The 226,101-nt window shown below is 64.1% G+C and carries 221 protein-coding genes and 1 tRNA gene (2 of these 222 running past the window's edge); 91 read left to right on the top strand and 131 right to left on the bottom strand.

What is annotated here, in order from left to right; translation table 11 throughout:
- From flhB to motA, 6 genes are all read right to left on the bottom strand, one after another.
- Nucleotides 1-670 carry the 5' portion of a flagellar biosynthesis protein FlhB gene (gene flhB, locus FNV92_RS07130; protein WP_143841562.1) on the bottom strand. 413 nt of this gene lie to the left of the window's left edge, so 670 of the gene's 1,083 nt are visible here — the first part of the coding sequence; its start codon is at nt 668-670; the stop codon falls past the left edge of the window.
- 13 nt (nt 671-683) lie between these two features.
- Complete coding sequence (locus tag FNV92_RS07125) at nt 684-1,724, bottom strand: flagellar motor switch protein FliG (protein ID WP_014440010.1); 1,041 nt, start codon at nt 1,722-1,724, stop codon at nt 684-686.
- Between the two features lie 2 nt (nt 1,725-1,726).
- Nucleotides 1,727-2,101: a flagellar motor switch protein FliN gene (gene fliN / locus FNV92_RS07120; RefSeq protein ID WP_014440009.1), complete on the bottom strand. Its 375-nt coding sequence runs from the start codon at nt 2,099-2,101 to the stop codon at nt 1,727-1,729.
- 76 nt (nt 2,102-2,177) lie between these two features.
- Nucleotides 2,178-2,492 carry a hypothetical protein gene (locus tag FNV92_RS07115; RefSeq protein ID WP_014440008.1) on the bottom strand — a complete coding sequence of 105 codons (315 nt, stop codon included), beginning with the start codon at nt 2,490-2,492 and terminating at the stop codon, nt 2,178-2,180.
- Nucleotides 2,473-3,414 carry a flagellar motor switch protein FliM gene (locus FNV92_RS07110; protein WP_014440007.1) on the bottom strand — a complete coding sequence of 314 codons (942 nt, stop codon included), beginning with the start codon at nt 3,412-3,414 and terminating at the stop codon, nt 2,473-2,475. Before FNV92_RS07110 ends, FNV92_RS07115 begins: the two co-directional genes overlap by 20 nt.
- Nucleotides 3,411-4,307 carry a flagellar motor stator protein MotA gene (gene motA, locus FNV92_RS07105; protein ID WP_162006165.1) on the bottom strand — a complete coding sequence of 299 codons (897 nt, stop codon included), beginning with the start codon at nt 4,305-4,307 and terminating at the stop codon, nt 3,411-3,413. The genes FNV92_RS07110 and motA overlap by 4 nt, the downstream gene beginning before the upstream one ends.
- Nucleotides 4,308-4,449: 142 nt before the next feature.
- Here motA and FNV92_RS07100 point away from each other — a divergent pair, with 142 nt between their 5' ends.
- The 4 genes from FNV92_RS07100 (at nt 4,450) to FNV92_RS07085 (ending at nt 8,851) form a co-directional block, all read left to right on the top strand.
- Nucleotides 4,450-5,241 carry a DUF1217 domain-containing protein gene (locus tag FNV92_RS07100; protein WP_143841563.1) on the top strand — a complete coding sequence of 264 codons (792 nt, stop codon included), beginning with the start codon at nt 4,450-4,452 and terminating at the stop codon, nt 5,239-5,241.
- A gap of 3 nt (nt 5,242-5,244) precedes the next feature.
- A complete protein-coding gene (gene flgF / locus FNV92_RS07095; protein ID WP_014440004.1) occupies nt 5,245-5,973 on the top strand; it encodes a flagellar basal-body rod protein FlgF in 729 nt (242 codons plus the stop codon).
- Between the two features lie 48 nt (nt 5,974-6,021).
- Nucleotides 6,022-7,359 (top strand): flagellar protein export ATPase FliI, encoded by a 1,338-nt coding sequence (gene fliI / locus FNV92_RS07090; RefSeq protein WP_143841564.1) that lies wholly within the window; start codon nt 6,022-6,024, stop codon nt 7,357-7,359.
- A gap of 856 nt (nt 7,360-8,215) precedes the next feature.
- A complete protein-coding gene (locus tag FNV92_RS07085; RefSeq protein WP_143841565.1) occupies nt 8,216-8,851 on the top strand; it encodes a MarR family winged helix-turn-helix transcriptional regulator in 636 nt (211 codons plus the stop codon).
- Nucleotides 8,852-10,083: 1,232 nt separating this feature from the next.
- Here the strand turns inward: FNV92_RS07085 and FNV92_RS07080 are convergent.
- The gene (locus FNV92_RS07080) at nt 10,084-11,655 is read right to left on the bottom strand and encodes a porin (RefSeq protein WP_014440001.1); all 1,572 of its coding nucleotides are present in this window, start codon (nt 11,653-11,655) and stop codon (nt 10,084-10,086) included.
- Nucleotides 11,656-12,168: 513 nt separating this feature from the next.
- Between FNV92_RS07080 and FNV92_RS07075 the strand changes: the two genes are divergently transcribed.
- Complete coding sequence (locus FNV92_RS07075; protein WP_014440000.1) at nt 12,169-12,648, top strand: MarR family winged helix-turn-helix transcriptional regulator; 480 nt, start codon at nt 12,169-12,171, stop codon at nt 12,646-12,648.
- A gap of 110 nt (nt 12,649-12,758) precedes the next feature.
- Here FNV92_RS07075 and FNV92_RS07070 read toward each other — a convergent pair whose 3' ends face one another.
- Nucleotides 12,759-13,841: an alpha/beta hydrolase family protein gene (locus FNV92_RS07070; RefSeq protein WP_143841566.1), complete on the bottom strand. Its 1,083-nt coding sequence runs from the start codon at nt 13,839-13,841 to the stop codon at nt 12,759-12,761.
- A 756-nt stretch (nt 13,842-14,597) separates the two neighbouring features.
- Here FNV92_RS07070 and FNV92_RS07065 point away from each other — a divergent pair.
- The gene (locus FNV92_RS07065) at nt 14,598-15,662 is read left to right on the top strand and encodes a ketopantoate reductase family protein (RefSeq protein ID WP_143841567.1); all 1,065 of its coding nucleotides are present in this window, start codon (nt 14,598-14,600) and stop codon (nt 15,660-15,662) included.
- A 36-nt stretch (nt 15,663-15,698) separates the two neighbouring features.
- Here the strand turns inward: FNV92_RS07065 and FNV92_RS07060 are convergent, their stop codons facing one another.
- Entirely contained in the window at nt 15,699-16,283 is a 585-nt protein-coding gene (locus FNV92_RS07060) for a LysE family translocator (protein WP_143841568.1), read from the bottom strand.
- Nucleotides 16,284-16,810: 527 nt separating this feature from the next.
- Here FNV92_RS07060 and FNV92_RS07055 point away from each other — a divergent pair.
- Nucleotides 16,811-17,629, top strand: a complete 819-nt coding sequence (locus FNV92_RS07055; protein ID WP_143841569.1) for a YkgJ family cysteine cluster protein — start codon at nt 16,811-16,813, stop codon at nt 17,627-17,629.
- 104 nt (nt 17,630-17,733) lie between these two features.
- Complete coding sequence (locus FNV92_RS07050; RefSeq protein ID WP_143841570.1) at nt 17,734-19,242, top strand: ATP-binding protein; 1,509 nt, start codon at nt 17,734-17,736, stop codon at nt 19,240-19,242.
- Here FNV92_RS07050 and FNV92_RS07045 read toward each other — a convergent pair.
- From FNV92_RS07045 to FNV92_RS07000, 10 genes are all read right to left on the bottom strand, one after another.
- Entirely contained in the window at nt 19,239-21,548 is a 2,310-nt protein-coding gene (locus FNV92_RS07045) for a TonB-dependent receptor (protein ID WP_143841571.1), read from the bottom strand. The genes FNV92_RS07050 and FNV92_RS07045 overlap by 4 nt on opposite strands.
- Entirely contained in the window at nt 21,529-22,599 is a 1,071-nt protein-coding gene (locus FNV92_RS07040) for a HoxN/HupN/NixA family nickel/cobalt transporter (protein ID WP_143841572.1), read from the bottom strand. Before FNV92_RS07040 ends, FNV92_RS07045 begins: the two co-directional genes overlap by 20 nt.
- Nucleotides 22,600-22,696: 97 nt before the next feature.
- Nucleotides 22,697-23,437 (bottom strand): ABC transporter ATP-binding protein, encoded by a 741-nt coding sequence (locus FNV92_RS07035; RefSeq protein WP_143841573.1) that lies wholly within the window; start codon nt 23,435-23,437, stop codon nt 22,697-22,699.
- Nucleotides 23,434-24,282, bottom strand: coding sequence for an ABC transporter ATP-binding protein (locus FNV92_RS07030; RefSeq protein WP_168213324.1), 849 nt, complete (start codon nt 24,280-24,282; stop codon nt 23,434-23,436). The genes FNV92_RS07035 and FNV92_RS07030 overlap by 4 nt, the downstream gene beginning before the upstream one ends.
- The gene (locus FNV92_RS07025) at nt 24,282-26,105 is read right to left on the bottom strand and encodes an ABC transporter permease (protein WP_143841575.1); all 1,824 of its coding nucleotides are present in this window, start codon (nt 26,103-26,105) and stop codon (nt 24,282-24,284) included. Before FNV92_RS07025 ends, FNV92_RS07030 begins: the two co-directional genes overlap by 1 nt.
- Before the next feature lie 56 nt (nt 26,106-26,161).
- The gene (locus tag FNV92_RS07020; protein ID WP_143841576.1) at nt 26,162-27,319 is read right to left on the bottom strand and encodes an ABC transporter substrate-binding protein; all 1,158 of its coding nucleotides are present in this window, start codon (nt 27,317-27,319) and stop codon (nt 26,162-26,164) included.
- Between the two features lie 60 nt (nt 27,320-27,379).
- Nucleotides 27,380-27,964 (bottom strand): alkylhydroperoxidase domain protein, encoded by a 585-nt coding sequence (locus FNV92_RS07015; protein WP_143841577.1) that lies wholly within the window; start codon nt 27,962-27,964, stop codon nt 27,380-27,382.
- A gap of 13 nt (nt 27,965-27,977) precedes the next feature.
- Entirely contained in the window at nt 27,978-28,604 is a 627-nt protein-coding gene (locus tag FNV92_RS07010; protein WP_168213756.1) for a CMD domain protein, read from the bottom strand.
- Between the two features lie 37 nt (nt 28,605-28,641).
- Nucleotides 28,642-29,679: a putative FMN-dependent luciferase-like monooxygenase gene (locus FNV92_RS07005; RefSeq protein WP_143841579.1), complete on the bottom strand. Its 1,038-nt coding sequence runs from the start codon at nt 29,677-29,679 to the stop codon at nt 28,642-28,644.
- Nucleotides 29,680-29,820: 141 nt separating this feature from the next.
- The gene (locus tag FNV92_RS07000) at nt 29,821-30,615 is read right to left on the bottom strand and encodes a MetQ/NlpA family ABC transporter substrate-binding protein (protein ID WP_143841580.1); all 795 of its coding nucleotides are present in this window, start codon (nt 30,613-30,615) and stop codon (nt 29,821-29,823) included.
- A 251-nt stretch (nt 30,616-30,866) separates the two neighbouring features.
- On the opposite strand from FNV92_RS07000, the gene FNV92_RS06995 reads away from it, so the two are divergent.
- Both FNV92_RS06995 and FNV92_RS06990 read left to right on the top strand, forming a co-directional pair.
- Nucleotides 30,867-31,253 carry a hypothetical protein gene (locus FNV92_RS06995; RefSeq protein WP_143841581.1) on the top strand — a complete coding sequence of 129 codons (387 nt, stop codon included), beginning with the start codon at nt 30,867-30,869 and terminating at the stop codon, nt 31,251-31,253.
- Between the two features lie 516 nt (nt 31,254-31,769).
- On the top strand, nt 31,770-33,557 hold the full coding sequence (locus FNV92_RS06990; protein ID WP_143841582.1) for a peptide ABC transporter substrate-binding protein: 1,788 nt from the start codon (nt 31,770-31,772) through the stop codon (nt 33,555-33,557).
- Between the two features lie 583 nt (nt 33,558-34,140).
- Here FNV92_RS06990 and FNV92_RS06985 read toward each other — a convergent pair.
- Together FNV92_RS06985 and FNV92_RS06980 are read right to left on the bottom strand one after the other, a co-directional pair.
- Nucleotides 34,141-34,320 carry a hypothetical protein gene (locus FNV92_RS06985; RefSeq protein WP_014439982.1) on the bottom strand — a complete coding sequence of 60 codons (180 nt, stop codon included), beginning with the start codon at nt 34,318-34,320 and terminating at the stop codon, nt 34,141-34,143.
- Between the two features lie 33 nt (nt 34,321-34,353).
- Entirely contained in the window at nt 34,354-34,560 is a 207-nt protein-coding gene (locus FNV92_RS06980; protein ID WP_014439981.1) for a hypothetical protein, read from the bottom strand.
- 213 nt (nt 34,561-34,773) lie between these two features.
- Here FNV92_RS06980 and FNV92_RS06975 point away from each other — a divergent pair, with 213 nt between their 5' ends.
- Nucleotides 34,774-34,959 carry a hypothetical protein gene (locus FNV92_RS06975; RefSeq protein WP_014439980.1) on the top strand — a complete coding sequence of 62 codons (186 nt, stop codon included), beginning with the start codon at nt 34,774-34,776 and terminating at the stop codon, nt 34,957-34,959.
- Between the two features lie 34 nt (nt 34,960-34,993).
- Nucleotides 34,994-35,221: a hypothetical protein gene (locus tag FNV92_RS06970; RefSeq protein ID WP_143846067.1), complete on the top strand. Its 228-nt coding sequence runs from the start codon at nt 34,994-34,996 to the stop codon at nt 35,219-35,221.
- A 115-nt stretch (nt 35,222-35,336) separates the two neighbouring features.
- Here FNV92_RS06970 and FNV92_RS06965 read toward each other — a convergent pair whose 3' ends face one another.
- Together FNV92_RS06965 and FNV92_RS06960 are read right to left on the bottom strand one after the other, a co-directional pair.
- Nucleotides 35,337-35,546: a hypothetical protein gene (locus FNV92_RS06965; RefSeq protein WP_014439978.1), complete on the bottom strand. Its 210-nt coding sequence runs from the start codon at nt 35,544-35,546 to the stop codon at nt 35,337-35,339.
- Nucleotides 35,543-36,454: an AraC family transcriptional regulator gene (locus FNV92_RS06960; RefSeq protein ID WP_416377747.1), complete on the bottom strand. Its 912-nt coding sequence runs from the start codon at nt 36,452-36,454 to the stop codon at nt 35,543-35,545. The genes FNV92_RS06965 and FNV92_RS06960 overlap by 4 nt, the downstream gene beginning before the upstream one ends.
- A gap of 373 nt (nt 36,455-36,827) precedes the next feature.
- On the opposite strand from FNV92_RS06960, the gene FNV92_RS06955 reads away from it, so the two are divergent.
- The 6 genes from FNV92_RS06955 (at nt 36,828) to FNV92_RS06930 (ending at nt 43,397) form a co-directional block, all read left to right on the top strand.
- The gene (locus tag FNV92_RS06955) at nt 36,828-38,705 is read left to right on the top strand and encodes a PAS domain-containing sensor histidine kinase (protein ID WP_244623753.1); all 1,878 of its coding nucleotides are present in this window, start codon (nt 36,828-36,830) and stop codon (nt 38,703-38,705) included.
- Nucleotides 38,702-39,373: a response regulator transcription factor gene (locus tag FNV92_RS06950; RefSeq protein WP_014439975.1), complete on the top strand. Its 672-nt coding sequence runs from the start codon at nt 38,702-38,704 to the stop codon at nt 39,371-39,373. Before FNV92_RS06955 ends, FNV92_RS06950 begins: the two co-directional genes overlap by 4 nt.
- A gap of 101 nt (nt 39,374-39,474) precedes the next feature.
- Nucleotides 39,475-39,852 carry a response regulator transcription factor gene (locus FNV92_RS06945; RefSeq protein WP_143841584.1) on the top strand — a complete coding sequence of 126 codons (378 nt, stop codon included), beginning with the start codon at nt 39,475-39,477 and terminating at the stop codon, nt 39,850-39,852.
- A 154-nt stretch (nt 39,853-40,006) separates the two neighbouring features.
- Nucleotides 40,007-41,890 (top strand): FUSC family protein, encoded by a 1,884-nt coding sequence (locus tag FNV92_RS06940; protein ID WP_143841585.1) that lies wholly within the window; start codon nt 40,007-40,009, stop codon nt 41,888-41,890.
- Complete coding sequence (locus tag FNV92_RS06935; RefSeq protein WP_014439972.1) at nt 41,887-42,090, top strand: DUF1656 domain-containing protein; 204 nt, start codon at nt 41,887-41,889, stop codon at nt 42,088-42,090. Before FNV92_RS06940 ends, FNV92_RS06935 begins: the two co-directional genes overlap by 4 nt.
- A gap of 11 nt (nt 42,091-42,101) precedes the next feature.
- Entirely contained in the window at nt 42,102-43,397 is a 1,296-nt protein-coding gene (locus FNV92_RS06930) for an HlyD family secretion protein (protein WP_143841586.1), read from the top strand.
- Between the two features lie 273 nt (nt 43,398-43,670).
- Here the strand turns inward: FNV92_RS06930 and FNV92_RS06925 are convergent, their stop codons facing one another.
- The 9 genes from FNV92_RS06925 to FNV92_RS06885 all read right to left on the bottom strand — a co-directional run bounded on the left by FNV92_RS06925 (nt 43,671) and on the right by FNV92_RS06885 (nt 51,665).
- Nucleotides 43,671-44,609, bottom strand: coding sequence for an acyltransferase domain-containing protein (locus FNV92_RS06925; RefSeq protein WP_143841587.1), 939 nt, complete (start codon nt 44,607-44,609; stop codon nt 43,671-43,673).
- 9 nt (nt 44,610-44,618) lie between these two features.
- Nucleotides 44,619-45,569 (bottom strand): AEC family transporter, encoded by a 951-nt coding sequence (locus FNV92_RS06920; RefSeq protein WP_143841588.1) that lies wholly within the window; start codon nt 45,567-45,569, stop codon nt 44,619-44,621.
- Nucleotides 45,566-46,447 carry a triphosphoribosyl-dephospho-CoA synthase MdcB gene (gene mdcB, locus FNV92_RS06915; protein WP_143841589.1) on the bottom strand — a complete coding sequence of 294 codons (882 nt, stop codon included), beginning with the start codon at nt 46,445-46,447 and terminating at the stop codon, nt 45,566-45,568. The genes FNV92_RS06920 and mdcB overlap by 4 nt, the downstream gene beginning before the upstream one ends.
- On the bottom strand, nt 46,444-47,124 hold the full coding sequence (mdcG, locus tag FNV92_RS06910) for a malonate decarboxylase holo-[acyl-carrier-protein] synthase (protein ID WP_143841590.1): 681 nt from the start codon (nt 47,122-47,124) through the stop codon (nt 46,444-46,446). Before mdcG ends, mdcB begins: the two co-directional genes overlap by 4 nt.
- Nucleotides 47,099-47,821, bottom strand: coding sequence for a biotin-independent malonate decarboxylase subunit gamma (gene mdcE, locus FNV92_RS06905; protein ID WP_143841591.1), 723 nt, complete (start codon nt 47,819-47,821; stop codon nt 47,099-47,101). The genes mdcG and mdcE overlap by 26 nt, the downstream gene beginning before the upstream one ends.
- Entirely contained in the window at nt 47,808-48,746 is a 939-nt protein-coding gene (locus FNV92_RS06900; RefSeq protein ID WP_168213325.1) for a biotin-independent malonate decarboxylase subunit beta, read from the bottom strand. Before FNV92_RS06900 ends, mdcE begins: the two co-directional genes overlap by 14 nt.
- Entirely contained in the window at nt 48,743-49,060 is a 318-nt protein-coding gene (gene mdcC, locus FNV92_RS06895; RefSeq protein ID WP_143841592.1) for a malonate decarboxylase acyl carrier protein, read from the bottom strand. Before mdcC ends, FNV92_RS06900 begins: the two co-directional genes overlap by 4 nt.
- Nucleotides 49,061-49,069: 9 nt before the next feature.
- Nucleotides 49,070-50,716, bottom strand: coding sequence for a malonate decarboxylase subunit alpha (gene mdcA, locus FNV92_RS06890; RefSeq protein ID WP_143841593.1), 1,647 nt, complete (start codon nt 50,714-50,716; stop codon nt 49,070-49,072).
- 163 nt (nt 50,717-50,879) lie between these two features.
- Nucleotides 50,880-51,665: an alpha/beta hydrolase gene (locus tag FNV92_RS06885; RefSeq protein ID WP_143841594.1), complete on the bottom strand. Its 786-nt coding sequence runs from the start codon at nt 51,663-51,665 to the stop codon at nt 50,880-50,882.
- Nucleotides 51,666-51,966: 301 nt separating this feature from the next.
- Here FNV92_RS06885 and FNV92_RS06880 point away from each other — a divergent pair, with 301 nt between their 5' ends.
- Nucleotides 51,967-52,308, top strand: a complete 342-nt coding sequence (locus FNV92_RS06880) for a hypothetical protein (protein WP_143841595.1) — start codon at nt 51,967-51,969, stop codon at nt 52,306-52,308.
- Between the two features lie 262 nt (nt 52,309-52,570).
- On the opposite strand, the gene FNV92_RS06875 is transcribed toward FNV92_RS06880, so the two are convergent.
- Nucleotides 52,571-52,975 (bottom strand): hypothetical protein, encoded by a 405-nt coding sequence (locus tag FNV92_RS06875; protein WP_143841596.1) that lies wholly within the window; start codon nt 52,973-52,975, stop codon nt 52,571-52,573.
- 26 nt (nt 52,976-53,001) lie between these two features.
- Between FNV92_RS06875 and FNV92_RS06870 the strand changes: the two genes are divergently transcribed.
- The 4 genes from FNV92_RS06870 to FNV92_RS06855 all read left to right on the top strand — a co-directional run bounded on the left by FNV92_RS06870 (nt 53,002) and on the right by FNV92_RS06855 (nt 59,666).
- Nucleotides 53,002-54,174, top strand: a complete 1,173-nt coding sequence (locus tag FNV92_RS06870; protein WP_143841597.1) for an efflux RND transporter periplasmic adaptor subunit — start codon at nt 53,002-53,004, stop codon at nt 54,172-54,174.
- Nucleotides 54,171-57,314 (top strand): efflux RND transporter permease subunit, encoded by a 3,144-nt coding sequence (locus tag FNV92_RS06865; protein WP_143841598.1) that lies wholly within the window; start codon nt 54,171-54,173, stop codon nt 57,312-57,314. The genes FNV92_RS06870 and FNV92_RS06865 overlap by 4 nt, the downstream gene beginning before the upstream one ends.
- Complete coding sequence (locus FNV92_RS06860; protein WP_143841599.1) at nt 57,301-57,717, top strand: thioesterase family protein; 417 nt, start codon at nt 57,301-57,303, stop codon at nt 57,715-57,717. Before FNV92_RS06865 ends, FNV92_RS06860 begins: the two co-directional genes overlap by 14 nt.
- A 176-nt stretch (nt 57,718-57,893) precedes the next feature.
- Nucleotides 57,894-59,666 (top strand): PAS domain-containing sensor histidine kinase, encoded by a 1,773-nt coding sequence (locus FNV92_RS06855; protein WP_244623754.1) that lies wholly within the window; start codon nt 57,894-57,896, stop codon nt 59,664-59,666.
- 21 nt (nt 59,667-59,687) lie between these two features.
- On the opposite strand, the gene FNV92_RS06850 is transcribed toward FNV92_RS06855, so the two are convergent.
- Entirely contained in the window at nt 59,688-61,979 is a 2,292-nt protein-coding gene (locus FNV92_RS06850; protein ID WP_143841601.1) for an FdhF/YdeP family oxidoreductase, read from the bottom strand.
- A gap of 247 nt (nt 61,980-62,226) precedes the next feature.
- On the opposite strand from FNV92_RS06850, the gene FNV92_RS06845 reads away from it, so the two are divergent.
- On the top strand, nt 62,227-63,474 hold the full coding sequence (locus FNV92_RS06845; RefSeq protein WP_143841602.1) for an oxalate decarboxylase family bicupin: 1,248 nt from the start codon (nt 62,227-62,229) through the stop codon (nt 63,472-63,474).
- A gap of 95 nt (nt 63,475-63,569) precedes the next feature.
- Here FNV92_RS06845 and FNV92_RS06840 read toward each other — a convergent pair whose 3' ends face one another.
- From FNV92_RS06840 to FNV92_RS06815, 6 genes are all read right to left on the bottom strand, one after another.
- Nucleotides 63,570-63,707, bottom strand: coding sequence for a hypothetical protein (locus FNV92_RS06840; protein WP_168213220.1), 138 nt, complete (start codon nt 63,705-63,707; stop codon nt 63,570-63,572).
- A 36-nt stretch (nt 63,708-63,743) separates the two neighbouring features.
- Nucleotides 63,744-64,412 carry a YoaK family protein gene (locus FNV92_RS06835; protein ID WP_143841603.1) on the bottom strand — a complete coding sequence of 223 codons (669 nt, stop codon included), beginning with the start codon at nt 64,410-64,412 and terminating at the stop codon, nt 63,744-63,746.
- Nucleotides 64,413-64,430: 18 nt separating this feature from the next.
- Nucleotides 64,431-65,267, bottom strand: a complete 837-nt coding sequence (gene fdhD, locus FNV92_RS06830) for a formate dehydrogenase accessory sulfurtransferase FdhD (RefSeq protein ID WP_143846070.1) — start codon at nt 65,265-65,267, stop codon at nt 64,431-64,433.
- A 234-nt stretch (nt 65,268-65,501) separates the two neighbouring features.
- The gene (locus FNV92_RS06825; RefSeq protein ID WP_143841604.1) at nt 65,502-66,062 is read right to left on the bottom strand and encodes a cytochrome b; all 561 of its coding nucleotides are present in this window, start codon (nt 66,060-66,062) and stop codon (nt 65,502-65,504) included.
- Nucleotides 66,059-67,114 (bottom strand): catalase family peroxidase, encoded by a 1,056-nt coding sequence (locus tag FNV92_RS06820; RefSeq protein WP_143841605.1) that lies wholly within the window; start codon nt 67,112-67,114, stop codon nt 66,059-66,061. The genes FNV92_RS06825 and FNV92_RS06820 overlap by 4 nt, the downstream gene beginning before the upstream one ends.
- Nucleotides 67,115-67,408: 294 nt before the next feature.
- Complete coding sequence (locus tag FNV92_RS06815) at nt 67,409-67,690, bottom strand: hypothetical protein (protein ID WP_143841606.1); 282 nt, start codon at nt 67,688-67,690, stop codon at nt 67,409-67,411.
- Between the two features lie 252 nt (nt 67,691-67,942).
- Here FNV92_RS06815 and FNV92_RS06810 point away from each other — a divergent pair, with 252 nt between their 5' ends.
- The gene (locus FNV92_RS06810) at nt 67,943-68,185 is read left to right on the top strand and encodes a hypothetical protein (RefSeq protein ID WP_143841607.1); all 243 of its coding nucleotides are present in this window, start codon (nt 67,943-67,945) and stop codon (nt 68,183-68,185) included.
- Between the two features lie 149 nt (nt 68,186-68,334).
- Nucleotides 68,335-68,871 carry a hypothetical protein gene (locus FNV92_RS06805; protein ID WP_244623755.1) on the top strand — a complete coding sequence of 179 codons (537 nt, stop codon included), beginning with the start codon at nt 68,335-68,337 and terminating at the stop codon, nt 68,869-68,871.
- A gap of 65 nt (nt 68,872-68,936) precedes the next feature.
- Here the strand turns inward: FNV92_RS06805 and FNV92_RS06800 are convergent, their stop codons facing one another.
- The 5 genes from FNV92_RS06800 to FNV92_RS06780 all read right to left on the bottom strand — a co-directional run bounded on the left by FNV92_RS06800 (nt 68,937) and on the right by FNV92_RS06780 (nt 76,564).
- Entirely contained in the window at nt 68,937-70,208 is a 1,272-nt protein-coding gene (locus tag FNV92_RS06800; RefSeq protein WP_143841609.1) for an efflux RND transporter periplasmic adaptor subunit, read from the bottom strand.
- The gene (locus tag FNV92_RS06795) at nt 70,205-73,387 is read right to left on the bottom strand and encodes an efflux RND transporter permease subunit (RefSeq protein WP_143841610.1); all 3,183 of its coding nucleotides are present in this window, start codon (nt 73,385-73,387) and stop codon (nt 70,205-70,207) included. Before FNV92_RS06795 ends, FNV92_RS06800 begins: the two co-directional genes overlap by 4 nt.
- A gap of 79 nt (nt 73,388-73,466) precedes the next feature.
- Nucleotides 73,467-74,390 carry an RNA polymerase sigma factor RpoH gene (gene rpoH, locus FNV92_RS06790; protein WP_143841611.1) on the bottom strand — a complete coding sequence of 308 codons (924 nt, stop codon included), beginning with the start codon at nt 74,388-74,390 and terminating at the stop codon, nt 73,467-73,469.
- 59 nt (nt 74,391-74,449) lie between these two features.
- On the bottom strand, nt 74,450-75,874 hold the full coding sequence (locus FNV92_RS06785) for a sensor histidine kinase (RefSeq protein ID WP_143841612.1): 1,425 nt from the start codon (nt 75,872-75,874) through the stop codon (nt 74,450-74,452).
- Between the two features lie 9 nt (nt 75,875-75,883).
- Nucleotides 75,884-76,564, bottom strand: coding sequence for a response regulator transcription factor (locus FNV92_RS06780; protein WP_014439939.1), 681 nt, complete (start codon nt 76,562-76,564; stop codon nt 75,884-75,886).
- Nucleotides 76,565-77,057: 493 nt separating this feature from the next.
- On the opposite strand from FNV92_RS06780, the gene FNV92_RS06775 reads away from it, so the two are divergent.
- The 6 genes from FNV92_RS06775 to FNV92_RS06750 all read left to right on the top strand — a co-directional run bounded on the left by FNV92_RS06775 (nt 77,058) and on the right by FNV92_RS06750 (nt 83,114).
- Entirely contained in the window at nt 77,058-77,306 is a 249-nt protein-coding gene (locus FNV92_RS06775; protein WP_014439938.1) for a hypothetical protein, read from the top strand.
- 301 nt (nt 77,307-77,607) lie between these two features.
- Nucleotides 77,608-77,973 carry a hypothetical protein gene (locus FNV92_RS06770; protein ID WP_143846071.1) on the top strand — a complete coding sequence of 122 codons (366 nt, stop codon included), beginning with the start codon at nt 77,608-77,610 and terminating at the stop codon, nt 77,971-77,973.
- A 288-nt stretch (nt 77,974-78,261) separates the two neighbouring features.
- Nucleotides 78,262-78,474: a formate dehydrogenase gene (locus FNV92_RS06765; RefSeq protein WP_143841614.1), complete on the top strand. Its 213-nt coding sequence runs from the start codon at nt 78,262-78,264 to the stop codon at nt 78,472-78,474.
- A 9-nt stretch (nt 78,475-78,483) separates the two neighbouring features.
- Entirely contained in the window at nt 78,484-81,438 is a 2,955-nt protein-coding gene (locus tag FNV92_RS06760; RefSeq protein WP_143841615.1) for a formate dehydrogenase subunit alpha, read from the top strand.
- Between the two features lie 12 nt (nt 81,439-81,450).
- Entirely contained in the window at nt 81,451-82,053 is a 603-nt protein-coding gene (gene fdh3B, locus FNV92_RS06755; protein ID WP_014439935.1) for a formate dehydrogenase FDH3 subunit beta, read from the top strand.
- A gap of 62 nt (nt 82,054-82,115) precedes the next feature.
- Nucleotides 82,116-83,114: a formate dehydrogenase subunit gamma gene (locus FNV92_RS06750; RefSeq protein ID WP_143841616.1), complete on the top strand. Its 999-nt coding sequence runs from the start codon at nt 82,116-82,118 to the stop codon at nt 83,112-83,114.
- A gap of 35 nt (nt 83,115-83,149) precedes the next feature.
- Here FNV92_RS06750 and FNV92_RS06745 read toward each other — a convergent pair whose 3' ends face one another.
- Nucleotides 83,150-85,132 carry a 4Fe-4S binding protein gene (locus FNV92_RS06745; RefSeq protein ID WP_143841617.1) on the bottom strand — a complete coding sequence of 661 codons (1,983 nt, stop codon included), beginning with the start codon at nt 85,130-85,132 and terminating at the stop codon, nt 83,150-83,152.
- 182 nt (nt 85,133-85,314) lie between these two features.
- On the opposite strand from FNV92_RS06745, the gene FNV92_RS06740 reads away from it, so the two are divergent.
- The 7 genes from FNV92_RS06740 (at nt 85,315) to FNV92_RS34590 (ending at nt 89,696) form a co-directional block, all read left to right on the top strand.
- A complete protein-coding gene (locus FNV92_RS06740) occupies nt 85,315-85,776 on the top strand; it encodes a DUF3305 domain-containing protein (RefSeq protein ID WP_143841618.1) in 462 nt (153 codons plus the stop codon).
- Nucleotides 85,777-85,806: 30 nt separating this feature from the next.
- Nucleotides 85,807-86,436: a DUF3306 domain-containing protein gene (locus FNV92_RS06735; protein ID WP_143841619.1), complete on the top strand. Its 630-nt coding sequence runs from the start codon at nt 85,807-85,809 to the stop codon at nt 86,434-86,436.
- Between the two features lie 20 nt (nt 86,437-86,456).
- The gene (locus FNV92_RS06730) at nt 86,457-87,038 is read left to right on the top strand and encodes a TorD/DmsD family molecular chaperone (RefSeq protein ID WP_143841620.1); all 582 of its coding nucleotides are present in this window, start codon (nt 86,457-86,459) and stop codon (nt 87,036-87,038) included.
- A 255-nt stretch (nt 87,039-87,293) separates the two neighbouring features.
- Complete coding sequence (locus FNV92_RS06725; protein WP_143841621.1) at nt 87,294-87,500, top strand: hypothetical protein; 207 nt, start codon at nt 87,294-87,296, stop codon at nt 87,498-87,500.
- Nucleotides 87,501-87,842: 342 nt separating this feature from the next.
- Nucleotides 87,843-88,289 carry a hypothetical protein gene (locus tag FNV92_RS06720; RefSeq protein WP_143841622.1) on the top strand — a complete coding sequence of 149 codons (447 nt, stop codon included), beginning with the start codon at nt 87,843-87,845 and terminating at the stop codon, nt 88,287-88,289.
- Nucleotides 88,286-89,002 (top strand): hypothetical protein, encoded by a 717-nt coding sequence (locus FNV92_RS06715; protein ID WP_143841623.1) that lies wholly within the window; start codon nt 88,286-88,288, stop codon nt 89,000-89,002. Before FNV92_RS06720 ends, FNV92_RS06715 begins: the two co-directional genes overlap by 4 nt.
- Before the next feature lie 106 nt (nt 89,003-89,108).
- Nucleotides 89,109-89,696: a PRC-barrel domain-containing protein gene (locus tag FNV92_RS34590; RefSeq protein WP_416377746.1), complete on the top strand. Its 588-nt coding sequence runs from the start codon at nt 89,109-89,111 to the stop codon at nt 89,694-89,696.
- A gap of 139 nt (nt 89,697-89,835) precedes the next feature.
- Here the strand turns inward: FNV92_RS34590 and FNV92_RS06705 are convergent, their stop codons facing one another.
- The 17 genes from FNV92_RS06705 to bchF all read right to left on the bottom strand — a co-directional run bounded on the left by FNV92_RS06705 (nt 89,836) and on the right by bchF (nt 106,783).
- Nucleotides 89,836-90,168: a hypothetical protein gene (locus FNV92_RS06705; RefSeq protein WP_143846072.1), complete on the bottom strand. Its 333-nt coding sequence runs from the start codon at nt 90,166-90,168 to the stop codon at nt 89,836-89,838.
- Between the two features lie 75 nt (nt 90,169-90,243).
- On the bottom strand, nt 90,244-90,465 hold the full coding sequence (locus FNV92_RS06700; protein WP_143841624.1) for a hypothetical protein: 222 nt from the start codon (nt 90,463-90,465) through the stop codon (nt 90,244-90,246).
- 35 nt (nt 90,466-90,500) lie between these two features.
- Nucleotides 90,501-90,980: a hypothetical protein gene (locus tag FNV92_RS06695; protein WP_143841625.1), complete on the bottom strand. Its 480-nt coding sequence runs from the start codon at nt 90,978-90,980 to the stop codon at nt 90,501-90,503.
- A gap of 86 nt (nt 90,981-91,066) precedes the next feature.
- The gene (gene hemA, locus FNV92_RS06690; RefSeq protein ID WP_143841626.1) at nt 91,067-92,278 is read right to left on the bottom strand and encodes a 5-aminolevulinate synthase; all 1,212 of its coding nucleotides are present in this window, start codon (nt 92,276-92,278) and stop codon (nt 91,067-91,069) included.
- On the bottom strand, nt 92,275-93,291 hold the full coding sequence (gene puhE / locus FNV92_RS06685) for a putative photosynthetic complex assembly protein PuhE (protein WP_143841627.1): 1,017 nt from the start codon (nt 93,289-93,291) through the stop codon (nt 92,275-92,277). The genes hemA and puhE overlap by 4 nt, the downstream gene beginning before the upstream one ends.
- A gap of 10 nt (nt 93,292-93,301) precedes the next feature.
- The gene (gene acsF, locus FNV92_RS06680) at nt 93,302-94,399 is read right to left on the bottom strand and encodes a magnesium-protoporphyrin IX monomethyl ester (oxidative) cyclase (protein WP_143841628.1); all 1,098 of its coding nucleotides are present in this window, start codon (nt 94,397-94,399) and stop codon (nt 93,302-93,304) included.
- A complete protein-coding gene (locus FNV92_RS06675; protein WP_186355497.1) occupies nt 94,396-94,701 on the bottom strand; it encodes a hypothetical protein in 306 nt (101 codons plus the stop codon). Before FNV92_RS06675 ends, acsF begins: the two co-directional genes overlap by 4 nt.
- A complete protein-coding gene (gene puhC, locus FNV92_RS06670; RefSeq protein WP_143841629.1) occupies nt 94,698-95,156 on the bottom strand; it encodes a photosynthetic complex assembly protein PuhC in 459 nt (152 codons plus the stop codon). Before puhC ends, FNV92_RS06675 begins: the two co-directional genes overlap by 4 nt.
- A gap of 13 nt (nt 95,157-95,169) precedes the next feature.
- Nucleotides 95,170-95,847: a photosynthetic complex putative assembly protein PuhB gene (gene puhB, locus FNV92_RS06665; protein WP_143841630.1), complete on the bottom strand. Its 678-nt coding sequence runs from the start codon at nt 95,845-95,847 to the stop codon at nt 95,170-95,172.
- A complete protein-coding gene (gene puhA / locus FNV92_RS06660; RefSeq protein ID WP_143841631.1) occupies nt 95,844-96,611 on the bottom strand; it encodes a photosynthetic reaction center subunit H in 768 nt (255 codons plus the stop codon). The genes puhB and puhA overlap by 4 nt, the downstream gene beginning before the upstream one ends.
- A gap of 21 nt (nt 96,612-96,632) precedes the next feature.
- The gene (locus FNV92_RS06655; RefSeq protein ID WP_143841632.1) at nt 96,633-98,066 is read right to left on the bottom strand and encodes an MFS transporter; all 1,434 of its coding nucleotides are present in this window, start codon (nt 98,064-98,066) and stop codon (nt 96,633-96,635) included.
- Entirely contained in the window at nt 98,063-98,764 is a 702-nt protein-coding gene (gene bchM, locus FNV92_RS06650; protein WP_143841633.1) for a magnesium protoporphyrin IX methyltransferase, read from the bottom strand. The genes FNV92_RS06655 and bchM overlap by 4 nt, the downstream gene beginning before the upstream one ends.
- On the bottom strand, nt 98,764-99,693 hold the full coding sequence (gene bchL / locus FNV92_RS06645) for a ferredoxin:protochlorophyllide reductase (ATP-dependent) iron-sulfur ATP-binding protein (protein WP_143841634.1): 930 nt from the start codon (nt 99,691-99,693) through the stop codon (nt 98,764-98,766). Before bchL ends, bchM begins: the two co-directional genes overlap by 1 nt.
- Nucleotides 99,690-103,418 carry a magnesium chelatase subunit H gene (locus tag FNV92_RS06640; protein ID WP_143841635.1) on the bottom strand — a complete coding sequence of 1,243 codons (3,729 nt, stop codon included), beginning with the start codon at nt 103,416-103,418 and terminating at the stop codon, nt 99,690-99,692. Before FNV92_RS06640 ends, bchL begins: the two co-directional genes overlap by 4 nt.
- A complete protein-coding gene (bchB, locus tag FNV92_RS06635) occupies nt 103,393-104,958 on the bottom strand; it encodes a ferredoxin:protochlorophyllide reductase (ATP-dependent) subunit B (RefSeq protein WP_143841636.1) in 1,566 nt (521 codons plus the stop codon). Before bchB ends, FNV92_RS06640 begins: the two co-directional genes overlap by 26 nt.
- Nucleotides 104,959-104,960: 2 nt before the next feature.
- Entirely contained in the window at nt 104,961-106,244 is a 1,284-nt protein-coding gene (locus tag FNV92_RS06630) for a ferredoxin:protochlorophyllide reductase (ATP-dependent) subunit N (RefSeq protein WP_143841637.1), read from the bottom strand.
- The gene (gene bchF, locus FNV92_RS06625) at nt 106,241-106,783 is read right to left on the bottom strand and encodes a 2-vinyl bacteriochlorophyllide hydratase (RefSeq protein ID WP_186355517.1); all 543 of its coding nucleotides are present in this window, start codon (nt 106,781-106,783) and stop codon (nt 106,241-106,243) included. The genes FNV92_RS06630 and bchF overlap by 4 nt, the downstream gene beginning before the upstream one ends.
- Nucleotides 106,784-107,077: 294 nt before the next feature.
- On the opposite strand from bchF, the gene FNV92_RS06620 reads away from it, so the two are divergent.
- Both FNV92_RS06620 and FNV92_RS06615 read left to right on the top strand, forming a co-directional pair.
- Nucleotides 107,078-107,971 (top strand): cobalamin B12-binding domain-containing protein, encoded by an 894-nt coding sequence (locus FNV92_RS06620; protein ID WP_143841638.1) that lies wholly within the window; start codon nt 107,078-107,080, stop codon nt 107,969-107,971.
- The gene (locus FNV92_RS06615) at nt 107,968-108,732 is read left to right on the top strand and encodes a biliverdin-producing heme oxygenase (protein WP_143841639.1); all 765 of its coding nucleotides are present in this window, start codon (nt 107,968-107,970) and stop codon (nt 108,730-108,732) included. The genes FNV92_RS06620 and FNV92_RS06615 overlap by 4 nt, the downstream gene beginning before the upstream one ends.
- 19 nt (nt 108,733-108,751) lie before the next feature.
- Here the strand turns inward: FNV92_RS06615 and FNV92_RS06610 are convergent, their stop codons facing one another.
- Complete coding sequence (locus tag FNV92_RS06610; protein ID WP_015684478.1) at nt 108,752-110,932, bottom strand: GAF domain-containing protein; 2,181 nt, start codon at nt 110,930-110,932, stop codon at nt 108,752-108,754.
- 1 nt (nt 110,933) lies between these two features.
- Complete coding sequence (gene ppsR, locus FNV92_RS06605; protein WP_143841641.1) at nt 110,934-112,307, bottom strand: transcriptional regulator PpsR; 1,374 nt, start codon at nt 112,305-112,307, stop codon at nt 110,934-110,936.
- Between the two features lie 380 nt (nt 112,308-112,687).
- On the opposite strand from ppsR (FNV92_RS06605), the gene FNV92_RS06600 reads away from it, so the two are divergent.
- Nucleotides 112,688-113,122 (top strand): c-type cytochrome, encoded by a 435-nt coding sequence (locus FNV92_RS06600; RefSeq protein ID WP_143841642.1) that lies wholly within the window; start codon nt 112,688-112,690, stop codon nt 113,120-113,122.
- Between the two features lie 28 nt (nt 113,123-113,150).
- Here FNV92_RS06600 and FNV92_RS06595 read toward each other — a convergent pair whose 3' ends face one another.
- The 17 genes from FNV92_RS06595 to FNV92_RS06515 form a co-directional block, all read right to left on the bottom strand.
- Nucleotides 113,151-113,417, bottom strand: a complete 267-nt coding sequence (locus FNV92_RS06595) for a hypothetical protein (RefSeq protein WP_143841643.1) — start codon at nt 113,415-113,417, stop codon at nt 113,151-113,153.
- 41 nt (nt 113,418-113,458) lie between these two features.
- Nucleotides 113,459-113,947: a TspO/MBR family protein gene (locus tag FNV92_RS06590; RefSeq protein WP_143841644.1), complete on the bottom strand. Its 489-nt coding sequence runs from the start codon at nt 113,945-113,947 to the stop codon at nt 113,459-113,461.
- Nucleotides 113,947-115,143 (bottom strand): geranylgeranyl diphosphate reductase, encoded by a 1,197-nt coding sequence (locus FNV92_RS06585; RefSeq protein ID WP_143841645.1) that lies wholly within the window; start codon nt 115,141-115,143, stop codon nt 113,947-113,949. Before FNV92_RS06585 ends, FNV92_RS06590 begins: the two co-directional genes overlap by 1 nt.
- Complete coding sequence (locus tag FNV92_RS06580) at nt 115,140-116,495, bottom strand: BCD family MFS transporter (RefSeq protein ID WP_143841646.1); 1,356 nt, start codon at nt 116,493-116,495, stop codon at nt 115,140-115,142. Before FNV92_RS06580 ends, FNV92_RS06585 begins: the two co-directional genes overlap by 4 nt.
- Nucleotides 116,496-116,497: 2 nt before the next feature.
- Nucleotides 116,498-117,391, bottom strand: a complete 894-nt coding sequence (gene chlG, locus FNV92_RS06575; RefSeq protein ID WP_143841647.1) for a chlorophyll synthase ChlG — start codon at nt 117,389-117,391, stop codon at nt 116,498-116,500.
- Complete coding sequence (ppsR, locus tag FNV92_RS06570; RefSeq protein ID WP_186355498.1) at nt 117,384-118,811, bottom strand: transcriptional regulator PpsR; 1,428 nt, start codon at nt 118,809-118,811, stop codon at nt 117,384-117,386. The genes chlG and ppsR (FNV92_RS06570) overlap by 8 nt, the downstream gene beginning before the upstream one ends.
- Nucleotides 118,812-119,023: 212 nt before the next feature.
- On the bottom strand, nt 119,024-119,947 hold the full coding sequence (pufM, locus tag FNV92_RS06565) for a photosynthetic reaction center subunit M (protein ID WP_015684469.1): 924 nt from the start codon (nt 119,945-119,947) through the stop codon (nt 119,024-119,026).
- 28 nt (nt 119,948-119,975) lie between these two features.
- Nucleotides 119,976-120,812: a photosynthetic reaction center subunit L gene (gene pufL / locus FNV92_RS06560; RefSeq protein WP_015684468.1), complete on the bottom strand. Its 837-nt coding sequence runs from the start codon at nt 120,810-120,812 to the stop codon at nt 119,976-119,978.
- A gap of 120 nt (nt 120,813-120,932) precedes the next feature.
- Nucleotides 120,933-121,124, bottom strand: a complete 192-nt coding sequence (pufA, locus tag FNV92_RS06555; RefSeq protein WP_015684467.1) for a light-harvesting antenna LH1, alpha subunit — start codon at nt 121,122-121,124, stop codon at nt 120,933-120,935.
- A gap of 12 nt (nt 121,125-121,136) precedes the next feature.
- The gene (gene pufB / locus FNV92_RS06550; protein WP_015684466.1) at nt 121,137-121,355 is read right to left on the bottom strand and encodes a light-harvesting antenna LH1, beta subunit; all 219 of its coding nucleotides are present in this window, start codon (nt 121,353-121,355) and stop codon (nt 121,137-121,139) included.
- 119 nt (nt 121,356-121,474) lie between these two features.
- A complete protein-coding gene (locus FNV92_RS06545; protein ID WP_334266091.1) occupies nt 121,475-121,789 on the bottom strand; it encodes a hypothetical protein in 315 nt (104 codons plus the stop codon).
- Entirely contained in the window at nt 121,786-123,237 is a 1,452-nt protein-coding gene (gene bchZ, locus FNV92_RS06540; RefSeq protein WP_143841649.1) for a chlorophyllide a reductase subunit Z, read from the bottom strand. Before bchZ ends, FNV92_RS06545 begins: the two co-directional genes overlap by 4 nt.
- Nucleotides 123,237-124,844, bottom strand: a complete 1,608-nt coding sequence (gene bchY, locus FNV92_RS06535; RefSeq protein ID WP_143841650.1) for a chlorophyllide a reductase subunit Y — start codon at nt 124,842-124,844, stop codon at nt 123,237-123,239. The genes bchZ and bchY overlap by 1 nt, the downstream gene beginning before the upstream one ends.
- Before the next feature lie 13 nt (nt 124,845-124,857).
- Nucleotides 124,858-125,853: a chlorophyllide a reductase iron protein subunit X gene (locus FNV92_RS06530; protein WP_143841651.1), complete on the bottom strand. Its 996-nt coding sequence runs from the start codon at nt 125,851-125,853 to the stop codon at nt 124,858-124,860.
- Entirely contained in the window at nt 125,850-126,791 is a 942-nt protein-coding gene (gene bchC / locus FNV92_RS06525) for a chlorophyll synthesis pathway protein BchC (RefSeq protein WP_143841652.1), read from the bottom strand. Before bchC ends, FNV92_RS06530 begins: the two co-directional genes overlap by 4 nt.
- Nucleotides 126,792-126,878: 87 nt before the next feature.
- The gene (locus FNV92_RS06520) at nt 126,879-127,988 is read right to left on the bottom strand and encodes a methyltransferase (RefSeq protein WP_143846075.1); all 1,110 of its coding nucleotides are present in this window, start codon (nt 127,986-127,988) and stop codon (nt 126,879-126,881) included.
- Between the two features lie 104 nt (nt 127,989-128,092).
- A complete protein-coding gene (locus tag FNV92_RS06515) occupies nt 128,093-128,959 on the bottom strand; it encodes a polyprenyl synthetase family protein (RefSeq protein WP_143841653.1) in 867 nt (288 codons plus the stop codon).
- Nucleotides 128,960-129,058: 99 nt separating this feature from the next.
- Here FNV92_RS06515 and crtD point away from each other — a divergent pair, with 99 nt between their 5' ends.
- Nucleotides 129,059-130,591, top strand: coding sequence for a 1-hydroxycarotenoid 3,4-desaturase CrtD (gene crtD, locus FNV92_RS06510; protein ID WP_143841654.1), 1,533 nt, complete (start codon nt 129,059-129,061; stop codon nt 130,589-130,591).
- Entirely contained in the window at nt 130,504-131,451 is a 948-nt protein-coding gene (locus FNV92_RS06505; RefSeq protein ID WP_143846076.1) for a hydratase, read from the top strand. Before crtD ends, FNV92_RS06505 begins: the two co-directional genes overlap by 88 nt.
- A 12-nt stretch (nt 131,452-131,463) precedes the next feature.
- On the opposite strand, the gene FNV92_RS06500 is transcribed toward FNV92_RS06505, so the two are convergent.
- The 6 genes from FNV92_RS06500 to FNV92_RS06475 form a co-directional block, all read right to left on the bottom strand.
- Complete coding sequence (locus FNV92_RS06500) at nt 131,464-131,610, bottom strand: hypothetical protein (protein WP_168213328.1); 147 nt, start codon at nt 131,608-131,610, stop codon at nt 131,464-131,466.
- A gap of 63 nt (nt 131,611-131,673) precedes the next feature.
- Nucleotides 131,674-132,576, bottom strand: coding sequence for an oxygen-dependent coproporphyrinogen oxidase (gene hemF, locus FNV92_RS06495; RefSeq protein ID WP_143841655.1), 903 nt, complete (start codon nt 132,574-132,576; stop codon nt 131,674-131,676).
- Nucleotides 132,577-132,586: 10 nt separating this feature from the next.
- Nucleotides 132,587-133,645: a phytoene/squalene synthase family protein gene (locus tag FNV92_RS06490; protein ID WP_143841656.1), complete on the bottom strand. Its 1,059-nt coding sequence runs from the start codon at nt 133,643-133,645 to the stop codon at nt 132,587-132,589.
- The gene (locus tag FNV92_RS06485) at nt 133,642-135,186 is read right to left on the bottom strand and encodes a phytoene desaturase (protein WP_143841657.1); all 1,545 of its coding nucleotides are present in this window, start codon (nt 135,184-135,186) and stop codon (nt 133,642-133,644) included. Before FNV92_RS06485 ends, FNV92_RS06490 begins: the two co-directional genes overlap by 4 nt.
- A gap of 56 nt (nt 135,187-135,242) precedes the next feature.
- Nucleotides 135,243-136,139, bottom strand: coding sequence for an alpha/beta fold hydrolase BchO (gene bchO / locus FNV92_RS06480; protein WP_143841658.1), 897 nt, complete (start codon nt 136,137-136,139; stop codon nt 135,243-135,245).
- A gap of 9 nt (nt 136,140-136,148) precedes the next feature.
- Nucleotides 136,149-137,108, bottom strand: coding sequence for an alpha/beta hydrolase (locus tag FNV92_RS06475; RefSeq protein ID WP_143841659.1), 960 nt, complete (start codon nt 137,106-137,108; stop codon nt 136,149-136,151).
- Between the two features lie 69 nt (nt 137,109-137,177).
- Between FNV92_RS06475 and hemE the strand changes: the two genes are divergently transcribed.
- Complete coding sequence (hemE, locus tag FNV92_RS06470) at nt 137,178-138,269, top strand: uroporphyrinogen decarboxylase (protein WP_143846077.1); 1,092 nt, start codon at nt 137,178-137,180, stop codon at nt 138,267-138,269.
- Here the strand turns inward: hemE and FNV92_RS06465 are convergent.
- The 3 genes from FNV92_RS06465 to hemC are packed head-to-tail and all read right to left on the bottom strand — an operon-like array spanning nt 138,266 to nt 142,038.
- A complete protein-coding gene (locus FNV92_RS06465) occupies nt 138,266-140,020 on the bottom strand; it encodes a magnesium chelatase subunit D (protein ID WP_143841660.1) in 1,755 nt (584 codons plus the stop codon). The genes hemE and FNV92_RS06465 overlap by 4 nt on opposite strands.
- Nucleotides 140,017-141,039: a magnesium chelatase ATPase subunit I gene (gene bchI / locus FNV92_RS06460; protein WP_143841661.1), complete on the bottom strand. Its 1,023-nt coding sequence runs from the start codon at nt 141,037-141,039 to the stop codon at nt 140,017-140,019. Before bchI ends, FNV92_RS06465 begins: the two co-directional genes overlap by 4 nt.
- Before the next feature lie 9 nt (nt 141,040-141,048).
- The gene (hemC, locus tag FNV92_RS06455) at nt 141,049-142,038 is read right to left on the bottom strand and encodes a hydroxymethylbilane synthase (RefSeq protein ID WP_143846078.1); all 990 of its coding nucleotides are present in this window, start codon (nt 142,036-142,038) and stop codon (nt 141,049-141,051) included.
- Between the two features lie 275 nt (nt 142,039-142,313).
- On the opposite strand from hemC, the gene FNV92_RS06450 reads away from it, so the two are divergent.
- From FNV92_RS06450 to FNV92_RS06440, 3 genes are read left to right on the top strand one after another with little or no spacing between them, the layout of a single operon-like run.
- A complete protein-coding gene (locus FNV92_RS06450) occupies nt 142,314-143,633 on the top strand; it encodes a DUF3422 family protein (protein WP_143841662.1) in 1,320 nt (439 codons plus the stop codon).
- A complete protein-coding gene (locus tag FNV92_RS06445; protein WP_143841663.1) occupies nt 143,630-145,144 on the top strand; it encodes an alpha/beta hydrolase in 1,515 nt (504 codons plus the stop codon). The genes FNV92_RS06450 and FNV92_RS06445 overlap by 4 nt, the downstream gene beginning before the upstream one ends.
- Nucleotides 145,145-145,182: 38 nt before the next feature.
- Complete coding sequence (locus tag FNV92_RS06440; protein ID WP_143841664.1) at nt 145,183-145,680, top strand: DUF427 domain-containing protein; 498 nt, start codon at nt 145,183-145,185, stop codon at nt 145,678-145,680.
- Nucleotides 145,681-145,701: 21 nt separating this feature from the next.
- Here the strand turns inward: FNV92_RS06440 and FNV92_RS06435 are convergent, their stop codons facing one another.
- Nucleotides 145,702-146,139 (bottom strand): hypothetical protein, encoded by a 438-nt coding sequence (locus FNV92_RS06435; protein WP_015684443.1) that lies wholly within the window; start codon nt 146,137-146,139, stop codon nt 145,702-145,704.
- A 224-nt stretch (nt 146,140-146,363) separates the two neighbouring features.
- Here FNV92_RS06435 and FNV92_RS06430 point away from each other — a divergent pair, with 224 nt between their 5' ends.
- Entirely contained in the window at nt 146,364-147,014 is a 651-nt protein-coding gene (locus FNV92_RS06430) for a sigma-70 family RNA polymerase sigma factor (RefSeq protein ID WP_143841665.1), read from the top strand.
- 171 nt (nt 147,015-147,185) lie between these two features.
- Nucleotides 147,186-147,563 carry a response regulator gene (locus FNV92_RS06425; protein WP_143846079.1) on the top strand — a complete coding sequence of 126 codons (378 nt, stop codon included), beginning with the start codon at nt 147,186-147,188 and terminating at the stop codon, nt 147,561-147,563.
- A gap of 377 nt (nt 147,564-147,940) precedes the next feature.
- Here FNV92_RS06425 and FNV92_RS06420 read toward each other — a convergent pair whose 3' ends face one another.
- The 5 genes from FNV92_RS06420 to mnmA form a co-directional block, all read right to left on the bottom strand.
- Entirely contained in the window at nt 147,941-148,537 is a 597-nt protein-coding gene (locus tag FNV92_RS06420) for a hypothetical protein (protein ID WP_143841666.1), read from the bottom strand.
- Between the two features lie 395 nt (nt 148,538-148,932).
- Nucleotides 148,933-149,009, bottom strand: a tRNA-Met gene (locus FNV92_RS06415).
- A gap of 193 nt (nt 149,010-149,202) precedes the next feature.
- Nucleotides 149,203-149,562 carry a hypothetical protein gene (locus FNV92_RS06410; protein ID WP_143841667.1) on the bottom strand — a complete coding sequence of 120 codons (360 nt, stop codon included), beginning with the start codon at nt 149,560-149,562 and terminating at the stop codon, nt 149,203-149,205.
- A gap of 45 nt (nt 149,563-149,607) precedes the next feature.
- Nucleotides 149,608-150,246 carry a class I SAM-dependent methyltransferase gene (locus FNV92_RS06405; RefSeq protein WP_143841668.1) on the bottom strand — a complete coding sequence of 213 codons (639 nt, stop codon included), beginning with the start codon at nt 150,244-150,246 and terminating at the stop codon, nt 149,608-149,610.
- A gap of 26 nt (nt 150,247-150,272) precedes the next feature.
- A complete protein-coding gene (gene mnmA, locus FNV92_RS06400) occupies nt 150,273-151,454 on the bottom strand; it encodes a tRNA 2-thiouridine(34) synthase MnmA (RefSeq protein WP_014439927.1) in 1,182 nt (393 codons plus the stop codon).
- A gap of 343 nt (nt 151,455-151,797) precedes the next feature.
- Here mnmA and FNV92_RS06395 point away from each other — a divergent pair, with 343 nt between their 5' ends.
- From FNV92_RS06395 to flbD, 8 genes are all read left to right on the top strand, one after another.
- Complete coding sequence (locus FNV92_RS06395; RefSeq protein WP_143841669.1) at nt 151,798-153,399, top strand: flagellar hook-length control protein FliK; 1,602 nt, start codon at nt 151,798-151,800, stop codon at nt 153,397-153,399.
- A 13-nt stretch (nt 153,400-153,412) separates the two neighbouring features.
- Complete coding sequence (locus tag FNV92_RS06390) at nt 153,413-154,123, top strand: flagellar hook assembly protein FlgD (protein ID WP_014439925.1); 711 nt, start codon at nt 153,413-153,415, stop codon at nt 154,121-154,123.
- A gap of 424 nt (nt 154,124-154,547) precedes the next feature.
- Nucleotides 154,548-154,823, top strand: a complete 276-nt coding sequence (gene sciP, locus FNV92_RS06385) for a CtrA inhibitor SciP (protein WP_002714638.1) — start codon at nt 154,548-154,550, stop codon at nt 154,821-154,823.
- 193 nt (nt 154,824-155,016) lie between these two features.
- Nucleotides 155,017-156,633: a flagellar basal-body MS-ring/collar protein FliF gene (fliF, locus tag FNV92_RS06380; RefSeq protein WP_014439924.1), complete on the top strand. Its 1,617-nt coding sequence runs from the start codon at nt 155,017-155,019 to the stop codon at nt 156,631-156,633.
- Nucleotides 156,634-156,675: 42 nt separating this feature from the next.
- Entirely contained in the window at nt 156,676-157,773 is a 1,098-nt protein-coding gene (gene fliG, locus FNV92_RS06375) for a flagellar motor switch protein FliG (protein WP_014439923.1), read from the top strand.
- Nucleotides 157,773-158,396 carry a FliH/SctL family protein gene (locus FNV92_RS06370; RefSeq protein ID WP_014439922.1) on the top strand — a complete coding sequence of 208 codons (624 nt, stop codon included), beginning with the start codon at nt 157,773-157,775 and terminating at the stop codon, nt 158,394-158,396. Before fliG ends, FNV92_RS06370 begins: the two co-directional genes overlap by 1 nt.
- A 3-nt stretch (nt 158,397-158,399) precedes the next feature.
- Nucleotides 158,400-158,750 (top strand): flagellar motor switch protein FliN, encoded by a 351-nt coding sequence (gene fliN, locus FNV92_RS06365; RefSeq protein WP_014439921.1) that lies wholly within the window; start codon nt 158,400-158,402, stop codon nt 158,748-158,750.
- Nucleotides 158,751-158,808: 58 nt separating this feature from the next.
- Complete coding sequence (gene flbD, locus FNV92_RS06360; RefSeq protein ID WP_014439920.1) at nt 158,809-160,194, top strand: sigma-54-dependent transcriptional regulator FlbD; 1,386 nt, start codon at nt 158,809-158,811, stop codon at nt 160,192-160,194.
- A 115-nt stretch (nt 160,195-160,309) separates the two neighbouring features.
- Here flbD and FNV92_RS06355 read toward each other — a convergent pair whose 3' ends face one another.
- Entirely contained in the window at nt 160,310-160,642 is a 333-nt protein-coding gene (locus tag FNV92_RS06355) for a GYD domain-containing protein (RefSeq protein WP_014439919.1), read from the bottom strand.
- A gap of 677 nt (nt 160,643-161,319) precedes the next feature.
- Between FNV92_RS06355 and FNV92_RS06350 the strand changes: the two genes are divergently transcribed.
- Together FNV92_RS06350 and FNV92_RS06345 are read left to right on the top strand one after the other, a co-directional pair.
- Nucleotides 161,320-162,276: a vanadium-dependent haloperoxidase gene (locus tag FNV92_RS06350; RefSeq protein ID WP_244623759.1), complete on the top strand. Its 957-nt coding sequence runs from the start codon at nt 161,320-161,322 to the stop codon at nt 162,274-162,276.
- 185 nt (nt 162,277-162,461) lie between these two features.
- A complete protein-coding gene (locus FNV92_RS06345) occupies nt 162,462-163,610 on the top strand; it encodes a M20 family metallopeptidase (protein WP_143841670.1) in 1,149 nt (382 codons plus the stop codon).
- Between the two features lie 110 nt (nt 163,611-163,720).
- Here the strand turns inward: FNV92_RS06345 and FNV92_RS06340 are convergent, their stop codons facing one another.
- The 9 genes from FNV92_RS06340 to FNV92_RS06300 all read right to left on the bottom strand — a co-directional run bounded on the left by FNV92_RS06340 (nt 163,721) and on the right by FNV92_RS06300 (nt 171,277).
- The gene (locus FNV92_RS06340) at nt 163,721-163,876 is read right to left on the bottom strand and encodes a hypothetical protein (RefSeq protein ID WP_168213329.1); all 156 of its coding nucleotides are present in this window, start codon (nt 163,874-163,876) and stop codon (nt 163,721-163,723) included.
- A gap of 86 nt (nt 163,877-163,962) precedes the next feature.
- Nucleotides 163,963-164,544: a flavin reductase family protein gene (locus FNV92_RS06335; RefSeq protein WP_143841671.1), complete on the bottom strand. Its 582-nt coding sequence runs from the start codon at nt 164,542-164,544 to the stop codon at nt 163,963-163,965.
- A 31-nt stretch (nt 164,545-164,575) separates the two neighbouring features.
- Nucleotides 164,576-165,424: an ATP-binding cassette domain-containing protein gene (locus tag FNV92_RS06330; RefSeq protein ID WP_143841672.1), complete on the bottom strand. Its 849-nt coding sequence runs from the start codon at nt 165,422-165,424 to the stop codon at nt 164,576-164,578.
- Nucleotides 165,425-165,444: 20 nt separating this feature from the next.
- Nucleotides 165,445-166,251 (bottom strand): ABC transporter permease subunit, encoded by an 807-nt coding sequence (locus FNV92_RS06325; protein WP_014439913.1) that lies wholly within the window; start codon nt 166,249-166,251, stop codon nt 165,445-165,447.
- On the bottom strand, nt 166,248-167,405 hold the full coding sequence (gene ssuD / locus FNV92_RS06320; protein ID WP_143841673.1) for an FMNH2-dependent alkanesulfonate monooxygenase: 1,158 nt from the start codon (nt 167,403-167,405) through the stop codon (nt 166,248-166,250). Before ssuD ends, FNV92_RS06325 begins: the two co-directional genes overlap by 4 nt.
- Before the next feature lie 13 nt (nt 167,406-167,418).
- Nucleotides 167,419-167,541: a hypothetical protein gene (locus FNV92_RS06315; RefSeq protein WP_014439911.1), complete on the bottom strand. Its 123-nt coding sequence runs from the start codon at nt 167,539-167,541 to the stop codon at nt 167,419-167,421.
- A gap of 2 nt (nt 167,542-167,543) precedes the next feature.
- The gene (locus tag FNV92_RS06310) at nt 167,544-168,494 is read right to left on the bottom strand and encodes a sulfonate ABC transporter substrate-binding protein (protein ID WP_143841674.1); all 951 of its coding nucleotides are present in this window, start codon (nt 168,492-168,494) and stop codon (nt 167,544-167,546) included.
- Nucleotides 168,495-168,853: 359 nt separating this feature from the next.
- Nucleotides 168,854-170,023: a cytochrome P450 gene (locus FNV92_RS06305; protein ID WP_143841675.1), complete on the bottom strand. Its 1,170-nt coding sequence runs from the start codon at nt 170,021-170,023 to the stop codon at nt 168,854-168,856.
- Between the two features lie 129 nt (nt 170,024-170,152).
- The gene (locus FNV92_RS06300; protein WP_244623760.1) at nt 170,153-171,277 is read right to left on the bottom strand and encodes an Lpg1974 family pore-forming outer membrane protein; all 1,125 of its coding nucleotides are present in this window, start codon (nt 171,275-171,277) and stop codon (nt 170,153-170,155) included.
- A 613-nt stretch (nt 171,278-171,890) separates the two neighbouring features.
- Between FNV92_RS06300 and FNV92_RS06295 the strand changes: the two genes are divergently transcribed.
- On the top strand, nt 171,891-172,649 hold the full coding sequence (locus FNV92_RS06295; protein ID WP_143841677.1) for an outer membrane protein: 759 nt from the start codon (nt 171,891-171,893) through the stop codon (nt 172,647-172,649).
- A 735-nt stretch (nt 172,650-173,384) separates the two neighbouring features.
- On the opposite strand, the gene FNV92_RS06290 is transcribed toward FNV92_RS06295, so the two are convergent.
- The 3 genes from FNV92_RS06290 to FNV92_RS06280 all read right to left on the bottom strand — a co-directional run bounded on the left by FNV92_RS06290 (nt 173,385) and on the right by FNV92_RS06280 (nt 175,864).
- Nucleotides 173,385-174,173 (bottom strand): helix-turn-helix transcriptional regulator, encoded by a 789-nt coding sequence (locus tag FNV92_RS06290; RefSeq protein WP_143841678.1) that lies wholly within the window; start codon nt 174,171-174,173, stop codon nt 173,385-173,387.
- Between the two features lie 112 nt (nt 174,174-174,285).
- Nucleotides 174,286-174,645, bottom strand: a complete 360-nt coding sequence (locus tag FNV92_RS06285; RefSeq protein WP_143841679.1) for a DUF2200 domain-containing protein — start codon at nt 174,643-174,645, stop codon at nt 174,286-174,288.
- Nucleotides 174,646-174,658: 13 nt separating this feature from the next.
- The gene (locus FNV92_RS06280) at nt 174,659-175,864 is read right to left on the bottom strand and encodes an LLM class flavin-dependent oxidoreductase (RefSeq protein WP_143841680.1); all 1,206 of its coding nucleotides are present in this window, start codon (nt 175,862-175,864) and stop codon (nt 174,659-174,661) included.
- 265 nt (nt 175,865-176,129) lie between these two features.
- Here FNV92_RS06280 and napE point away from each other — a divergent pair, with 265 nt between their 5' ends.
- The 7 genes from napE (at nt 176,130) to FNV92_RS06240 (ending at nt 183,130) form a co-directional block, all read left to right on the top strand.
- Complete coding sequence (napE, locus tag FNV92_RS06275; RefSeq protein ID WP_014439903.1) at nt 176,130-176,315, top strand: periplasmic nitrate reductase, NapE protein; 186 nt, start codon at nt 176,130-176,132, stop codon at nt 176,313-176,315.
- 27 nt (nt 176,316-176,342) lie between these two features.
- Nucleotides 176,343-176,657: a chaperone NapD gene (locus FNV92_RS06270; protein ID WP_014439902.1), complete on the top strand. Its 315-nt coding sequence runs from the start codon at nt 176,343-176,345 to the stop codon at nt 176,655-176,657.
- A gap of 16 nt (nt 176,658-176,673) precedes the next feature.
- On the top strand, nt 176,674-179,187 hold the full coding sequence (gene napA / locus FNV92_RS06265) for a nitrate reductase catalytic subunit NapA (RefSeq protein WP_143841681.1): 2,514 nt from the start codon (nt 176,674-176,676) through the stop codon (nt 179,185-179,187).
- The gene (locus FNV92_RS06260) at nt 179,184-179,654 is read left to right on the top strand and encodes a nitrate reductase cytochrome c-type subunit (RefSeq protein WP_014439900.1); all 471 of its coding nucleotides are present in this window, start codon (nt 179,184-179,186) and stop codon (nt 179,652-179,654) included. The genes napA and FNV92_RS06260 overlap by 4 nt, the downstream gene beginning before the upstream one ends.
- Nucleotides 179,651-180,292 (top strand): NapC/NirT family cytochrome c, encoded by a 642-nt coding sequence (locus tag FNV92_RS06255; RefSeq protein ID WP_143841683.1) that lies wholly within the window; start codon nt 179,651-179,653, stop codon nt 180,290-180,292. Before FNV92_RS06260 ends, FNV92_RS06255 begins: the two co-directional genes overlap by 4 nt.
- Nucleotides 180,293-180,527: 235 nt before the next feature.
- Nucleotides 180,528-181,643, top strand: a complete 1,116-nt coding sequence (locus FNV92_RS06250; RefSeq protein WP_168213330.1) for an ATP-dependent DNA helicase — start codon at nt 180,528-180,530, stop codon at nt 181,641-181,643.
- A 104-nt stretch (nt 181,644-181,747) separates the two neighbouring features.
- Nucleotides 181,748-183,130, top strand: coding sequence for a twin-arginine translocation signal domain-containing protein (locus FNV92_RS06240; RefSeq protein WP_143846080.1), 1,383 nt, complete (start codon nt 181,748-181,750; stop codon nt 183,128-183,130).
- A gap of 36 nt (nt 183,131-183,166) precedes the next feature.
- Here FNV92_RS06240 and FNV92_RS06235 read toward each other — a convergent pair whose 3' ends face one another.
- The gene (locus FNV92_RS06235) at nt 183,167-184,855 is read right to left on the bottom strand and encodes a caspase family protein (RefSeq protein WP_143841685.1); all 1,689 of its coding nucleotides are present in this window, start codon (nt 184,853-184,855) and stop codon (nt 183,167-183,169) included.
- A gap of 242 nt (nt 184,856-185,097) precedes the next feature.
- Between FNV92_RS06235 and msrA the strand changes: the two genes are divergently transcribed.
- The 4 genes from msrA to FNV92_RS06215 all read left to right on the top strand — a co-directional run bounded on the left by msrA (nt 185,098) and on the right by FNV92_RS06215 (nt 187,019).
- Nucleotides 185,098-185,802: a peptide-methionine (S)-S-oxide reductase MsrA gene (msrA, locus tag FNV92_RS06230; RefSeq protein WP_014439896.1), complete on the top strand. Its 705-nt coding sequence runs from the start codon at nt 185,098-185,100 to the stop codon at nt 185,800-185,802.
- 24 nt (nt 185,803-185,826) lie between these two features.
- Entirely contained in the window at nt 185,827-186,246 is a 420-nt protein-coding gene (gene msrB, locus FNV92_RS06225; protein ID WP_143841686.1) for a peptide-methionine (R)-S-oxide reductase MsrB, read from the top strand.
- 107 nt (nt 186,247-186,353) lie between these two features.
- Nucleotides 186,354-186,518 carry a DUF3309 family protein gene (locus FNV92_RS06220; RefSeq protein ID WP_070099426.1) on the top strand — a complete coding sequence of 55 codons (165 nt, stop codon included), beginning with the start codon at nt 186,354-186,356 and terminating at the stop codon, nt 186,516-186,518.
- Between the two features lie 204 nt (nt 186,519-186,722).
- Nucleotides 186,723-187,019 carry a hypothetical protein gene (locus FNV92_RS06215; protein WP_014439893.1) on the top strand — a complete coding sequence of 99 codons (297 nt, stop codon included), beginning with the start codon at nt 186,723-186,725 and terminating at the stop codon, nt 187,017-187,019.
- Nucleotides 187,020-187,139: 120 nt separating this feature from the next.
- On the opposite strand, the gene FNV92_RS06210 is transcribed toward FNV92_RS06215, so the two are convergent.
- Nucleotides 187,140-187,697 (bottom strand): DUF4112 domain-containing protein, encoded by a 558-nt coding sequence (locus FNV92_RS06210; RefSeq protein ID WP_143841688.1) that lies wholly within the window; start codon nt 187,695-187,697, stop codon nt 187,140-187,142.
- A gap of 60 nt (nt 187,698-187,757) precedes the next feature.
- Nucleotides 187,758-188,183: a DUF5413 family protein gene (locus FNV92_RS06205; RefSeq protein WP_143841689.1), complete on the bottom strand. Its 426-nt coding sequence runs from the start codon at nt 188,181-188,183 to the stop codon at nt 187,758-187,760.
- Nucleotides 188,184-188,346: 163 nt separating this feature from the next.
- Here FNV92_RS06205 and FNV92_RS06200 point away from each other — a divergent pair, with 163 nt between their 5' ends.
- Together FNV92_RS06200 and FNV92_RS06195 are read left to right on the top strand one after the other, a co-directional pair.
- The gene (locus FNV92_RS06200; RefSeq protein WP_168213762.1) at nt 188,347-188,592 is read left to right on the top strand and encodes a hypothetical protein; all 246 of its coding nucleotides are present in this window, start codon (nt 188,347-188,349) and stop codon (nt 188,590-188,592) included.
- 264 nt (nt 188,593-188,856) lie between these two features.
- Nucleotides 188,857-189,132, top strand: a complete 276-nt coding sequence (locus FNV92_RS06195) for a hypothetical protein (RefSeq protein WP_244623761.1) — start codon at nt 188,857-188,859, stop codon at nt 189,130-189,132.
- A gap of 126 nt (nt 189,133-189,258) precedes the next feature.
- On the opposite strand, the gene FNV92_RS06190 is transcribed toward FNV92_RS06195, so the two are convergent.
- The 6 genes from FNV92_RS06190 to FNV92_RS06165 form a co-directional block, all read right to left on the bottom strand.
- On the bottom strand, nt 189,259-190,881 hold the full coding sequence (locus FNV92_RS06190; protein WP_143841691.1) for a hypothetical protein: 1,623 nt from the start codon (nt 190,879-190,881) through the stop codon (nt 189,259-189,261).
- A 37-nt stretch (nt 190,882-190,918) separates the two neighbouring features.
- The gene (locus tag FNV92_RS06185) at nt 190,919-192,211 is read right to left on the bottom strand and encodes an adenylosuccinate synthase (protein ID WP_143841692.1); all 1,293 of its coding nucleotides are present in this window, start codon (nt 192,209-192,211) and stop codon (nt 190,919-190,921) included.
- 252 nt (nt 192,212-192,463) lie between these two features.
- Nucleotides 192,464-193,147, bottom strand: coding sequence for an ABC transporter ATP-binding protein (locus tag FNV92_RS06180; protein WP_143841693.1), 684 nt, complete (start codon nt 193,145-193,147; stop codon nt 192,464-192,466).
- Nucleotides 193,140-194,366 (bottom strand): ABC transporter permease, encoded by a 1,227-nt coding sequence (locus tag FNV92_RS06175; RefSeq protein ID WP_014439885.1) that lies wholly within the window; start codon nt 194,364-194,366, stop codon nt 193,140-193,142. Before FNV92_RS06175 ends, FNV92_RS06180 begins: the two co-directional genes overlap by 8 nt.
- The gene (locus FNV92_RS06170; protein ID WP_168213331.1) at nt 194,363-195,628 is read right to left on the bottom strand and encodes an efflux RND transporter periplasmic adaptor subunit; all 1,266 of its coding nucleotides are present in this window, start codon (nt 195,626-195,628) and stop codon (nt 194,363-194,365) included. The genes FNV92_RS06175 and FNV92_RS06170 overlap by 4 nt, the downstream gene beginning before the upstream one ends.
- A 150-nt stretch (nt 195,629-195,778) precedes the next feature.
- The gene (locus FNV92_RS06165; RefSeq protein ID WP_143841695.1) at nt 195,779-196,297 is read right to left on the bottom strand and encodes a Spy/CpxP family protein refolding chaperone; all 519 of its coding nucleotides are present in this window, start codon (nt 196,295-196,297) and stop codon (nt 195,779-195,781) included.
- A 188-nt stretch (nt 196,298-196,485) separates the two neighbouring features.
- Between FNV92_RS06165 and mgtA the strand changes: the two genes are divergently transcribed.
- Nucleotides 196,486-198,987, top strand: a complete 2,502-nt coding sequence (mgtA, locus tag FNV92_RS06160) for a magnesium-translocating P-type ATPase (protein ID WP_143841696.1) — start codon at nt 196,486-196,488, stop codon at nt 198,985-198,987.
- Between the two features lie 162 nt (nt 198,988-199,149).
- Entirely contained in the window at nt 199,150-200,082 is a 933-nt protein-coding gene (locus FNV92_RS06155) for a DMT family transporter (protein ID WP_143841697.1), read from the top strand.
- 70 nt (nt 200,083-200,152) lie between these two features.
- Here the strand turns inward: FNV92_RS06155 and FNV92_RS06150 are convergent, their stop codons facing one another.
- Entirely contained in the window at nt 200,153-200,542 is a 390-nt protein-coding gene (locus FNV92_RS06150) for a DUF1330 domain-containing protein (RefSeq protein ID WP_186355518.1), read from the bottom strand.
- Between the two features lie 105 nt (nt 200,543-200,647).
- On the opposite strand from FNV92_RS06150, the gene FNV92_RS06145 reads away from it, so the two are divergent.
- Both FNV92_RS06145 and FNV92_RS06140 read left to right on the top strand, forming a co-directional pair.
- Nucleotides 200,648-201,583, top strand: coding sequence for a DMT family transporter (locus FNV92_RS06145; RefSeq protein ID WP_168213333.1), 936 nt, complete (start codon nt 200,648-200,650; stop codon nt 201,581-201,583).
- Between the two features lie 90 nt (nt 201,584-201,673).
- Nucleotides 201,674-202,651: a Bug family tripartite tricarboxylate transporter substrate binding protein gene (locus tag FNV92_RS06140; RefSeq protein WP_014439878.1), complete on the top strand. Its 978-nt coding sequence runs from the start codon at nt 201,674-201,676 to the stop codon at nt 202,649-202,651.
- A 141-nt stretch (nt 202,652-202,792) separates the two neighbouring features.
- On the opposite strand, the gene FNV92_RS06135 is transcribed toward FNV92_RS06140, so the two are convergent.
- Entirely contained in the window at nt 202,793-204,478 is a 1,686-nt protein-coding gene (locus tag FNV92_RS06135; protein ID WP_143841700.1) for a methyl-accepting chemotaxis protein, read from the bottom strand.
- 264 nt (nt 204,479-204,742) lie between these two features.
- Here FNV92_RS06135 and FNV92_RS06130 point away from each other — a divergent pair, with 264 nt between their 5' ends.
- From FNV92_RS06130 to FNV92_RS06095, 8 genes are all read left to right on the top strand, one after another.
- Nucleotides 204,743-205,786 carry a C-terminal binding protein gene (locus FNV92_RS06130; RefSeq protein WP_014439876.1) on the top strand — a complete coding sequence of 348 codons (1,044 nt, stop codon included), beginning with the start codon at nt 204,743-204,745 and terminating at the stop codon, nt 205,784-205,786.
- Nucleotides 205,787-205,873: 87 nt separating this feature from the next.
- Complete coding sequence (locus FNV92_RS06125; protein ID WP_143841702.1) at nt 205,874-207,220, top strand: ABC transporter substrate-binding protein; 1,347 nt, start codon at nt 205,874-205,876, stop codon at nt 207,218-207,220.
- A 124-nt stretch (nt 207,221-207,344) separates the two neighbouring features.
- Nucleotides 207,345-208,301 carry a carbohydrate ABC transporter permease gene (locus FNV92_RS06120; protein ID WP_143841703.1) on the top strand — a complete coding sequence of 319 codons (957 nt, stop codon included), beginning with the start codon at nt 207,345-207,347 and terminating at the stop codon, nt 208,299-208,301.
- Nucleotides 208,294-209,193: a carbohydrate ABC transporter permease gene (locus FNV92_RS06115; RefSeq protein ID WP_143841704.1), complete on the top strand. Its 900-nt coding sequence runs from the start codon at nt 208,294-208,296 to the stop codon at nt 209,191-209,193. Before FNV92_RS06120 ends, FNV92_RS06115 begins: the two co-directional genes overlap by 8 nt.
- A 130-nt stretch (nt 209,194-209,323) precedes the next feature.
- Nucleotides 209,324-210,295 carry an MBL fold metallo-hydrolase gene (locus tag FNV92_RS06110; protein ID WP_143841705.1) on the top strand — a complete coding sequence of 324 codons (972 nt, stop codon included), beginning with the start codon at nt 209,324-209,326 and terminating at the stop codon, nt 210,293-210,295.
- Between the two features lie 50 nt (nt 210,296-210,345).
- Nucleotides 210,346-211,353 carry an alpha/beta fold hydrolase gene (locus tag FNV92_RS06105; RefSeq protein WP_143841706.1) on the top strand — a complete coding sequence of 336 codons (1,008 nt, stop codon included), beginning with the start codon at nt 210,346-210,348 and terminating at the stop codon, nt 211,351-211,353.
- Nucleotides 211,354-211,372: 19 nt separating this feature from the next.
- The gene (locus FNV92_RS06100; protein WP_143841707.1) at nt 211,373-211,831 is read left to right on the top strand and encodes a DUF6130 family protein; all 459 of its coding nucleotides are present in this window, start codon (nt 211,373-211,375) and stop codon (nt 211,829-211,831) included.
- An 84-nt stretch (nt 211,832-211,915) separates the two neighbouring features.
- Entirely contained in the window at nt 211,916-213,271 is a 1,356-nt protein-coding gene (locus tag FNV92_RS06095; protein WP_143841708.1) for an esterase-like activity of phytase family protein, read from the top strand.
- A 168-nt stretch (nt 213,272-213,439) separates the two neighbouring features.
- Here the strand turns inward: FNV92_RS06095 and FNV92_RS06090 are convergent, their stop codons facing one another.
- The 7 genes from FNV92_RS06090 to FNV92_RS06060 form a co-directional block, all read right to left on the bottom strand.
- Nucleotides 213,440-213,880, bottom strand: coding sequence for an energy transducer TonB family protein (locus FNV92_RS06090; protein ID WP_244623762.1), 441 nt, complete (start codon nt 213,878-213,880; stop codon nt 213,440-213,442).
- Entirely contained in the window at nt 213,853-214,269 is a 417-nt protein-coding gene (locus FNV92_RS06085; RefSeq protein ID WP_244623763.1) for a hypothetical protein, read from the bottom strand. Before FNV92_RS06085 ends, FNV92_RS06090 begins: the two co-directional genes overlap by 28 nt.
- Nucleotides 214,269-214,715, bottom strand: coding sequence for a TonB system transport protein ExbD (exbD, locus tag FNV92_RS06080; RefSeq protein ID WP_143841709.1), 447 nt, complete (start codon nt 214,713-214,715; stop codon nt 214,269-214,271). The genes FNV92_RS06085 and exbD overlap by 1 nt, the downstream gene beginning before the upstream one ends.
- Before the next feature lie 3 nt (nt 214,716-214,718).
- The gene (gene exbB / locus FNV92_RS06075) at nt 214,719-215,468 is read right to left on the bottom strand and encodes a tonB-system energizer ExbB (RefSeq protein ID WP_244623764.1); all 750 of its coding nucleotides are present in this window, start codon (nt 215,466-215,468) and stop codon (nt 214,719-214,721) included.
- A 54-nt stretch (nt 215,469-215,522) separates the two neighbouring features.
- Nucleotides 215,523-216,026, bottom strand: coding sequence for a heme utilization cystosolic carrier protein HutX (gene hutX / locus FNV92_RS06070; protein WP_143841711.1), 504 nt, complete (start codon nt 216,024-216,026; stop codon nt 215,523-215,525).
- A 20-nt stretch (nt 216,027-216,046) separates the two neighbouring features.
- Nucleotides 216,047-216,382 (bottom strand): antibiotic biosynthesis monooxygenase family protein, encoded by a 336-nt coding sequence (locus tag FNV92_RS06065; RefSeq protein WP_143841712.1) that lies wholly within the window; start codon nt 216,380-216,382, stop codon nt 216,047-216,049.
- Between the two features lie 135 nt (nt 216,383-216,517).
- Complete coding sequence (locus FNV92_RS06060; RefSeq protein WP_143841713.1) at nt 216,518-218,887, bottom strand: TonB-dependent hemoglobin/transferrin/lactoferrin family receptor; 2,370 nt, start codon at nt 218,885-218,887, stop codon at nt 216,518-216,520.
- A gap of 261 nt (nt 218,888-219,148) precedes the next feature.
- Between FNV92_RS06060 and FNV92_RS06055 the strand changes: the two genes are divergently transcribed.
- Genes FNV92_RS06055 through FNV92_RS06040 form a run of 4 tightly spaced genes read left to right on the top strand, consistent with a single transcriptional unit; the run spans nt 219,149 to nt 222,167 of the window.
- Nucleotides 219,149-219,355, top strand: a complete 207-nt coding sequence (locus FNV92_RS06055) for a hemin uptake protein HemP (RefSeq protein WP_244623809.1) — start codon at nt 219,149-219,151, stop codon at nt 219,353-219,355.
- Nucleotides 219,356-219,361: 6 nt separating this feature from the next.
- Complete coding sequence (locus tag FNV92_RS06050; protein WP_143841715.1) at nt 219,362-220,315, top strand: heme/hemin ABC transporter substrate-binding protein; 954 nt, start codon at nt 219,362-219,364, stop codon at nt 220,313-220,315.
- Complete coding sequence (locus tag FNV92_RS06045; protein ID WP_014439860.1) at nt 220,312-221,367, top strand: FecCD family ABC transporter permease; 1,056 nt, start codon at nt 220,312-220,314, stop codon at nt 221,365-221,367. Before FNV92_RS06050 ends, FNV92_RS06045 begins: the two co-directional genes overlap by 4 nt.
- On the top strand, nt 221,364-222,167 hold the full coding sequence (locus FNV92_RS06040; protein WP_143841716.1) for a heme ABC transporter ATP-binding protein: 804 nt from the start codon (nt 221,364-221,366) through the stop codon (nt 222,165-222,167). Before FNV92_RS06045 ends, FNV92_RS06040 begins: the two co-directional genes overlap by 4 nt.
- A 142-nt stretch (nt 222,168-222,309) precedes the next feature.
- Here the strand turns inward: FNV92_RS06040 and FNV92_RS06035 are convergent, their stop codons facing one another.
- Both FNV92_RS06035 and FNV92_RS06030 read right to left on the bottom strand, forming a co-directional pair.
- Entirely contained in the window at nt 222,310-223,980 is a 1,671-nt protein-coding gene (locus tag FNV92_RS06035) for a mucoidy inhibitor MuiA family protein (protein ID WP_143841717.1), read from the bottom strand.
- A 172-nt stretch (nt 223,981-224,152) separates the two neighbouring features.
- Nucleotides 224,153-224,773 carry a response regulator transcription factor gene (locus FNV92_RS06030; protein WP_143841718.1) on the bottom strand — a complete coding sequence of 207 codons (621 nt, stop codon included), beginning with the start codon at nt 224,771-224,773 and terminating at the stop codon, nt 224,153-224,155.
- 205 nt (nt 224,774-224,978) lie between these two features.
- On the opposite strand from FNV92_RS06030, the gene FNV92_RS06025 reads away from it, so the two are divergent.
- Nucleotides 224,979-226,016 (top strand): AraC family transcriptional regulator, encoded by a 1,038-nt coding sequence (locus FNV92_RS06025; protein ID WP_143841719.1) that lies wholly within the window; start codon nt 224,979-224,981, stop codon nt 226,014-226,016.
- A gap of 2 nt (nt 226,017-226,018) precedes the next feature.
- Here FNV92_RS06025 and FNV92_RS06020 read toward each other — a convergent pair whose 3' ends face one another.
- Nucleotides 226,019-226,101, bottom strand: partial view of an NnrS family protein gene (locus FNV92_RS06020; protein WP_143841720.1) — the 3' end only. Its footprint extends 1,129 nt past the window's final position; only the last 83 of its 1,212 coding nucleotides appear in the window; the start codon falls outside the window, past its right edge; it ends in the stop codon at nt 226,019-226,021.

The raw sequence follows: 226,101 nt of genomic DNA, 5'->3' as shown, positions 1-226,101 counted from the left end.
TCATGCGCAGCTCGCGCCGCCAGTGGAAGCGCGCCCAAGCAAGATCGATCGCGACCAGGACGATCGTCGCGATGCAGATTGCCGAGACGATCCGCATCGCGATGTTGAGAATCATTTCCGGAAGCGCGACCGGGTCGGTATACATCGCCTCAAACGCCCTTGCTTCGGACGAGCGGAGGACGAACGCGACGACGACGGTCACCGAAGCGAGCTTGAACAGCGACTTCCCGAATTCGACCCATCCCTGCGTTCCGAACAGCCGCTTCCAGCCGCTGACCGGAGAGATTCGCGAAGGATCCGGCATGATGCGCTGGAGCACCAGGCTGGGCGCGTTCTGCAGCAGCGACGCTGCCAGCCCGAATGCGACCAGGACGACGACGAGGGGAATCAGGAATCGAAACGCCTCGAGCCCCACCACCGTGAGGATGTTCTGCGCGTCCGCCCCGTTGTTGAGGGGGAAGCCGTCGGGATCGTCGAGAAGGTTCTTCAGCGTCGGCGTCAGTTGTTGCACGCCATTGCTGATCAGGAACATCTGAATCACCATCAGCGCCGCCATCGACGCGAAGATGGACGCCTCCCGAGAGACCGGGATTTTGCCCTCGTCGAGCGCATCGCGGACTTTCTTCTCGGTCGGCTCTTCTGTTTTGCTCTCCTGGTCGGATTCTGCCATGCCGGTTCAGCGGTCAGCGGAAGACCAGCTCATCCTCCTGCTCGGGGTTGAGCTCGATTTCGCCCTTTTCCGCCAAGTCGAGCGCGAGGTCGGTGATGACACGCCGCGCCTCCAGCACGTCGCGCTGGTTCGACGGTTCGCCGATGGCGAGTTCGTGCTCGACGACGCGACGGACGCGGGAGGCGACCGAGGACAGGATCAGTTCGCGGAAGTGCTTGTCGGTCCCCTTCAGCGCGACGACGATACGATCGGTCGGCACCTGATCGAAGATCATGGTGCGTGCCTTCGGCGTCAGGTGGATCACGTCGTCGAAGGTGAACAGCAGTTCCTTGAGAACTTCGGCCGATTTCGGCCGCTTCTCCGAGAGGCTCTTCAGCATGTCCTCGATGTGGCCGCGCTCCATCTTGTTGATGATGTCGGCGACGCGGGCATAGGTGTCCGCGCCGAGATTGCGGGCGAAATTCAGCGTCAGGTCTTCGTGCAGCGTCTTCTCGAGCACCTTCATCGCATCGTCGACGATCGGCTTGAGGCTGAGCACGCGCCGCATCAGCTCGTTGCGCAGGCTCGACGGCAGCTGGCTCATCACCTTGGCCGCGCAGGCCGGCTTGACCTTGGACAGGATGAGCGCCGCGGTCTGCGGATGCTCCTTGGAAAGGTAGGTCGCGAGCGAATTTTCCGACACCGACGAGACGCGATCCCACACCGACCGGCTCGAATTGCCGAGCAGGTCCGACATGATCGCCGAGACCTGGTCGGCCGGAAGCACGTCGCCGAGCACGGCCTCGAGCCCGCCGATCGTACCGAGGATGTTGGCGCCCATCGAGAACTGCTGGGCGAACTCCTCGACGATCCCCTCCAGCTCCTGTGCCGTGATCGGCCGCAGCTCGGCTGCGGCCTTGGTGACGATGCGGATATCCTGCGGTTCGAACTGCTGAAGCACGCTCGCGGCCGCCTGACGGCCCATGGCCAGCAGGAGCGCCGCGACCTTGTCCGTTCCGCGCAACGTGGCAACGCCTCGCTGCTTGATGGGAGCGATGCCGACCTGTGCCGCCATGGTCAGGTATCACCCTGCCCCAGAGGCCCGACGATCTCGGTGAGCGAAACTCCGAAGCGGGAATTGTCCTCTTCGACCACGACCACCTCGCCGCGGGCAACCACTCGCCCGTTGACCACGACGTCAACGGGCTCTCCGACCCGGTGATCCAGCGGCACCACGGCGCCGCGGCCCAGCTTCATCAGGTTCGCCACCGGAATGGTGGCCGAACCGAGCACCACCTGCATGGTGACGGGAATGCGCAGGATTGCATCGACGTTTGCGAACTTGCCGGTCTCCTCCGCGGTGCGCGCGGCAATTTCCGCCAACCGCTCCAGCGGAGACGTTTCGGCATCTCCGGTTGCAGATGCAGCTTCATAGTCGAAGGATTGCGCCATTTGGTCTCGCCTCTTGGTATTTCCGGTCCCGGTGCGTCTCAGCGCCCCGGTCGTGCGTGTTCGATCTGTCTCGGTTTCAATGCTTGTTCGCTTCAGGACCGCTCGCGGTCGCGGCGGATTGGAGCCCGCTCCGCGCATCCAGCGCGGCGATCGCCTCGTGGGCCTGATCGATCTTCGTGCTCAGCACGTTGGCGAGCCGGCCCAGATTTGCAGTCGAATCGTGCGCCGCGGTGATGACCGTATCGAAGGCGCCCGCCGTCTCGTGGACGATGGTCGAGAACTCGCCCTGGTAACTGCGCAGCCGTGCCAATTCGCGGTGCATCTTCGTCACCCTCATGCTGGTGAAGGCCAGCGCAATCAGCAGCACGGCATCAACGAGATAGGATATCATCGACGAACTCCCGCTTCTGGTCGACGGGATCCGCCACCTGCATGGCGTAATAGCCATCAAGCTGGCCGATCTGACACCAGAATAGCACCTGGTTGTTGCTCTCGAGCCGCGCCAGCGTGCGCGGCGTGGCTTCGAGCTCGATCACTTGTCCGACATGGAACTTCACGACGTCGTCGAGGGATATCATCTTCTCGTCGAGCACCGCGCTCAGAGTGACCTCGGTCCGTTGAACCTCGCTCTCCATCTGCTCGCGCCAGCGCGGATCGGCTGCACGGCCATCGCTGACGACGACGTGTGCGAGCTTCTGCCTGAGCGGATTGAGCGCGGAATGCGGGATAATGAGGAACATCTGGCCGCCGCGATAGAGCGCCTGCAGCATGATGTTCGCGCAGATCGACATGTTGCCGCTGCGGCCGATCGCGAGCGATGCCATGGCGGTCTCGACCCGCTCGACGCGAAAGGTGACGTTGGACGTGCCGGCGAAGGCGGATTGCAGCGCCTTGGCGAACCGTTCGAACAGCGCCTGGACCAGGCGGATCTCGATGTTCGAGAATGTGCGCTCGACATCGAGCGGCGGCTCTGCTCCGTCGGATCCGAACATCGCCTCGACCATCGTGAACACGAAATCGCGGTCGAGCATGATGATGATGCGGGAGTCCCACTGCTCGGCATAGAGCACGGCCGCGACCGCGTTGGCCTCGTAGTCCTTGATGATGTCGCCGACGCGATCATTGGTGATGCCGTTGACGGAGAAGTAGCAGGGCGTTCCGGCGATGGGCTGAAGACTGTCGGTGCAGGATGCCGCCATGCGATCGAAGATCACATTGAGCATTGGCATGCGCTCGATTGAGATGCCGGCCGCATCCAGCAGGTAGTTCGGCAGCTGCTTCCGCTGATCGACGTCGACGTTTTCCATCATCATGCGCGGGCCGCCTTCGGTTCAGCATCGGTCACGACGGCCTTCGGACCCGCAATCGTCTCGTTTTCAACGACGTCGATTGAGGGGCGCTCGTTGCTCGAGATCATCTTGCGGCCATGCTCGACCGCGATCTGCGGCATGGCGCCGTTCATGAAGGCCAGCAGCGTCTGTTTGACGATGATGTAGGGCCGGCAGCGCTTCTCGCGCGTCATCTTGATCTTGATTGCGAAGGGCGAAATGATGCCGTAGGACAGGAAGATGCCGGCGAAGGTGCCGACAAGCGCCGCACCGATGAAGCCGCCGAGCAACTTCGGCGACTGGTCGAGCGCGCCCATCGCCTTGATGACGCCGAGCACCGCGGCGACGATGCCGAGCGCCGGCAGCGCTTCGGACACCGTCACCAGCGAATGGTAGGGCGCCAGCTTGCTCTTCACGATGGTATGGATCTCCTCGTCCATCAGCGCTTCGATTTCGTGCGTGCGCGCGTTGCCCATGATGATGAGGCGGACATAGTCGCAGATGAACTGGAGCAGCGAGGGGTCGCCGAGCACGCTCGGGAACGCCTTGAAGATCTCGGAGGACGCGGGGTCGTCGATATGCGCCTCGACCTCGTTGCGGCCCTTGCCCCGCAGCTCGCGCATCAGGGCGTGGAGGGCTCCCAGCAGGTCGAGATAATAGCGCTCGCCCGGCACGGCACCGGTGACGGCCTGGACGCAAGCAAGCCCGGTATCAACGACCGTCTTCCATGGATTGGCCATGATGAAGGTGCCGGCCGCGGTCCCCATGATGATCACGAATTCCCACGGCTGCATCAGCACGCCGAGATGCCCGCCCATGGCGGCAAATCCGCCAAGCAGCGCCGCTACCGTGATGACAACCCCCACGAAACTGCCCAACGCGCCGCTCCATCGCCGATCCCATCGGGAATACCTATTCGGCGACGCTTGCGCGAGGCTGGTTTGCCGCTCGTCAGCTTCGCGCAAGCAATTCACGGCAGCTTGGGATGGTGTCGCAAGTGCGGCCGGAGAGGCGCGGGTCATGCTATCCACCATCGCGGACTACACCAGACTGACCAAGGACATGGGCAAGTCGCTGACGCAGGTCGCGACGCAGCCGGATGTCAGCCGCGAGACGGATTACTTCCTGAGCCATATCGGCAACGTGAAGACCGTCGACGATTTCCTGAAGGACTATCGCCTCTATTCCTACGCGATGAAGGCCTATGGCCTCAGCGACATGAGCTATGCCAAGGCGTTCATGCGCAAGGTTTTGACCGAGGGCGTCTCGGACAAGGATGCCTTCGCCAACAAGCTGTCCGACACCCGCTACCGGCAGTTCGCCGCCGCCTTCAATTTCGCCGCTCTCGGCGACAAGGCGACCCAGGCGACCGCGGCGACGACCGGCACGGCGACCCAATACGTCACGCAGACGATGGAGGAGAAGGCCGGCGACCAGAACGAGGGTCTGCGGCTGGCGCTCTATTTCACCCGCAAGGCCTCCACCATCACCACCGCCTATCAGATCCTCGCCGACAAGGCGCTGACCCAGGTGGTCCAGACCGCAATGGGTTGGTCGTCGACGATCAGCTCGTCCGACATCGATGCCCAGGCCAAGATGATCACGAAGAAGATCGATCTCACCGATTTCCAGGACCCGGCCAAGGTCGACAAATTCGTGCAGCGCTTTGCGGCGATGTGGGACGCGACCCAGGCCCAGAGCGACACCTCGACCAACCCCGCGCTGGTCCTGATTGCCGGCGCGTCGTCGACGTCGGGCAGCCTGGACACCGACATGCTCACGAAGCTTCAGTCCATCCGGCTCGGAAAGTAACTCATGCAATCGGCTCTCTATGTGGGATTGTCGGCGCAGGTCGCCCTCGAAAAGCGCCTCCAGACGATCGCCAACAACGTCGCCAACGTCAACACGTCGGCATTCCGCACCGACGTGGTGAAGTTCGAGACCGTCCTGTCCAAGGCGGGCGCGAACCCGGTCGCCTTCTCCTCGCCCGGCGACAACATCATTTCGCGCGAAGTCGGCAGCATTACCGAGAGCGGCAACCCGCTCGACGTCGCCGTGGTCGGACAGGGCTGGATCGCCTTCGCCGGCCCGAACGGCACCGTCTATACGCGCGACGGCCGCCTCCAGATCGCTCCCAACGGCGATCTTCAGACGGTGTCCGGCTTCCCCGTCATCGATTCCGGGGGCGCGCAGATCACGCTCGACCCGAACGGCGGACCGGTCGCGATCGCGCGCAGCGGCGCGATCACCCAGGACAACAACGAGATCGGCTCCATCGGGCTATTCAACATTCCCGCGGACGCCAATCTCGAGCGTTACGGCAATTCCGGCGTCACGCCGGACCGGCCCGCGACCGCCATCGCCGACTTCTCCCGCGACGGCTTCAAGCAGGGCTATGTCGAGGGCTCCGGCGCCAATCCGATGATGGAATTGACGAAGCTGATCGCAGCCTCGCGCGCCTTCGACGGCACCAATTCGATGATCGAGGGCACCGAGAGCTCGCTCCAGAATGCAATCCGGACGCTGGGCGAGCCGGGCAAATAGACTTGCGAGTAAAGTGCGCCTCGCGCGCAATGAGGGTGGACGGTTTCCTTGAACGCTCTTCGGCAACTCGAGTGGGCGCTGCTGGAGCTTCAGCAGAGCACTCCCCTGGCAAGCGTCAGCGGCGCGATCTCCGAGATCGCGCCGACGCATTTCCGCGTTTCCGGCCTGTCGCGCTTCGTCAGGCTCGGTGAACTGATCGGCGTCAACTCCGGCGGCAATTCCGGCGGCAAGCCCCAGATCGGCGAAGTGATCAGGATCGACAGCGAGGGCATCGTCGCCAAGCCGTTCGACCGGCAATTTGCCGGCGGCCTCGGCTCGGGCGCCTACCGGATGCCGCCCCTGTCCTTCGCGCCCGATCCGAGCTGGAAGGGCCGCGTCATCAACGCGCTCGGCGCGCCGCTGGACGGACAGGGTCCCCTCACGCCCGGGTCCCGGCCAGTGTCGGCGGAGGCCGAGGCGCCATCGGCGATGAAGCGCGCACGCGTCCACAAGCCGCTGCGGACCGGCGTACGCGTCATCGACCTGTTTGCCCCGATCTGCGCCGGCCAGCGCGTCGGCATCTTTGCCGGTTCCGGAGTCGGCAAATCGACGCTGCTGGCGATGCTGGCGCGCAGCCAGGGCTTCGACACCGTCGTGCTGGCGCTCGTCGGCGAGCGCGGCCGCGAGGTACGCGAATTCATCGAGGACGTGCTCGGGGCCAACCGCAGCCGCGCCATCACCATCGTATCGACGGGAGATGAAAGCCCGATGATGCGGCGGCTGGCGCCGAAGACTGCCATGGCGGTTGCCGAATATTTCCGCGACCGGGGCGAATCGGTCCTGCTCGTGGTCGATTCGATCACCCGCTTCGCCCACGCCGCTCGCGAGGTCGCGCTCGCCGCCGGCGAGCCTGCGGTCGCGCGCGGCTATGCGCCGACGGTCTTCACCGACCTGCCGCGCCTTCTGGAGCGCGCCGGGCCAGGCGAAGAGGGATCCGGGACAATCACCGGCATTTTCTCCGTGCTGGTCGACGGCGACGACCACAACGAGCCGATCGCGGACACCATCCGCAGTACTCTCGATGGCCACATCGTGCTCTCCCGGCACATCGCCGACCAGGCGCGCTATCCGGCCGTGGACGTCCTGGCCTCGGTCTCCCGCCTCGCCCACAACGTCTGGGACCCCGAGGAGCGCGAATTGGTGAGCAAGCTGCGCACCATGATGTCCAAATACGAGGACACGCGCGACCTTCGGCTGATGGGCGGATATCAGGCGGGGCGTGATTCGGGGCTCGACCAGGCCGTCGATCTGGTTCCGCGAATCTACAGCGCGATGCGGCAGGACGCCTCGGCGCCGCCCAGCGCCGATCCATTCCGAGAACTCCGGGACATGCTCAAGGGCGACTAGCCGGACGGGGCGGCGGCGCGGTCCCGGCCCGTGGTCGCAGCCCTGCGGACTATCGCGACAGCTGACCACGCGCGCCGCCACGCATCCTATGCCTGCGCGCCCATCGCGGTCGGCCGTGTCCCACCACCGGCGCATCAACCGCTCGGTGGATATCGCGCGGCCAGGTCGCATGCGGTCGAACCGACCCATTCCGCCGCGGTTGCGGTGACAACCGTGACGTGTAATCCTAACGAGTTCCCTTGGCGATTCCCGGAAGGATCGCGGAAGTTGTGGATGACGCGCCGATGAGCGCCATCGTCATGCACAAGCTTCCATCAGTTTGCATCAGCGTCGGACAGCAACGTGCCGTGCAATCAAGCCGTCGCACAATTGCGTGCAAACAGCTTGTTCCGCTGCATATTGCGATCACCATCATGTGTCCCGAAGAGCGCGATTGTCTTGAACGTTACACTCGTCTGCAGCGACATCCAGTCTCGGAGAGCGTCTCTACTTGATTTTGTTGAGAAGCTCATTCATCGTTTCGACGGTACATAAGAAACGTCTGCGTGTGACTTGAACTCAGGGGCTTCGGGTGAACAACTCCGATCTATCGTCCGATCGTGATGGCAACTCGGGCTTTCGTTCGACGACGCAACGATTGGCATGCCAACGGCGGCATCGCTTTTCGCCCCGCACCTTGCAATGCCGATCAGTCCAGGCCGGATGCCGAGCAGTCCGTGCTTTCGCGCGAGTATCGGGCACGGCGAACGCGTCGGGCATTGCGGGTGGTAGGGCTTCTCGCGAAAGATTCGTGCACAACGGCGGAAGGCGACTTCGGGGCGCCGCAGACGTGATTCCCGGGGCGAGGTAGGAATTCATGCCGTTGGCACGTGAAGCTGTCGAACTGCTGGTTCAGGCGGCGAGAGCTTGGTATTTCGAAGGCAACCAGCATGGACTGCGCGACCGGGAATGGATGGCGTTGCGTTTTCTCGGCCGCGCCAACAGATTCTCGCGCACCCCCTCGGCACTTGCCGGCTTCATCGGCGCGACCAGGGCGACGGCATCGCAGATCGTGAAGACGCTGGAGGGCAAGTCCTTCCTGGTACGAAAGCCATCGCACGAGGACAAGCGCTCCGTGGTGCTCCACGTCACCGCGCAAGGCGAGAAATGCCTCAGCCAGCACGACCCGATCAACCACGTGGTGAACGCAGTCACGGCGCTCGGAACCGACGAGTGCGTCAGGCTCCGCGACTCGCTCCGCGAGATCCTCAACCACCTCGACACGGCACACCAGCGACTCGATGCCAGCATGTGCCGCGATTGCATGTTTCTCGCCGAACGCAGTCCAGCTACTGGCAAGGCACGCTCTACCGCGGAATTCATGTGCCGACTGTATCGCGCGCCGGTCTCGCTCGAGGAGACCGAACTGCTTTGCACGAGCTTCGAGCGCACCCGCGACCGCCCGAAGATCGAGGGGCATCTCGACCGCGCGCGTGTGGCGGGCCAGGGCTAGAGCGAATATCCGCGCCGTGACGGAATGCAGCAACCTCCGCGCGGAGGGCAACGCCAGAGCTTGCGCAAAATTTCACGACGATATCGTGCCTTGAAACGCGCATGAGCGTCCGCGTTCTCATCGTCGTTGCTGTGCAAGTTGCGAGCGCAATGACGGAGCAAAGTGCACCTCGCCCGCTCACTCTCGCGTCCCTGACAAGCTGCAACGCGCATGGCGCGTTGAAGACGCGCGTGAACGCGCTTATGGCGTTGCAGCGCTGCGTTCGGTGCACTGAGGCGGAGTGGGTCGCGCACTCTCTCAACATCGGCAATGACGGAGCTTGGGGCCACGGCTGCGTCTCCAAGTGCCATTGTCATTCCCCCCACCGGGTCTCGTCTTCGGCGAGCCCGATGACAGGCCGGCGGGACATCCAGTATGCCGCGGCCGCTCGGTTGAACCACAACTGTCTCGGAGTACTGGATCGTCCGGTCGAGCCAGACGATGACAGTGAGTGTGTGGTTGCAGACACGCCTTGGCGTTCTCGCGGCTGAATTCGCCCGAGCTTTGCTCGATCTCTCCACCCTCCAATCCAAGAGGGCGCAGGGAAGACCGGGTGCCGACTGGCACCCGCGGTCCGCTGCGCGAAGATGTAGCGCAAAAGAACCGCACAGCAGCATACAGGTGTCGCCGATCACTCGGCCTTCCCTGCGCGATGGTCGGACGGCTTATGCCGTGCTCTCCCGGGAGCCGAACTTTCCTTCTGGCCTCCCTCGCCCCGCGAATTGACGATGCCGTCCACCCGGTTGGGCTCGCGCACATCTCCGCAAAGGCTTGACCGTAGCAACGACGGCCAGGACCACACGGTTTTGCCGTACGCAGCTCATCCGGCTTCGCCAAGAGGCTTCGCCGGACTTCGGCGCCGCTCGTCCGCACGTGGCCGCGGGCTCACAGGGACGACCCGCCCTGCCCGCACCTCTCGCGCACGACGCTGCCGCGTCCACCGCAGGCCCGGCTCGCAACTCGTGACGACGTACGATCGCCCCTCAAGGATGAGCCGGGATGGGCGACACATACGTCATTTCCGAATTTCGGTAAAGCGGAATATTTTCGGATTGACCGAGAGTTTGGGTGTTTTGCCCGTCGGGCAGCGCAAGGTCTTGTAGCGCTCCATCCGGTCCCCGAATCTTCAGCCAACACAAAAAAACACCCGGCGGTTTCCCGCCGGGTGTTCGATTCCGGTCTTGCGACAGGTGTTACCAGTTGCGCTGAGCGCGGAGGAGCAGGGTGATGCTGTCCTGATCCTTCAGCTCGTACACGGCAGCCGGCTTGGCGGTCGCGCCGGATCCGGTGTAGCCGACGGTGCCGGCATACTTCTGGTCGAGGTGCGTCCAGTTGAGGTCGGCCGAGAACGTCAGGTTCTTGACCGGGGTCCAGCGGGTGATCAGGCCGATCTGGCCGATGGCGAAGTCCGGGTTACACGAGGTAACGCCAGCCTGAGCCACACCCGTGACGAACACGCCGCCGACGCCGCAAAGTGCGTTCTTGGCGAGCGAGCCGTACTGAGCCTGAGCGTAGGCACCGTACAGCGCGGTGTTCCAGTAGGGATCCCAGTTGTGGGTGTAAGCACCGCGGAAGCCCCAGGTCTTGACGGTCTCCTGCGAGCTGCCCGTGATGTACACGGTGTCCGGAGCATTGGCGAAGCCGACGCTCTGGTAGGCAACGCCCGAGCTGCCGAACATCGAGTAGGAGCTGCCCGCCAGGTTCTGGAAGTTGTAGCGGGTGGCACCATCGGTGTAGACGGCCGACACGTTGATCACGTCACCCGCGCCGGTCGGGATGTTCTTGATCGAGAGAGCGAGCTGAACCGCCCAACCCCACTTGTCGTCGGGGTGGCCAGTGGCTTCGTTCGCACCGTAGTAGGCAACGTGGTTGTCATGCGCGGCAACCGACGCCTGGAAGAGACCCCAAGCCTGGTCGACACGAACCATACCAACGAGGTTCGGCGAGCGCGTGCCGCCGATCGCGTTGGTGCCGTAGGTGCCACCGATCATGCCACCAGCGGTCGCGCCGGTGAGGTTCTGGTTGCCAGCCTGATAATAGGCCGAGGTATCTTCAGCCGAGAAGGCTGCCGTCACGCCCTGACCGAAATCAGCGGTATAGGTGAACTGGGTGACGCCAGTGACCGTGCCGCTGCCGCCGACGAGACCGTCGAAGTTGTTGCCGGGATAGTTGGTCCAGGGCGCGTCGAACTGCGACACGGCCTTACCCATCGTGAAGCCAGCGAACTGGATGAAGGCGTAGTACACGCCGAGCGAACCGGCCGAGGTGTTGCCGTCGGTGCCGTTGATCGAAGAACCAACCAGCGCCGGGGTCGCACCCGAGGTGTTGAGGCCGAGCGAGCCGGTGTAGACGGTGCCGCCGGTGGCGGAGCCCGCACCCTGATAACCGCCGGAGGTCCAGGAGAACACGCCGTCGAAGAAGGTACGGACGACGCCGTATTCGGTCGCGGTGCGCGTGTCGATGTTGAGGTCTTCACGAGCGCGCATGGTGTAGTAGTTGCTCAGACGGTTGTGCGCACCGGCCGGGGAGCCGTTGGCAGGACCGTAGGAGCTGTTGGTGCCCAGCGCGACTTCAGCGCGGAGGTAGCCGCCCAGCTTGATGCAGGTGTCGGTGCCCGGGATGTAGTAGAATCCGGCGCCGTACAGCGAGCAGATCTTCACGTATTCGACCGCTTTGGCCTTCACGGGAAGATCGGCTGCGAACGCACCGGAGGCGGCCATCAGGCCGGCTGCCGAGCCGAGAAGAAGCGTCTTCGTAAACTTCATTTAGTAAACCTCCAGGTCGGTTCAGGGGGCTCGGCTCCTCGTCGGAGGCCGCTTTACCCACTTCAATTTCCGTTCAATTCAGGCCCGTACTGAAAGTCCGGACTGAAACGACAGTGAGGTGCCCCCCCTCCGTCGTGGCTTCACGTATAGTTTATAAAAACAATCGCCTCAATTCATTGATTTAATGAAGCGTAACTTCCGGGGGAGATGTTGCTCGAGGGCAACAGGGAGGCCCGCAACGACCGATAAGACTGTGACCTAAAAGTAAAAAGCCCTCAGGGGGCATCCCGAGGGCTTTCTTGGAGGTCTCACATTACTGGCTCATTGAGACGGTCAAGAGCAGCAAAGATTGAGTGGGACGAGGCATAATTTAATTAATTGATTTTTGCAAGCACTAAACAATCAGGCCGTTTCCGTCGCGCGGTATCCGCTACTATCGTCGGTGCGCGAGACCCGAGACGCCTCCCAGATATCCCATTAAAAGAATGATCCAGGGGAAACGGGGGGAGCCACATGATCGAGAAAAAACTCGACAGGGCGATTACGGACTTCATCTGGAATGTCGTCGAGATTCACTCTCAGATGGAGAACATCCACACCAGCTGGGCCGCACTGCTGGGCATTACCGAACCGCAATGGCTGATCCTGATGGCCATCACCGAGCTGGACCATGGCGGAGGCGTCGCCGGCATCGATATCGCAAACAAGCTGCGGGTCCACCCGGCCTTCGTCACCAACCAGACCAAGGCCCTCGAGAAAGCCGGCTTCCTGTCGCGGCGGCCGGGCGCAGACGACGCGCGCTTCGTCCTGATGTCGCTGACGGCAAAGGCGACGGCGGAGATCGAGAAACTGTCCAAGCGAAAGCTCGCCTTGAACTCGACCATGTTCAACGAGTTCGACGAGAAGACCCTGGCCGACCTTAACGTTGCGCTCGCAACCATTGCCAAGAATGCCCGGCTGGCCGCCCGTTTGCTGGCCATCGACATTTCCTGATCTGCTGACGCGGGGGCGCAGGCTGCGGAAGGTGCCCGGCCTGCATGGTTCGAGAAACCGTCGCTTCGAAGCATGGGCCGCAGGCAAGCTATATGCGCTGGCCCCACCGATTAAAGGTAAGTCACGGGATCAAGCTCGCGGACGGTTCCAAGCTTGCTGGCGAGCCATTCGAAAATGACATCGTCCACGGCGACGAAGTTCTCGACCTCCCCCAGCGGGTGCGGGATGCAGTTCGGCACGACGGTCGAGCAATCGGCTTCGGCCTGCCGATAGAAGGCTTGCAGCTCGAGAGCATCCTCCTCCGTAACCATCGAACGAGTCCCTGCGATCACGAGCAGCGGGCAAGGGATTCGGCGCGACGGCAATGACGAACCCGCCGGGGTTTCGTCACGAACGCCCGGCTCAACGCCGGTCATCCAGCGCAGCGATGCGCGGCGCATGATCGGCGCCACGATGCCGCCGTCGCACACGGCGGCAGCCGTCCTGCGATCCAGCAAGGCAAGGCCGGACGCATGACTGGCGGCTGCCCCTTCGCCATAGACCGCGATCCGCCGCGAATCGACGTCCGGGCGAGCCTCCAGATAGTCCAGCCAGCATCGAAGAACATGCTCCGGCTTGGCCGGGCGGCGAACGGACGAATGGCCGGCATCAACGAGCAGGAGCGACATGTTCCGGCGGCGAGAGGCCGGCAACAGCCTGCTCATCATCGAGCCGAGGGTGACGTCCTCGTCACTGACGCAGATCACCGCAGGCGCGGAAGGCCCATCACGGAACGCCGGCAGAAAGTAGCCGACAAGCGAGCCTTGATCGAACCCGTCGATCTCCACGCGCTCGATCGCCGGACCGGAGTCCTCCTCGAGGCCTTTCAGGTTGATTCCGACCTTGTCTGCGAGGTCGGTACTCGCGGGGTCTCCGGGACAGGACACGTTTCTCGCGACTTCAAGAGCCGTCAGCGAGCACAGCCACGCTTCCCGCGCCACCTGAATGGAGCCGCCTGCCCGCGCGGATTCGGCGAACGCCCGGTACTCGTCCGCGATCCTCGACCAGTCCGAAACCCACAGATTCCTGTGCGACTCGCGCACGAGCTCGGCGACGGACAGACCTTCGAAAAATTCGGATGCGCGTTTCCGCAAATCTGAAAGGCTACGACCGGCGCCGTCGCAGGAGCCGTGAGGCCAATGATCACCTTCCATTTCAGTCCCCGAACGGCGAGGTCGCAGACCCCGCGTTCGATCCACCTTCTGGCGTAACGAGATCAGGTCCAACGATCGCCCCATCTTCGCCTTGCTCGGCGAAGGCATTGCGCGAAACGGTCTGTATTGCAAACGAGCCGGCTTCGTTTGAAACCCCAGGCCGACTCAATTCAATCGTCACGTCCCCGCTCCGTTGCTGATCCACAGTCATTCATACGCACACTCTGCCACTTTTGCGTCGGCGGCTTTGTAGTTTTTTGTTGCGGTTGACGACTAAAAAATACGTCATTTGCCGGCGGATGAGGCATCCTTGTGTAGGCCGCCATTGTGAATGCACGATACTGCAAAGGGTGCGGCGGATCGCCGCTTCATCGATGCGGACTGTCGATCTGGCGAGAAAAGATCGCGAAGCGAATCCTCGGTGCCCCTCATCCGTCCGCGCGGAACGGGACGATGTACGATAGCACCTCTCAGTGCGCCCGAATGAGATAAATCCGAATTTCTGCCAACCGGAAGCGTCTGTGCACGCAGGGCCGTGGCATGGGTGGAGAGCAGCGAAATCAGGGCTCCCGCCACCCTTATGGACCCCCCTCGTCACGCTCTGTTCCATCCGCGTCACGGAATATTTGGACGCTTCGTTGTATGCATTATCCCAGTTGCCATCCAGGGGCAGTTCGCTTTAGATGCCAGCAATTCGCCCCTGGATGACGGCCGGGGCCCAAAAAAAATCAGCACAATTTCTCAAAGGGACGAAACATGGCGCGCAACATCCTGATTCTCGGGGCTTCCTACGGCTCGCTGCTGGGCACGAAGCTCCTGATGGCGGGGCACAACGTGACCCTGGTGTGCCGCGCCAAGACCGCGGAGCTGATCAATCGCGATGGTACCGAGGTGCGCATCAAGTTGCGCGACGAAGCCGTACACCGCGCCATCTTCTCGCGCGACCTGCCCGGCAAGCTCGACGCCGTGACGCCGGTCGATGTCGACCTGTCCCGTTACGACATGGTCGGCCTTGCGATGCAGGAGCCGCAATACACCAACCACACGGTCCGCGTTCTCATGATCAAGATCGCCGCGGCGAAGCTGCCGTGCCTGTCGATCATGAACATGCCGCCACTGCCCTATCTGAAGCGAATCCCGTCGCTCGCAGGCATGGACCTCGAAGAGGCCTACACCAATGCGCAGGTGTGGGAGCGGTTCGAGCCGGGGCTGGTGACGCTGTGCTCGCCCGACCCGCAGGCCTTCCGTCCGCCGGAGGAGGCCGCGAACGTGCTCCATGTCGGCCTGCCCACCAACTTCAAGGCATCGGTATTCGCCGACGAGAAGCACAACAAGGTGCTGCGCGAGTTCGAATCCGATATCGACGCGGTGACGCTCGACGGCCACGACGTGCCGGTGAAGCTGAAAGTTTTCGACTCGCTGTTCGTGCCGCTGGCGAAATGGTCGATGCTCCTCACCGGCAACTACCGCTGCATCACGCCGCACGAGCCGCAATCGATCCGCGACGCCGTGCACGGCGATCTCAAGCGCTCGCAGACGATCTACGAGCATGTCGACGCGATCGCCCGGCGGCTCGGCGCCGACCCGCAGGACCAGGTGCCGTTCGCCAAATACGCCAAGGCAGCCGAGAGCCTGCTCAAGCCGTCATCGGCCGCACGCGCGGTCGCGAGCGGCGCGCCCTTCATCGAGCGCGTCGACCTCCTGGTGAAGCTGATCTCGCATCAGCTCGGCGTGCCCAATGCCGAGATCGATCGCACCGTCGAGACCGTGGACCTGAAGCTGAACGAGAAGATCGTGCAAGGCGGATCGGGCGCGCAGTAGCGCGCAATTCCTGCTTCTGTCGAACAGCTTTGGCGCTCACGCGCTGAGGAATGACTGAATCCAGATCAGGCCGGTGACCGCGACCAGCGTCACCGCGCCGATCCGCGTCACGATCTCGGGATGCCCGAGCCGGCGCGCGCCGCGGCCGAGTGTTGCGCCCAATGCCAGCCACGCCGCCCCGGCCGTGAGGATCTGAAGCGCGATCACTCCAAGCCACGGCAGCAGTTCGAGCGGCCCGACCTGGAGCGGCAGGAGCAGGAAGGCGAAGACCAGCGCCTTCGGGTTCAGCAGGGTCGTCAGCAGTACCTGGCCGAACGTCACCGCAGCACCGTCACGCATCTCGCGTGTATTGACGCGCCAGAGCATGACGGCGAGGCACAGGATGTAGATCGTCACCGCGACGCGGAGCACGACGGCAGCAAACGGAATATCGCTGACGATGGGACCGAGCGCCGTCCGCAGCAGCACAATCGACAGCAGATAGCCACACAGCTCCGCCGCTAGCAGGTGAAGCGAGCGCGCGACGCCGATGCCTGCACCCGATGTCGCGAGCAAGGTGTTGGTCGGCCCAGGCACTGCCAGCAGGAAATAGGTCGCCGCGAAGAAAGTGAGAAAACTCATACGATCAGATAGCGAGCTCCTTGCCGGCCGCCTTTGATCTGTGTCATGCGACGAGGCCGCAGACAGTTCCCGGTGTGACACGCAAGCAACGCGCCATGCGTTGCTCTTCCGCTCGCGCTCCGATCACGCGAACGTGTCGCGCGCGCGCGACTGCTGCGCTCCATCGCAAATATCACGACTGCGTGAGACAGATGCATGCTGCTCGTCATATCTCGACGCGAGGCAACGTGAAAACGGCGTGTTCGCGCGCGAATTGAACAGGGCGCGCGTGACTGAGCTTCGTCGCGGGCGAGAATCAAGTCTCACGCCTCGCGCGTGATCCCGCATTTGCGCAAGCGCCGCATGCGTGCGTGGCAGGCTCGTTGTCTTGCCTCCCGGAAACGCGCGAGCAACATGCGCTTACGAAATTGTCTCTCGACGCAACGTGATCGGGATGCCCTTCCGCGGCGGATGAGTTCCAGAGCCGAAGCTCGACAGCCAGCAAAAACACCGAAGCCCTAGACCGACAAACAAGAACAAGAACAAGAATGGACCAGGCGATGCTGAGCGTCGTCCGCGCGGTAGAGGCAGGCGCGACGACGATGAAGGGCGTGATCGACGCCACCGGACTGTCCCGTCTCAAGATCGAGCGTGCGCTGAGCTCACTGGAGAAGCAGAAGCTGCTGGTCCGCGACGGCCAGGGTTTTCGCGCGACCGGCCTGCCGAAGACGGCGCCCAATAAGAGGCAATGCGGATCGTGCAACGCCTGCTGCGATGTTCTGGAGGTGGCCGCCGTCGACAAGCCGGTGAACCAGCTCTGCCAGCATTGGAAGACGGGCACCGGTTGCACCATCTACGATCGCCGTCCGCAGATGTGCAGGTCGTTCGTCTGCGCCTGGCTGCAGGGCCATCTCGACGACGAGTGGTTTCCAGCGAAATCGGGCATCATCGTGCATTTCAGCCAGGACGCGGTCAACGTCACCGTCGACGATCATTGCCCCGACCGCTGGCGCGAGGAGCCGTATTTCAGCAAGCTCGCCGAATGGTCGCTGAACGGGATCAGGCGAATCGGCAACCGCGGCTACGCGACCCTCGTCGTATCAGGCGCCAACAGGTTCATGCTGCTCGGACGGACCGTCGTTCCAGAGCCGACGCTGTTCGGCACCGCGTTCCTGCCGTTCACGGCCGACACGTTCCGGTTCTGGAAGGCGACGTCGCGGGACCATCTGCAGCGGCTGCACGAGCGCATCGCCGAGATCGAACGGATCAGGCAGGAGTTCGGGTCCTGCGTCATCCCCGGGAACGAGGACGACGATCCGCAAGCGCCCTATCGGCCCGCACTTCTGCGGCTGTCTGGTCACGTTTGAACGCCACCGTGGGCAACGCGTCCTGATTCGCGCTGTTGTGCTCGACGCGCCCCGGCCGGGTTGATAAGCCCCTGTCCGCGAATGATGGGGCCTTGAGTCGGGACATGACGGTTGCGATCGAGATGGGGCAGACCACGGCGGGCGCCGTGGCAGCCATGGACCTCGAGGAACTGCTGGCGACCCGCCTCCTGGTGCAGGGCAATTCGGGCTCCGGAAAATCGCATCTGCTGCGGCGGCTGATGGAGCAGAGCGCGCCCTGGGTGCAGCAGGCCATCATCGATCCCGAAGGCGATTTCGTCACGCTGGCCGAGCGTTTCGGCCATCTGGTGATCGAGGCCGAGGATCACACCGAGCGCGGCCTTCAGGTCGCCGGCGAGCGCGCCCGGCTGCATCGCGTCTCCACCGTGCTCAATCTCGAGGGTCTCGACGCCGAGAACCAGATGCGGCGCGCGGCGGCCTTCCTCGGCGGCCTGTTCGACGTCGACCGCGACCATTGGTATCCGATGCTGGTGGTGGTGGACGAGGCGCAGCTGTTCGCGCCGGCCGTCGCAGGCGAAGTGTCGGACGAAGCGCGAAAGCTGTCGCTCGGCGCGATGACCAATCTGATGTGCCGCGGCCGCAAGCGCGGGCTCGCCGGCATCATCGCGACCCAGCGCCTCGCCAAGCTCGCCAAGAACGTCGCGGCGGAAGCCTCCAACTTCCTGATGGGCCGCACCTTCCTCGACATCGACATGGCGCGCGCCGCCGACCTGCTCGGCATGGAGCGGCGGCAGGCGGAAGCGTTTCGCGATCTCGAGCGCGGACAATTCATGGCGCTGGGACCTGCACTGTCGCGCCGTCCGCTGCGTCTGAATATCGGCCCGACCGACACCCATGCGCGCAACTCGACGCCGCGGCTGATGCCGCTGCCGGAGGCACTCGAGGACATGCGCGCCGTGATCCTGGCCGCGCCGCCGCCCGATGCCAGCCGGCCGCAGCGCCGGCCCGCGCCTGATCTGCTCGAACAGCTCCGCGCCGCGAAGGCGGCCGCGCCGGAGATCGAGCCCGCGGTGGTCGAAGTGCCTGTGAGTGCCGAGGAGCTCGCGGAACGGCGCGAGCGGGTGGATCGGACGCTCCGTGCGGTGCTCGCCGAGCCCGATGCCGGCTTCCGCGCCGTCGGCGTGCTCTATCAGGAGTTCGTGGTCCGCTGCCGCATCGAGGGTCTCGGCTCCGCGGTGCCCGACCTCACCGAATTCCGCCGCATGCTGACACGCGCGCGCGCCGGGCTCGGCGCCGAGCATGCCGAGGACGACGCCTGGCAGGACGTCTCGCTGCGCGCCTCGATCCTGCCCGACGACATGCAGGGCGTGTTCATGATGATCGCGCGCGCGGCGAAGGAAGGCTGGCCCTGCCCCGGCGACGCCGCGATCGCCCGCGCCTACGGCTCGCACTCGCTGCGCCGGGCGCAGCGTTTGCTCGGCTACATGGAGGAGCAGGGGCTGATCGTCTGCCAGCTCGACGGCGCAGGCCGCAGGTTCGTCACGCTGGTGGAGCTCGCCTGGGCCACGGCGCCGGGCGATCCCAATGGCGACGATCTGCCGGCGGAGCCCGCCCAAAGCACCGCGTCGGCCTAGAACACTCCGGCCACCGTCAGGCGGAACGTCAGCGGCTCGACTGGGTGCAGCACGGTGTCCATCACGCCGTTCTGGCAGACCGATGCCGGCGCGACGCCGCCGGTGCAGAGATTGTACAGCGTGTCGGTCTTGAGCAGCGAACCGTAGGCATAGGTAATCTGGTTCGCCTGCGTGTTGAAGAGATTGAGCACGTCGAGCTGGATGCGCCAGCCGTTGTCGATCCGATAGCCGAGGCGGCCGTTGAAGATGCTGGTCGCGGACGAGCGGAACGCATTGTCTTCCGTCAGCGGGCTCGACGCCAGATAGCGCCAGCGCAAGGATCCGAACCAGCCGGTCTTCTCGCCGAGCGTGACGCCCGCCGAGGCCACCATCGCCGGCGCGTTCGGAACGTAATTGCCGGGCGCATTGCCTAGCTGCGCCTCCGGATAGCCGGCCAGCGAGGCGTAGACTTCGGCCTGCTCGCTGTCGGTGCCGCGAAAGCGCGCATGCGTCATGGCGAGATCGGCGTCGATGTCGATCCACGATCGCGGGCGATAATGGCTGGACCATTCGAAACCATAGCGGCGGCTGGCGCGGGTCGCCGAGGTGTCGCCGGCATCACCTGAGAACAGGATCTCGGAATCCTGGTCGAGGATGAACAGGCTGAGCGAGCTGTCGAGGCCGGGAACAATTTTGCTGCGGACGCCGACCTCCGCGCCACGCGTGCGTACCAGCAGCGGCGACGGTGTCAGCCTTGTAGAGGGATCGCTCGGGTCTTCCGTCGTGGTCGCGCCGCGGGCGTCATTGGAATGCATGCCATAGCCGGCGCCGAGAAAGAACTCGGTCTGGTTGAAGGGTCCGAGCACCATCCGGAATTTCGGGCTGCCGAGCGCGGCGTCGGCACGGCCGGAATTGCCGGCGTTGAACAGCGAGGTGACATCGGCGGCGTAGTAGTCGCCGCGCAAGCCGATCGTGGTCCTGAGCCAGTCGGTCCAGCGTACGGTGTTTTCGGCATAGAGGCCGACGCTGCCCTCGCCGACCTTGTCGCTGCGGATGTTGGCGAGAAAGTCGCGCTGGAACATGTTTGTCAACGCGAGATCGATCGCGTCGTAGCGCGATTGCAGGCCGATCGTGGTCTGCATCGGGAGCCCTGCGAGCGAGCCGTTCAGCGTGCGCGAGATGTTGGCACCGAGCATCAGGCGGTCGTCGTGCTGGTGAAACTGATCACCGAACACGGGATCGCTGAGATAATAGGTAAAATTGTTGAAGAGATCGAGCTGGCTCTTCACGACATAGGCGTTGGCCTTCCACGAGCCGAGATCGTCGCTCTGCGCGACGCGGGCCGAGAGCGCGAAGCGGTTGGTGGTGCCGCCATCGCTCGGATCTTCCGAGCCGAAGCGATTCAAGAATCCACCGGTGATGGCGCGCTGCGGCACCTGGTCGGTGGAATTCCACCTGTTTGCATAGGCCATGCCGGTGACTGAAACGCCATCGGTCGCAGTGCCCTGGCTGTAGCGTACGAGGCCGTTGAGCTTGCGCACCTTGTCCGGATTGTCCCAGGAGCCGTTATAGGTGCCGAGCTCGCCGGCGACGAGCAGCGAGCCATCGCCGACTTTCGCGGAGTCCATGCCGAGCAGGCGGCGATAGCCGAAGCTGCCCGCGGTCACCTGCGCGAGGCCCCTGGTGCGGTCGATCAAGCCAATATGCACGCTGCCGACGGAGGCGAAGTCGCCCTCGTCGGCGAAATACGGTCCCTTGCGTACGTCGATCGCGGCGACGGTTTCCGGAATCAGCCAGTTCAGGTCGGCATAGCCCTGGCCGTGCGCGTGGGTCCGCATGTTGACGGGGACGTCGTCGACCGTGATCGCGAGATCGGTGCCGTGATCGAGATTATAGCCGCGCAGAAAATACTGGTTGGCTTTGCCCTCGCCGGAATGCTGGGTCACGATCAGCCCCGGCACGGCTTCGAGCGCCTCGCCCGGCCGGGTGAAGGGGCGCGCGTTGACCGCCTCGCCGGAGACGGTGAGCTCGCTCGCCATGCCCGGCGCGCCTTTCGCGCCGGAGGCGACACTGGCGACATCCGCCCGCAGCGTTGATGCCGGCTGAGCGACGCTGCTGCCGGCCGCCGCCGGCTTGCCGGCGCGGCGCGGCACAGGCGGCCTCTTGTGACGCGGCGTCTCGCCGCCGATGACCTGGATCGGGGGCAGCTCGCGCGAGGCACTGCCGCTCTGCGCCAAGGCCTTGCCGCAATCCGCGAGAAGGACGAAGGCCGGGAGTGCCGTCAGCGCGCCGCAGCGACGACCGAGATCAGGCGGCCTCGGTCGCATCGCCGCATTCCAGGACTCTTGGCGCGGCGCGGTGCCGATCGCCTGCAAACACACGGCGATAGAGCATGACCGAGACGAGCCAGGCGACAACGAACAGCGCAATCACGGCGAAGCCTACATTCGCAAGCGACTCGTTCAGGTGATCGACCAGCGTCCACACGCCGCCGGACAGGCCGAGGCGATCCGCGATCAGGCCAAGCGCCTCGATGCCGCCGATCAACAGCGCCACCGCGACGGAGGCGCCGGTGATGGTGAGGTTGTACCAGAGCTTGCGCATGGGATCGACGAAGGCCCAGCGATAGGCACTGACCATCAGCGCGGAATCGGCAGTGTCGACCAGCGCCATGCCGGCGGCGAACAGCGCGGGAAAGACCAGGATATCGGCAAACGATGCACCGCGCGCGGCTTCACCGGCGGAGATGCTGAGCAGGCCGATCTCGGTCGCGGTATCGAAGCCGAGCCCGAACAGGAATCCCAGCGGATACATGTGCTGCGGCTTTGTCACCAGGCGGAACATTGGGCCGAGCAGCCGTGCGAGCACGCCGCGGCTGGCGAGCAGCGCCTCGAGGCCTTCGGCGTCATGAACGCCCTGCTCGCGCGCGAGGCGAAACGTCCGCCACAGGCTGACGAAGATGACGAGATTGATGGCCGCGATCATCAGCAGGAACAGCGCCGACACCGAGGTGCCGATGAAGCCGCCGATTTCCCTCAGCAGGCTGTCGCCGCCGAGACTCACCACGCCCAGCGCCAGCAGCATGGTCGCGACCACGACCACGGTGGAATGCCCGAGCGCGAAATAAAGGCCAACGCTGCGCGGCGCGCCGCCCGCCTGCATCAGCTTGCGCACCACATTGTCGATGGCGGCGATGTGGTCGGCATCGACGGCGTGGCGCAGGCCGAACACCCAGGCGAGCAGCGCTGTCGCCGTCACCGTGGGCCGGTCACCGAACGCAGCGAAGGCCCATATCCACGCTGCGATATTGGCGGCGATGAGCCCGCCGAACAGCAGCACCAAACCGGGCTCAACCGCCCGCAAGGACAATTTCGACATCATTCCGTCCGCCGCACGCTCCATCGCACCAGTGGTATGATCTTTTCATAGAATGATCACACTGGCTAGTCCCGAAGGGAGACGTCAGCGCACTGCCTTACGCCGCTTCAGAGCCGCCGAGATAGGCGTCGCGGATGCGAGGGTCGTCCTTCAACGCGCGCGCCGGTCCGGAGAGCACGATCTTGCCGGTCTGGAGCACATAGGCCTCGTGCGCGATCTCGAGCGCGAGGCTGGCGTTCTGCTCGACCATGAAGACCGAGACGCCTTCCTGGTTGATGGTGCGGATCAGCTCCAGCACGCGATCGACGTAGAGCGGCGACAGGCCCATGGTCGGCTCGTCCATCACGATCATCCGGGGACGGCTCATCAGCGCGCGCGCCATCGCGACCATCTGCTGTTCGCCGCCGGAGAGCGAGCCAGCGCGCTGCGACAGCCGCTGGCCGAGCTTGGGAAACAGTCCGAGCATCTTGTCGAGATCCTGCGCGATCGCCTCGCGGTCGTTGCGCACGAAGGCGCCCATCAGGATGTTTTCACGCACGCTCATGTCGGCGAAGAGGCGCCGCGCCTCGGGCACCGAGGCGATGCCATGCCGGACGATCTGCGGCGTGGTCAGCCCCAGCAGCGATGCGCCATCGAACGTCACGTCACCGGATCGCGGCTTCACGAGGCCGAGGATGATCTTCATCGTCGTGGACTTGCCGCTGGCGTTGCCGCCGAGCAGGCAGACGATGTGGCCGCGGCCGACCGTGATCGACAGGTCGAAATGAACCTGGGCCTGGCCGTAGAAGGTATTCACGTTGGACAGCGCCAGCAGCGGTTCGGATGCGCCCGTCGTCATGCCGCACTCTCCTGCTCTCCCGAGCCCGACAGGCCGTGGCCGAGATAAGCCTCGATCACCTTGGGATCGACACGCACCTGTTCGCCCGGGCCTTCCGCGATCTTCTTGCCCTCGTCCATGACGATGACGCGGTCGGACAGGCGCATCACCATCTCCAGCTTGTGCTCGATCAGGAGAATGGTCAGGCCTTCCGCCTTCAGCTCGGCGACCAGGCCCTGCATCTCCGTTGTCTCGGTCGGGTTCATGCCGGCGGTCGGCTCGTCCAGCAACAGCAGGCGCGGCTTCAGCGCCAGCGCACGCGCGATCTCGACGCGGCGGCGGTTGGCGTAGGAGAGGCTGTAGGCCGGCTGGTCGATCCGCGGCAGCAGCCGCTCGCCGAAGCGCGCGAGAATGACCTTCACCTCCTCGCGCAGCCGCTCTTCTTCCGCCCTGACACTGGCGGGACGCAGCAGCGCCAAGCCCAGCTCAAGCAGCGGGCCGATCAGCGGCACCGCCGGCTTCACCGCGCTCAGCCGCGTATGCGCGCCGATCAAAACGTTGTCCATCACGCTGAGATTGCCGAAGACTCGGCCGAGCTGGAAGGTGCGCGCGATCCCTCCGGCCGCAAGCCGTTCCGGCGACAGACCCGTGATGTCCTGGCCTTCGAAGCGGACCTCGCCAGCGTCAGGCCGGTCGAGCCCGGTGACGAGATTGAACAGCGTGGTCTTGCCGGCGCCGTTCGGGCCGATGATGCTGACGAGCTGACCCTTCGCGAGATCGAGATCAATCGCATTGACGGCGGTGAGGCCGCCGAAGCGGCGCGTCAGCCCGCGCAGGGACAGCATGGTCGTGTGCTGCTCCGCCATCACATCGTCCCCAACAGGCCCTGCGGCCTGAACCGCACCAGCAGCAACAGCACGATTCCGTAGATCAGGATGCGGTACTCCGCCGCGATCCGGAACACTTCCGGCAGGCCGACCAGTGCCACCGATCCGACGATCGCACCGACGACGTTGCCGAGACCGCCGAGGATCACCACCGTCAGCGCCAGGATGGATTGCTGCGTGTTGAACGTCTCGTGGTTGATGTAGGAATAGAGATGCGCGGCGACGCCGCCGCTGACGCCGGCGGCGAACCCGCCGAAGATGAAGGCCAGCGACTTGTAGCGGTTCAGGCTGAGGCCATAGGCGCGCGCGGCGATATCGTCGTCGCGAATGGCGCGGAAGCTGCGGCCAAGATGCGAGCCGAGCAGTCGCCCCTGCAGCAGCGCCAGCACGACCATCACCACGAAGCTGAACCAGTAGATCGACGTCGGGCTGACCAGCTCATGGCCGAACAGCGACAGCGGCGGGATGCCGGAGATGCCGATCGGGCCGCGGGTGACGCTCTCCCAGTTCAGGATCACCAGCGACACGATCTCGCCGATGGCGAGCGTTGCGATCGACACATAGTGCCCGCGCAGGCGGAAAGACGGCGAGATCAGCGCCGTACCGAGCGCGGCGCTCATCAGGCCGCCGCCGATGACGGCGAGGCCGACCGGGACGGCGAAGGTGAGCGACAGCAGCGCGGACGTATAGGCGCCGATTGCGAGCAGCGCGGCGTGACCGAGCGAGACCTGGCCGATCGTGCCCGCCACCAGCGTCAGACTGAGCGCGAGCATGCCGAGCAGCCAGGCGTTGATCAGGGTCTGGAGCACGTAGAAGGACACCGGGAACAGCGGCAGGATCGCGAACGCGGCGGCCGCCACCAGCAACGCCCAGCGCGGAATCCGCACGGGACGGCTCGGCGCGATGAAGGTGCCGGTGAGCGGCTCGGGCGGCGCCTGCCGTGCGCTCGCGAACAATCCGTTCGGGCGCAGTACGAGAACGAGCACGAGCAGCAGGAACGCGAACAGATTGCGATAGCTGGTGCCGAACACGGCGACGCCGTAACTCTCCACCAGTCCCAGCAGCAGGCTGCCGATGACCGCGCCGGGCACGTTGCCCGCACCGCCGGCCACTTCGGCGACGACGCCCTTGAGCGTCGCTTGCAGGCTCATCGCGGTGTCGATCTGGTTGTAGTACATGCCGACCAGCAGGCCGGAGACGCCGCCGAGCGCCGCCGCGATGCCGAACACGGCCTGATTGACACGGTTGACGTCGACGCCCATCTGCATCGCCGCATCGCGGTCCTGCGCGGTGGCGCGCACGGCCCAACCGAGCTTGCTGTAGCGCAGGAACACGAACAGCAGAATCGCGCTGGTGAGGCCGACACCGGCGATCAACAGATCGAGCGGGCCAATCGTCCCGCCTCCGACCTGGAAGCGCACGTCGGGCAACTGGCTCGGCAGCGCGCGCGGATTGGGCGAGAAGGTCAGCATCACCAGCTGATCGAGCACGAAGCTGATGCCGATGGTCGCGAGCAGCGGCGCGATGCGCACGGAGTTCTGCAGCGGACGCAGGCCGAACCGCTCGATGATCAGCCCAACCAGCGCGGCGGCTACCGCCACGACAATGATGGTGAGCGGCAGCGGCGTATGGAGCTGCACCACCGCGACCCAGCCGATATAGGCGCCGACGAGATAGATCGACCCTTGCGCAAAGTTGATCAGCCGGCTGACGCCGAAGATCAGCGCAAGCCCGACCGCAACCAGGGCGTAGACGTTACCAACGATCAGCCCGTTGATCGTATAGTCGAGCCAGGAAGACAAGCGATGGTCTCCGCGTGAAAAGAAAAGCGGCCGAAGTGGCCGCTCCCGCCGTCATGTCAGGTTGGCTTGCCGTCCCACAGCGCGAACTGGCCCTTGCGCACGACGAGCTCGGCGTTCATGGCACCCTTGACGCGGCGGCTCTCGACGTCGAACGTCGCCGTCCCGAAGATGACGCTCGAGACATCCTTCACTTTCGCGAAGGCGTCGCGGATGGCGCGGCGATCGGTGCCGCCGATCTTCACCACGGCGGCTGCCATGTTCATGGCATCGTAGGCATAGGCATTGAAGGCGTCGGGCTCGATCCCGTTGTATTTCTTTTTGAAACCCGCGATGAATTTCTGCACCTCGGGCCGCGGGTCTTCCGGAAAGTAGCGCGTGCCGACATGGACGTCCTCGACGGCGTCACCGCCGAGTTCCAGGAACTTCGGCGAATAGACCGAGCTTGCGGCACAGATGACCTGCTTCAAGCCGACCTGGCGGGCCTGACGCGCGATCAGCGCGCCGTCGGAATAATAGGAGATCAGGATCAATCCATCCGGACTGGAGTCGCGGACGCGCACCAGCGTGGAACGGAAATCACGCTCTTCCGCGATGTAGCCTTCGGTAACAGCGATCTCGGCGCCGTACTCCTTCGCGGCCTTGACGAAATAGTCGCGGCTGGTGCGGCCCCAATCGGTGTTGAGGTGCAGCACCGCCAGCTTCTTCAGACCAAGACGCTTCACGGCATAGGCCGCCAGCAGCGGCTGCTCGTCGGCCTGGCTCACGGACGTGCTCCACATGAAGTCGCCGCCCTTGGTGAAATCAGGGTGCGAATTGGTGAAGCCGAACTGCACCAGCCCCGCCCGCTGATAGATCGGGGAAGCCGCCATCGAGGCCGGGCTGGAGAAGTCGCCGAGCTCCATGACGATGCGGGGGTCGGAGACGAATTTCTGGGCGATCGCCACCGACTGGCGCGGGTCGCTCTGGCTGTCCTCGAAATTGTAGGCGAGCTTGCGGCCGTTGATGCCGCCGGCGGCGAGGATCTCGTCGAGCGCGAGATCGAAGCCCTGCTTCCACTGCGTGCCGTATTGCGCGTTCGGCCCGGTCAAGGGACCGCTGACGCCAAGCAGGATCGGCTCGGAGGTATCAGCGAAGGCGCCGCGCGAAAAGGCCGCTCCTGCCATCATGACGGCAAGCGAGCCCTTGACCAGGGTACGACGATCGATGTTGCTCATGCTCGGCTCCATCCGTTCCATGTTGAAACAAGCAGCAATTTCCATGCCGCCGGGGTCTGCCTATTTCGAGGGCTCGCCGAGCGACAGCATCAGCCGGTTCGCCCAGTTGAAGAACGACGCGCCGTTGATGACGTCGACGATCTCGGCATCGTCGAGACCGGCGCGGCGCAACTCCTCGATATTGTCGGGGCCGAACGCGATCGGCGTTGCGGCCAGTGCGACCGACGCCTTGACGACGGCGTTCCAGCGCTCGCCGAGATCGACGCCGACGCCCTCGTCGAGCAGGCGCTGCACGTCGTCGCGGCGCTTGGAATAGGTGCTGGCGAAGCGCGCATGCACGGAGGCACAATAGATGCAGCCGTTGTAGCGCGAGGTCGCGGCGGCCGCGAGCTCGCGCTCGGCGCGCGGCAGGCCGTCGGCGACGTTGTAGAAGATGTCCTTGTCGGTCTTGGTGCGGGCTTCCAGCACCTCGGGATCGCGCACCAGCAGGCGGAAATATTCAGACTTGGCGCGGGAGCGATCGACGAGACCGGCGAAATGCCGCTCGGTCAGCTCGGCCTCCGGCAGCGGGTCGATCCACGACACCCAGCCGAGCTCGTCCTGGGTGAAGACGACGGGCGGATTGGCGGTGTTTGCAGCGCTCATGATTGCGGTCTCCTTACGCGCCGGCCGCAGCGTTGGCGGTGCGCCCAAGCGAGGCACCGAGCACACGCAGGCCCGTGACGACGCGCACCTGGAACGACAGGAACGCAACGAGTTGAGAGAACGTGACGATGCCGGTTTCCGACCATCCGGCGGTCAGCAACGCCTTCATGTCGGCGGCCGCCGCATCGCGCGGGCGGAATACCAGCAGGTGCGCATGTTCCAGCGCCGCGGCGAGCCGCGCGCCAAGCACCGGCTTCCGATCCGCGCTGACACGGTAGATCAAGCCGGTCTTGTCCTCGGCCGACAACGGGCCGGCCGGATACGCGCCGTACGGGCCCGATGTCTTGCCGCGCGCGATCTCGGCCTTGATCGCCTCGAGCAGCGCCGCTCCGTCCGCCGTCGCCGCGAGCTTCTCGCGATAGAAGGCCGCGACGGGAGACTCGCCATGGAGGCCGATCACGAAGGCTGCGACGGCGGCACGCTCAACAAGCGAAAAATCGCCGGCGTCGATCGGCTCGAACAGCGACAGATAGCTCTTCTGCGCGTTGTCGCGCGCCTGAATGCGCTTCGCGCGGATGGCATCCAGAGCCGAGCCCGGCTCGATCCCGGCCAGCGTGTCGATGATATCTTTCGTACTCATCATTGAGCCTCGTGTCACGCCATCACATTCATTTTGACTAACCCGCCAGGGCGACGTCAGCGGCAGCCGTCCGGGTCCAACCCAGCGCCGGCGCGACCTTCTCCGCGACCAGCTCGATCGAGCGCAGGACATAAGGATGCGGCGCGTCGACCGAATGCACCTGGAAAACGAGATCGGTCACGCGCTCCAGCGTCGCATCGGCCCGGAGCGAGGCGATGACATGGTCGGCGTCGCCGACATGGGTGTCGAACGCGGTGATCATCTCCTGCAGCGTCTCGCCCGGCGGGAGGTGTCCGCCCTTCATGAATTGCGGCAGCGCGCGCCGCAGACCGATATCCGCGAGGCGCATCGCCTCGGCATGGTCGTCGGCGACGAATACGCTGCGCGAAGCCATGATGCGGGGCTCGCATCCCGGCGGCAGCGCTGCGAGATAGGCGTCGATCACCGGATTCTGGATCTCGGCGAGCGTGGCCTTTGGCGCCTCTTTCGTGCGAGGCTGAGTGCGTGACAGCAGCAGGCCGTCGCCGGCCTTGCCGGCACGCGCGCCGCCGGCGACCGAGAAGGTCGCCTGCCAGATCCGCTTGTCCAGTTCGGGCCGCTGCGGATAGATCGTGTCACCTCCGGCAAGCGGCTTGCCGACCAGCGCGGTGCGAACGACCTCGAGGTTGCGTGCGAAGATCTCGTTACGCTGGGCGCTGTCGAGGCCAAACGCGGCAAAGGCCGCCGGATTGCCGCCGGTGCCGACGCCGAGTTCGAAGCGGCCATTGCACATGAGATCGAGCACCGCGGCGTCCTCCGCCACCCGCACCGCATTCTCCATCGGCAGCGTCACGATGCCAGTGCCGAGGCGGATGCGCGAGGTCTTCGCCGCGACATAGCCGAGGAAAGTGAAGGGCGACGGCAATCCGCCCTCGCGCTCATGAAAATGGTGCTGCGCGATCCACGCGGAATCGAGGCCCGCCTGCTCGGCGCGCACGATCTGCTCGGCCGCAAAACGATATCGCTCGGCGGGCGGCGCCTCGTCGAGCAGCCGCGTGAAAAATCCAAGTCTCTTCAGCTTTGCGAACCGTTTCATGCGACCCCTGTCGGGCGAGGATTGCCGGGCCCCCGATGATGTCGATTACCGCCGCTCCACACAAGCGGGCTTTGCGCAGGGCTCGTACGCAGGGCTGCTCGTTCGGTTCGCCCTGTACTGGCCCCTGGTTGGGCAGACTGCCTACCAGCTCGGCAGTACCGCGCCCTTGAACTTGGTCAGGACGAACTCCCTGACCTCCGGCGTGTGATAGCTGTCGACGAGGATCTTGACCCAGGGCTTGTCCTTGTCGGCGGTGCGAATGGCGATGAGGTTGACGTAGGGGCCCTTCGGATCCTCGCGCAGGATCGGATCCTTGACCGGATCGAGCCCCGCCTGGGTTGCATAATTGGTGTTGATCGCGGCGGCGTCGACATCATCAAGCGCGCGCGGCGCCTGCGCCGCATCGACCTCGACGAACTTCAGCTTCCTGGAATTCTCGGTGACGTCGAGCACCGTCGGCTTGAAGCCGACACCGTCCTTGAGCTTGATCACGCCCTTGTCGCGGAGCAGCAGCAGCACGCGTCCGCCATTGGTCGGATCGTTCGGGATCGAGACCTTGCCGCCCTCGGGGATGTCGGCGAAGGCCTTGTGCTTCTTCGAATAGACGCCGATCGGGAAGTTGACGGTCAGGCCGACGGCCTCGATCTTGTAGCCACGGTCGGCCTTCTGATTGTCCAAATAAGGCTGGTTCTGGAACGAATTGGCCTGGATCTCGCCGGCATCGAGCGCGGCGTTCGGCACGACGTAGTCGGAGAATTCGATGAGCTGGATGTCGAGGCCCTGCCTGGCCGCGATCGGCTTCACGGCTTCGAAGATCTGGGCATGCGGACCCGGCGTCACGCCGATCTTGATGGTCTCGGCTGCGGCTGCGGCCGACCAGGCGGCGAGCACGGATGCGAGGATCAGAGCGGAGCGAAACGACATCTTGGTCTCCATGGGTCTGCAGCAATGATTGGAACCGTATTCGCTTCTCCGCAGGGTGAAATCAATGAAATGGAAATTCATATTGGCTGCCCGCGGCGAGCGACACTTTCTCCATTCGGCGCCAAACATGAAACGAATTCGCGGCCGCCAAGGCGCACTCCAAATCCGCGCTCGAAAGGCGTGCTCCGCAAACGTGAGGCGCATCACGGCAAGACGGCTTCCGGCACGCGAGACTAGCGGCAGGTCCAGCACGGAGTTCAGCCATGATCGCCCTCGCAGCCTCCAGGCTCGCAAACCGCAACCGCCTCGAATGTCTTGCGCTCTACGCGCTACTCCAGGGCGTTCCGTTCTATTCCGGCATCGCGCTGATGATGATGCTGATCAACGCGTCGGAATTCGCCGACCAGCGCTATGGCGCAGCCATTTTCATTGCGATGACATCGACCCTCCATGCCCTGGTGAATCCGTGGCTCGGGCCAAAGTTTCCGCACTTCTTCAGGCACAGCCATGAGCCGCTGTTCGCCGATCCGGCGCTGTCCTTCACCGAGAAGGTTTCGCGCTGGCTGGCGCAGCCGAAGACAGCGCTGCAATTGCTGACCAACTTGCTGCTGCTGTCGCTGCTGGCGGTCGGCGTTGCCAGCATCCGGTGATGCTCGATCTCGCACGGCTCATCTGTGGCAATTTCCCGACTGCTGCAATGAAACTCCGGCCGGAGCAACATCGCGAAACTTGAAGCCTTTGCGCGGGGCGGGTTAGCTTCCTGTCGCGGCCTTAGAACTTCCCCAAGTTCACCGAGTTCGCACTGGATCGCCGTTCGAACGTTTCGGACGGCGATCCAGCACCGGCTTCGCTGCACAACGACGGTTCCGTCGTCCTGAGGCGCGAGTGGCGTGATGCAGATGCATTGCGATGCGAGCCTCGAAGGATGAACGGCCTGGATGCAGCCGGGCCGTCGCCCTTCGAGGCTTGCTGTGGCTGCGCCGCAGCGCGCGCACCTCGGAGTGACGGTGATAGAGCTGCACGCCCCTGCGGCGTTTCACCGCAAGAACTCCCTTCAAACTCGGCAATCCTGTCTTTGACTCGACACGGCCCGACGTCCTTGGATTAGTATGCACGGTACTTGCATGCTGGTGACGACTTTTCTTTGAGAAGGTGGAGGTCATCCGATGGACGAGAACGACATTCGCGGCCTGGTCGCGGGAGTGAAGCAGGGGACGCTGTCGCGACGCTCGTTCATCCGGACACTGGCTGCAGTGGGAATCACGGCGCCAATCGCGAGTCAGATCCTGCTCTGGAACGACGTCGCGATGGCGGACGCCACGCTGGAGTACAAGCCGACCAAGGCCGGCGGCGGCGGCCCGCTCAAGCTCCTGGTCTGGCAGGCGCCGACGCTGCTCAATCCGCATTTCGCCGTCGGCACCAAGGACCAGATCGCCTCGCGCATCTTCTTCGAGCCGCTCGCCGGCTGGGACAAGGAGGGCAACCTCTTCCCCTGCCTCGCCGCCGAGGTTCCGACCAAGGCCAACGGCGGCCTTGCGGCTGATGGCACCAGCGTGACCTGGAAGCTGAAGCAGGGCGTGAGATGGCATGACGGCAAGCCGTTCACCGCGGACGACGTCGTCTTCACCTGGACCTACGCCTCGGACCTTGCGACGGCCGCCTACACCACCGGGTCCTACAAGGACATCAAGGTCGAGAAGATCGACGACCACACCGTGAAAGTGATCTTCAAGGACCCGACTCCGTTCTGGGCCGACCCATTCGTCGGCTCGGTCGGCCCGATCCTGCCAAAGCATCATTTCGGCGAGTATGCCGGCGCCAAGTCGCGCGATGCGCCGGGCAATCTGAAGCCGGTCGGCACCGGTCCCTACAGATTCGTCGAGTTCAAGCCCGGCGACATGATCAAGGCCGAGCGCAACCCCGACTACCACGTCAAGAACCAGCCGCATTTCGACACGCTCGAGGTCAAGGGCGGCGGCGACGCCGTCTCCGCGGCGCGCGCGGTGCTGCAGACCGGCGAATACGATTTTGCCTGGAACTTGCTGGTGGAGGACGAGGTCCTCAAGCGCATGGAGACCAGCGGCAAGGGCCGGATCGACGTCCAGCCCTCCGGCAATGTCGAGTTCATGATCCTCAACACCACGGACCCCTGGACCGAGGTCGACGGCGAACGCTCCAACGCAAAGACGAAGCACCCCTCGCTGTCCGATCCGGCCGTCCGCAAGGCGATCAACCTCTTGATTGATCGCGACTCGATCCAGAAATACATCTACGGCCGCGGCGGCACCGCCACGGCGAGCTTCGTCAACGAGCCCAAACGGTTCAAATCGAGCAAGCTCACCTACGAGTTCAACGTCGACAAGGCCAACAGGATTCTTGACGAGGCCGGCTGGAAGATGGGCGCGGACGGCGTCCGCGAGAAGGGCGGCAAGAAGCTCAAATACGTGTTCCAGACCTCGACCAACGCGCCGCGCCAGAAGACGCAGGCCATCATCAAGCAGGCCTGCCAGAAGGCCGGCATCGAGCTCGAGCTCAAGTCGGTCACCGCGTCGGTGTTCTTCTCCTCCGACGTCGGCAATCCCGACACCTACACGAAATTCTACTGCGACATGGAGATGTACGCCACGACGCAGCCGCAGCCCGATCCGGAGCGCTTCCTGAACCAGTGCGTCTCCTGGGAGATCGCGACCAAGGACAACAAATGGCTCGGCCGCAACGTCTCGCGCTGGTCCGATCCCGAGGCCGACAAGGCCTACAAGGCCGCGCAGAAGGAGCTCGATCCGGCCAAGCGCGCCGCACTGCTGATCAAGGTCAACGAGATCTTCTGCGAGGCCAACATCCTCGTGCCGCTGCTCTCGCGCACCAATGTCGGCGGCTGCCTCAACAACCTCATGGCCGACCTCTCGGGCTGGGACGTGACGACGTGGAATCTGGGGAGCTGGTACCGGAGCTGAGGGCACGCGCGGGATCGCGGCGACGGGAGTTTCGTGTCCCGGACAAGCTGCAACGCGGAGAGCGTTGCACTGCAGAGCCGGGGCACGGGAGTGGCGTGTGTCGCTCGCACTCTCCTCCTCGTCATTGCGACGGACCACACGGTTTTGCCGTACGCACGGCCCGCCATTTCGCCGCAGTTTTTCCGGCCCTGTCAACGGAGCCGGAAACTTACGGACGAGACGAACCTGACAGCGCCGCTCGTCCGCACGCGGCCGCGAGCTCACAGGGACTACCCGCCCTGCCCGCACCTCTCATGCCGACGCTGCCGCGTCCACCGCAAGCCCGGCTCGCAACTCGTGACGACGTACGATCGCCCCTCAAGGATGAGCCGGGATGGGCGAGAGATACGATATTTCCGAATTTCGGTAAAGTGGAATATTTTTGCCGGGAGGGATTGACGGGGCCGCGAAACAGGGCGGGGCTTGTCCGATGGGCGAACTGACTGCGCTCCGGTGCCTGGCAGCCCGGCCAAGCAAGGGAACTAACCTGTGAGGACAACGTGCCGAAAGGACGACAAGCCTGACCGTCGCCGCAATTCGGCGATCATCCGACCTGCCATCGCCCCTTGTGGATATCGAACTTCACCGAGCCTTCGTCTCGCATCTTCAACAGAAGAGACTGGCAAGCCTCCTCGTTCGCGACATTGGCGCGCTTCATGATCTCGTAGACCTTGAGCGGCTTCTCTCGAAGCGCAATCAGAATATTTTCCCGATCATTCAGCACGACGAAACTCCCTCTGCTGGCAAGCGCGCGAGATCACTGAAAGTACGACAGCTGCTCTTCCGTCACGACTCGCTCGACGTTCCCCGACTTGCTCTTGATGCGATATCGAAGACGTCCGTCTGCCTCGATGGGCATACATTGAACGATGGTGTAAATCATGGCGGAATCAATTGCCGCACGCCCTTGTGGACCTTGGGGCTGGTGGCGAACGTCTTCATTCAGCTTGTAGGCATATGACATGGGCTTACCTCTCAAGTCATCTCCTGCTGCTCTAGCGTAGAGCATGCCGTGACGCAATTAACCATTGCCCCTCCGGTTTCGCCGGGACACCCGGATCGATGGGCTGGACAACCTTTACTTTTGAGATCGCCGCCCGGGCGGCGAACGGCTAGTATGGTTCCCGGGAATCATCTGGATGCTTCTGGAACAACCCGCAGGTGCAGGGATCGGGCAATGATCAAACGGAAACGCTCCGCCGAGCAACAGGTTGCGGATGAAGCGGAGCGAAAGGCACAAAACCCAATCGGGGCGCGGCAAACGATAGCCGACAGCCACGCCGATCCGGAGTTTCAGGAAAACCACAAGCGTCTCAGGGCGGAGCGCTTGGCGCGGGATGCCGGGCCGACAAGCAAGAATTGACCCGACTTTCGCGAAGCGTTTGGATCGAGAACAGATGACAAAGACAAGTGGTGAATACCAGCCGCCGAAACCGATCAGCAAAGCGGAGCGCGAAGCACGCAAGGCCTTTCGCGAGGTCGATGCTGTAAAGGCGATGTCCGAGCACGCGCTCGCCGAGAAGGCCTTCGCCCAGAATCGAGAGCGTCTGAAGGCAGAGCGCCTGGCGCGGGAAGCCGCAGCGGGCCCGGCGCCAAAAAAACAATCCAGGGCGAAGAGCAAGTAACCAGCCCGCCCAATCAGCGGAGCTTGTTCGCGGCGGCAGTTCGGGAAGCATGTTGGCGATAGTGCCGTTTGGCACGGCTCCCCTCAGGACTTGATTTGGGGGCGACCCGCTTCCCCTAACGCGCGCCCCACATCACAACGCTACGGCAGAAGTTGAAGGCGAGACGTCCATAGAGAAGGCCGCTCCCCGGCTCCAAAGCAGCCAGGCGGTACGAATTGCCGAGCACGCGAACAAGCTCTATCGCCTCCATGAGTTCATGATGCGTGAGCATCAAATGAAGGCTCGCAAGTGGGAGCAGCAGGGCCTGAATGCCGATATTGCTCATGACGGCCCCGCTCCCACGCGCGGCAGCGGCATAGCTTGCGCAAGATAAGCGCTCCGCCACTGATACGGCGTATCGCCGACAAAGCGCTTGAACACCGTGGTGAAATGCGCCTGCGTCTGGAAGCCTACGGTCAGGGCGATATCGACCAGAGCGAGTTCGGCCTGCTTGAGCAGTTCCTGGGCGCGTTCGATCCGACGCCGCAACAGGTATTCCCGCGGCCGGACGCCGGTGGCTGCGCGGAACTGCGCGGCGAAATGCATCCTGCTCAGGCCGGCGACCGCGGCCATGTTCTGAAGCGTGATCTTGCCCGTCAAGTTCTCATCGACATATTGCAGCACGCGCTTGAGACGCCAGTTCTGCAGCGACCGCACGGGCCGGCCAACCTCCTCCTTGTGAACGCCGTCAGCCGGGTCAAGCCCGGACGGGGCGCGAAGCGCCTGCCGGCTGAACGTCCGGGTGAGGATCGCAAGCCGCAGCGCGTCGGCCATGATGGCGGAATGGGCATCGTGCGTGGCTTCGGTCGCCGCCAGCGCATCCGACAGGCGCCGCATGACCGGATCGGTGAGTTCTCCCGCGAACTCCGGATCGCTCCCGGCGGACCGTTCGACATCCGCAGCCCGCGCCTCGAGCGCCAGGGCCACGTCCAGATGGACGAAGGACAGCATCGTTTCGTCGGCGCCGAAGCGATCAGGTAATTTCGACAGCCCGAGCCGATCCCAATCGATCGCAGAGAAATCGATCGCACGAACGCCATGATCCTTGACCGTCTGTGAGCGTGACATCTGCAACGACATCGTCGAATCTCCTTGTCCTGTTTTCGATCCGGCATCGCCTGACTGGCTTGTCCGAATGTCATGGGAGCAGAGTAATTCGGCGGTCCGCGCGATCCATTCTACGCGCGGGTGCATCGATAGGTTCTCGGGTTAACCGAGTCATACCTAGGTATGATCGCAGCATGTTCGTCCGGTGGGGGCGCCGGCGCGACACCTCGCCGGCGCCGCGGATGCGGACGGGACTGGCGGCGCGCGATGGCTGCGGTAAGTTGACGCGCTGCTTGCACGCATGTGCCGGTGGAATCACGCAAGCTGGCCGGTTTTTCCGGGGAATGCCGCCTGCCGGCGAATTCGCAGGGTTGCGTGGCGCGCAGGTCTTCCACGAGAGCACGAAAATCACGCTGCCAGATGTTGTGGAGGCGATCAAATCGCGGCATCAACGCTGCCGATATGAGAATAACGACTGCCAGCGACGATGACGACTCATGATCCGACCACGGGTTCAGCCATGAGCCGCGCCGGTTTGCGGTTCTGGTCCGCTGTCCTCGCCGTCGCGGTTTTCCTGGTCGACGTGCTGACGCCGCTCGAGGGCGCGGTCGCGGTTCTCTACGTCGTGGCGATCCTGCTTGCGGCGAAGACCAGTCGGCGCAACGACATCATCGTCGCAGCGGCCGGCTGTGTCGTCCTGACGATAACGGCCTATCTGCTCTCGCACGATCTGGAGAGCATCGCCTCGCCCGCCCTCCGCGCGCTGGTGAGCCTGGCGGCGATCGGGATCACGACCCTGCTGGCGCTGCAAAACCACGCGGCAACGACGCACCTTGCGGCGCAGGCGCGCCTGCTCAACCTCTCGCACGACATGATCTTCGCCAGGAATCGCGGCGGCGTGATCACCTTCTGGAACAAGACGGCGGAGCAAGCCTACGGCTGGTCAGCCGACGAGGCGCTCGGGCAGCTCGCAGACAAGCTGCTGCAAACCACATATCCGGACCGGCGCGAAACCATCGAAACCGACCTGCTCGACACCGGCCGGTGGGAAGGCCGCGTGCAGCAGCGGACGAAAGACGGCGCCGCGCTCACCGTCGATGCCCGATGGGCCCTGCAGCACGACCGTCTCGGCAAGCCCGTCGGGGTCCTCGAAACGCACACCGACGTCACCGATCGCGTGGCCGCACACAATGCGCTGGTGCGGAGCGAGCAGCGATACCGCCGCATGTTCGACGCAAGCCGGATCGGGGTGATCGAAGAGGACTGGAGCGAACTCCGAGCCGCGCTGCAATCGCTGGAAACCGAAGGAGCCGGCCTGCGCGATCATCTGGCACAACATCCGGATTTCGTCCGGCGTGCCCGCCGGCTCGCCAGAATCACCGACGTCAATCCGGCCCTGCAAAAGATGGCAGGTGCAAACGGCGCCTCGCCCTTCATCGAGAACGTGGACCTGCTTCTTGGCGAGAACGACCGAAGCTTCCTCGGCGCATTGATCGCCTTTGCAGAAGGCGAGCCGTTCTACGAAGGCGAGACCGAGCTCGTCAGGCTCGACGGACGCAAGGTTCCGGTGCTGTTCACGATCACCTTTCCGCCCGGACCCGACGGCGATCGCAACGTGCTCGCCTTCGTCGTCGACATCACCGAGCGCAAGCAGGCCCAGGATGCATTGCTCGCGGCGCAGGCGGAGCTCGCCCATGCCGCGCGGGTCGCCACCCTCGGTGAGCTCAGCGCCTCGATCGCCCACGAGGTCAACCAGCCTCTGGCGGCGATCGTCACCAGCGGCGAGGCCGGCCTGCGCTGGCTACGGCGCGATGTGCCCGATCTGAAGGAGGTCGCGGCCACGATCGTTCACGTCGTCGCGGAAGGCCGCCGGGCCAGCGAGGTCGTGGCCCGCGTCCGCACCTTCCTGAAGAAGGCGCCTGCCCAGCAGGACAGTCTCGATATCGCCGAGATCATCCAGGAAGCGGCCCTTCTGGTCGCGCGAGAGCTGGCCAATGACAACGTTGCGCTCACCGTCGAGACCGAACATGGCCTGAGGCCCATCCGCGGTGACCGGATCCAGCTTCAGCAGGTGCTCGTCAACCTGCTGGTCAATGCCGGCCAGGCCATGTCGGACCAGCGCGGTTCCCGCACCATCACGCTGCGCGCCGGCGCCGTCGACGGCGAGCGACTCGCCATCACGGTGCAGGACAGCGGCCCCGGCATCCGGCCCGACGACATGCCGCGCCTATTCGATCCATTCTTCACGACGAAGCGCGACGGAATGGGCATGGGACTTGCGATCTGCCGAACGACGGTGGAAGCTCACGGCGGCCAGCTGTCGGTCGAGAGCACCCCCGGCGCGGGAGCCACGTTCCGCCTGACACTGCCTCACAGCCCAGAATACGCCCGACCATGACACGACCAGACCAAGCGCAACCACCCGCCCGATCCCTCAACTCGGTCGTCATCATCGTTGATGACGACGCAGGGATCCGCGCCTCGCTCGACAGCCTGTTCCGCTCCGTCGGCCTCGAGACGCGCCTGTTCGCATCGCCCGCCGAACTGCTCGGCGGTGTGCTGCCCGACGGCCCCGGCTGCATCGTGCTGGACGTCCGCCTACCCGGCGTGAGCGGGCTCGATCTGCAGAGCCAGCTGGTCCGGCAGGGCATCAGCCATCCGATCATCTTCATGACCGGCCACGGCGATATTCCGATGTCCGTGCGTGCCATGAAGGCGGGCGCAGTCGATTTCCTCGCAAAACCGTTTCGCGACCAGGACATGCTCGATGCGGTGACGGCGGCACTCGAGCGCGATGCGCAGCACCGTACCGAAGCGGCGACCAGGGACGATATCCGCGCCCAGTACGAGACGCTGACGGCGCGTGAGCGCGAGGTGATGGGCCATGTCACCGCCGGCCTGATGAACAAGCAGGTCGCCGCCCTGATCGGCCTCAGCGAGATCACGGTCAAGATCCACCGCGGGAACGTCATGCGCAAGATGGGGGTCCGGTCGTTCGCCGACCTCGTTCGCAAGGCCGAGGCGCTCGGCGTTTCCCAGACCCGCAGGACTACGGACCAAACCTGAGTATAATTCCGGCAGGACTGCCCAGGGTGCATAAGGGCGTCATCGGCCGCGCAAAGGGAGATGCTCTCCTTGCGGAACACCGCGGTCAGGAATGTGCGACCATGGCCAAGACCCCGGTGATTGCGATCGTGGACGACGACGAAGGCGTTCGCGCGTCGCTGGCGAGCCTCGTGCGTTCGGTCGGCTACGAGGCCCAGGCCTACGAATCCGGTGTGGATTTCCTGCGGCAGGCGCAGGGAGACGATCCGGCATGCATGATCGCCGACATCCAGATGCCAGTCATCACCGGCGATGAGTTGCAGGCCCGACTGGTTGCCGAGGGCCGCCATATCCCGATCATCTTCATGACGGCGTTTCCAAGCGAAACCATGCGCCGGCGCGTCTTGGCCGCAGGCGCGCATTGCTATCTCGGCAAACCCTCCAGCGGTGACGAGATCATCCGCTGCCTCGAAGAGGCGCTGGCAGGCCAAACGCCGTAGTCCGCAGCACGGCCTTTCAACCCGATCCCGACGTGCGTTCCGACAACCTGGTTGACGGACCGGAAATACCGGCAAGCCCGGCAAGCCTCATATTCGAAGCCGATTTCGCGAGGTAGGCCGAGCCGCATGCTCTGCCGGGGACGGATGAAGCACGATGCCAGTGAACGCTACCAGTGCTGCGGCGCCGCGCCCGCTGCTCCTTGCCGGTTTTCCGGCGAGCTCCTGGGCCTTCGCACTGCGGATCTGGCTGGCCATGCTGCTCGCACTCTATGTGAGCTTCTGGCTCGAGCTCGAATCCCCGACATCGGCGGCATTGACCGTAGCCATCCTGGCGCTGCCGACACGCGGCCAAGGCATGGAAAAGGCCGGCTACCGGCTACTCGCAACCGCCATCGGCGTCATCGCCTCGATTGCGATCGCCGGGATGTTTTCGCAGACCGGCGGCCTCCTGCTGGCGGTGCTGGGCATCTGGGTCGGGCTTTGCGCCTATATGGCCGGCATGCTGGACGGCAATCGCGCCTATGCGGCAGCGCTCTGCTGCATCACGGTCGCCCTGATCGCGGTCGAGCAGATCGACACGCCGCTCCAGGTGTTCCCGACCGGGGTCGCGCGTGGCGCGGCTATCGGCATCGGGGTGCTTGCGGTGGCGCTTGTCAATGAGGTCTTGGCCGCGCCGGACTATCATCCTGTTCTGGCGAGCCGCATCGAGGCACTGCATCGCCGTGTCGTCGAACTTGCGCAAGGTGCCGAGCGCGGCCAGTCTCCATCCGCAGCTGTGGCGGCGAGCATGTTGCATGATATCGCGGCCGTGCGTCCAGAGATCGCCAGCCTCACGACGGAATCGAGCATCGGCACCGCAAGAATGGCGGCCGCGCGTTCCGCACTGGTCGATCTCGTCAGCGCGTTGTCTCTCGGCCGCATGCTCGCAGCGCTCTCCGCTAAATCCGCCCCGGCCCCGGATGCAGCAGGGCTGACGGCGATGTCCCGTTCCTGGGTCCGGACCGAAATCAGCCGAAAGAACGCGCAGGTGCGCAGCAGCCTCGATGCGCTACGTGAAGGTACGCGCCCATATCGTGCATGGAGTGCGCCGCTCTATCGCTCGCGCCGCATCGCCGCCGAAACCGGCGCACGGGCCGGGATCTCGTTCACGCTGATTGCCATCTTCTTCGTGCTGACGGGCTGGCCGACCACCGAGCTCTGCCTCGCGCTCGTCGCGGTGATCATCGGCCTCGGCTCGACGTCGCCCTCACCTCGCAGCTTCACGATGGTGGCGATAATGGCGTCGCCGATCGCCTGCGCGCTCGGCGGTATCCTGAAATACCTCGTCTTCAACGGTGTATCCGAATTTCAGTTGCTGGCGATCGGCCTTGCGCCTGTCGTCATCGGCCTCGGGCTACTGATCTCGCTGCCGAACCCGATGCTGTCTTCCCTCAGCCGCCTCGTGCTGGTGTTCACCCTCGCCGTGCTCGCGCCGACCAATCCGCAGAGTTACGACCCCGAAGTGTTTCTCGTGACGAGCCTGTTTGTCTGCCTGTCGACCACGCTCGTCTTCGCGGTCCAGATTTTGCTGCCACCCTTGTCGGGGGACCGGCGCGTTCGGCTGCTGCTGGGAGAGGCCCGGCGCGAGCTGAGCCAGTCCGACGGCGGGCCAGCCCGTCATCTCGCGCCGGAGGAAGCCGCCTTCCGCGACGCCGCGCGGATCGAGCAGATTTTGACCGCAAACGGTCCCTCCGCAATCGACGATCAGATCGCCGACGAAGCGATGCGCTGTTTCGACCAGGCCGAAGCCCTGCGGCGTTGCAGCGCCGAACTCGACCGGATGGGGCAAGGTCCGCTCGCCGAGGCGGCGCAGGCCGTACGTGAGGCCCTCGCCCGGCAGAACGGCGGCTCGATCCTCGCTGCGGCCGCAGCGCTGCGCCAGGCGGCCGCGCGAAGCAACATGCCGGCCAGTGCGGCGATAGCGGCCCTTGTTGTGGCAAGCGCGGCGTTCGCACCGTCACAATCTCCGACCGATTTCAGCCAAGGGGAGCGGCCATGACGAACACTTATCGGGAGCTCATCATCGGCGGCGTGCTCATCGCCCCCATCGTCTCCTATGCGGCCATCGCGCTGCTCGCGTTCCTGATGCTCCGTCCGCTATTGCGCTTCGTCGGCTTCGCGAAAGCCTTCAGCAACCCGTCGCTGGCCGAACTCTGCCTCTACGTGGCGATGTTCGGCATGCTCGCACTGTTCGTCTAGGGAGAAGAGTCATGGAAGCTACCCTGCCCCGCAACGCCGCCGCGCTTCATGGCGAACCGCCTGCCCAAGCACCGGTCGATGCCGCAGATCTCATGGGCGGCTCAAACGTACCGGACACCGTGGCACGCGACACCAGCGATCGCGCGCCGGACGGCGTCAGATCTCCGGCGCAGGTGACGCCGCCCACAAGGACGCTGCACCAGGCAGCCGTACGGCTCATGCTCCGTGCCGGCAAGCATCTGGCCACCCTCGGCATCGCACTGGTTGCCGTCCTGATCTCGGTTGCGACATGGCAGCACTACGTCACCGCGCCCTGGACGCGGAACGGCAGTGTGCGCGTCCAGGTCGCCAACGTCGCGCCGCAAATTCCGGGCAAGATCGTGGAGCTGCGGGTGGCCGACAACCAGTTCGTCCACAAGGGCGACGTCCTCTACGTCATCGACCCCTTCGACTTCGAGGTGGCTGTCCGTGTCGGCAAGGCTCTCCTCGACCAGCGGGCCGCGGACCTCGAGGTGAAGCAGGCCGAATTCGACCGGCGCAAGCATCTGTCCAATCTCGCGACGACACCCGAAGAGCAGCAGATCTTTGCAGGCAACGCGGCGCAAGCGAAGGCCGCCTACGAGGCGGCGGCGCACCAGCTTGCACAGGCGGACCTGAATCTGAAACGAACCAGCGTGACCAGTCCCGTCGATGGCTATGTCACCAATCTTCTGCTGCGCGCAGGGGACTATGCCGTCACCGGCGTCAGCAACATTTCGATCCTCGACTCCAACAGTTTCTGGATCGACGGCTATTTCGAGGAAACCAAGATGGCCCGCGTCTGCGTCGGCGATCGCGCCGAGGCGCAACTGGTCGGTTACGCGAAGCCGATCCTGGGGCATGTGAAGACCGTGACACGCGGCATCAGCGTGTCGAACGCCGCCGCGGGCACGCAGGGCTTGCCCAATGTCGATCCGATCTACACCTGGGTACGACTTGCGCAGCGCGTGCCGGTCCGCGTCGCCATCGACACGGTGCCGCCGGATGTGCCGCTGGTCTCCGGCATGACGGCAACCGTTACGATCCGGCAGCCCTCCGCGGGCGATCACGAAAGCTCGTTCGACCGGTTCCGCGCGAACTTCATCGATCCCGTCGCCGATCTGTTCGGCGCGGGCCAACCGCCGCGTGCGAACTGCCTGCAGGCGACATCCCAGCAGCGCCCCGAGGTGGAAGCGGTTCCCTATTCACGCGAGCCAGCGGTTCCGCCGGCAGACAGGATCGCACCCGGACTCACACCCGGCGTCGACGTCTCGCCGCGCCTGCCCTGAGTTGGACGAGCAAACCCCGACCGGATGAGCGTGCGGCCCGCGGACGTCTCGTCAATCATGCGAAATGGGAAATAGAGGGGGTTCGTGAAATACTTTGGCCGCGCGATCGGCGATGTTGTGGGTGTTAGGTGACTGAGACCCCCAAGTCACGGCTCGAGCCTTCTCCTCCCTGGGCATACGAGCATTTTTGGGGCCGTCCTCCCCCAAAGGACGGCCCCGTTTTTTCACCGCGCAGCGCGATCAACGGTATCGTTGCTTCAGAACCTGCCGGCGCTAGGCGCCGAGATGACGGGCAGCCCAGGCGCGGACGCCCTGAAGACTCCTGAAATCCTCCAGCGAGCGAGCCGGAAGCCCGGGCTCGATCTCCGCAACCATTCTGCTGAGCGCATGTCCCGGCCCCAGTTCGAGAAACCCCGTCGCGCCCGCTTCGACGCAGGCTTGCAGGCAATCCGCCCATTGCACGGTTTGCGAGATCTGCGCGGCAAGTTTGTCGAGACCGCTCTCGAGCGAGACGACCGGAGCGGCATCTATTCCGCTCAGAATGCGCGCACCGGTCCTCGGCGGGAATACCGCCGGTACCAGGCGCAGGGTCTCGCGAAATCCCGCAGACGCCGCGGCGAGCCGTTTGGTGTGGGAGGCAACCTCGACCGGCAACGCGACGATCCTTGCGCCGTGCATCGCCCGTGCGTCTGCGGCAATCCCGCTCAGCGCCTCCCGGCCGCCGCCGATGACGAAGGCATCGCCGGGATTGACGATGGCGATCGCTGCGCCGTGACGCTCGCAAAGGCGGCCGACCTCGTCTCGGGAAGGACCGCGGACGAAGATCAACCCGTCACCGGCGCGCGTGGCCGCATCCATGGCCTCTGCGCGGCGCGCCACGAGATCGAGCGTCGCTGTCGCATCGAACACGCCGCCGACACCCCAGGCCGCGACTTCGCCGACACTATAGCCGGCAATGATGACGCCACGCGGAATGACATCCGCAAGCGCGCACGCCGCTGCGAGCGGCTGCAGGGTGCAGAGAATCTGGCCGGCGCGGTTGCGATGCAGGGCCTCATCGGGCTCGTCGCGGACGACATCGCGCGGATCCCTGCCACCGAGCAACATCGCCGCATGCGCAAACAGGTGCGCGGCTTCCGGCGCGTTGCCCGTAAGGGCGAACATGTCCCGATGCTGGCCTCCTTGACCCGGGCAGAGGATCGCGAGCGTCATGGTCGCGGCCTATTGGGGAAAGAACATTGCGATCACAACCGCCAGGGTCACGACGCTGAATGCGGTGCTGGCAATGACCATCGACCCCGCCCTTGCGGAATCCAGCCCGTAGTTGACCGCGAACAGAATTCCGAAGAAGCCCGAGGGAACGGCGGCGAGCAGAATGGCCGTCTTCGCGGCATCCGGCGCGATCGGAATGACGCGAATGACCGCAACGGCCAATAGTGGGCGGACGATGTCCGAGGCCACCGTTGCGGCAGCGATCTTCCAATCCAGCCGAAACGATTGCGCCGACAGGATGGCTCCGGTGAGGAACAGGGCGACGCCGGCAGCCGAACTTCCGATCAGCGCGAGGCTCGCATGGGCCAGGGCGTCGAGACTCACATCCGACAACGAGAACACAATGCCAAGCGCTGGCGCAAGCACCACCGGCTTGGTGATCGCACGCCGGACTGCCGTCACGACCTGCCGCGCCGCCATTTCCTCGCCGCGAGCCTTGGCGGCGCCCATCTCTGCCATGATCAGGGTCAGCGGACTGATGAGGATCGAGCCAGCCGCCAATGCGACGGCAACCGGGACAGTGCCGGCTGGCCCCACCACGGACGTCATGATCGGAAGACCTACGCCGGCGAGATTCGGAAAGCCGATCGTCAACGCCTGCAGCGACGCCTCCGACCGGGAGACCTTGAAGAACCGGCGCGCGGCAAGATACCAGACGAGATAGAGCAGCAGCATCGTCACGCCGAGCACCAGGAAGAGCGGCACCTGTTCGATCATCTCATGGCGCGACGCCGAGGCGGTCGCCGCGAACAGCGAGGCCGGCAGCGCAAAATCCATCACCAGTGCGTTGAGAGCGTCGACATGGAGATTGTCGACGACATGAAATTTGCCGGCGGCGAATCCCAACAGCAGGACGAAGAAGACCGGCACCAGCGCCATCAGGATTGCGTTGGACATCACCGGCCTGGCCTTTCATGGGCGTCGACAAACAGCGTCATGGCAAGCAGGTCGGCCGATCCACCCGGGCTGAGACGGCGGGCGACGAAGCTGTCGTGGATCGACTGCGCCCGCGCACGCCAGCCGGGCGCACGAACGCCGCCGGCATCAATGAAGCCCTGTGCCGCGTCATGCGCGAAGCGAAGGCCGTCGAGCCCGCCGCGATGCAGGAGATTGGTGTCTTCGACGGATGCGATCAGGGCAAAGCACGCCTCGACCCGGGCGGCTTCCATATCCTCCGGCACGACAGGCGTCGTCCTCCGCAAGGCCGGCAAGCCGATTCCGTAGATGCTGGGAAATCCGTTCGCGGCCTCGATCCGCGCACCGCCCGCGCGAAACCGGCGGCGCGCTGCGCTGCCATGGCTGTGCAGCAGTACCGGACCGTCGAGGATGCTGTCGCCCCACAGGCGCGCCACGACATCACCGAGCGAAAGCGCGGGATCGACCAAGCCGCCGGCTTTCGCACCGGCCGCCGCGCACAGCAGGCCGAGCCCGAAGATCGCGCCACGGTGGGTGTTGACCCCCGATGTCGCCGCAAACATGGCGCGCTCCGCCTCCAGACCGATGATTCGCAGCCGACCCATGCCGAAGCCAAGCGCGCCCGCGTCGGCCAAGCCTTGCAGATACGGCCTGATGGCCGCAGCGCTGCGACGAAACGTGGCCGCGTCCATGTCGTCGTGACTGCCATTGTCGACATGACTGACGAGCCCCGGCTTCGGCCAGGTTTCCAGCTCCTGGACGAGGCAATCCGCGGCGACGGCGCCGATGGCGGAGACATCGGGCGCGATCTGCGCCCGGCGCAGAACCGGCCGTTCCACGCCTCTTGCGGCCGTGGTGATCATGATCCCATAGCTCCCGAGATGAATTGATGCCTGCCGAGCAGGGCCACGCGCTCGATGCTCTTGACCAGGAGCTCGCTCGCGCCGCCGTGGACTTCGCGCCAGTTCACCGCATCGCCGTCGGCGCCCATCAGCTCGCCATCAAGCCGCATCGGCGCATCGGCCTCGATCGCGGCGACCTCGGCGACGAAGCGATCGATGTCGGTTTCGCCTTGAAACTCGAACAGAACATCGAGATCGGAACGGTTGGTGACGTAGTCGAGCCCGGTCAACGACTGCCAGGCGAGGCTGCCGAATACACGCACGTTCACCGCATGGCGAAGCGCCAACGCATCGAGCCGGTCGAGCGTCGACCACCAGTTAAGCGGCGCGTAAGCCCGCGCCTGCCGCAGCAGCGGCGGCCTCGCGATGGAGGCGACATGGCCGAGATCAACCAGCAGGGAAATCCGTTTCTTTCCGGCAGAGGGCGGCAAGGGCAGGCCCAAGGCGAGTCCGGTTGCCTCGCCAGGCAAAGCGCGCCGCCTGATCGTCGGCCATCGCATTTTGGGCCAGCGCGCGAGAAGGGAATCGGCTGCGAGATCGTCGCGCGAGTCCAGCATCGCGCGCCACCCCGCGGGGCTCACGAAGACGAGGTCGTGACGACCCGGCGGGCGTTCACCGTGCTTGCAGGGCCAGGTCACGAACACGCTCCGCGATCTCGGCGGCCTTCAGCCGGCCGCCACGCTCCTTGCCGAGCGCATCCCGCCGGTCCTGCGCGGCCGGCATATCAGCGAGCAACGCCGCCAACTGGTCGGCGAGCGAGGTGGCATTGCTCCATGTCATGTGAACGGCGCCCATCTGCGCGAGATTGGACAGGCCCGGCGCAAACACCGGCGTCGACTTCGCCTTCTCCTGGAGCGCCTCTATCGAGAGCTTGGTGACCTTGGCCATCGACGGCAGGTCCATCACCGCGGGATCGGCCCCGGGCAATCCGACCAGCACGCGTGTTGCAAGGCCCGTCGCAAGCAGCGCGCCCGCAGCCGAGTGGCCGTAGAGAAGGCCGATGGTCGGCCGGCCGTTCATGTCCGCATGGATCAGCACCTTCGCCAGATGCGCGAGGAATTCATTCAGCCCGAGCAGCTCGTCGCGCTTGCTCATGCGCTGGCTGTCGCTGTCGACGAGCACCAGGATCGGCCCGGAATCCCGGCCGATCGACTCCAGGACATGGCCGGACAATCTGATCGCCTCGTCGACGCCGAGCGCGGTCCGGTCTGCAACGCCGAGCACGAGCATCCGGCCGCCGGATCGCAGCGGCGCCGAGCCGAGGATGACGCCCCTGTCGTTGCTAACCTCATGGCCATCGGGAAAGAGCGAGGCGATGATATCATCGAGCGTCACGGCTGGTCCTCCCGATCTGGTTGGCAAGGGCAACGAACTGGTCGGCCGGCAACTCGGGAACGGCTTGAGCGTCGGCGACGCCCTCCGCCGTCCAGATGTCGACAGCATCCGCGCAGGCGCCGAAGTGGCTGAGCCGGCCGGCAAGCCGCTGCTGCTCGGCCTTCAACTTGTCGAGACCGAAAGGTCCGGCGAGGCCGAGCAACTCCAGCGCGGCCTCGCGAAAATCCTGCACATTATCGTCTGCAAAGACATCTGCTGCGCCGAGCAGGCGGCGGTGCTTGCCGCCCATGGTGCGCCAGACCAGGGCGCGATCGTGCGAGTCGAACTCCTCGACGCCGCGATTGGTCTCGATGACCTCGGGGCCCGACACAGCGATGCGTCCCTGCTCCGAGACGGCGAGCGCGGAGCAACAGCCCGCGATCAGGCCGCCGCCGCCATAACATCCGGACCTGCCGCCGATCAGACCGATGACCTTCACGCCGGCGGTACGCGCCTCCATCACCGCGCGCATGATCTCGGCAATGGCAAGCTCGCCGGCATTGGCCTCCTGCAACCGCACGCCGCCGGTGTCGAACAGGATCAAGACGGGGATCGAGCCGATCTGGCGCGCCGCACGGAGCAGCCCCGTCAGCTTGGCGCCGTGCACCTCGCCGAAGGCACCGCCCATGAAGCGGCCCTCCTGCGCGGCGACGAACACCGGGGAGCCGTCGAGGCGGCCGTGACCGACGACGATGCCGTCGTCGAACTGCTCGGGAAGATCGAATATCTTCAAGTGAGGACTGACCTCGCGCTGCTCCGGCCCGATCAACTCGACGAAGCTTCCGGCATCGAGCAGCAGCTCCAGCCGCGTACGGGCCGACGCCTCGTAGAAGCTTGTGCTGCGGCCCCGTTCGGCCGGGGTAATGTCCTTGAGCGGAGCGCTCATTGGCCGGCCTCCGAGATCAATCGCACCGCCTGGGCGAGCCGCAGCGAAACCGTATCGGGACGCGCACCGCCGTCATTGATCGAGAATTTGAGCCCGCCAGGCGAATAGCGCTCGACGAAATCGCCGATCACGGCACTCCAGACCTCGCCAAAGCCGACGGCCGCGGTCTTGATGTCGACGGCGCACTCCGCATCCGGCAGGACGCGCTCCACCAGCACTTCCAGATTGCCCGAGGCGACCACGCCGACAATCGCGGTTCGCCTGGTGCCACTCGCGCGCGCGCGAGCCGGATGTCGAAAGCTGATATCTTCCATGGCGCGTCCTCACCAGTTCCGGAATTTCGACGGGGGTGCGTACAAGCCGCCAGACCAACGCACGAGATCCTTGATCGAGCGCGCCGCCAGCAGGCTGCGATCCGCATCAAGCGGATTGATGCCGAGATCTTCGGGCCTGCGGATTACGCCGCGCTCGCGCAGCCGCGAGACCATGCCGTGGTCCCGCCGACGGCCGACGTCGGTGTAGCCGGCAACGCCGCGGATGGCCTGTTCGCGCTCCTGCGCGGTGCGGCAGAGCAACAGGTTGGCCACGCCCTCCTCGGTGACGATGTGCGTGACGTCGTCGCCGTAGATCATGACCGGCGCGAGATCGAGCTTCAGCTTCTCGGCGAGCTCGATCGCATCGAGCCTTTCGACGAACAGCGGCACGTTCTTGTCTCCGAACGTCTCGCCGATCTGCACGACCAGCTTGCGGCCACGGCGCATCAGTGCCGAGCCGTCGGGATCGGCCTCCGCTCCGGCCTTCAACCAAGGCTCGCTCGGATGACGCCGCCCGCGGGCATCCGCCCCCATGTTCGGGGCGCCGCCGAAACCGGCAATGCGCGAGGTGGTAATGGTCGACGAATTTCCTTGCAGATCGATCTGCAACGTCGAGCCGATGAACATGTCGCAGGCATAGAGCCCGGCGGTCTGACAGAAAGCGCGGTTGGAGCGCAACGAGCCGTCGGGACCGGTGAAGTAGATGTCGGATCGCGCTCGGATGTAGTCATCCATGCCGACCTCCGATCCGAACGAGTGGATCTGCCGCACCCAGCCGGACTCGATGGCGGGAATGAGCGCGGGATGCGGATTCAAGGCGAAGTGCGTCGCGATCCTGCCCTTCAGTCCCAGCCTCTCGCCAAATGTCGGCAACAGGAGCTCGATCGCAGCCGTGCTGAAGCCAATGCCGTGATTGAGCCGCTGCACGCCATAGGGTGCATAGACACCCTTGATCGCCAGCATCGCGGTGAGGATCTGGCCTTCCGTGATCGCGGCCGGATCGCGCGTGAACAACGGCTCGACGAAGAACGGCTTGTCGGCCTTGACGATGAAGTGGACGCGGTCCGCCGGTATATCGACCCGCGGAACGGTCTCGACGATCTCGTTGACCTGGGCGATCACGACGCCGTCCTTGAACGCCGTCGCCTCGACCACGGTCGGCGTGTCCTCGGTATTCGGGCCGGTGTAGAGATTCCCCTCGCGGTCGGCGCTGACGGCAGCGATCAGCGCGACCTGCGGCGTGAGGTCGATGAAGTAGCGGGCAAACAGCTCGAGATAGGTATGAATCGCGCCTAGCTCGATCTTGCCACCGAACAACATCCGCGCGATGCGCGCCGATTGCGGGCCGGAATAGGCGTAATCGAGCCGCTTGGCGACGCCGCGATCGAACAGGTCCAGATGTTCGGGAAGAACGACGCCCGACTGCACCATGTGCAGATCCTTGACCCTGGACAGATCGACTGCCAGCAGCGCGCGGCTCAACAGATCCGCCTGCTTCTGGTTGTCGCCCTCCAGGCAAACCCGGTCGCCCGGCCGGATCACGGCCTCCAGCAGGCGCGTGACGTCTTGTGCTTCGACCAACTTGCCGCGGGCGAGGCCAGCTCCAGCCGCAATGCGGGCATCCCGTGCGGCGCGGTTGTTCTGCCAGCTCGTCATGACGTCTGTCCCTCTGCGGCGTTGGCCCGCCCCAGAGCGGCGCCGGCCGTCTCGATCACGTTCATGGGAATTCTCCGGATTGACCGTCGGGCCGGCGGGAGTGCTGTCACTCCCGCCGTCCTTCCTTCTGCCGGCCGTGCGTCAGGACCGGCGAAAACGATCGTCAGCGCGTGACCGGCTGCTGGATACTGCGCGCGGCGCGGGTGATGACCGCCGCCACTTCCTTCGGACGAGACTCGTAGACCGAGTGGCTGGCACCCGGGATCACGGTGGTCTGGCTCTTGGCGCGTTCGTAGTACCAGCGCTCCAGGTCCGGATTGATGATCTGGTCGTTGCCGGCGACGATTCCCCAGCTCGGCTTGGTTTTCCATGCTGCCGCCGTCAAGGGCGTGCTGAACACCTGTGTCGCAGCCGGGATCTGCGAGCGCGCGACGAACTCGGCCCGCTCACGCGGCAGATCCGGCGCGAACAGTTTCGGGAATTGCACGGGATCGAGATAAGTGAACTTGTCGGGCGTCACCTTGATGATTCCCTCGGTCTTTCCGAGCACGCTCGGCGTCTTCTTGCCCAGCGCCGATTCGTCCTCTCCAACGTCGGGCGCGTGCGCGGCGACGTAGACAAGGCCGACGACGTTGGGATGAACGCCGGCCTCGGTAATGATTGAGCCGCCGTAGCTATGGCCGACGAGAAGCGTCGGACCGTCCTGAAGATCGAGAATGCGCTTCGTCGCCGCGACGTCGTCGGCGAACGAAGTCTCGGGCTCCTGCACCATGGTGACGCGAAAACCTTCCTTGATCAGGATCTCGTAGACCGGCTTCCAGCCCGACCCATCCACCCAGGCGCCGTGCACCAGGACAATGTTCTTCAGGGGCTCTGCGCTCGCGGGAGCGGCGGTCGATAGCAAGGAGAGAGCGGCGGCAAAGGCGAGGCCTGCGTTGAGGTGTTTCATGTCGGGATCACTCCGGGTTGGAATGACGCGACACTAGTTTCGAGTCGTGCCCGCGTATTTCCGCAAACAACTGTCCTTGCCACTTCGCACGCCGGAGCCATCGCCACTCGCACATCCTTCGGATCCGGCCCCGAAGGCGCATCCTAGGCGGAGGCCCACGTCATGCACACTGACATTCATGACAATGTTCTCTCGCAACCGTGAACGGCCGGCGTTCATACGCGAAAGACGATCCATGCGCGCCCTGTCATTCACGACAACATTCCTGATCTCACTCGAACTCCAAGCATAGGATTGACAAATGACATCCACCGCGAAATGCCGGATCTCCGCCTTCATCCTGCTGTGCGCAACGATGCCGGCCCATGCCGGCACCTGCGCGGATGGCATCGCGCAAACCCAGGCCCAGCTGGATCTCGCCATCGAGAAGGACGCGGGCTCCCACGGCTGGAAACCGGAGAGCCTCAGTGCATTGCGCAGCCATCAGCCGACGCCCGACTCGCTCGCGAAGGCGGAAGGCGACAACGGTATCGGCTTCACCGACGCGCTCGCTTCGCTCGATCGCGCGCGCACCGCCGATCGCAGCGGCGACCTCGCCGCATGCAACCTGGAGATCGCACAGGCCCGGGCTGTCCTGAAATAGCGCAAGCAGCTCCGAACCAAGGGCGAGGCCACGCGTCAACGTGATCGTGCAGCCCGGGAGCAGGACGTGCGTTCTGGAAATACCCGCGCTCGCGCACCTTTCTAATGTCGACGCAGTCAGACGGAGCCTTCTCCATGCGAAAACAACGTTCAGCGGGCAACGCGGGCGCACGTCGCGCCGGATCGCGCCCGGTCTTCCTGATACACTCTGTGGCGGCGCTTGCGACCGGCACCCTGCTGCTGATCTCTGGCGTTGCCTTTGCTCAAACGACGATGCCGGGACTGCAGCCTCCCACCGGTATGCTTGCGACCTCGCCGCTCAACCCGCAATCCACGCGGCCCGTAGGCATTCCGCTGGGGTCCACCGAGATCACGACGCCCGGCATCTCGCCGATCAATCCCACACAAAGCCCAACGGGCTGCGTCGGATCAGGCAATGCCTCATCATCCGGAGCATTGTTCGACGGCGGCGGGTTGTCCGGCACTTCATCGACCAATTGCGCCGGCAGCACTGCGGCGATCTCGTCGATACCCTCGACATCGACGGTCGGTCGCGTCGGAATTCCGCTGGGCTCAACCGAGATCGGCGGCGCCGGAATCAGTCCGACCGTACCGGTGCCAGGCCCCACCTCCACAGTCGGGACGCCTTCGATCGACGGCTCCGGCAATCCCTGAGATCACAAGGATCATCACCGTGAAACGGAACCTCATCATTGCGCTCGTTGCTCTCGCCGCGATCCTGGCCGGCGCAGGCCTCTGGTTCTTCGGCACGGACCGAAAGCCGGCTGTGGCAGCCATACCCGTCCCCGCCGCCGTGCCGGTGGTCGCCGCGAGCGTCACCGGCAAGGACGTTCCGATCTATCTGCACGGCATCGGCACGGTGATTGCCTACAACACCGACGTCGTGCGCAGCCAGATTCAGGGACAGATCGTCAGTATCGCCTTCACGGAGGGACAGACCGTCAAGGCCGGCGACCTCCTCGCGCAGATCGATCCGCGTCCTTACGAGGCCCAGATTGAACAGCTCACGGCCAATCGCGACAGGGACCAGGCGCAGCTCGCCAATGCCGAAGCCAATCTCTCCCGCTACAACCAGCTCGGCGACAAGGGCTATGCGACCCCGCAACTCATCGAGACGCAGACGGCGCAGGTGGCCCAGCTCAAGGCTGCCGTGAAGGCGGACCAGGCCCAGATCGACGAGGCCAACGTCCAGCTCAGCTATACGCGCCTGACGTCGGCCGTTCCCGGCGTCACCGGCGTCCGCCAGATCGATGTCGGCAACGTCATTCATCCGACCGATCCCAACGGTCTCGTCGTCGTCACCCAGATCGAGCCGATCTCGCTGCTGTTCACCCTGCCGCAGGCGGACCTGCCCGTGATCCAGGAGCACGCCGCAAAGGGCGCACTGAAGGTCATCGCCTACAGCCAGGACAACAAGATGAAGCTCGACGAAGGCACGCTGCTGCTGGTCAACAACGAGATCGCAGGAGCGACCGGCACCGTGCAGCTGAAGGCGGTGTTCCCGAACCATGAGCACCGGCTGTGGCCGGGCCAGCTGGTGAACGCGCGCCTGCTGCTCGAGGTCCAGAAGGATGCGATCACTGTCGCCGGCTCGGCCGTGCAGCAGGGACCGAACGGCAGCTATGTTTACGTCGTGACCGATGGCCAGACGGCCGCCTTGCGTCCCGTTCACATCGTACAGATCAGCGACGGACAGGCCCTGATCGACAAAGGACTGAAATCAGGCGACGTCGTCGTGATCGACGGCCAGTACCGGCTCACGGAAGGCAGCCACGTTCGCGAACTGCACGGCAAGGCTGCGCGTGAAGCCGACCTGCAGAGCGCCGTGCAGGATGCCATCCCATGAACATCTCCGCACCCTTCATCCTGCGGCCGATCGCGACCGCCCTGCTGATGGCGGGCTTGTTGCTGTGCGGCCTTGCAGCCTATCCGCTGCTGCCGGTCGGTGCGTTGCCGAACGTCAACTACCCGACCATCCAGATCTCGGCGCAATTGCCCGGCGCCGATCCGGGAACGATCGCCTCGTCGCTGGCGACACCGCTCGAGCAGCAGCTCAGCCAGATTCCCGGCGTCACCCAGCTCACCTCGTCCAGCGCGCTCGGCGTCGCCCAGCTCACGGTGCAGTTCGAGCTGTCGCGCACGGTGGACAGCGCGGCGGTGGACGTGTTGGCCGCGATCAATGCCGCAAGCCCGTTCCTGCCGCCGAACATCCCCTACCCGCCGACGATCAGAAAGGTGAATCCGGCGGAGACGCCGATCATGCTGATCGCGCTGACGTCGGACTCGCTCCCGCTGACCACGGTCGACGCCTATGCGGAAAACATCCTGCTGCCGAAGATTTCGCAGGTGCCGGGCGTGGGCCTCGTCGGAATCGGCGGTCAGCAGAAGCCCGCGATCCGTGTTCGCGTCGATCCACAGGCGCTTGCCGCCCGTGGCATCGGCCTCGAAGACGTTCGCAGCGTGATCGCCGGCGCCAACGTCGATTTGCCAAAGGGCACCCTCAACAGCCCGCGCGTCACCTATACGCTGAATACCAACGATCAGTTGCTCAAGCCCGCCGCCTATGAAGACCTCATCATCGCCTATCGCAACGGCTCGCCGGTACGGATCCGCGACATCGGTACGGCGATCGAGGGGCCCGAGAACGACCTCCTCGCCGGCTGGTACGGCAAGGAACCGGCCATCATCCTGGCGGTCCAGCGCGTTCCCGGCGCCAACGTCATCCAGACAGTCGACCGCATCAAGAAGCTGCTGCCGCAACTGCAGGCCTCCGTTCCGCCCGCGATCAAGGTGACGATTGCCGCCGACCGAACCGGCACCATTCGCGCCGCGGTCTCCGACGTTCAATTCACGCTGATGCTGACGGTCGCACTTGTGGTGATGGTCATATTCCTGTTCCTGCGGAATTTCTGGGCCACCATCATCCCGGCGATCACGGTTCCCCTGTCGCTGGTCGGCACGTTCGCGGTGCTTTACGTGCTCGGCTACAGCCTGGACAACCTCTCGCTGATGGCGCTGTCGATCGCGGTCGGCTTCGTGGTCGACGATGCCGTCGTCGTCATCGAGAACATCGTGCGCCATCTCGAACAGGGCATGACGCCGATGGAGGCCGCGCTCAAGGGTTCCGGCGAAATCGGCTTCACCATCATCTCCATCACGCTGTCGCTGATCGCTGTGTTCATTCCGCTATTCCTGATGGGCGGATACGTCGGCAAGCTGTTCCAGGAATTCGCCATCACGATCACCGCCGCCCTGCTGCTGTCGCTGGTGATCTCGCTCACGCTGACGCCGATGATGTGCGCGCGGCTCCTGAAGGACGACTCGCGGAAGAAGCACGGCCGGCTCTATCTGGCCTTCGAACGTGGCTTCGACGCGCTGCTCGCTCTCTATGCCAGCGGCCTGCGCATCGTGCTGCGCCATCGCTTTGCGACGCTGCTGGTGATGCTCTCGACCGTCGCGCTGACCGGCTATCTGTACGTGATCATTCCGAAAGGTTTCTTCCCGCAACAGGACACCGGGCAGATCGTCGGCATCACCGAAGCCGCACAGGACATCTCGTTCCCGGCCATGTCCGAGCGTCAGCAGGCGATCGTCGACATCCTCTCGAAAGACCCGGCGGTCCAGTCGGTGGCGAGCTACATCGGCCCGGGCGGCCCGACCGCGACACTCAACCAGGGACGCATCTTCATCGTCCTGAAGCCGAAGCCCGAGCGCAAGGCCAGCGCCGATCAGGTGATCGAGCGGCTGGGGCCGAAGCTCGCCCACATCCAGGGCATCAGGCTTTACATGCAGGCCGCACAGGACATCACCATCGGCGCGCGCCTGTCGAAGACGCAGTATCAGTACACGCTGACGGATGCCGATTCCAACGAGCTCACCAACTGGTCGGCGATCTTCCTGGAGAAGCTCCGCGCGCTCGACCTCATCACCGATGTCGCGAGCGACCAGGCCAATGCCGGCCCCAGGCTGGAGGTCACCGTCAACCGCGAGGTCGCATCGAGCTTCGGCATCCTGCCCACGACGATCGACAATGCCCTCGACGACGCGTTCGGCCAGCGCATCGTCTCCACCATGTTCACCTCGCTGAACCAGTACCATGTCGTGATGGAGGTCGATCCGCGTTTCCAGTACGGGCCGGAAGCGCTCAAGGACATCTACTTGAACTCGTCCACCGGGCAGCAGGTCCCCCTGAGCACGCTGGTTCACAGCGTCATCAAGCCCGCGCCGATCCTGATCAATCACCAGAGCCTGTTTCCCTCGGTGACGATCTCGTTCAACCTGAAGCCCGGCGTCGCATTGGGCGATGCGGTGACGGCGATCCAGAACATCGAGAAGAGCACCGGCAAGCCTGCATCGCTATCAACCTCGTTCCAGGGCAATGCGCAGGCGTTCCAGTCCTCCCTGTCGGGCACGCCGCTCCTGATCGGCGCGGCGCTGATCGTGATCTACATCATCCTCGGCGTGCTCTATGAGAGCCTGATCCATCCGATCACGATCCTGTCGACCTTGCCGTCGGCCGGCATCGGCGCGCTGCTGCTGCTGCTGGCTGTCCACATGGATCTCAGCGTCATCGCCATCATCGGCATCATCCTGCTGATCGGCATCGTCAAGAAGAACGGCATCATGTTGGTCGATTTCGCCCTCGAGGTGGAGCGCCAGAACGGGCTCAGCCCGGAAGAGGCGATCTACCAGGCCTGCACGCTGCGCTTCCGCCCGATCCTGATGACGACGATGGCGGCACTGCTGGGCGGCGTGCCGCTGATGATCGGCTCCGGCACCGGCGCCGAGCTGCGCCAGCCGCTCGGCTATACGATCGTCGGCGGCCTGATGCTGTCGCAGGTCCTGACGCTCTACACCACGCCCGTCGTCTATCTCTATCTCGACCGGCTCGGCAATTGGCTCACCGGGCGCAAGCCGCGGCCCGCCAGGGCATCCACTCCATCCACGACCGAAGCAGATGCGGAATTGCGCCATGAACCCACTTGAGAAGGTGACCGCCGGCACGACGGCGGAGAAGCTCGTGACCGTCACGCCCGAGATGACGGTCGGCCATGTGGTGCCGGGAATGCCTGAAGTCTACGGCACGCCGGTGATGATCCTGCACATGGAGATGGCCGCCGGATCGGCGGTTCAGCCGTTCCTGCCCGCGGGCCATGTCAGCGTCGGGATGATGGTCAACATCCGCCATCTGGCGGCGACCCCGGTCGGCCGCACGGTGCGCGCGATCGCGCGGGTCGTTGCGGTCGAGGCCAGGAGCATCCTGTTTGAAGTCGAGGCCTGGGACGGCGACCGCAAGATCGGCGACGGCACCCACCGGCGCGGCGTCGTCGATGTCGCCGAGTTCGAGCGGCGTTTCGGCGTAACGCGAGCCGCGGCGGAGATGGTCTAAGGCCGCAAGCAGCGGGCCCGATCGCGCCTACGTGCGTTTTGACAAAGCGCTTGCGAAACCAAGAAGACCGCTCTTCGGCATCGCAATAGACCTCTCGTATGACGCTCGACCGCCTGGACGGCGCTAATCCCGTAGAGCCCCCGCGATGGTGGCGCCGCCTGCTTCCAGACTGGGCCATGAAGGATCGCGCTTCACTATGGGCCTGGAGCAGCGTGGTCCTGAGCCTGCTGTCATTCGCTATTTCACTGTTCGGATTCAATTCCGCCACCATCGCTCTTGCCGCCGTTCTCGCCATTTCGCTCGCGGTGATCAGTCTGAGCAGGCGGCCAGGCGAGCATGCCCACCAGGCCGTTTATCTCGCCGAAGCGCAGAAACTCAGCCAGACCGGCAGCTTCGGATGGAACGTCGCGACCGGAGAGCTGTTCTGGTCGGATGAAACATTCAGGATCTTCGATCTCGTGCCGACATCGCGCCCGTCGCTCGGCCTGGTCCTGAAGCGCACCCATCCCGACGACGTCAGCGCCGTGTGTGGGGCCATTGACCGTGCGGCGAATGAAAGAGGCGACTTTTCTCACGAAAACCGGTTGATGCTGGAGGACGGTACGGTCCGAACCATCCGCGTGGTCGCCCGCGGAATGACGAACGGCCGGGGCCAGTTCGAGTTCGTCGGCGCCGTGATGGACATCACCGCCCAGAAGAAGGCCCATACCGAGCTGGAGCGGAGCGAGCTGCGTTATCGCCACCTGTTCAGCCGCATGCCGATCGCATTCCGGCAACTCGATGCCAGCAGGCTGGTCGTGCTGTTCCGGAAATTGCGCGCCGACGGCGTCAAGGACCTCGGCGCCTATTTCGACAGCCATCCCGAGTTCTTGCGGACCTGCATGGACGCGCTCACGTTTCAGGAGGCCAACGAACGGGCCATCCAGATGTTCGGAGGCGGCGTCGAAGATTATATCGGACGTTCCATGGCCGACACCTGGAAGGAACGTCCCGACACGTTCCGGCGAGCCATGGAATCCCGTTATCGCGGCGAGACGAACTTCGAGGAAGAGACCAGGATGGTCACGTGGGACGGCCGCGTCGTCGATGTTCTCTTCACGACGGCCCGGGTCGGTCCCATCAACGATCTCGAAGTCAGCCTGGTCGGCACCATCGACATCTCACAGCGTGTTCGCGCCCAGCAGAAGCTGCAGCAGGTGCAGGCCGAGTTCGCGCATGCCGCGCGCGTCTCGATGCTCGGCGAGCTCACCGCATCGATCGCCCACGAGGTCAACCAGCCGCTCGCCGCCATCGCCACCAATGCCGCCGCCGGGCTGCGATGGTTGAACAGGCCCAATCCTGATATCGTCGAAATCCGCAAGACCATCGAGAACATCGTCGTGGATACCCGGCGCGCCGCGAACATCGTGGCGCGCGTTCACGGCATGGCCTCGCGAAAGCCCACCGAGCAAGCCTCGCTATCGTTCGACGAGATCATCAGCGAAGCGCTTCTATTCCTGCGCCACGAGCTCGAATCCCGCAGCGTCACGATCCTGCACAGGCCCGATCCGAGCGCGCCGCAGGTGCTCGGCGACCGCACCCAGCTCCAGCAGGTGATCGTCAACCTCGCGATCAACGCGGTGCAGGCGATGACGCAGGCGGGATACGACGATCGCAGGATCGTCATCAGCACGGTCAGACGAGACGCCGCCACGCTCTGCTGCTCCGTGGAGGACAACGGCCCGGGCATCTCCGCCGAACATGTCGACCGACTGTTCGAGAGCTTTTTCACGACCAAGGACAGCGGGATGGGCATGGGGCTACCGATCTGCCGGTCGATCGTCGAAGCGCATGGAGGCCGGATCGGCGCCGAAGGCCACGGCACCATTGGTGGCGCCCGCTTCTGGTTCACGCTTCCGATCGCCGTTTCGGCCGATTCGTCCGACTGCGACCTCCGGGCCGCAACGTGACCGCGACCCTTCCAGATGCCGCTATTCCGCGGGAGCGGCCGAGCGCACCAGGCGGATCGGGACGCCCTTGTATGACGGCGTGAAGCTGAGGGGGTCGCGGGCATAGAGCGGCACCAGCGGATTGGTCTCCGGGTAGTATGCCGCACAACAGCCGGCCGGAAAGGAATAGGCCACGACGCGGAAGTTGCGCACGATCCGCTCGGCGCCATCGGTCGAGGCGGTGATCAGGTCGACGCGATCGCCGTCAGCAAGCCCGCGCTTCCTCAGCTCGTACTCGTTCAGGAAGACGACGTCGCGTTGGCCGAACTCGCCGCGATAGCGATCGGACATCGAGTAGAGCGTTGTGTTGTACTGGTCGTGGCTGCGGATGGTGGTGAGCCATAGGAAATCGGGATCGTTCTGCGGCGGATCCTCGCCGCACCCCGGAAAGACCAGGAAGTTCGCCTTGCCCGACGGCGTCGCCCAGATGCGCTCGCGTGCCGTCGAGGTGAGGTGGAAGCCGCCGGGGACGCGGATGCGGGCGTTGTAGCCCTGGAAGATCGGAAACACCGCCTCGATGGCATCGCGGATGCGGTCGTAATCGGCAACGAAGCCGTCCCAGTCCACCACCGTGCGCTCGCCCAGCGTCGCCTTGGCGACGCCGGCGACGATCGCGACTTCACTGAGCAGATGCTGCGATGCCGGCTTGTTGCGGCCGCCGGATGCATGAACCATCGACATCGAATCCTCCACCGTGATCGACTGCGGCCCCGACGCCTGAAGATCGATCTCGGTGCGTCCGAGGCAGGGCAGGATCAGGGCGGCGCGACCATGGATCAGGTGACTGCGGTTGAGCTTGGTCGAGACGTGGACAGTCAGATCCAGCTTGCCAAGCGCTGCCCGGGTCGCCTGCCAATCCGGAATAGCCGCGGCAAAATTGCCACCCATCGCGAAGAAGGCCTTCACCTCGCCGCGGATCATCGCTTCCAGCGCGGTCACCACGTTGTGTCCCGGCGCGACCGGAGGCTTGAAACCAAAGCGTTGCTCCAGGCGCTCGAGGAAGTCCGCCTTGGGGACCTCCGTGATCCCCACGGTTCGATCGCCCTGCACGTTGGAATGACCGCGAACCGGGCAGACGCCGGCGCCTTCGCGCCCGACATTGCCGCGCAACAATGCGAGGTTGGCGATCTGCTGGACGTTGTTCGCGCCGCGCCAGTGCTGGGTGATGCCCATTCCGTAGACCAGGATGGCGCGCTCCGCCTTCATATAGGCGCCCGCCGCATATTCCATGTCCTCGCGCGTCAGGCCGGACTGACGTTCGATATCGGGCCATTGCGTGCGCTTGAGATCGTCGATCAGTTCGTCGACCCCGGCGGTGTGGCCGCGAATGAAATCCCAGTCCAGGATCTCCGGCTGCTCGGCGGCACGGGCGGCCTCGTCGGTCTCCACCAGGATCTTCATGATTCCCTTGAGGACGGCGACATCACCGCCGACGCGCACCTGGAACAGTTTCGAGCTGATCGTCGTCGAAGACAGCGTGATCATCTCTACCGGGCTCTGCGGCGCCTGGAAGCGCTCCAGCGCCCGCTCGCGGAACGGGTTGAACGAGATGATGGAGGCGCCGCGGCGGGCAGCATTGCGCAGGCTCGTCATCATCCGCGGGCTATTGGTGCCCGGATTCTGGCCGAAGATGAAGATGCAATCGGCCTTGTCGAAATCCTCCAGCAGCACGGTGCCCTTGCCGACGCCGAGCGAGTACGGCAAGCCGACGCTGGTCGCCTCGTGGCACATGTTCGAGCAATCAGGGAAATTATTGGTGCCGTATTCCCGCACGAACAGCTGATAGAGGAAGGCGGCTTCGTTCGAAGTCCGCCCGGACGTGTAGAACTCGGCCATGTTGGGATCCGGCAAGGCCCGGAGCGCGCGACCGATCATATCGAACGCATCGCTCCACTCCACCGGGAGATAGCGGTCGGATGCAGAATCGTAAGCCACCGGATGGGTGAGCCGGCCGACCATTTCGAGATCGTAATCGTTCCAGCTCGCGAGCTCGGAGACGGTATGCTCGGCGAAGAATTCGGGCGTGCAGCGTTTCGATGTCGTCTCCCAGGCGATCGCCTTGCCGCCGTTCTCACAGAATTCGAACGACGAGGTGTGCTTCGGATCGGGCCAGGCGCAGCCGGGGCAATCAAAACCTTCAGGCTGATTCATCCGGCTCAGCGTCGCTGCGCCTTTCAGCGGCGCGCGCTGCACCAGAAGCGCCTCACTGAGCGCCTTGAGTGCGCCCCAGCCGCCGGCGGGTTCATGGTAGGGACGAACCGATTTCGTGGTCATCTCGATATCTCTCGATCTGGCAATTCTCCTGTCCAGTTAAGGATTGCGCGGGCAGAGCAGTCTTTTCAAAACGAAGCCGAATTTCGCATTTGCACACGTTCGAGCCGGGCCGGCCGGCCCGCAGTGGCCATGCATTCCGGCAAAAACAGCGCCGTTCGCGGAAGCTGAAACGGCAACCGCAAACTAAGTTCGCCGATTGGAGCCCCGTCGCTACGGAGGGCTCGACACTTTTCAGGAGCGATCCCAGATGTTTTCACGACGTGATTTACTGGCCATGTCCGCGGCAGGTGCCGCCATGGTCGGTTCCAGCGCGCAGGCCGCAACCTTCGGCAACCCGAACGAGCCGCCGCAAGGCGCCATCAACGCCAAGAGCCCCGGAAGTCTGACCGATCCCGGTCCACAAAATCCTGAATTGGCCAGGCAATTCCCTTCCGCACAGACCCCGCCCGCGACCGACGTCGGAGGCCTGCCGATGGATTGGGCCTCGTTCAACAATGCGCCGAGGCGCATCCAGAATGGCGGCTGGGCACGGCAGGTCACCGTCGAGGACTTCGCCATCTCGAAGGAAATCTCCGGCGTCAACATGCGGCTTTCCGCCGGCGGCATCCGCGAACTGCATTGGCATCAGGCCGCCGAATGGGCGATCATGACCTACGGCAGTTGCCGCATCACCGTGCTCGACACGCAAGGACGCCCCTATGTCGGCGATCTCAAGGCCGGCGACCTCTGGTATTTCCCGCCGGGTGCGCCGCATTCGCTGCAGGGACTGGGTCCCGACGGCTGCGAATTCGTGATCTGCTTCGACGACGGCCACGCCAATGAGTTCAACACGCTGCTGGTGACCGACTGGCTCGCCCATACGCCGCCCGAGGTGCTGGCGAAGAACTTTGGCGTGCCGGCCGACGCCTTCGCCAAGATCCCGCTGAACAATCTCTGGATCTTCCAGGGGACGGTGCCCGGCGATCTCGCTGCCGATCGCGCCGCAGTTGCCAAACATGCGGAGGCACCGCCCTATCCGTTCATTCATTCGCTCGGCAGCTCGACGCCGGTCAAGGAGAGCTCCGCCGGCAGCATTCGCGTCGCCGACAGCAGCAACTTCAAAGTGGCGACCACCGTCGCCTCGGCGCTGGTGACAATGCCGCCGGGAGCGGTCCGCGAAATGCACTGGCATCCGAATGCTGACGAATGGCAGTACTACATCAAGGGCAAGGCGCGGATGACGGTGTTCGACACCGGCCCCAACGCGCGGACGACGGATTTTTCGGCCGGCGACATCGGCTATGTCCGGCGCAATCTCGGCCACTATGTCGAGAATGTCGGCGACACCGAATTGCAGTTCGTCGGCGTGTTTCGCGCGCCGCGCTACGAGGAGGTGTCGCTCTCCAACTGGCTGACGCACACGCCGCCCAGGATGGTCGCCCAGCATTTCAACATCGACGAGAAGCTGATCGCCCAATGGCCGGACAACAGCCCCGGCGTCATGCCCAAATCCTGAAGCACGGCCATATAGGGTCCTGAACGAGAAAGGCGCCCAAGCGGCGCCCTTCTTTCGTCCATCGCCACACACGGCGACTTCGCGCCGTGAAGCCGTCAGCAGTGATCGGCAGCAGGGTTCGCCTTGCCGCGGAAGACGCGATAGCCGACGGCGACATAGAGCAGCATCAGCGGAAAAACGAACAGCACGGTGCGCTCGCTTCCGCGAACGAACGTCCTTTTACCGAATGGCATGGCGGGCGCCTCAGCCCGCAACGAGCGAGCGCGATGTCAACGAGGATGATTGCGCCGGCGGCAGAGCCAGAGAACGCTCATCGACGATGCGATCGGCAGTGCGAGGCTCCATGTTCCCAGCCATTTGGTCACGCAGCCGCCGGCGGCGGCGCCCAACAGGAACATCAGGCAGAGCATGAGCATGGTGCCGGCGCCCGACGCCGCCTCCGGATCGGACGCATCAACGAACTGATCGATAGCGCGTAGCATGTTTCCGGTGACGGTGACCGAGAGGTACTTCCAGCGCCCGACCTGCCTGAAACTCGCCGATTGCAGCGCGACGCCGAAGGAGATTCCGAGGATCACGATCTGATCGGGAGCACGATGGAGCAGCAGCAGCGCCGCTGTCAGGCAGACGATCTCTCCGACGAGACAGCCCAGTACCGCCCGGGTGCGGACCGCGACCACCGCTCCCAGGACGAAGGCCGCGAGCGGAAGGAGATGGTGAAGCGCCCGCTGCCATTGCCCGGACAGGGCGTAGACCCCGAGGAAGACGACATTGCCGGTTTGGGAGCTGGCGAAGACCCCGAGCGACAGCCATGTGAAGGCGTCGAGGAAACCTCCCGACATGCTCAGGATAGAGGCAACCAGCAGCGATCGTTCCGGAGCGTAGACCTCGACTCCCGCCGTGGCGGAAGGCTCTGTTAGTGCAGCTTGCATCGCCATGTTCGCAGGTCCGCGACGTCAGCAGCCGGCGCGCGGCGCGGTTTCTTCCGGCAGCAGAACGCGGTGCGGATGCGTGAATACGCCGTATCCGTCATCGCGGGCGATCGCCAGCAGCGTAATCCCCGCCTCGTCCGCAGTCCGGATTGCGAGCGCGGTCGGCGCGGAAACGGCCACGATGACCGGTGCCCCGATCATCGCTGCCTTCTGCACCATCTCGACCGAAACGCGGCTCGTCAGCAACACCGCGCCATCGCTCGCCGATCTTCCCTCGCTGACGATTGCACCAGCGAGCTTGTCGAGCGCATTGTGCCGGCCGACATCCTCCCTGACCAGAGTAATGCCGGCGCGAGGATGCCAGAAGGCTGCCGCGTGAACGGAGCGCGTGTGCTGATTCAATATCTGGAGAGGAGACAACGCCTGCATGGCGTGCAACAGATCCCGCGCGTGAAAGGCAAGGCCGGGGCCCTCGACGCGCGACGGCGCGCGACACGCCTGTTCGAGGCTTTCGATGCCGCATAACCCGCACCCGACCGGGCCGCTGATGGCGCGGCGGCGCGCCGCCAAGGTCGCCGCACGGTCGCCATCGAGCCACATCCGCACTTCCATGCCGAGTTCGTTCGAGATCAGCTCGATGCTCGCGATCTCGCTTGCCCGGGCGATGATTCCTTCGGTGAGGCTGAAGCCGACACCGAAATCCTCCAGATCGGCGGGCGTCCCCATCATGACCGCATGGGTCGACCCGTTGTAGGTGAGCGCGATAGCGCTCTCCTCGGCGACCAATCGCGACGTCGAACTCGTGTGGCCGCCGCGCCAGGCGATCTCCCGGTGCCTCGTGTACGTCGACTCCATTATCATGACTTCCACCGTTGCCGGGTGAGCCGTATGCCCCATTTCCCGACGATCGCGTGAATGGCTCTTCCGAGCGACGCCTTCGCGTTCGACGTATCCGTCATGGCTTGCCTCTTGAACATATGACCGTCCTGCCGGTCATGGATGCGGGCAAGCGTACAGAGATCCGCTTCCGGCCATCTTTCCAGGATGCAGCGATATTGTTTATCCGCACGCTCGCCGCGCCGGCGCGCGAAGCGTTCACTCCACCGGCGTCCTGTCACGCAACGGCAGGAGTGCGATCGCATCGAATACGCCGTCGCGCCGGATCAAGGCATGGAACAGCCCGGCGGCCAGATGCAACAGCACGAGGGCAAAGAACGCGAAGCCCAAGTAAAAATGAGCATTCCACAGCAGCGTGTGCACGATGTCGCTCTGCGGCAGCAATGCCGGAATTCGGATTCCGCCATACAGAACGACTGGATAGGCCGCAGCCCAAAGCATGCCGAGCCCCAGCAAAGGCATGACGATCATGAAGCCATAGAGGGCCAGGTGCGACAATCTCGCTCCCAGCTTCATCGCCGGCGGAAGATCAGCCGGCAATGGTGGCGCGCCGTAATGGAGCCGCAGAGCCAGCCTGATCACGACGAGAACCAGAAGGGTGACGCCGAGCGTCTTGTGGATCAGGATCAGGGGCAGATAGGTCTGCGCCACGGTGGACACCATGCCGACGCCGATGAAGAGCATGGCGATGATGCACGCTGCCATCAGCCAGTGCAGGAGCCGCTGGATCAGGGCGAAACGATGAGGAGCGTTGCTCATGGCCTGGCGGTCCCGGTTCGAGGATAGTCGCTGGCTTCGGCGGCACGCAAATCGTAGGACTTACGGTAGACCGACGAGCGCGCAGCCGGGAAAGGATCGTCCGAGACCCGGATTCCCTGCGGCAGCACGGTCGGATCGAAGTTGATGTCGCGGCAGGGCCCATCCCGCTCCTGTTCGATCCGCTGCACGACGAGCGTTCCGACCTGCACCGTACGGCGGCCCTCGGGCCAGGCCTTGCTCGGGTCCGCGGTCGGATCGCCGGGACCGGCGACAGTCGTGACCATGGTCCAGCGCTGCGGACCGGCGGTCCTGACCCGCTCCACTATCTCCTGCTCGAGAAAATCGGGACCGCGCTTTTCCAGCTCGGCTAGCGAAACCGGAACGGGTTGCACGGTGGGTAGTAGCGACCATCGAACCGCGTGGTCGCCGCCCTTCGCGTCCGTGAAGATGAAACTGTTGAGCCCGTGGTAAGGCTCTTCCGTGTAGCTGGCGGTCCAGGGCGCCGTCTTGGCCCAGTCCGCGAAGGCGGCAAATTCCGGATTTGCCTGGATGAAAATCTTCATCGCCTCCGGATCCTTCTTGCCGGACGCGATCAGCAGGTCATGAAATGCTTGCGGCGTCGACACTGCAAAGACCGGCGGGTTGATCAGCGCCATCCGCCACTCTTCGCCGTCCGCCGCTGCAATTTGCAAACCCAGACCGCGCACACGGACAGTTGCATCCACGGCGTTCGGATCGGCGGTGCCTAAATTGAAGCGGCCGAGCGCCGGATACGAGCCTCGCTCGAAGACCTTGGCTCTCGAGAGCTCCACGCCGTTTCCGTTCGCCTCGAAGACGCCGGTGAAGCAGATCCCCTTGGCATGATTTCGCCGGTGCCCGAGCGGCGCGCCGCTCGGAGGCGTCAGCGCCGCGATCATCCGCTCCGGCGACAGGCGCCCGGGCGAGAACCAGCCTGCAGTGTATGCGAACACGGCCGCGCCGCCTCCGAGAACGGCCGCGATCAACACCAACGATCCAAGTCTCGAACGTGGCACGTTGCCTGACTGATTCATCGCTTCTCCTTGCCACGATCGAGTTTCTCGCAGACCGGCCAGACGGCCCGCCCAGTCGAGCGGCCCGCGTTCCTTGTAGCCGGCGGCCGCGGCAACGATCTTCTGAAACCCAACGCCAATTTCGCGAAGGCACGTTCAGGCCTGCCGGCGAGTGGAGGGCTCGTCCTGCCCCCTTCGGGCTTTCTCGAAATATTTCGTGCGATCTGAAAAACAGCCGCGGGGACTCGAAAGATCCGTCTCGCGCCAAGCGCGTATTGCTGAGTAGTTCACGCAAGGCCGGCGGATGCGCGCGCTTCAGCAACCGCGGCAAACCGATCCTTCCAGCATTTTCTCGAGCCGGGCGTCGTCGTTGTCGATGGTCGGATCCGTGCCGAGCAACGGTCCCTTCGTCGCATGACCGCCGCCGTCCGACGACGGAAGCGCGGTCCCCAGCGAGTTCGTTCCTGGCGCGGCCGCGCTCGTGCCAAGCGCACCGCCGCCACCCATCGACATATGCGATCCCATGCCACCGCGGGCGGACGCAGTGCCTGACAGCGCAATACCGACGGCAACACAAACGACAGGGAGTAATCTCATTGCTCACACTCCAGATGTTCACGCGATCAGCTGTTCGGAAACGAATGGCGGGCACTTCTGGTCGCGCACAATCTCGCGAGCGCTCTGACAACCATGACAGAATCTTCTCGCAAGAGTGATGCACATGCGTCGCGACTCTTCGACCGGACTACCTACATAACTCCCATCAGAACAATTCCGGAAACGCCACCAGCCGAGCAGCGATCATCGCCCAAGCGCCTCTCCGCACAGAGCAAGCAATGGAGAAACGCTATGAGTGCATTCAAGGTCATGATCGCCGCGGCGCTGATCTCGACAGCGACGATATCGTCCGCATCAGCAGCCTGGTCTTTCGCAGACCAGGAGCCGGCAGCCTTCGCATCGATGTACCCCGATCGCGACGTGCTGAATGGTGGCGCGCTGACGCCAGCCGGGCGGATGGGTCTCGAGCGTCCGGGTGGCGCCGCGCCCGTATTCACCCCCAGCCATCTTCACGGCCAATACGGGCGTCGGTGACCAGACGCCGCGAGCAAGCGTCGTCCGTCCTGCCGCCCCCTCAGCATCCCGGCGGCAGGATCGGCGACACGCCCGGCGTTGACGCGGCGCCTGAGGCATTGGCAGGCAGCATCGTCGCAGGCTCCGCCAGGTTCATCGAAACTCCTTCCATGCACGCCGAGCTGTTCGGGCTGGGCACGACGGCGGCATTTGGGTCTATGCCCGTGCCGCCGGCGGCGCTGGTATCCGCGGGAATCGTGCCGGGCGCGGGGCTTGCAGGCACTTGCGAAATCGACAACGGCAGGGACGCAGCGCTCGTCATCTGTCCTCCCGGCGTTGAGCTGCATGCCACCGCCGCACCCGTTCCCGCCGGCGCAGCCGCGGAGATCGTTCCGATAGAGCTGCCGTTCTGCCCCGTAACCGGCAGGATCGGAGCCGCGATGCCCGATGACGCAAGACCCGTGGACGATACGGTCGGGGTCGCCGGTACCGGCGTTGGCGATGACGACGGTGGCGCGCAAACCACCACCGTCCCTGGCGTGGTCGGATCCGACGCAAGCGGAACGGGTGCCAAAGTCGTATCAGGAGCACCCGACACGGTGCTCGCGGAAAACGGCCCCGGACTGTTGAGCGGCGAGATCACGATCGCGCCCGGCACCGTCGGCAGATCCATTGCCGTGCTGCCGGTCGTTGCGACCTGTGCCTGAACAGGAGATCCGCCGAGCAGCAGAGCCATCACCGTTGCGACTGCAATCCGCATCATCTCGGCGCCCTAGCTCACTTCGGCCTTGCGAGCGGTGACCTTGCTGCCTTCAGCCAGATCGACCGCAGGATTGAGCACGACCTGATCGCCTGGATGAACACCGTCTCGCACCTCCACCGTGGTGCCCAAGTCTCTGAAGATCGAGACCTGCTGCAGATGAACCGTGCCGTTCCGCACGACCGCGACATGAAGACCGTTCTGATCGAAAACGAGTGCGTCGGAGGGAATGGTCATGGACGGCGTCCTGCGCGGGATCGATAATTCGACCGTGCAATAGATGCCCGGACTGAGCTGGCCATCGGGGTTGGGCACGTCGATCTCGGTCAGCAGCGTCCGGCTCCCAGGCTGCAGCGCGGTTGCGATCCGCGTGACCTTGCCCGCAAACGTCCGTCCCGGGATCTCGGGGACGCGGATCTCCGCATCGACGCCGGGTCCAACGCCGAAGGCCTCATCCTGCGGCACGAAGACCTGGGTTCGGATCACGTTGGAATGCATCAGCGTGAACATGAAGGTCGATCCGGCTTGCACCAGGCTGCCATTGTCCACGTTGCGCTGCGTGACCACGCCGTCGAACGGCGCCACCACACGCTGATACGCCTTCTCCTGCTGGAGGACGCGAATCTGCGCTTCCTGCGCCGTGATGTTCGACTGCGCGACGCCCACCGCACCCTGCTGCGCGCGCAGGGTGAGACGATCGTTGTCGCCCTGTTGTGCCGTCAGCCAGCCTTGCTTGACGAGATTGCTGTCGCGCGAATTGGTGACGTCGGCCAGTTCCCGGCTCGCCTGCGCCTGCTGAAGCGCCGCCTGATCCTGCGCCAGTGTCGCCTGGGCCTGCGCGATCTGCTGGTCCAGTTCGGGCGCGGTGATTTCCGCGAGGAGGTCGCCCTTCTTGACCCGATCGCCGATATCGACGTGGCGCTTTTCGATATAGCCGCTGGTCCGCGCGAAGATGTTGGCCGCCTCGAACGCAGTCGTCGTCGCCGGCAAGCTCACCTTCATGATGTCGCCGCTGGGCCGGACCGTCGCCACCCGAACTTCGGGAACGTTGGTTCGGAGCTGTTCTGCCACCGCGGCCACGTCACGCGCAGCCTCATAGTGCCGCCAGCCGCCAATGCCGAGACCGCCCGCAAGCAGCAGGAGCACGCCTCCTCCGAGCAGCGCACCGCCGTGACGGCGCCCGGATCGCGCGCCCTTGCCCGGCAGCTCCACGACCCGGAGGCTTTCTGCCCGGGGGCGGTCTCTCGCCCCCTCGTCATCGGTCCTTGCGCGAACGTCACTCATTCCGGTTGCTCCTCGAATACGCCGTGGTGAGGCTTGCCGTCATTGCCCTTGCGCAGCATGGCGAAGAGATAAGGCACGATCAGCAAGGTGGTCGGGGTTGCGAACAGCAGGCCGCCGATGACCGCCCGCGCGAGCGCGGCATTCTGCTCCTCGCCCGGCCCGCCGATCGCCATCGGGATCATGCCCACGATCATCGCGGCCGCAGTCATCAGCACAGGCCTGATCCTCGTCCGGCCGGCGCTGAGTGCCGCCTGGAACGCCGAGTGTCCCTTCAACTGCTCGTCGCGCGCGAAGGTCACGAGCAGGATGGAATTTGCCGAGGCAACGCCGATCGCCATGATGGCTCCCATCAGCGATGGCACGTTCAGCGTCGTTCCGGTGATGAAAAGCATCGTCACGATGCCGCAGAATGTCGCCGGGAGCGCCATGATGACGACAAAGGGATCGCCGAAGTTCTGGTAGTTCACGACCATCAGCAGGTAAACCAGGATGGCTGCGAACAGCAGCCCGATCCCGAGATCACGGAACGACTGATGCATGCTCTGGATCTGTCCCAGGACTTGAATCGAATTGCCCGGTTGCAGCTGCTTCTGCAGGGTGGACGTCACCTTCTCGATGTCGGCCGCGACACTGCCGAGATCGCGACCCTGCACGCTCGCATAGACGTCGTACACCGGCTGGACATTGGCCTGGTTGGAATTGGTGGGAACGGTGCCCCGCTTGAAGGTGGCGACATTGCTGAGCAGTCCGGGCACCGTCTGGCCGCTTGCGGCAAGGGAGGCCGACACCGGAGTGTTTCCCAGGGCGTTCAGCGAATTGGCCCTGTATTCCGGTGTTTGTACCGCCAGGTAATAGGGGATACCCGACGTTGGATCCGTCCAGAAATTCGGCGAGACCTGCGCCGACGAGCTGAGGCTGACATTGATATTGGTCGCCACCGTGCTGGCATTGAGGCCCAGTTGCGCGGCGCGGGTGCGGTCGATGTCGGCGTAGAACGCGGGAGCATCCACCTCCTGCTGCAGATGCGCATCAACGACGCCGGGGATCGCCGCGAGGCTCTTCTGCAGTTCCTTGGCGACGGCGAGGTTGTTGTTGCCGTAACCGACCGTGCGGACATCGACCTGCGCCGGAAGTCCAAAATTCAGGATCTGCGTGACGATATCCGCCGCCTGGAAATAGAAGGTGTCCTCCGGGAATGCCGATGGAAGCACCTGCCGCAGCTTCTTGACGTAATCCGCAGTCGGCTTATGCCCGTCCTTCAACGACACCAGGATGACGCCGTCGTTCACCCCGATGGTCGAGCCGTCCGTGAATGCGAGATTGTAGGCACGCGCCGGCAGGCCGATATTGTCGACGATCAGCGCCCGGTCGCGCTCCGGAATGACTTCGCGGATCTTGTCCTCGACCGCCTGGAAAATCGCTTCCGTCCGCTCGATCCGCGTGCCCGCGGGCGCGCGAACGTGCAGCTGGATCTGGCCTCCGTCGATGAGGGGATAGAAGTCCCTTCCGACATAGGCGAACATGGTGGCACCGAGTGCCAGCACCAGCGTGGCGACGACGGGAACGATGACGCGATGTCGTAGCAGTCTGTCGAGGAGATCCGAATATCCGTCGCGCAGGCGCTCGAAGCCGCGCTCGAACGCCGCAGAGGCGCGCGCGAATATGTTCGACGGCCGCTCGCCCTCGCCATGGCGCCGCTCGCCTTTCAGCAGCAGGCCGATGGTGATCGGCGTGAGCGTCCGCGACAGCCCGTAGGACGCCAGCATTGCGAACACCACGGCGAGGCCGAGTGGCGTGAAGAGGTACTTGGCCGGGCCCTCCAGAAACACGACCGAGGTGAACACGCAGCTGATCGCGAGCGTCGAGACCAGCGTCGGCACCGCGATCTCAGCGGCTCCGTGCAGGGTCGCTTCCGACAACGGCATGCCTTCCTCGGTCCAGAGCCGGTGCGTGTTCTCGATCGTCACCGTCGAATCGTCGACAAGGATACCGACCGCGAGGGCAAGCCCGCCGAGTGTCATCGTGTTGAGGGTCTCGCCGAGGAAATACAGAACGATCAGCGAGGACAGCATTGCCAGCGGGATCGAGATCAGGACAACCAGCGTCGATCGCCATGACCCCAGAAACACCAGGATCATCAGCGCCGTGAGCCCGGCCGCGATCGCGCCTTCGCGCAGCACGCCATCGACCGAGTGGGTGACGAATATCGACTGGTCGAACAGCTCGTTGACCTTCAGCCCCGCCGGAGCCGACGCGCGGATCGACGTCAAGGCAGCCTTCACGCCATTGACGACGGCGAGCGTGGATGCGTTTCCGTTCTTGATGACGCTGAGCAGGACGGCGCGGTGGCCGTCCTCGCGCACGATGTTCTGCTGGACCTGGGCGCCGTCGCGGACCTGGGCGACGTCCTTCAGGAAGATCGTGGCCCCGTTCACGAACTTGACCGGGATCATGTTGAGATCCTGGATCGTGGCCGGCGTCGCATTGGTTCGAACGGTGTACTGGGTGTCGCCGATCTTGGTCGTGCCGGTCGGCAGCGTCAGATTCTGCGTGTTCACCGCATTGACGATATCGAGCGGCGTCAATCCGCGCGACAGCAGCTTGTTCGGATCGAGATCGACCATGATCTGGCGGTATTTGCCGCCAGCAGGCGTGGGCAACGTCACGCCCGGAACGGGAGCCAGTTGCTGGCGGACGCGGTAGATGCCGAAATCGTAGAGCTGCTGCTCGTTCAGGCTGTTCGATTCGAGACTGAGCTGGAGCACCGGCACGCTCGAGGCGTTGAACTGCACGATGATCGGCGGCTGGATACCCGGCGGCATCAGGGCGCGGATGGCGTTGGTGGCCGAGACGATCTGCGAGATCGCAAGATCGAGATTGACGTCCGGCTGGAAGTAGATCTTCTGAACCGACAGGCCGTTGAGCGTCTGGGCTTCGATATTCTTGATGCCGCTGACATTGGCGCTGATCGAATACTGGCTGTAGGTGCTGACGCGCTGCTCCATCTCCGGCGTGGAAAGGCCGGTGTAGCTCCAGATGACCGTGACGACGGGGATCCGGATCTCTGGAAAAATATCCGTCGGCATCGAGCGGATCGCGATGCCGCCGAGGAACAGGATCAGCGCCGCAAGCACATAGAATGTGTGCGGAAGCCGGAGCGCGAAGCGAACAATTCCCATGATAGTCTGCCTGAAGCGGGTTATGCGTAATCGTCGGACAGGTGAGGACTGTCGGTTCCCCGTTCAAATGAAATCGAATTCAGCCGACACACGCGGCGGCGCGTGGCGCGTCCTGTGCGGCGAGCATGACGGCGCGCTTCACCTTGCCGAAGGCGCGAAGCTCGATCTGCCTGACACGTTCGCTGGAGATCGCCAGTTCGCGGGCGAGCTGATCGAGAGTCACGGGACGTTCCGTCAGCCGCCGTGCCTCGAAGATCCGACGCTCCCGCGCCGCGAGCCCGCCCAGCGCGGCACGCAGGGCACAGGTGCGCTGCTCCGACAGCTCGTGATCGGCGAGCACCGTCTCCGCGTCGGCCGCCCCGTCGACCAGCAAGGCTTCCAGCTCGGTTCCACTGTCCTCATCGCCGACACGGGCGTTCAATGACATGTCGCCATTGAGCCGCGCGTCCATCTCGATCACCTCACGCGCCGTCACATCGAGCTTCCCGGCGATCAATTCGGCGACGTCAGGTGTGAGCCCCGTCATCACGTTGCCGGTGGCTTTCCTGATCTCGCTGCGGAGCTTGAAGAACAGCCTCTTCTGAGCGGCCGTCGTCCCGATCTTGACCAGGGACCATGAGCGCAGGATGTACTCGTGAATGGCCGCCTTGATCCACCAGACTGCATAGCTGGAGAATCGCGCGCCGCGGCCGGGTTCGAAGCGTGACGCCGCGATCACGAGGCCGAGATTCGCTTCCGCGATCAGATCGACCAGCGGAAGTCCGTATCCCTTGTAACCGCGCGCCAGCTTGGCGGCGAGCCGCAGATGGCTGGTGACGAGCGCGTCCGCCGCACTCCGGTCCCGCGTCTCCTGCCAGCGCCTTGCCAGCTGCTGCTCCTGCCCCGGCTCCAGCAGGTCGAAGCGCCCGATGGTTGCCGAATATGCGCTGAGGAACGGTGGCGACACCGATGCGGCCGGCATGGCACTGGGATCGCGCCTCGCTATTTCGTGGCTAGTCTGCATCTGTCACTCCTCTGGTCCAGGCCGGCTGGTTGATCTCGAAAGCATCTTGCATGATCTGGTCATCCCATCCGGCTCGCGTCTGCGTGCAGCAATGTCCGCGACCGGCGCGTGATGGGCATGCCCGCCTTCCCGGTCCAGGCGAGGATCTCGATCCGCCCTCCGGGAGCGGGGCCAATGATCAGCCGGAAGCCGTGCAGCTTGACGATTGCGGCCACCAGGCTCAGTCCGAGCCCCACGCCGGGCGTGTTGCGCATCTTGTCGGAACGATAGAACCGCCGCAGCACCGCCTCGCGCTCCTGCTCGCTGATGCCGGGCCCGGTGTCGCTCACGCGCACGAGCGCGGTGTCGTCCTCCGCTTCCAGCGCGAGCTCCACCCGTCCGCCTGACGGCGTGAACTTGACGGCATTGTCGACGAGATTAGCGACCGCCTCGAACAGCAGGTCGCGGTCGCCCCACACCCGCACATTGCGCTCGATGACGACCCCGAGCCCGATGCGCTTGTCTTCGGCGATGGGCTCGTAGACGTCGCACACCTCCCGCAGGATCTCGTCGAGCGCGACGTCGCCAAAACCGGCCATGCGGCGGTTGTTCTCGATCTCGGTCAGGCGCAGCAGGGCCGTGATGATCGCCAGCGACTGGTCGATGCCGGCGATGGCCTTGTCCGAGACGTCCTGGAGCTCTTCCAGCGTTGCCGCATGCGTTCGACCGCGCTCCAGCGCCAGACGGACGCGCGTCAGCGGCGTCCTGAGATCATGAGCGATGTCGTTGCCGACACCGGCCAGCGCATTGATCATGGTCTCCATCTCGTCGAGCATGCCGTTGACGATTCCGGCCAGCCGCGCGAAGGAATCGTCCGTGCTGCCCTCCGGGAGCCGCTCCCGCAACTCGCCGGCCACGATGCGCTGGACCCGCTGGTTGACTTCTTCCACGCGCCTCTGGGCGCGGACGCTCAGCCAGACACCGGCCAACAGGCAGAGGCTGAAGGCCGGCAGCAGGCCGAGGGCCAGGGCCTCCCCCACGACGCTCGATATCTCGCGCGTCTCGTCGACGTTCCGTCCCATAACCAGGATATCACCATCGTCGAGGCGCCTGCCGACCGCCCTGACCACCGGCACATGCGCCGCGGCCTTTTCCAGCAGGTCGAGCGGCACACCCTGCACCGCTCCGTCGAGTCCGAGTTCGCGCGGCAGGCGATCGATGTTGCCGGCAAGGCGGGCGCCGGCGGCATCGAACAGTGCCGCGTATTGCACGCCCCTGGAGTCCTGCGCCAGATGATCTGCGATGGCGCTGACGCGGCGCGCCGGCGGCAGATCCGCAACGAAGTGGATCTGCGTGGTGATCATGCGATCGGAGCGCGCGACCAGATAGTCGTCGAGCTTCCAGTAGATGAACGCGAATAGCGCGACCACGAACAACGCGAATGCCGCCGCCACAGCCAGGGCCCAGAGGAATGTGCCGGAGCGGATCAACCGGATCTGGTACATTGCCCGCCCCTATTGCCGCGAGCGCAGGACGAAGCCGGAGCCCCGGACGTTGTGGATCAGCGGCGTCTCTCCGGGGCCGTCGACCTTGTGGCGAAGCCGGCCCATATGGACGTCGATCAAATTCGTAGTCGCCGGAACGAACTTGTAGTTCCAGACCTCCTCGAGCAGCATGGCGCGCGTCAGCAACTGGTCGTTCCGGCGCATCATGTATTCGAGCAGTCGGAATTCGCGCGGCAGCAGGTCGAGCTCGCGCTCGCCACGCTGCGCGGTCCGCTCGATCAGGTCGAGCTTGAGCGGCCCGGCATGCAGAATGGTCTCGCGGCTGTCGCCGGGACGGCGCAGCAGCGCCTCGATCCGCGCGACCAGTTCGACCAGCGCGAACGGCTTGGTGAGATAGTCGTCTCCGCCCATACGCAATCCGCGCACCCGGTCATCCACCGCGCCGAGTGCACTGAGCACCAGCACGGGCGTCCTGACCTGATCCTTGCGCAGCGCCTCTATGACGGTGAGCCCATCCATGCCGGGCAGCATACGGTCGACGATCATGGCATCCGGGCTCGACGCCCGGGCCCTGTCGAGACCGTCAACGCCGTCACCGGCCCATTGCACCTCGAAGCCGCGATCGGCGAGCTCGGCCACGATCGCCTCGGCAGTCTCGGCGTCGTCCTCGATCAGGAGAATCCGGTTCATGATCTTCGCTCCACCTTTCGCGCGGCGTCCTGGCGCGCGGTGAGGAAGCGTGGGTTCAGCAGCGCGCGGTGTCATGTCCGTTGTCCGCGCACACCGACCTTGCGGCCTTGACGCCGTCCGATGCAGGCCACTCGCTGTGGTACGAGATAGGCTTGCGGCGCGAGCGCTGCCATTGAATTCCAGTTCATGCTCCGGGCGGCTCGCCTCACGAGCAGCATCCATGCAAGGACGTGACGTGTTGCCAATGTCGTGATCATCTTGCGCGCTCCGCTTTTCGAACTGCAGTTGATCGAATATACGCCCTCAACGCACGCGCTGTAGTTTCAGGGGCCACGGATGTTATGCATTCGCACGATCGTGGTCGTGACGTCGCATCGGCTCACAGGCGGTTGAATTGTGGTGAGCAAATCGTGCGTTTGAATCGCGCCCGATCGTTCACACCTCGATGACGAGCCGGCTTGGTTCGGCCCGATGTCATCAATGGAGAGAGCGAATGACCACGTCCAAATTATTGTCGATGGGATTGATCGCAGCCGCCATGCTGGGCGGCCCCGTCATGGCGCGCGAGCATCATCGCGTCGTGCAGCAGCCCGCGGTGGAAGCCGATACGGTCGCAATGAACGCGCCGTTCTACTATCCGGGCGAACGCGCCTGCATTCCGGCGCCGCGCGTCGGCGCCTTCGCCACCGCGCCGTGGACCGGCAACAACGTGCCGTGCGAGCCGGGCACCGGCAGTTACTGAGCGCGCCGGCCCGCCAGTGCGGATGACGCCGCCGGCCGCCGCACATCGAATGACAGGGAGCGGGCTGATCCATTCAGCCCGCTTTCTCGCGTTTGCGCGCCACCTTGCGCGGCGGTTTCACCTTGGCGGGTGGCGCGACCGATATATGACGCCGAATTCAGTTGGATTGCCGTGCATCGCTCCTACCTCTCCTGCATCACAGGCCCAATCATCAGCGCCTCGCGCGCGTAGCGCGATGCGTTAGCGGATTCCAAGGTGGCTGGGCCGCTCAACACGAGAGGAGTTTTCCATGAGGTCTTCCATGCAACGAGCCATCATGATTCTTGCGACAGCAGCGCTTGCCTCGACACTCGCCATCGGCTCCGCCAGCGCGCACGGCGGTGGTGGTGGGGGCCACGGCGGCTTTGGTGGCGGTGGCTTCGGCGGCGGACATGCGGGCTTTGGCGGCGGTGCGCATTTCGGCGGCATGGGGCATGAGGGCGGCTTCGGCGGCGGCGCCCGGTTCGGCGGCGAGCACCTCGGCTTCGGCGGTCATGCCGGCGGTCTCCGCCAGCACGCATTTCACCGCTACGGACGGTCCGGATATGGATTCTACGGCGCCTATCCGGATTGCTATGACTGGTACGAGCTGCATCCCGGCCAGCCGTTGCCGCTGAGCTGCAGCTAGATTGGCGCGCATCCCATCCATCGGTCCGGAACGCGCAACGCCACGGTCCGGACCACTTATCCCATGCAGCCAGAATGAAGGGGCTGTGTTGAGCGCTAGCTCTCATTGAGATTCCTGATCTATCTCGACCGCTCAGGTACTTCGTCCTTTTCCATTTCGCACGACAATCTGCTGGGCCCAAGGATAGAGTACTGGCCTGCGGCCGACGCAATACAGGATTGCGATTGATGTTCGTGACTGAACTCGGATAACCTGCGGGCGGCTAACCCGAAACGGGAGTGTGCTTCGTTGAAGAATGAACCACCGCGAAAGCTTCTTCGACGTGACCTGCTCAAGCTGACGATTGTTGGCGTCGGCGTAGTCAGCGCTGGCGAGCTGTTGCCGTCCCCGGTTTCCGCAAAGCCGGTCGACCTGAATCAGAAGCGCAAGGCTCGCTATCGACCAGACTCGCAGGAAGTCAGGAACTTCTACCGCGTCAACGGCTATCCTCCCGCTCGATAGGAGACCTCCGTGCTGATCAGGAAGTCCGAGCGTCGTCCGGAACGTGCCAGGCCCGCGAATGCGGAGGCCAAGCCACCTTCGTCGGGCCTGGACCGGCGAGCTTTCCTGAAGCGCTCGGGCGTCACCGCGGGCGCATTGGTCGCCGTCGGTGAAATCGGGCTGCACGGCGTGCGGAAGGCCGAGGCTGGTCCACCGCCGCCTGTCGGCGCACCGGTCACGATCCGGAAGAACATCTGTACGCACTGCTCGGTCGGCTGCTCGGTGGTCGCCAAGGTCGCCAACGGCGTATGGATCGGACAGGAACCCGACTACGACAGTCCGATCAATCGCGGCTCGCATTGCTGCAAGGGTGCCGCGGTTCGCGACGACGTGCTGAACGAGCGGCGTTTGCGCTATCCCGTCAAACTCGTCAACGGACAGTGGACACAAATCTCCTGGGAGAAGGCGATCGACGAGATCGGCGACAAGCTGCTGGATATTCGCCAGAAAGCCGGCCCCGACTCGGTATATTGGCTCGGCTCCGCCAAGTTCACCAACGAGGCCGCCTATCTCAATCGCAAGCTCGCGGCGTTCTGGGGCACCAACAATTCCGACCATCAGGCGCGGATCTGTCACTCGACGACGGTCACCGGCGTAGCCAATACCTGGGGCTACGGCGCGATGACCAACAGCTACAACGACATCCGCAACGCCAAGACCATCCTGTTGATGGGCGGCAATCCGGCTGAGGCGCACCCGGTTTCCCTGCAGCACATTCTCGAAGGCAAGGAGCTCAACCGCGCCAACATGATCGTGGTCGATCCCCGGATGACGCGGACCGCTGCGCACGCGACCGAATACGTCCGGGTTCGCCCCGGCACGCACATTGCCACGATCTACGGCATGCTGTGGCACATCTTCGAGAATGGCTGGGAAGACAAGGAATTCCTCAGCCAGCGCGTCTATGGCCTGGACGAGGTCCGAAAGGAAATTGCGAAGTGGCCTCCCAAGGAGGTCGAGCGCGTGACCGGCTTGCCCGAAGCGCAGGTCAAGCACGTCGCTCAATTGTTCGCGACGCAGAAGCCCGCGACGCTGATCTGGGCGATGGGGCAGACTCAATTCACCACCGGCACTGCCAATGTCCGCGCCAGCTGCCTGTTGCTGCTTGCCACCGGCAACATTGGGCAGCCCGGCGCCGGCGCCAACATCTTCCGCGGCCACACCAACGTGCAGGGTGCCACCGATCTCGGTCTCGATGTCACCTCGTTGCCTTTGTATTACGGTCTCGCCGAGGAGGCCTGGCGGCATTGGTGCCGGGTGTGGGAGGTCGATTACGACTGGATGAAGTCGCGTTTCCCCGACAAGAAGCTGATGGAGACGCCGGGCATTCCGAGCACGCGCTGGTTCGACGCAACCTTGTTACCGAAGAATCAGATCAGCCAGCCCAATCCGGTGCAGGCCATGTTCATCATGGGACACGGCGTCAATACCATCACCCGGATGCCGGAGGCCGTGAAGGGCATCGAGAAGCTCGAGCTGCTGGTGGTCTGCGATCCCTATCCGACCGCGTGGTCGGTGCTGTCGGAGCGCAAGAACGGCACCTACCTTTTGCCGGCGTGCACGAGTTTCGAGATGGAGGGCTCGCGCACCAACTCCAACCGGTCGCTGCAATGGGGTGAAAAAATCGTCGATCCGGTCTTCGAGTCGAAGAACGACTACGACGTGATGTACATGTTCGCCCGCAAGTTTGGATTTGCCGACCTGATGTTCAAGAACATCAAGGTCGAGAACGGCGCGGTTTCGGCGGAGGACATCCTGCGCGAAATCAACCGCGGCGGATGGTCGACCGGATATTGCGGGCAGTCACCGGAGCGGCTCAAGGCCCACATGAGGAACCAGCACAAGTTCGATCTGGTGACATTGCGGGCGCCGAAGGACGATCCCGAGGTTGGTGGGGAATATTACGGCCTGCCATGGCCGTGCTGGGGTACGCCGGAGTTCAAGCATCCAGGCACGCCGATCCTCTACAACACCAATCTTCCGGTGAAAGAGGGCGGCGGCACCTTCCGTGCACGCTTCGGCGTCGAGCGCGTGGTGAAACGCAAGGTGATGGAGAACGGGCAGGAGGTGGAGCGGGAAGATCACGACAATCTTCTTGCCGAGGGCTCGTACTCCGTCGGTTCGGAGATCAAGGACGGGTATCCCGAGTTCACCCTTGGCGTGCTGAAGAAGCTCGGCTGGGACAAGGATCTTACTGCGCAGGAACGCGAGACGATCGCCCGCATCAATCCGGCCGATCCGGACAAGGTGTCATGGTCGACCGATCTATCCGGCGGGATCCAGCGGGTCGCGATCGAACACGGGTGTTCGCCTTATGGAAACGCCAAGGCTCGCATGGTCGCGTGGAATCTGCCCGACCCGGTTCCAGTGCATCGCGAACCGATCTACACGCCGCGTCCCGATCTCGTTGCCGACTATCCGACCTTGCCGGACGCGAAGCAATTTCGCGTGCCCAATATCGGATTCTCCGTGCAGAAGGCCGCCGTCGACCGCGCGATCGCGAAGCAGTTCCCGCTGATCCTGAGTTCGGGCCGTTTGGTCGAATACGAAGGCGGCGGCGAGGAAACGCGATCCAACAAATGGCTCGCCGAACTGAAGCAGCACATGTACGTCGAGATCAATCCGGCGGACGCAGCCGAGCGCGGCATCGTCGACGGCGGCTGGGTTTGGGTGACCGGTGCGGAGAACAGCTCACGGGCCCGGATGAAGGCGCAGGTGACTGAACGCGTCGGCAAAGGCGTTGCCTGGATGCCCTTTCATTTCGCCGGCTGGTACGAGGGCGCCGATCTCCGCGCGAAATATCCAGTGGGAGCCGATCCCATCGTGCTCGGTGAGAGCGTCAATACGCTGACGACCTATGGCTATGATCCTGCCACCGGCATGCAGGAACCAAAAGCCACGCTGTGTCAGATCAGAGCCGCCTGAGAGGTCAGACCAATGGCACGCATGAAATTCCTCTGTGATGCGGATCGTTGCATCGACTGCAATGCCTGCGTGACCGCCTGCAAGAACGAGAACGAGGTGCCGTGGGGCATCAATCGACGTCGTGTCGTCACCATCAATGACGGCAAGCCTGGCGAGCGGTCGGTGTCGATGGCCTGCATGCACTGTACCGACGCGCCTTGCGCCTCGGTGTGTCCGGTCAAATGCATCTATCCGACCGAAGACGGCATCGTCCTGCACAACAAGGATCAGTGCATCGGCTGCGGCTATTGCTTCTATGCCTGTCCGTTCGGGGCGCCGCAATATCCGCAGGTGGGGAATTTCGGCTCGCGGGGCAAGATGGACAAGTGCACCTATTGCGCGGGCGGCGGCGGCCCCGAAGCGCCGGGCAGTGCCGAGGAATATGCCAAGTACGGCTCGAACCGTTTTGGCGAAGGCAAGCTGCCGATGTGCGCCGAGATGTGCTCGACCAAGTCGCTGCTCGCAGGCGATGGCGACATCATCGCGCAACTCTACGAGGAGCGCGTCGAGACGCGCGGCTATGGCTCCGGAGCCTGGGGCTGGACAACCGCCTATCACGAGGACGTCAAGTCGTAAGGGGACCTGCGTTTACCGCCAATGAAAGCGCGACGATCAGGGACGAAGATTGGGTATCCGTCATGACGGCTTTCGCACGCATTCGCTTCGCAGCGCTTCTGTTGGCGCTGTTCTGTCTAACGACAGCGCCGGTGCTCGCCCAGAAGCTCGGTCCCGATGGGGCGCCCAATCCGACCGCCAGTGTGACCAACCAGAAGACGCTTCTGGAGCAAGCACCGCGCATCCAGGGCCGGATCGACATTCCCGATGTCAAAGCCGGCGTGTTGATGCAGCCGGCCGGACGAACCTGGGATTATTTCCACGAGGTCCTGCTGCACTGGGGTGCCGCGCTGGTCATCGTGGGCATGCTTGCGGTGCTCGCGCTCGCTTATCTGATCATGGGTCGGCTTCGTATCGAGGCAGGGCGCTCCGGCCAGACGATCGTCCGCTTCGAGGCCTTCGAGCGGTTCGCGCATTGGCTGACAGCGGTCTCGTTCGTGCTGCTCGGATTGACCGGCCTGAACGTCACCTTCGGCAAGGTCCTGCTGCGACCGCTCGTCGGTCCGGACGCCTTCTCCGACATTTCCCAGATCGCGAAGTACATCCACAATTTCACGAGCTTCGCCTTCGTGGCGGGCCTCGTTCTGATCACGGTGCTTTTCTTCAGGGACAACCTCTTCAAGAGGATCGATATTGATTGGGTCAAGCAGGGTGGCGGTTTCATCAAGTCGAAGCATGCGCCGGCCGGACGATTCAATCTCGGTGAAAAAATGGTCTATTGGCTGTCGGTCGCAGCCGGCATTGCGGTGTCCGCGTCGGGATTCGTGCTGCTGTTTCCCTTCTACGGCACCAACATTGCGGACATGCAGATCGCTCAGGTCGCTCATGCCGTCATTGCAATCCTTTTCATCGCGCTGATCCTGGGACACATCTATATCGGCACGCTCGGCATGGAAGGTGCGTTCGAAGCGATGGGAACGGGCGAGGTCGATATCAATTGGGCGAAGGAGCATCACGACCGCTGGCTCGCTGAAAAGCTCGAAGCGGAAGGCCGGCAGACTTCCGCAACACCGGCTGAATAGAGCGACAACCCTCGGGCTCCCCAACCGGGGGCAATTCAGCTGGAGCGGTTGTCCAGGTCTCGTTCTGCCTGCTCACGCAGATAGTCGTCAGTCGTGCGGACAGTTGGAGCCGGTGAGCTGTAAGACTCGAAGCCCTGCTCGGCAACGAAATTGACCCGACAATCGCCGCACATCTTGATTGCGTCCAGCCTTTGCTTCGAGCCCGAATACATCCAGTGCTGGCCCTCGAGCTTCGCGACCACGCGCTCGATGCTGCTCTTGACACCAAACGGTTTGCTGCAGCGGATGCAGCAAAACGGCTCCTCCTCCTTGAGAACCCGCGTTGGCGCCCGGCTCGCGCGGAAGTCAATTTGCGGGACCAGCGTGATGACCTTCTCCGGACACGTCGTCCGGCACAGACCGCACTGAACGCAGGAGTCTTCGACAAAACGCAATGCCGGGCGCTCGGGGTCATCGCGCAGGGCACTCGTCGGACAGACCGACACGCAGGACAGGCAAAGTGTGCAGCCCGCTGTATCGACCTCGATGGCGCCAAACGGCGCCCCGTCGGGTAACGGAACGACATCGACGGGAACAGGTGCTGCGCGATGCAGTTCGGCCAGCGCAAAGCGAAGCACATCGCGTTTGCGGCCCACCGGGCGGAAGCTTGCCGGGCGCGAAACCGGTGCGTGCGTCGGCGCCGCGCGGAGCACCCCGACCAGGTCATCCGGATCGTCGGTCGCTATCACCGAAAGCCGGTCCGGGCCGAAGCCAAGGCCGGTCAGAATCGGATCAGCCAGTGCGATCGTCCGCATCAACCCGGAGACGTCATGGCGCGGCTTGGCCCGGAGCAGGAAGCGCACGGCCGACACGCCATAGGCAAAAGCTGCGGCGATGGTCTCCAACCCGACCTGCGTGACCTCGTTGACGGCAAACGGCAGCACGTTCGCGGGCAAGCCGTCGCCGAACCGTGCCAGTGCATCGATCAGCGGCGAACCGTGGACCTCGTCATGCACGAGCACGACGGCCCGCTCACCGCCCGCCTGACGATAGGCGAGCAGCATGGCTCGTAGCTTTCTGACCAGCGCATCTTCCGGCGGCATTGCATAGGACGCGGCGCCCGTCGGACAGGCCGTCGCGCATTGACCGCAGCCCGCGCAGATCTCGGCATCGATTGCCACATGGTCGCCCGCGGGCGTAATCGCGCCGGCAGGGCAGGAATCGAGGCAGCGGGTGCAGCCGGTTTGCTTCGAGCGCGAATGGGCGCAAAGCCCGGTGTCAAAGGTGATGAAACGCGGCTTCTCGAATGTACCAACGAGGTCGCGCGCCTTCAGCACGGCCTGGAGAATAGCTGCGGGACTGCCGGGATCTGCACGCAGATAGCCGTCGCGCAAATCGGCTGGAAGCAGCGCCGGCCCGCCGGTCAAGTCGAGGACGATGTCGCAGGTCGAACGAGCATTGCTGCGCGATGGGCCGAACGTCAGCACGCGGCGCGAGGACGGCGCCGCTTCGGCAAACTCGTCGACCACCAAGTCGAACGCTCCCAAATGTCCTTTGATGCTGCTTATCCGGCCTTTGGCAATCGGATAGTCGGAGTGACGTGGCGGCGCGATCACGGCTGGTGGCGCAATCAGCACGGTGACGTCGAGGTGCTCTTTCAGCAAATCGCCAGCCTCGATCGCTGCCTCGTCGCGGCCGTAGATCAGGATGATTCCGTCGCTCTCGAGCCGAACCATCGGCGCGGGTGCGGCGACTTCGGTCGCCGCGGCCAGCAGCGCGGCCATCTTCGGCCCCGCGCGGTCGGCATCGCCAGACCATCCCGCGGTCTCGCGAATATTGGCAAACTGTATCGAATTCGCACGATTATTTTCGGCCGCAACCTGCGAAAACTGCGCCGCCTGCTGTGTGCAGGCTACAGTAAGTAGGGCATCTTCGGCTGCGACAGCCCTAAACAGGCCGAGCTCGGTACCGCAAAGTTGCGTGGCTGCCGTCACTTTGCCGTGACAACCGCGGCCGATCGCATCGGCATCGAGCGGCATCGACCCTTCGCATGAGCAGATCAGGAAGCGCCTGCCGGTCTGAGGTTCGACACTCACGATATACCTCGGATGCCAAGATAGAGCGGCCACCTACTGGCCGGATCATTCCCGGAGTATATACTCTGCATGTCGCGAAAGGCGACCCCGTATCGGAGACCGCACTTCGATTGGAGACCAGAAATTTGATATCGACAAGTCTTGCAAGCATTGCCGTCGGTGTCGCAATCGAACGACGCAAAGCGAAGAGTGCGTGGGCCAATTTTCTGTGGCGGCCCGTGTCGGTCTTTGCCGGAGAGCCGTCTGCGAAACCGTGGACTCCAATTGGCGGCGAAGGCGATGCCACACTGTTCTATGCAGGTGACGCCGTGATCGAACTGCATCGCACCGAGACCACGAACTATCGCGAAAATCTCACATCAGGTTCACCCACATTATGGGTCAATCTGCGTCCCACCGGCTCCGAACCGCCTTATGAACTGCTCGCTGTCACGGCCGACCCGGCCGAGGGCGAGGCATTCACCGACGCGGGCAGCAATCTGGTTGAAGCGGTCCCGATGCCGATGGGCATCTGCGAGATCGTCGCCCGTTTCGTTGCCGAGCATCATGTTGAGCGCCCGTTCGTCAAACGGCAGCGCAATCGTTAGGAACCCCAGTGCATGACACGAGACAGAACAGTGCCAGACAATAACGTCTTTTTCCGCTGGGCGCGTCTCAAGCAGGCGTCGAAAAGCGCTGATGCCGATCCGGCCGGCAGCAGGCAAACCGTGCAGGCATCCGCAGGGGACGACGAGGCCGACCGCCCCTTCGATCTCGCCAGTCTGCCATCGATCGAGTCGATTACCGCTCACACCGACATTGTCACGTTCCTGAAAACCGGCGTCCCGGTGGAATTGACCCGCGCAGCATTGCGCCGAGCCTGGGCAGTCGATCCTGCGATTCGCGACTTCATAGGGCTCGCGGAGAACCAGTGGGACTTCAATGACCCCAACGCTATTCCGGGATTCGGTCCGCTCGATCCCACCGACAAAATTGCCGATCTGGTCGCGCAGGTCTCGAAGGGTATGGAGCAGGTCCAGGACGTGCTCGCGGACGTGCCGCCACCGATCAACCCGGTTCGGCAGGACCTCGTCAATTCCGAACGGCCCGCCCTCGAACCAACGGCCCTGGCAGTCGGGTCGTCACCAGATGATGCCGCAACACCGACCACCGAGGATCGGGACGCAGGCGAGCAACCTGATGGCCTTGCTGCAACGGTGTTGCCCCCTTCGCGACGACGACGTCACGGCAGCGCATTGCCGCGCTAGCAGCCTCAAGGATCGCTTCAGTGCGTACTGTCGATGACTTCGACTTCGCCCGATCGCAGGAATACGCGCTGTTGGCGACGTTGCTGACGCGCAGCCCGGACGGAGATCTACTGGGCCGCATCTCCGCATTGCGCGGCGATGCCAGCCCTATGGGAGTGGCGCACAATGCGCTGGCGGAGGCGGCACGCCGGACAAACGAGCAGGCCGCGGCGCGCGAGTTCTTCGCCCTCTTCGCAGGATTGGGCAAGGGGGCCCTGCTGCCTTATGCGTCGCACTATTTGTCCGAGACCCTGTATGGCCGTCCGCTCGCGCGGTTACGGGAAACTCTCGGGGATCTCGGCCTCGAAAAGGCTCCGGAACGTGCGGAGCCCGAAGATCACGCGGGATTTCTCTGCGAGATCATGGCCGGCTTCGCCGGCGGTACCATTCCGGCGCCAGCGCCCCTCGAGAGACTATTCTTTGAAGAGCATGTCTCACGCTGGATGAGACGCTTTTTCGCGGACCTTGAGCAGGCGAACTCGGCTGACTTTTATGCAGCCGTTGGCGGACTTGGACGAACGTTCATCGAGATCGAGGTGAAGGCCTTCGCACTCCCAATCTGAACACAGCCTTTCGTACGAGACATGCACAAATTCTCTTGGAACTGTGCTAGAGTGCAATCTTAAGGACAAAGAGCATGCGCATTTTCATATTTGCCTGCCTGTTTGTAGCTGCCATCGCCATAGGCGCCGCGGGCGTCCTCGACAATTTCGTGCAGGAGTCCGCCACATCGGCGTTCGCTGAATCGAGCGCGCGAACTTAGCGCCAATCTTTCCTGCTAACCGTTTTTTCTCCACAGGCGAAATGGGAGACGTTACATGAAGCTGTTCTTGGTAACCTCTTTCGTTGTTCTTCCATTGGTTGTGGCTGTCTTGGTCTTGAGGAGCCAACCTCGCTTGGTCGAGTTCTCCGCCGCTGCCATGCCGTCTCTAGCGGAACTGCACGTCATGGCAGGCGTCCATCGCCTCCCCGACGAGGAGATCGACGACCAGGCACTCGTTTTCTCCGCCAAGGCAAAGCAATAAGCCCGCTGTCGCTGCCGACGACGCAGTGGGCACTCGAGACCTTGTCGATACGGTCGCTGCGTTCCGGGATCCAACCAGACCGTGTGGAGCAGCGGTGGAGATTGCAGGCCGCCTAAAGCCCTGCTTGGCGAAGCCGCCTGCCCAACCGGGGAGCGTGGGGAAAGATGGTAGCGGGAGAGGGACTCGAACCCCCGACCCCAGGATGTGAGGGCTCTGGCACGCAGATCCGTTAACAATCAGAGGATTTCTCCGAAAAATTGGCCCAAAACGCTCCACGTATCGCTTGTTCCGACGAGATCGCCCTGCTTTTGTTTGTACGAGACTTTGTACGGACAACGGCACATGGACGCAAAAATCGAGAGGCCCAAGGGCGGCCAGCGGCGCGGGCGTATAGCTCCCGACGACGTAAAGGACGCCATCGCAGCGGCCAAGTTGGCGCGTCCCGGCGACGATGCGATCCACGATCTGAACGACAGGGAACTGAGCTACCTGACGCTGCGCCGCCGCGGGAAGAAGGTTTCATGGCTGGTTCGAGCGTTCCGGAAGACGAAGGTCATCGGCACGCCCGTCGGGATCCATGTCGACCCGGCCTACCTGACACTCGCGGCTGCCAGGCAGAAGGCACAGCGCGTCTACGTCGAACTCGGCGAGGACAAGCCGGCCGAACCGCTCGCCCCATCCCCGCCGGTGTCGTGGACGGTCTCTCAGCTTTGCCTCGGCTACGCGGCCTATATGGCCAGCGGTCGCTGGCTAACGAACGCACAAGGCCGGCGTCCCCTTCCACCGTGAACGACATCCGCCAGGCGTTCAGCCACGAGGCAGTGCAGATCCTCGGGCCCATGCTCCTGATCGACCTGGACCGCCAGACCGTCGAGAGCGCCCGCGACGCGATCGAAACTAAGGTCGCAGGTACCGGCGTTCACAGGACGAAACGCAAATTCATCGTCTGGTTCAAAGCCGCCATGGTGTGGGCCGCGAAGAAGCATCCCTTCACCAGCGGCCTGAAGCACGGCATGGACCGATGGTGGGAGCGTCTGGCCGTCACCGATCCGTCTCCGGAAGAGCAGAAGGCGATCAAGGCGCGCCGGAAGCTGCGCCTGCTGCGCAAGTCGGAGCTGACCGTCGCGGAGATCGGAAAGGTTCTTGCAGCACACGAGGAATACTGCGCTGGCCGGACCGGCCGCGACATGGTCGGCCCCGGCGTCCGGTTTGGTCTGTGGTGGACGAACTTCACAGCAAATCGGCGCTACACGACCGTGAAGCTCGAACGCTCGAATTTCCTCCTGCAGGATCCACACGGCGCACCGGACTGGGGACGCGCGATGTGGGAAGAGGATCAGATGAAGGCGAAGGAGATCTTCTGGCTTCCCTTGCCGCCGGTCGTCCGCGACATCGCGACCTTCTCGATAACCGATTGGAAGCAATTGACGAGGAACGAGCACGGCGACCTCGATAGCGCCTGGGTCAACGCGGCGCACCGGTCGGGACCAGGGCAACAATGACGTTTCAACCTACCCCAGCGCGCTCAATGAACACATCGGCAAGCTCCGCGCGGCCGGCGCACTCGACGGCGTCAAATATTACTCGTTGCACCTCGCGCGCGCCGCGATGACCGCTTTTCTGGAGAAGAACGTTTCGCCGCGAGCCGCATCGGTGACCCTGGCACACGCGCTTGCGGACAAAGAGCAGTCCGGCATGTCGGATGTCACGCGCGAATACTACTCGGTCGATCAGCTGATGGAGGAGAAAGCCGTCGCGATGAAGGCGTGGAGCGACGCACTCATTGAGGCGCTCCTTGATGCCGGCGGTAAGCTGCCAGCACCGTCGGCGCAGCAACGTAAGCCAAAAACAAAACTCCGGGCGAAAACCACGGACAGAAGCCGAGCCGCCGCGGTTCGGGGCGGAAGTACGAGTTCCGACGACAAGATTGTCGGCGAGGTCAGAAATATCGTTTTTGGGACGAAAGATGGCCGAGATTACGCCATCGTCGCTTCTGGCGGCTTATTTACAACGGGGATGGAAAGCATCGTCGTGCCTATTCAGTCGCTTAAAGTGACGCAGGATCGGTCGAGCTTCTTTCTTCCGATTTCCAAAGAGACGATCAAAACCCTACCTCTCATGCCGGACCAGGACTATTTGTGGCTATCGGATCAAAAATGGCGCCCCCACAACGACGCGGTTTTCAAACGGCCCTGAGATGGACAATCCGGTTTCAGATCTTTGAGGCCATCGAGGCCTGTCACCGTAAGCACGTTCGCGGCGAAGACTCGCGCCGCTTGCAAGCGTTAACTCGTCGAAGTCATTTTCTGCTTCCGAAGCTTGGGGCCGAAGGGCCTTAGTGCCTTACGCGCGGAAGAAGAGGGACTCGGTTTGCAACGGCCAAAGTAGCTGCCTCCGAGGTTTCAAGGGCGATCTTTTGCGCAAGCATAACGTCGCCTGGAACGAGCCCTCCGACGGGCGCAAAGCACCAGCCGGCCCCCTCCTTGCCGTCCCGATCGAGCTCCCGAACATTTGCCGCGGTTCCGTAGCAGATCCGGTAGAGCTTGCCGCTGTCGGATCCGATTACATCAAAATATCTAACCGCGTCGAATTGTTCGAGCTGTGCGGCGGAGAGCCAATCTCGCAGCAAGCGGCGGCCGCGCGCTTCGGGGGCAATCTCCGCACGCATGGCTCGAAAGAGACTGCGAACCAATTTTAGCCGCGCCTGATCGCGTCCTTTAACAGGCCATCGCATCGCGGCATCTCAACCGCCGACCAGCCTGGGAAAGAACACCGTCTCGTCGGCATGCGGATCGAAGGCAGTCAACCGGCGCACATCGCCTGGACGCATCCGCACCGCGGCCGTAAAGCCGGCTGCGGTCAAGGTCTCGAAGCGGCGCCGCGCCTCAGCGCTGGCATGCGCGTCTGTGGGGTCGAAATGGTGACGCATGTCACCTGAATGATCCATCACGATCTGAGTTGCCATCGCAGAGATCCTCCTTGTGTGCTCACGCAAGAAATCTAGTCCGGCAACCGAGCGAGCCCCGGTCGCCATACACCCAGAACAATGTTGGCCATCGCGATGGCCAAAAACACCCAAAGCGTAGCGCGGCGCGTCCCCAATTCGCCGGCGAGTGTTGCGAGATCGATTTCGCCGGCAAACGCGCGCGCGCTTTGCTCTGCTTCCTGCTGAAGCGGACCGACCACGGAGACAAATCCCCATTCAAAAACGAGGACGCCCATCGCCAGCTTTGCCCAAGCCCAGCCGGCGCTGTGAAAGGTCCTGTTCACGGCCATGGCCAACAATCCGGCGACCAGAGTAAGCCCGAGCGACGGCATAAAGATCCAGGTCGCCACTGCTCCTGTTGCGATGCTGAGCGGCGCGTATTGCGCGATCGCACTTGGCGCGGGCGCGTAGCCGGCCATGACAAGAAAGCATGCGACCGCGCCGACAAGGCCGATCGCTCCCAGCGTGTGAAGGAACTTCATCAACTTCCGCATCACCGACCGCGGTTCGCAAGAAAACCTGGCCTATCGGGCCATCGACAAACTCCAAGCACCCAGATCAGTCGCCAAGCATCAGCAGATCAAGCTGCCTTGGCGAGCCCGACCTCCGCCCAAATCTCTGCCAAGGCATGCACCAAATGCTCGATATCAGCATCGGTGTGATGCGGTGACGGCGTGATGCGCAGCCGCTCTGTGCCGCGCGGCACGGTCGGGTAGTTGATTGGCTGCACGTAAATGCCATAGCGGTCGATCAGTGCGTCGCTGATCTGCTTGCACAGGACGGGGTCGCAGACCATGACCGGCACGATGTGGCTGGGATTGTCCAGATGAGCAACGCCCGCCTCGTCGAGCCGCCGCCGCAGCCGCGCGACGCGGTCCTGATGCCGCTCGCGTTCCGCCGCGCTCGCTTTCAGATGGCGAATGCTGGTGAGCGCGCCGGCGGCGACCGTGGGCGGCAGCGACGTGGTGAAGATGAAGCCGGAAGCGAAGCTGCGAATGAAATCGCAGATCGTGACCGACGCTGCAACGTAGCCGCCGATGACGCCGAAGGCCTTTGCCAGGGTACCCTCAATCACCGTCAGGCGATGGCTGACGCCCTCCCGGTCCGCAATACCACCACCCTTTGGTCCATAAAGGCCGACGCCGTGAACCTCGTCGAGATAGGTCATGGCATTGTGGGCGTCCGCGACGTCGCAGAGCTCGGCAATCGGCGCGATATCGCCGTCCATCGAGTAGACCGATTCGAAGGCCACCAACTTCGGCGCATGCGGGTCGAGATCGCCGAGCTTGCGTTCGAGATCGCGCGGGTCATTGTGGGCAAAGATACGCGTGTCGCTGCGGCTGTGCCGGATGCCCTCGATCATCGAGGCGTGATTGAGCTCGTCCGACAGGATCGTGCAGCCAGGCATCCGCGACGCCAGTGTGCTCAGCGACGCCATGTTGGAGACGTAGCCCGACGTGAACAGGAGCGCTGACTCCTTGCCGTGCAGGTCGGCCAGTTCCTTCTCCAGCAGCACATGATAGTGATTCGTCCCGGCGATGTTGCGGGTACCGCCGGCCCCGGCGCCACAACTGTCGAGGGCCTCATGCATCGCTCTCAGCACCGCAGGGTGCTGGCCCATGCCGAGATAGTCGTTCGAGCACCAGACGGTGACTTCACCGGCGCCGCCCGGATGATGATGTTTTGCGCGGGGAAAGGCGCCTGCCTTGCGTTCCAGATCGGCAAATACGCGATAGCGGCCTTCGCGGTGAAGACCTTCAAGTTGCCGGCGAAAATAAGCTTCGTAGTTCATGACGTCCTCCCGTTAATCGTTGCCGCCGGCTCGGTGCTGATGTTGAGAACCGTCGTCAGGCCATCCCTTGCCTGTTGCTCGCGGAAACTCTGGCGAAACTGGTCTTCGAGACGCTGCCGCGCGCAGGCGGCCTGCGACAGCCGGGGCGGCGGCGCATCGGGGCGCACGTCCGCAAGCACGACAAGATTGGGCGGCGTAGCGGCGGTCTTGGTGTCTCGTTCCTGTTCCATGGTGGTGTCCTCCGGCGGGAAACCCGAGCGCATGCCCCAGCCCCACAGCGTGATCGCCGGCAGCGGAAGCAGCATGAACCAGTGCTCGACCACGCCGAGCGCAAACAGCGTCGAGACCAGCGTCAGGCTGGCGATCTCGAAAGGCGTGACCGCGACTTCGACGATGCGCTGGATCATGATGACGAGGGCTGCGGTCGCGAGCGTGACCGAGACCGGAAAGAAGCCGCTGACGGGCCCGCGCGTGAAGAACGTCTTCAGGAATCGCACCGCGTCCGGCATCAGCTCGTCGTTGGTGACGGGAACGCCGAGGAACAGGTTGATCTTGGCGCTTTGCCTGAGCACCCAGAGCGAGGCGAACGTCCAGAGACCGACCTGGTTGGCGCCGCTCCATGTCAGGGCGACAATAGCCGCGCCGCAGGCGAGCAGCGCGAACTCATGATAGAGGATGGCCTGCAGCGCAAGGCCGAGGCGCGCCCGGCCGGCCGCGTCCGCCGGGCAAGGCTCCGGCCTGGGACCCGTCAACCAGCCCGCGAGAAAGGCGATCTCCTGCGCGCCCCATAACAGGATCGTGCAGGTGAAGGCGGTATAGGCGCCGCCGACGCTGGTATCGTCGGCGGTCAGCGCAAGGCCGCCGAGCGACCCTGCAAGCAGCCCGACCGCGAGGAACGCTCGCGGCAGCTCGAAACGTCCCAACGAGCGTCCCACCAGCAACAACACGGCCCCGGTGCTGAACCACCACACGAAGGCAGCGTAAATGGGGGGGACCGTGTATGCGGCGAGCAACGCCTTCTCCTCACCAGGCCGGTTGCAGGCAGATTTCGCGCGGCAGCGCGTTCGGCTTCACTGGCATCAGGAACAACCTTCCGAATGCCAGCGCCGCCTGGGCCGCGAGGCCTGCGCGCTTGACCCTCGACAGCAAGCCGCCCTGCTCGCGCGCATCCGCTATCGCTTCCGAGATCAGCCGCAGGCGCTCGAGACCGGCCAGGAAGCGCGGGTTCTCGATATCGAGCGTGACCGGAAATACCTGCTTGGAAATCTCGGAGGTGATGCGGAACACCCGCATGTCGTATTCGGTCGGGTGCATACCCAGCGCCTCGTGGAACGCCGGCCGCATGTGATCGCGCACATACATGGTGGCGAACACGGCGAGCAGGAAGAACCGGATCCAGAGCTTGTTGATACCACGCAGCAGCGACGGATCGGCGCGCATCAGCAACGCAAACGCTTCGCCGTGGCGAAACTCGTCGTTGCACCACAATTCGAACCAGCGGAAGATCGGATGGAACTGGCGCTCGGGATGGCGCTCCATCTGCCGATAGATCGTAATGTAGCGGGCGTAGCCGATCTTCTCGGACAAATAGGTCGCGTAGAAGATGAACTTGGGACGGAAATAGGTGTACTTCTTCACCTTGGTGAGGAAGCTCAAATCCACCCCGATGCCGTGATCCTTCAGGATCTCGTTGATGAAGCCGGCGTGGCGCGCTTCATCGCGGCTCATGAAGCTGAACAGCTCCTGGATGTCCTTGTTCTTGATCCGCTTCTTGATCTCCGCGTAGAGCACGCAGCCCGAGAATTCGGCGGTGAGCGACGAGACCAGGAAATCCTTGAACTCCTTGCGAAGCTCCGGCGGCAGCGATTCCAGGTCGTTCTTGAATTCGTCGGTCTTGACGAAATGCGCCTTGTTGTGATCGGCGCGCAGCTCCTTGATGACCGCATTCCATTCGGAGCGCACCAGGCTGACGTCGAGGCGATCCATCGCTTCGTAGTCGGTGGTGTAGAAGCGCGGGCTGAGGATGGTGTCCTCGCGCGCCTTGTCCAGGCTTTCGCTGCTGCCTTTGACGCCGGGGCGCGTTTGCAGACTGCCGTGGGTGCCGCCTTCCATGTTGATCATGATGCCCTCCCGTCCGAGAAGCTGACTTCGTAAAGCTCGGTCAATTCCAGATATCCCTCGATCCGCGCCCAGAGCCGGTCGAGCGGACCGGCGCGGACCACGGTTGCGGTTCTCCGCACCACCAAGCGTTCGCCGAAGGCGACCCCGGTCGGCGCGTCATGAACCCTGACCTCGTCGCCGGGCTGGATCGCGATGTCGCCGTCGAGCACGACGTGCGCATGCAGCGTCTCCGAGGTCTGCTCGATCTCGACCGTGCAGGGCACGTCGAACGATTTTCGTGCACCCGTCCAGAGCATGCTCATGATGCGCTCCTCTTCAATGTCATCAGTCGCGCAAAGGCCTCGGTATTGGCCGATCCGAAGGCCGCAAGATCGATCAGCTTGCCGGTCGAGGTGTCCGTCAGCGTGATCTGGCCGTTGACGAAACGGGTGAGACGAAACGGCGGCTGCTTGCCGATATCGCCGAGTTTGCGCTCTCTTGCGAGCCCGCGCAGCACGACGCGAATGAAGCCGTTGCTGCCCGGCGCCAGCGTATCCAGCAATTGCCGGCTGCCGGCGTCGTACACCAGCACCGCGCCGTTGTTGCCGTCCTCGAACTGGAAATCGCGACTCTCGGCAACCTCCGGCAGCGACATGTGGACCGCCCCGGTGCCAGTCAATCGCGCCGTGGTCACCGTCGCGAGCGAAAGCAGCACGAGGGCCGCAGCGGCAATGATTCCGCCTTTGGGAACGACGGGCTCCTGGATGGCCTGGCTCATGACCGTTCTCCGTTCACGCGGCCGCAGTCGACGGCGTATTGGCCGCCACGCCCGAGACCTGATTGCGATTGGCGGATGCCGAGAGCGCGACTGCCGCCGGAGCGGGCTGGCCGCCCAATGCCTCGGAGAGCTTGGCCGCGACGATCGCGGCGTCCGGCAGTGCACACAGCATCGGCTCGGGCGCGCGCAGCCGCCACGGGCGGATGTGCGGCCACAGCAGCAAGTACGAGACGCGCTTGCCGTCGGAGACGCCGAACGGAATGTCGCCTGAGCCGTCGCGATGGATCCTCAGGGCGGCGCTGGTGATCTTGCTCAGCGGAATGTTCATGGTCATCGGCAGCGCGACGCCGAACTGGAACAGGACCCGCTTGCTGGTGAGCGTGTAGCAGGCGGCGCGGCGGAACAACAACGCGAGGCCGGCGAGCACGGCGATGGCGCTGATCGCCGGGGCGATCAGCCACAGCGCCGAAATGATGATCTCCCGCGCTGGCGCGCCTTGGGACCAGTTCGACCACAGCCGCCACGCCAGCAGGACGCCGAAATAGATCGCGACCTCACGGATGTGGAACGACCGCAACGCCAGTCCCTTGAAGCTGGGCTTGCCCTGCCAGATCACGCGCTCGCCCAGGGGTAAAGGCGCCGGTAGCTCCTTGAGCTGAACACTCTCGAACTGGTGATGATCCTGTTTCACAGCAGCGGCTCCTGACGCGCCGGCGTGGCGTAGAGCGTGCCCGCGCCGTAATATCCGACGATGCGATCTTCCTCGAGCTTGGTCACCTGATCCGGGCTCTTCGTCTCCGGGACATTGGCGAACTGGCTGCCGAGGATCGCATCGACCCAAACCCGGCGGCGACGACCATCGATCTTGGCGAACGGCATCGGCAGCAGCACACGCTTGACGCCGCCGATGATGGGGACCTCGACTTCGAGATAGCGGATCAGGGCTTCGGCACGATCGACCCACACGTCGGTGACGATGCCGCCAGGTTCGCTGTCTGCGCCGTTCACCCGCATGCCACGCGGATCGGGATCGCGGGATTCCAGATACGTTCCTTCGGCAACACGCAGCGGAACGATGCAGGGGATGTTGTCCATCGTCAGTTCTGGAACGTCCTCGCGATTGGCGTAGGATCCCGGCCCGACACCATCGAGCATCGGATTGCCGGTGGGTTCTGCCGGCGCACCCGGCCAAACCGCGATCGGCGCCAGCGCGACGTCGGGGCGATCGTTCCTGTGGTTCGGAAGCGTCGCGGTGTGCCCGTCGCGCAGGAGGTAGGTCTTGGGATCGGGCATGCGGGGAAAGCCATGCGCGATCCCGCTGTTGATCCCCGTCGATTCGAGCGGATAACCTTCGCGCTTGTCTTCGCGGCGAAGATAGAAGATCAGGCCGGCGAAGAAGATCCAGAAGACGTAAAGCGTGACCTGCGCCAGGTCCAAGTATGAGTCGGGCTGCATGGGCGACCTCCCTGTCGTTGACTAGCCTGGAAATTCCGCCAGGCCGAACTTCGTGGATGGCTGCGGGAAGCTGGCGCGTGACGAGCGCACGAGCGGACCGATCGCAACCAGAGTGGCGAACAACAACGCAATTTCGATGTGGTAGACGACGCTATATCCCGTCGATGGATCCGTCAGCGCACGGCCGAGCGCTCCGCTCGACGCAAGCGAGGCCACGGCATCGCGAATGCCGCCGCCGAGCGCGATGCCGCCGCCGGCCGCGGTCGCCTGCACGGCACCCCAAGTGCCCAGCGCCAATCCGCTTTCGCCGTCACGCGCCAGCGCCATCGCGGCGGTCAGCGTTCCCGCCGCAAACAGCCCGCCGCCGAAGCCGATCAGCGCGGTTCCGATCCGAAACAAGAGCACCGAGCCCAAGGGCGCCGCGAAGATCACCGCGGCGAACGCGAACACGCCCGCCACCGCGCCGAAGCCGGCAATGCGATAGGGATCGGCGTTGCGCCCCAGCGTCCTCGCGGCCAGGCCAAATCCCGCCAGCGTGCCGAGCGCGAAGAACGCAGTGAGCGCCGTGGTCTGGCCCACGGTCAGCTTGAGGATCTCGGCACCATAGGGCTCGAGCAGAATATCCTGCATCGAGAATGCCGAGGTGCCGAGCGCTACCGCAACGAGGACACGGACCGAGCCGCCGCCATTGCGGAACCTGGCCCAGGAGTGCTGGAATTCGGGGCGTTCTCGGGCAGCCGACGTGAGCGCGGGATTGCGCGCTTCCTGCTTCCACAGGGCTGCGATGTTGAGCAACAACTGCGTAACGGCGACGCCCTGGATCACCTGGATCAGGCGGATCTCGTCGAAATTGCGCAGCAGCTCACTGAAGATCAGCGCGCTGCCGGCCATCCCGAACAGCAGCATCACGTAGAGGAAGGCAACCACGCGCGGCCGCGCATCTTCCGGCGCGAGATCAGTGGCAAGCGCGAGGCCGGCCGTCTGCGCCGTGTGCATGCCGGCACCGATCAGCAGGAATGCGAGCGCCGCGCCGAACTGTCCGTAGACCGCGGGATACTCACCGGTGCCTGACAGCACCAGCAGCGCAAACGGCAGGATGGCGAAGCCGCCGAACTGGATCAGCGTTCCCATCCAGATATAGGGCACCCTGCGCCAACCCAGCACCGAGCGATGATTGTCGGATTTGAAGCCGATCAGAACGCGAAACGGAGCGAACACCAGCGGGATCGACACCATCAGCGAGACCAATAGCGTGGAGACGCCGAGCTCGACGATCATGACGCGGTTAAGCGTGCCGTTCAGCAGCACGATCGAAATGCCGGTCGACACCTGGAACAGCGACAGGCGCAGCAGCCGTCCGAGCGGAAGCTCCGTGGTTGCTGCGTCCGCAAAGGGAAGGAAGCGGGTCCCGATCCGCATCCAGCCTTTTGCCAATGTCGACGAAATCCGCGTCATCGGGGGGTCATCTCCAAGGCTTGCGACTTGTAGAATCCACTGGCGACGCGGTGGCTGCGGCCGAGCTGCCAGCGCTCCAAGCCTTCCTCCGCCATCAGCAACCGCCGCAATTTCTGCTCGCCGACGGGTTCGATCGCCGGTGCGCGGTCGCCGCGCGGGAAGAGCCGGCCGACGGCATGCATCACGGCCAGCGCCGGCGTCTTCGGCGCGAACGTCACCAGCAGGGCCTCGGCGGTCCGCTCCGCCAGACCGGCCATGATCCGGCAGGTGTCCGCCGGGCGATAATGGATCAGCGAATCCATCGCGACCACGAAGTCGAACCTGCCGAGTTTGGGATCGAGCATGTCGCCGGAACGGAATTCGATGGTCGAGGAATCGAGATCCGACGGCAGCCGCTCGCGCGCCACCGACACCAGCGTCGGCGACAGGTCGATGGCGACCACGCGGGCGCCGCGCCGCGCGGCCTCGATCGACAATGCACCGGTGCCGCAGCCGGCGTCGAGCAATCGCGCCCCGCTCATGTTCTGCGGCAGCCACGACAGCAGCGTGTTGCGCATCTCGTCGCGGCCCGCGCGGACCGTGCCCCTGATGCGTCCGACCGGCGCATCCGACGTCAGCTTGGCCCAGGCATCGACCGCAGTCCGGTCGAAATAGGTCTCGAGCTCGCCACGCCGTTCCAGATAGGTTGCAATCGACATCAGTCGAACCCCAGCAGATCGAAGATTTCACGGTCCTTGAGCGATTTGCCGGGCAGCGGTTCGATCGTGCCGGCCCAGAGCTCTGCGGCGAGCCGCATGTATTCGTCGGTCACGGCCTTCAGTTCCGGCGTCTCGTCCATTTCGAACAGCGTCGATTTCTTCAGGCGGCTCTTGCGGATGACGTCGAGATCCGGGAAATGCGCGACGCGCTTCAAGCTGGCCTGCACGGCGTAACGATCGATCTGGTCGGTATCCTTGCTGCGGTTGGCGATGACGCCACCGAGCCGGACGCCGTAGTTCTTCGACTTGGCCTCGATCGCAGCGACGATACGGTTCATCGCGAAGATCGAGTCGAAATCATTGGCGGCCACGATCAACGCGCGGTCGGAATGTTGCAGCGGAGCGGCAAAGCCGCCGCAGACGACATCGCCGAGCACGTCGAAGATCACCACGTCGGTGTCTTCGAGCAGATGGTGTTCCTTCAGAAGCTTCACGGTCTGGCCGACGACGTAGCCTCCGCAGCCGGTGCCGGCCGGCGGGCCGCCGGCCTCCAGGCACATCACGCCGTTGTAGCCTTCGAACACGAAGTCTTCGGGGCGGAGTTCCTCGGCGTGGAAGTTCACGGATTCCAGCACGTCGATCACCGTCGGGACCAGTCGCTTGGTCAGCGTGAAGGTCGAGTCATGCTTGGGATCGCATCCGATCTGCAGCACGCGCTTGCCGAGCTTGGAGAAGGCGACCGACAGGTTCGACGACGTCGTGCTCTTGCCGATGCCGCCCTTGCCGTAGACCGAGAATACTTTTGCGGTGCCGATCTTGAGCTTGGGATCGAGCTGGACCTGCACGCTGCCTTCGCCGTCGCCGCAACGCGAGAGACTCTTCAGCTTCAAATGTCCTTCGAGTGCGGAGGGAGGACTCTGGATGTTCATGCGGCAACTCCCACGCCTTCAAGGCGGTCTTCGAGCTCTTCGCCTGCCCTGCGCAGGACATCGAGCATCTCCGTATCGGGCGACCAGTATTTGCGTTCGTGTGCCTCGATCAGCCGGTTCGCGACCTTCGCGGAGGCCACCGGATTGAGCGAGGCGAGGCGCTCGCGCATTTCGGGATCGAGCATGAAGGTCTCGGTGAGCTGCCGATAGACCCAGGGCGCCACCTCGCCGGTCGTCGCCGACCAGCCCATGGTGTTGGTGACGTGCTCCTCGATCTGGCGAACGCCCTCATAGCCGTGCTTGAGCATGCCTTCGTACCATTTCGGATTGAGCATCCGGGTGCGGGTTTCCAGCGAGACTTGCTCCGAGAGCGTCCGAACCGTGCCGGCGCCGCGGGTCTGGTCGCCGATATAGACCGGCGCCGACCGGCCACCCTTGGCCATTTTCACGGCGCGGCTGATGCCGCCCAGCGTGTCAAAATAGTGATCCACGGTGGTCACGCCGAGCTCGACCGAGTCGAGGTTCTGGTAAGCGAGATCGACGGTTGCGAGCGCGTTCTTCAACAGCGCCATCTGCTGCACCGGCTGACCCTTGAGGCCGTAAGCAAAGCTCTTGCGGCGGGTATAGGTCTCGGCCAGTTCGTCCTCGTTGTCCCAGCGGCCGTTTTCGACCAGATGGTTGACGTTCGAGCCATAGGCGCCGTCGGCATTGCCGAACACGCGCAGCGACGCCGTTTCCAGGTCGCAATGATTTGCTGCCTGGAACGCCAGCGCGTGCTTGCGGACAAAATTCCGTTCGACCGGCTCATCGGCGGATGCGGCCAGGAAGCAGGCTTCGGCCAGGAGCTTGATCTGCAGCGGCAGCAGGTCCCGGAAGATGCCGGACATCGTGATGATCACGTCGATCCGTGGCCGGTTGAGCTGATCGAGCGGGACCAATTCCGCGCCAGTCAGCCGGCCATAGCCGTCGAAGCGCGGCTTTGCTCCAAGCAAGGCCAGCGCCTGCCCGATCGGCGCGCCCTCGTTCTTGAGATTATCGGTGCCCCACAGCACGATCGCTACGGATTCGGGGATGCCGTGTCCTTCGCCGACGTGCTTGTCGATCAGCCGCTGTGCTTGAATCGCGCCGTCTTGCACGGCAAAGGCGCTGGGAATACGGAACGGATCGAAGCCGTGGAGATTGCGGCCGGTCGGCAGGATGGCCGGCGTGCGCAGGAGATCGCCCCCCGGCGCAGGACGAGTAAACTTGCCGTCCAGCGCATGCAGGATCGCGGGCAGTTCGTGATCCTGCTGAAGTATCCGATCGATGCCGGCCAACTCCTTGTAAAGCGCCAGCGCGGCAGCGTCCCTCGCGGCCAATGCTTCGGGCGCCTCGCCCGTCACCAGCGCCTCGAGGATGGATTTATCCGGACGGACGCCATGTGAGGCATCCGCAACCGCCTGAAGCATCTCGACGCGCTGCTCGGCTGACGGTGTCTCACCAACGACGTGCAGGCCATGCGGGATCAGGGTGTATTCGAGCTCGAGCACGGCTTCCGATAATTTTCCGACCGCCGTGGCCGGATCCATCCAGGCGGGGGCCGCCTCGGTCAGTTCCAGTGCACTGGCCTGAGCCTGAATCAATGTCGCGAGATCGCCGCGCTCCGCATCTTCGTCCGGAGCAAGTCCACGCCAGCGCTCGATCGAGGCCTTCAGCTCAACCAGTCCCTTGTAGAGTCCGGCATGCGCGACCGGCGGCGTCAGATAGCTAATCAGCGTTGCGGCCGAACGACGCTTGGCGATCGTGCCTTCGGACGGGTTGTTCGAGGCATAGAGATAGAGGTTCGACAGGTCGCCGATCATCCGGTCCGGCCAGCATGCGCCGGAAAGCCCCACCTGTTTACCCGGCATGAATTCAAGCGCGCCGTGGGTTCCGAAATGCAGGACGGCGCCAGCGCCGAAATCCTCGCGCAGCCAGCGATAGAAGGCCGAGAAGGCATGCGTCGGGGCAAAGCCCTTCTCGAACAACAGCCGCATCGGATCGCCCTCATATCCGAAGGCAGGCTGGATGCCGACGAACACGTTTCCAAAGCGCTCGCCGAGCACGAAGATCGAGCTGCCATCACTCTGCTGCTTGCCAGGCGCCGGCCCCCATTGCGCCTCGATCTGCCGCAGCCATTTTTCGTTCCGAACGTGATCACCAGCCGGAATTCTGACGTGGACATTGGCATCGGCGCCGAAGCGGGCGGCGTTGCCGACCACGATACGTTCACGCAAAGCGTCGGCACTCTCGGGCACATCGACCTGATAACCCTCGCGCTTCATTGCCGAGAGCGTGCGATGAAGCGATTCGAACAGCGACAGAAACGCCGCGGTGCCGGTGTTGCCGGCATTCGGCGGGAAGTTGAACAAGACAATCGCGACCTTGCGATCCCGCCGTTCCGAGCGACGCGTCGCGACCAGACGCGCCGTCCGCGCCGCCAACATGTCGGCGCGTTCGCTGCACACGTGCATTTCGCCGCCGGTCTCGGCCGGTACAAAAACGCAGGCGCGCTCGCAGCCGGTGCAGGGGGCGCCTGCCCCGTCGGAGCGGCCGCCATAGACCATCGGTCCCGCAGCGCCATCGAGCTCGGGGATCGCCACCATGATGGTGCTCTCCACCGGCATCAGGCCACGATCCGAGGCCCCCCATTGCTCCAGCGTCTGGAATTCAACGGGATGCGCCGACAGATAGGGCACGTCGAGTTGAGCCAAAATGTCCTCGGCGGCCCGGGAGTCATTGTAGGCGGGACCGCCCACTAGCGAGAAACCGGTGAGCGACACCACCGCATCGACCACGCTGCTTCCGTCCTTCATGAAAAAGCGTTCGATCGCCGGCCGCTGGTCGAGGCCACTGGCAAAGGCGGGGATCACGCGCAGCCCCCTCGCCTCAAACGCCGCGATCACACCGTCATAGTGACCGGCATTTCCGGCCAGCAGATAGGAGCGCAGCAACAGGAGGCCGACGGTGCCGCGCTCGCCGGCCAGGACGGGCAGTCGATCTGCGGTATCGGCGATGCGCCCCTTGAGGCGCGGATGGTAGACGCCGATATCGGCATAGTCGACCGGCGCCTCGGCCTTGACGATGCCGCGCAGGCTGCGGCGCGGACCTTCGGCGTAACGGTCGACCAGCAGGCGGATCATGTTCGCGATGTTCTGCTCGGAGCCGGCGAGCCAGTATTGCAGCGTCAGAAAATAGGCGCGCATGTCCTGAGCGGTGCCGGGGATGAAGCGCAGCAGCTTCGGCAGCTGCCGCAGCATCTTCATCTCGCCCTTGCCGCCGGGGCTGCCTTTGCGATTGCCGCGCAGCTTCTTCAGCCACGCGATGGCACCGAGCGCCTCGCCGCTCATGTCGAACTTGCCGACGCGGGTCAGCTTGACGATTTCGGCCGCCGACATGCAACAGATCATCGCGTCGCAATGGCTGCGCCGGGCAACAAGTGCCGGCATCACGGCGCGAACGTGATCGTCTAGGAACAGCATGGTGGCGATCACGATGTCGCCGCGCGCAATATCGGCCTTGCAGCGATCGAGCGCTGCGTCGTCAGTGCCCCATTCGTCTGCGGAATGCACCGTGAGCGACAGCCCCGGGAAGTTACTCCTCAACAGCGCCTGCGCACGCGCAGCCGCGCCGGACAGATGACTGTCCATGGTTACGACGACCACCCGGAGAGGCGTTGCGTCAGCGGGCGTAATGCGCTTTGGCATCGTAAAGGGTCTCGATGGTTATGGTGGCCACGCCGTTTTCATTGGCGAAACGTTCGGTGTTGCGGCGCGCCTTGCCGCGAACGAAGAATGGAATTTTGTACAGCTCCTTCTCGGCATCGACGGCCCAGACGACCGCGATATTCGAGGCATTCGAAGGCGGCTGAACCGGCCCACCGGCAGCAGGCGTTGAATGACCAGCGCCCAGATGCGACGGCACAGCGCCATCCTTGAATTCGAAATCATCCTTGAACATCGCCAGCAGATGCTCTTCGAGGCCCATCATCAGCGGATGCACCCAGGTATCGAAGATGACGTTGGCGCCCTCAAAACCCATCTGCGGCGCGTAGCGTGCCGGAAAGTCCTGTACATGCACCGGCGCCGAGATAACTGCACAGGGCACACCAAGGCGCTTGGCGATATGGCGCTCCATCTGCGTCCCCAGCACCAGCTCGGGCTGCAGCTCGGCAACTTTGACCTCGACTTCCAGATAGTCGTCGGTGATCAGCGGCTCGACGTCATAGCGCTTTGCCGCCTCGCGAATTTCGCGGCCGAACTCGCGGCTATAGGTGCCGAGCCCGACGACCTTGAAGCCGAGTTCGTCGGATGCGATGCGTGCGGCAGCAACGGCATGGCTGGCGTCGCCAAAGATGAAGACACGCTTGCCGGTCAGATAGGTCGAGTCGACCGAACGCGAGTACCAGGGCAGCCGGGTAGAGGCCGACGCCAGCGTCGCCGACGCATCGACACCTGCGAACTTCGCGACCTCTGCGACGAATTCTCGGGTGGCCGATACGCCGATGGGAACGGTCTTGGTGAAGGGCTGACCGAACGTCCGTTGCAGCCATGACGCGGCCTGGCCGGCGATTTCGGGATAGAGCACGGCATTGAAGTCGGCCTGGCCAAGTCTTGCAATATCGGCCGGGGTCGCCCCCATCGGCGCCGTGACATTCACGTCGATGCCGAGCTTCGCCAGCAGCGATGTGATCTCGACGATATCGTCGCGATGGCGGAAGCCGAGCGCGGTCGGGCCAAGCAGATTGCAGCGGGCACGCACGCCGGCTGCGCGCTCAGGGCGCGCGGTTCCCGGCGCCGGCGCCGAGGGACCGGCGAGCGCGCGCACCAGTTGATAGAACGTTTCGGCCGCGCCCCAGTTCTCCTTGCGCTGATAGGCCGGCAGATCCACGGCCACCACGGGAATGGGAAGAGCGAGCGCACGCGCCAGACCACCAGGGTCGTCCTGGATCAGCGACCCGGTACAGGACGCGCCGACTAGCATCGCCTGCGGCTGGAAACGATCATGGGCATTCTGCGCCGCCGTCTTGAAGAGTTCGGCGGTATCACCGCCGAGATCCCGCGCGGAGAACGTGGTGTAGGTCACGGGCGGGCGCCGGTCGCGGCGCTCGATCATTGTGAACAGCAGATCCGCGTAGGTATCCCCCTGCGGAGCATGAAGGACGTAATGCAGTCCTTCCATCCCGGTGGCGACGCGCATTGCGCCGACATGGGGAGGTCCTTCATATGTCCACACGGTAAGCTGCATGATCAGGCCACCAGTTTCGCGCGGCGCACCAGGGGGCGCGCAAACAGTTCGGCAAGATCGGTCGCCTGCTCGTAGCCCTGGATCGGCGTAAAAACGAGCTCGATCGACCATTTCGTGGTCATGCCCTCGGCCTCCAGGGGATTGGCGAGCCCAAGCCCACAAACCACGAGGTCCGGGCGCGCGGCGCGGCAGCGATCGAGCTGCAAATCGACATCCTGCCCTTCCGACAGCACGACATCATCCGGCAGCAGCCCGAGCTCTTCGGCGAGATGCTCGCGGTGCAGATAGGGTGTTCCGACCTCGACCAGCTGCATCGACAATTCGCGCGACAGGAACCGCGCCAGGGGAATTTCGAGCTGGGAATCCGGGAACAGAAAGATGCGGCGGCCGCTGAGCTGATCGCGATACCGAAACAGCGCCCGGTCCGCCCTGATTCGATGGGGTTGGGTGACCGCATCGAACAGCGTGGGTGCGACACCGAACGCATCGGCCGCAGCGCGCAGCCAGGCCGTCGTGCCCTCGACGCCCAGCGGGAACGGAGCAGCCAGGCGGACGGCGCCGCGATCTTCCAGCGCGCGCGCCGTGTCAGCGAGGAAGGGTTGGGCCAGGAGAAATCGGGTGTTTGATCCGATCGCTGGAAGCGCGCTCGCCTTGCGCGGCGGCAGGAATTGCACGCGCCCAATGCCCAGCGCGTCGAACAGCCGGATGAACTGGTCCTCGACCACGTCGGCCAGCGAGCCGACGATCAGTAATTGGTCCTCACTCGTCCGGGTCGGGGGGGCCGCGGGGACGAGCGAGGCGAGACAGGCATCCTCGCCTTGCGTGAATGTTGTCTCGATACCACTGCCCGAATAATTGAGAATGCGGACTGCAGGCGAAAATTTCTGCGACAGCCGCAATGCGGCGCGCGACAGATCGAGCTTGATGACTTCGGACGGACAGGAGCCGACCAGGAACAACAGCCGGATCTCCGGCCGCCGCGCGATCAGCTGAGCCACGATGCGATCGAGCTCGTCGTTGGCGTCGGTGAGCCCGGCGAGATCCTTCTCCTCCATGATCGCAGTCGCAAATCTGGGCTCGGCGAAGATCATCACGCCGGCGGCGGACTGAATCAGATGCGCGCAGGTGCGGGAGCCCACCACCAGGAAGAAGGCGTCCTGAATCTTCCGGTGCAGCCAGACGATACCGGTCAGCCCGCAGAATACTTCGCGCTGGCCGTTCTCGCGGCGAACCGGCTTGGGCGCGACATCTGCCGCAACAGGACACTCCTGCACATGCACGTTCATGCGCGGCTCCCGGGGGTGGAGGAAGCCGCCGAAAGTGCCAACCGCTCGTCTCGGCGCGCCGCGCGCAGCTTGAGAACGAACTGCGTGGCGTTGACGAAGTAGGAGGCATAGGCAGCCAGCGCGAGCAGCATCTGCTGGCGCGGATCGCCGAGCCCTGTGAACAACGCAAATAGATAGGCAGTGTGCAGTGCCAGCACGAGGAAACTGAAGACGTCTTCCCAGAAGAAGGCCGGCGCAAACAGATAGCAGCCGAAAACCTCACGTTCCCAGATCGAGCCGGTGATCATGATCGCGTAGAGCACGATCGTCTTGACGACGATCGAAGCCGTCGCCACGGCAAAGCTTTCGCCCGTGAAGAGATAACGAAGTACCAGCGCCAGGCTGATCAGGAAAACCGCGAACTGGACCGGCGCAAGGATGCCCTGCACAAGCGTCCACTGTGTTGCATCGCGGCGAAGGCGCTGTTCGGGCGTGTATAGCGGCCTAAGTGATTGGGCTGTCGAACGGGCTCGCGATGTGACGTCGCCATTCTGCGAAATTCCATTCGCAGGCGCAGCGATGTATTCACCTGCTGAACTGTAAAGATTGTTTGACAGCCCTGCGTCGCGGTGATGCGATATCGCCTGGGGAGATCGAGCAGATGCCGGCGAAGTGTCGCCTCGTTTGGGAAACTGGCCGCTTTTAGCTGCTCGAAACTGCACCGCGCCACTCCCTATGTGCGGGCTTGATGGAAGAAGGCTAAACCTCGCCTCAGGAACTGTCAACTAAACCATACGTAAATTCAACTTGACGGTTTTTTGACTCGAGGACTTAATGTTGGGGGGGAGTGAAGAATGACCGATGTGAACGAGCAATCCTTCTCAGCCGGCAGCGCCACCGACACCGCTTCGCCGCGTCGTCCCAAATCGCTTCGGCAACGACTCCCGACGCCGATCTGGCGCTTTCGGCCGTCGCTGCAGCCCGTCGCCGTCGTCAGAACAATCAAGACCCAGATCATTCCCAAGATCGTGCTGGCGTTACGCAGCACGCCCATTGCGAAGCCTGCGGCAGACACCGAACAAACCGCGCCGACCGAGATCGAGATGTTTGCAGCCTTGGCGCTCAGCACCGATGACGGCGCGGCATTCGCCTATGTCGTGGATCTCCAGGCGAAAGGGGTTTCGGTCGAAACGATTTTCCTCGATCTGCTGGCGCCTGCAGCACGGCAGCTCGGAGCACAGTGGGAATCGGACACGACCGATTTTGCCAGCGTCACGCTCGCTGTTGGTCGATTGCAGCTCATCATGCACCACCTCGGCGACAGCTTCGCGCGGGAAGCCAGCGACAACCACGGCGGCGAATCGGCCCTGCTGACGATCATTCCGGGTGACCAGCACAGTTTCGGGCTATCGATGGTGGCCGAGTTCTTCCGCCGCGCCGGATGGAATCTCTGCACCGGGCCGTTTTCGTCACACCAGGAGCTGACGTCCCTGGTGCATAATCACTGGTTCGACATCGTCGGCTTCTCCGTCAGCAGCGACCGACGGCTCGACGAGCTGAAGAAGGACATTCACGACATCAGGCGCGACTCGCGCAACAGGCATGTCGGCATCATTCTGGGCGGACCGATGATAACCGCGCAGCCCGGCCTTGTGGCGTCGATGGGAGCCGATATGATGTCGGCCGATGCGATCAGCGCACCGCAACAGGCACACGGTCTGATCGAACAGATGAAGGGGCGAACGTGACCGGCCTCGGCGCACAGGGACGGCGTAGATTGACGCGACGAAGCTTACCTTCCACCCCCATTGCGGACGCGACGGTTGCGACGGCAAATGCCTCCTCCCCGCCCAGCGTCGTGACTGCGCTTTATCTCCGTACCAAGGCCCTGCATGCCGAGGCCGAACGGACCGGCATCATTCGCAGTCTGCTGCGCGGTGAAGCAAGCCGGGCAGGCTACGTCCTGTTGTTGCGCAATCTGCTCCCCGCCTATCGGGCGATGGAGCATGGACTCGAGCGCCATCGCGAGTCACCCGGCATCGCACTGCTCTCCCGCTACCAGCTCGAGCGCACCCTCGCGATCGAATCCGACCTTGCTGCGCTGTGCGGCGAGCGATGGAGCGAGGAGATTCCGTTGCTTGCCGCCGGCGAGATCTACGCCAAGCGGGTCGCACATGCGGCCGATGGGGACGGCATGCGACTGATCGCACATACCTATACCCGCTATCTCGGGGACCTCAGCGGCGGCCGGATCCTTCAACGATTGCTGGCGCGCTCGCTAGAACTACTCCCTTCGGAGCTGACCTTCTACGATTTTCCGCACTTTTCCGATCTGGACGTCCTGAAAGCCGGCTATCGCAAGGCGCTCGACGAGGCCGCTGAACTTGCGCCAGATCCGCAGTCCGTGGTGGAGGAGGGCGCAATCGCCTTTTCCATGAATATCGACCTCTCCTGCGCCGTCGAGGCTGCGGTGCCGCATAAGTCGGCCACGGTCGCGGCCGTGGAATAGATCGGTCGCGCGTGCCGTTTCAGGCGTTCGGCTTGCCGCCGCCCGACGTGCGCGACGCATGCCAGATCAGATGCTCCAGCACTTCGGCGGTACGCAGCGTCGAATTGCGGACGCTCTCGAGCATCTCGGCGATCCGGCCGGTTTCCACACCATAGGTGATTTCGAGCGCGGCGAGCTGGGCATTCTCGATCACCGACGACAGCAAGTTCTGGTAGACGAGATCGGTCTTGGAATCGAGACGGACGCTGTTGATCCGATTGCTCTGAACGATGCCTTCCTGGAAACGGCTGCGCGCGATCTCGGCGGCCTTTCGGTCGGTGATATCGGAGAAGATCAGCACGAAGCCGAGCACCCGGTCTCGCGACGGCTGCACAGGATCTGCTCTGATCATCAACGGCTTTTCCCGGTTGCTCTCGCTGCGCAACAGCAACTCGCCCCGCCACGCGCGATGGTGACGGATAAGGTCCCCGACATCGCTAAGGAAACGGTCCGATTGTTGAAATGCGCCGGCCAGCTCATCCAGCCGATCAAATCCAGTGTGATCCTTCGGCAGCAATGTCTTGAAGGCTTCGTTCATCAGCAGGATATTGCCGTTGGTGTCAGCGATGATCACCGGATGCTCGGATACCCGCACATGGCGGCTGAACTGCTCGAGTTGGTCTTGGGCGATGAGCGTGCGCACGGCTCGAAACTGCAGCACGATATCCGCCACCGACTGACCGATCAGGCGGGCGGCGGCGAGATCGGCCGGCGTCCAAGGGTCCGATGTTCCCTCTACCTGCTGATGCCACTGCGCGAACGACCGGCGCGGGGACAAATCCGTGGGGCTGTTGCCGATCACGAACGGCTTCAGGGGATCGCCGCCCCAGGTCACCGTGCGAATGCGCTCCGGCCGGAACCAGATGAGGTACTCGCCGGGATTGCTGGAGATCGGGGTCACCGCGATGCCGCTCGCAACCTTTGTGATCCCTGCGAACTGAGGCAGATCGAGCCCGAGCGAGGCCGTCGCCATCACCGACCGATCGCGATGGGTATCAAGCCACAGGCCGATCTCCCTGATTTCCTGGGTTCCCGGAACCTCGCCGGTTGAAATGATCTGCCCTTCATAGATCAGAGCGCTACCACTCGCCCCCAGCGGTTGAAGGATCGATTGCGAGCTGTCGAAGATCGCGCCTCGCCAGTCGCCTTCGCGCGACATCGCCTCGATCATTCGCTGCTCGAGCCGCTGCACGAAGATCTCTGACTGGCTTTGCGCAAAGCTCTCGAGCGCCGCGATGCGTGTCGCGATCGCCTCGGCAAGCAGTTCGCAAACCGCCCGCAATTCAAAATGGATGAAGCGCGGCTCGTAATGATGACAGGCGACGAGGCCCCACAGCTTTCCGCCGACCACCAGCGAAATCACCAGGGTCGCGCCCACACCCATGTTCTTCAGGTACTGAAGATGGATCGGCGACATGCTGCGCAGGAAGCAGAGCGACATGTCGAGATCCCGTCCGGTGATCGGTGAGAGCCGTGGCTGCAACGGGACGGGCTCATAGTTCACATCCACAAGCACACGGACTCGCGTACGCTCATAGAGCCGCCGCGCCATCTGCGGGATATCGGTCGCAGGGTAGCGATTGCCCAGATACGCCTCAAGCTCCGGCTTGCGGCGCTCCGAAAAGACTTCGCCGTGCCCCTCGTCATCGAAACGGTAGACCATCACCCGGTCATAGCCGGTGCGATCTTGAAACAAGGTCGCGGCTTCTTCGCACAAAGCGCGAATCGAGGACGCGGTGCGAATCTTCTCGAGCGCCTTGGCGATGTGCTTGGTGAAATCGACCGACGGTCCGGCCCGCTCCAGCTCGATCACCAGCCCTCCTTCAGGCGGACGATGCAAAAGCCCGTCATAGTCGGCGCCGGGGCTTCCGATCCTGCAGCGCACCGCGATCGGCATTCCCTGGGCAGTCGGGTCGAGGTGCGGGAGAATTCGGACCAGCAGGTCACCGTCAAGATCGGCGAGCGCCATGCCCTCGACTTGCTTCAGATTAAGAAATGCCGTGGCATTGGCGCTGGCCTGAATGACGCGGTGATCAGGCTCGCTGACGACCAACAGGGCGCCGTGGGGCTGTATCGAGCCCGCGAGATGGATCTCTTCCCGTTCGCAGTTCGAAAGGTCGGCTTTTCCGAATGCTGGTGTAGCGAGCGAATGCAGCGCCAACTCAGTCCTCTGGGGTTTCCTCGGCGTCCGGCTCCTTGTCGTCCAGGCCGTAACGGTTGAGCTTTGCATAAAGGCTCTGGCGGCTCAATCCCAGAAGTTCAGCTGTCGCCGTCCGGTTGCCGCCCGCTAGCTCGAGCGCCTGCTTCACATAGTGCTGTTCGACGACGCCAACCGTATTCTTGACGAGCTGGCGCAGCGACGATTTCCCGATCTGCTCGCTCATCGAGCCCAACGCGGTGCGCAGAAAATCACTCTCGCTGCCCGACGGCAGACGACGGGCCACATTGCGCAGCAGCACGCCGATCTGACCCGGCGCCCCCTCCCCGGTTCCGGCCGAAATCTCGACCTCGGTCTCGGTACCGAGCTCACCGCGAATCGATGTCGTGAACAGCCTCACGGTCTTGTGCCGCTGGATATTCGAAAGAAGTGCACTCAGATCGGCGCCGGGCTGCCAGAGCCACCGGCCAAGCGATTCACCGATTGCGGACGCCTTCGAGCCGAGTTGGACCAGATCGAGGAAGGCCTGATTGGCATGGCGAATGATGCCGGTTTCATCGAGCGCCACGAAGCTGTCCGGCAGATGCTCGACCAGTTCCTCGATGGTCGAAGGCTCTGCCTTGTCTTTCGACGCCGACAGGTCGGTCGTTGCGGTGAATTGCAGCAAAAACACGTGGCCGGGCTCCGCCGTCATCAGCGACCCCCGCAGCATCCAGGGCTTCGCTTCAGGGCCAAGATGCACAAGGATGCTGAGCGCCTTGCCGCGCTCGCGGATGCGCGCCAACACTTCGCGAACCGCATCGCGGTCTTCCGCGGCGATGTCATGCAGCAGCTCACGTCCCGCGATGTCCTCGTTGCGGCGACGCGGTGAATTCAAGGCCTCGATGGCCGTACGGTTGGCTTCCAGGATCCGCAGATTGGCGGCCGACACGATCATGACGGCTTCGTTTGAGGCGTCGAAGACCAGACGGTAGCGGGTCTCGATTTCCCGCAGCTTCCAATAGTCGCGCTCCATCGTCTGCTGCGCCGCAATCAGGCGCGACTGCAACTCGGCGACGGCCTGGAGGTTCTTGCCGATCGCGAGCATCCCGGCACGGCCGCCCAGCAGCACCGTGGTGTATTCCATCGGAATTTCGAGACCGCTTGGAAAGCGCTGGTTGATCTGGCGGAACGCCGAGATGCCGGTGACGCGCGCGTCATCGACCATGCGCTTGACCTTCTCGCCGCCCATTTCGCCGGCGACTTCGACCCAAGGGCGGCCAAGCCATCCGTCGACGCTCTCGCCGCCCATCGACGGAGACAGCGTTGCCTCGCGGATCACTCCCTCCATGTCCAGCAAGAGCGTGATGTCGGGCTGTACGGTCGGTAAGGCGGCCATTCTGTTATCTGCCGATCATTCTGTGCGGACGCGTGAAGCTGTCGAAACAACGGCAGTCGAACCGATGCAGGGGACGTGCCAACACTACCTGACACTCGCCACCCGAAACTGAAGGCCCTCTCTTGGTAGAAATGCGCAAAATCTGGCGCGAAGTCAAGAAACACCTTTATTTTGAAGGTTTTAGTTGTCACATTTACCTGACACTGGCTTGGCGTCGTGGCTAAATCTCGCCAATTTACGTCCCAGCTAGCACAAATCCGCGGAGAACTTTTTGACGCCGCTCAAAAGAATGTCAGGAACGACAACACCAATTGATATTTATAACTGTCAATATATCCTAACACTCAAATTGAGACCAAACAGACGTCAGGGAGAGCAACGTGCCGGTGAAATCTGCAGTTTTTGCTTGTGTCGCAGCCACCATCGTCTTTTCGAGCAGCGCGGCCCTGGCGCAGGACGCGGCCAAGGGTGAGCAGATTTTCAAACAGTGCATGACCTGCCACCGCATCGGGCCGGATGCCAAGAACCTGGTTGGACCGGTCTTGACCGGCGTTATCGGCCGGCAGTCGGGGACGGCGCCCGGCTTCGCCTATTCGGCGCTAAACAAGGCCGCGGGTGAGAACGGACTGGTATGGTCCGACGACCTGATTTTCCAGTACCTGCCCGATCCGAACGCGTTCTTGAAGAAATTCCTCACCGACAAGGGCAAGGCGGATCTGGCGACCGGGTCAACCAAGATGGCGTTCAAGCTTACCGACGAGCAGCAACGCAAGGACGTCATCGCCTACATCAATAAATTCTCGGAGAAGAAATAGCCGACCGGCGCAAGATCCGGCGCGGTGGCTAGTTGCGCCACCGCCGGCCGACGTCCGTCAGATGCGCGAGACCGGCGGCCGCGAGAAAGAGACTTGCCAACGTCCAGCCGCTGCCGGCGAGGGTCGCACGCAAAGCAAGCAGAAGGCATACGCCGGCGCATAGATTGGGTAACAAATCCAGCGGCGCGACGCCTCGCCGGGCGCGCGACCAGTATATCAGCAAGGCCGCAGCCTCAAGAACGACCACGACGAGAATGAAATCGACGAGGCGTCCACTCGCGAACAGATCAGCCATGCCGAAGGATCACATGGGCAGGCGATCCTGGCAACCGTTCGTCATGTAAACGGTGCATTGAGGCGTACGACCGTGAGGTTTAGAAATGCGGCGAACGACACCCACAGCAGATAAGGCACTAGATAAAGGCTCGCGGGCCTTGCGAAGCGCCAGAACGCGATGATCGGCAACAGAATCGAGAGCCATAGGAACGCCACCTCGATCAGCGCCCAATCGGGACGTTTCAACGCGAAGAACAATGTGCTCCACAACACATTGAGAAATCCATTCAGGGCAAACAGCGCGATCACCCATTCCCGTTGCGTACGGCCATCCGCGTTGCGCCAAGCATAGACCGCTGAGATTGTAGCCAGCGCGAAGATCAGGGTCCATGCCGGACCGAACAGCCAGTCTGGCGGCTGCCAGGACGGCTTGATGAGGCTCTGATACCAGACCCCGGTGTCTGTCAGCGTGCCGCCGAGCACCGCAATGAAGATCGCAACGGAAGCCGCGATCAGCACCGGCTTCCAGAAACTGCCGCGCGCGGCCATTACGCCGATGCCAGCCCTGCCATGTGGGCAAGGTTCTTGAAGAAGATGCGCACATGGGCGACCGGCTTGGCGCGAACCAGTTCCTTGTTCATGTAGGCATCCCACGTCAGCTTCTGGACGTCGCGATCACGGCAAATACTGACGAACCGTTCGCGGCGACGGTCGTTCGAATACCAGTACCACTGCATCACGCCGAGAATCCAGAACACGACACCGTGGAGCCGCATGAAGCGCTTCCGCGCATTGCGCAGTGCCTTGGCATCGCCAGTCTCCAGAAACTCGTCGACCGCCTCCGCCGACAGGCGTCCGCCGATCATCGCATAGTAAATGCCCTCGCCCGAGGCGGGAGCGACGACACCCGCTGCATCGCCGGCGAGCAACACGCTATGCCCATCATCCCATCGCGGCAACGGGTGCAACGGAATCGGGGCGCCTTCGCGGCGAATCGTCTCGGATGTTCCAAGCCCCGCAACGTCACGCAAGCTGCCAACCGATTCCCGCAATGAAAATCCCTTGCGGGCCGACCCCGTTCCGACGCTGACGGTGTCGCCATGCGGGAAGACCCAACCGTAGAAGTCGGGAGACACGCTGCCGCGGTAATAGACGTCGCAACGCGTGCCGTCGAAGCTGGACGCCGCCGGCGGCGCGCGGACGATCTCGTGATAGGCAAACACATAAGGCTGCCGATCAGCACCGGGCAGGCATTGTCGTGCCACGGCTGACAAGGCACCGTCGGCGCCGATCAGCGCGCGGGCTCGAACCGTGCTTTCCATCGAAGTCCCATCGGCAGAGCGTTCCTCATAATGGACGATGGTGGCGCCTGTTTTATCGCGTTCGAAACGCTTGAACAGGCCAATTCGCCGTTGTGCGCCGGCTTCGGCGGCGCGCGTCCGTAACCATTCGTCGAACACATCGCGGTCGACCATGCCGACAAAGCCGCCGTCGATGGGCATGTCGACCTGCTGGTCCGATGGCGACACCATTCGGGCGGAGTTGACGTGTGCGACCAGCAGATGATCGGGGATGTCGAAGTCGCGGATCAGCCGCGGCGGGATCGCGCCGCCGCACGGCTTGATGCGCCCGGCACGGTCTAGCAACAACACGCTTCGCCCGAGCTTTGCAAGATCGTGCGCGGCCGTCGCGCCGGACGGCCCTCCGCCAACCACAACGACATCGAAAATCTCCGAACTGGTCATGACCGCGCTCCTCCTGCGATAGCGGTAGCCGGCGAATCGAAAAAGCGCTGCTGCATCGCGTCCCTTGCCGGAGCGCGATGAACCCAAATGGCCATCACGGCGGCAGCGACGAATAATCCTGCCTCGGATGCGAACACCGCGGAATAAGACAGTGCCGCTGACGTCAGGATGTAGCGGGCGACATCGCTGGCCAGCGTTCCCAGGAATCCACCGATCCCGAATGCGAACGCTTGCGCCGCGCCCCACAGGCCCATGCGGACGCCTTCGCGCGTCTCGCCGCCTGCTCCGACCAGCGCCATCATCGAGCCGATCGCCGCCACGGCGTAGGCCCCATTGGTGACGCCGAGCATGAACACGGTCTCACGCAACGGCCAGGACGGCCCGACGACGGCCGCGGCCGCCAAACACAACAGCGCGATCGCCGATGCGAGGCACCCACCGATGGTCCAGATCTGCAGGTTGCCGCGAGATCGCGGATAGATGGCGCCGATCAACGGCACCATGGCCATGCCGATCAACGTGCCAGCATGCTGCACGCCCGAAAGCTTCGTCGTCTCGCCCGGCGTGAAGCCGAACACCGCGCCAGCAAACGGCTCGAGGATCAGATCCTGCGCGCTATAGGCCAGCATCGAGACAAAGACGAAGATCGCGAACCGCCGTGATCTTGGTTCGGTCCAGACTTCCATGAAGGCTTCGCGGAACGATGCCTGGCGCTGCGACCGGTTCGAAACGGGCTGTACGCTGGTAACCTGCCCTCCTTCGACGCCCCACACGCCGATGATGGTCAGGACCATCGCCGCCACAGATACCGATCCCGATACGACGATCAGTCTCGCCGGGGAAAACGGATCGAGCAAATGGCCCGCCATACCCGTGGTCACGATGAAGCCCGCGATCATCATCACCCAAACGATGGTCGCTGCGGCCGCGCGGCGATTGTTGTCCGTGCGCTTCGCAAGCAGCACCAGCAACGACGTACCAGCGGCGCCAACGCCCACGCCGATCAAGGAGAAGGCGATCACAGCAAGCGCGATGCCGAACAGGGGATGCGTCGTCATCCAGGCCGTCGCCACCGCCGCCATCAATCCGCCGGTTGCGAGCACGGCCATACCGCCGACAATCCACGGCGTCCGCCGCGCCCCGAGATCCGAGCCATGGCCCCATGCCGGACGGAAGACCTGAAGAGCATAGTGAATGGCGACGAGCGCCCCCGGCAGCATCGCCGGCATCGCCAGCTCGACCACCATCACCCTGTTCAGCGTCGATGTCGTCAGGACCACGATCGCGCCGAGCCCGGTCTGCACCAGGCCCAGCCTGACGATGCCCAACCATGAAAGAACCGGGTTGTTCATGGTCAGCTCGCTTTCAGTGCCGCCAGCGCAAAGGCGCTGACGAGCATGCCGACAACATAGCAGCTGATCCCGGTGCCGTTGTACCAGGGGGCTCGCTCGCGAGGGCTCCTGAGGAAATGGGCCATCAGGAATAATTGTGCAAAGAGCAAGACGCCGACCGCTGCCGCATAGAGTGGGCGCTGCCATGCCAGCAGAAGTGTCACGACAACCACCTGGGGCACTGCCATCACCACACAGGCGAAGCGGGCGGCATTGCCGACGCCGAGCAGCACGGGAAGTGAATCGATCCCCATCCGCTTGTCGCCCTCGACCGACTTGAAATCGTTGAGCGTCATGATGCCGTGGGCGCCGATGCTGTAGAGCAGCGCGATCAAGACGATGCGCCAGTCGGGAGCGGATGCGCTCATGACAGTAGCTCCCGTGAACCAGGGCAGGCCTTCATAACAGAGACCACACGCCGCGTTGCCCCACCAGCCGTTCTGCTTGAGTCGGATCGGCGGCGCGCTGTAGGCCCAGGCCAGCACGAGGCCGACGATGGCGGCGACAAAGCCCCATGTGCCAAGCGTGGTCGCAAGCAGCAAAGACAGCACCGTCCACACGAGCGCGATGTAGAGCCCCCAGCGACCGGGGATGCGTCCCGACGGAATCGGCCGGCCAGGCTCGTTGATGGCATCGACATGCCTGTCGTACCAGTCGTTCACGGCCTGGCTGGTGCCGCAGACCATCGGTCCTGCCAGCAGTATGCCGGCGATGATCACCGGCCAATGCTGGCCCGGCGAAACGCCAGATGAAACGATCCCGCATCCCAAGGCCCACATTGGCGGAAACCAGGTAATTGGCTTCAGCAGTTCGACAACGACCGACGGTGCGGGATGACTGACAACGGCACTAGTCATCTTCGACCTCCCCTTCGCCCGCGTGCTCGGCAAGCCCAAACCGCCGGAGCTTGACGTAGAGGCTCTGACGGCTGAGGCCGAGCATTTCCGCAGCCGACGCGCGATTGTCGCCGGTCAATTCGAGAGCAGCTTCGATAGAGAGCTTTTCAATGACGTCGGTCGCCTCGCGCACGAGATCGCGTAGCGGAACACGTCCGATCCGCTCGGTTAGTTGAGCGACAGACCGCGGGAGCTCGCTGGCCGAGGACGGCGATGCCGAAAGACGCTTCTCGACATTCCGGATCGCGAAGCCGAAACCCTGCTTGCGGTCGTCGTGGATCAGAGATGCCGCCGAGACCTCGACATCCGTCGTCGCGCCATGTTCCCCGCGCAACGAGGTCGAGAACAGCTTGATCGAACCGGTCTGGCGAAGATTGGCGAACGCCACCGCGAAGTCGACACCGGCACGTCCGAGCCAGCGATCCAGCGATTCGCCGCGCGACTGCTCAGCGCTGCCGAGTTGCGCCATCTCGGTGAAGGCCGGATTCGCCTTGACGATGCGGCCGTCAGGCCCGGTGATGACCAATGCGTCGGGGGCGGCGTCGAAATATTCCAGCAAGCTCGATGTTGCCGTCAGCGCGCCGGCTTGCGCCGGCGTCTGCTGCGACGACAGGCGGACCAAAAATAGAGTCGTATTCTCCTGCCGGAACTGGGATGCGGCGACAAAACACTCCCTGTCCCCTTTCGCAAGCCGGGCACGGATGTTGCCGTCACGACCTGTGGCACGAACATTAGACAGCAAGGTTTGAACCGGCTCCACGTCTGCTGCATCGAAATGCGAGGAGATATTCGATTTCAGAACCTGCGGCGCGCTCTCGTCGAGCAGCGCCAGCGCAGCCGGATTGATCTCGAGGATCGCATTGCTGGAGGCATCAACGATCATGACGGCTTCCGACGATAGCTGGAACAGCAATCGATAGCGCGTTTCGGCGTGGCGCAGCCGGACGTAGTCGCGCTCCATCGATTGCTGGGCATTGACGAGCCGCTGTTGCATCGCTGCGAGCGGACGTAAGTCGCGACCGACCACGACAAAACGATCGTCGCGTCCGATGTTGACGGCCGAATAAAGCACGGGAATATCCGCGCCTCCGGGTGACGGATGGTTCACCTGACGCCAGATCGATAATTTTCGGCTCATCGCGTCCTGGAGCAGCTCCTTGGCCTTCGTGCTGGTTTCGGAGGTAACGATTTCGGCCAGCCTCGAACCGAGCCAGCGGCCGTGGGCGTCGAGTTCGAGCGACAGATCCTCCTTGTTGAAGGCGACATCGCGAATGACCCCCTCGCCGTCAACGATCACGGCGACGTCGCTGGCTGCCGCGATCAGGTTCGCGGCCGGCAATGCGCCGAGATTCCCCAGCGACTCCTTCGGAGATTTGAACACCTGAACCAGGGCAAATATCCTCCAACAACCTGTGATCTCTCACCTAGCGTTCCTCGAACCCGTTTTTTGTTGGCGGACGATTGACGCACGAAGCCCGGATCAGGCCGTATGCCGCCGCGTCGTCTCGGACGGCCGAGCCGGGAAGACGATGAAAGCGTGCGCGCGCCGCAGCGTCATGTTGCAATCCGGCGCGCGCCAGATCTTCAAATGAATTACCGCGGCAGTGCCAGGCCGTGCTTGACGCCCCAGTCGAACCAGTTGTCGACTACGGTGCCGGAGAGCAGGATCCCGATGCCGCCCGTGAGCGGGCAGAGCACAGCAAACCACCAGGCCCAGCGATGGATCGATTCCGCCGTCGCGTTGAAGCCCATGGTCCAGCGCCAGAACAGCGCCGCCCGCTCCAGTGCCGTGCCACGATCGACGATCTGCTCGATCTCGCGCTCGCCGCCGTAGCGGCTGACCGCCAGGATCGTCGCACCGTGCATGGCGAACAGCAGCGCCGAGCCATACAGGAACGCGATCGAGAGCATGTGGAACGGATTGTAGAAAAGGTTACCGTGCGTGATCGAGAAATTGTTGGTCCAGTCGAGATGCGGGAATATCCCGAAGGGAACGGCTTCGCTGAAGTGTCCCATCAGCAGGGGCCGGATGAAGCCAAGCACAAGATAGAGCCAGATCGCCGCAGCGAAGGCCCACGACACGTGCGTGCCCATGCCGAGCGCCCGCGCCCGCCGATACGTGCGTCCCCACCACAACAGGATCGAGGTGGTGAGGAAGAAGCCGGCCATCAACCACCAGCCGCCTTCCTGCAAGGGCGGAAAGCTGATGCCGTATTCGGGCTTTGGAGGCTCCAGCGAAAGCCAGGGCAGCTGCCTGACGAATTCGATCGGGCTCCAGTTCACCGAGGCCATCATATTGAGGCCGATGATCTCGATCGCGACGATTCCGCAGGCGATGGAGGCCAATCCGAGAAATCCGAGATAGACCGGGCCAACCTGGGCGTCGCCGATCTTTCCGAGCCAGTAGTTGAACCGGCCCTCACTGGTACGAACCCATATTCCCGGCTGAATCGGGATGCCGGGGTAGATGGTGCTGCGCACCTGCACCTGCGTGAAGAAATTTTGATATTGGGCCATGGCTCAGGACTCTCTCTGATGACCGGAATTAGTTGGAGGACCAGATTGGAAGATTACGCCACCAGTTCCACCACTCGGACCAGGCATTGCCTTCCGACCATAACGGCCCGCTGATCACGATGCAGACCGCGCTGAAGAACACCGCGGACAGCGCGATGAACAGTCCGACGCGATGGATGCCGATGGTGCCGACCGAATAGCCTATCAGATCCCGGAACATAGTGTTCTCGTGCTCGGGCGTTTTCACAGCTTCGCCCTTGTCGGGATTGGTCGATGACAGGATCAGGCCGCCGTGCAGCGCCAGCGCCAGGCACGTCGTGAAGAAGAACGTGATCGCGATCATGTGCGCGGGGTTGTAGTGGAAGTTACCGTATTGGTATCCGGTGTTCGAAACCCAATCGAGATGGGTGATGATGCCATAGGGGAAGCCGTAGCTCCACGAGCCCATCAGCACCGGCCGGATCACCACCAGGGTGAAATAGGCGAAGATGGCAAAGCCGAAGGCGAACGGCACATGGTAGCCGATCCCGAGCTTGCGGCAGATCTCGACCTCGCGCAGCGCCCAGGAGACGAAGGCTCCGAGCGCGCAGATCGTGACGATTTGCCAGATGCCGCCTTCCTGCAGCGGGGCGAAAGACAAGCCGTACTTGACGTCCGGTGGGTTCACGCTGATCTGCCAGAGATTCCAGGTGGGTCCGAGCGCAGTGTTCCAGAGGATCATCGCGATGCCGACGAACGAGAAGAACACCGTCGTGACCCCGAAGAACCCGACGTAGAACGGGCCGACCCAGAAGTCGAACAGGTCGCCACCGATGAGCGTTCCGCCGCGAACGCGATATTTTCTTTCAAAGCTGAGCATTGCCATCGTTCGTTCCTCCGCCTGCGAAAGCCAGCGTGACCATCATCTCCGGGTCGCTACCGGAAGCGGACGAGACGGGCCGCTCGATCCTGCCTCGTCCGTTCCGGTACGCATTTCGTCATGCCGTCAGGACGGCATGCTTGGTGGTGTGTACGGCAGAGTGATCTCTGACGTCTTCGCCTTGCGCGGCCCGTCTAACCAGTTGAACCGGTCGGTCGAGAGCAGGATGAAGTGGATCACGATCGCCAGTCCGAACAGGAACGTGAAGAGCGCGACCAAGGCACGGCGCGGATCGAACAGAAGCCAAATTCGCCACATGATTGCCTCCCTTTATGTCAGATACGAAAGGGCGACGCTGGCGACGTGCTGGATGCTATCCACCGCCGTCGTCTTGTAGCCGCCCGGGCCGGGCAACCAGGGACGCCACATCCAGGCGAGGATATGGGCAACCACTGCGACAGCCGTGAAGAGCAGGAAGCTCGTCATGAATATCGAGTGGAATTCCTTGGCTTCAGCTTCGGATAGCCCCGATAAGGAACCGTCCTTCATTTGGTATCCTCCTAGTGATGGCCTTGCGGCCGTTCGCCGCCCGAGCGTGGGCGACAGCGATTGCCGAATCCATCGATACGGCAGTTATCCGCCCGGCAACCGGCCGGACGGAATCCCGGTTACAGTCCCATGAACGATGACGTCACGATCGTGCCGGCAGCACTGCGGGCCTCCGCGAAGATCGACTCGCGATTCCTGGAATGGTCGAAGGCCGCTCGTTTACGCCAAGGCGTCAGCCGTGAGAGCGCAGCCCGCAACAGGAAGGCCACGTAGCAGGCGCCAAACACCACTTGGGATTCGCTGGTCCTGTTCTCGCCGTGCGCTTTCGTTCGATCGCCATAAGCATAATCGGACATCGACACTACCTCCCGCTTATCGTCCTTCAGGTGCAGATACGGAATCACCGGAAACAAGCCGGCTTCGCTCATTCTCATGCTGGCGCTCCACTCGTGAGTGCCGCGCGGGCCCTGGTCACGAAATCCGTGGTAACGCGCGCTTCGCCAGCCTGGCGCGCGCCGCTCTCGGCGGCATCGCGCAGCCGCTTGGCCGCCGAGATACGCACCAGCACCGGATGGGCTTCAAGCACCTCATCGAGGAGTGCTTTGGCCTCGTCGCTCCAGAGAATTTCCTCGTGCAGTCGGGCCGGCGTCGGGTCGACGCGGTCGAGATCGGCCGCCAACGGCAGGATATTGAACAGCGCGTCGAACAGCGCGTTGCAGACTTCCTGAACGAGATAGGTCGCGCCCGAATAGCCCATGAACGGCGTGCCGGTGTGACGGCGGATCACCGCGCCCGGGAAAGACGCCGGCAAATAGATCGCCCGGCCACCCGCCTCGGCCAGGTACATGCGCTCGTTGTAGCTGCCGAACAGGATCAGCGGCGGCTTCTCGCGCACCGCAGATCGTACGGCATCGTTGTCCGGCTTGAGGCCCGCTTTCCGCGAGAAGGAGAAAGTGCATGGCAGGCCCATCTCCCTTTCAAGGAAATTCCTGACGCCGCGTGCATAGGTCTCGTTGGCGACGATGGCGAAGCTGGCCGTGCCGAAAAAGTCCTGGGTCACCGATCGCCACAGATCCCAAAGCGGCTTGATGGTGGTGTGCTTCTCGCGTGCGATGAACGGCTCGGGATCGAGGCCCAGCATTTCGCCAAGCTTGCGCAGGAATCTGGTGGTGGAGTGAAGACCAATCGGCGCCTGCAGATACGGCCGCTCGAGCGCCTCGCACAGCATACGGCCGAACTCCCGGTACATGCAGACGTTGACGTCGGCGTTCACCAGCTTGGGAATGTCGGCGAGGTGGCTTCCGAGCGGGAACACCATGTTGACGTCGGCGCCGATGCCCTCGATCAGCCGGCGGATCTCGGCGAGATCGGAGGGCATATTGAAGGTGCCGTAGATCGGCCCGATGATATTGACGCGGGGTTTGACACCCTCTGCGCGCGGCTTACGCTCGGGAATCTTCTTGACTCCGTATTCCTTCCAGAGCCAGACGATGGCGCGGTCAGCGCTCTGCCACTGGTCTTCGTCGATGGTGCGCGGAAGGAAGCGCTTTATGTTGGTTCCCTCCGGCGTCACGCCGCCCCCGATCATTTCGGCAATCGAGCCGGTGACCACAACAGCGGGCAGATAGGGATCGAGCACCCGGTGTGCGCGCTTCATCGCGCCTTCGGTGCCGGTCTGCCCGAGCTCTTCCTCGCCCAGGCCCGTCACCACGATCGGCAACTCGTGCGGCGGAAGCGCGTCGGTATAGTGCAGCACAGACGTGACCGGCAAATTCTCGCAGCCGACAGGTCCGTCGATGATGACCTGCATGCCCTTCACCGCGGTGAAGGCGTAGACAGCGCCCCAATAGCCACCCGCGCGATCATGATCCAGGACCAGCATCAGATCATCTCCTCGGCTCTGCGCTTCTTGGCCTGGGCTTCGATCTGCTTCTTGTATTTCTCCCGAAACGCCACATTGTCCTTCGGCGTATCTTCCCAGACGCCGGCGGCGTGGCCTTCTCCGACATCGCCGAAGAATTCCTTCATCTCCTCGAAGCGGCTCTGATTGGCGAGCGCGGCGTTGACGACCTGCGCGAGAGATCCGGCACCCGCGACGCCGAACAACGGACGCGCCGAAATCAAATTGGTGAAATACAGCGCCGGGATCGCGAGCTGTTTGGCCTTCTGCACGATCGGCGTGGTGCCGATGGCCAGATCGGGCTTGAACTCGCCGACAGCAGCCAGATCCTTCTCCAGCGATGCGCGGTACTGAACCCGCGTGCCCCTGGCTTCCAGCCACTCACGATCAGCGTCCGACCATTGCGTCTTCGGGCAGGCCGTGCCGACATAGGGCACGCGTGCGCCGCTCTCGATGAGGAGCCGCGCGACGAGCAGTTCGGACCCTTCGTAGCCAGAGACAGTGATCCGCGCGTCTACCGGCTTGGCCGCCAGCGCGGCCTTGATCATCGGCAGGAAGCGGTTCTTGGCGGCATCGATCTTGTCCCGCGCGACGTTGCAAGCGTTGCCAATGGATTCGAGCCAGGCTTCGGTACCGTCATGCCCGACCGGCGCGGAGCCTACGATCTTGCGGCCGGCCAGTTCGAACTGGCGGAAGCTCGCCGTGTAGAACGGATGGATCGCGGCAATCACAGAGCCGTCCAGCGCGGCATAGAGCTCGCGCCACTCGCGCGTCGGCACCACCGGACCGGCCGCGAGACCGAGCGGCTCCAGCATCATACCAATGCCGACAGGGTCGGCAGGAAACATTTCGCCGACCAGAGTGACTGTCGGGTGTTCGCTCTTGCCGCCGCGCGGCGCCTGTACCGGACCCTGCTCCACTTCCTTGCGGGCATATTCGAGCATCGCCGCCGCCAACACGTCCTTGGCCTCGGCATGGGTCGGCACACCAAAGCCTGGAACGTCGATGCCGATGATGCGCACGCCGTTGATTTCGTCCGGCAACAAATCGAGCGGAACGCCGGACGCTGTCGGCACACAGAGATTGGTGATGATGATGGTATCGTACAGCGCGGGATCCGCGAGCTTGAAAACGGCTTCGCGAATATCCTCGAACAGCTTGCCGGTAACCAGCGTCTCCGAGTTGAAGGGAACGTAGCCAACGGTCCGCCGCGCTCCGTAGAAGTGTGAAGTGAAGGTCAGGCCATAGACGCAACAAGCCGAGCCGGACAGGATCGTCGCGGTGCGCCGCATTCGCAGGCCCACACGGAGCGAACCGAATGCCGGGCACATGCTCTGCGGCTGATCGTGCGGACCCTTGGGATAGTCGGCGGCATAGCGATCGAGAATGTCGCTCTTTCCCGCAGCGCTGGCGGCCGCCTTGAGTTCGGCAGCACCGGCATGACAGCCGAGGCCGTCGCTTTCCGTCGCTGCCGCGTTGACGGCAGGCGGGGCAACGACGGCATCCATCGCGGTCGCGTCGAGTTCGACCGGCTCGTTCACGACAGACTCGGCTATCGCCCCAGCATATCGCGGCAGGATGACGTTCATGTTGCGCTCCGCATCACGCCGCGTCGTAGACGACTTCGAGGGACGGCTTGTCGACGACCGACTTGCCGCACATATCCTCCATGGTCGCGGGCTCGAGCACCACGCCGCGGCCGACGACTTCGCCCTTGAACAGGCCGAGCAGACCATCCTGTGTCAGCGGCGCGGGGCGCACCGGCGGCGCCAGGCCGACATTGGTGGCGAGCTGCTCGAAAAGAGAACTCCATTGCCCGCCAGGCAGGCCGATGATCTCGTAATTCGCGCTCTTCTTGCGGATATCGTCATCGGCCGGGATCGCCGCGAGAACGGGGATGCCGACCGTCTTGGCGAACGCGGCCGCCTCGCCGGTGCCGTCGTCCTTGTTGATGACCATGCCGGCGACGCCGACATTGCCGCCGAGCTTGCGGAAATATTCGACTGCCGAGCAGACGTTGTTGGCGACGTAGAGCGACTGCAGGTCATTGGAGCCGACGACGATGACCTTCTGGCACATGTCGCGCGCGATCGGGAGGCCGAAGCCGCCGCAGACCACGTCGCCGAGGAAGTCGAGCAGCACGTAATCGAATCCCCACTCGTGGAAGCCGAGCTTCTCGAGCAATTCGAAGCCATGGATGATGCCACGCCCGCCGCAGCCGCGACCGACCTCGGGACCACCGAGCTCCATCGCGAACACGCCGTCGCGCTTGAAGCAGACGTCGCCGATCTTGACCTCCTCACCGGCGAGTTTCTTCTTCGACGACGTCTCGATGATGGTCGGACAGGCGCGGCCGCCGAACAGCAGCGACGTGGTATCGCTCTTCGGGTCGCAGCCGATCAGCAGCACTTTCTTGCCCTGTTGCGCCATCATGTAGGACAGGTTGGCCAGCGTAAAACTCTTGCCGATTCCGCCCTTGCCGTAGATGGCGATGATCTGGGTTTCCTTGGTCGCCGGCGTCGTCACCGGCGCGTCCGGCTCGATTAACGCCTCAGCCCGCAGAGCGTCCTTCATGTTGATGGTTGGCACGACATTCATGAGAGCGAACTCCAGTTCAGGACCATTTTCAGGCACGCCGGATCCTCGAACGCGACGCGATAAGCGTTCGAGGTATCCTGTGCGTCGCGGTGGTGGGTGATCAGGCCGTCGAGCGAGAGCCGCCCCGATTCGATCAGCGTCTTGATGGCGACGAGATCGGACGGCTGCCACTCCGCGGCAACGCGGAGCCGCGCCTCACGCATGAATGCGGGCGGGAACGCAAAGGACAGTCGCTCGCTGTAGAATCCAGCCAGCACGATCTCGCCGCCGGGCGCGATGCGGCCAATCAGGGAATCGAGCAGGCCGGCATCGCCGCTGACATCGTAGATGCTCTTGTAGTCGCGCCGCGTATCATGCTCGGGATCGATCACGCCGTAGTCAACCGCGCCCCCGATGCGCGCCGGATTTTTCTCCCAGACGGTCGGCGGCTCGTTGCGAACCGCAAGTGAGATGCGCGCTAGCAGCCGCCCCAGCACGCCATGACCTACAATGCAGTCCGGTGCCGAGGCGCCGCGCGCGGCAATGGCGTGATAGGCCGTCGCCGCCAACGCCAGCAGAATTCCACGTTCGCCTAGGTTCTGATCGAGCGGCACCACGCGCTTTGCGGCCACCACCAGGCGCGACGCGGAAGCCCCGAACAGCCCGCGCACTTCGCCAAAACACTTTGCGCCGGGAACGAAGACCCGCTGGCCAGGATGCAGGTCCGTGGCAGATCCCGCTTCGACGACATGCCCGACCGACTCGTAGCCGGGCACCAGCGGATATCCCATGCCCGGAAACGGAGGCATCCGGCCCGACCAGAGCAACCTTTCTGTGCCGGTGCTGACGCCGCTCCAGTCGACATCGACGACGACGTCGTCGGCGGTCGGAGGAGTCAAAGCCAGCCGATTGAGCTCGATCTGCTCCGGCTGCTTGAGAACTACCGCGATGGTCTCCATCGCCCCACTCCGATCTTGGCGGAAGCCGAGAGGACTCCGCGACTGTCATGCTAGACTTACAATCTAGACTGTCAAGTTTGATTAACGTCAATTTCGCTTTTTCGCGGTGATCACGCTCGCCAACATCGGCATCGCGACCGGCCGCAACGCAATATCGACAAAGCCAGCCTCGGTGAGCATGTCGCGCAGCCGCACGAAGGTCCGGGGGCGGCCGCTGCCCATCGCCAGCAGATAGAAGGCGAAGTAGGCGTCCCCGATCGGCTCGGCTCCGCGGACGCCGGAGATGGGCTCGGCAATCAGAAGCGTGCCGTCGGGTGGCAGGGCCAGGTGAACAGCGCGCAGCAGGGTCATGATGTCGGCGTCGTCGTGATCATGGATCACCCGCACCAGCGAAACGATATCGGCCCCCTCGGGCAGACGGTTCGCAAGGAAGCTCCCGCCAATTGCGACCGCGCGTGATGACAGACCCTCCGCACGAAAACGTTCGCTGGCCTGGTCGGCCACTGCGGGCAAATCCAACAGCACGCAGCGCAGTTTTGGTGCCTGTGCCGCGACGGCGACTATGAAGGAGCCGTCGCCTCCGCCAATGTCGAGCAGGCAGCGATGCCCGCGGAAGGAATAAGCCGACAGCACCTGCTGCGAGATCATCGGCTGCGACATCGCCATCAATGCGGTGTATGGCGCGATCGCCTCACGCGACAGATTGGCGGCCTTGCGATTGCCTGCATAAGGCCAGTAAGCGGCGAGCTGCCCCGCCCCGACATCACCGCGCAGCAGCGCGATCGGATCCTTCAGGTCGTCGTACAACATCGCATGATGCTCGATCATGGCGGCGACGCCGGGATTGCCCCGCAGGGCTGCGCCAAGCGATCCGAGACCGTAGCGGCCGTCGCTGCGACGCTGCAGCAATTGCAACGAGACCGCTGCATCGAGCAGCGTCAACGTCGCATCCGCCGGCAACGGTACGAGCAGAGCCAACTCTGCCGAATCCAGCGGGCCATCCGCCAGTTGATCGAACAGCTTCAAACGGACGCACGCAAACAAGACCTGCGAATAGACGAAGCCGGCACAGAGATCGAACAGCGCGCTCGCCCGACGCCGCGCGATCGGCCGCGTCAGAGCAAAACTCCCTGCAAATCGCTGAAAGCCCGGATTGGCCAGGATCCAATCGCGCCAGCCTAGCAGGCGATCATGCAAAGACAGCCGCGATACGCCGTGAGTTGAAAGGACGACATCCGCCCCGCGCGGCGCATCGGATGTCCGACCTCCGCCATCACGATGCGTGATCGCGGCCATGGCGGCTACGCAGCGAACTGGGCAAGCTTGGCTGGCACCAGGCGCCTGGCTTCCGAGAGCATGAGCGAACGCAATTCGGCGCCGTTCGGACACGGCGGGATCGCATCGATCGCGCCGCGCACCAGGTCATGCAACCGGTAGAGCGCGCCATCAAGGCCGAGTTCTATCACCGCGCTGGGACGCCCCAGCACGAGGTCGCGACCGACCGGCTTGCCGATCTCATCTTCCTCAGAGGCGGCGTCACGAATGTCGTCGGCGACCTGATAGGCCTCGCCGAGCTTCTCCCCGACCATCCGCCACGGCTCGGCATCGGCGCCGGCCGACGCAGCTCCTGCCACGGTGGCCGCGGCAAACAGTGCGCCAGTCTTGGCGCGGTGATAATGCACAAGATCGATCTTGTCTTCGCATTCCCAGGCTTGCCCCGCGACGATACCCGAGGGAACGCCCACGGATCTGGCCACCGTCAGGGTGAGCATCGCCAGCCGCTCCGGCGTGCATTGAAGACGCGCCAGCGTCTGGAATGCGAGCACGATCAGCGCATCTCCGGTGAGAACCGCGAGCGGCTCGCCGAACGCCTTGTGCACGGAGGGACGGCCGCGCCGTGTTTCCGCAGCGTCGAAGCACGGCAGGTCGTCGTGCACGAGCGAGGCACAGTGCAGAAGTTCGAGCGCCGCGCCGGCAGCCTCGGTGGCGGCGGGATGATCCTCGCCGCAGGCCGCTGCAACGCTGTGGCAGAGTCTTGGCCGCACGCGCGCACCGCGGGGAAAAACCGCGTAAAGCATGGCCGCCGCCAGGCGGGGCGGACAGCCGGGAAGCTCGGCCTGGCCAATCGCGTCGTTCAGTGCCCGTTCGATTCGGCTGGTGACGTCCATGGCAGGCTCCCATGCGTGACACTGGAATGTCAATTTGACTTGTCGATATGAGTGTAAATAAATATAGACACATGTCAATGACAACCGGGAGCGGTGCAGATGCCCAGAGATCGTGTTGTCGTTATCGGCAGCGGCATTGCGGGGCTTGTCTCCGCCTTCGCGCTCGCAGCACGCGGCCTCGACGTCACTGTTCTCGAACGTGCCGCCACGCCAGGCGGCAAGATGCGCGACATCGCAATCGGCGCCTCGCGGATCGACAGCGGTCCGACCGTCTTCACGATGCGCTGGGTCCTCGATGAACTGTTTGCGGCGGCCGGCCGGAATTTCGCGGACCACGTCCGCCTGCGCCCACTCGATGTTTTGGCAAGACACGCCTGGGACCAACATGCCCAGCTCGATCTTTTTGCAGATCAGGAACGCACGGTCGATGCGATCGGGGATTTTGCGGGAGCACAGGAAGCGGACGGATATCGCGCCTTCTGTCGGGACACCAAGCGCATCTACGACATTCTCGAGAAGCCGTTCCTGCGCGCCTCACAGCCGAGCATGGGCAGACTGATCGGCGCCGACGGCATTCGCGGGTTGATGCGATTGCCGCAGATCAAGCCATTTTCGTCGATGTGGTCGGCGCTCGGAAAGTATTTCGCCGATCCAAGGCTGCGGCAATTGTTTGGACGGTACGCGACCTATTGCGGATCGTCGCCGTACCTGGCGCCCGCGACGCTGATGCTGGTCGCGCATGTCGAGCGCGAGGGCGTCTGGTCCATCGACGGCGGCATGCACGCGCTCGCGAAAACGCTGGCGGACTGCACAAGCGCCTTCGGCGCTGCGATCCGCTACGGTGAAGACGTCAGCGAGGTTCTGATCTCTGGCGGCCGCGCCAGCGGCGTCAAGCTCGCAAGCGGCGAGCGCATTGCGGCGGACGCCGTGATCGTGAATGCGGATGTTGGTGCCGTCGCGGACGGAGCGTTCGGTGCCCCCGTCCGTCGCGCTGCAGCGGCAATTCCGCTTCGCGCCCGCTCGCTGTCAGCTATGACATGGAGTGTCGTCGCGAAGCCCGATGGCTTCCCGCTGCACCGGCACAACGTCTTTTTCTCAAACGACTATGCCGCTGAGTTCGACGACATTTTCGCCCACGGCGAGCTGCCTCGCGAGCCGACGGTCTATGTCTGCGCCCAGGATCGCGGCGGCAACGGTATCGCGCCGACCGGTCCCGAGCGATTTCTGGTCTTGGTCAACGCACCCGCGAATGGCGACCGGCATGCCTACGACGCAACGGAGGTGGCACAATGCGCGCAGCGGACATTTGGCATGCTGGAGCGCCGCGGTCTGCGAATCCAGCCGCAGGCGATGCAAGTAACGACGCCAGCGGATTTCAACCGGATGTTTCCGGCCACGGGCGGCGCACTGTACGGCCGCAGCTCGCACAGATGGACGGCCTCTTTCCAGCGTCCGGGAGCACGAACGAAAATTCCGGGGCTGTACCTGGCGGGGGGCAGCACTCATCCGGGACCGGGTGTGCCGATGGCGGCCTTGTCGGGTCGATCGGCGGCAGCCAGCCTGCTCGCGGACCTGACTTCTCGCGGATCGTTCCGCGAAACGGCTATGCGTGGTGGTACGTCGATGCGCTAAGCGACGACGGGCAGAACGGCATCACCATCATCGCCTTCATCGGCAGCGTATTTTCACCGTATTACGCGTTCGCCCGGCGCAAGGGACCGGCCGATCCGCTCAATCACTGCGCCGTCAATGTCGCGGTCTATCGAAGCGGCGGCAATCGGTGGGCCATGACGGAGCGGCCGCGCGGAGCGGTCGGCCGCACGACGGACACGTTCACAGTGGGCCCAAGCCATCTGTGCTGGGACGGCAAATCGCTGACGATCAACGTCGATGAAATTTCGGTTCCGATCCCCGGGCGCCTGCGCGGCACCATCCGGTTAATTCCAACCTCGATCACTCAGCAGGCCTTCTTGCTGAATGGGGAAGGCAATCATCAATGGTGGCCGATAGCGCCATGCGCGCGCGTCCAGGTGCGACTGGATCATCCGCGCCTGAGCTGGCAGGGCGACGGCTATTTCGACATGAACCACGGCGACGCCCCACTGGAGCAGGGCTTTTCCGACTGGCAATGGTCGCGTGGCGCAATGCAGGACGGCACGGCGATCCTTTACGAAGCGCAGCGCCGTGACGGCAGCAGGGGCGACCTCGCGATGACCTTCGATCCGAATGGTCGGATGCAGGCCTTCAAGCCACCGCCGACGGTTGATCTGAGACGCACGGGCTGGCGCGTCGGCCGCAGCATCCACAGCGATGGCGCCGCCAAGATCGTCAAGACGCTGGAAGATGCTCCTTTCTATGCCCGCTCTGTAGTCTCGGCGAAGTTGTTCGGCGAGCCCGTGACTTTGATGCACGAAAGCCTCGCGCTGGATCGCTTCAAGATGCCGGTCGTGCAGGCCATGCTGCCATTCCGTATGCCTCGCGCATTGCGGTAGCAAGGGACCGCGTCAAGGCGACTGCGTCCCGTTGTGCTGCTTCGCGCGTTCGGCTGCCTTCTGTCTGTCGAGCCGCCGGCAAACCAGCTCGAGGATACCCCAGGCTGCCCCGAACATGAGCACCACGAAGAACTCGATGAAACCGAGATAGCTGTCCATGATGTCGCCCCGCGCAACTCTTCGCAGCTATTGCTCCAACGCAGAGTTGATCTCAGTCGATTGCTACGCCCAGCTCACCAGCGGCGGCATCGAGCTCAAAATGGTCTCGATGTTGCCGCCGGTTTGAAGTCCGAACATGGTGCCACGGTCGTACAGCAGATTGAACTCGACATAGAGTCCACGGCAGGCGAGCTGCTGCGCCCGCTCGGCTTCCGTCCACGGCTCCATCATCCGCCGGCGCACGATCCGGGGATAGACGTCAAGCAAAGCAAGTCCAACGTCGCGCGTGAAGGCAAAATCCTTCTCGTAGTCGCCGGTGTTGAGATGATCGTAGAAGATGCCGCCGACGCCGCGCGCCTGACCGCGGTGCGGGAGGAAGAAATAGGTATCCGCCCACGGCTTGAACTTGCCGTAATAGTTGGGGTCGTGCGTGTCGCAGGCGCGTTTCATCGCGGCGTGAAACGTCACGGCGTCCGGCGCATCCTGGGTTCGCTGCTCCGGCAGCATCGGCGTGAGATCCGCACCACCGCCAAACCAGTCCTGTGCTGTCGACAGAAACCGAGTGTTCATGTGCACGGTCGGCACCCGCGGGCTGCGCGGATGCATGATCAAGCTGATGCTGGTGGAGACATAGTCGAGTTGAATGCCGTCGCCCGGCAGCGTTTTGGCCATCTCAGGCGTGAGCGTCCCGTTGGCCGAAGACGTATGGATACCAATCTTCTCGAACAGTCTCCCATCGCTGAGGAAGCCGCCGGTGCCGCCGCCACTGCCGATCGCGCGCTGCCACGGCTTGTAGGTGAAGGTGGCGGGCTCCCCCGGAAACAGGTCGGCCGGCGCCTCGCGCTCCAGCACCTCGACCTCGGCGCAGATCCTGTCGCGCAGCGATTCGAACCAGACTTTCGCTTCGGCACGCCGCCGTTCGGCGAGATCATTGCTGTTGTCCCGGATGGCATCGGTGCCGCGCATCTGGCTTGCCTTACCGGAACGACCCGGAACGCTGAAGCTGATCGCGGCGTTCCAGGCGTTCGAACAGGTCAATTACCCAGACAACGCGATCCTCGACCGGTCGCCACCGCGGCCTGACGTTCTCGCGCAGCGGCGTTGCCGCCACAGCCTCGACCAGGAAACGGGTCTCTTCAATATCTGCGGTCTTGACGTCGAGCCCTCTCGCGGGTGCCCATTCCGTTTGCGGCAAGAGCAGCGTCCGCGCCAAGACCGCGAGCTTACGTCTGGTCGAGACGACCGCGCGTCTCGACACCGAGTCCAGCCCGCCCTGCTCCAATTCGCGGCCGATTTCGGCATAAAGTGCGCGGGCGGCGTAGATGCCGGGGCGGCAGCCGATCGGCAGATTGACGATCCCGTGCGTCGCACGGGAGTAGAAAATATCGGCCACATGAAGCAGCCTCTGTATGATCGCCGCGACCGCAGGCGTGAAGCAAGGGTTCGCCAGCCAGGCGTCCGGATCGATGCCCGCTTCACGCAACCACGACTGCGGCAGATACAGCCGGCCGGCGCGGGCGTCCTCGCCGACATCACGCGCAATGTTGGTAAACTGCATCGCGACGCCGAGATCGCAGGCACGTGCAACGATCTCGGGCGCGCGCTGCCCCATCACCAGCGTCATCATCGCGCCGACGGCGCCCGCAACCCGCGCGGCATAGGCAGTGAGGTCCTGCAACGTCTCATAACGGCGGACCTCTGCATCCCAGGCCAGTCCGTCGAGCAGGGCTTCGGGTAGCTCACGAGGAATACAGAATTTCTTGACGACATCGGCGAACAGGCGATCAGCAGCGAGGTCCATCGGCTGCTCTCGATAGGCGCGATCGAGCCGGTACCGCAGCCGCGCCACTGCCGCCGCGCGGTCGCTGCCGAGATCGACGGCATCATCAGCCAAGCGGCAGAACGCGTAGAGCGCGATGGCAGGATCGGCGACCCGGCGCGGCAGCACCTTCGAGGCGGCGTTGAAGGTCCGGGAGCCACCCTTGAGCAGCGCGCGGCAGGCAGCCATGTCGACGGGATCGAGTCGTATCGTCATGCGGTCACCAAGCTTGCGAGGTGTGAGGCATCAGGCACCAGAGAATCCAGGACGCGCGCCGAGGAGAGCACGCCGGGCAGGCCTGCTCCGGGATGCGTGCCAGCGCCCACCAGATACAGATTTTCGATATCTTCGCTCTTGTTGTGCGGGCGAAACCACGCGCTTTGCGTCAAGATCGGCTCCAGCCCAAAGGCCGCGCCGCGAAACGAGTATAGCCTGTCCTGAAAATCCTGCGGCGTCAGCATCCGCGAACTGACGATCTCGTTCTCGAGACCGGGCAGCATGGTCCTGGAGAGTTCATATGCAATCGCCTGGCGATAGTCTTCGGCCATGACGCTCCAGTCGGTTCCGCTTTGCAGATGCGGGACAGGCGAAAGCACGTAGAACGCGTCGCAGCCGTCGGGCGCGAGCGACGTATCCGTTGCGGTCGGGCGATGCAGATACAGGCTGAAATCGTCGGCTAGAACCTTGCGATCGAAGATATCCGTCAACAATCGCTTGTAGCGCGGCCCCAGCAGGATCGTGTGGTGTGGCACCCCTTCGTATCTACGGCGTGTGCCGAAGTACCAGACGAACAGGCTCATGGAATAGCGAGCTCGTTCGATGCGCCGGTCGGTCCAGCGCGATCGCGCCGACTCAGGCAGGAGATGCCGATACGTCCATGTGGAATCGGCGTTGGAGACCACGACATCGGCATCGATGGTCTCGCCCGAGGCCAGCCGTACGCCCCTCGCAACACCGTTGTTCACGACGATCTCGCGGACTTCCTGGTTGCAACAGAGCCTGCCGCCCTGTCCCTCGATCAGCTTGACCAGGCCATCGACCAGCCGCCCGGTGCCCCCAAGCGCAAAATGCACGCCCCAGCGCCGCTCCAGAAATGCGATCAGGCAATAGATCGAGCTCGCCGTGAGAGGATTGCCGCCGATCAACAGTGGATGAAAGCTGAACACGACGCGCAGCCGCGGGTCGCGGAAGAACTTCGAAACCAGCGAGTAGACACTGCGATAGCTCGACAGCCGCAGCATCTCAGGCGCGATCTTCGCCATATCCGTCCATTTGCTGAACGGCACGTCGCCGAGCCTCTCGAAGCCGACCTTGAAGATCTCTTCGCTGGCTTTCATGTAGGCGTCGTAACCATCGACGTCACCAGGCGAAAATCGCGCGATCTCGCCACGCATCGCGCCAGCATCGCCGGAATAGTCAAAATGCGATCCGTCCTGAAAGCGAATCCGGTAGAAGGGCGACACCGGCACCAGCGTCACGTCGTCGGACAGCTTCCGTCCGCATAGCTTCCACAATTCTTCGAACAGAAACGGCGCGGTGACGATGGTTGGTCCAGCATCGAAGGTGAAGCCGTCCTGCCGGTAGACGTAGGCGCGGCCGCCGGGCGCATCGAGCTTCTCGAGAACGGTGACGCGATAACCCTTGGCGCCGAGCCGGATCGAGGCTGCCAATCCGCCAAAGCCGCTGCCGATCACCACCGCATGCGGCTGGCGATGCGATGTCTTCAGAGACGGTCGGACGGAGGTTGAATCCAGCATGAGGCTACTGTAATTATTTATTGACAGTTGCCTAGCCTGAAAGTGTATATTCAAATTTACAATTCTTGAGCCGCTTTGCCGGCGGCGTAGGCTTGGGCGTATTTCAAGATGAGCTGCGCGATCAGTTGCGGCTGCTCCTCATGCGCGAGATGGCCGAGGCTGGGTAGTCGCTCGATCGCGGCGTTTGGAAGAATCTCGCGAACCTGTCGCGCGACCTCCGGCGATATCGAGCGATCATTGGTGGCGGCCACCAACAGCAGCGCCGTCTTCAAGTGTGGCAGATCGTGCAGCAACGGTTCGAGTTTCCAGTTCGCCATCATCCGCAGTGCGGCCGCGACATGCGCGGGATTCCGCACCAGCCTGCGATAGAGCTCAATCCCCTCCTGATCGATAGTCGAACCGGTGTTGGCAATCAACCGCTCGACCGCGCCGGCATGGGAGGCCTGCCAGGCGAACACGCGCGGCACCAGTGGATTCATCACCAGCAGATTCGCCAGGGGCGAGAACAGGTGGTTGGCGATGCCACCGAACGGCATGAAGGCACCGTTGAGGGCGATCAGCAGGCGCGGCGCCATGAGGCCGGCAAGACACATGCGCGCCGCGATCGCCGCCCCTGCGGAATGACCGACCGTGATCTCCGGCTTGACCTCCAGCTTGCGCAAGAGCACGCCGATATCCGCCCCCATGCCCGGCAGCGACAATCGATGTGACGGCGGCGATTGCGTAAATCCGTGTCCGGGCAAATCCGGCGCAATCACCGAGAAGTGCTGGGCCAGCAAAGGCAACAATTCGCGCCAGGAATGCGTTGCGGCCCCGGTGCCGTGGATCAAGAGCAGCGATGGCCCCTCGCCCATCCGCTGCACATGCCAGCGGATCCCGGCCGCTTCGACGAACACACTCGCCTTCCGGTTAGGCCAGTCCGCACCATCGCGGCTCCAGACGAGACCGGACACGGCATTGCCCTATAGGGCTGACGCCGACGGCACGCCGGCAAGGAACGTATCGTAAGCGGCAATGAATTCGGCCTCGGCTTCGAAGTGCGGCATCGCACCGGTCGAGAACACGCGAATGGTCCAGTTGGCGCGGCCCTCGACTTGCGTCTTGTTGGTGTAGTCGACAAAATCGCCGCGCACGCCGTGGCTCATCCAGACCGGGAGTGTCAGCGAGTGATAGATGCGGGTAATGTCCTCGCTGAACAGGAATCCCGACACGAAATAGTAGGGCGCATGCTGTGCGCCGGGCTGGCGCGTCGTCAGGTAGTCGTATTCCAGCAACCCCTCGTCGATATCGCGCGACCCCCAGGTTTTGTTCAGGAAGTAGCGAATTCCGGCGCGGCTGGTCAGCAACCGGAAGAAGCCTTTACTCCACAAGGGAAACTCGAACAGAGCGTGCAGCCACGGCTTGCCGCGCGTGCCGTCGCGCCATTTCGTGCTTCCGTCGCTACTCCTGAAGCCGGTGGGACTGACCAGGGCTGCGCTGCGAAACGCCAGCGGCGCCTCGGTTATCGCACGGGCCAGAAATTCCGACGACAGCGACACCGCCAACGCGTCAATCGGACTGCGGCCGTGATCGTTCTGGATTTCGCCTATCGCGATCAGAATCGCGTCCGTCATCATGCGAACGGTGTATTCGCGCTTTCCGCGGTCCGAATGACCGAAGCCCGGGAGTTCCAGGGCGTAGACCGTCCGGCTTGCGCGGTAGTGTTCGTAGAGCGGCTTGATCTCATAGGCAGAGCCCGCGGCATTGATGCTGTGAATGAGCAAGAGCGGTGGGAATTTGCCAGGAGTTTCCGGACTGGCCGAATAGTAGGTCAGCCTCCCAACCGAACTGCCGATCTCGTGACGCTGGCCGGAGACCGGCGCGGGCAATTCGTTCGCGCCACGCAATGCGGCGCGATTCATCGCCGGGGCGGCTGCGCTCATCGCAAGTCTCCTTCTTCAAAGCGGATCGCATCTCGCCGTGGCCAAGACCGTAACAGCAGTGTATCAGAAATGACAATCATAGTTGTCGATCAACATCGGAAACGACGCTTGACACAAGCTCCGCCTGTCAAACCCTTCCTCGAAGTGCTTGCCGGCCGGCGGCAGCCAGTTCCACCGCTCTGGATGATGCGGCAAGCTGGCCGCTATCTGCCGGAATACCGCGAGGTTCGCGCCAAGGCCGGCGGCTTCCTCGACCTCTGCTTCACGCCTGAGCTCGCCGCCGAAGTGACGCTGCAGCCGATACGCCGCTTCAACTTCGATGCAGCGATCATCTTCTCGGATATTCTCGTTGTCCCTTATGCGCTCGGACGTGATGTCAGGTTCGAAGTCGGCGAAGGACCGCGGCTCGATCCCCTGGACACGCCGGACAAGGTCGGCACACTGGCCTCGATCGGTGATTTCACCAAACTCGAGCCGGTGTTCGAAGCGCTCCGTCGTGTGCGCCGTGAGCTAGATCCCAAGATCGCGCTGATCGGATTTTGCGGCGCTCCGTGGACGGTCGCGACCTACATGGTAGCAGGACACGGCACGCCAGATCAGGCGCCAGCGCGGATGATGGCCTATCGCCATCCCGAAGCGTTTGCGCAGATCATCGACACAATCGTCGAGAGCTCGATTCAGTATCTGCTGGGGCAACTCGCCGCCGGCGCTGACGTGCTGCAGATCTTCGACACCTGGGCCGGTGTGCTTCCGCCGCGTGAATTCCAGCGCTGGTCGGTTGAGCCGACAATGCGCATCGTCCAGGGTGTCCGCAGACAGGTGCCGGACGCAAAGATCATCGGCTTTCCACGCGGCGCTGGCGCGTTGCTGCCCGGCTATGTCGAGGCAACCGGCGTCGACGCGGTCAGCATCGACTGGACGGCGGAACCATCGCTGATCCGTGAAAAGGTTCAGAGCCTCGTTGCGGTGCAGGGCAATCTCGATCCACTGGTCCTGATCACGGGCGGTGACGCGCTGGATCGCGGAGTCGATGATGTGCTCGTGAATTTCGCGGGCGGCCGACTGATCTTCAACCTTGGCCACGGCATCCAGCCGGAAACTCCGATTGCGCATGTCGAACAGATGGTGAAGCGGGTCCGGGCCTATAAGGGATCGCTTTAGCCGACACTCGCGAGCACGGCCTTTGACAAGGTCGCGGCGTCCGCATGCGGCAGAGGCAGATAGCGTGCGCCCATCTCTTTGGCGATAGCTTCGCCTGAAACGCCGGGACGCGGCGACGTATCGACCAGGACAATTGCAATACCGGCGGCGCGCAACTGCCGCGCCGCGCTCATCGCGTCGTCCTCGGCACGCGGACGCCCCTGTCCGCCATCGCGCGCAATGTTGGCGCGGCCGTCGGTCAGGACGATCACCGTCGGCGTCTGTCCCTTTCGGCGGATCGAATCCGACAGCATGAAAGCAGCATCAAGCCCGGCTGCCAGCGGCGTGCCGCCGCTGCCCGGCAACCCTGCAAGGCTGCGCTTGGCGCGAGCCAACGAACGGGTCGGCGGCAGCAGCATCTCGGCGGCACTGCCGCGAAACGCAATCAACGCCACCTGGTCGCGCCGGATATAGCAATCCGCCAGCAGCAATTCGACCGCGCCCTTGGCTTCCGCCAACCGGTGCAATGCCGCGGAGCCGGACGCATCGACGACGAAAATCGTGACGGTTTCCGTGCGTTGCTTGAACCGCGAGATGCGGAAGTCATCCTTGCGGATCAGAATGCTGGGCCGGGCTTCCTCACCCGATCCGGCCACCTCGCGGCGCCGCAGAGGTTGCCATGGCGCCGCCGCGCGCAAGGTTTCGATGACGTTGAGTCTGGCGCCGGCACGCAATTCGCCGCGCAGCACACCGGCCGGCCGGCCACGCTTGCCGGATTTCTGCAATGCGCCGGCCTTGCCGGAGGAGCGACTGCGCGATCGTCCCGCAGATCCCGCACGAAGGGCTGCCAGCACATCCGGCGGGATTGCTGCCTGAGCTGCGGCCAGAATGACCTCGTCGAGCGCGCGATCGATGTCGGAGATTTGATCTTCGCCACCGGACTCATTAGCTTCATCCTCGGTCGGCGGCGGTGGCTCCGGTGGGGCCGCCTCATCCGCGGGCGGAGACACCAGCGCGCGGGGCGCCAGCACCAACCGCGCAGCCAGAGCGAGATCCTCCTGTTCGACTCTGGAATGACCTGCGAGCGCGGCACTTGCGCAGGCGATACGCAGCGCCAGCATTGGCGCACGCAACGAGGTGATCCCAAGCGCTGTGGCCGCGGTACAGAGGGCCTCGATCTGGGCCGCTTCGGCCTTGAGGGATGGCAGCTTCACGCGTGCCGCCGCTGTTTCCCCAGCATCAGGCGCGAATTCCTCGGCGTCACGGACGCCGATTGCGTTGAGATCGAGGTGAAACGCCAGACGATCGCGCAGCGACGCCGGCGCGAACTCATCCTCAAGGCCTTCGTCGAAGGCGATGACACCGAAACGCGCAGGCATGCGAAGCGACAGACCGTCGCGCTCGACAATCGTCTCCCCGGCGTCCATCGCGGCGGTGACATGGACCGTGGTTGCTGCGGACAGCCGTTCGGCCATCGCCAGTATGATCACGCCGCCGTCGGCTTCCGCCAGGAGTCCGCGTTCGGAAACGGGACGGCCGGTCAGCAACGTCGCGTTGAGGTCAAGCCCACCCAGCAGCCGGCCTTCGGCGATATTCAGCGGCACCTGCTTCACATTTTCGGATTGCGGCAGTGCCGCACGAAGCAAGGCGAGCCAACGATCACGCGCCGGGCCCGCGCGGGATCTCAACAACACGCCGCCGGTCCCCGGCGGGTCCACGGCGAACAATCGCGCCGCGGTCACCGCGTCGGACCAAACGGCGGTGCCGGTCATCCCAGCACCTCGGATATCGCGCGATCGACCCGTACCGAGGAGCCGGCATCATCGAGCGGATTGCGTCGCAGACGATGCCGCAAGGCCGAAGGCGCGATCCGGCGCAGGTGATCGTCGGTCACGGTCTTTGCGGAGTCGAGTGCCGCGAGCGCACGGGCTGCGCGCACCAAGGTCAGTTCGCCGCGCAAGCCGTCGGTGCCGAGCGCCATGCAGAGCTTTGCGGCGCGCTCGAGCGCCACATCGGGCACCGAGACTGAGGAGAGTTGCTCCCGCGCTCCGATGATCTTCTTGCGAAGCCTGGCCTCGTCCTTGGCCCATTTCGTGACAAAGGCAGCGTTATCGGTTTCAAAGGCGTCCCGGCGCCGCACGACCTCGATCCGGTCCGCGAGATTGTCGGGTGTCTTCACCTCCACCGACATTCCGAAGCGATCCAGCAATTGCGGGCGCAGCTCGCCTTCCTCGGGGTTTCCCGTCCCGACCAGCACGAACCGCGCCGGATGGCGTATGCTCAAGCCCTCTCGCTCGACGACATTTTCACCGGAGGCGGCGACATCGAGCAGGAGGTCGACGAGGTGATCCTCAAGCAGATTGGCTTCGTCGATGTACAGGAACCCGCGATGCGCGCGGGCCAGCAGTCCCGGCTCGAACGCTTTCTCTCCGCGCGCCAGGGCTCGTTCCAGATCGAGCGCACCGATGACGCGATCCTCTGTCGCGCCAAGCGGTAGATCGACCACCGGAACAGGAACTTGCGTAGATTTCAGCGCGCCCTTGGCGGCGCGAACACGACACTCCTCGCAAAATTCCGCCGGCCGGTCCGGATCGCAATTATAACGGCAGCCGACAACGACCTTCATCTTCGGCAGCAACGCCGCAAGCGCGCGGACCGCCGTGGACTTGCCGGAGCCGCGGTCGCCAAAGGCCAGCACGCCGCCGACCTTGGGATCGACCGCGGCAATCAGCAGCGCGAGCTTCATCTCGTCCTGCCCGACAATCGCGGAGAATGGAAACGCTGTTGCCATGCTATGCCTTCAATGCGCCGGACGCGTTCGCGCGATGATATCGGCGGCGCCTTTGTGAAGCAGCTCGAGGCCGACCGCGCGCCCGAGTTCGCGCGGACGGTCTGCAGCCCCAATACGGATTACCTCGATAAATTGACCTCCACGCGCTTCGTCCAGTACCGAAGCAGTGAGCGTCATCCGTGAACCGTCGATTGTCGAATATCCCGCGATCGGCGAATTGCAGTGACCGTTGAGCACCCACAGCACCTCCCGTTCTGCCTCGCAACTCAGATGCGCCGCCGGATCGTCGATCAAGGCGAGATATCTCCGCGTCTGCCAATCGTTGACCGCGCACTCGACCGCGACGATCCCCTGCCCCACCGCCGGCAACATTTCCGAAGGCGACAGCTCACTAGCCATGCGATGGCCGAGCCCGATCCGTTCGAGCCCGGAACGGGCCATGATCAGAGCATCCGCCGGCCCCACCTCGCCGCCGCCAGGCAAGCGTTGCATATCCCGACTGTCCAGCTTTCGAACCCTCGTATTAGCCGCGCCGCGAAAATGGATCACCTCGATGTCCGGAAACAACCTCCGCGCATAGGCGGCGCGCCGCACGGCGTTGGTGCCGATCCGGTAGCCCTTGCCGCGCGAACGCCTGATGTCCTCGATAGAGACACCGGGCCGCAACACGAGCGCATCGGTCGGCGGATCGCGTGGCAGTGTCGCACCGATCACGAGCCCGGGCGTATCCTCATTGCCGGGCATGTCCTTGAGCGAATGCATCGCGGCGTGAAGCCGGCCCGACGTCACCGCGGCGCGGATTTCGGCCACGAACGCGCCGCCCTTGCCACCATGGACCAGGAGCTTGCTGGTCTGATCGCTATCGCCGGTGGTCTCGAACTTGACGATCTCGACTCCCAATTCGGGTGCGGCATTGGATAGGCGCAACGCGATATCCTCGGTCTGGGCCAACGCCATGACGCTCTTGCGCGTGCCTATACGCATCGAGACTGCCACCATCACGCTCCAATCCGCAACCGCGCGACGCTCCGCGGCGCGGGCAGAGATTAAGGCCAGCCGTTGCCGGAATGCAAACCAATGCCAGCGTGCGGTGCACACCCGACGATTCGGACAAAGTACCGCAGCAGATATACGAGCCAATCATCCAGCGTTTCACGGCGCGCTGTATTTTTTTTGCCAAAGCGAACCGGACGTCTTCCGGCTTCTGCCCGGCACGACGGAGTGTTACTCGTAGCGCAGCGGCCCACCTATGCAACCAGCCGAGCGAGATGGCGATGAGCGCGGATGTCCTGATAGGCGACGGCGAGGCGGTGCGGCTGACACCTCATCCACTACGAGCCACCGTGCTCGGCGAGGTTCATGCCCGCCCGTTCACCCCGATTTCGGTGCCGTCGCGCGTCGTGCATTTTGCCTTCGATACGTCGGGGCCACGCGCACAGGCCGACCGCGCCAACTTGATCGCGTTCTGCACATCGCGCGGGCTGCAACCGCCGTCACCTGCCGAAAAGCATCATCGTGCCCCGTTCGGCACCACCGTTCTGCGATGGGAACAGCACTCCGAATTCACCACCTACACGTGGGAAATGCCGGCCGATCCGGCTGCCGCGCCGTTCCATCCGGATGCGGCCTCACTGGCGCTGCCGATGCGGCTGGTGCCGCAGCCCGGCCCGCTGCTGGTGGCAGTCGACCTGCATCTCCTGAAGGAGGATCTACAGCGAACCGCGCCGGAACGCCTCTTCGACAACGCCAGTCTGGCCGTCGCCGAAAATTCCGACGGCGCCGCGCTCTACGCGACCGACTTCCAGCCGGGCCCTTCGGGCTTTGTCCGCATCCTCGTCGCCAACCGCACGATGTCGCCGGAACGCGCCGGAGCGCTGGTTCAGCGCGTGATCGAGCTCGAGACCTATCGCACGTTGGCGCTGCTCGGCCTGCCGGAAACCCAGCGGCTGTCGCCATCGATTGCGGCCGCCGAGCGTCGCCTCGTCGAAGTCACCGACCAGATGCGCCAGGCCGGTGATCTCGCCGCCAACCACAAGCTGCTCGACGAGCTGACTGCCCTGGCTGCCGAAGTCGAAGCCGGGGCAGCCGCGAGCGTGTTTCGCTTCGGCGCCAGCCGCGCCTATGAGGAGATCGTCGAGCAGCGCTTGCAAACCATAGGCGAACGCAAGGTCGGCGGCCTCCCGACGTGGTCGTCGTTTCTGGCTCGCCGGATGAAGCCGGCAATGCGCACATGCGTTACCACCGAGGCGCGGCAATCGAGCCTGTCGTTGAAGCTCGCACGCGCAGCGAACCTGTTGCGCACCCGCGTCGATGTCGAGCTCGAGCAGCAGAACCAGGAGCTTCTGAAGTCGATGAACGCGCGGACGCGGCTTCAACTCCGGCTGCAGGCCACGGTCGAAGGCCTGTCGGTCGCGGCGATCACCTATTACGTGGTCAGCCTGTTCGGATACATCGCCAAGGCGGCACATGACAGCGGCACTCTCCATGTCGAGCCCAGCGTCGCGACGGCCGCCTTCGTTCCGGTTGCCGGCTTTGCGATCTGGTGGACAGTGCACAGCATTCGCAGGAAACACATCGCCGGCGAGGATCGATGAGGTTTCTTGTCGGGTTTATTGCGACCGTGGCGATCCTGATCGGGCTGTTTGAATTGCATGAAGTCAGCAGAGATCTGAATATCACTCGGACCGTAGTCGGCGACACGCCGGTCACGGTCTTCAGACGACAATCCGCCGCGCCTGCACCGGTCGTCATGATCGCGCATGGCTTTGCCGGTTCGCAGCAGCTGATGCAGCCGTTCGCGGAAACGCTTGCGCGCAACGGTTACATCGCAGTGACCTTTGATTTCCTCGGCCATGGCCGTAACCCGGTCCCAATGCGTGGCGATATCAACGAGGGGCTGACCATCACCAACGCGCTGCTGAAGGAGCTGACCGACGTCGCGGCTGCGGCACGCAGGCTGCCTTGGAGCGATGGCCGGTTCGCGGTGCTCGGACATTCGATGGCGTCCGACATCGTGGTGCGGTACGCGCAAGCCCACCCGGACGTCGAGGCAACCGTCGCGGTCTCCGTATTTTCGCCCGTCGTGACACCGGACAGTCCGCGCAATCTGCTTGTCATCGTCGGCGCGCTGGAGCCTGCGATGCTCCGGAACGAAGGCCTGCGCATCGTCAGCCTCACCGCCGACGGGACGGCAATCCCCGGCGAGACTTACGGTCACTTTCCTGACGGCACCGCGCGAAAGCTGGTGCTGGCGCGCGGCGTCGAACATATCGGCGTGCTCTACAGTCATGACAGCATGGTTGAGACGGTGCGCTGGATGAATGCGGCCTTCGGCGATCGGCCTCATGAAGAGGTCGACAGCCGCGGGCGCTGGCTGGCGCTGGTGTTTGCCGGCATTGTCGCACTGGCTTGGCCCTTGTCGGCATTGTTGCCGGAGGTGAGCCCGAGTCCGGCCGGCGCAAGCCTTGGCTGGAAGGCGCTCATGACGGCAGCGTTCCTGCCGGCGATTGTGACGCCACTGTTGCTCTGGAAGATGCCCACCGACTTTCTGCCGATCCTGCTCGGCGATTATCTGATGCTGCATTTCCTGCTCTATGGCGCTCTCTCGACCGCGGTCCTCTTCTACTTGCGCAAGGGTCAACCGCCGGCCGTCGCGACGACGGTCGCCTGGAAACGTGTCGCTATTGCAGCAGCCGCCGTGAGCGCCTACAACATCCTGGCCTTCGGCCTTCCGATCGACGCCTATGTGTTCTCGTTCCTGCCGATCCCGGCGCGGCTGCCGCTGATCGCCGCGATCGCCTGCGGGACTTTGCCCTACTTCATGGCCGACGAATGGCTGACAAGTGGCCGCGAGTCCCGAAGGGGCGCTTATGCCCTCACCAAATTCTGCTTTTTCCTTTCGCTCGGCATTGCCGTGGCGCTCAATCCAATGAAGCTGTTCTTTATCGTTATTATCGTGCCTGCGATCCTGTTGCTGTTCGTGGCCTTTGGGCTGATCAGCCGCTGGAGTTACGCGGCGACCCGGCATCCGCTTCCGGGCGCGCTCGCCAACGGTGCGATATTCGCCTGGGCAATCGCGGTGACCTTTCCGATGATCGTGCGATGAGTATTGGCGGCACGATCTCCTGCTGGAGTGAACGAGACATGTGGCCGCCCAAACGCATCGAACCCTTGCCCGGACAAGAGTCCGTCTGGGATTATCCCCGTCCGCCGCGGCTGGAAAAAATCGGCGCGCGGCTGCGCGTCATTTTCAACGCGCACACGATTGCCGATACGACGGCGGGCTATCGCGTGCTCGAGACCAGTCACCCGCCGGTCTACTATATTCCGCCCGATGATATCGTACGACACTATCTGCTGGACGCGCCGGGCGGCTCCTGGTGCGAATTCAAGGGGCACGCAGAATACTGGTCGCTCATGGTCGACGGACGGACGTCGGAGCAGGCGGCCTGGAGCTACCCTGAACCGACGCCGCAATTCGCCGACATCGCCGGTCATCTGGCTTTCTATGCCTCGCGCGTCGACGAATGCTGGGTGGATGACGAACGCGTGAAGCCGCAGGACGGCGACTTCTACGGCGGCTGGATCACCTCGCGCATCGTGGGACCGTTCAAGGGCGGCGCAGGGACTCGCGGGTGGTAGAGCGCGAGTCCCTGGTCGTCCTTACTTCGGCTGTCCGGTCGAACCGTTCTCTGAGCCGATGCCGGTGTCCGACGATGTCGGGGCGGCGCGGTTGTCCGGTGCGGGATTGACCGGCTGATAGCGCTTCGGCTGCTCAGGCGTGCCGACCGGCTGCGCCATGCCTGTCGTTGCGCCGCCGACCGGCGTGGTGGTCTGAGCCGTTTCCACGCGGGATTTGCCGTTGTAGCCAACCGTGAGCAAGCCCATCACGGCGAAGGCGAGAACGGCGAACCCAATCAATTCGGGTCCGGCCCCGCTCGGCGCCACGCCGCGGCTGTTGCCGTCGCCTTCAAGCGCGTTTGCCGCGATTTCGCGATTGGTGTGGGATCGCAGGAAATAGATGAAACCGCCGGCAATGATGAATGTCGTTGCCGCGAGAGTGAAGAACATCAGCCAGCTGATGGGGTTGTCGCCTTGCACGGGAAGCCTCCATTGTATGATTGGGATGACAATGGGAGCGATTGCACTTGGTTCCTAAGGCGCCGCGCCCGGCAAGCTCGAGATTGAACAACCGATTGAACAGAAAGAGTTTATCTCGAATTTCACGCTGCATTGTCAGTTTTAAATGTAAACTTCAATTGACACTCTCCCCGACTTCGGAGAACTTCGCTGGACAAAATTGCCGGGCAGTCCCGGGGGATGACATGGCGCCGATGATAAGCGGCCTCCGCGCTGAACGGTCCGGCCCGACCGAGCTTGAGCAGCTGCTGCTGCGCATGGCGGGAGGCGATGAGCCGGCCTTCGAAAAGCTGCACGCAGCCACGCGGCGCAAGCTGTTCTCGACCGTGCTACTGGTCGTCAGGCGCCGGCATCTCGCAGAGGAAATCGTGCAGGAGGCCTATGTTCGCATTTGGTTGAACGCGGCCGCGTATCGTCGGGCGCTGGGCTCGCCCATGATGTGGATGATCACGATCGCCAAGAATCTCGCGATCGATGCCGCGCGAAGGCCATCGCGAGAAATCTACCGCGACCAGTCGGCCTTGCTTGACTTTCCTGCCGACGCGCCCACGGCGCTGGAAAGTATGGAAAGCAGGGAAAACGAAAGCGACACCATCAGGCTCCAGCAGAGCATGTTGTCCGCTCTGCAAACGCTCGACCCGACACGGCGTCATCTGGTGATCGCGGCCTATCTCTACGGTGAAAGCCGGCACCGGCTGGCCGAGCAATATGGCGTCCCCGTCAACACCATCAAGACCTGGCTCCGGCGCGCGCTGCTGCAGGTGCGGGCGCAGATCGGGGCCATGCCGCCGGGCGATCATGATGTCGGCACGCTCGCGTCCGCGCTGGGCCACTAGTGCACGATCGGAAAAGCAATGCAGTGGCTTTCCGCGAAGATAGTCCTCTGGACGAAACCTGAAGCGCGATGGCGCGACGGGAGCAGGAGCAGTGCGCGCCGGGAGCTCATATTCACTTTGTGACTTGTGTCTCGGGCTGCAGCGGGGAATGGCGTCGTGCCGGACATTGAAATGCCTGTCATCCTCGTTGTCGAAGACGAGGCGTTGCTCCAGAGCTTCGTCGCAGACGCGCTGCACGACGGCGGCTTCGAAGCGGTGGTCGCATCGTCCGGAGAAGAGGCGGTGATTTTGCTGAAAGTCCACAATGGCCAATATCTCGCGCTGGTGACCGACATCGACCTCAAAGGCAAGATGGACGGCTGGAAGGTCGCCCAACACGCCAGGGAGATCCAGCCGGAATTTCCCATCGTCTATATGAGCGGGGCCGCAGCCGCGGACTGGACCTCCAAAGGCGTTCCCGACAGTGTCATGCTGTCCAAGCCGTTCGCTCCGGCGCAGCTTCTCACCGCCCTCGCCAATCTTCTCAACAGCGGAACGCCGACGCCGTAGGCCGGGCGTTTTCAACACGACAGACATGGTTGCGCGCTCTCGCGGCCGGTTTCGCCCGAGCTTTGCTTGATCGCTTCACCCTTCTGATCGAGAGGGCGCAGGGAAGACCGGGTGCCGACCTCGCACCCGCGGTCTGCTGCGCGAATGTGTAGCGCAAGGAGACCGCACAGCAGCATACAGGTGTGCAGCGCCTAGGCAGAGCGAAGCGATACCCATCGAGTTTCTACCCGACAGCAAAAGCATGAGAAGCTTCGCAAGTGTTCTGCCCATCCTACGAGGTCAAATATCAACTGAAATTTCTCCATCTACGGTCTCCACCGTCTTTGGATATGATGCAACGCGGGCGAAAGGCGGAGTGGACTGAGCAGCGAGGCGTCCTAGCGGTTGCCGAAAATCTGCCTCTCTTGCGCCACATGCATTTCGAAAGCGATATCCATATTCTCTATAATCGGAGAAATGAAACGATCGGACCTAATCCGACCATCAAAGATGTGGCCAAGATCTTCGTCGAACATGGCGACAGCATCAGCCAGCCCCGTAAAGCAGGTTTGCGCGTGAGACAAAACCCCAACGCGAAATGCTTGGTTACTCTCGTTCCCGCCTAATTTAGGTTGATCATGATTTCTGAGTTGGTCGCATTGATCAAGCCAGTGCATCACTGGCAGAAAGCGGCGCCGCTTCAACGGACTTAGACCTTCCGAGTACGTTTTGGCTTCTTCGATGAACTGTTTTGTAGGCAGCATCGTCGTCACGTTCAGGACCGCGCGCGTGCTTCGGAATGTACGCCGATCGTCATTGATATCGCGAGCCAGCGCCCAATCCACTGTCTTCCAAACATGATTGATGACTAAGAATGTTATTCGGAGCTCTGACCTTATGACCTCAAGGATTTCAGTCTCGCGCTTGGCGGCAATTCTTTCATTGGAACGGATTTGTTGAAATGCAGCGCTGTGGGCGATGGCAGCGGCAACCAAAGTAATTGCTGCTCCAATAATTGAGCCGGCAAAGCCGGCTCAAGACTCAGAAATGCCGCTACGCTTTCCAAGTGCGACGACAGCATCGGTGCATACGGGCAAAACAAATGCGACAATGTCGATCGCAAACAAGACAGCCAAGCCCAACCAAAGTGGAATTCTGCAGCCACAACCGCAAGCTGTCGAGAGATGTTGGCAAACGGCGTCTGCCCCAAACAGATTTAAAATGAAGTTGGCTAGCTAGCTCAATGTGAGCCACGGACCAAGTTCTTGATTCGGCGAGCCGGAACCCCGTGGGGCAAGAATTGAGGCTTTGATTCCCCAAGCCAGTTGGGATGAATTTCTAGTTTCAATCCGCTGAGTTTTACCCACCAACCAAAGGAAGCTCGGGGAATTGGTAGCGGGAGAGGGACTCGAACCCCCGACCCCAGGATTATGATTCCCGTGCTCTAACCAGCTGAGCTACCCCGCCACAGGGTCGCGAACGGCGGAACCGCCGATCTCGCGAACGCGCGGCATATAAGGAAGGGGGCGGCGGGCTGTCAATCCGCGTTTGCCAAGGCATCCGCAAATATGTCGGCGGGTGAATTTGGCCTCTTTGCGCGCTTAATCCGTCATGGCCGGGCTTGTCCCGGGCATGACGAGATCGGGGATTTAGATCAAGCCTATTTCGGCCGGACGGTCGGGTCACCGCCAGGGCTCCCGGGGGGCGGAATCACGGGGGTGGTGCCGCCGGTGTCGGGGGCCGGGGCATGCATGTCGGGATCGACGCCGGAGGGCGGGCAGAGCACGCCGTCGGTCTTGGCAAGCTTGTCGCCGAGCGGTTCCCGGGACTGGCCGGTTGTGGTGGTGCCGTCGGGAGCGGTGGTCAGCCGATCCGAAGGCGCGCAGCCGGGGCTGCGTTGCGGGGATGGCGGCGCGGTCGCTTGCGGCGGTGTCGCCGGAGCTGGCGGAGCCTGCGCGATCGCGGCGCCTGAGGCAGCGATCAGGAGACTAGCTAGGACGATGTTTGATGTGGTGCGCATGACAGGGAAACGCGCGGGAAAGGCCCGGTGTTCCCACCTGCAACATTACGATTTGTGGTAGCGGATCAGCGAGAAATGGCCCATCGGCGGCATGGGCCGGCGCTCGGTCAGCGTGATGCCGCCGTGCTTTGCGGCCCAGTTGACGAGGCGGTCCCACGGGAATTCCGGGCGCCAGCCGAGGCGGCGGGCGATGGGGGCGAAGGCGAGTTCGAACAGCTTTCGGGGGCCGCTTTCGGCGCCGATGTGGTTGACGAGGATCAGCTCGCCTCCGGGCTTGAGCACGCGCACGAACTCGTCGAGCGTGCCTTCGGGATCTGGCACGGCGGTGATGACGTATTGCGCGACCACCGCGTCGAAGAAGTTCTCGGGGAAGGCGAGGTTCTTGGCGTCCATCACCGAGAGCACTTCGACATTGCTGAGCCGCATCGCGCGCACGCGCGCCTGCGCCTTGCGCAGCATCGGCTCGGAGATGTCGACGCCGCAGATCTTCGTGGTGCGCGAATAGTCGGACAGCGAAAGCCCGGTGCCGACGCCGACGTCGAGAATGCGGCCGCCGATGCGGTCGGCCTCGGCGATGGTCGACTGCCTTCCGGCGTCGAACACCTTGCCGAACACGAGATCGTACACCGGCGCCCAGCGGCCATAGGCCTTCTCGACCCCGGCCCGCGAGATGTCTGCTGCCATGCCCCCCTGCCCCGCTCTGAAGTTTTTTAGCCGCGCACGGCTTCGGCGAGCGGCCGCGCTGCGTTGCTCGCGATCTTGGCCGCGGCGCTCTGGATGAAACCGCCGCCGAGCACGCGGGCCTGGCCCGAAGGCGCGTCGTAGAACACGCAGGCCTGGCCGGGCGAGACGCCCTCTTCGCCGGCGACGAGCTCGACCTCGTAATGACCGTTGCCGCCTCGCAGCCACGCCGGCTGGGGCGCGCGGGTCGAGCGCACGCGCACGAACAATTCGAGGCCGCCGCCGATGGCGCGGTCGATGTCGCCGTCGCCGATCCAGTTGACGTCGCGCAAGCTGATGCGGTGCATCTTCAAGGCGTCGCGCGGGCCGACGACGACGCGGCGGTTGGCGGCATCGAGCCGGACCACGAACAGCGGCGCGTGGGCGGCGATGCCGAGGCCGCGGCGCTGGCCGATTGTGAAATTGGCAATGCCATTGTGCCGGCCGAGCACGCGGCCGTCGAGATCGACGATGTCGCCGGGGTCCATCGCGTTCGGACGCAGACGGGTGATGATGTCGGTGTAGCGGCCCGTGGGCACGAAGCAGATGTCCTGGCTATCGTGCTTGTCGGCGACGCTGAGCTCAAAGCGACGCGCGAGCTCGCGCGTTTCGGGCTTGGTCATGTCGCCGAGCGGGAAGCGCAGGAAATCGAGCTGTGACTGCGTGGTCGCGAACAGGAAATAGCTCTGGTCGCGGTCGCTGTCTGCGGCGCAGACCAGCGCGCGCGAACCGTCGTCGCGGCGACGCGAGGCGACGTAATGGCCGGTGGCGAGCGCCTGGGCGCCGAGCTCGCGCGCGGTCTTGAGGAGGTCGCGGAATTTGACGCTGCGGTTGCACTCGATGCACGGCACCGGCGTCTCGCCGAGCGCGTAGCTGTCCGCGAAATTGTCGATGACGGACTCGCGAAAGCGATCCTCGTAATCGAGCACGTAATGGGGAATGCCGAGCTTGGCCGCGACGTCGCGAGCGTCGTGGATGTCCTGGCCGGCGCAGCAGGCGCCCTTGCGATGGGTCGCCGCGCCATGGTCGTAGAGCTGCAGCGTGATGCCGACGACGTCATAGCCTTGCGCCTTCAACAGCGCGGCCGTGGTCGAGGAATCGACGCCGCCCGACATGGCAACGACGACCCTGGTATCCTCAGGACGGCCTTCGAGATCCAGACTGTTGAGCATGGCTTTTAAGGTGTGACGGCGGCGTTCGGCGATCCGCGATGTGCTTCTGGCCCGGACATCGGCAATCCCAAGGGAACCCAAGTTCCCGAAAGGCACGGTCTGCCCGGTCGAAAGCGGCTGAGAGCGCCTCTTTAATATAGGCGGCCTTCCGGTGAAGCAATCACGCGTACGGAAAGCTTAGGGCAATTCTTGCCGGGGGCGGCAGAAACGCCGGGTCCGGGAGGGCATCGCGGCAGCGTGCCAGATTTATCAAGAGACTGATTTTGCTCAATAAATAGCCTCATCACGGGGCTGGCCCACTCCTTGCTACCTTGGGGACGAAGATGTTTTCAAGGGGTTGCCTGTGGTCGGTCGGACGTCAGATGTAGCTGCCAGCGTGCCAGTTCCCGGCGCGCAGCAAAAGACTGCCCGGTCGCAGAGCACGAAGGACACCAACGATTCCTTCGGCTCGCTGGTCGACAGCAACACCCAGGCGGTCAACACCAACGCGGCGGCCGCCGCGCAGGATACATCGTCGCGCTGGACCGATTCCTCCTCCTCGTCGTCCGCGTCCGACCGGAATTCGCGCGATACCTCCGCGAGCGATTCGTCCTCGCAGAGTAGAGCGAGCGACGCCAACGACAATTCGGCTCGCACCAGGAACGACTCGGCCGCCGATCCTGCCAAGGATTCTGGCAAAGACACCAGCAAGGCCGCCAAGAAGGACAAGTCCGAGGCGTCCGACGCCAAATCGGCCGACAAGTCCGGCGACAGCAAGAGCGACAAGACCAGCGGCACCGACGGGCAGACTGCCGCGGCCGATGCCGCAGCCGCCGCCCAAGTGGACGCGACGCAGGCCGCCCAGCCCGATCCGAACGCAATTGTGGTGGCCGTACCTGTGGTGCCGGTCGACCCGAACGCAGCCGCGAGCCAGGCCAGTGATGCCGCCGCCTCGCCGCTGACGATCGCCGCCGCCGGCATCGCCGCCAGCGCCTCCACCGCGGCGCAGATCGCCGGCAAGACCGATACCGCGACAGCGAGCGACAAGACCGCCGGCGCCAAGGTCGATGCCAACACCACGGCGACGCTCGGGGATACCGCTACCACCGACGGCACCGCGACCGATGCCAAGACCAATGGCGGCCTGATCGCCGCCGTCGACCAGAGCACGCCGAAGACCTCATTCAAGGCCGCCGCCATCGCGCAAGGACAGGCCGACGCTTCCAACATCGGCCAGGACGCGGGCAACGCGAACGCTGCGCAGGCGCCGGCAAATGCGACGGCCGCCAACGCCGCGCATGCGCAAACCGCAAAACCGCAGGCCGAGGCCGGCGCGACCGACGCCAAGGCCGATGCGAAGGCCGGCACCACCGATGCGACCAGTGCGGCGAACGGCACGCACGCGCATGCGGCCGCGCAGGCCAATGTCGCCGCGACCGACGCCAGCGCGCAGGCCGCCTCCGCCTTCCAGGCGCCGGTGACCAACACGACCCCGGCCTCGACCACGACGCTGACCGCGACTGCGGCCAACTCGACGGCCGTGCCGATCAGCGGCGTGCCGATCGAGATCGCGGCCGCCGCACGCGCCGGCAAGACGCGCTTCGACATCAGCCTCGATCCGATCGACCTCGGCCGCATCGACGTGCGCATCAATGTCGACCGCAACGGCCAGGTCACCTCGCATCTCACCGTCGAGAAGCCGGAGACGCTGCAGATGCTGCGGCAGGATGCGCCGCAATTGCAACGCGCGCTCGACGACGCCGGCTTCAAGACCGGCAGCAACGGGCTGTCCTTCAGCCTGCGCGACCAGAATTCGTCGGGGCAGAATTCCGGCCAGAACAACGACAATGGCGGCAATGCCCGCCGGCTGATCATCAGCGAGGACGACACCGTTGCAGCGGCGCCCGTCGGTCGCTCCTACGGCCGCATGCTCGGATCGAGCAGCGGCGTCGACATCAGAGTGTGAGGAGTATTCGCATATGACCACCACGAATGCCGCCACCGCCCCCACCGTCGTCTCCGGCACGACCGACGTCTCGAAAAATTCGTCGGGCTCGAACTCGCTGAGCTCGAACACCGGCGCGACGCTCGCCGGCAATTTCCAGACCTTCCTGACGCTGCTGACGACGCAGTTGCAGAACCAGAACCCGCTGGACCCGCTCGACACCAACCAGTTCACCCAGCAGCTGGTGCAGTTCGCTGGGGTCGAGCAACAGCTCAAGACCAACGACTCGCTGTCCCAGCTCGTCACGCTGCAGCAGACCACGCAGGCGACCCAGGCGCTGGGCTTCGTCGGCAAGACCGCCCTGGTCGACGGCACCACCGCGACCATGACGAAGTCGACGGCGACCTGGCATCTCAACGTTCCCACCGACTCGACCGTCGACATCACCGTCGCCAATGCCAGCGGCCAGACCGTGTTCACCGGCAAATACACCGCAGGTGCCGGCACCGACGTTCCCTTCACCTGGAACGGAATGGGCAATGACGGCACGCAATGGCCCGACGGCAAGTACACGATCTCGGCCACCGGCAAGGACGTCGCCAACAACAATGTCGGCATCGCGGCCCAAGTGCAGGGCGTGGTGTCGTCGGTTGACCTGACCCAGTCGCCGCCGCTGCTCAGCATCGACGGCCAGAGCTACATGCTGAGCCAGGTGAAGAGCATCATCGCCACCAGCAGCAACTAGCGGCTCGCGCTACCGCCGCATATGAGGTGTCATCCCCGCCGAGTGCGCAATTGCGCACGGGGGCGGGGATCCATAACCACCGCGAGACATTTGGCGAGGACTCGTGGTCAGGACGTTACTCTTGGTACCGCTACTCGTGTCTGATCGATAGATCACGCGGTATGGATCCCGGGCTCGCGCTACGCGCGCCCCGGGACGACAGTTTGAGGGCTTTGCAGCATCGTGCTCAGGCCTCTGTTCGTTAGTAAAGTATTTAGGAAGACCCCCCGACCGGCCTGGACACAACCGTTCCGCCGGCCGGGATGGCTGTGTTCCAGCCATTTTCAAGGAGAATTGTATTGATGCCTTAGGCTTAGCGGATTTTTAAGCCCGCACGCGTAGGGTTACGGCGTGAGTTCAGTGGTTGAGAGTTTGTGAGTACGCCATGACAGAACCCCATCGCCCGAGGGTAAAATACGTCATCGGGCCGGACGGCAGTCCGCTGACGATTGCAGACTTGCCAGCACCCGGCACCAAACGTTGGGTGATCCGCCGCAAGGCCGAAGTCGTCGCCGCTGTGCGTGGCGGACTTCTCTCCCTCGAGGAGGCCTGCAGCCGTTATACCCTGACGGTCGACGAATTCCTTTCCTGGCAGTTTTCCATCGACCAGCACGGTCTGGCGGGTCTTCGCACCACCCGCATCCAGCAATATCGCCAGTAAGCGATCCGGAAATCTGCGGCTTTTGACGAAAATCGGCCTCGCCCCGCGAGGCCGATTTTTTTCTTGTTTGCTTTTCGGCCGACTTTTGTCCGACCTCTTAACCTTCGTTAACCATATCGAAACCATCACCTAGGCAATAATTGCCCAGTCGGCCCCTTCCAGTGAAAGCGGCCGAATCTGTTGGGGCGGTTGCTTGCAAGGTCTTGCGGACTTTCTGAAGGGTATCGGCGCCGCCCGGTTCGGGGCGATGATCGCGGTCACCGCCGCGCTCATCGGCTTTTTCGCGTTCGTCATCATGCGGGTGACCACGCCGCAGATGACGACGCTGTTCACCGACCTCAGCGTCGAGGATTCCTCGGGCATCATCAAGGACCTGGAACGCCAGGGCATCCAGTTCGAGCTGCGCAATGAAGGCAGCATCATCATGGTGCCCAAGGACAAGGTCACGCGCCTGCGGATGAAGCTCGCCGAGGGCGGCCTGCCCAAGGGCGGCGGCGTCGGCTATGAAGTCTTCGACAAGTCGGACGCTCTCGGCACCACCTCTTTCGTCCAGAATATCAACCACTTGCGAGCGCTGGAAGGCGAGCTCGCCCGCACCATCCGCGCCATCGACCGGATCCAGGCCGCCCGCGTCCATCTGGTGCTGCCCGAGCGCCCCCTGTTCTCGCGCGAGGCGCCGGAGCCGTCGGCCTCGATCGTGGTCCGGGTGCGCGGCGCGCTGGAAGCCCAGCAGATCCGCGCCATCCGCCATCTGGTCGCCTCCGCCGTCAACGGGCTGAAGCCGCAGCGGGTCTCGATCGTCGACGAGGCCGGCCAGCTGCTCGCCGACGGCGCCCAGACCGATCCGGAGCAGGCCGTCGGCGAAGAGCGCCGCGTCGCCTTCGAGAAGCGGATCCGCAAGCAGGTCGAGGACATCGTCTCCTCCGTGGTCGGGACGGGCCGCGCCCGCGTGCAGCTCTCGGCAGATTTCGACTTCAACAAGGTCACCCAGACCTCGGACAAGTTCGACCCCGAGGGCCGCGTGCTGCGCTCGAGCCAGACGCGCGAAGAACAGAGCTCGACCGCCGACAACAACGGTCAGGTCACCGTCAACAACGAGCTGCCAGGCAACCAGCAGAACAGCGGTCCGACGGCGAAGGATCAGAGCAAGAAGACCGAAGAGACCAACAATTACGAGATCTCCCGCACCACCAAGACCGAGGTGACCGAGGCCGGCCGGGTCAACCGCATCTCGGTCGCGGTGCTGGTCGACGGCATCTATTCCAAGAACGACAAGGGCGAGCTGGCCTATCAGGACCGCACCAAGGAGCAGCTCGACCGCATCTCCGCTCTGGTGCGCTCGGCGATCGGCTTCGACCAGAAGCGCGGCGACCAGGTCGAGGTCGTGAACCTGCGCTTTGCCGACGCCCCCTCCACCGCCCCGATCAGCGAGCCCTCGGGTTTCCTCGGCATGCTGCAGTTCACCAAGGACGACGTCATGTACTTCGTCGAGCTCGGCGTGATGATGCTGCTCGGCCTGGTCGTGCTGTTCCTGGTGATCCGGCCGCTGGTCAAGCGCATCCTGGCGTCCGACGAGGTCGCCGCCGCCATCTCCGGCGTTCTGACCGGCCCCTCCGCGAGCGATGAGGCCGCGCCGGCCAGCAGCGGCCAGCAACTGCTGCCGAGCGGTGCGGCAACCGCGATCGACGTCGCCACCGTCCAGGGCCAGGTCCACGCCCAGTCCGTTCATCGCGTCGGCGAGCTAGCCGAGCGCAACCCCAACGAGACCGTCTCCATCATCCGCCAGTGGCTGGCCGAACCAGCCAAATGACCCGCCAAGCAATCTGCCAAGTAAATCAAGAAGTGATCTGACATGGCCTCCAACGCGCAAAACGCCAACTCCAACGACATCACCAGCGTGATCTCAACGCTGGGTCAGCGCGCGGGCGACCGCGCCAAGAACGGCAAGGGAGCCGAGCAATTGTCCGGACCGCGGCGCGCCGCGATCCTGATGCTGGCGCTGGGCGAGCAGTATGGCGGCAAGATCTGGAGCCTGCTCGACGACGACGAGGTCCGCCAGCTCTCGCTGGAAATGTCGACGCTCGGCACCGTCGAGGTCGATACGGTCGAGGACATGCTGCTCGAATTCGTCTCGCGCATGTCGGCCTCGGGCGCGCTGATGGGCAATTTCGACGCCACCGAGCGGCTGCTGCAGCAGTACCTGCCGCCCGAGCGCGTCAACGGCATCATGGACGAGATCCGCGGCCCCGCCGGCCGCAACATGTGGGAGAAGCTCTCCAACGTGCAGGAAGAGGTCCTCGCAAACTATCTCAAGAACGAATACCCGCAGACCATCGCCGTGGTGCTGTCGAAGCTGAAGTCGGAGCACGCCGCCCGCGTGCTCGGCATCCTTCCCGAGGAGCTCGCGCTCGACGTCATCAACCGCATGCTGAAGATGGAAGCGGTGCAGAAGGAGGTGATCGAGAGCGTGGAGAAGACGCTGCGCACCGAATTCATGTCCAATCTGTCGCAGACCCGCCGCCGCGACGCCCACGAGGTGATGGCGGAAATCTTCAACAATTTCGACCGCCAGACCGAAACCCGCTTCATCACCTCGCTGGAAGAGGACAATCGCGAATCGGCCGAGCGCATCAAGGCGCTGATGTTCACCTTCGACGATCTGGTGAAGCTCGACTCCGGCTCGGCTCAGACCCTGATGCGCAACGTCGACAAGGACAAGCTCGGCGTCGCGCTCAAGAGCGCCAACGAGGACGTCCGCAACTTCTTCTTCGGCAACATGTCCTCGCGCGCAGCCAAGATGCTGCAGGACGACATGGCGGCGCTGGGTCCTGTCCGCCTGCGCGACGTCGACGAAGCCCAGGCGCTGCTGGTCAACCTCGCCAAGGATCTCGCCGCCAAGGGCGAGATCATGCTGACCAAGAACCGCGCCGACGACGAACTGGTGTATTGATGGCCGCTCCGGCAAAATTCCTGTTCGACACCGACTTCGCGGCGCCCGAGCGATCGCCGCGCGAGAAGACGGCGACCGCGGCCGAGATCGCCCAGAAGGTCGCGGAAGCCGAGGCGCGCGCCTACCAGGACGGCTTTGCCGCCGGCCAGCGCGAAGCCAAGGCCGAGAGCGATCGCCGCGTTGCGCTCGCCATGGAAGAAATCAACATCGGCATCAGAGGCATCGCCTCGGGCATTGGCAACATCGAGTCCAAGATGGAGACCGAGGCGGTCGACGTCGCGGTCGCCGTGGCGCGCAAGCTGTGCGCCGATCTGGTCGCCGCGGAGCCGCTCGGCGAGGTCATGGCGCTGGTCAAGGACTGCTTCTCGCATCTGGTCGCGACGCCGCATCTGGTCGTCCGCATCAACGACGCGCTCTACGACAGCGCGCGCGAGAAGATCGAGCGGCTCGCCAAGCAGAGCGGCTTCGAGGGCCGGCTGGTGATCCTGGCCGAGCCTGAAATTGCCACCGGCGACTGCCGGATCGAATGGGCCGATGGCGGCGTCGTGCTGGAGCGCGGCGCCATCGCGGCCAAGATCGACGAAATGGTCGGACGCTATGTCGCGTCCCGCAGGGGGAATTAAGCCATGAGCGACACCGACGGACAGGTCCCGCTGCCCGATCTCAACGGCCCGCTGCCGCCCACCGGCACCGATGTCGGCTACACCGAGGACGAATATGCGGCGCGCGCCGCCGCCGACCTCGAGGCCGTGTTCGACGTTCCCGTGCAGGTCTCGGCCGTGCTCGGCCGCTCCAAGATGGACGTCGGCGAGCTCCTGAAGCTCGGGCCGGGCACCGTGCTCGAGCTCGACCGGCGCGTCGGCGAGGCCATCGACATCTACGTCAACAACAAGCTGGTCGCCCGCGGCGAAGTCGTCCTAGTGGAAGACAAGCTCGGCGTGACCATGACCGAAATTATCAAGACCGAACGCAGCTAGCACTTGCGACTGCAAGGAATGACGCGCGGCAGCGCGACCAGACGGATAGGAGACTGACATGCGGCTTCTCATCGTTGGCACATTGAAGGGCCAGCTCACCACCGCCACCAAGATCGCGATGGAGAACGGCGCGACCGTGACCCACGCCGAGGATCTCGACCAGGCGATGCGGGTGCTGCGTGGAGGCAAGGGCGCCGACCTGCTGCTGGTCGACGTCGCCCTCGACATCCGCGACCTCGTGATGCGGCTCGAGGCCGAGCACATCCACGCCCCGATCGTCGCCTGCGGCATCACCAACGACGCCCGCGCCGCGGTCGCCGCGATTCATGCCGGCGCCAAGGAATACATCCCGCTGCCGCCGGATCCGGAGCTGATCGCCGCGGTGCTGGCCGCCGTCGCCAACGATTCCCGCGAGCTGGTCTATCGCGACGAGGCGATGGCCAAGGTCATCAAGCTCGCCCAGCAAATCGCAGGCTCCGACGCCTCGGTGATGATCACCGGCGAGTCCGGCACCGGCAAGGAAGTGCTGGCCCGCTACGTCCACACCCGCTCGGCGCGCGCCAAGCGCCCGTTCATCTCGATCAACTGCGCCGCGATCCCCGAGCATCTGCTCGAATCCGAGCTGTTCGGCCACGAGAAGGGCGCCTTCACCGGGGCGATCGCCCGCCGCATCGGCAAGTTCGAGGAAGCCACCGGCGGCACGCTGCTGCTGGACGAAATCTCGGAGATGGACGTCCGCCTGCAGTCCAAGCTTTTGCGCGCAATCCAGGAGCGCGTGATCGACCGCGTCGGCGGCACCAAGCCGGTCCCGGTCGACATCCGTATCATCGCGACCTCGAACCGCAATCTGGTGGACGCCGTGCGCGAAGGCACGTTCCGCGAGGACCTGCTGTTCCGCCTCAACGTCGTGAATCTGAAGATCCCGCCGCTGCGCGAGCGTCCCCTCGACATCCTCGAGCTCGCCCAGCACTTCGTGAAGAAATATGCCGAAGCCAACGGCGTGCCGGTGCGCCCGATCTCGGCGGAAGCGCGCCGCGTGCTCTCCAGCAACCGCTGGCAGGGCAACGTCCGCGAGCTCGAAAACACCATGCATCGCGCGGTACTGATGGCGCAGGGCGACGAGATCGGACCCGACGCCATCCTGACGCCGGACGGCGACCGCCTCGACCTCGCCAAGACCGTGCCGGCCGTGGCGCATGCCACGATGGCCGCCGAGCAGGTGACGCGGGCGCTCGTGGGCCGCACCGTCGCCGACGTCGAACGCGACCTGATCCTGGAGACGCTGAAGCACTGCCTCGGCAACCGCACCCACGCCGCCAACATCCTGGGCATCTCGATTCGCACCCTGCGCAACAAGCTCAACGAATATTCCGACGGCGGCATCCCGATCCCGCCCGCCGGCACACCCGGCGAATATCCGCGCATGCCGATGGTGGGGGCGTAGGCTAACAGCTTGTTGGTCCTATAATGCCTTGGCGCACGGGGCTGAAGCGCGCGGACGGCCGGGACGACCGACCGTCGCGATCGGCTTTTAGCTGTATGGCCGCGCTCGCGCCAGCCTACTTGCCCGGCGGTACGTAGACACTAGCAAGCTTCGCAGCCTTCTCCGCGACAGCTTTGAACTCACTCATCTTCCAGGCACGCACCGTCTCGATCTTGGAAATGGCGCCGCTCGCGGCGGCAGCCATTCCGACGGCGACAGCGTCCGCTCCATCGGGAAACTCCGTGACGAGCAGCACGTCATGCGGGCCGGTGGTCATGAAGGCTCCCTGGAGCCTCCCGCCTGCCTTCTCCACCATTGCACCGACGACCGCCGTGCGATCGGTCGGTTTGTCGACCATTCCTTTGATACCGGAATTGGAGTACGAGACGTACGAGATGAACAACGGCATGTTTCTCTCCGTTGAGGTTACAGCGACGACACTGCAGACTTAGAAAGACGCTCTGAAAAGAGAGCAAGGCATAGCCCGCCGACGGCATGCAAGCTGCACCTGAAAAGATCGAGCTACGGACTTCGGCACGTCCAACTGGCAGCTTGTGTTGACTATAGCCGACTCCACAATGCAGCGCGAACGGTAAGCCAAGCCTACCCATTCGGCGTGCAACTACTGCCGGCCGGACAAATCGCTTCGCGGCAGTTGGACCGCTGCCGGTGAGTGAAGCAGTTCACAATCAAACCACATCAAGATGGCTAGAGTCCTCGCGCAGCGCGACGCGATGTCGGCCAGAGCCGCATCGACCTCGCGAAACGTCCTTCAAATAGAAAGGGCACGCCATGAAATACCCGTCGTGGAGCATCTGCCGCCTATCGCTGATCGTAACGCTGCTCGCAGCCTCGGTGCCGCCTGCACGCGCTGACGTGATCATGGATTGGAATGCAAAGGCCGACTCGATCGCTGCCGAGAAGCAAATTCCTCCAGCGCCTCACAGCCGCGCCTTATCGATGATGCACGTCGCAATGTTCGAGGCAGTCAATGCGATCGATCGCCGGTACGCGCCATACAAGATGTCCTTGCCCGCGGACCGTTCGACCTCGCGGGAGGCTGCGGCCGCAGTTGCTGCCCACGGCGTGCTGCTGTCGATCTATCCAGACCTCAAGCCGGAGCTGGATGCGACGCTGACGAACTCCCTGGTGCCGATCGCCGACGGCGAGTCCAAGGTCGCCGGCATGAGCCTCGGGAAAGAAGCCGCAACGAAGATCATCGAGCTTCGTGCGAATGACGGCAGCGCGGCTGCGGAAACTTACCGGCCTCTGACGACACCGGGCGCCTATGTTCCGACCGCCGTCCCGCTTTTCTCGACAACGGGCGCGACGACGCCCTGGGTCATGGCGTCCGGATCGCAGTTTCGCCCCGGGCCCCCGCCGGCGCTTGGTTCAGAGGTGTGGACCCGGGACGTCAACGAAATCCGCGAGGTCGGCGGCCGAAGCAGTCCGACCCGGACCCCTGAACAAACGACGATCGGTCGATTCTGGCTCTTTGTCGGTGCCCGCACCTACAATCCGATCGTGAGGCAGGCGGCGATGGCCAAGGGCATGGATCTCGTCGACTGTGCCCGCCTGTTCGCCTTGACGTCGATAGCGGGCAACGACGCCATCGTCGCCGTGTTTGACGCGAAGTACCATTACAATTTCTGGCGACCGATCACGGCCATACGCAACGCCGACCTGACGTCGAATGCGGCGACGCCTCGTGATGCATCCTGGCTGCCGCTGGGGGAAACACCGATGCATCCGGAATATCCCTGCGCTCACTGCATCACGTCGGCAGCGATTTCGACCGTGCTCCAGACCGTCGTTGGAGATTTCGGCGAGTTTTCGCTGACCAGCCCAACCGCACCAGGTGTCACGCGAAGATGGTCGCGGCTTCAGGACTATAGCGACGAAGTCTCAAACGCCCGCATCTGGGCCGGCTTTCACTACCGGTTCTCGACCGAGGTGGGCAAGGACATGGGCCAGAAGATCGGTGCGTTGACCGTTGCGACGCAGCTTCGCGGAGTGGAAGCGATGGCGGAACCGAAGCGTTGAGCTGCTGCCGCTTGGAGCGAGCCACCCCAGGGATCCGCCCTGTCGCAGGTCCAAAGCGGCCACTCGGCTTCGCCCCTGCGTCGCCTGACGTGCGATTCTGCGCATGGAGCCCGCGTTCGGCGCCTACCTCATCGTCGACACCGGCCCTATAAGCGCAACGTAGCGTCGGTTAGGGGACAGTGGCGATGTCGGAGACTCAAATCACGGACTGGCTGGCGTCGCAGCGGCAGGCGATGATCGACCTGCTGCGCGATGTCGTGAACATCGATTCCGGGTCCTATGACAAGGAAGGCGTCGATGCGGTCGGTGCGCGGTTCGAGCGGCATTTTGCCGAGCACGAGATTCCGTTCCGGCGCGAGAGCGATGCCAATTTCGGCGACGCGATCCATGCCGACGTCGCAAAGCCCGGCAGCAACGAGAAGCCGGTGCTGTTGATGGGGCATCGCGACACCGTGTTCGGCAAGGGCGAGGCCGGGCGGCGCCCGTTCACGATCAAAGACGGTCGCGCCTACGGACCTGGCGTTGCCGACATGAAGTCCGGCCTCGTCATGAACGTGTTCGTGGCGACGGCCTTTCACAAATTCGGCGGCAGCCCGCATCCGATCAAGCTGCTGATCACCTCCGACGAGGAGATCGGCTCGCCCTCCTCACGCCCGGTGATCGAGCGTGAAGGACGCGCCGCCCGCGCCGTGTTCAATTCCGAGCCGGGCCGCCCCACAGGCAACATCGTCACCGGCCGCAAGGGCGGCATCTTCATGCATTTTGCCGTCACCGGCAAAGCCGCGCATTCCGGCGCCAATTTCGCCGCGGGCGTCAGCGCGATCGGCGAGCTCGCGCACAAGATCGTCCAGATCCACGCGCTGACCGATCTCGACAAGGGCATCACGCTCAATGTCGGCCTCGTCTCGGGCGGCCAGTCCGTCAACACGACGGCGCCTTATGCGGAAGGCCAGATCGACCTGCGCTATGTCGAACCGGCCGATCGCGCCCGGATCATGGCCGCGATCGAAAAGATCATCGCGACCTCTTACGTGCCGGGTACCAGCGCGACGCTGACGATCAAGGGCGAGTTCGTGCCGGTGGTGCAGAGCGCGGACTCCAAGGCGCTGTTCGAGAGCTACCAGGCCGCCGCCAGGCAGGTCGGCCTCACCACGCTGCAGGGCGAATTCTCCGGCGGCTGCGCCGATTCCGGCTTCACCGCGGCGGTGGGCACGCCGACGATCTGCGGCCTCGGCCCGGTCGGCGGGCTCGCGCACACGCCGGAGGAATATCTGGAGATCGACAGCATCGTGCCGCGCGCTCAGGCGCTGGCGCTGGCGATTTTGCGGGGGTGACTGCCGCACACTCCGTCATGCCCGGGCTTGACCCGGGCATCCACGTCTCGCGGCAATCGCGGTTACGCATGGATGGCCGGGTCAAGCCCGGCCATGACGCGTTGAAGCCGTCACGAATAACTCGGCGCGTCGGGCTTGCGGAAGATGTGAATGGGATCGCCCGGGATGATCGGCTGGCCGCGGAACATCGCATAGGCGAAGAGCGCGAGATAGGCGATCGCCAGCGCGCCGACGGCGTAGAAGGCCCATATCGCGACGCGCTTCATCGTTCCGCTCCGTTGCCGTCCCGGCGGGACGGCTCAGGGCGCTTCTAGAGCGATGAGACCTAAAAGGCCAGCCTGCGCAGCGGCGATCAAACGCCGCGTCGAACGCTCGCGGGAACGCTGACGTCCGCAAGCCTGGCGGCATCCTCGTCCTGGTCGATCGCCACATACTGCCCGTGCCAATAGGCCAGCGCGGCGCTGCGGGCCGAATTCCTGACATCCCTGACGCGGCCGATGACGATGCCATGCGAATGACGCTCGACGATCTCCTCGACCTCGCAATCGACGGCGGACAATGCGCCGACCAGCAGCGGAACGCCCGAGACCGAGGTTACCCACTGGGATCCGGCAAAGCGATCGGCGCCCTTCAGCCCGCCCTTGCCGGCAAAACGCTCCGCGATTTCGAGCTGGTCCGCCGCGAGAATGTTGACGCCGAAGGCGCCGTAACGCCGGATCAGCGGGAAGGACGAGGCATCGCGGTTGATGCTGACCAGCAGTGTTGGCGGATCGACCGCCAGCGAGGTCACCGAGGTCACCGTCATGCCCGTGATGTCCTTGCCCCGTCCGGCGGTGATGACGCTGACCCCCCCGGTGAGATGGCGCATGGCGCCGCGGAAATCGGCGGGCGAGACGGGAATTTCGGTCATGAGATCGCGAGGCACTACATTCATGGCGTGATCCCCGAAACGGGGTTCCCTCTATTTAGGTACGATCGTCCGCCGACAAAAGGTGGCTCAGGATCGAGCCTTCCAGACCCGCAAGCTCGGCCGAGCCGCGCTCCCGGGGCCGGGCCAAATTCACCGTAACATCGTGGGCGATCCGGCCCTCGTCGATCACCAGCACCCGATCCGCCAGCGCCACCGCCTCGGCGACGTCGTGGGTCACCAGGATCGCGGTAAAGCCCTGGTCGCGCCAGACCCGCTCCAGCAGGCGCTGCATCGAGATGCGGGTCAGCGCGTCCAGCGCGCCAAGCGGCTCGTCGAAGGCCAGCACGCGCGGGCGGGAGACCAGCGCGCGGGCGAGCGCGACGCGCTGCTTCTGGCCGCCCGATAGCACCGAGGGCCACTGGTCGCGCTTGTCGGTCAGCCCGACCTCGGCGAGCGCCTTTTCGGCGCGCGCGGGCGCATCGCTGGATGAGCGATCGCGGCCGAGACCGACCTCGACGTTGGAGAGCACCCGCGCCCAGGGCAGCAGCCGCGGCTCCTGGAACATCACCCTGACGTCCTCGGGCTGGACCTTGGCATCGCCGAAGCTGATGCTGCCGGCGTCGATCTTTTCCAGGCCCGCGATCAGGCGCAGCAGCGTGCTCTTGCCGCAACCGCTCTTGCCGACGATCGCGACGAACTGGCCGGCGGGAATGTGCAGGTCGATGCCGCGCAGCACCTCATTGTCGCCGAAGGATTTTCGCAGGCCGCGGATGCTCAGCGGTAGGCCGCTGGTCTGCACTTGTCGTTCCTGGCGCTCTTCGCGCACGACACGGGCCGCGGGTGTGAAACCAGCGCGGCTGGCGAGCTCGGTTTCGGAATGGGAGGTACGAAGAGCTGTTTGCATGTGATTCCCGGTATTTCTGCTCAGCGTTTCTGGAAGGCGGGGTGCCAGGAGAGCGTCGCCCGCTCCAGCACGCGGGAGGCGCTGTCGGCGAGCTTGCCGAGCAGGGCATAGATCAGGATCGAGAGCACGACGACGTCGATCAGCATGAATTCGCGCGCCTGCATCGCCATGTAGCCGAGGCCGGAGGACGCCGCGATGGTCTCGGCGACGATCAGGGTCAGCCACATGATGCCGAGCGCGAAGCGAATGCCGACGAAGATCGACGGCAGCGCGCCCGGAAAGATCACCCGGCGGAACAGCTCGCTGTCGGTCATGCCGTAGATGCGACCCATCTCGATCAGCTGCGGATCGACGGTGCGGATGCCGTGCAGCGTGTTGAGGTAGATCGGGAAGAACACGCCGAGCGCCACCAGGAACAGCTTTGCGCTCTCGTCGATGCCGAACCAGAGGATGACGAGCGGGATCAGCGCCAGATGCGGCACGTTGCGCACCATCTGCAGCGTCGTGTCGGTGAGCTTGGCCGAAAGCTGCGAGAGGCCATTTGCCAGACCGAAGGCGAAGCCGATGCCGCCGCCGATCAGAAAGCCGATCGAGGCGCGCCAGAACGAGACCCAGATGTTGCGGACGAGTTCGCCGGAGAGCAGCAGCTTCCAGCCCGCGAGCACGACGTCGCTTGGCGCCGGCAGGACTCGAACCGGCACGAAACCGGTGACGCTGGCGACCTGCCAGATCGCGATGATGGCGAGCGGCACTATCCACTGGATCAGGCCGTCGACGCGCGGCAAACGGAAGCTGCGCGGAAGCGAAACGCTGTCGATCAGGCTCATGACTCCGACACCCTCTGCTGCGGACGGAAATCGCTGCCGACCGTTTCACCAAAGGGACCGCCGTTGAAGTGCAGCCTGGTCACGTTGCTCGGCTGCTCCAGCGAGAGCAGCGGGAAAACCAGCTCGGCGAAGCGATAGGCTTCCTCCAGATGCGGGTAGCCCGACATGATGAAGGTATCGATGCCGAGATCCTGATACTCCTTGATGCGGGCCGCGACGGTCTCGGCGTCGCCGACCAGCGCCGTTCCGGCGCCGCCGCGCACGAGGCCGACGCCGGCCCACAGGTTCGGCGCGATCTCGAGCTTGTCGCGCTTGCCACCATGAAGCTGCGCCATGCGCTGCTGGCCGACCGAATCCATGCGTGCGAAGTTCTTCTGCGCCAGCGCGATGGTGTCGTCGCTGACATGCTTGATCAGCTCGTTCGCGGCACGCCAGGCCGCCTCATTGGTCTCGCGGACGATCACATGCAGCCGGATGCCGAACGAGAGCTTGCGGCCGCGTGCACTGGCGACCGCCTTCACCTTGGCGATCTTCTCGGCCACCAAAGCCGGCGGCTCGCCCCAGGTGAGATATTTGTCGACGGTATCGACGGCGACGTCGATGCCGGCATCCGACGAGCCGCCGAAATAGAGCGGCGGACGCGGCGACTGCGCCGGAGGAAACAGCAGCTTGCCGCCCTCGACGTGGATATGCTTGCCCTCGACATTGACGGTCTTGCCAGCGAGCAGGTCGCTATAGACGTTGAGGAACTCGCGGGTGACCTCGTAGCGTTCGTCATGCCCGAGGAAGATGCCGTCGCCCTTGTTCTCGACGGGATCTCCGCCGGTGACCACGTTGACGAGGAGCCGGCCGTCCGTGATGCGATCGAGCGTCGCGGTCATGCGCGCGGCCACGCTCGGCGATTGCAGGCCGGGCCTGACTGCCACGAGATAGCGCAGGCGCTCGGTGAACGGCGCGACGCTCGAGGCCACGATCCAGGAATCCTCGCAGGATCGTCCGGTCGGGATCAGCACGCCGAAATAGCCGAGCTGGTCGGCCGCCTGCGCGACCTGGCGCAGATAGTTGAAGTTGACCTCGCGGCCGCCGATGCCGGTGCCGAGATAGCGGCCGTCGCCATGCGTCGGCAGGAACCAGAGGAAATTGCTCTTGCTCATGGATGTGCTCCGACTAGCCGTAGGTGGTGCCGACCGCGGCGGCGACGATGCCGATCGACAGCACGATGGCTGCGATCACGCGTTGAACGATGCGCTTCATGTTGAGGCCCTTGTGAATGGGAAGGCTGGTGGGCACGATCAGGCTGCCGGATTGCGCCAGACGATGTCGCGAACGACGACCGGCTTGGGGATGAGGCCGAGCTTGTGGAAGCGGTCGGCGACGCCCTGCTGGGTCGTGACGATGTCATCGGTGACGGGACCGACGACGAAGTTGGCGCGGTCGGCCGCGACGGTCTGGATATCCAGCGGCACGCCGGTGATCGCGGCCAGCGACCTGGCGACTTCGCCGCGGTTCTGTTCGGCCCATTTGCCGGCCGCGGCCGTCACGTCGACGATCTGCTGCAGAATCGCACCGTGGTTCTTCGCGAAGTCGCGGTTGGCGATGTAGAAGGAATTGGTCTTGGTGACCTCGTGCGAATTGATCAGGATGCGCCCGCTTTGCTTGGTCTCTCCGATCGCGAAATAGGGATCCCAGATCGCCCAGGCCTCGATGCTGCCATTGGCGAAGGCGGGACCGGCATCGGGCGGCGTCAGATAGACCGGGGTGATGTCGGCATAGGTGAGGCCGGCCTTCTCCAGCGTCTGCACCACGATGTTGTGGGCGCTGGAGCCCTTGGTGAAGCCGATGCGCTTGCCCTTTAAATCAGCGATGGATCGGATCGGGGAATCCTTCGGCACCAGGATGCCCTGACCGTTGGTGATGGGCTGGCCGGCGGCGTACACGATCGCGGCGCCCGCGGCCTGGGCGAACACCGGCGGGGAATCCCCGACCGAACCGTAATCGACGCTGCCGACATTCATCGCCTCCATCATCGGAGGCCCCGAGGAGAACTCGACCCATTTCACGTCGATGCCCAAGGGAGCGAAATGTTTTTCCAGGGACGCCTGCTGGCGCGCGATAACCAGCACGCCGGTCTTCTGGTAGCCGATACGAATTTCCTTCACACCCGCTTGCGCTTTCGCGCGCGAGGCGAATGCTGCGGCGATTGCGGATCCAGCAGACAATTTCAAAAAGTTCCGGCGCAGCATTCCAAACTCCAGGCCGCGTGCGGCCGTCATCATTCGTGTTCGGGAATGATGGTGCGGGTCGGCGGAGGTGTCGAGACGCGCGGAAAAATAGCGATGCGGGCACTGCGCCCATGGCGGAGCGCATGATTAATCTTTCAAGCCACCGTGCGAATGAAGATGGAATTTTTCTGCACGCGGATGTGAAGGCCGGGCGGATTCGGCCCCGGACCCAAAAAGCGCGAAAACAACCCCATGCACAGTAGCCGGGCGCGCGAAATCAATGACTTACGCATTATCCGAAATTCAAATTGACGCGTCGGGCAAAACAGGGGCAAGATGGCATCGTGGCGGCGTTCCGGAAGGGCGGGCGTCCAGTCCGACTAATGCAGCCACCGCACCGGCAAATTCTGTAGGCCGCGGAACGCCCAGCCGCCGATCCGCACCGGCTCGTCGTCAGCGAGTTCCAGCTTTGGAGCGCGGGCGAACAATGTCGGCAGTGCGACGTCGGCGATCATGGCGCGGGAGGCGAAGGCGCCGGCGCAGAAATGCGGGCCGGCGCCGAAGGCGACGCTCTTGGAGGTGTCGCGCCGCACGTCGAATTCATCGGCGCGCTCGAAATGCTTCTCGTCGCGGTTGGCCGAGCCGAACATCAGGAACACGCGCTCGTCGGTTTCGAAGGAGACGTCGCGGATGGACCATGGCTTTGCGATCCGCCGCGGGGACATGCCGATCGGCGAGATCCAGCGGGCGTACTCCTCGAACGCCTGCAGCCAGGAGACCTCGCCGCTGCGGACGAGAGCGAGTTGGTCGGGATGGCTCAGCAGCGCCCACACCGTGCCGGCGATCGCCTTGCGCGGCTCGTTCTGGCCGCCTGATATCGCCAGCTTGACGTTGGCGCGCACGCTGTCCATCGGCATGCCAGAGGCAAGGAGGACGCCGAGGATGCTCTGGTCGGGTCTTTCACGCATTACCGGCAGGATGTCGTCGATCGCTGCATCGATACCCGACGTCGCGGCGTGGCAGCGCGCTTCGACGGCGGGATCGCCGCCATAGTTGGCGATGCCCTCGATCATGCCCTGCGACCAGGCGTCCATGTCGGCAAAGCCGATATTGGTAAGGCCGGTGATCGACTTCAGGCATTCGCCGGAAAACGGCAGCGCGAAGTCGCGCATCAAGTCGATCCGGCTGCCCGGCTCGATCGCGTCGATAATGCGGTCGGCATGGGCCTGAAACAGCGCGGTCCAATGCGCCTTCACCGTCTTCGGCGACACCGTCGGGAACATCGCGCGGCGCTCGGCCTGATGCGCCTCGCCATCCTTGCGCATCATGTTGTGGCCCATCAGTCGGTTCATTAGGCCGGCCGGCTGATGCGAGGAGAACACGTCGATCTGCTTCTCGGAGATCGAGATGTCGTCGCGGCGCGTCAGCAACGTCGAACCAAGCTGCGGCACGAAGGCGATCGGCGCCTCCTGGCGCAGCTTCGCAAGCATCGGATAGGGATCGGCCCAGAATGCGGCCGGGTCGATGTCGATGCGCGGCGCCGTGCTCAAGGCGGTCTCCCCTGGATTCTTGTTTCCTTCGGGGCAGACTAGCGGAATCCGGTGGCGGCGTCTGTCCCTGGCGATGGGGACAGAGCTGCTATCAAGTCCCTCGCCTTTCCAGGCGCTATACGCCCAGCCTCAATAGAAGGCCCAGCTCGCGGTCACATACGGGCCGTGGTTGGTGAAATTGCTCTGCAGATGTTGCTGCGTCGCGAGGTAAATGCCGATGGGCGGAAGCGTCAGGCTGGTCGGGACCTGAGTCAGTGCATATGAATTGACCGCATCGAAATAGACCGCGGCCTTATAGCCGGCCTCGACCTTGAACAATCCGTAAGCTGTCGGCGCGAAGGTATAGGCGCTGGCCAACTTGCCGTCGATGCTGGGCACCACCCGCGTCGCATTGGGAGAGCTTATGGACTGGCTGGAAAGTCCGAACGCCGGAGACAGCGTGGTGAAATCCATCCCGCTCTGCGCAGAGCCGATCAGAACAGCGCCGGCCATCTCGCCGATGAACTGGAAGTCGCCGATGCCGAACTGACCCTTGATACCAACACGGGGCCCGGCGCCGGTGAACAGGGAATTGACGGTGTAGCCCGAAGAGGCATCGCCACCCGGGCTTGCGAACAGGCCCGACAGGTTTTGGCTGATCCGCGCGGCCGATACGCCGCCGAAGGCCCGCATCTGGAACGAGCAATCGGCGCAGAAGGTGTATCCGGCGTCCAGGTTGACGACGTCAAAGGCGGTTTTCACCGAGCCACTGCCATTCTTGTAGAGGGCCGATTCCGGCCCGATCAGATAGGGTGGTCCCACCATTTCCGTCGGCGAAGCAAAGAACGAATCCGTCGCGGTGTTGCGCAGGTGCGTCCAGTTCAGCTGGATATCTTTCGACTCGTCGCCGATGTAGCGGGCGCCAAAGCTGAACGATGGCGTGAAGTTCGGCTTGAGCGACTGATTTCGCCAGTGCGGTGTCACCACCGGCAGAGGATTGGTCAGCGTGCCATATTCGAGATTGCCGGCACCTGGCTGCAGGAACGAAGCCGTTCCGCTGACTTCGAAGCGGGGCGCACTCGCGCGTCGCGCGCCGACATAGCCGAGATCGGCAGCCATGCTGTCCTGACCTGCCGATCGCGGCAGCGGGACGAGCACCGTACCGGAGGTGGAATCCGCCGGCCGAGGTTGAAGCCTTGCCGTCCTGGCCGTTTCGCCGAACGTTTCCTTGGACGTTTCCTTGGACGTTTCGAGGCGGTTGAGCCGCGCGCGCAAGGCGGCATTCTCCCTCTCCAACGCATCGAGACGTTCGGAGATCTTGTCGGCGAGCGCAGGACGCGGCACTGCTGCGACACTCAGTCCAACACACGCAAGCAACGCAAGCTTTGTGACACGCTTCATGGTCTGCGCTCCCCCGAGAAAACATCGAGGCACGGACTCACAGCTCATCGTCGCGGCAGCCTCGCGCGGAGGCTCCGACAAAACGACCGAATCGGTGACGGTCCTACCTGATGTGAATGCTAGTCTCATTCATCAAGACAAGGTGACCTATATTGAACACCTGCAGCGAATGTCGGGAGGTGTGCTTTTGCGGATGCGTCGCGGCGCGCGTGAGCAAATTCACCAGTGCCAAAGCCCGTTGTTCTACGGGCATCCTCAGTCGGCAGACGGCTTCGACTCGAATTTGCGCCAGCTCTCATTCCTCCGCACCGAAGGCGCTGCGAGCGGATATCGCACTGCGGAGAAAAGGCCTGCCGGTGAGCGACGTCTGCAAAGCCTGCATTCGGTGCAGCACTGTAGCGATTGGGTGACAAGATCTGGAGCGGCGAAGCGTAAGCTGTTCGCGGAAATTGATTCTGTCGCAAAAACTCGGCTCAGGGGATTCATCATGAAGACATTGCTGCTCGGTACCGTCGGCGCGCTTGCGATGGTCACTTCGGCTTCTGCCGCAGACATGGCACCCCGTCCCTACACCAAGGCGCCCACGATCAGCGCGATGTACGACTGGAGCGGCTTCTACATCGGCGCCAACGGCGGATGGGGATCGAGCCACAAGTGCTGGGATTTCAGCAATGCGGCCGGCGCCTTCAATGTTTCCGAGGGATGCCACGATGCAACCGGCGGCACGGCCGGCGGCCAGGTCGGGTATCGCTTTCAGAGCTCCAGCATCGTGTTCGGTCTCGAAGCACAGGGCAACTGGGCCAACTTCCGCGGCAGCAACCAGAGCATTCCGTTCCCGGCCGTCGTCAACGCCACGCAAGTCGACGCGTTCGGAATGTTCACCGGCCAAATCGGCTATTCCTGGAACGCCACGCTGCTCTATCTGAAGGGTGGCGCCGCTCTGACCTCCGATCGCTATCGCGGCTATCTGACTGCCAACGGCGCCCAGATCAGCGACACCGTCAACGACACCCGCTGGGGCGGCGTGATCGGACTCGGCCTCGAATACGGCTTCGCGCCGAACTGGTCCGCCGCGATCGAATACGATCACATGTTCATGCAGGACAGGTTCATCACCTTCACCAACAACGGCACGCTCGCACCTGCGGGGACGGCCTACGCCAGCGACCGCATTCACCAGGACGTCGACCTCATCACCGTCCGGGTCAATTATCGCTGGGGCGGCGCGGTCATCGCCAAGTATTGATTGAACGAGCGCGGTCGTTGTTTCCATCGACGATCGCCTCCCTCGAGTTGACGCCGGGCGGCGGGGCTTGGCTTGGCTTGGCTTGGCAAGTTCTTGCCGAGCCGAGGCGTCTCGCGGCTTGCCCTGCTCGCCGTTGCAGACAAACGTGCATCCCTTCTTCACAAGATGTTGAGTTGTTGTCGCTAAGTGTTTGGGACGGCGGCGGCTGCGGTGATCGACTGAACACTGCAAATCCTGCGCTCCAACAGAGGTACAACATGTCAAATAAAACGGGACGGCGGCTCGCTGGTGTGACGTTGACGGCTTTGTCGACGCTGATGCTGATTTCGCTCGGGTCCGGCTCTGCCGAGGCCGTCGTTTACTGCACGACGGCGGGCGTACCGGACGGTTGCGTGGCACGGCCGGCAGCAGCGGCAGGCGCACCGGGTCGCGTCGGCGTCGCCGGCGTTGGCGCTGGCGCACCGGGTGCTGGCGTCCGCGCGGGCACGCCCGCGAACCGTGGTGGTCCGGTCAACCGTGCAGGCCGACACTAGCGCGGGATGTCGTTGACCTCTCCCGCTTGCGGGGGAGGTCGCGGTGCGCTCGAAGATCAAAAGAGCCGTGGCCGGTCCGATAGTTTGGCCATAGGTCCGGTAGCTTTGCGGCTGCTGGATCGATGCAGGCTCAAAGGACGACGATCCCAGCTGGTGTCCGCTTTGCGTCCGGACGCCGCGATCGCGGACCTGAGAATCCCCCTTAGTTCGGGCGGCCAAACGTCGTGAGCAGGCCCAGCACGATCGAAAACAATTCATTCTGCGACGAGATGCCGAGCCGCCCATAGGCGCGCTTGCGGTAGGTGAGCGTCGAATGCAGGCTGATGCCGAGCGCCTGCGAGATCGCCTCGGAGCTGAGGCCGAGCAGGATGCGGCGGCAGACATCCTGCTCGCGCGGCGTCAGCGCGCAGAGTGGTGCGCGCGTCGCAAACAATGCCACCAGGGACTGCTCAGGCGTCTCCGTCTCGCCCTGCTGAAAATGCCTCGCGACGCTGGCAGCGATTGCCGGTGCAATGGCCCGAAGCCGCGCACGCTGAGCGTCGCCGAAGCGGCCCTGGGCCGCGATGCGATAGAAGTTGACGTAGTAGCAGGTATCGTCCGTCCAGATCGCGGCCGCGCTTTTGTCGACGATGCCGGAATCCTTGAAGAATATCTTTCGATAGCCTGCCCCGTACATGCGTGGCGCGAAGGCCGGCAGCATGATCGGCACGCTGGCATGCTCCTCAAACATCGCATCGCGATTGGGATCGGCTTCGTGGAAATGGCCGGCATAGGCCGCGCCGAGATCCGCGCCGGTCGGGATGTTGCCGGCATCGAGCAGGCAACGCGCGGCGCCCGCACGACTCAATGCGAACACCATGCAATGACCGACGCCAGCCTGCCGGCGCAGCGTATCGATCAACACCTTGGGAAAATCGGGGCGTCCGATGGCAAGCACCGCGGACGCGACATCGCCAGCCGCCGGATTTGCGGGCACAGACCTGGACCGCATCGCTTTCTCCCTGTCGCCTTTACTGAAAGTTATCAGCAATGGCGGCTGCGCGGAAGACGGAGGTCGTCAGCCTGGCCAGCAACGCCGCATGGCGAGTGGAGTGGGCTTCGGCTCAGGAGTCGGCTTTTCGCAAGATCTTGTCCATTGCCTTTCCCTTGGCCAGTTCGTCGATCAGCTTGTCCAGGTAGCGGATCTCTCGCATCGTCGGTTCTTCGATATCCTCGACACGGACGCCGCAGACGACGCCTTTGATCAGGGCTCGCAAGGGATTGATACGCGGGGCCTTCGCAAAGAAGGTTTCAAAGTCCGTCTGCTTCTTCAGTTGAGCTTCCAGCTCCTTCTGGCCATAGCCTGTCAGCCAGGATATGACCTGATCGACCTCTGCTTTCGTCCGTCCCTTCCTCTCCGCCTTCGCAATGTAGAGTGGGTACACGCTTGCGAAGCTCATCGTATAGATCCGGTGTTTTGCCACGATGAGAAGTCCCCTACCCCGCCGCCGCCTTCGCCGGTGCGACGTTGATGGCGAGCTTGCCGTAGCGATCCGAAAAAGCCTGCGTGTCGATCTCCTCCAGCTTGATCTCGCCGCTCATCACGCCCCTCTTCCAGGCCGCCTGCGCCGGGTCGTTCTGGAATTCCGGCATCACCTCGCGGCCGAACAGCTCGAGCGATTCGCAGATGTGCTCGTGGCTGTTCTTGCCGGCCTGATTCAGCAGGATGACCTGGTCGATGTGCGACGACTGAAAGCGCTTGAGCTTCTTGCGGATCGTCTCGGGCGAGCCGATCAGGCCGCCGCGCAAGGCCGCCTCCTGCGCCTCCGGATTGTCGCGCTTCCACTTGTTGTACTCGTCCCACATGTTGACGGTGTAGGGCGCCGGACGCTGGCGGTTCTGCGAGGCGCCGTAGAAGCGCAGCGCGAACTGGAAGAAGGTGGCGCCGTCGGCGCGGGCGCGTGCCTCTTCGTCGGTCTTGGCGCACATGAAGAACGAGACCAGCGCCATGTTCGGGTTGATCTCGTAGTCGGCGAGCTTGGTGAGCCGCTTGGTCATGGCGTTGTAATAGGCGTGCACCCAGGCATGCGCGGCATCGGCGCTGACGAACTGGAAACCGAGCGCGCCAAACCCATGACGCCCTGCACGCTCGATGGTCGGCAGCTGCGAGCACGCCATCCACAGCGGCGGATGCGGCTTCTGCACGGGCTTCGGCACGACGTTGCGCAGGGGGATGTCGAAATACTTGCCGTGATGCTCGCTGCCCGCGTCCTTGAACATCGGGAAGATCGCGGCAACGGCCTCCTCAAACACTTCCTTTTTCGTCTCCATGTCGCGGCCGAACGGCGTGAGCTCGGTGATGGACGCGCTCTCGCCCATGCCGAATTCGCAGCGGCCGTTGGAGAGCAGGTCGAGCACCGCGACGCGCTCGGCGACGCGCGCCGGATGGTTGGTGGTGAGCTGGAGGATGCCGTGGCCGAGCCGGATGTTCCTGGTGCGCTGGCTCGCGGCCGCGAGAAAGGATTCCGGCGAGGGCGAGTGCGAATATTCCTCGAGGAAGTGATGCTCGACGACCCAGGCGTGGTCGTAATTGAGCTTGTCGGCGAGCTCCATCTGCGAGAGGGCGTTCTGGTAGAGCGCGAGCTCGTCGCCGGCCACCCAGGGCCGTGGCAGTTGCAGCTCATAGAAGATGCCGAACTTCATGACGCTTCTCCCGCTTTATTGTTGTTAGTGTCATCTTAATGCGCGAGGCAGCGCTGTCTACGGAATCACAATTCCGCCGTGCGGGAGATTGATTCTTCGCGCATTTGCGGCAATCCGGCGCGGCCCCATAGCCGGGCTGCGACATTCCGGCGACCCGGCTGATTGATCTAAATCAACGCCTTGTTAGGTCGAACGAATCTAAAGTTCGGCAAGGCAACGGCCCGGATGCCGTCCCGATTCCCCATACCATTCAAAGAGACCGAATATGTCGGTTCCAGACGACGCGTCGACGCGCGTGCGCCGTAAGCGCATGGAGATTTTCGCTTTCCTGTTCCTGACCGCGGTCGTGATGCCCGTCCTCGCAGTCGGAACGGTCGGCTCATACGGCCTCGGTGTCTGGATCTACCAGATGTTTGCCGGCCCTCCCGGCCCGCCGCCCTCCCCGCATTGACCATTCGAACAGCGAAAGACAGGCACCATGGCTCAAGCCAGACTCAACCGCCGCGCATTGATCACCGGCCGGGTGCTCAGCGCCGAGCGCATCATCTCGCCGCCGGGCTGCGAAATCGCCAGTATCATCGTGCAGGCCCGTCCCGAGCGCCTCGCCGATCTGGAAGCCGCGATCACCGCGCTTGCCGGCTGCGAGATTCACGGCCGCGATCCGCGCGGCAAGCTCATCGTCGTGACCGAGGCGCCTGATTCCGGCAGCCTCGGCACCCTGCTCAACACCATCCAGTCGCTGCCCGACGTCTATTCCGCGGCGCTGGTTTTCCACGCCATCGAAACCGCCTGAGCAAGGAAGAGCCATCATGACAACGCCAAAGCTCGACCGCCGCCAGATGCTGAAGCTCGAGGCCGCCGCGATCGCGGCCGCCGCCGCGGGCATGCCGGTGCCGGCGCTCGCCGCGAACCTCGTCGCAGAGCGCGACGTCGCCGAACTGAAATGGGACAAGGCCGCCTGCCGCTTCTGCGGCACCGGCTGCTCGGTGATGGTCGCGACCAAGGACAACCGCGTCGTCGCCACCCACGGCGACACCAAGGCAGAGGTCAACCGCGGCCTCAACTGCGTCAAGGGCTACTTCCTCTCCAAGATCATGTACGGCCACGACCGCCTGTCGCAGCCGATGCTGCGCAAGACGAACGGCAAGTACGACAAGAACGGCGAGTTCACGCCGATCAGCTGGACCGAGGCCTTCGACATCATGGAGGTGAAGTGGAAGGAGGCGATCAAGAAGCGCGGGCCGAACGGCGTCGCCATGTTCGGCTCCGGCCAGTGGACGGTCTGGGAAGGCTATGCCGCCTCGAAACTGTTCAAGGCCGGCTTCCGCACCAACAACATCGACCCCAATGCGCGCCACTGCATGGCCTCCGCCGTCGCCGGCATGATGCGCACCTTCGGCATCGACGAGCCGCCCGGTTGCTATGACGACATCGAGGCGACCGACGCCTTCGTGCTGTGGGGCTCCAACATGGCGGAGATGCATCCGATCCTGTGGACGCGCCTGGCCGACCGCCGGCTCTCCGCCCCGCATGTCCGCGTCGCCGTGCTCTCGACCTTCGAGCACCGCTCGTTCGACCTCGCCGACATCGGCATGGTGTTCAAGCCGCAGACCGATCTCTATCTGCTCAACGCCATCGCCAACCACATCATCAAGACCGGCCGGGTCAACAAGGACTTCGTTGCCGCGCATACCATTTTCAGGCGCGGGCAAACCGACATCGGCTACGGCCTGCGGCCCGAGCATCCGCTGCAGAAGAAGGCGACGGGCGCCGCGAAGGCCAACGACTCCACCGACATGAGCTACGACGAGTACGTGAAGTTCGTGTCCGATTACACGCTGGAGAAGGCCGCCGAGATGTCCGGCGTGCCGCTGAACCGGCTGGAAGCGCTCGCCGAGATCTACGCCGATCCCAAGACCAAGGTGGTCTCGTTCTGGACCATGGGCTTCAACCAGCACACCCGCGGCGTCTGGTGCAACAACCTCGTCTACAACATCCATCTTCTGACAGGAAAGATCTCCGAGCCCGGCAACAGCCCGTTTTCGCTGACCGGCCAGCCCTCGGCCTGCGGAACCGCGCGCGAGGTCGGCACCTTCTCGCACCGCCTGCCGGCGGACATGGTCGTGACCAACAAGGAGCACCGCACCAAGGCCGAGCACATCTGGCAGCTGCCCGAAGGCACCATTCCCGACAAGCCCGGCGCACACGCCGTGCTGCAAAGCCGGATGCTGAAGGACGGCCTGATCAACGCCTATTGGGTGCAGGTCAACAACAACCTTCAGGCCGGTCCCAACGCCAACGAGGAGACCTATCCGGGTTTTCGCAATCCCGACAATTTCATCGTGGTCTCCGACGCCTATCCCTCGGTGACGGCACTGGCCGCCGATCTGATCCTGCCGACCGCGATGTGGGTGGAGAAGGAAGGCGCCTATGGCAACGCCGAGCGGCGCACGCAGTTCTGGCATCAGCTGGTCGCGGCGCCCGGCGAGGCCAAGTCCGATCTCTGGCAGCTGATGGAATTCTCCAAGCGCTTCAAGATCGAGGAGGTCTGGCCGGAAGAGCTGATCGCCAAGAAGCCGGAGGTTCGCGGCAAGACGCTGTTCGACGTGCTCTACAAGAACGGCCAGGTCGACAAGTTCCCGGTCTCCGACATCGAGCAGGGCTACCTCAACGACGAGTCCAAGGCGTTCGGCTTCTACGTCCACAAGGGCCTGTTCGAGGAATACGCCACCTTCGGCCGCGGCCATGGCCACGACCTCGCGCCGTTCGACACCTATCACCGGGAGCGCGGCCTGCGCTGGCCCGTCGTCAACGGCCAGGAAACCAGATGGCGTTTCCGCGAAGGCAGCGATCCCTACGTCAAGCAGGGCGCGGGCGTGCAGTTCTACGGCTATCCGGACGGCAAGGCGCGCATCTTCGCGCTGCCCTACGAGCCGCCGGCGGAATCGCCCGACGGTGAATATCCGTTCTGGCTCTCGACCGGCCGCGTGCTGGAGCACTGGCATTCCGGCACCATGACGCGCCGCGTGCCCGAGCTCTACAAGGCGTTCCCGGAGGCGGTGGTCTTCATGCATCCCGACGACGCGCAGGAAGCCAAGATCCGGCGCGGCGACGAGGTGAAGGTGGTGTCCCGCCGCGGCTTCATTCGCGCCCGCGTCGAGACGCGCGGCCGCGACCGGCCGCCGCGTGGCCTCGTCTTCGTGCCCTGGTTCGACGAATCCAAGCTGATCAACAAGGTGACGCTTGACGCCACCGATCCAATCTCGCTGCAGACCGATTACAAGAAATGCGCCGTGCGCATCGAGCGGGTGAACCTGTCATGATGAAACGATTTGGAATCGCTCTGCTCGCGGTCGCGATCGCCGCGGGCGCGAGTTCGCTGACCGCGCAGACGGTGACGTCGGGCCTGCGCGGGCCGACCCCGCTCAATGACGAGGGTCCGGCGCCGCCGATGCTGCCGAACCGCAACACCTCCGAGCGGGAGGTGCGCAACTATCCGGAGCAGCCGCCGGTGATCCCGCACACGATCGACGGCTACCAGATCGACCTCAACGGCAACAAATGCCTGTCGTGCCACGCGCGCGCCCGCATCGCGGAATCACAGGCGCCGATGGTGTCGATCACGCATTTCATGGACCGCGACGGCCAGTTCCTGGCCTCGATCTCGCCGCGCCGCTTCTTCTGCACGGAATGCCACGTGCCGCAGAACACCGCCAACCCGCCCGTCAGCAACGATTTCACTGACATCGACACGCTGCTGTCGCGCTCGAGCCCCGGTGGCCGCCGATGACGACGGCTGCTGACGAGCCAGAAGCCAAACGTGGCTTCATCCTGCGCTGCTGGGATTTCGCACGCGAGCTGTGGCAGGTGCTGATCCGGCCGAGCTCGGTGTTCGGGCTCGGCGTGCTGGTGCTGGCGGGCTTTGCCGCCGGCGTGATCTTCTGGGGCGGCTTCAACACCGCATTGGAGCTGACCAACACCGAGAAGTTCTGCACCGGCTGCCACGAGATGAAGGACAACGTGTTCGCCGAGCTGAAGTCGACCATCCACTTCACCAACCGCTCCGGCGTGCGCGCGACCTGCCCGGACTGCCACGTGCCGCACAACTGGACCGACAAGATCGCGCGCAAGATGCAGGCCTCCAAGGAGGTCTGGGGCAAGATCTTCGGCACGATCGACACCCGCGAGAAATTCAATGATCACCGCCTCGAGCTCGCCGCGCATGAATGGGCGCGCTTCAAGGCCAACGATTCGCTGGAATGTCGCAATTGCCACAGCGCCGATTCCATGGACATCACCAAGCAGTCGCCGCGGGCCTCGGTGGCGCACCAGCGCTTCCTGTTCACCAAGGAAAAGACCTGTATCGACTGCCACAAGGGCATCGCCCACCATTTGCCCGACATGCGCGGCGTTCCCGGCTGGCAGTAGGCGGGCACAATCGCGTCCGCAGCGTCGTGGCCGGGCCTGTCCCGGCCATCCACGCCTAGCTGCGCGGCACGAAGGACGTGGATGCCTGGACGAGCCCGGGCATGACGACTTCTTGCGAGAGTCCACATGGGAGTGGCGGCCGGCAATAGCGGGGCGGCCCCGCTTGAACCGGCGGGGCGAATGGTTAGTTTGAGGGGTGGCGAATCGCGTCGTTTCGCTCTCCCTCAAAGCAGACATGGCCACATTCACTCCGCATCAGGATGCCGCGCTCAAAGCCGTCGGCGACTGGCTCAAGGCAAAACCCGGCCGGGGCGGCACGCCGCCGGTGTTCCGGCTGTTCGGCTTTGCCGGCACCGGCAAGACCACGCTGGCGCGGCACATCGCCGACGGCGTCGACGGCGAGGTGAAGTTCGCCGCCTTCACCGGCAAGGCCGCCCTGGTGATGCGCAACAAGGGCTGCGACGAGGCCTCCACCATCCACTCGCTGATCTACCGCGCCCGTGAATCCGGCGAGGAGCAGCCGAGCTTCGAGCTGTGGGACGACGCGCCGGCCTCCAAGGCCAAGCTGATCGTGATCGACGAATGCTCGATGGTCGACGCGGAACTGGGCCGCGACCTGATGTCGTTCGACTGCCCACTGCTGGTGCTCGGCGATCCCGCGCAGCTGCCGCCGATCCAGGGCGGCGGCTTCTTCACCAACACTGAGCCCGACGCGATGCTGACCGAGGTACACCGCCAGGCGCAGGACGACCCGATCGTGCGGATGTCGATGGACGTGCGCGAAGGCCGCGAGCTCGACATCGGCCGTTACGGCGAGAGCGAGGTGGTGTCGCGCAAGGAGCTCGATCCTGACCGCGTCATGGGCGCCGACCAGGTCCTGGTCGGCCGCAACAACACGAGGCGCGCCTACAACATGCGGGTGCGCCAGCGCCAGAACATCGAGGACGTTTTTCCGGTCGCCGGCGACAAGCTGGTGTGCCTGCGCAACAACCGCAAGAAGGGCCTGTTCAACGGCGGCCTTTGGCGCGTGAAATCGCGCAACACCTCGCGCTCGAAATCGCGCATCCTCAGCATGCGGCTGTCGCCGGACGAGGATTTCGGCCACAAGGTGACGAAGGTCTCGGTGCGCGCCGATTGCTTCGAGGGCGGCGTCGAACAGATCGCCTGGGAGCAGCGCAAGCCCTATGACGAGTTCGATTACGGCTACGTGCTGACCGTGCACAAGTCGCAAGGCTCGCAATGGGACGACGTCGTGCTGTTCGACGAGAGCTTTGCGTTCCAGGAGAGCCGGGCACGGTGGCTGTACACGGGCATCACGCGCGCGGCGAAAAGGCTCTCCATCGTCGTCTGACTTTAGGCAAGATGGCCAGCATTCCGCGGACCGCGCACAGCCTTGCATTCATCAGGCGCTAGGGTTTGACGTGCTATCGGCACGCAGCCGACGGAGCAGACAGGATGAATACGCGCACGCCAAGACCTGATTACCTCAGCGCGAGACTTGGGCGCGTTGACATCGGCCGTCGGGGCTTCCTGAAGTTCGCGGGTGCTGCAACCGGCTCATTCGCGCTTTCGATGGCAGTGCAGAGCCCTGCCGTTGCGATACCGGCCGGAAGCTCGCATGCCGATTTGGGCGGACCGGTGCGCGTCTCCAAGGAGCGGCTCAACGCGCTGGCTGCGAAGTTCTACGCGGTTTTCAACGAGCGCAGCATATTGGCCGCGAACCTCCCGGAGAATCATTCCGCGCGTTTCGACGTCGAGTTGAGACGCATCACCACCTTTACGCGCGTCCCGGAAACGGGAGAGAGGGTCAAGGTCAGCGGACTCCTCGCCGTCCCCGCGGGCAAGCGCGGCTCACTGCCGGTCATATCGTGGCAGCACGGCACGATCCTTTCATTCGACCAGGTCCCTTCGAACCTGACGCGGCTTGAATCCGCCAGCTACGAGCTGCGCGACAATGTCGATTCGATCGAGACGCTGTTCAACATCCAGCGCTTCGCGGGAAACGGCTACGCCGTCATCGCCGCGGACTACCTCGGCAAGGGGCCCTATCGGAACGGCCGCAGCGAAGCCTACGCAGTGAAGGACGCAACCGTCCAATGCTGCCTCGACGTCCTGAGCGCCGGCCTGCTGGAGCTCGGAAAACTAGGCCTGCGCAAATCGTCCCTGTTCTTGAACGGCTGGTCGCAGGGAGCCCTCAACACGCAATGGCTCAAGCAGGAAACGCAACGGCGCGGAATCAAGGTGACGGCGAGCGCGACCCAAAGTCCGTTCAACAATCTGCCCGAAAGCTTTCACTACTGGGTGGCTCCCAAGTCCTACATTCCGTCCACGGATACCGCCTATCCGATGCCGCCGGCCTGGATCACGCCATGCCTCATCGTCCTGCTCGGCAGCTACCGGCGATATTATGGATTGAGCAAACTGTTCGATGCGGCGATCAAACCGCAATACCGCGCGTTTGCCGAAAAATACTGGTCCGACTACAGCCTCGATGGGGAGATCGCGAAAACCATTCCGCCAGCTTCCGACTTCCTGGTAGACGGATTCTTCGATCGTTTCACCGATGAGCCTAACAGCAAGCTGCTGCGTCGCCTCGGCGCAAACAGCGCGACTTTTTGGGACTACGATTCGCCCGTCAGGTTCTACTACGGACTGGCCGATGAGGCCTTGTACCCCAGCCTGGTCAAGATGGCGCCCGCCTCGGGCGGGCAACTTGCGGACGGCGTCCCCGTCAACGGCGCGAGCCACCGCGGGACGTTCCTGGCGAGCCTCTATGGCGACAGCACCGTTCTGAACGGACAGTCCACGGTCTTCGACTGGTTCAATTCGCTGCTCTGAACGACGCCGGTGCCGCGTGGTGCCCACGCGTCACGGTCACTTCCCCGCGACAAAATAAAAATCCTCACGTCCCGGCGGTGAGCCGTACGTGAACGGCTGCTGCTCGTGCTTGGTGGCGGACCAGACGTCGTCGCGGATGATGTCGAACAGTTTCCGGATCTCGACCTTCGGCACCCTGATCTCGCGGGCGAGCGCGGTGGAGAACGGGCTGTCGGCGCCGCCGTCGCCGTCCATCGCGGTCTCGCCATGCTTGGCGGCGTAGACCACCATGAAACCGGCGCCGGGCTCGATGTTGGAAAAACCCTTGTCGACCAGCTTCAGCGACAGCGTGCGCCGCATGGTCGGCGCGAACGGGTTGTCGCGGCAGGCGTCCAGAATCACCAGCCGCACTTTTCGCGCGGCACCGACCGCGGCGATGACCTGCTCCAGCGCCACCGCCTGGGTCTCGGCGTCCCGGTCGGCGGCCAGCTTGGCATCAACAGGGACGAGGTAGTTGACCCCGCCGATCTCGAAGCCATGGCCGGCGTAATAGACCACGGCCCAGTCGGCCTTTTCCGCTTCGGCGGCGAACGTCTGCAGCGCCTCGAAGAACTTGTCGCGGGTCAGGTCGCTCGCCGATATCACCGTCTGGAAACCGACATCGCGCAGCGCCCCTGCGATCAATTTCGAATCGCGCGGCGGATTGGGCAAGGCGTGGACGTTCTTGTAGGCGCCGTTGCCGATCACCAGCGCGACGCGGCGCCCGGTGGGCGCCCCCCCAGGGGTTTGCGGCGTCAGCGCGGCGAGCCGCTCCTGCGCGATGGCACGGGCGCGCGCGACCTCGACGTCGTCGAAATTCGTCAGTGAATAGGCCGCGGCGCGGTAGTCGGCGCGCGCCTGGGCGACATCCTTGCGGCGTTCGTAGATCTGGCCGCGGCCGGAATGAGCACGGACATTGTTCGGATTGATCTTGAGGGCCGTCATATAGTCCTTCAGCGCGGCGTCGAAGTTGCCCTTCATCATGTTGACGTCGGCGCGATTGTTGAATCCGAAGACGTTTTTCGGCTCCTTTTCGATCAGGCCGTTGCAGTCCGCAAAGGCCGCGTCGAACCTGCCCATCAAGCCGTAAGTAATGCAGCGGTTGCCGGTGAGCTGGGGCGCGGTCGGATCGATCTTCTCGGCCTCCGCGAAGTCGGCGATTGCGCCGTCATAATCCTTCATCAAGGTGCGTACGCGGGCCCGATTGGTCCAGCCCAGCAGGAACTTGGGCGCGTAGCTGATCGACAGGTCGAAATCGTCAAGCGCACTTTGCAGTGCGCCCCTGCGCAGTTGAATGAGGCCGCGGTTGTTGTAGGGAACGCCGTAGGTCGGGCGCTTCTGGAGCGCGAGGTTGTAGTCGGCCATCGCAAGGTCGTCCTTGCCCGAGCGCTGATAGGCGAGGCCGCGCAGGTTGAGCGTAACGACATTGTCGGGATCGAGGTCGACGGCCATGGACAGGGTTTCGATCGCGTGCACGAGGTCGCGCTTGTTGATCAGCGTGTTGCCGCGCACCGAGAGCGCGATCCCCTTGTCCTTGCCGTTGACACGGTCGGCATTGAGCAGGTTGTCGCAGGCCTGCGCGCGCGCCTGAATCTCGGCCTGGCGGTCGCGGCAGGTGGCAAGATCGTCGCCGGTTTGCGGCCCGGCCGCGGCGATCGCGGCGGATGACATCAGGACGGCAAGGGTCAGGGAAATGACGCGCAGCATGTTGTCAGGTCAGCTCCAGCCACCACATCTCTCAGTCGATCGTCGATCGCACGGGTTCATCTAGCGCGGAGTTCCCGGCGGAGCCAAACCGTCCGGCGCCTTTTTTCACAGACTCGTGTCCGTCCCGCCGTAACAATCGCGGCCTGCGCCCGTATCTCGGATGATGCGAAAACGCGGCCGGGCAGGCTGTTCGCCCGGCCACTGTCGCCCTAGACTGCCAGACATTCGAAAGAGGATCCGCCATGCGCCGACCTGCCCTTTTGTCCCTGCTCGCCGCCACCGCTGCCATGACGCTGGCCTTCGCCATGCCGTCCCGGGCCGCGGAGGACGCGGTCGTGATCCCCGCGCCCGCCATGGACGCGGCCCCCGCAACCGGAATCCAGACCGCCGTGATCGCCGGCGGCTGCTTCTGGGGCGTGCAGGGCGTGTTCCAGCACACCGCGGGCGTCGTCAACGCGGTCTCCGGCTATGCCGGCGGCACCAAGGCGACCGCCGACTACCAGACCGTCTCGAGCGGACGGACCGGCCATGCCGAGTCGGTCGAGATCAAGTACGACCCGAAGAAAATCTCCTACGGCAAGATTCTCCAGATCTACTTCTCGGTCGCGCACGACCCGACCCAGCTCAACCGCCAGGGCCCCGACAGCGGCACGCAATATCGCTCGGCAATCTTCACCACCTCCGACGAGCAGAAGAAGGTGGCCGAGGCCTATATCGCCCAGCTCAACGGCGCCAAGGTGTTCAGCAAGCCGATCGTGACCAAGGTCGGCGCGCTGGAGGCGTTCTACCCGGCCGAGGCCTATCACCAGGACTATCTGACCCTGCACCCGAACCAGCCCTATATCGCCTATAACGACATCCCGAAGGTCGAGAACCTCAAAAAGCTGTTCGCGGATAACTACATCGAGAAGCCGACGCTGGTCAGTGCCAGCAAGGCCACCAACTGACATCACCAAGCAAACGGGAGACCCATGCCCGACACCAAAACGAAGACCACCGACGACAAGGTCATCAAGAGCGAAGAGCAGTGGCGGCGCGAATTGTCGCCGATGCAGTACGCGGTGCTGCGCGAGAAGGCGACCGAGCGTCCCTTCTCCGGCGAATACGAGCATGACCACCGCGCCGGCACCTATGTGTGCGCCGGCTGCGGCAATGAGCTCTTCGAGTCCGACGCCAAGTTCGATTCCGGCTGCGGCTGGCCGAGCTTCACCCAGCCCGCCGTCGAGAGCCATATCGACGAGGAGCGCGATGCCAGCCACGGCATGATCCGCACCGAGGTGCTCTGCGCCAAGTGCAGCGGCCATCTCGGCCACGTCTTCCCCGACGGTCCGGGGCCGACCGGCCTGCGCTACTGCATCAACTCGGCGGCGCTGAAGCTCGAGCCCAAATAAGGTTGCGGGCCGCCGGGTTCCGGCATGGAACCCGGCGGCCCGATGTGCTTTTCTACCCTGGCGGTGCGGCCGATGAGCGCAGTCCGGCGGCCGCCAGGGAGGATGCCGTGACGCTTGGGACCATCCTGATCATCCTGGTGATCATCTACCTGGTCGGCGGCCTGTCCGGCCGGATCGGCGGCTATGGCTACGGCATGGGCCATTCCGGCATGGGGATCGGCGGCGTCGTGCTGGTGGTGCTGGTCGTGCTGCTGCTGCTCGGCAAGCTGTAAACCAACCAAGCTATTGAAATTGCTTGGTTTATAGCGCCTGCGGACCTGCCATGCGTGGATTCATCATCTCGCATCGCAGGGGTCGCATTTTTGTCAAAACGGCCTATATTAGAGGACGAAAATGACCTGTGCGGCGAGCCCATCCTCTGCCGCCCCAAACCCCACGCGCTTAAAGCCCCAGAGAAGATCACGAGGTCTTTGACCATGCGTCCACTGCGTCCGTTCAACTTCAACACTTCCGCCGAACTCTTCCCCGCTGCGATCCGCAAGAAGAAGCGTGCAGGCTTCACCTATCGCCGGTTCGGCACCGCAGCCGAAGCCGTGCAGTTTGCGATGGAGCAGTTGCCGACGGATTCGCTGAACGGCGCCTATCTCCAGGTCGAGGAAGCGCGCTTCGACCAGAACGGCATCCGTTCGCTGTATGAGAGCGAAGCGTTCCCGCTGGAGCGTCACCGCAAGCCCGAGCCGGTGGCCGCGGAGACCGACGCCGACGCGGCGTAGGCTTTTTCGCAAACATTCGATGTGTGCTGAAAGCGCGATGGCCCAAGGGCCGTCGCGCTTTTCGCGTTGTTGGGGACTCTCTCCCCCATCATTGCTTGCGAGCGCCGTCCACCGTCGCGCTTACATCCGCGGCTGCTTGTCGAGCCAGCGGCGCAGCAGGCGAACGTTGCGCATGTTGGCGCGGAACATGACGTCGAAGGCGTCGCCTGCGAACGGCACGATGCCGACGACGCCGTCGACCGCGACATTGCCGAGCATGCGCGCGGTGATGTACCAGGGCGCGCCCAGCGCGCGGGCCTCGCGCACCAGCCACAGCGAGATCGCGGTGGTGATGATGTCGCCGACCACGGGGATCAGTCCGATCAGCCCATCAATGCCGTAGCGGATGTTGGTGCCGGGCACGACGAAGGCGACGTCGAGCAGTTTTGCGATCGCCTCGATCCGCGCGATCCGCTGCTCCCGCGTCAGATTGCCGAACGGATTACCCTGCCCGAACTCAAAGCGAAATTCCCGAAACCCCTGCTCCAGCGTTTCGGAGCGGATCGCTTCGGGACGAACTTCCTGGCCGTCCTGGTCGATGATCGGCCCGCGCGCCGGGGGGCCGGAAAATGGCCCGCGCGAACGCTCGCCGGAACGGGATTTGCGCGGAGCGAGGATGTCGTCGTCGGACATGGTCATGGTCCCCAGAGAACGCGCCAGCGTGGCGGAAGTTGCTGCCCGCGCCCGAACGTCGCGTGCTCAGGTTGGCGCCGCCGCGGCTTGCGGCTCCTCGACATATCTATGCACGAGCCAGGACGAAATCACCGACGGCACGAACCCGACCAGGCCGTACAGGATGAACTGAACCGCGCCGGAATCCGGCCCGCGCGAGCTGTAGGTCAGCGAGGCCAGCACGAAGGCGAACAGGCCGACCAGGAGCATCCGCAGCAACGGGCCGATCCGCCTGACGTGGATCAGGATGTCGTCCACCGCGCCGATCATCAGCGACGGCAGAAAGCCGAACAGATAGCTGTATTGCAGGGTCTTGAAGAACACCGCGAACAGCTTGCCGACCTCGCCGAGATTGGTCTGGGCCCAATAGCCGGACTGGTAGGTCGTCGTCAGCAGCAGCAGGAACCCGCCCACGAACGGACCGACCAGCGCAAACACCAGATAGCGTTTCATCAGACACCCTCACACTTCGCCACATTTATAGCAGCGCGGCGGGAAGCTTGAATAGCGGGTTCCGTGGGGTCGCCTGGCCCTGCCCTTCGGGAACGTCTGGCAAATCGACGCGTTCGTTAGGGACTGCGAAATCTCACTTGTATCAGCACGATTGGACCCAATGATGCGTTGTACAGCCTTGCTTCTCGCGACGATCACGTTGACCACCGTTACCGGCCTTTCGACCGTTTCCACTTTCGCGCAAGGCCATATGGGTACCAAACAGGAGCAACAGGCCTGCTCGCGCGATGCGTCGCGGCTGTGCCGCAAGGACCTCGGCAATGACGGCGCCGTGCAGTCGTGCCTGATGGGCAACCGCGCCAAGCTCTCGAAGTCGTGCAGCAAGGTGTTTGCAAGCCACGGCATGTAAGGTTGTGATGTGAGCTGTCACGTCGTTGCGTGACGAACACGCAACAATTGCAAATTCCTTTGCGCCGCCCATTGCAGCTCTTTGACAATGACGCATACTTCGCTCGGGCGGCGCAGCACTTTTCGATTCGAACATCACGAGAGATCGAGCGACCACATGCGGGATCAGGTCCCGGCGTGAAGGCTGTGACATGCGGCAAATCAAGCCGCGTGCGGCGCCCCAAAACCAAGTGGTTCAATCCACGGAACTCGGGGACGCATTCGCATGACACGCTACCAGACCATCGCTTCGCTGTTCGCCTTCGCCACCACCGCGATCGTACTCCAGACATCGCCCGGCCTCGCCTTCTCGTCCGAAGCGCAGCAGATGTGCACGGGCGATGCGATGCGGCTGTGCTCGAGTGAGATTCCCAATATCCCCAGGATCAGGGCTTGCATGGTGCAGAAGAAGGCGGAGGTCAGCCCGGGCTGCCGCGCCGTGATGGACCGCGAGCATGCAGCCGCCACGGCATCGCGCAAGCGGGAAGCGGCGGCGCAGTAGGACGCATCCGCGACGTCATTCCGGGGCGCGCACTGCGCGAGCCCGGAATCCATTCTCCTACGTCACGTGCTGCACGATGGATTCTGGGCTCGACGCTACGCGTCGCCCCGGAATGACAGAGAGTGCCTAATCGCCCCACTGCGCGAAGGCGTCGTTGAAGGCGCGCTCACCGGGGGCGCCCTTCTCGATGGCGATGATGGCGCGGCGCTGGTTGGCGTAGACCAGGGGCACGTCGAACCAGGAACGCTCCTTCAGGAGCTGCACGTTGCGGGTGCGGTCGGCATCGACGTTGGAGAGGCCGACCAGGAAGAAGCCGTCGGTGACCTTCACTGCGAGGCCCGCGAGCGGCGTGCCGCGCGCCTGCTCGTTCGACTTCATCAGGATGCCCGGCACGTTGGAGACGCTGCCGCCCGGAAAGTCCGGCGGCAGGATGAAGGTCAGTTCCGCGGTATGGCTCGCCGGCAACGACGAGTCGGTGTTGCGGCGGAACGACATCGTCATCTTGAACTTGCGGTCGGGGATCTCGATGTCGGCGCGCACGGCGACGTCGGCCTTCTGGTTGCCCGACGCCTTGATCGGCTCGAGCCGCCACACAACCGAGCCGACATATTGCTTGCCCTTGGGATCGGACGGATCCTCGTCATAGAGCACGACCTTCTGCGCCACCGGCGCGACCGGCTGGTCGCTGGCCGAAGGCTGGCCGACGCGATCGGGAATCTTGGGCTTGCTCTGCGGCTGGCCGGGATCCTTCGGCGCCTCCACCACCTGGGTGGGCGAGGACTTGAACAGGCCGCTCACCATCTGCACCAGCGGCTTGCCCCAGAGGATGCCGGCGCCGACCAGGATCAGGACGATGCCGACGGCGATCGCGCTCTTGAACGGGAAGACCGAGCCGGTGCGCACGCGCTTCTTCTTGGTGTCGCGCTCGGGCGCGATGCGCGGACGCGGCGAGGGCTGCTGCGGCGCGTAGCGCTCGGCCTCCTCGATCGACTCGTCGTAGGAATAGGGCGCGTCCTGCTCACCGGCCCGGTTTTCCAGGCTCGGCTCCAGCCGGTCGAACTCCGGCGAGGGCGAGGGCACGTTGGCATAGGTGCGGCGCGCGGCCCGGTTGGCCTGCGCGGCGGCGCCGCCGAGATCGTTGACGTCGGCGGTGATGTCACGGAAACCGCGCACGCCCGGGGCCGGCGGCAGCGACGGGCCGACGTCCGGCGGACGGCGGCCGCCCTGACGATCGCGTCCGGATGGCGAAGCCGGCGGCGGCTCCGGCATCGGCGGCGGAGCGGACGGGCCCGGCTGGCGCGGAGCGTCAAAACGGGGAGCCCGCGGCGGACGCGGGGCGTCGCCCTGGTCGTCGACGTTGAAGGACGGCCGGTCGGCACGGGGCGGCGGTGGCGCCGGACGCGCGCGCGGCGGAGCAGCCGGCTGGGATGCGGGCGGGCCGCCCTCGGTGGCGCGGGTGCTGGCGCGGCGGAAGGCATCGCCGCTGCCGCTGCCGCCGCTGCGGGGGGCGCCGGGGCGCGAAGCCTCGCGGGCGCGCTGGGCAGCCTCTGACTCGACCTTGCGGACAGCCTCTTCCAGCGACAGCCGTTCGCGGGTGATCTCGGATTCGGAAAGCGGTGGCTGAACGCTGCGGAGCTGCGCGATCAGGGCCGTGCGCGCCCGCTCATAGAGCGCGCGACGGCTTTCGCCGGGAGCATTGGGGTCCAGGGCGGCAATAGCGCGGGCGATCAGCGGATAGTAATCAGCCATTTCAACTCAACTATATCCGCGGCCTGGTAAGAGATCGTTAAGCCTCAAACGGATTTTGCACCAGGATAGTATCCTCGCGTTCGGGGCTGGTGGAAAGCAGCGCGACCGGGCACCCCACCAATTCCTCGATGCGGCGGACATATTTAATGGCCTGGGCGGGCAGGTCGGCCCAGGACCGCGCACAGGCGGTCGGCTCCTTCCAGCCCTCGATGGTTTCCCAGATCGGCTCGACCCGGGCCTGCGCACCCTCGCCGGCCGGGAAATAATCGATCTCCTTGCCGTCGAGCTTGTAGCCGACGCAGACCTCGATCGACTCGAAGCCGTCGAGAATGTCGAGCTTGGTCAGCGCCAGCCCGTTGATGCCGCAGGTCCGGACCGCCTGGCGGACCAGCACGGCGTCGAACCAGCCGCAGCGGCGCGGACGGCCGGTGTTGGTGCCGAACTCGCGGCCGCGCTCGCCGATCTTGCGGCCGATCTCGTTGTCCTGCTCGGTCGGGAACGGGCCTTGGCCGACGCGGGTCGTGTAGGCCTTGCACAGGCCAAGCACATAGCCGACCGCGCCGGGGCCAAGGCCCGAGCCGGTCGCCGCCTGCGCCGCCACCGTGTTGGACGAGGTGACGTAAGGATAAGTGCCGTGATCGACGTCGAGCAGCGCGCCCTGCGCGCCCTCGAACAGCATGCGCTTGCCTTCACGGCGCTTGATGTCGAGCAGCCGCCATACCGTCTCGGCATAGGGCAGCAGCTCCGGCGCCAGCGCGGTCAATTCCTTCAGGATCACCTTGCCGTCGAACTCCGGCAGGTTGAGGCCGCGGCGCAATGCGTTGTGGTGCGCAAGGAGCCGGTCGATCTTGTGCGGCAAGGTGTCGAGATCAGCGAGATCCATCAGACGGATCGCGCGGCGGCCGACCTTGTCTTCATAGGCGGGCCCGATGCCGCGACGGGTGGTGCCGATCGCGGTTGCCGCGTTGGCCGATTCGCGATGCGCGTCCAGTTCCCGATGCAACGGCAGGATCAGGGTGACGTTCTCGGCGACGCGAAGATTCTCCGGCGAGACCGCAACGCCCTGCCCGCGCAGCTTGGCCACCTCGTCGAGGAAGGCCTGCGGGTCGAACACCACGCCGTTGCCGATCACCGACAGCTTGTTTTCGCGCAGCACGCCCGAGGGCAGCAGCGCGAGCTTGTAGGTCTTGCCGTTGATGACCAGCGTGTGGCCGGCGTTATGGCCGCCCTGGAAGCGAACGACGATGTCCGCCTGCTCCGACAACCAGTCGACGATCTTGCCCTTTCCTTCGTCGCCCCACTGGGCGCCGACGACGACAACATTGGCCATTCGCGGGTAATCCTTCGAAGAATTCTATGTAAGTGGCATGATCCAAACGGAAAACCGGGACCCACTTTTCCGGGATCATACCTGTGCCCAGCCCAATTCCCGGCCAAAGGCCGTTCGCACGCGAGGCGGTCCCACCGGATAAAGGAAGCAGCCTCTCTAGGCAAGCAAGAACGGGGCTTTTTTCGGGCCCAAAGCGCGATCCAAGCCTTTGATATCCCCTAAAAATCTGCCCCGTGGGCAGGCTCGATGGCCTCAAGCCCTGATGCGGCCGTCGACCACCTCGATGATACGGTCGCAGCGCCGCGCGAGGTCCATGTTGTGGGTCACCAGCAGAAAGCTCGTGCCGCTGTCGCGGTTCACCTGCCGCATCAGCTCGAACACGGCGTCGGCCGACTTGGTGTCGAGATTGCCGGTCGGCTCGTCGGCCAGCACGAGATCGGGATTCATCGCCAGCGCGCGCGCCACCGCCACCCGCTGCTGCTGACCGCCCGACATGTTGTTGGCGAGGTTGCCGGCGAATTTCTCCAGCCCGACCTGCCCCAGCAGATGGTTCGCCCGCGCCTCGATCTCCGCGCTGGGAAAGCCGCGATCAGCCAGCATCGGCATCATGACGTTCTCCCGCGCGGTGAAGGCCGAGATCAGGAGGTGATACTGGAAGATGAACCCGATGGTGTGGCCGCGCAGGCGGGTGATTTCGGCGTCGCCGAGCGCGGCGGTGTCCTGCCCCTTGATCAGCAGGCGGCCGGAGGTCGGCCGGTCCAGCAGGCCGACGATGTTGAGCAGCGTGCTCTTGCCCGAACCGGAGGGCCCGATCAGCGCCAGGAACTCGCCATGGTCGAGCTTGAGGTCGATGCCATGCAGCACCTCGGTTTCGGTCGGCAGGCCGACATTGTAGGCCTTGCACACGTTCTCGAGGCGGAGGATCTCGCTAGCCACGGATCGCCACCACCGGATCGAGCTTGGCGGCGCGGACCGCAGGCGCCATCGCGGCCAAGAGGCCGGTGACGGTGGCGAGCATGGCAGTGTAGACGAACAGGCTTCGCTCCAGGATCAACGGAAACAGTTCGGTGCCGTCGGCCTGGCGTGCCACCGAATGCCAATAGACCAGCGCGAACGCGCCCATCGCTGCCCCGAACAGCGAGCCGACGAAGCCAAGCAGGCCGCCCTGCACCAGGAACACGCGCAGGATCTGGCCGCGCGAGGTGCCCATCGCGCGCAGGATGCCGATGTCCTTCGAGCGCTGGATCACCGAGACGACCAGCACCGCTGCGATGCCGAACGCGACGGACAGGCCGACGAACAGACGGATCAACGTGTTGGTGTTCTGCTGGGCCTGCACCGCGGTGAAGAACTGTGCATTGGTCTTGATCCAGCTGTCGGCCTCGACCACGTTGGCGGCCTGGATGCGCTGGGCGATCTCTTCGGCCGCGTAGATGTCACGGACCGTGATGTCGATGGTGGTGATGCCGCCGATCATGCCGAGCAGCGACTGCGCGGTGCGCAGCGCGGCGTAGCAGACGCGCTGGTTGACGCTCTTGTTGCCGAGATCGACGAGACCGGAGACCGTAAGCACGCGCGTTGCGCCCGAGGCCGCGCGGACGTTGAGCTTGTCGCCGACAGTGGCTCCCAGATCCTTCGCCAGTTCGACGCCGATGATGATGTCCTCGCTGGTCAGGCGCGCCTCGCCCGCGACGATATAATCCGGCACCTTGACGATCTTGAAGTAGGAGTCCGGCTCGACGCCCGACAGATTCACCGAGCGGCTCGCGTCGCCGCGCACCGCGAGCACCGAGCCGAGGATCGTCGGCGACACCGCGACCACCTCGGGCATCGCCTGCATCTGGGTCCTGATCTTCGGCCATTGATCGATCGAGATCACCCGCTGGCTCGGACGCTGCACCACTGCGTCCTCGATCTCGCCCGCGCCGTGGCGCAGCGGACGCGCGACCTGATCTGGCGCGAGCAGCTGGATCTGCGGCTGCGAGGTCAGCACGCGCTTGATGAAGTTCGCCTGGAGCCCCGCGAGCATCGCCGACATGAAGACGATGACGGCGACACCGATCGAGATGCCGCCGATGATGAAGATGGTCTGCAGCCGGCCCTCGCGCAGGAAGCGCACGGCCATGGTCCATTCGAACGGCAGCCAGCGGTTCATTGCAGCACCGGCCGCACGCGCTGGCCGGTCAGAACGCCCGAGCTCTGCGGAATCGCGACGTCGCCGGCGGCAAGGCCGTCGGTGATTTCGATATGACTGTTGCCGCGCAGGCCGATCTTCACCGGCCGCTGCGTGGCGCGACCGTCCTTGATGCCGAGCACCCAGGGGGTGCCGGACAGGACATCGTGCACGGAGCGCAACGGCAGGACCAACGCATCGTCCCGCGCGGCGATTTCGATATCGACCGAGACGGTCATGTCCTGGCGCAAATAGTCCGGCGGATCGGCGACCGTCAGTTTCACCTCGACGGACGCGCGTGAGATGTCGACGCCAGGGTTGACGTAGGTGATGACGGCAGGAAAGCGCCGATCCGGATAGGCGTCCGCCGAGGCGATCGCCTTCTGCCCGAGCGCGATCTTGCCGAGATTGCGCTCGTCGATCTGCAGCACGAGCTGAACGTCGCCAGCCGGCGCCAGCACGAGCAGCGCCTTGCCGGGCTGCACCACCGTGCCGCGCTCGACGCTGCGCGTGATGAGAACGCCGTCGCGGGGCGCGGCGATCGTGGCATAACCGAGCCGGGACTCCGCCGTATCGAGATTGGCGCGCGCCTGGTTGGCCTGGGTCTGCGCCATCACGTAGTCGCTGCCGCCGCTGCTCGCCGTATAGACCTGGAACTCGGCCGAGCGCTTCGCCGCACGCGCGACATCGAGCGTCTTCTGCGCCTCGTCGAGCGCCGCGCGCGTCGCATAGCCGTTGCGTTCGAGCTGCGCGGTGCGGTCGTAGGTCTGCTGCGCGTTGAGCAAGGTCGCATTGGCCTGCGTCAGCGCTTCCCTCGCCGAGGGAAGCGTCAATTCCTCGAGCTGCCTGATGCGGGCCTCGGCCTGCGCCACCGCGCCCTGCGCCTGCACCACGGCCGCTTTCAATTCGCGCGCCTCCAGCGAGATCAGCGGCTGGCCCTTGGTGACCTTTTCGCCCTGCTGGACCAGCACCTCCTGCACCGTGCCGGTGATCTGGCTGCCGATCTCGACCCGGTAAGGCGTCTCGACATGGCCGCTCGCAACCACGGTCTCGACCAGGCGACCGCTCTTGACCTGATCGACCACGATGGCGGGTCCGAGGATGACTCGCACGCCCTGCCAGAGCCCCAACGCCAACAGGGCCACGACGGCCAGGATGAACCATTTGTGACTGAGAAATCCCGTCCACAAAGCCGCCAGGGGAGACCGGCTCTTGTTCGGCAGGATCATTGCTTGCTCGACCATGACAACGCCACGCGGATCGCGCCAAATCCGGCGACGCGACCGTCTCTTTGCTGATTTCGATGATCCGGCCGCTCGAACGGCGTGGACGACCGCAGACTAATCCGGACGCAACGGACCGGATTGCGATAGGTCAACCGCGGCTTGCTGCGCTCACCAATTGTCGCGCCAGCGCCAGAAACCGTGGCCCTGACCTGGACCCTGGGTCGAATCCAGCTTGGCCTTCTGCTCATCGGTCAAGGTCGCGTAGAACGCCTCCAATGCGGGCCGCATGGTCTTGATCGCCTGCAGCATCGTGTCCATGCGCTTCTCCATCGCCTCGGCGCGCCCGACGATGGTCTTGGGCACGTCGGCCACGCAGGCGCTGCGCATGGTCTCGCTCGACTTCACGGCTGCCGCCTTGAACTCGTCGAACTTGGCGCGCTGCGCATCGGTCAGCTTGATCTTGTCCACCAGCCGGTCGGCGCGCCATTCGGCGAAACCCGCCATTCCGGGATTGCACATCGCGCCGAAGCCATGGCGGCCCATCATGCCTCCCATCATCCCGGAGCCCATCATGCCGGGTCCCATGAAGGCACCGCCGCCGGCGGGCTGAGCCGTCGCGGCCGTGAACTGTGCCGAGGCAATCAATGCGATGGATACGGCCAGTGCGACCCGGATGCTTGCAACCATGACGCCGCTCCTTCTTCATGCAGGCCTCGACAGGCTAGCCCGCCGGCCGGTGGAGCAATTGACATGGCTCAATTTCCGATCGCCGAATTGATGGATGAGATGAGAGTGTGCCGTCATCGGCTTCGACTGCCTGTCACATTCGATCGTCCCTGACCGTGTCCCTCGCATGAAAATTCCCGGAGCTGGCTGTGGCCGATGATCCGACGCACGCCGCCCGAGACAGCTTCTGGCGTTTTTCACCCGACGATCTCGGCACCCAGCTCGGTTGCGGGCTGCAAGGCCTGACCGCGAGCGAGGCCGCCGAACGCCTCGACCGCTTCGGAGCCAACAGCGACGCGCCGCCGCGCATCGAGGGCGCCATGCGCGCGATCCTGCGCCGGCTGCTCGAGCCGCTGTCGCTGATCCTGCTGGTGGCCGGCATCGTCTCGATGCTCACCGGCGACGAGATCGGCGGGCTCATCATCGTCCTGATCCTGACGCTCTCGATCGGGCTGGACACCATCCAGGAGGGCCATGCGATCCGCGCCGCGGAAATCCTCCGCCGCTCGGTCGCGCTCAAGGCCGAGGTCAGGCGCGACGGCGCCTTCCGCGAGATCGACGTCGATCACGTCGTACCCGGCGACGTCCTGCGCGTCCGCTCCGGCGACATCATTCCTGCGGATGGGCTGATCCTGGAGAGCACGGCCTTCACCGCGGGCGAAGCAGCGCTCACCGGCGAGCCGTATCCGGTGCAGAAGCACGCCGGCGCGGTCACCGAGCCTAACGATACATCGAATGCGCTGTTCCGCGGCGCCGTGGCACAGACCGGCGAGGCCATCGCGCTCGTGGTCAGGACCGGCCGCGACACCGTATTCGGAGCGGCGGCGTCCGCGCTTGCCGAAGCGCAGACACCCTCGCCGTTTGAACGCGACCTGCGAGAATTCGGCCTCGTGATCGCGCGCGCCACGTTGGCGCTGGTGCTGGTCGTGCTCACCGTCCGCGTCGTGTTCGGCCGCCCGGTGATGGACTCGCTGCTGTTCTCGGTCGCGCTCGCAGTCGGGCTGACCCCGGAGCTGCTGCCGATGATTACGACGGTGACGCTGTCGCGCGGCGCATTACGCATGGCCCGCCGCAAGGTGATCGTGAAGCGGCTCGCCGCGATCCACGACCTCGGCGCCATGACCGTCCTGTGCACGGACAAGACGGGCACGCTGACCTCGGCCGAGATCACGCTGGCAAAAAGCCTCGACGCTGCGGGCAAGGACAATATGCGGGCCGCGCAGCTCGGCGCCATCGCGGCGACGCTCGGCGGCGATCGCGGCTCGCTCGATGCGGCGCTGGTTGCCGGCCAGTCCAATGCCGCGCAGGGCTGGACGCTAGTGGGCCGGCAGGCGTTCGACTTTTCGCGGCGACTGGGATCGGTGCTCGCGACCGGTCCCGAAGGCGCGCTGCTCATCGTCAAGGGCGCGCCCGAAGCCGTGCTCGCATTGTGCACAATGGACGAGAGCGCGCGCGCCGCCGCAATGACGCGCGTGCATCAGCTCGCGGCAGAGGGCCTGCGCTGCATCGCCCTCGCTTCGCGCCCCTGGACCGGCGCAACGCGCGAGGTCGAAACCGAGGACGAGACCGATCTCGTCTTCGAGGGTCTTTGCGCCTTTGCCGACCCGCCGAAGCCGACGGCCGCGGCCGCCATCGCCCGGCTCGCGGCGAGCGGCGTGGCACTGAAGATCCTTTCGGGCGACGATCCCGTGGTGGTGAAGCGGCTCGCGGGCCTGGTCGGCCTCAACCCCGAGCGCGTGCTGTCGGGCGCCGACATTGCCGAGCTCAGCGACGAGGCGCTCGCCGTGCAGGTGCGCTCCGTCGACGCCTTCGGCCGGCTCGCGCCGGACCAGAAATCGCGCATCGTGAAGGCGCTGCAGGCGGGCGGCGAGGTGGTCGGCTTCCTCGGCGACGGCATCAACGACGCGCCGGCCCTGAAAGTCGCCGATGTCGGCCTGTCGGTCGACGGTGCAACCGGCGTGGCGCAGGCGGCCGCCGACATGATCCTGCTCGCCTCGGATCTCGAAGTCGTCGCCGACGGCGTCGAGGAAGGCCGGCGCACCTTCGCGAACATCCTGAAATATGTGCGCATGGGCGCAAGCTCGAATTTCGGCAACATGCTGTCGATGGCGATCGCCTCCATCGCGCTGCCGTTCCTGCCGATGCTGCCGACGCAAATCCTGCTTAACAATCTGCTCTACGACCTCTCCGAGCTCGGCATTCCCTTCGACCGCGTCTCAAAGCGGGCCACGGCGCAGCCGCAGGTGTGGAGCATGAGGCGGCTGGCACGCTTCGCCGCGATCATGGGGCCGCTGTCGTCGGTGTTCGACTTCCTGACCTTTGGCGCCCTGCTCTACCTGTTCAAGGCCTCACCGGAGGAATTCCGCACCGCCTGGTTCATCGAATCCATGGCGACCCAGATCCTGGTCATTTTCATCATCCGAACTAATGGGCGGCCGTGGCGCAACTGGCCGGATCCGTTGCTGTCGGCTTCCTCCCTGGTCGCCCTGCTGGTCGCGATGGTGGTGCCGTTCACGCCGGTCGGTGCCTGGTTCGGCTTCGTCACGCCGCCTCCGCTCATGATGGCCGGCATCGCGCTTCTGGTCGTCGTCTATCTCGCCTGCGCGGAGCTGCTGAAGCCGTTTGCGATCCGCACCGGACGAAAGGATTGAACGCGGTTCCTGCCGCATCGCACTGCGCATGGTCGCGATGCGCCTCGCACCATTGATATCGGGCGCTTTTCCGTGTCTTTGAGCGGGGCCGGGCGATCAGCCGGCCCGGATCGCCCCGGGCCGGGGTCTCGGCGCTATCGACGCGGGACCATAACAATCACAATGTCCGCCACCGGCCAGACCACGAGCACCGAAACATCCGGCCATAGCTGGATCGCCAACCAGCCTTATCTGCTGCTCAGCATCACCGCGCTGTGCTGGGCCGGCAACGCCATTGTCGGGCGACTCGCCGCCGGCCACATCCCGCCGGTGACGCTGTCGTTCCTGCGCTGGACCTTCGCCTTTCTGCTGGTGCTGCCGTTCGCCTGGAAGCACCTCGCCCGGGACTGGCCCGCGATCCGCAGCAGGCTCGGCCTCATGATCGTGCTGTCGATCACCGGCATCGGCGCCTTCAACACGCTGCAATACTGGGCGCTGGAACATACGCAGGCGCTCAACACGCTGCTGCTGCAATCGGCCGCGCCGCTGGTCGTGGCGCTGTGGTCGCTGGCCATCCTCGGCATCAGGCTCACCGCGGCGCAGGCGTTCGGCGTGGGGCTGTCGATGTGCGGCGTGCTGACCATCCTGCTGCATGGCGATTTCACCACGCTGTCGAACATCGCGTTCAACAAGGGCGACGTCATCTTCATCGCCGCGCTGATCATCTTCGCGCTGTATTCGGTGCTGACCCTGAAGCGGCCGCCGATGCACGGCCTGTCGTTCCTCGCTTTCACCTTCGGCGCCGGCGCCGCCTGCCTCATCCCGCTCGAGATCTGGGAATTGTCCGCGCGCCCGCTGATGAAGCTCGACGGGCCGAACCTGCTGACGCTGTTCTACGTCGCCGTCTTCCCCTCGACGCTCGCCTATCTCTGCTTCAATCGCGGCGTGCGCCTGATCGGCGCCAACCGCGCGGCGCCGTTCTTCCACGTCGTGCCGGTGTTCGGCTCGATCATGGCGATGGCGTTTCTGGGCGAACACCCGCAGGCGTTCCATTTCATCGGCTTCGCGCTGGTGCTGTCGGGCGTGGCCGTGGCGTCAAGGAAGCAGGCGAGCTAGGCACGCTTCAATTCAAGCACGCAGATGAGCGTTCACCCTCCCCTGGAGGGGGAAGGTAAGCAAGTTCGCGCTACTTCACCCTGAACTTGCTGTAGGCCTCGCTGGTCGCGATGATCACGTGCTCGGCGCAGCCGTTGACGCGATGCGGGTCGGCCTCGCGCTCGTAGGCCTCCGATGTCATCATGTCGAGAAAGGCCGCCAGCGACGGATAATGGACGAGTGCGACAAAGTCCCAGTCGTTGCCATCGTGCGGTCCGAGTGCGATCGCTTTCGCCTCGCCGGTCCAAAGCAGCGTACCGCCGCGTGCCTTGATCATGGGCACCGTGATCTCACTGTAACGAAGATATGCGTCCCAACCCGAACCGTCGCCGTCGCGCGAGCGATCGTGGAAACGCATCAGGTTCAGCATCACCACCGGCGCATGCTGGTCGAGCCCTTCCAGGCCCGCGATGTTCAACATATTGACCGCCAATGGCACCTCCCCGGGTCATAGCTGCATTGTAGCATTGCGACCGCGTGACTTGTGTCACGACGAGAATCCGGCGCAAGGTTGTCCCCAACGCCAATGACGACCGCTTCGCCCGCGCCACCGGCCTCGAATCCCGCCAGCTGGCTCAACAATCAGCCGTATTTGCTGCTCAGCCTGAGCTCGCTGTTCTGGGCCGGCAACATCGTGCTCGCGCGCCATGTCGGCGCGCATGTGCCGCCGCTGACGGTGACCACGATCCGCTGGTTCGGCGTGTTCCTGATCCTGCTGCCGTTCTCCTGGCCGCATCTGAAGCGTGACTGGCCCGCCTTGCGCAAGAGCCTGCCGCTGATGCTGTTCCTGTCGCTGGTGGGCTTTGCCTTCAACAACGCGATCTCGTACTGGGCGATGCAATACACCGAGGCGCTGAACGCGCTGCTGATCCAGTCGGCAGGTCCCCTGTTCGTGGCGCTGTGGTCGCTGGTGCTGTTCGGCGTGCGGCTGACCGGCGCGCAGCTTGCCGGCATCGCGATCTCGCTTCTCGGCGTGCTCGTCATCATCCTGCACGGCGATTTCGCGGCGCTCGCGAGCATCAGCTTCAACCGGGGCGACATCATGTTCGCCTCTTCGCTGGTGGCGTTCGGGATCTACTCCGCCTTCATCCCGCGCCGGCCGAAGGTTCATCAGCTCTCGTTCCTGTCCTTCACCACCTGCTGTGGCGCGATGATGCTGCTGCCGACGGCGATCTGGGAAGCGTGGAGCGGCAGCGTCCTGCAGTTCGACACGGTGACGCTGGCGACGCTCGGCTACATCCTGATCTTCCCCTCGACACTCGCCTATCTCTTCTTCAACCGCGGCGTGGCGCTGATCGGCCCGAACCGGGCCGCGCCGTTCTTCCATCTGGTGCCGGTGTTCGGCTCGGCGATGGCGATCCTGCTGCTCGGCGAAAAGCTGCAGCCGTTCCACCTGATCGGCTATGCGCTGGTGCTGGCCGGCGTCGTGATCGCGTCACGACAGGGCTCCGCGGTGAAATAATTCCGCGACGCGGACGACAAACTCCCGTCTTCCGATTTCAGCGAAGAGAAGCTAGGTTCCCCGCCAACGAAGAAGAGGGAACGTCTGGACATGCTGTCGTCACTCATCCGAACCCTGCGCGCCGCCGGCGCGGCAGCGCTGTGTCTTGCCGCCGCAACCAGTGCGCAGGCCGACAATTATCCCAGTAAGAACATTACGCTGGTGCTGCCGTTCGCGGCGGGCAGCGGCACCGACACCACCACCCGGCTGATCTCGCAGCATCTGTCGCAGGCGCTCGGGGTCGGCATCGTGATCGAGAACAAGGCGGGCGCCAACGGCATGATCGCCGCGACCTATGTCGCGCGCGCCGCGCCCGACGGCTACACGCTGCTGGTGACGACCAACACGACGCATTCAGCCAATCCCTATCTGCTCAAGAGCCTGACCTACGATCCGGTCAAGGATTTCACCCCGATCGCACGCACCGGCGATCTGCCCTTCATGCTGGTCATCAACCCGGAAGTGCCGGCCAAGACCGTCGCCGAGCTGGTCGCCTACGGCAAGGCCAATCCGGGCAAGCTGAGCTACGCCTCGGGCTCGTCCTCGGCGATCGTGTCGGGCGCGACCTTTGCGCACAATGCCGGGCTCGACCTGTTGCACGTGCCCTACAAGAGCTCGCCGCCGGCACTCAACGACGTCATGGGCGGCCGCGTCTCGATGATGTTCGTGGACATCCTGACCGGACTTCCCCACGTCCAGGGCAACGCGCTTCGCGCGCTCGCGGTCACGACCAAGGACCGCTCGCCGCTGGTGCCGAACCTGCCCTCGATGCAGGAGGCCGGCGTGCCCGATTTCGACATCTCGTCCTGGCAGGGCTATTTCGGCCCGGCCGGCATGCCAAAGGAGATCGTGACCCGGCTCAACGCCGAGATCAGGAAGATCGTCGAGAAGCCGGAGATCAAGGCCCAGCTCGCCACCCTCGGCATGGACGCCTTCTCCGGCACGCCGGAACAGCTCGGCACCTTCGTGAACGAGCAGCTGGTGCTGTGGGAGAAGCTGATCACCAACGCGAAGATCGAGAAGCAGTAGGACGGTCACGTGTCCCGGACGCGGCGCAGCGCGGAGCGGTGCGACGCAGGGCCGGGACCCAGAAGGCGGCAGGCATGGGCCCCGGCTCTGCAGCGCTCCGCTGGAGAAGCGTTGCGCTGCGTCCGGGGCACGAGACCAGTGTTAAGCCGCGCGCACCTTGGCGAGGAAGCCGTCCACCGCGCTGCGCAGCGCGCCGGACTGGCTGTCCAGCTCGCGCGCGTTGGTGAGCACGTCGGTTGCCGCCGTGCCGGTCGCTTCCGCGGCCGAGGTAACGCTGCCGATATTGGCGTTGATCTCGTTCGAACCGGCCGCAACCGACTGGATGTTGCGAGCGATCTCGCGGGTCGCCTCGCCCTGCTGCTCGATCGACGAGGAGATGCCGGCGGTGATCTCACTCATCTCGGCGATGGTCTGGGTGATGCCGGCGATGGCCGCGACGGCGTCGCTGGTCGAGGTCTGCATCGCCGCGACCTGGGCGGATATCTCCTCGGTCGCCTTCGCGGTCTGGTTCGCGAGCGCCTTGACCTCGGAGGCGACGACGGCGAAGCCTCGGCCGGATTCACCGGCACGCGCGGCCTCGATGGTGGCGTTGAGCGCGAGCAGATTGGTCTGCGCCGCGATCGAATGAATCAACTTGACGACCTCGCCGATCTTCTCGGCTCCGGTGGAGAGTTCCTGCACCGTGGCGTTGGTACGCTCGGCGTCGTTGACGGCCCGGCTCGCCACTTCGGTCGAGCGCGTGACCTGACGGGAGATTTCCGTCACCGAGCTCGACAGCTCCTCGGCGGCGGCGGCAACCGTGCCGACGTTGCCGGAGGCTTTTTGGGAGGCCGCGCCGACCGTGGCGGCGCGAGAGGACGCGTCGCTGGCGGTCGCGGTCATCGACTGCGCCGTGCTCTGCATGCCGGCGGCGGCCGAGGAGACCGAGCGGACGATGCCGTTGACGCTGCGTTCGAAGTCGTTGGCGATCTCCTCCATCGCACTGCGACGTTCGGCCGCGGCGCGGTCCTTGGCTGCCGCCTCGGTCTGTTCGAGGTCCCGGATGCGGACCGCGTTGTCCTTGAAGATCTGGACGGTCGAAGCCATCGCGCCGACCTCGTCGCCGCGGCCGACACCGGGGATCTCGCCTTCGAGCTTGCCGTCGGCGAGCTCCTTCATGCGGGTGCCGAGCAGCGCGAGCGGACGGCTGATGCCGCGGCCGATCAGCCAGGCAACGCTGCCGGCGACGATGACGATGCCGAACATGGCGAGGCCAAGCAGCCAGTAGACCGGACCCATCTTGGCGTCGATGTCGTCGAGATAGGCGCCGGTGCCGAGATACATGTCGAAACCGGGAACGGCGACGGCATAGCCGATCTTGCGGATCAGCGCCGCCTGGCCCGGCTTGGCATATTCATAATACAGTAGGACCGAGCCGTTAGCCTTTACGCCGTCCATCAGCTCGACGGACAGCTTGCGGCCGTTGGTCAGAACGTCCATGCGGTTGGAGCCGATCTGCTTCGGATCGGGCGCGAGCTGGGTGATGCCGTCATAGGACGTGCCGAACAGATAGCCCGAGCCGTTGTCATAGGTCATCGCATTGCCGTAGCGGCGAAGGTCGGCCAGCGCCGCGTCCTTTGTCATCTCGCCGGCGTCGACCCGCTTCTTGAGGGCGAGGGCATAATTGCGGCCCATGTCGACGATCGATTTGGCCTGGTCGATGCGCGCATTCACCATCTCGCGCTTCATCAGATAGCCGGCGAGAACACCGGAGATGCAGAGGCCGAACAGCGTGACGCCGACAAGGATGCCGAGCTTGGAGGCGATCTTCAGATTGCTCAATTTCACGGGATAGCTCCGGCGATAAAAGGGATACGGGCACGCGAGTGAATCGATCGAAATTCATTCAACTTTTAGTGTGTGACCCCTTATCAAGCTGTTACGGCTTCTCCGTAGAAGCCCGGACAAAACGCCCGAACGACCGACCAAATCGCCATGGCGGCAACCGGCGATTGTACGCAACGGCTTCGATTTCGCGTAAAAGACGCAACGGCCCGCCGCCATCAGGGACGGGTCACAACAAGAACCGACAAACCAAATCGGGAGCAGGACATGCCGAAATACAGGGTGGTGACGCCGAAGGGCGCGAGCTTCACGGTCGCGGGCAGCGACTATTCCTATGAGCGCGAAGCGCTCGATCCGATCGATGCCGAGATCATCGAGGCCCCCGCGAGCGAGGCCGAATTCATCGCCGCCGCCAGGACCGCCGACGCCATCTACGCCAAGGGCATCCCCATCACCAAGTCGATCATCGACGCGCTGGACAATTGCAAGGTCATCACGCTCGGCTCTGTCGGCGTCGACAGCGTCGACGTGAAGGCCGCGACCGCCCGCGGCATTCCCGTCACCAACATCCCCGACACCTTCATCGAGGAGGTCGCCGACCATGCCATGATGCTGCTGCTGGCCGGCTTCCGCCGCCTGGTCGAGCAGGACCGCATGGCGCGCGACGGGCGCTGGGCCGAAGGCCGGCCGGCGCTGCTGAAGATCCCGCGGCTGATGGGTCAGACGCTCGGCTTCATCTCGTTCGGCCGCGTGGCGCGTGCAGTTGCGAAGCGCGCCGCACCCTTCGGCCTGCGCATGATGGCCTATGATCCCTTCATTCAGGAAACGCTGATGTGGGACCACGGCGTGATCCCGGCGACGTTGAACGAGGTGCTGTCGCAATCGGATTTCGTCTCGATGCACGCCCCTGCCCGGCCCGAAGTGCATCACATGCTGACCGAGAAGCACTTTAGGCAGATGAAGAAGGGCTCGGTGTTCATCAACACCGGCCGCGGCGCCACCGTGGACGAGGAAAGCCTGGTCAAGGCGCTGCAGGAAGGCTGGATCGCGCACGCCGCCCTCGACGTGCTGGAGAAGGAGCCGCCCTCGCACAACAATCCCATCCTCGGCATGGAGAACGTGACCCTGACCGCCCATGTCGCCTCGGCCTCGGCACGGTTCGACGAGGCGCGCAAGCGCCGGGTGGGCTACGAATTGTCACTGGTGCTGCAGGGCATGTGGCCGGTAAGCTGCGTCAATCCGTCGGTGCTGCAGAGCACCGCGCTCCGCCGCTGGCAGCCCGTCAGCATGGACCGCGGGCCGAACAGCTGAGGCGGGCGGCGCACAACGCGCCCGAGACCGGAACGACCCTTCACCGGCGACCAACGCCGGGAAGGGACACATCATAGGGAGGAACTGATGAGGAACGACATCACACGTCGTGATGCCTTGGCGCTGGGCCTGTCCGCTGCCGCGATCGCGGCAACCGGTGCTCCGGCCAACGCCCAATCCGCGATCAAGGCGGCGGACGTCCCCGCCCCGAAACTGGCGATCGAGAAGGGCGCGACCCTGCGCATGCTTCGGCCGGTCCGCTTCGTCCAGGCCGACGAAGACGTGTTCCGCGCCAATGCAGCCAAATTCACCAAGGAGACCGGGGTCGAGATCAAGGTCGATTTCGTCGGCTGGGAAGACATCAACCAGCAGACCGCGGTGACCTCGAATTCCGGCGCCGGTCCCGACATCATCATCGGCTTCTCCGATGCGCCGCACATCTATGTCGACAAGCTGGTCGAACTCACAGACGTCGCCGACTATCTCGGCAAGAAGTATGGCGGCTGGCAGAACCTCGCCAAGGCCTACGGCAAGAAGGCCAAGAGCGATACCTGGATCGGGCTTCCGTTCGGCGCCACCGCCGGTCCCCTGATCTATCGCAAGTCAGTTCTCAAATCCGTCGGCTTCGACAAGGCGCCGGAAGACCCGGCCGGGTTCCTCGATCTCTGCAAGAAGCTGCAGAAGGCCGGCAAGCCCGCCGGCTTCGCGCTGGGCAATGCGGTAGGCGACGGCAACGGCTTTGCGGACTGGATGATGTGGTCGCACAACTCCTCGCTGCTGGACGAGGAAGGCAACGTCACCATCAACAGCAAGGAAACCATCGCGGCGCTGAATTATGTCAAGGAGCTCTATCCGACCTTCATCGCCGGTACGCCATCCTGGAACGACGTCAGCAACAACCGCGCCTACTCCTCACAGGAAATCGGGCTCACCGCCAACGGCGTCTCGCTGTATTTCTCGCTCAAGAACGACCCGGCGCTGGCCGCAATTGCCGAAGATTCCGAACATCAGCTGTTGCCGAAGTTCTTCGCGCCGATTTCGCCAATGTCGGGGCTGACGCTGAACGCCATGGTGTTCAAGCACAGCCAGTATCCGAATGCAGCAAAGGCCTTCCTGCTGTTCATGCTGGAGAAGGATCAGTACGAGCCGTGGCTCAATGCCAACAGCGGCTACTGGTCACAGTCGCTCGCAGCCTATGCCGATTCGGCGGTGTGGAAGGGCGATCCCAAGGTTGCGATCTTCAAGGACACGATGAACAGCACCTATTACGCCGGCTACAAGGGTCCGATTTCGACGGCCACGGGCGCGGTTCGCGCGGACTATGTGACGGTGCAGATGTTCGCCTCGGTCGCGACCGGCGCGGCGACGCCGGAAGCCGCGGCCGCCGAGGCGGAGCAGCGCTGCAAGCGGTACTTCCGCAGGCAGAACCGGTAGAGATTGTCATTGCGAGCGAAGCGAAGCAATCCAGAACCCCTTCGGGATGCAGTCTGGATTGCTTCGTCGCAAGAGCTCCTCGCAATGACGGTGGAGTGATTTTCTGGAACAGGACAACCACCCGATGTCCGTGACCACCCTCTCTTCTCCTGCGCTGGCGCACCGGCAGCCGTCCTGGCTGATCCGGCTGTTCGACTACAAGCCGTTCCTGATCGTGATGTGCCTCGCGCCTGCGATCGGACTGCTCGCGGTGTTCCTGACCTATCCGCTCGGCCTAGGCATCTGGCTCGCCTTCACCGACACCACGATCGGGCGCCGCGGCGTCTTCGTCGGCTTCGAGAATTTCCAGTATCTGCTCACCGATCCCTTGTGGTGGAACGCGGTGTTCTACAGCGTGATCTATACGGGGATCGCGACCTTCGGGAAGTTCGCGCTCGGATTCTGGCTTGCGCTGCTGCTCAACAACCATTTTCCGTTCAAGAGCCTGCTGCGCGCGATCATCCTGCTGCCCTGGATCGTGCCGACGGTGCTCTCGGCACTGGCGTTCTGGTGGATCTACGATCCGCAGTTCTCGATCATCTCCTACCTTCTGGTCGACGTGCTGCACTGGCGGACGAGCAATGTCGACTTCCTCGGCTCGCCCTGGCCGGCGCGCTTCTCGCTGATCGCCGCCAATATCTGGCGCGGCATTCCGTTCGTCGCGATCTCGCTGCTGGCGGGCCTGCAGACCATCTCGCCCTCGCTCTACGAGGCCGCGATGCTCGACGGCGCCAGCGCCTGGCAGCGCTTCCGCTACATCACGTTCCCGATGATGATGCCGATCCTCGCCATCGTCATGACGTTCTCGATCATCTTCACCTTCACCGACTTTCAGCTGGTCTACGCCATCACACGCGGCGGACCGGTCAATTCGACCCACCTGCTGGCCACCCTCGCCTTCCAGCGCGGCATTGCCGGCGGCGAGCTCGGCGAAGGCGCCGCGATCGCAGTGTCGATGATCCCGTTCCTGGTGTTCGCGACGCTGTTCTCGTACTTCGGCCTGGCGCGCCGCAAATGGCAGCAGGGAGAAAGCAATGACTGACACCGTCGCGCAACCATCCGTCGCCGACGCCAAGGCCGCCCCCGACACCATGGCCTGGGATTCCGGGCTGCGGCGGCTGATGATGATCTACCTGCCGCTCGGCTGCTTCGTGCTGATCCTGCTGTTTCCGTTCTACTGGATGGCAATCACCTCGTTCAAGCCGAACGCGGAGCTGCTGAACTACAAGGAGCACAATCCGTTCTGGATCACCTCGCCGACGCTGGCGCACATCAAGCACCTGCTGTTCAACACCGCCTATCCGCGCTGGCTGTGGACGACCATGCTGGTCGCGATCGGCTCGACCACGCTGTCGCTGATCGCGAGCACGCTGGCTGCCTACGCGATCGAGCGCCTGCGCTTCCGCGGCAGTCCCTATGTCGGCCTCGGCATCTATCTCGCCTATCTGGTGCCGCCGTCGATCCTGTTCATTCCGCTCGCCACCGTCGTGGTACAGTTCGGCCTGTTCGACTCGCCGATGGCGCTGATCCTGGTCTATCCGACCTTCCTGGTGCCGTTCTGCACCTGGCTGCTGATCGGCTATTTCAAGTCGATCCCCTACGAGCTCGAGGAATGCGCGCTGGTCGACGGCGCCACGCGGCTGCAGATCCTGCGCCGGATCACGCTGCCGCTCGCGGTGCCCGGGCTGATCTCGGCCGGCATCTTCTCCTTCACGCTGTCCTGGAACGAGTTCATCTACGCGCTCGCCTTCATCCAGAGCGGCGCCAACAAGACCGTGCCGGTCGCGATCCTGACCGAACTCGTCACCGGCGACGTCTATCAGTGGGGCGCGCTGATGGCCGGTTCGCTGCTCGGCTCGCTGCCGGTCGCGGTGTTCTACTCGCTGTTCGTGGACTATTACGTGTCCTCGCTGACCGGCGCGGTGAAGGAGTAGCGCACCACGCGCGATCGCAACCGATCGTGCTATCGTGATAGACCGCATGCTGCATTGGCCTCACGCTGCATCCTGACAGCGGGGTCGATCATTGGCGCCGTCGATTGTCGCTCGAGAAAGCGAAAACTGCATGCGTTCGCCAAAGCTCCCCTCGTTATCCCGTCGCGGTTTCTGCCTGTGTTGCGTCGGCGCCGCTGCGTCCGCCGCCACTTCGGGATGGCTTACCCCGAGGCAAGCCTACGCCGAAGCGCGAGGCATCGTCAGCCTGATCAAGGACAGCGCGGCGACGTCGCCCATCACGACGTACAAGCTGCGCGGCAATATCAGCGTGCTCGAAGGCTCTGGAGGCAATATCGCCGTTCTCACCGGCTCTGACGGCAAGCTGCTGATCGATGCGGGCATCCGCGTCTCGCGTCCCCAGCTCACCAAGGCGCTGGCCGATCTGGGCGCCGATCCCGTCACCCATCTCGTCAACACCCACTGGCATTTCGACCACGCCGACGGCAACGAATGGCTGCATTCAGCCGGCGCCAAGATCATCGCGCAGGAAAACACCCGCAAGCACCTCCTCCACGTCGAGCGCGTCGAGGACTGGGACTACAATTTCCTTCCGCTCGGCGCGGGCGGCATCCCGAGTGACGTCTTTGCCAGCAGCCACACGCTCAAGCTCAACGGAACCTCGATCGGCCTGAAATATTTCGGACCTGCCCACACCGACAGCGACATCTCCGTCACCTTCGCGGACGCCAACGTCGTTCACGTCGCCGACATGTTCTGGAACGGCATCTATCCGTTCATCGACTATTCGACCGGCGGCAGCATCGACGGGATGATCAACGCATGCGACGCCAATCTCGCGGCGATGGACAAGGACACGATCGTCATCGCCGGGCATGGCAAGCCGGTCGGTAACAAAGCGGAGTTCCAGGCGTTTCGCGACATGCTCGTCGGAATCCGCGACAACGTCGCCCGGCTCAAGAAGCAGGGGCGAACGCGGGACGAAACCGTTGCGGCGAAGCCGACAGCGGCGTTCGACGCGATATGGGGGCAGTTCGTGATCGATCCCGGCTTCTTCACCCGGCTGGTCTACCAGGGCGTTTGAACAAACGCTCGCTGCCGCCGGCGAAATGATCGTTTTGAAAGGACATTGACATGAAAATCGCAGAGACCACACGCGCGCCCGCGCTGCTCGATCGACGCCGTCTCGTTCTGGGGTTGTCCGGAGCAGCTGTCGCAGTTGCTTCGACGGCAGCATCCGCGAAGCCGGAGCGTGACGAGCAGACCGCCGGCAGCGCCTATCCGGTCACCTACCATCGAACCGCGACCGTCGATGGCATCAATATCTTCTACCGCGAAGCCGGACCGAAGGATGCACCGGTGGTCCTGCTGCTGCACGGCTTCCCGACCTCCTCGCACATGTTCCGCAACCTGATCCCGGCACTAGCCGACAAGTACCACGTAATCGCTCCCGACTATCCCGGCTACGGCCAGAGCGAGATGCCGTCGCGCGCGACCTTCAAGTACACGTTCGACCGCTTCGGTGAACTGGTCGGCGGCCTGATCGACCAGCTCGGCGTGAAGCGCTATGCGATGTATGTGATGGATTACGGCGCGCCCGTCGGATGGCGGCTGGCGCTCAAGAATCCCGAGCGCATCACCGGGCTGATCGTGCAGAACGGCAATGCCTATGACGAGGGGCTGAAGGAGTTCTGGGATCCGATCAAGAAATACTGGGCCGACGGGTCTGACGCGAGCCGACAGGCATTGATGAAGCTGGTCACGCTGGAGACGACCAAATTCCAGTACACCGACGGCATGTCCGACGTGAGCCGCATCTCACCCGACAACTGGGTGCAGGATCAGGCGTTGCTCGATCGTCCGGGCAACAGCGAGATCCAGATGGACATGTTCTACGATTACCGGACCAATCTGCCGCTGTATCCCGCGGTGCAGGCCTATTTCCGTAAACACCAGCCGCCGACATTGATCGTCTGGGGCAAGAATGATTTCATCTTCCCTGCCGACGGCGCCCATCCCTACAAGCGCGACCTGCCGCAGGTGGAGTTTCACCTGGTCAACTCAGGCCATTTCCTGCTCGAGGACAGGTTCGACGAGGTCACTCCCCTGATCCGCGACTTCCTCGCTCGCAAGATTGCCTGATGGCACCGAGAGAACGATCATGAATGTCGCCCTCGACGTCATGGCCGTTCTGGCGGCCTCCACGCTGTTTGCATCGGCGGCCATCGCCCAGAGCGCCCGCGACATACGCGGGCCCTCTCCATTGGTTGCAATCGAGAATCAGGCGCCCGCCCGCCTGATCGTGGATCCGCCGATGGCCGAACAACTGGCGCACGGGCTCGTCTTCATCCAGTACGCCACGGAGAATCTCCGCGTCGTGCCGGTGTTCGGCAAGGGCGCGCTCGACGTGTCGCCGCGTATCGGCCATCTCCATATCACGGTCGACGATGCACCCTGGCATTTTGTCGACGCCAGTGGCGAGACCGTGATCGTGGTCGGTCTGCCCCCGGGGCCGCACAAGGTTCTGTTCGAGTTGGCCGATCCCACGCACCGCGTGATCGACAGCAAGACCGTCAGCTTCGAGATACCGGTGCCTGCGTCGACTGCGCCAAGAAAATAACCGGCGGCTGCGGCCTTTCGTCCGATTTCACAAAACTGCAACACGCGATCCGCATAAGACGATCTCCGCCAACAGGAGACGCACATGCGCGCGACTTTTCTCGCTTCCGTCGCAACGATCATTCTCACCGCGAGCACGGCGCTTGCGCAGACCGAGGGCGAATTCCCGGCCAAGCTCGCCGGCCACGTGGTGATGCCGGCCGCGACCTTCATCGACGCACCGGCCGACGCCCCCGCCGATCTCAAGACCTCCGGCAAATACACCACCGGCAAGCGCGTCGACGCGCTCGGCACCGTGATGGGCAAGTCGTATGAGCGCCCGACCGGCGTGTCGCTGCCGTTCAAGGGACAGCCGCTGCAGGGCCATTCCGGCATCAAGCACATGCCCGACGGCAGCTACTGGGTGATCACCGACAACGGCATGGGCGCGCGCGCCAACTCGCCGGATTCGATGCTGTATCTCAACCGCTACAAAATGGATTGGGCGGGCGGCAAGATCGAGCGCCAGGAGACCATCTTCCTGCACGATCCCGACAAGAAGGTGCCGTTCCGCATCGTCCACGAGGACACGGCGAAGCGCTACCTCACCGGCTCCGACTTCGACACCGAAGGTTTCCAGATCATCGGCGACGTCTTCTGGATCGGCGACGAGTTCGGCCCCTATATCCTGAAGGCCGACAAGACCGGCAAGATCCTCGGCGTGTTCGAGACGGTCGCGGACGGCAAGCCGGTGCGCTCGCCCGATAATTGGGCGGTCGGGACCCCGGGCGCACCTGGCGCGACCTACACCAACGTCAACCTCCGCCGCTCCAAGGGCTATGAGGGCTTCGCATCGTCGAAGGACGGCAAGTTCCTCTACGGCCTGCTCGAGGGCCCGCTGTGGGACGCCGACAAGAAGGATTGGGAGAAGGTCGACGGCAAGGAAGCCTCCCGCATCCTCGAATTCGACGTCGCCGCCGAGAAGTTTACCGGCCGGTACTGGCAGTATGTGTTCGAGCAGAACGGCAACGCCATCGGCGACTTCAACATGATCGACCCGACAAGCGGCCTGATCATCGAGCGCGACAACGGCGAAGGTACCGCCGACAAGGCCTGCCGGCAGGGCCAGCGGGGCGAGAACTGCTTCCCTGATCTCGCCAAGTTCAAGCGCGTCTACAAGATCGAGCTCACCGACGCCAATGTCGGCAAGCCCGTGCGCAAGATCGGCTATATCGACCTGATGAAGATCAGGGATCCCGACAAGAAGGCGCGTAAGCCCCTCAATGACGGCGTCTACACTTTCCCGTTCTTCACCATTGAGAACGTCGACCGCGTCGACGAGACCCACATCATCGTCGGCAACGACAACAATTTGCCGTTCTCGTCCAGCCGCGATCCCAACAAGGCTGACGACGACGAGTTCATGCTGCTGGAGGTCGCGGACTTCCTGAAGGCGAAATAGGGACGCTCTCTCTTCTCCCTCTCCCCGCTTGCGGGGAGAGGGTTGGGGTGAGAGGGAGTCTCCGCAGGGACGGTAACAAACGGACTCGCGGAGAGTCCCCCTCACCCGGATTGCATCTTCGATGCAATCCGACCTCTCCCCGCAAGCGGGGCGAAGTGAAGAAGACCACTACCGCACCGTAAACTCCACCGGGATCGAAAAGCTCATCGCGCCGTTCTTGATTCCTTCCGGGATTGGCGGAAACGGTGAGGCCTGGCGGATCATCGACATGGCCTGGGCGTCGAAGGCGGCGACGCCGGAGGAGCCACCGATGCGGCTGGATGTGACCTGACCGCTGCGGCTGAGCGTGAAGCTCAGCCTCGCAACGCCGCGCGCGCCGCCGCCCCCGGACGGGTACTGGTGAAAACGCATCAGATGGGCGCGGACGCGTTGATTGTATGACGCGATCACGGACGCCGCCGCGCCGGCGCTCATGGCTGACGCCATCGGCGCCTCGCTCTCGGCGAGCGGCGGCGCGCTGGTGCGCGGCGCGGGCGTCGCCTCCGACGGTTTTTTGGCCTCTCGGCGAACCACCTTCGGCTTCACCGGTGTCGGCTTTTCGACCGGCACGATCTTCGCGGCTCAGGCCTGGAAGGTGTCGGCTCGAGCTTCTGCTCCGGCGGCGCCACCACGTCCGGCTTCTCCTGCGGCGGGGTCGGCGCGATGGTTTCCTCGACGGCCTGCTGCTGCACAGGCTCCGGCGGCGAGGCATCGGCCTCCTGCATCACCGGTCCCGGTGCGATATCGGTCTGCGTCGACTGTGGGGCCGAGGTCACCGGCGACATGTCGATCATGATCGCCGGAAGAATCACGCCCTGCTCGGGTTGCGATCTGAGCCAGCTCATCGCCAGCAGCGCGGCGGCAATGTGCAGCGCCACGATCACTACGGTCGAAGCGCCCCAACGTGCTCCCTCACGCTCGCCGAGCGGTTCGTGCAGGGCAAAGGCGTTCGCGGCCATCAGCTGCGCCCGTCAAGGCCGACCAGAGCGACCTTCAGGTAGCCGGCATTACGCAAGGCGTTCATCACCTCCATCAGGTCGCCATAGGAGAGGGCCTTGTCGGCGCGCAGATAGATGCGCTCGTCCTTGCGGCCCCTGGTGGCGGCGTTGAGTGAGGTGCCGAGCGCATCGCGGCCAACGACTTCCTCGCCGACGGCAACCGAAAGATCCGGTTTCACGGTGACGAACACCGGCTTGTCCGGGCGCGGCGCCGGCTCGGCGGCGGTCGCGGGCAGCTCGACGCCGATGTCGACGGTGGCGAGCGGGGCGGCCACCATGAAGATGATCAGCAGCACCAGCATCACGTCGATGAACGGCGTGACGTTGATCTCATGGGTGACGTCGAGATCATCAGGGACGCCGCGCTTCAGCGGCGATCCCGAACCTGCGCCGAGCTTCGCGGCCATGGCCTACTCCGCCGCCCGCGCCAGGCGGAACTCTCGGTGGTCACGCTGGCGGCTGACCAGCAGCATGAGCTGCGCCGAGGCATCGCCGAGCAGTGCACGGTAATTGGCGATGCCGCGGACGAGATGATTGTAGATCACCACCGCCGGAATCGCGGCAACGAGTCCGAGCGCGGTGGCGAGCAGCGCTTCGGCGATACCGGGCGCGACCACGGCAAGGCTCGTGGTGTGGCTCTCGGAGATGCCGATGAAGGCGTTCATGATGCCCCAGACCGTCCCGAACAGGCCGACGAACGGGGCGGTGGCGCCGATGGTCGCGAGCACGCCGGTGCCGCGCGCGATCTGCCGCGACATTGCCGCCTCGACCCGCTCCAGCCGGAGCGCAACCCGCTCCTGGAGACCGTCTTCGATGACACCGCCGGACAGCTCGGCCTCCTTTGCGCAGGACTGAATCAGCTGAGCGACCGCGTCGTGTGCGTCGCCGACCCGGCCTGCCGCCTCCGTCAGCCTGATATTGCCTTCGAGCGCGCGCGTCCGCTGCAGGGCACGCGCGCCCTTGCGGCGCAACTCGATGGACTTGGCAAGCCACACGGTCCACGTCGCCAGCGAGGCGCAGGCCAAGCCGACCATCACCGCCTTCACGACGATGTCGGCGCCCATGAACATGCCCCACGGCGACAGATTGCGCGGCAACAGCGCTTCGTCGATCGCGAAGGCCGGCGCCGGCGCGAAGGCCAGCGCGATTGTCACGATCATTCGCCGAAGCCCGAAATTGCTTTGCATCCTGATCTCCCGACAGACAGAAAGGCGCTACGCCGCGATCCGGTCCGCAAGCTGCCGGAACCGCGCGAGCTGGTCACCCCGCAACGCCCGGGTCTCGTCGCGGCCGACGAAGACCTTGAACATGATGCCACCGTCGGCATTGACGAACGCGACGAAGGCCGAACTCTTGCCCATGAAGGGGCGCTCGACGAAGGCAACGCCTGCACAGCGCTCGTGGCGGAGATGGCCGTGCAGGCCCTTCGGTTGCATCAGGTTGAAATAGCCGCGGCCGATCTCGCCCGCCGGAATCGAGCCTGTGAACTCGAAGATCGCGTCATCCGTGTGCACGATCAGGGTGACTTCGCCCCACTCCGCGACGTCCTGCATGGCGGCGGCGAAATGCTCGCCGCTGCCAATGCGCACCATCGACGGCGGCAACGCTTCGATCACCGCCCGCGACGAGACCTTGCGCTCACGCGCGACGTCCTCGATCACCGCGCCGGGATTATCGGCCATGTACGTCTTGAGGTCGGCGAGATCGGTGCTCAGCATGTCCGGCTCCTTCGGCGAGTTCAGGCCGCCGCGTTCGCCTTGCCTTCGGTCATGATGACCTCGAACCCCTCGAAATTGGGGTGGCCGAGATAAAGGCTTTCACCGGTCCTGTTATCGGCGCGCGCATGAGCGCGGCGGAATTCCTCCGAGCGCGTCCAGGCCTCGAAGGCTGCCTTGTCGGCCCACATCGTGTGCGAAGAATATAGCGTGTGGTCCTCGTGCACCGGCCCCTTGAGCAGATGGAATTCGACGAAGCCGGCCATATTCCCGAGATAGGACTCGCGGGTGCGCCAGACGGTCTCGAACGCCGCTTCCGAGCCGAGTTTCACCTGGAATCTGTTCATCGCGATAAACATTCGATCTTCTCCTGTCAGTCTTGTTGATCGGCGAATGCCGACCGGTTGTTTCTGAACGCACCGAAGCCACGCTGGGACATCAGCGTGGCTCTGGAGGTCATACGGCGTCCCCGCGTGGGGTCGTCGGCGTACAACTTAGATGCCGCCAAAGTGGTACTTCAGACCTCCCTTGACCACGAGGCCCGCACCGGCGCTCGCCCATTTGACATCGTTTTGCGTGTCGGTCGTGCTGCCGGCGGGAAGTGCGTAGGGCCGGTAGTACTGGTTCAACAAGTTTTCGACCGAGAAGTTGAGCGTGAGATCCCGCGTCGGCTGATACTGGAGATACAGGTTGACGAGATCGTAAGAGGTGGCCGGCAGGTAGTTGGTCGGAATATCCGTGTTGGCGATCGCCGACGTCCACATCATCGAGAGGATGAGCGTCCGGTCGAGCAGGCGTACACCGGCCGTCGTGGTGATCTTCTGCGGCGGAATGCTGGAGAGACCAAATCCCGTCTGCACGTTCTTGCCGTTCTGGTAGGTGCCGGACAGGCCGAAGAACCAGAGATTGGCATCGTACATCGTCTCGGCTTCGAAGCCCTGGATGCGCGCCTCGGCAATGTTCTGATACTGATAGAAGGGCATCGGCCCGCCCGGCCCGCCCAGCGGCGCTCCGTAATTGACCAGGTCGATGAAGTTCTCGACGTCGTTGCGGAATATGTTGATCTTTCCGCGCAACGTGTCGCCCGCGACGAAGAGATCGTTCTTCTTCAGATTGAAGCCAATCTCCTTGTTCTTACCGACCTCCGGCCGCAGGTTCGGATTCGAAACGAAGCAGAACGTGGAGTCCGCGCCGGGGCCCGGCGTACCGGACGGGCAGCGGAAGAACGCGTCGAAGGGAGAGGCCGAGGTATGCGAACCGGTGATCAGCGTCTCGGTGATCGACGGCGCACGATAGCCCTCGGCATAGCTGACGTAAGGCGTGACGACCGCGGTCGGGACCAGCGCGACCGTGATCTTCGGCGACAACCGGTCGCCGCTCGAAGAGGTCGAGCCCGACGAGAGCTGATAGTTGTCGTAACGCAGCGCGCTGATCACTTCGAGCATGGAGGTGTAGTTGGTCTTCCACTGAACGAAGCCGCCGGAAACCGTCCGCTTGCCGCCAGGCGTCGTGATCTCGGACGTTCCGGTCGTATCCCGCGACGAGACTTGATCCTGGAACGCGTCGAGGCCGTAAGTGACTGCGTGGCGCCAGTCGCCGGTCACAAAGCGCGAGGTGTTGTGCAGATCGATGCCATAGGTATCGAGCAGGTATCCGCGCGTGCTGCCGATACAACCGGACACCGGGTTGCCGGGCACGCCACCGCAATAAGCCGACGGCGTGGTGCTGGTATGTGCGGTCTTGACCTGGTCGTTCTCGGTACGATTCCAGTAGATTTTCGAATCCCAGTCGAACAACTGATCGTCGGGCTGATTGTACTTCCAGCCGAGCGTCGTGGTGTAGTTCTTCACGTCGGACTTGTAGATCGACGTGCCGCCAAGATTGTTGGTGCCGTTCGCGTTGGTCGAGTTGGGATCGCCCGCCTTCCGCGGCGGCTGACCCACGGTGTAGAGGTCTTCCTGGAAGATGGTTCCGAGCTTGACCTCGTGGCCATCGGCAGGCCGCAGCGTCAGCTTGGCGATGCCGCTCGAAAGCCTGTTGCCGGTGTTGGCAACTTCATAGCCGGTCCCGTCCTTGTAGTTCTCCTGGGTGCTGTAGGTGCCCCCCGCGAACACGTCGACGTTCGGGTTGACGTGAACGCCGCCGAAGGCCGAGCCGAGTGCACGGCCATAGTTGCTGCCGACCACCGTCTTCATGTCGACGCCCCAACGCTCGCCCGCGCGCACGACATCCTCGATGTCCTTGGTGCGGAACGACGCCACGCCACCGATCGCGCCGGACCCGTAGATGTTCGCGGTCGGACCACGAACGATGTCGATGCCACTGACCAGCTCGGGGTTGAGGAAGAACGAGCCGTTGGCGAAATGGCCCGTACGCTGATAGTTCTGCCGCGCGCCGTCGACCACCACGGCGACCCGGCCGAAATCCTGCAAGCCGCGGATATTGATCGAAGTCGACGGCTCGTCGCCGCGATTCTGAACCCATACGCCGGGTACGTTGTAGATGAGATCTCCGATCGTGCTGGCCTGATGGCCTTCAATCTGCGCCGACGTCACGACGCTGACCGGTGCGAGCGCATCGACCGCGCGCTCTTCGGTCTTGGAAGCCGCGGCCGTGATCGTGTCGAGCGCCTGGAGACCGACGATCGCCTGCGCGCGCGCATCCCAGACGCTGGAGCTCGCCTGCTGTTGATCGGCTTGCGGCTTGGCGGGCTTGCGCTTGGCCTGCCTGGGCTTCGCCGGCTTGGCCGACTGCGCGGCTTGATCGACCGTCTGCGCGAAACCGCTCTCCGGCGACACCGCCGCAATTGCGACCACCGACGCGCCCAAAATCAGCGCGCGCGAATACCTAGCCCCGTCAGCCATATCAGCCCCAGCCTGCACTTCACTTTAGTTTTGACGTCTGTTGGCTGGCGTGCGTCCGCAAGGCGAACGACTGGCTGGCTGATTTTCTCGACACGCGGACAAGCGGTCCACGGCCATAATTGGTTACGTGGCAACACTCAGGCGGTCAATGTCGCAAGGTTGCAGTTTATATCGATTGTAAATTGTCGCCGTTGGAATGCGCCCGCCGCCGCTTATACAAACAAGCAGCATCTGAAATTTCGAAAGCGCATCACACCCATCATGTCGGCAACATCAGGAGACAGCAGCGACGATGCAGCAGGGCCGGCACAAAGTCCTTCTGCAACAACGCGAACTCTCACCATGCAGGGCAGCCGGATCGACAGCCGCGAGCTGTTTGCGATCGAGCGCGAGATCATCATCGCGCATGGCGGGGACAATTATCGCCTTCGCCTGACCTTGCAGAACAAGCTGATCCTGACGAAGTAACCTGCAATGACATTTTGTCGCACCCTCGCAAACCTCCTGTTATCGGGCACGGTCGCGCTCGCCTCCGCCGCGCAGGCTGCCGGCATCACCGTGCATGACGCGCGCAATCGCGATGTCACCGTTGCCGACGCCGCGCGGACGGTCTCGATCGGCGGCGCCATCACCGAGATCCTTTATGCGCTCGGGCTCGAAAGCAGGCTGGTCGGCGTCGACACCACTAGCCTCTATCCGGCGGCGGCGCTGCACGACAAACCCAATGTCGGCTACATGCGCCAGATCTCGGCCGAGGGCGTGCTCGGCCTCAACCCGACGCTGATCCTGGCGATCCAGGGAGCGGGCCCGCGCGAGACCATGGACATTCTGGAGACGGCGAAGGTGCCGCTGGTGCTGGTGCCGGAGACCTTCTCCGAGCAAGGCCTGATCGAAAAAATCAAGCTGGTCGGTCACGCCATGGGTGTCGATGGGCGTGCCGAGTGCCTGGCGACGGCGGTCGACGCCGATCTGGCGCAGCTCCGCGCGCTGCGCGCCAAGGTCACGAAGCCGGTTCGTGTGATGTTCGTGATGTCGCTTCTGAACGGGCGGGCGATGGTCGCAGGCCACAAGACTGCGGCCGACGAAATCATCCAGCTCGCCGGCGCCATCAACGCGGTCGACGATTACGACGGCTACAAGAATATCGGAGACGAGGCGATCGTGACGGCCAGACCCGATGTCGTGCTGTCGATCGAACGCGGCAAGGACTCGCTGCAGGCCGATGCGGTCTACACCCATCCCGGCTTTGCACTGACACCGGTCGCCGCCAGCAAGAGTTTCATTGCGATGGACGGACTCTATCTGCTCGGCTTCGGGCCGCGGACGGCCGCGGCGGCACGCGACCTCTCCGTCAAGCTCTATCCGGCATTGGCCGGTCAGGGTGGCACGTTCGCCTCGTCCCTGTCGGCGGCGAATTGCCGGCAATGAGCGGCACAGGACGACGGTCCGCTGCGATCGCAATTCCGGTGCTGCTTGCGGCGCTCGCAGCCACAGGGATCGTTGCCCTCACCGTCGGTGCGGCGGGCATTCCACTCTCGCGATTGCCTGCAGCATTGGGCCTCGTCTCGGACGCCGCCGCGAATGCCATGACGGCCCGCGACCAGCTCGTGCTGTGGTCGATCCGCATTCCCCGGATCGCGGCAACCGCAATGGTCGGCGGCCTGCTCGCCGCGGCCGGCGCGATCATGCAGGGGCTGTTCCGCAATCCGCTCGCCGACCCCGCCCTGGTCGGCGTCTCCAGCGGTGGCGCGCTCGCGGCTGCAAGCGCGATCGTTTTCACCGACTCGCGCTTTGGCGAGGCCTTCCGATTCCTTCAAACCGAGCTGTTGCCGCTGGCGGCCTTCGCGGGATCATTGGTCACCACCGCGCTCCTGTACGGCATATCGAGCCGCGCCGGGCGAACCTCGATCGCGATCTTCCTGCTGGCCGGCGTCGCCATCACCGCCATCGCCAATGCCGGAATCGGTTTGCTGGTGTTCATCGCCGATGACCGCCAGCTTCGCGACATCACGTTCTGGATGCTGGGCTCGATGAGCGGGGCCACCTGGACCAAGGCAGCCGTGCTTGCACCGGTCCTCGTCATCGGGCTTGGCGCCTGCACGTACATTGCGCGCGGCCTTGACTTGCTGGTGCTCGGCGAAGCCGACGCCTTTCACGGCGGCGTCGACGTCGAACGTCTCAAGCGCATCTCGATCGTCATGGTCTCCGCCATGACCGGGGTCGCGGTGTCGATCAGCGGCGTGATCGGCTTCGTCGGCATCGTCGTGCCGCATTTGTTGCGCCTCGTCATCGGCCCCACCCATCGGCTGCTGCTGCCGGCCTCGGTGCTATCAGGCGCCACCCTCATGGTCGGCGCCGACACGCTGGCGCGGACCATCGTGGCGCCGGCGGAAATGCCGATCGGCATCTTGACCGCCGCGGTCGGCGCGCCGGTCTTCCTCGGCATCCTGCTGCGGCAGCGCGGGCTCGCCTCGCTATGAGCGCCGTGATCGAAGCGCGAAACCTGAGCAAGCGCGCCGGCCGCGCGATGCTGCTCGACGGCGTCGGCCTGGTTGTGGGGGCCGGCGAGATGGTCGCCATCATCGGCCCGAACGGCGCCGGCAAGTCGACGCTGCTGCGGATGCTCTCCGGCGATCTCCGCCCGAACGCGGGCGAGGTGCGGCTGAAGCAACGCGATATCGGCAGCTTCAAGCCGCGCGAGCTCGCGGCGCGGCGCGCGATGCTGTCCCAGCACATCAATGTCAGCTTCCCCTTCACCGTCGAGGAGATCGTGCTGATGGGCGCGGGCGATCGCAGCCTGCGTGAGGCGGGCGGGCTGGTGGACGCCGCGCTGCACGAGGTGGGACTGGAGCATTTTCGCGAACGGCAATTGCCGACGCTGTCGGGCGGTGAGCAGCAGCGCACTCATTTTGCCCGCGTGCTGGTGCAGCTCTCCTGCGGCGAGGCCGAGCACGGGCCGGGACTGCTGCTGCTGGACGAGCCGACCTCGAGCCTCGATCTGCGCCACCAGATCGACCTCGTCGAGGCCGCACGCCGCCGCGCGGCCGGCGGCACCGCCGTGATCGCGATCCTGCACGACCTCAACCTGGCGATCCGCTTCGCCGACCGGCTTGTCGTGCTGAACGGAGGCAGGCTCGCCGCCGACGGTCCGCGTGCGGACGTCGTCACGAGCAAGACCATCCGCGACATCTTCGAGATCGACGCCGTGGTGCACCAGGCCGAGGACGGCGTGCCGTACGTGCTGCCGCAGTCGATGCGGGCGGTGGTGCAACCGCTGTGACGGTGCGCTCCCTCCCCCGCTTGCGGGGGAGGGCTGGGGAGAGGGTGTTTCAACAACGAAGACTCCCCCAGAGGAAAGAGCCCTCACCCCGGCCCTCTCCCGCAAGCGGGAGAGGGAGCGCACTTCCTGCGTGGCTGGCAGTCTACCCCGCCGGCACGATCACCATGCTCTTGTCCTTCGGCCAGCGGATGCGCCAGGCGAAGTTGATATCCTTGACCTCGCCTGGCTTGGCATCGAACGACCATTCCAGCACGCCGCGCTTGTCGCGGATGTTGCTCGCGGTCGGCGTCGTGGTCGCGGGCAGCATCTCGACGACGATGTCCTCGTTCTCGCTGACCGGCAGCTGATCCTCGATCGCGACCTTGATCGGGAAGTCGTGACCGTTGCGGATGGTGGTCTTGAACGATCGCTCGTCGGTCTTCGACGTCGTGACGAGCAGGCCGGCCGAACCTTCGTTGCGCTTGAGCACGGCGCGTTCGATCTTGATCTTGTCGTCGGCACCGAAACCGAGCCGCACGATATCGTCCTTGGCCGAGGCCGAAATCTTGCCGCGACCGACGAAGACGCCGTCACGATAGATCGCGACCTTGCCCGGCAGCAGCGCTGCCTCATCCGTCTGCTTGAAGCTGGCTTCGAGGAAGGCGGTGGGGTCCATCACCGGCGCGGCGCGCACCGCAAGATCGGCAGGCACGTTCATCGAACCGATGCGCAGGGCCTTGGCGCCGTCGGCGGCGCCAAGGCTGACACGACCGGGAATCTTGAAGGTGGCCTGGAAGTCGCCGATCTCCGCAATGGCCTGCTGCTCGTCGACGCGCTCGAGCGCGTCCGCGACTTTGGCCATGGCGGGCGATTGTGCTTGACGCGTCATTGGGGCGGGCCGAGCCAGCTCTGAGGCTGCGCCGAGCGCCATTGGCCTCGGCGGTTGCGGATATTGCGCCACCAGCGAGCCCAACTCCGGCGCGCTGCCGCCTCGGGCGATGCGAACCGTGGAGACGCCGAGCGTGACGTTGGACCAGTCCTCGCCGGTCGATTGCGTGACCTCGGCACGGCGGACCAGCTCGAGCTGCGGCTTGCGGTCCTTGGCGCCGGTGTCGAGCCGGGCATCATAGAGCGGCATCCAGCGCGCGTTGCGCACGGCATAGGTGACCCGCAGTGTCGCCTTCGTTGCAGCGGCCGAAGCAACGTCGATCCGCACCTCGAGCTTGCTCGGCGGCTTGGCGGAGCGCTCGGCTTCGAGCTGCGCGAGTTGGCGATCGATCTCGCGCTGCTTTCGCGCGGCATCGCGGATCGCGGTGTCGGCGGTCGCGATTTCCTCGGCGACCGCAGCAAAGGCCGCGCGCCATTCGGTGATGGGCCGCGCCTCGCCCTTGTCGCCGAGACCGGCGGGAGAGGCTTCGGCAAAGTGTTGTGCGAATTTGCGCCGCGCATTTGCGGAATCGATCGTGCCTTGCAGGTCGGCGCGCTGGTCCTTCAGCGCTTCGATGCGCTTGTCGAGCTCGGGCAGGTTGACCGGCGGCGCCGCGCGCGGCGGCCGCGCGTCGATCGTGCCGATGGTAAGCTTGGCGCCCGCCTCGCCTTCGACCCGGAGGGAGGACGGATCGAGCGACAACGGAAAATCCCTGGCGACCAGCGTGCTGTCGCCGGAGGCTAGATCCAGCGCGATGACGCGGGTGACGGTGGCGCCATCCGGATAGACCGTGACGGCGTCGATGGCCGAACTGGTATCCACGTCGGCGGCCCATGACGGCAACGCGAATGCCGTGGTCACCAAGACCAGGCCTGTCGTTGCCATCCATTTTGTGGTGATGCGCATAAAAGTCCCTCCTGCCGTCTCGCCGCGCCGCCAGCCGGACGCGCGCGATCAAATGCCTCGCCAACATGGTTGGACGCGGCAGGGAAGGAACTGGTTCGATTAGGGTTTCCGTGGGGCGCCGCCGCGGCGGCAGCAAGGCCGCAGAACGTGCTATCGTCCCGCGGCGGAATTCCTAAGCCTGGGTGGGCGCGCCTTGGCCGAAGATACGGCGGAGCAGATCTGTCACATTCCTCGCGCCGGCCTTCTTCAGGATGCTGGCGCGGTAGCCTTCGACCGTCCGTGCACTCAGATGCATGCGCCGGGCAATCTCCTTGTTGGTGAGGCCTGCGGCAAGGTGCTCGAGCACGTCGCCTTCGCGCTCGGTCAGCGGCTCGCAGCCTGGCAACCAGCGCTGCCGGCTGGAGTCGGGCTGCGCGGATTCGTCGATTGCGGCATCGATCCGATCAACGACGTCGTGGGTGCGGAACGGCTTCTCGATGAAGTCGGCGGCGCCGCTCTTGATTGCGTCGACGGCCATGGCGATGCTGCCATTCGCCGAGGTCACCAGCACCGGCGCCATGCAGTTTTCTTCACGCAGCCGCTTGAGCACGTCGAGCGCCGAACGATCGGGCGGCATTTCCAGCAGCACGCACGCCGGCATCCGTGTCCTGGCTTCCGACAACAGCGAAGCACCGTCGGCGAAGCAAATCACGTCATAGGCGCCCTGCTGGAGCGCCGTGGACAGTTGTTCGCGGGAGGCGGCGTCGGTGTCGATGACGAATACCTCACCCTTGGAAAGCATGTTCCCCGGCATAGTCCCGATCCAATAATGTCTTGGTCAAATGGTAAGAGACGACCGCGGGGCCCACCGCCCTGCTGCGCCGTCATGGAGCACGGCATTCGCGCCAAGTGCTTCGCTTTCCCTTATGTATGTTCCGTCCTGTTCCCGGATTTGACGGATCGGGACAGAAACTTTACATTTCGGGACATCTGCGGAAACGGCTGGCAGGAGCGGTGGCATGACCGACCTCATTCGCAGCGCAGGCTTGAGCTACTACCCGGATGTCGCCCGGTCGGTCGGGCTCGACCCCAAACAGATGATGCGCAAGGTCAGGTTGCCGCTGGCCTGCCTCGACAAGCCCGATACGCCCATTGCCGTGGCCAGCCTGCGTCGCCTGCTGGAGTTGTCGGCAGAGGCGTCCGGTGCCGAAGATTTCGGCTTGCGGCTCGCCGAGCGCGGCGGGCTGACCAATTTCGGCGCAGTCGGACTGATCGTGCGCGAGCAGGCCACGGTTGGCGAAGCGATCGAGGCGTTCTCGCGCTTCATCCATGTCCATCACGACGGCATGAAGCTCGACATCACCCGCAACAAGCAGACTGTGACCGTCACGCTGCATCTGCGCGGCCGGCAGCCGAGCGCGCCGCGCCAGTCGATCGACATGGCGCTGGGCAGCATCCATCGCATCATCCAGTCGCTGTTCGGCAGCGATTGGCGGCCGCTGGAGGTCCATCTGCATTATCCGCCGCCACGCGACCGCAAACGCTACCGCGACTTTTTCGGCTGCCACGTCGCCTTCAATGCCGATGAAGATGCGATCCTGCTGTCGGCGCACGACATGGAGCGCCGGATTCCGAGCGCGCATCCGTTGATCGCGAGCTATCTGCGCAAGCGCATCGAGGCGATCCAGAACCGGCCCGCAAGCTGGGAAGAGAAGGTCGACGAGGTCGTGCGCCGACTGCTCGCAAGCGGCGACTGCACGGTCGAGCGCGTCGCCGAGCACCTCGCCTGCACCCGCCGCACCATCCACCGTCATCTCGCCGAAGCCGGTACCAGCTTCTCGGACATCCTCGACGCGCAGCGCGCCGACCTCGTGGTCGAGTTGATCGACGATCCCGGCCGGCCGCTGGCTGACATTGCCGTGCAGCTCGGCTTCTCCGCGCAGAGCGCAATGGCCCGCTGGTTCCGCAGCCGGTTCGGCTGCACCATCACCGCATGGCGTAAGGGCGTGCGACCGCTGGCAAAGCCGGCCGGCCTCCCCTCCGCGACCGCGGCTTAACCTCAGCGCGCCGGGGCGGGCACGCCCATGATGGCAAGTGCGCGTCGGCGGCTGCCGGCGAGGAGCGGGCCGAATGCGATCGCAA

The organism is Bradyrhizobium cosmicum (genome assembly GCF_007290395.2).
GTDB lineage: Bacteria > Pseudomonadota > Alphaproteobacteria > Rhizobiales > Xanthobacteraceae > Bradyrhizobium > Bradyrhizobium cosmicum.
Note: the sequence above shows the minus strand (reverse complement) of the source record. Positions and strands in the feature narration are given on the sequence as shown.

What these genes read in the sequence shown, in the direction of transcription:
- FNV92_RS07125 (WP_014440010.1), bottom strand. Translation starts at nt 1,724, where the DNA reads ATGGCGGCACAGGTCGGCATCGCTCCCATCAAGCAGCGAGGCGTTGCC.
- fliN (WP_014440009.1), bottom strand. Translation starts at nt 2,101, where the DNA reads ATGGCGCAATCCTTCGACTATGAAGCTGCATCTGCAACCGGAGATGCC.
- FNV92_RS07115 (WP_014440008.1), bottom strand. Translation starts at nt 2,492, where the DNA reads ATGATATCCTATCTCGTTGATGCCGTGCTGCTGATTGCGCTGGCCTTC.
- FNV92_RS07110 (WP_014440007.1), bottom strand. Translation starts at nt 3,414, where the DNA reads ATGATGATGGAAAACGTCGACGTCGATCAGCGGAAGCAGCTGCCGAAC.
- FNV92_RS07100 (WP_143841563.1), top strand. Translation starts at nt 4,450, where the DNA reads ATGCTATCCACCATCGCGGACTACACCAGACTGACCAAGGACATGGGC.
- flgF (WP_014440004.1), top strand. Translation starts at nt 5,245, where the DNA reads ATGCAATCGGCTCTCTATGTGGGATTGTCGGCGCAGGTCGCCCTCGAA.
- FNV92_RS07085 (WP_143841565.1), top strand. Translation starts at nt 8,216, where the DNA reads ATGCCGTTGGCACGTGAAGCTGTCGAACTGCTGGTTCAGGCGGCGAGA.
- FNV92_RS07080 (WP_014440001.1), bottom strand. Translation starts at nt 11,655, where the DNA reads ATGAAGTTTACGAAGACGCTTCTTCTCGGCTCGGCAGCCGGCCTGATG.
- FNV92_RS07075 (WP_014440000.1), top strand. Translation starts at nt 12,169, where the DNA reads ATGATCGAGAAAAAACTCGACAGGGCGATTACGGACTTCATCTGGAAT.
- FNV92_RS07070 (WP_143841566.1), bottom strand. Translation starts at nt 13,841, where the DNA reads ATGGAAGGTGATCATTGGCCTCACGGCTCCTGCGACGGCGCCGGTCGT.
- FNV92_RS07065 (WP_143841567.1), top strand. Translation starts at nt 14,598, where the DNA reads ATGGCGCGCAACATCCTGATTCTCGGGGCTTCCTACGGCTCGCTGCTG.
- FNV92_RS07060 (WP_143841568.1), bottom strand. Translation starts at nt 16,283, where the DNA reads ATGAGTTTTCTCACTTTCTTCGCGGCGACCTATTTCCTGCTGGCAGTG.
- FNV92_RS07055 (WP_143841569.1), top strand. Translation starts at nt 16,811, where the DNA reads ATGGACCAGGCGATGCTGAGCGTCGTCCGCGCGGTAGAGGCAGGCGCG.
- FNV92_RS07050 (WP_143841570.1), top strand. Translation starts at nt 17,734, where the DNA reads ATGACGGTTGCGATCGAGATGGGGCAGACCACGGCGGGCGCCGTGGCA.
- FNV92_RS07045 (WP_143841571.1), bottom strand. Translation starts at nt 21,548, where the DNA reads ATGCGACCGAGGCCGCCTGATCTCGGTCGTCGCTGCGGCGCGCTGACG.
- FNV92_RS07040 (WP_143841572.1), bottom strand. Translation starts at nt 22,599, where the DNA reads ATGTCGAAATTGTCCTTGCGGGCGGTTGAGCCCGGTTTGGTGCTGCTG.
- FNV92_RS07035 (WP_143841573.1), bottom strand. Translation starts at nt 23,437, where the DNA reads ATGACGACGGGCGCATCCGAACCGCTGCTGGCGCTGTCCAACGTGAAT.
- FNV92_RS07030 (WP_168213324.1), bottom strand. Translation starts at nt 24,282, where the DNA reads ATGGCGGAGCAGCACACGACCATGCTGTCCCTGCGCGGGCTGACGCGC.
- FNV92_RS07020 (WP_143841576.1), bottom strand. Translation starts at nt 27,319, where the DNA reads ATGAGCAACATCGATCGTCGTACCCTGGTCAAGGGCTCGCTTGCCGTC.
- FNV92_RS07015 (WP_143841577.1), bottom strand. Translation starts at nt 27,964, where the DNA reads ATGAGCGCTGCAAACACCGCCAATCCGCCCGTCGTCTTCACCCAGGAC.
- FNV92_RS07010 (WP_168213756.1), bottom strand. Translation starts at nt 28,604, where the DNA reads ATGAGTACGAAAGATATCATCGACACGCTGGCCGGGATCGAGCCGGGC.
- FNV92_RS07005 (WP_143841579.1), bottom strand. Translation starts at nt 29,679, where the DNA reads ATGAAACGGTTCGCAAAGCTGAAGAGACTTGGATTTTTCACGCGGCTG.
- FNV92_RS07000 (WP_143841580.1), bottom strand. Translation starts at nt 30,615, where the DNA reads ATGGAGACCAAGATGTCGTTTCGCTCCGCTCTGATCCTCGCATCCGTG.
- FNV92_RS06995 (WP_143841581.1), top strand. Translation starts at nt 30,867, where the DNA reads ATGATCGCCCTCGCAGCCTCCAGGCTCGCAAACCGCAACCGCCTCGAA.
- FNV92_RS06990 (WP_143841582.1), top strand. Translation starts at nt 31,770, where the DNA reads ATGGACGAGAACGACATTCGCGGCCTGGTCGCGGGAGTGAAGCAGGGG.
- FNV92_RS06980 (WP_014439981.1), bottom strand. Translation starts at nt 34,560, where the DNA reads ATGTCATATGCCTACAAGCTGAATGAAGACGTTCGCCACCAGCCCCAA.
- FNV92_RS06975 (WP_014439980.1), top strand. Translation starts at nt 34,774, where the DNA reads ATGATCAAACGGAAACGCTCCGCCGAGCAACAGGTTGCGGATGAAGCG.
- FNV92_RS06970 (WP_143846067.1), top strand. Translation starts at nt 34,994, where the DNA reads ATGACAAAGACAAGTGGTGAATACCAGCCGCCGAAACCGATCAGCAAA.
- FNV92_RS06965 (WP_014439978.1), bottom strand. Translation starts at nt 35,546, where the DNA reads ATGAGCAATATCGGCATTCAGGCCCTGCTGCTCCCACTTGCGAGCCTT.
- FNV92_RS06960 (WP_416377747.1), bottom strand. Translation starts at nt 36,454, where the DNA reads ATGCACCCGCGCGTAGAATGGATCGCGCGGACCGCCGAATTACTCTGC.
- FNV92_RS06955 (WP_244623753.1), top strand. Translation starts at nt 36,828, where the DNA reads ATGAGCCGCGCCGGTTTGCGGTTCTGGTCCGCTGTCCTCGCCGTCGCG.
- FNV92_RS06950 (WP_014439975.1), top strand. Translation starts at nt 38,702, where the DNA reads ATGACACGACCAGACCAAGCGCAACCACCCGCCCGATCCCTCAACTCG.
- FNV92_RS06945 (WP_143841584.1), top strand. Translation starts at nt 39,475, where the DNA reads ATGGCCAAGACCCCGGTGATTGCGATCGTGGACGACGACGAAGGCGTT.
- FNV92_RS06940 (WP_143841585.1), top strand. Translation starts at nt 40,007, where the DNA reads ATGCCAGTGAACGCTACCAGTGCTGCGGCGCCGCGCCCGCTGCTCCTT.
- FNV92_RS06935 (WP_014439972.1), top strand. Translation starts at nt 41,887, where the DNA reads ATGACGAACACTTATCGGGAGCTCATCATCGGCGGCGTGCTCATCGCC.
- FNV92_RS06930 (WP_143841586.1), top strand. Translation starts at nt 42,102, where the DNA reads ATGGAAGCTACCCTGCCCCGCAACGCCGCCGCGCTTCATGGCGAACCG.
- FNV92_RS06925 (WP_143841587.1), bottom strand. Translation starts at nt 44,609, where the DNA reads ATGACGCTCGCGATCCTCTGCCCGGGTCAAGGAGGCCAGCATCGGGAC.
- mdcB (WP_143841589.1), bottom strand. Translation starts at nt 46,447, where the DNA reads ATGATCACCACGGCCGCAAGAGGCGTGGAACGGCCGGTTCTGCGCCGG.
- FNV92_RS06900 (WP_168213325.1), bottom strand. Translation starts at nt 48,746, where the DNA reads ATGAGCGCTCCGCTCAAGGACATTACCCCGGCCGAACGGGGCCGCAGC.
- mdcC (WP_143841592.1), bottom strand. Translation starts at nt 49,060, where the DNA reads ATGGAAGATATCAGCTTTCGACATCCGGCTCGCGCGCGCGCGAGTGGC.
- mdcA (WP_143841593.1), bottom strand. Translation starts at nt 50,716, where the DNA reads ATGACGAGCTGGCAGAACAACCGCGCCGCACGGGATGCCCGCATTGCG.
- FNV92_RS06885 (WP_143841594.1), bottom strand. Translation starts at nt 51,665, where the DNA reads ATGAAACACCTCAACGCAGGCCTCGCCTTTGCCGCCGCTCTCTCCTTG.
- FNV92_RS06880 (WP_143841595.1), top strand. Translation starts at nt 51,967, where the DNA reads ATGACATCCACCGCGAAATGCCGGATCTCCGCCTTCATCCTGCTGTGC.
- FNV92_RS06865 (WP_143841598.1), top strand. Translation starts at nt 54,171, where the DNA reads ATGAACATCTCCGCACCCTTCATCCTGCGGCCGATCGCGACCGCCCTG.
- FNV92_RS06860 (WP_143841599.1), top strand. Translation starts at nt 57,301, where the DNA reads ATGAACCCACTTGAGAAGGTGACCGCCGGCACGACGGCGGAGAAGCTC.
- FNV92_RS06855 (WP_244623754.1), top strand. Translation starts at nt 57,894, where the DNA reads ATGAAGGATCGCGCTTCACTATGGGCCTGGAGCAGCGTGGTCCTGAGC.
- FNV92_RS06850 (WP_143841601.1), bottom strand. Translation starts at nt 61,979, where the DNA reads ATGACCACGAAATCGGTTCGTCCCTACCATGAACCCGCCGGCGGCTGG.
- FNV92_RS06845 (WP_143841602.1), top strand. Translation starts at nt 62,227, where the DNA reads ATGTTTTCACGACGTGATTTACTGGCCATGTCCGCGGCAGGTGCCGCC.
- FNV92_RS06840 (WP_168213220.1), bottom strand. Translation starts at nt 63,707, where the DNA reads ATGCCATTCGGTAAAAGGACGTTCGTTCGCGGAAGCGAGCGCACCGTG.
- FNV92_RS06835 (WP_143841603.1), bottom strand. Translation starts at nt 64,412, where the DNA reads ATGGCGATGCAAGCTGCACTAACAGAGCCTTCCGCCACGGCGGGAGTC.
- fdhD (WP_143846070.1), bottom strand. Translation starts at nt 65,267, where the DNA reads ATGATAATGGAGTCGACGTACACGAGGCACCGGGAGATCGCCTGGCGC.
- FNV92_RS06825 (WP_143841604.1), bottom strand. Translation starts at nt 66,062, where the DNA reads ATGAGCAACGCTCCTCATCGTTTCGCCCTGATCCAGCGGCTCCTGCAC.
- FNV92_RS06820 (WP_143841605.1), bottom strand. Translation starts at nt 67,114, where the DNA reads ATGAATCAGTCAGGCAACGTGCCACGTTCGAGACTTGGATCGTTGGTG.
- FNV92_RS06815 (WP_143841606.1), bottom strand. Translation starts at nt 67,690, where the DNA reads ATGAGATTACTCCCTGTCGTTTGTGTTGCCGTCGGTATTGCGCTGTCA.
- FNV92_RS06810 (WP_143841607.1), top strand. Translation starts at nt 67,943, where the DNA reads ATGAGTGCATTCAAGGTCATGATCGCCGCGGCGCTGATCTCGACAGCG.
- FNV92_RS06805 (WP_244623755.1), top strand. Translation starts at nt 68,335, where the DNA reads ATGCACGCCGAGCTGTTCGGGCTGGGCACGACGGCGGCATTTGGGTCT.
- FNV92_RS06800 (WP_143841609.1), bottom strand. Translation starts at nt 70,208, where the DNA reads ATGAGTGACGTTCGCGCAAGGACCGATGACGAGGGGGCGAGAGACCGC.
- FNV92_RS06795 (WP_143841610.1), bottom strand. Translation starts at nt 73,387, where the DNA reads ATGGGAATTGTTCGCTTCGCGCTCCGGCTTCCGCACACATTCTATGTG.
- rpoH (WP_143841611.1), bottom strand. Translation starts at nt 74,390, where the DNA reads ATGCAGACTAGCCACGAAATAGCGAGGCGCGATCCCAGTGCCATGCCG.
- FNV92_RS06785 (WP_143841612.1), bottom strand. Translation starts at nt 75,874, where the DNA reads ATGTACCAGATCCGGTTGATCCGCTCCGGCACATTCCTCTGGGCCCTG.
- FNV92_RS06780 (WP_014439939.1), bottom strand. Translation starts at nt 76,564, where the DNA reads ATGAACCGGATTCTCCTGATCGAGGACGACGCCGAGACTGCCGAGGCG.
- FNV92_RS06775 (WP_014439938.1), top strand. Translation starts at nt 77,058, where the DNA reads ATGACCACGTCCAAATTATTGTCGATGGGATTGATCGCAGCCGCCATG.
- FNV92_RS06770 (WP_143846071.1), top strand. Translation starts at nt 77,608, where the DNA reads ATGCAACGAGCCATCATGATTCTTGCGACAGCAGCGCTTGCCTCGACA.
- fdh3B (WP_014439935.1), top strand. Translation starts at nt 81,451, where the DNA reads ATGGCACGCATGAAATTCCTCTGTGATGCGGATCGTTGCATCGACTGC.
- FNV92_RS06750 (WP_143841616.1), top strand. Translation starts at nt 82,116, where the DNA reads ATGACGGCTTTCGCACGCATTCGCTTCGCAGCGCTTCTGTTGGCGCTG.
- FNV92_RS06745 (WP_143841617.1), bottom strand. Translation starts at nt 85,132, where the DNA reads ATGCCGCTCGATGCCGATGCGATCGGCCGCGGTTGTCACGGCAAAGTG.
- FNV92_RS06725 (WP_143841621.1), top strand. Translation starts at nt 87,294, where the DNA reads ATGAAGCTGTTCTTGGTAACCTCTTTCGTTGTTCTTCCATTGGTTGTG.
- FNV92_RS06720 (WP_143841622.1), top strand. Translation starts at nt 87,843, where the DNA reads ATGGACGCAAAAATCGAGAGGCCCAAGGGCGGCCAGCGGCGCGGGCGT.
- FNV92_RS34590 (WP_416377746.1), top strand. Translation starts at nt 89,109, where the DNA reads ATGACCGCTTTTCTGGAGAAGAACGTTTCGCCGCGAGCCGCATCGGTG.
- FNV92_RS06705 (WP_143846072.1), bottom strand. Translation starts at nt 90,168, where the DNA reads ATGCGTGCGGAGATTGCCCCCGAAGCGCGCGGCCGCCGCTTGCTGCGA.
- FNV92_RS06700 (WP_143841624.1), bottom strand. Translation starts at nt 90,465, where the DNA reads ATGGCAACTCAGATCGTGATGGATCATTCAGGTGACATGCGTCACCAT.
- FNV92_RS06695 (WP_143841625.1), bottom strand. Translation starts at nt 90,980, where the DNA reads ATGCGGAAGTTGATGAAGTTCCTTCACACGCTGGGAGCGATCGGCCTT.
- hemA (WP_143841626.1), bottom strand. Translation starts at nt 92,278, where the DNA reads ATGAACTACGAAGCTTATTTTCGCCGGCAACTTGAAGGTCTTCACCGC.
- acsF (WP_143841628.1), bottom strand. Translation starts at nt 94,399, where the DNA reads ATGATCAACATGGAAGGCGGCACCCACGGCAGTCTGCAAACGCGCCCC.
- FNV92_RS06675 (WP_186355497.1), bottom strand. Translation starts at nt 94,701, where the DNA reads ATGAGCATGCTCTGGACGGGTGCACGAAAATCGTTCGACGTGCCCTGC.
- puhC (WP_143841629.1), bottom strand. Translation starts at nt 95,156, where the DNA reads ATGAGCCAGGCCATCCAGGAGCCCGTCGTTCCCAAAGGCGGAATCATT.
- puhA (WP_143841631.1), bottom strand. Translation starts at nt 96,611, where the DNA reads ATGCAGCCCGACTCATACTTGGACCTGGCGCAGGTCACGCTTTACGTC.
- FNV92_RS06655 (WP_143841632.1), bottom strand. Translation starts at nt 98,066, where the DNA reads ATGACGCGGATTTCGTCGACATTGGCAAAAGGCTGGATGCGGATCGGG.
- bchM (WP_143841633.1), bottom strand. Translation starts at nt 98,764, where the DNA reads ATGTCGATTGCAACCTATCTGGAACGGCGTGGCGAGCTCGAGACCTAT.
- bchL (WP_143841634.1), bottom strand. Translation starts at nt 99,693, where the DNA reads ATGAACATCCAGAGTCCTCCCTCCGCACTCGAAGGACATTTGAAGCTG.
- FNV92_RS06640 (WP_143841635.1), bottom strand. Translation starts at nt 103,418, where the DNA reads ATGCCAAAGCGCATTACGCCCGCTGACGCAACGCCTCTCCGGGTGGTC.
- bchB (WP_143841636.1), bottom strand. Translation starts at nt 104,958, where the DNA reads ATGCAGCTTACCGTGTGGACATATGAAGGACCTCCCCATGTCGGCGCA.
- FNV92_RS06630 (WP_143841637.1), bottom strand. Translation starts at nt 106,244, where the DNA reads ATGAACGTGCATGTGCAGGAGTGTCCTGTTGCGGCAGATGTCGCGCCC.
- FNV92_RS06620 (WP_143841638.1), top strand. Translation starts at nt 107,078, where the DNA reads ATGACCGATGTGAACGAGCAATCCTTCTCAGCCGGCAGCGCCACCGAC.
- ppsR (WP_143841641.1), bottom strand. Translation starts at nt 112,307, where the DNA reads ATGGCCGCCTTACCGACCGTACAGCCCGACATCACGCTCTTGCTGGAC.
- FNV92_RS06595 (WP_143841643.1), bottom strand. Translation starts at nt 113,417, where the DNA reads ATGGCTGATCTGTTCGCGAGTGGACGCCTCGTCGATTTCATTCTCGTC.
- FNV92_RS06590 (WP_143841644.1), bottom strand. Translation starts at nt 113,947, where the DNA reads ATGGCCGCGCGCGGCAGTTTCTGGAAGCCGGTGCTGATCGCGGCTTCC.
- FNV92_RS06585 (WP_143841645.1), bottom strand. Translation starts at nt 115,143, where the DNA reads ATGACCAGTTCGGAGATTTTCGATGTCGTTGTGGTTGGCGGAGGGCCG.
- FNV92_RS06580 (WP_143841646.1), bottom strand. Translation starts at nt 116,495, where the DNA reads ATGAACAACCCGGTTCTTTCATGGTTGGGCATCGTCAGGCTGGGCCTG.
- chlG (WP_143841647.1), bottom strand. Translation starts at nt 117,391, where the DNA reads ATGACTAGTGCCGTTGTCAGTCATCCCGCACCGTCGGTCGTTGTCGAA.
- pufM (WP_015684469.1), bottom strand. Translation starts at nt 119,947, where the DNA reads ATGGCCCAATATCAAAATTTCTTCACGCAGGTGCAGGTGCGCAGCACC.
- pufL (WP_015684468.1), bottom strand. Translation starts at nt 120,812, where the DNA reads ATGGCAATGCTCAGCTTTGAAAGAAAATATCGCGTTCGCGGCGGAACG.
- pufA (WP_015684467.1), bottom strand. Translation starts at nt 121,124, where the DNA reads ATGTGGCGAATTTGGCTTCTGTTCGATCCGCGCCGTGCCTTGGTCGCG.
- pufB (WP_015684466.1), bottom strand. Translation starts at nt 121,355, where the DNA reads ATGAAGGACGGTTCCTTATCGGGGCTATCCGAAGCTGAAGCCAAGGAA.
- FNV92_RS06545 (WP_334266091.1), bottom strand. Translation starts at nt 121,789, where the DNA reads ATGAGAATGAGCGAAGCCGGCTTGTTTCCGGTGATTCCGTATCTGCAC.
- bchZ (WP_143841649.1), bottom strand. Translation starts at nt 123,237, where the DNA reads ATGCTGGTCCTGGATCATGATCGCGCGGGTGGCTATTGGGGCGCTGTC.
- bchY (WP_143841650.1), bottom strand. Translation starts at nt 124,844, where the DNA reads ATGAACGTCATCCTGCCGCGATATGCTGGGGCGATAGCCGAGTCTGTC.
- FNV92_RS06530 (WP_143841651.1), bottom strand. Translation starts at nt 125,853, where the DNA reads ATGAATGTCGTGCCAACCATCAACATGAAGGACGCTCTGCGGGCTGAG.
- bchC (WP_143841652.1), bottom strand. Translation starts at nt 126,791, where the DNA reads ATGGAGACCATCGCGGTAGTTCTCAAGCAGCCGGAGCAGATCGAGCTC.
- FNV92_RS06515 (WP_143841653.1), bottom strand. Translation starts at nt 128,959, where the DNA reads ATGGACGTCACCAGCCGAATCGAACGGGCACTGAACGACGCGATTGGC.
- crtD (WP_143841654.1), top strand. Translation starts at nt 129,059, where the DNA reads ATGCCCAGAGATCGTGTTGTCGTTATCGGCAGCGGCATTGCGGGGCTT.
- FNV92_RS06500 (WP_168213328.1), bottom strand. Translation starts at nt 131,610, where the DNA reads ATGGACAGCTATCTCGGTTTCATCGAGTTCTTCGTGGTGCTCATGTTC.
- hemF (WP_143841655.1), bottom strand. Translation starts at nt 132,576, where the DNA reads ATGCGCGGCACCGATGCCATCCGGGACAACAGCAATGATCTCGCCGAA.
- FNV92_RS06490 (WP_143841656.1), bottom strand. Translation starts at nt 133,645, where the DNA reads ATGACGATACGACTCGATCCCGTCGACATGGCTGCCTGCCGCGCGCTG.
- FNV92_RS06485 (WP_143841657.1), bottom strand. Translation starts at nt 135,186, where the DNA reads ATGCTGGATTCAACCTCCGTCCGACCGTCTCTGAAGACATCGCATCGC.
- FNV92_RS06475 (WP_143841659.1), bottom strand. Translation starts at nt 137,108, where the DNA reads ATGAGCGCAGCCGCCCCGGCGATGAATCGCGCCGCATTGCGTGGCGCG.
- hemE (WP_143846077.1), top strand. Translation starts at nt 137,178, where the DNA reads ATGACAATCATAGTTGTCGATCAACATCGGAAACGACGCTTGACACAA.
- FNV92_RS06465 (WP_143841660.1), bottom strand. Translation starts at nt 140,020, where the DNA reads ATGACCGGCACCGCCGTTTGGTCCGACGCGGTGACCGCGGCGCGATTG.
- bchI (WP_143841661.1), bottom strand. Translation starts at nt 141,039, where the DNA reads ATGGCAACAGCGTTTCCATTCTCCGCGATTGTCGGGCAGGACGAGATG.
- hemC (WP_143846078.1), bottom strand. Translation starts at nt 142,038, where the DNA reads ATGGTGGCAGTCTCGATGCGTATAGGCACGCGCAAGAGCGTCATGGCG.
- FNV92_RS06450 (WP_143841662.1), top strand. Translation starts at nt 142,314, where the DNA reads ATGAGCGCGGATGTCCTGATAGGCGACGGCGAGGCGGTGCGGCTGACA.
- FNV92_RS06445 (WP_143841663.1), top strand. Translation starts at nt 143,630, where the DNA reads ATGAGGTTTCTTGTCGGGTTTATTGCGACCGTGGCGATCCTGATCGGG.
- FNV92_RS06440 (WP_143841664.1), top strand. Translation starts at nt 145,183, where the DNA reads ATGTGGCCGCCCAAACGCATCGAACCCTTGCCCGGACAAGAGTCCGTC.
- FNV92_RS06430 (WP_143841665.1), top strand. Translation starts at nt 146,364, where the DNA reads ATGGCGCCGATGATAAGCGGCCTCCGCGCTGAACGGTCCGGCCCGACC.
- FNV92_RS06425 (WP_143846079.1), top strand. Translation starts at nt 147,186, where the DNA reads ATGCCTGTCATCCTCGTTGTCGAAGACGAGGCGTTGCTCCAGAGCTTC.
- FNV92_RS06410 (WP_143841667.1), bottom strand. Translation starts at nt 149,562, where the DNA reads ATGCGCACCACATCAAACATCGTCCTAGCTAGTCTCCTGATCGCTGCC.
- FNV92_RS06405 (WP_143841668.1), bottom strand. Translation starts at nt 150,246, where the DNA reads ATGGCAGCAGACATCTCGCGGGCCGGGGTCGAGAAGGCCTATGGCCGC.
- mnmA (WP_014439927.1), bottom strand. Translation starts at nt 151,454, where the DNA reads ATGCTCAACAGTCTGGATCTCGAAGGCCGTCCTGAGGATACCAGGGTC.
- FNV92_RS06390 (WP_014439925.1), top strand. Translation starts at nt 153,413, where the DNA reads ATGACCACCACGAATGCCGCCACCGCCCCCACCGTCGTCTCCGGCACG.
- sciP (WP_002714638.1), top strand. Translation starts at nt 154,548, where the DNA reads ATGACAGAACCCCATCGCCCGAGGGTAAAATACGTCATCGGGCCGGAC.
- fliG (WP_014439923.1), top strand. Translation starts at nt 156,676, where the DNA reads ATGGCCTCCAACGCGCAAAACGCCAACTCCAACGACATCACCAGCGTG.
- FNV92_RS06370 (WP_014439922.1), top strand. Translation starts at nt 157,773, where the DNA reads ATGGCCGCTCCGGCAAAATTCCTGTTCGACACCGACTTCGCGGCGCCC.
- fliN (WP_014439921.1), top strand. Translation starts at nt 158,400, where the DNA reads ATGAGCGACACCGACGGACAGGTCCCGCTGCCCGATCTCAACGGCCCG.
- flbD (WP_014439920.1), top strand. Translation starts at nt 158,809, where the DNA reads ATGCGGCTTCTCATCGTTGGCACATTGAAGGGCCAGCTCACCACCGCC.
- FNV92_RS06355 (WP_014439919.1), bottom strand. Translation starts at nt 160,642, where the DNA reads ATGCCGTTGTTCATCTCGTACGTCTCGTACTCCAATTCCGGTATCAAA.
- FNV92_RS06345 (WP_143841670.1), top strand. Translation starts at nt 162,462, where the DNA reads ATGTCGGAGACTCAAATCACGGACTGGCTGGCGTCGCAGCGGCAGGCG.
- FNV92_RS06340 (WP_168213329.1), bottom strand. Translation starts at nt 163,876, where the DNA reads ATGAAGCGCGTCGCGATATGGGCCTTCTACGCCGTCGGCGCGCTGGCG.
- FNV92_RS06335 (WP_143841671.1), bottom strand. Translation starts at nt 164,544, where the DNA reads ATGAATGTAGTGCCTCGCGATCTCATGACCGAAATTCCCGTCTCGCCC.
- FNV92_RS06330 (WP_143841672.1), bottom strand. Translation starts at nt 165,424, where the DNA reads ATGCAAACAGCTCTTCGTACCTCCCATTCCGAAACCGAGCTCGCCAGC.
- FNV92_RS06325 (WP_014439913.1), bottom strand. Translation starts at nt 166,251, where the DNA reads ATGAGCCTGATCGACAGCGTTTCGCTTCCGCGCAGCTTCCGTTTGCCG.
- ssuD (WP_143841673.1), bottom strand. Translation starts at nt 167,405, where the DNA reads ATGAGCAAGAGCAATTTCCTCTGGTTCCTGCCGACGCATGGCGACGGC.
- FNV92_RS06310 (WP_143841674.1), bottom strand. Translation starts at nt 168,494, where the DNA reads ATGCTGCGCCGGAACTTTTTGAAATTGTCTGCTGGATCCGCAATCGCC.
- FNV92_RS06295 (WP_143841677.1), top strand. Translation starts at nt 171,891, where the DNA reads ATGAAGACATTGCTGCTCGGTACCGTCGGCGCGCTTGCGATGGTCACT.
- FNV92_RS06290 (WP_143841678.1), bottom strand. Translation starts at nt 174,173, where the DNA reads ATGCGGTCCAGGTCTGTGCCCGCAAATCCGGCGGCTGGCGATGTCGCG.
- FNV92_RS06280 (WP_143841680.1), bottom strand. Translation starts at nt 175,864, where the DNA reads ATGAAGTTCGGCATCTTCTATGAGCTGCAACTGCCACGGCCCTGGGTG.
- napE (WP_014439903.1), top strand. Translation starts at nt 176,130, where the DNA reads ATGTCGGTTCCAGACGACGCGTCGACGCGCGTGCGCCGTAAGCGCATG.
- FNV92_RS06270 (WP_014439902.1), top strand. Translation starts at nt 176,343, where the DNA reads ATGGCTCAAGCCAGACTCAACCGCCGCGCATTGATCACCGGCCGGGTG.
- napA (WP_143841681.1), top strand. Translation starts at nt 176,674, where the DNA reads ATGACAACGCCAAAGCTCGACCGCCGCCAGATGCTGAAGCTCGAGGCC.
- FNV92_RS06260 (WP_014439900.1), top strand. Translation starts at nt 179,184, where the DNA reads ATGATGAAACGATTTGGAATCGCTCTGCTCGCGGTCGCGATCGCCGCG.
- FNV92_RS06255 (WP_143841683.1), top strand. Translation starts at nt 179,651, where the DNA reads ATGACGACGGCTGCTGACGAGCCAGAAGCCAAACGTGGCTTCATCCTG.
- FNV92_RS06250 (WP_168213330.1), top strand. Translation starts at nt 180,528, where the DNA reads ATGGCCACATTCACTCCGCATCAGGATGCCGCGCTCAAAGCCGTCGGC.
- FNV92_RS06240 (WP_143846080.1), top strand. Translation starts at nt 181,748, where the DNA reads ATGAATACGCGCACGCCAAGACCTGATTACCTCAGCGCGAGACTTGGG.
- FNV92_RS06235 (WP_143841685.1), bottom strand. Translation starts at nt 184,855, where the DNA reads ATGCTGCGCGTCATTTCCCTGACCCTTGCCGTCCTGATGTCATCCGCC.
- msrA (WP_014439896.1), top strand. Translation starts at nt 185,098, where the DNA reads ATGCGCCGACCTGCCCTTTTGTCCCTGCTCGCCGCCACCGCTGCCATG.
- msrB (WP_143841686.1), top strand. Translation starts at nt 185,827, where the DNA reads ATGCCCGACACCAAAACGAAGACCACCGACGACAAGGTCATCAAGAGC.
- FNV92_RS06215 (WP_014439893.1), top strand. Translation starts at nt 186,723, where the DNA reads ATGCGTCCACTGCGTCCGTTCAACTTCAACACTTCCGCCGAACTCTTC.
- FNV92_RS06210 (WP_143841688.1), bottom strand. Translation starts at nt 187,697, where the DNA reads ATGACCATGTCCGACGACGACATCCTCGCTCCGCGCAAATCCCGTTCC.
- FNV92_RS06205 (WP_143841689.1), bottom strand. Translation starts at nt 188,183, where the DNA reads ATGAAACGCTATCTGGTGTTTGCGCTGGTCGGTCCGTTCGTGGGCGGG.
- FNV92_RS06200 (WP_168213762.1), top strand. Translation starts at nt 188,347, where the DNA reads ATGCGTTGTACAGCCTTGCTTCTCGCGACGATCACGTTGACCACCGTT.
- FNV92_RS06195 (WP_244623761.1), top strand. Translation starts at nt 188,857, where the DNA reads ATGACACGCTACCAGACCATCGCTTCGCTGTTCGCCTTCGCCACCACC.
- FNV92_RS06190 (WP_143841691.1), bottom strand. Translation starts at nt 190,881, where the DNA reads ATGGCTGATTACTATCCGCTGATCGCCCGCGCTATTGCCGCCCTGGAC.
- FNV92_RS06185 (WP_143841692.1), bottom strand. Translation starts at nt 192,211, where the DNA reads ATGGCCAATGTTGTCGTCGTCGGCGCCCAGTGGGGCGACGAAGGAAAG.
- FNV92_RS06175 (WP_014439885.1), bottom strand. Translation starts at nt 194,366, where the DNA reads ATGAACCGCTGGCTGCCGTTCGAATGGACCATGGCCGTGCGCTTCCTG.
- FNV92_RS06170 (WP_168213331.1), bottom strand. Translation starts at nt 195,628, where the DNA reads ATGGTCGAGCAAGCAATGATCCTGCCGAACAAGAGCCGGTCTCCCCTG.
- FNV92_RS06165 (WP_143841695.1), bottom strand. Translation starts at nt 196,297, where the DNA reads ATGGTTGCAAGCATCCGGGTCGCACTGGCCGTATCCATCGCATTGATT.
- FNV92_RS06155 (WP_143841697.1), top strand. Translation starts at nt 199,150, where the DNA reads ATGTCCGCCACCGGCCAGACCACGAGCACCGAAACATCCGGCCATAGC.
- FNV92_RS06150 (WP_186355518.1), bottom strand. Translation starts at nt 200,542, where the DNA reads ATGTTGAACATCGCGGGCCTGGAAGGGCTCGACCAGCATGCGCCGGTG.
- FNV92_RS06145 (WP_168213333.1), top strand. Translation starts at nt 200,648, where the DNA reads ATGACGACCGCTTCGCCCGCGCCACCGGCCTCGAATCCCGCCAGCTGG.
- FNV92_RS06140 (WP_014439878.1), top strand. Translation starts at nt 201,674, where the DNA reads ATGCTGTCGTCACTCATCCGAACCCTGCGCGCCGCCGGCGCGGCAGCG.
- FNV92_RS06130 (WP_014439876.1), top strand. Translation starts at nt 204,743, where the DNA reads ATGCCGAAATACAGGGTGGTGACGCCGAAGGGCGCGAGCTTCACGGTC.
- FNV92_RS06125 (WP_143841702.1), top strand. Translation starts at nt 205,874, where the DNA reads ATGAGGAACGACATCACACGTCGTGATGCCTTGGCGCTGGGCCTGTCC.
- FNV92_RS06120 (WP_143841703.1), top strand. Translation starts at nt 207,345, where the DNA reads ATGTCCGTGACCACCCTCTCTTCTCCTGCGCTGGCGCACCGGCAGCCG.
- FNV92_RS06115 (WP_143841704.1), top strand. Translation starts at nt 208,294, where the DNA reads ATGACTGACACCGTCGCGCAACCATCCGTCGCCGACGCCAAGGCCGCC.
- FNV92_RS06110 (WP_143841705.1), top strand. Translation starts at nt 209,324, where the DNA reads ATGCGTTCGCCAAAGCTCCCCTCGTTATCCCGTCGCGGTTTCTGCCTG.
- FNV92_RS06105 (WP_143841706.1), top strand. Translation starts at nt 210,346, where the DNA reads ATGAAAATCGCAGAGACCACACGCGCGCCCGCGCTGCTCGATCGACGC.
- FNV92_RS06100 (WP_143841707.1), top strand. Translation starts at nt 211,373, where the DNA reads ATGAATGTCGCCCTCGACGTCATGGCCGTTCTGGCGGCCTCCACGCTG.
- FNV92_RS06095 (WP_143841708.1), top strand. Translation starts at nt 211,916, where the DNA reads ATGCGCGCGACTTTTCTCGCTTCCGTCGCAACGATCATTCTCACCGCG.
- FNV92_RS06085 (WP_244623763.1), bottom strand. Translation starts at nt 214,269, where the DNA reads ATGGCCGCGAACGCCTTTGCCCTGCACGAACCGCTCGGCGAGCGTGAG.
- exbD (WP_143841709.1), bottom strand. Translation starts at nt 214,715, where the DNA reads ATGGCCGCGAAGCTCGGCGCAGGTTCGGGATCGCCGCTGAAGCGCGGC.
- exbB (WP_244623764.1), bottom strand. Translation starts at nt 215,468, where the DNA reads ATGATCGTGACAATCGCGCTGGCCTTCGCGCCGGCGCCGGCCTTCGCG.
- hutX (WP_143841711.1), bottom strand. Translation starts at nt 216,026, where the DNA reads ATGCTGAGCACCGATCTCGCCGACCTCAAGACGTACATGGCCGATAAT.
- FNV92_RS06065 (WP_143841712.1), bottom strand. Translation starts at nt 216,382, where the DNA reads ATGTTTATCGCGATGAACAGATTCCAGGTGAAACTCGGCTCGGAAGCG.
- FNV92_RS06060 (WP_143841713.1), bottom strand. Translation starts at nt 218,887, where the DNA reads ATGGCTGACGGGGCTAGGTATTCGCGCGCGCTGATTTTGGGCGCGTCG.
- FNV92_RS06055 (WP_244623809.1), top strand. Translation starts at nt 219,149, where the DNA reads ATGTCGGCAACATCAGGAGACAGCAGCGACGATGCAGCAGGGCCGGCA.
- FNV92_RS06050 (WP_143841715.1), top strand. Translation starts at nt 219,362, where the DNA reads ATGACATTTTGTCGCACCCTCGCAAACCTCCTGTTATCGGGCACGGTC.
- FNV92_RS06045 (WP_014439860.1), top strand. Translation starts at nt 220,312, where the DNA reads ATGAGCGGCACAGGACGACGGTCCGCTGCGATCGCAATTCCGGTGCTG.
- FNV92_RS06040 (WP_143841716.1), top strand. Translation starts at nt 221,364, where the DNA reads ATGAGCGCCGTGATCGAAGCGCGAAACCTGAGCAAGCGCGCCGGCCGC.
- FNV92_RS06035 (WP_143841717.1), bottom strand. Translation starts at nt 223,980, where the DNA reads ATGCGCATCACCACAAAATGGATGGCAACGACAGGCCTGGTCTTGGTG.
- FNV92_RS06030 (WP_143841718.1), bottom strand. Translation starts at nt 224,773, where the DNA reads ATGCCGGGGAACATGCTTTCCAAGGGTGAGGTATTCGTCATCGACACC.
- FNV92_RS06025 (WP_143841719.1), top strand. Translation starts at nt 224,979, where the DNA reads ATGACCGACCTCATTCGCAGCGCAGGCTTGAGCTACTACCCGGATGTC.